Origin of the sequence: Actinopolymorpha sp. B9G3 (assembly GCF_040120725.1) — a bacterium.
Taxonomy (GTDB): Bacteria; Actinomycetota; Actinomycetes; order Propionibacteriales; family Actinopolymorphaceae; genus Thermasporomyces.
This window is the reverse complement of sequence record NZ_JBEEAB010000001.1, coordinates 115,042-345,727: the sequence shown is the minus strand read 5'-3', so window position 1 is coordinate 345,727 and position 230,686 is coordinate 115,042. Positions and strand designations below refer to the sequence as shown.

Annotated in this window: 202 protein-coding genes (1 of these 202 cut by a window edge); 108 read left to right on the top strand and 94 right to left on the bottom strand. The window is 67.5% G+C overall.

Going from position 1 to position 230,686, the window contains the following annotated elements; translation table 11 throughout:
- Window positions 1-137: 137 nt before the first annotated feature.
- Together ABNF93_RS01525 and ABNF93_RS01520 are read right to left on the bottom strand one after the other, a co-directional pair.
- A complete protein-coding gene (locus ABNF93_RS01525) occupies window positions 138-905 on the bottom strand; it encodes a VOC family protein (protein WP_349325658.1) in 768 nt (255 codons plus the stop codon).
- Window positions 906-1,260: 355 nt separating this feature from the next.
- Entirely contained in the window at window positions 1,261-2,013 is a 753-nt protein-coding gene (locus tag ABNF93_RS01520) for a class I SAM-dependent methyltransferase (protein WP_349325657.1), read from the bottom strand.
- Between ABNF93_RS01520 and ABNF93_RS01515 the strand changes: the two genes are divergently transcribed.
- The 3 genes from ABNF93_RS01515 (at window position 1,996) to ABNF93_RS01505 (ending at window position 3,334) form a co-directional block, all read left to right on the top strand.
- Window positions 1,996-2,580, top strand: coding sequence for a CGNR zinc finger domain-containing protein (locus ABNF93_RS01515; protein ID WP_349325656.1), 585 nt, complete (start codon window positions 1,996-1,998; stop codon window positions 2,578-2,580). The genes ABNF93_RS01520 and ABNF93_RS01515 overlap by 18 nt on opposite strands.
- A gap of 199 nt (window positions 2,581-2,779) precedes the next feature.
- Window positions 2,780-2,965, top strand: coding sequence for a hypothetical protein (locus ABNF93_RS01510; protein WP_349325655.1), 186 nt, complete (start codon window positions 2,780-2,782; stop codon window positions 2,963-2,965).
- 15 nt (window positions 2,966-2,980) lie between these two features.
- Window positions 2,981-3,334, top strand: coding sequence for a P-loop nucleotide/nucleoside kinase family protein (locus ABNF93_RS01505; RefSeq protein ID WP_349325654.1), 354 nt, complete (start codon window positions 2,981-2,983; stop codon window positions 3,332-3,334).
- Between the two features lie 136 nt (window positions 3,335-3,470).
- Here ABNF93_RS01505 and ABNF93_RS01500 read toward each other — a convergent pair whose 3' ends face one another.
- The 4 genes from ABNF93_RS01500 to ABNF93_RS01485 all read right to left on the bottom strand — a co-directional run bounded on the left by ABNF93_RS01500 (window position 3,471) and on the right by ABNF93_RS01485 (window position 7,261).
- Window positions 3,471-4,028: a VOC family protein gene (locus ABNF93_RS01500; protein ID WP_349325653.1), complete on the bottom strand. Its 558-nt coding sequence runs from the start codon at window positions 4,026-4,028 to the stop codon at window positions 3,471-3,473.
- Between the two features lie 226 nt (window positions 4,029-4,254).
- Window positions 4,255-5,211, bottom strand: coding sequence for a phosphotransferase (locus tag ABNF93_RS01495; protein ID WP_349325652.1), 957 nt, complete (start codon window positions 5,209-5,211; stop codon window positions 4,255-4,257).
- A 236-nt stretch (window positions 5,212-5,447) separates the two neighbouring features.
- Window positions 5,448-6,500 carry a glycoside hydrolase family 43 protein gene (locus tag ABNF93_RS01490; protein ID WP_349325651.1) on the bottom strand — a complete coding sequence of 351 codons (1,053 nt, stop codon included), beginning with the start codon at window positions 6,498-6,500 and terminating at the stop codon, window positions 5,448-5,450.
- 284 nt (window positions 6,501-6,784) lie between these two features.
- Complete coding sequence (locus ABNF93_RS01485; RefSeq protein ID WP_349325650.1) at window positions 6,785-7,261, bottom strand: DUF2243 domain-containing protein; 477 nt, start codon at window positions 7,259-7,261, stop codon at window positions 6,785-6,787.
- Between the two features lie 471 nt (window positions 7,262-7,732).
- On the opposite strand from ABNF93_RS01485, the gene ABNF93_RS01480 reads away from it, so the two are divergent.
- The 5 genes from ABNF93_RS01480 (at window position 7,733) to ABNF93_RS01460 (ending at window position 13,371) form a co-directional block, all read left to right on the top strand.
- On the top strand, window positions 7,733-8,194 hold the full coding sequence (locus ABNF93_RS01480; protein WP_349325649.1) for an SRPBCC family protein: 462 nt from the start codon (window positions 7,733-7,735) through the stop codon (window positions 8,192-8,194).
- A 107-nt stretch (window positions 8,195-8,301) separates the two neighbouring features.
- Entirely contained in the window at window positions 8,302-9,195 is an 894-nt protein-coding gene (locus ABNF93_RS01475) for an SDR family oxidoreductase (protein ID WP_349325648.1), read from the top strand.
- A gap of 258 nt (window positions 9,196-9,453) precedes the next feature.
- Window positions 9,454-10,977: an FAD-dependent oxidoreductase gene (locus ABNF93_RS01470; RefSeq protein WP_349325647.1), complete on the top strand. Its 1,524-nt coding sequence runs from the start codon at window positions 9,454-9,456 to the stop codon at window positions 10,975-10,977.
- 213 nt (window positions 10,978-11,190) lie between these two features.
- The gene (locus ABNF93_RS01465) at window positions 11,191-12,342 is read left to right on the top strand and encodes a phosphotransferase (protein WP_349325646.1); all 1,152 of its coding nucleotides are present in this window, start codon (window positions 11,191-11,193) and stop codon (window positions 12,340-12,342) included.
- A 123-nt stretch (window positions 12,343-12,465) separates the two neighbouring features.
- On the top strand, window positions 12,466-13,371 hold the full coding sequence (locus ABNF93_RS01460; RefSeq protein ID WP_349325645.1) for an aminoglycoside phosphotransferase family protein: 906 nt from the start codon (window positions 12,466-12,468) through the stop codon (window positions 13,369-13,371).
- Window positions 13,372-13,456: 85 nt separating this feature from the next.
- On the opposite strand, the gene ABNF93_RS01455 is transcribed toward ABNF93_RS01460, so the two are convergent.
- The gene (locus ABNF93_RS01455) at window positions 13,457-14,506 is read right to left on the bottom strand and encodes an alpha/beta fold hydrolase (protein ID WP_349325644.1); all 1,050 of its coding nucleotides are present in this window, start codon (window positions 14,504-14,506) and stop codon (window positions 13,457-13,459) included.
- 216 nt (window positions 14,507-14,722) lie between these two features.
- Here ABNF93_RS01455 and ABNF93_RS01450 point away from each other — a divergent pair, with 216 nt between their 5' ends.
- The 4 genes from ABNF93_RS01450 (at window position 14,723) to ABNF93_RS01435 (ending at window position 19,851) form a co-directional block, all read left to right on the top strand.
- A complete protein-coding gene (locus ABNF93_RS01450) occupies window positions 14,723-15,451 on the top strand; it encodes a response regulator transcription factor (protein WP_349325643.1) in 729 nt (242 codons plus the stop codon).
- A gap of 28 nt (window positions 15,452-15,479) precedes the next feature.
- Window positions 15,480-16,625, top strand: a complete 1,146-nt coding sequence (locus ABNF93_RS01445; protein WP_349325642.1) for an enolase C-terminal domain-like protein — start codon at window positions 15,480-15,482, stop codon at window positions 16,623-16,625.
- Complete coding sequence (locus ABNF93_RS01440) at window positions 16,622-19,003, top strand: glycoside hydrolase family 95 protein (protein WP_349325641.1); 2,382 nt, start codon at window positions 16,622-16,624, stop codon at window positions 19,001-19,003. Before ABNF93_RS01445 ends, ABNF93_RS01440 begins: the two co-directional genes overlap by 4 nt.
- 77 nt (window positions 19,004-19,080) lie before the next feature.
- Window positions 19,081-19,851 carry a FadR/GntR family transcriptional regulator gene (locus ABNF93_RS01435; RefSeq protein WP_349325640.1) on the top strand — a complete coding sequence of 257 codons (771 nt, stop codon included), beginning with the start codon at window positions 19,081-19,083 and terminating at the stop codon, window positions 19,849-19,851.
- A 95-nt stretch (window positions 19,852-19,946) separates the two neighbouring features.
- On the opposite strand, the gene ABNF93_RS01430 is transcribed toward ABNF93_RS01435, so the two are convergent.
- The 7 genes from ABNF93_RS01430 to ABNF93_RS01400 all read right to left on the bottom strand — a co-directional run bounded on the left by ABNF93_RS01430 (window position 19,947) and on the right by ABNF93_RS01400 (window position 31,676).
- Window positions 19,947-22,451 (bottom strand): glycoside hydrolase family 3 C-terminal domain-containing protein, encoded by a 2,505-nt coding sequence (locus ABNF93_RS01430; RefSeq protein WP_349325639.1) that lies wholly within the window; start codon window positions 22,449-22,451, stop codon window positions 19,947-19,949.
- Window positions 22,452-22,454: 3 nt separating this feature from the next.
- The gene (locus tag ABNF93_RS01425) at window positions 22,455-24,875 is read right to left on the bottom strand and encodes a glycoside hydrolase family 2 protein (protein ID WP_349325638.1); all 2,421 of its coding nucleotides are present in this window, start codon (window positions 24,873-24,875) and stop codon (window positions 22,455-22,457) included.
- A 2-nt stretch (window positions 24,876-24,877) separates the two neighbouring features.
- Window positions 24,878-26,899 (bottom strand): alpha-L-arabinofuranosidase family protein, encoded by a 2,022-nt coding sequence (locus tag ABNF93_RS01420; protein ID WP_349325637.1) that lies wholly within the window; start codon window positions 26,897-26,899, stop codon window positions 24,878-24,880.
- A gap of 76 nt (window positions 26,900-26,975) precedes the next feature.
- The gene (locus tag ABNF93_RS01415; RefSeq protein ID WP_349325636.1) at window positions 26,976-27,896 is read right to left on the bottom strand and encodes a carbohydrate ABC transporter permease; all 921 of its coding nucleotides are present in this window, start codon (window positions 27,894-27,896) and stop codon (window positions 26,976-26,978) included.
- Window positions 27,893-28,831 (bottom strand): carbohydrate ABC transporter permease, encoded by a 939-nt coding sequence (locus tag ABNF93_RS01410; RefSeq protein WP_349325635.1) that lies wholly within the window; start codon window positions 28,829-28,831, stop codon window positions 27,893-27,895. Before ABNF93_RS01410 ends, ABNF93_RS01415 begins: the two co-directional genes overlap by 4 nt.
- Window positions 28,828-30,348 carry an ABC transporter substrate-binding protein gene (locus ABNF93_RS01405; RefSeq protein ID WP_349325634.1) on the bottom strand — a complete coding sequence of 507 codons (1,521 nt, stop codon included), beginning with the start codon at window positions 30,346-30,348 and terminating at the stop codon, window positions 28,828-28,830. Before ABNF93_RS01405 ends, ABNF93_RS01410 begins: the two co-directional genes overlap by 4 nt.
- Window positions 30,349-30,452: 104 nt before the next feature.
- Complete coding sequence (locus ABNF93_RS01400) at window positions 30,453-31,676, bottom strand: ROK family transcriptional regulator (protein ID WP_349325633.1); 1,224 nt, start codon at window positions 31,674-31,676, stop codon at window positions 30,453-30,455.
- A 198-nt stretch (window positions 31,677-31,874) separates the two neighbouring features.
- On the opposite strand from ABNF93_RS01400, the gene ABNF93_RS01395 reads away from it, so the two are divergent.
- The 3 genes from ABNF93_RS01395 to ABNF93_RS01385 all read left to right on the top strand — a co-directional run bounded on the left by ABNF93_RS01395 (window position 31,875) and on the right by ABNF93_RS01385 (window position 36,639).
- On the top strand, window positions 31,875-32,801 hold the full coding sequence (locus tag ABNF93_RS01395) for a nucleotidyltransferase domain-containing protein (protein WP_349325632.1): 927 nt from the start codon (window positions 31,875-31,877) through the stop codon (window positions 32,799-32,801).
- On the top strand, window positions 32,801-35,677 hold the full coding sequence (uvrA, locus tag ABNF93_RS01390) for an excinuclease ABC subunit UvrA (protein ID WP_349325631.1): 2,877 nt from the start codon (window positions 32,801-32,803) through the stop codon (window positions 35,675-35,677). The genes ABNF93_RS01395 and uvrA overlap by 1 nt, the downstream gene beginning before the upstream one ends.
- A 146-nt stretch (window positions 35,678-35,823) precedes the next feature.
- Window positions 35,824-36,639 (top strand): LLM class flavin-dependent oxidoreductase, encoded by an 816-nt coding sequence (locus ABNF93_RS01385; protein WP_349325630.1) that lies wholly within the window; start codon window positions 35,824-35,826, stop codon window positions 36,637-36,639.
- A gap of 196 nt (window positions 36,640-36,835) precedes the next feature.
- On the opposite strand, the gene ABNF93_RS01380 is transcribed toward ABNF93_RS01385, so the two are convergent.
- Window positions 36,836-37,405 carry a GNAT family N-acetyltransferase gene (locus tag ABNF93_RS01380; protein ID WP_349325629.1) on the bottom strand — a complete coding sequence of 190 codons (570 nt, stop codon included), beginning with the start codon at window positions 37,403-37,405 and terminating at the stop codon, window positions 36,836-36,838.
- Between the two features lie 306 nt (window positions 37,406-37,711).
- Here ABNF93_RS01380 and ABNF93_RS01375 point away from each other — a divergent pair, with 306 nt between their 5' ends.
- Genes ABNF93_RS01375 through ABNF93_RS01350 form a run of 6 tightly spaced genes read left to right on the top strand, consistent with a single transcriptional unit; the run spans window position 37,712 to window position 43,217 of the window.
- Window positions 37,712-39,028 (top strand): erythromycin esterase family protein, encoded by a 1,317-nt coding sequence (locus ABNF93_RS01375; RefSeq protein ID WP_349325628.1) that lies wholly within the window; start codon window positions 37,712-37,714, stop codon window positions 39,026-39,028.
- A gap of 42 nt (window positions 39,029-39,070) precedes the next feature.
- Entirely contained in the window at window positions 39,071-39,904 is an 834-nt protein-coding gene (locus ABNF93_RS01370; protein ID WP_349325627.1) for a helix-turn-helix domain-containing protein, read from the top strand.
- Between the two features lie 53 nt (window positions 39,905-39,957).
- The gene (locus tag ABNF93_RS01365; protein WP_349325626.1) at window positions 39,958-41,280 is read left to right on the top strand and encodes an FAD-binding oxidoreductase; all 1,323 of its coding nucleotides are present in this window, start codon (window positions 39,958-39,960) and stop codon (window positions 41,278-41,280) included.
- A gap of 9 nt (window positions 41,281-41,289) precedes the next feature.
- Window positions 41,290-41,883: a dihydrofolate reductase family protein gene (locus tag ABNF93_RS01360; protein WP_349325625.1), complete on the top strand. Its 594-nt coding sequence runs from the start codon at window positions 41,290-41,292 to the stop codon at window positions 41,881-41,883.
- Window positions 41,880-42,800, top strand: coding sequence for an NAD-dependent epimerase/dehydratase family protein (locus ABNF93_RS01355; protein WP_349325624.1), 921 nt, complete (start codon window positions 41,880-41,882; stop codon window positions 42,798-42,800). Before ABNF93_RS01360 ends, ABNF93_RS01355 begins: the two co-directional genes overlap by 4 nt.
- Before the next feature lie 33 nt (window positions 42,801-42,833).
- A complete protein-coding gene (locus tag ABNF93_RS01350) occupies window positions 42,834-43,217 on the top strand; it encodes a PPOX class F420-dependent oxidoreductase (protein WP_349325623.1) in 384 nt (127 codons plus the stop codon).
- A gap of 144 nt (window positions 43,218-43,361) precedes the next feature.
- Here the strand turns inward: ABNF93_RS01350 and ABNF93_RS01345 are convergent, their stop codons facing one another.
- From ABNF93_RS01345 to ABNF93_RS01310, 8 genes are all read right to left on the bottom strand, one after another.
- Window positions 43,362-44,264 (bottom strand): hypothetical protein, encoded by a 903-nt coding sequence (locus ABNF93_RS01345; protein ID WP_349325622.1) that lies wholly within the window; start codon window positions 44,262-44,264, stop codon window positions 43,362-43,364.
- A gap of 98 nt (window positions 44,265-44,362) precedes the next feature.
- Window positions 44,363-44,629 (bottom strand): hypothetical protein, encoded by a 267-nt coding sequence (locus ABNF93_RS01340; RefSeq protein ID WP_349325621.1) that lies wholly within the window; start codon window positions 44,627-44,629, stop codon window positions 44,363-44,365.
- Window positions 44,630-44,815: 186 nt separating this feature from the next.
- Window positions 44,816-45,226, bottom strand: coding sequence for a VOC family protein (locus ABNF93_RS01335; RefSeq protein WP_349325620.1), 411 nt, complete (start codon window positions 45,224-45,226; stop codon window positions 44,816-44,818).
- A 241-nt stretch (window positions 45,227-45,467) separates the two neighbouring features.
- Window positions 45,468-46,376: a carbohydrate ABC transporter permease gene (locus ABNF93_RS01330; protein ID WP_349325619.1), complete on the bottom strand. Its 909-nt coding sequence runs from the start codon at window positions 46,374-46,376 to the stop codon at window positions 45,468-45,470.
- The gene (locus ABNF93_RS01325) at window positions 46,373-47,329 is read right to left on the bottom strand and encodes a carbohydrate ABC transporter permease (RefSeq protein WP_349325618.1); all 957 of its coding nucleotides are present in this window, start codon (window positions 47,327-47,329) and stop codon (window positions 46,373-46,375) included. The genes ABNF93_RS01330 and ABNF93_RS01325 overlap by 4 nt, the downstream gene beginning before the upstream one ends.
- On the bottom strand, window positions 47,326-48,702 hold the full coding sequence (locus ABNF93_RS01320; RefSeq protein WP_349325617.1) for an ABC transporter substrate-binding protein: 1,377 nt from the start codon (window positions 48,700-48,702) through the stop codon (window positions 47,326-47,328). Before ABNF93_RS01320 ends, ABNF93_RS01325 begins: the two co-directional genes overlap by 4 nt.
- A gap of 616 nt (window positions 48,703-49,318) precedes the next feature.
- Complete coding sequence (locus ABNF93_RS01315; RefSeq protein WP_349325616.1) at window positions 49,319-50,272, bottom strand: anti-sigma factor RsbA family regulatory protein; 954 nt, start codon at window positions 50,270-50,272, stop codon at window positions 49,319-49,321.
- Complete coding sequence (locus tag ABNF93_RS01310; protein ID WP_349325615.1) at window positions 50,269-50,553, bottom strand: STAS domain-containing protein; 285 nt, start codon at window positions 50,551-50,553, stop codon at window positions 50,269-50,271. Before ABNF93_RS01310 ends, ABNF93_RS01315 begins: the two co-directional genes overlap by 4 nt.
- 270 nt (window positions 50,554-50,823) lie before the next feature.
- Here ABNF93_RS01310 and ABNF93_RS01305 point away from each other — a divergent pair, with 270 nt between their 5' ends.
- The 4 genes from ABNF93_RS01305 to ABNF93_RS01290 all read left to right on the top strand — a co-directional run bounded on the left by ABNF93_RS01305 (window position 50,824) and on the right by ABNF93_RS01290 (window position 53,802).
- Window positions 50,824-51,093 (top strand): GlsB/YeaQ/YmgE family stress response membrane protein, encoded by a 270-nt coding sequence (locus ABNF93_RS01305; RefSeq protein ID WP_349325614.1) that lies wholly within the window; start codon window positions 50,824-50,826, stop codon window positions 51,091-51,093.
- Between the two features lie 15 nt (window positions 51,094-51,108).
- Window positions 51,109-51,936: a DUF1206 domain-containing protein gene (locus ABNF93_RS01300; RefSeq protein ID WP_349325613.1), complete on the top strand. Its 828-nt coding sequence runs from the start codon at window positions 51,109-51,111 to the stop codon at window positions 51,934-51,936.
- Window positions 51,937-52,164: 228 nt separating this feature from the next.
- Window positions 52,165-53,262, top strand: coding sequence for a PP2C family protein-serine/threonine phosphatase (locus ABNF93_RS01295; protein WP_349325612.1), 1,098 nt, complete (start codon window positions 52,165-52,167; stop codon window positions 53,260-53,262).
- Window positions 53,263-53,403: 141 nt separating this feature from the next.
- A complete protein-coding gene (locus ABNF93_RS01290) occupies window positions 53,404-53,802 on the top strand; it encodes an ATP-binding protein (RefSeq protein ID WP_349325611.1) in 399 nt (132 codons plus the stop codon).
- An 86-nt stretch (window positions 53,803-53,888) separates the two neighbouring features.
- On the opposite strand, the gene ABNF93_RS01285 is transcribed toward ABNF93_RS01290, so the two are convergent.
- A complete protein-coding gene (locus ABNF93_RS01285; protein ID WP_349325610.1) occupies window positions 53,889-55,751 on the bottom strand; it encodes a protein kinase domain-containing protein in 1,863 nt (620 codons plus the stop codon).
- 241 nt (window positions 55,752-55,992) lie between these two features.
- Between ABNF93_RS01285 and ABNF93_RS01280 the strand changes: the two genes are divergently transcribed.
- The 3 genes from ABNF93_RS01280 (at window position 55,993) to ABNF93_RS01270 (ending at window position 60,371) form a co-directional block, all read left to right on the top strand.
- Window positions 55,993-56,934 (top strand): phosphatase PAP2 family protein, encoded by a 942-nt coding sequence (locus tag ABNF93_RS01280; protein WP_349325609.1) that lies wholly within the window; start codon window positions 55,993-55,995, stop codon window positions 56,932-56,934.
- 292 nt (window positions 56,935-57,226) lie between these two features.
- On the top strand, window positions 57,227-58,066 hold the full coding sequence (locus tag ABNF93_RS01275) for an aldo/keto reductase (RefSeq protein WP_349325608.1): 840 nt from the start codon (window positions 57,227-57,229) through the stop codon (window positions 58,064-58,066).
- 34 nt (window positions 58,067-58,100) lie between these two features.
- On the top strand, window positions 58,101-60,371 hold the full coding sequence (locus ABNF93_RS01270; RefSeq protein WP_349325607.1) for a family 78 glycoside hydrolase catalytic domain: 2,271 nt from the start codon (window positions 58,101-58,103) through the stop codon (window positions 60,369-60,371).
- A 160-nt stretch (window positions 60,372-60,531) separates the two neighbouring features.
- Here ABNF93_RS01270 and ABNF93_RS01265 read toward each other — a convergent pair whose 3' ends face one another.
- Complete coding sequence (locus ABNF93_RS01265; RefSeq protein WP_349325606.1) at window positions 60,532-61,074, bottom strand: histidine phosphatase family protein; 543 nt, start codon at window positions 61,072-61,074, stop codon at window positions 60,532-60,534.
- Between the two features lie 136 nt (window positions 61,075-61,210).
- Here ABNF93_RS01265 and ABNF93_RS01260 point away from each other — a divergent pair, with 136 nt between their 5' ends.
- Window positions 61,211-61,924 (top strand): GNAT family N-acetyltransferase, encoded by a 714-nt coding sequence (locus tag ABNF93_RS01260; RefSeq protein ID WP_349325605.1) that lies wholly within the window; start codon window positions 61,211-61,213, stop codon window positions 61,922-61,924.
- A 22-nt stretch (window positions 61,925-61,946) separates the two neighbouring features.
- On the opposite strand, the gene ABNF93_RS34775 is transcribed toward ABNF93_RS01260, so the two are convergent.
- From ABNF93_RS34775 to ABNF93_RS01225, 6 genes are all read right to left on the bottom strand, one after another.
- Entirely contained in the window at window positions 61,947-62,570 is a 624-nt protein-coding gene (locus ABNF93_RS34775) for a methyltransferase (protein ID WP_502877510.1), read from the bottom strand.
- Window positions 62,571-63,277: 707 nt separating this feature from the next.
- Entirely contained in the window at window positions 63,278-63,796 is a 519-nt protein-coding gene (locus ABNF93_RS01245) for a phosphotransferase (RefSeq protein ID WP_349325602.1), read from the bottom strand.
- A 7-nt stretch (window positions 63,797-63,803) separates the two neighbouring features.
- On the bottom strand, window positions 63,804-64,064 hold the full coding sequence (locus ABNF93_RS01240) for a hypothetical protein (RefSeq protein WP_349325601.1): 261 nt from the start codon (window positions 64,062-64,064) through the stop codon (window positions 63,804-63,806).
- A 155-nt stretch (window positions 64,065-64,219) separates the two neighbouring features.
- Complete coding sequence (locus ABNF93_RS01235) at window positions 64,220-66,154, bottom strand: glycoside hydrolase family 97 protein (protein WP_349325600.1); 1,935 nt, start codon at window positions 66,152-66,154, stop codon at window positions 64,220-64,222.
- Window positions 66,151-67,953: a hypothetical protein gene (locus ABNF93_RS01230; protein WP_349325599.1), complete on the bottom strand. Its 1,803-nt coding sequence runs from the start codon at window positions 67,951-67,953 to the stop codon at window positions 66,151-66,153. The genes ABNF93_RS01235 and ABNF93_RS01230 overlap by 4 nt, the downstream gene beginning before the upstream one ends.
- A 47-nt stretch (window positions 67,954-68,000) precedes the next feature.
- On the bottom strand, window positions 68,001-69,701 hold the full coding sequence (locus ABNF93_RS01225) for a glycosyl hydrolase family 28-related protein (RefSeq protein WP_349325598.1): 1,701 nt from the start codon (window positions 69,699-69,701) through the stop codon (window positions 68,001-68,003).
- Window positions 69,702-70,037: 336 nt separating this feature from the next.
- Here ABNF93_RS01225 and ABNF93_RS01220 point away from each other — a divergent pair, with 336 nt between their 5' ends.
- Complete coding sequence (locus ABNF93_RS01220) at window positions 70,038-70,838, top strand: sugar phosphate isomerase/epimerase family protein (protein ID WP_349325597.1); 801 nt, start codon at window positions 70,038-70,040, stop codon at window positions 70,836-70,838.
- Between the two features lie 97 nt (window positions 70,839-70,935).
- On the opposite strand, the gene ABNF93_RS01215 is transcribed toward ABNF93_RS01220, so the two are convergent.
- From ABNF93_RS01215 to ABNF93_RS01195, 5 genes are read right to left on the bottom strand one after another with little or no spacing between them, the layout of a single operon-like run.
- Window positions 70,936-71,832 carry an aldo/keto reductase gene (locus tag ABNF93_RS01215; protein WP_349325596.1) on the bottom strand — a complete coding sequence of 299 codons (897 nt, stop codon included), beginning with the start codon at window positions 71,830-71,832 and terminating at the stop codon, window positions 70,936-70,938.
- The gene (locus tag ABNF93_RS01210) at window positions 71,829-72,116 is read right to left on the bottom strand and encodes a cupin domain-containing protein (protein ID WP_349325595.1); all 288 of its coding nucleotides are present in this window, start codon (window positions 72,114-72,116) and stop codon (window positions 71,829-71,831) included. The genes ABNF93_RS01215 and ABNF93_RS01210 overlap by 4 nt, the downstream gene beginning before the upstream one ends.
- 12 nt (window positions 72,117-72,128) lie before the next feature.
- Window positions 72,129-73,058, bottom strand: coding sequence for a carbohydrate ABC transporter permease (locus ABNF93_RS01205; RefSeq protein WP_349325594.1), 930 nt, complete (start codon window positions 73,056-73,058; stop codon window positions 72,129-72,131).
- Window positions 73,059-73,067: 9 nt separating this feature from the next.
- Window positions 73,068-73,991 (bottom strand): carbohydrate ABC transporter permease, encoded by a 924-nt coding sequence (locus tag ABNF93_RS01200; RefSeq protein WP_349325593.1) that lies wholly within the window; start codon window positions 73,989-73,991, stop codon window positions 73,068-73,070.
- On the bottom strand, window positions 73,988-75,169 hold the full coding sequence (locus ABNF93_RS01195) for an ABC transporter substrate-binding protein (protein ID WP_349325592.1): 1,182 nt from the start codon (window positions 75,167-75,169) through the stop codon (window positions 73,988-73,990). The genes ABNF93_RS01200 and ABNF93_RS01195 overlap by 4 nt, the downstream gene beginning before the upstream one ends.
- A 791-nt stretch (window positions 75,170-75,960) precedes the next feature.
- Between ABNF93_RS01195 and ABNF93_RS01190 the strand changes: the two genes are divergently transcribed.
- Entirely contained in the window at window positions 75,961-77,718 is a 1,758-nt protein-coding gene (locus ABNF93_RS01190) for a glycoside hydrolase family 97 protein (protein WP_349325591.1), read from the top strand.
- Window positions 77,719-77,727: 9 nt separating this feature from the next.
- On the opposite strand, the gene ABNF93_RS01185 is transcribed toward ABNF93_RS01190, so the two are convergent.
- The 3 genes from ABNF93_RS01185 to ppgK form a co-directional block, all read right to left on the bottom strand.
- Entirely contained in the window at window positions 77,728-79,605 is a 1,878-nt protein-coding gene (locus ABNF93_RS01185; protein WP_349325590.1) for a glycoside hydrolase family 36 protein, read from the bottom strand.
- A 23-nt stretch (window positions 79,606-79,628) separates the two neighbouring features.
- Window positions 79,629-80,795, bottom strand: a complete 1,167-nt coding sequence (locus tag ABNF93_RS01180; RefSeq protein ID WP_349325589.1) for an ROK family protein — start codon at window positions 80,793-80,795, stop codon at window positions 79,629-79,631.
- Window positions 80,796-80,938: 143 nt separating this feature from the next.
- Entirely contained in the window at window positions 80,939-81,718 is a 780-nt protein-coding gene (gene ppgK / locus ABNF93_RS01175) for a polyphosphate--glucose phosphotransferase (protein WP_349325588.1), read from the bottom strand.
- On the opposite strand from ppgK, the gene ABNF93_RS01170 reads away from it, so the two are divergent.
- A complete protein-coding gene (locus tag ABNF93_RS01170) occupies window positions 81,717-83,204 on the top strand; it encodes an MFS transporter (RefSeq protein ID WP_349325587.1) in 1,488 nt (495 codons plus the stop codon). The genes ppgK and ABNF93_RS01170 overlap by 2 nt on opposite strands.
- Here ABNF93_RS01170 and ABNF93_RS01165 read toward each other — a convergent pair.
- Window positions 83,175-84,422, bottom strand: coding sequence for an MFS transporter (locus ABNF93_RS01165; protein WP_349325586.1), 1,248 nt, complete (start codon window positions 84,420-84,422; stop codon window positions 83,175-83,177). The genes ABNF93_RS01170 and ABNF93_RS01165 overlap by 30 nt on opposite strands.
- A gap of 269 nt (window positions 84,423-84,691) precedes the next feature.
- On the opposite strand from ABNF93_RS01165, the gene ABNF93_RS01160 reads away from it, so the two are divergent.
- Window positions 84,692-85,096, top strand: coding sequence for a GNAT family N-acetyltransferase (locus ABNF93_RS01160; RefSeq protein WP_349325585.1), 405 nt, complete (start codon window positions 84,692-84,694; stop codon window positions 85,094-85,096).
- Between the two features lie 25 nt (window positions 85,097-85,121).
- On the opposite strand, the gene ABNF93_RS01155 is transcribed toward ABNF93_RS01160, so the two are convergent.
- Together ABNF93_RS01155 and ABNF93_RS01150 are read right to left on the bottom strand one after the other, a co-directional pair.
- The gene (locus tag ABNF93_RS01155; RefSeq protein WP_349325584.1) at window positions 85,122-85,808 is read right to left on the bottom strand and encodes an alpha/beta fold hydrolase; all 687 of its coding nucleotides are present in this window, start codon (window positions 85,806-85,808) and stop codon (window positions 85,122-85,124) included.
- Window positions 85,809-85,810: 2 nt separating this feature from the next.
- Window positions 85,811-86,611: a DinB family protein gene (locus tag ABNF93_RS01150; RefSeq protein WP_349325583.1), complete on the bottom strand. Its 801-nt coding sequence runs from the start codon at window positions 86,609-86,611 to the stop codon at window positions 85,811-85,813.
- On the opposite strand from ABNF93_RS01150, the gene ABNF93_RS01145 reads away from it, so the two are divergent.
- Window positions 86,610-87,704, top strand: a complete 1,095-nt coding sequence (locus ABNF93_RS01145) for a BadF/BadG/BcrA/BcrD ATPase family protein (RefSeq protein ID WP_349325582.1) — start codon at window positions 86,610-86,612, stop codon at window positions 87,702-87,704. The two genes, ABNF93_RS01150 and ABNF93_RS01145, sit on opposite strands and share 2 nt — an antisense overlap.
- 113 nt (window positions 87,705-87,817) lie before the next feature.
- Window positions 87,818-88,792 carry an aldo/keto reductase gene (locus tag ABNF93_RS01140; RefSeq protein WP_349325581.1) on the top strand — a complete coding sequence of 325 codons (975 nt, stop codon included), beginning with the start codon at window positions 87,818-87,820 and terminating at the stop codon, window positions 88,790-88,792.
- Between the two features lie 53 nt (window positions 88,793-88,845).
- Here ABNF93_RS01140 and ABNF93_RS01135 read toward each other — a convergent pair whose 3' ends face one another.
- Window positions 88,846-89,421 carry a dihydrofolate reductase family protein gene (locus tag ABNF93_RS01135; RefSeq protein ID WP_502877509.1) on the bottom strand — a complete coding sequence of 192 codons (576 nt, stop codon included), beginning with the start codon at window positions 89,419-89,421 and terminating at the stop codon, window positions 88,846-88,848.
- A gap of 208 nt (window positions 89,422-89,629) precedes the next feature.
- Between ABNF93_RS01135 and ABNF93_RS01130 the strand changes: the two genes are divergently transcribed.
- Complete coding sequence (locus ABNF93_RS01130) at window positions 89,630-90,346, top strand: VOC family protein (protein ID WP_349325580.1); 717 nt, start codon at window positions 89,630-89,632, stop codon at window positions 90,344-90,346.
- A 46-nt stretch (window positions 90,347-90,392) separates the two neighbouring features.
- On the opposite strand, the gene ABNF93_RS01125 is transcribed toward ABNF93_RS01130, so the two are convergent.
- Window positions 90,393-91,076, bottom strand: a complete 684-nt coding sequence (locus ABNF93_RS01125; protein WP_349325579.1) for a response regulator — start codon at window positions 91,074-91,076, stop codon at window positions 90,393-90,395.
- Complete coding sequence (locus tag ABNF93_RS01120) at window positions 91,069-92,148, bottom strand: sensor histidine kinase (RefSeq protein ID WP_349325578.1); 1,080 nt, start codon at window positions 92,146-92,148, stop codon at window positions 91,069-91,071. The genes ABNF93_RS01125 and ABNF93_RS01120 overlap by 8 nt, the downstream gene beginning before the upstream one ends.
- 116 nt (window positions 92,149-92,264) lie before the next feature.
- On the opposite strand from ABNF93_RS01120, the gene ABNF93_RS01115 reads away from it, so the two are divergent.
- Together ABNF93_RS01115 and ABNF93_RS01110 are read left to right on the top strand one after the other, a co-directional pair.
- Window positions 92,265-93,404 (top strand): NYN domain-containing protein, encoded by a 1,140-nt coding sequence (locus tag ABNF93_RS01115; protein ID WP_349325577.1) that lies wholly within the window; start codon window positions 92,265-92,267, stop codon window positions 93,402-93,404.
- 65 nt (window positions 93,405-93,469) lie between these two features.
- Entirely contained in the window at window positions 93,470-94,729 is a 1,260-nt protein-coding gene (locus ABNF93_RS01110) for an alpha/beta fold hydrolase (protein ID WP_349325576.1), read from the top strand.
- 31 nt (window positions 94,730-94,760) lie between these two features.
- Here the strand turns inward: ABNF93_RS01110 and ABNF93_RS01105 are convergent, their stop codons facing one another.
- Window positions 94,761-95,753, bottom strand: a complete 993-nt coding sequence (locus ABNF93_RS01105; protein WP_349325575.1) for a zinc-binding dehydrogenase — start codon at window positions 95,751-95,753, stop codon at window positions 94,761-94,763.
- A gap of 129 nt (window positions 95,754-95,882) precedes the next feature.
- On the opposite strand from ABNF93_RS01105, the gene ABNF93_RS01100 reads away from it, so the two are divergent.
- Together ABNF93_RS01100 and ABNF93_RS01095 are read left to right on the top strand one after the other, a co-directional pair.
- Complete coding sequence (locus ABNF93_RS01100) at window positions 95,883-96,707, top strand: phytanoyl-CoA dioxygenase family protein (RefSeq protein ID WP_349325574.1); 825 nt, start codon at window positions 95,883-95,885, stop codon at window positions 96,705-96,707.
- Between the two features lie 42 nt (window positions 96,708-96,749).
- Complete coding sequence (locus ABNF93_RS01095) at window positions 96,750-97,511, top strand: SDR family NAD(P)-dependent oxidoreductase (RefSeq protein WP_349325573.1); 762 nt, start codon at window positions 96,750-96,752, stop codon at window positions 97,509-97,511.
- Between the two features lie 76 nt (window positions 97,512-97,587).
- Here the strand turns inward: ABNF93_RS01095 and ABNF93_RS01090 are convergent, their stop codons facing one another.
- Together ABNF93_RS01090 and ABNF93_RS01085 are read right to left on the bottom strand one after the other, a co-directional pair.
- Window positions 97,588-98,148, bottom strand: a complete 561-nt coding sequence (locus ABNF93_RS01090; protein WP_349325572.1) for a GrpB family protein — start codon at window positions 98,146-98,148, stop codon at window positions 97,588-97,590.
- An 83-nt stretch (window positions 98,149-98,231) separates the two neighbouring features.
- Complete coding sequence (locus tag ABNF93_RS01085; RefSeq protein ID WP_349325571.1) at window positions 98,232-99,341, bottom strand: GAF domain-containing sensor histidine kinase; 1,110 nt, start codon at window positions 99,339-99,341, stop codon at window positions 98,232-98,234.
- 392 nt (window positions 99,342-99,733) lie between these two features.
- On the opposite strand from ABNF93_RS01085, the gene ABNF93_RS01080 reads away from it, so the two are divergent.
- The 10 genes from ABNF93_RS01080 to ABNF93_RS01035 all read left to right on the top strand — a co-directional run bounded on the left by ABNF93_RS01080 (window position 99,734) and on the right by ABNF93_RS01035 (window position 111,039).
- The gene (locus ABNF93_RS01080; RefSeq protein WP_349325570.1) at window positions 99,734-101,038 is read left to right on the top strand and encodes an ABC transporter substrate-binding protein; all 1,305 of its coding nucleotides are present in this window, start codon (window positions 99,734-99,736) and stop codon (window positions 101,036-101,038) included.
- A gap of 41 nt (window positions 101,039-101,079) precedes the next feature.
- On the top strand, window positions 101,080-101,874 hold the full coding sequence (locus ABNF93_RS01075; RefSeq protein ID WP_349325569.1) for an ABC transporter ATP-binding protein: 795 nt from the start codon (window positions 101,080-101,082) through the stop codon (window positions 101,872-101,874).
- The gene (locus ABNF93_RS01070) at window positions 101,864-102,709 is read left to right on the top strand and encodes an ABC transporter permease (protein WP_349325568.1); all 846 of its coding nucleotides are present in this window, start codon (window positions 101,864-101,866) and stop codon (window positions 102,707-102,709) included. The genes ABNF93_RS01075 and ABNF93_RS01070 overlap by 11 nt, the downstream gene beginning before the upstream one ends.
- A 100-nt stretch (window positions 102,710-102,809) precedes the next feature.
- Window positions 102,810-103,589 carry an ABC transporter permease gene (locus tag ABNF93_RS01065; protein ID WP_349325567.1) on the top strand — a complete coding sequence of 260 codons (780 nt, stop codon included), beginning with the start codon at window positions 102,810-102,812 and terminating at the stop codon, window positions 103,587-103,589.
- An 89-nt stretch (window positions 103,590-103,678) separates the two neighbouring features.
- Window positions 103,679-105,205 (top strand): amidohydrolase, encoded by a 1,527-nt coding sequence (locus tag ABNF93_RS01060; RefSeq protein WP_349325566.1) that lies wholly within the window; start codon window positions 103,679-103,681, stop codon window positions 105,203-105,205.
- The gene (locus tag ABNF93_RS01055; protein WP_349325565.1) at window positions 105,195-105,956 is read left to right on the top strand and encodes a FadR/GntR family transcriptional regulator; all 762 of its coding nucleotides are present in this window, start codon (window positions 105,195-105,197) and stop codon (window positions 105,954-105,956) included. Before ABNF93_RS01060 ends, ABNF93_RS01055 begins: the two co-directional genes overlap by 11 nt.
- A 145-nt stretch (window positions 105,957-106,101) precedes the next feature.
- On the top strand, window positions 106,102-107,475 hold the full coding sequence (locus tag ABNF93_RS01050) for an amidohydrolase family protein (RefSeq protein ID WP_349325564.1): 1,374 nt from the start codon (window positions 106,102-106,104) through the stop codon (window positions 107,473-107,475).
- 23 nt (window positions 107,476-107,498) lie between these two features.
- Window positions 107,499-108,320 carry a creatininase family protein gene (locus ABNF93_RS01045; RefSeq protein ID WP_349325563.1) on the top strand — a complete coding sequence of 274 codons (822 nt, stop codon included), beginning with the start codon at window positions 107,499-107,501 and terminating at the stop codon, window positions 108,318-108,320.
- Window positions 108,317-109,912 carry an N-acyl-D-amino-acid deacylase family protein gene (locus ABNF93_RS01040; protein ID WP_349325562.1) on the top strand — a complete coding sequence of 532 codons (1,596 nt, stop codon included), beginning with the start codon at window positions 108,317-108,319 and terminating at the stop codon, window positions 109,910-109,912. The genes ABNF93_RS01045 and ABNF93_RS01040 overlap by 4 nt, the downstream gene beginning before the upstream one ends.
- A gap of 83 nt (window positions 109,913-109,995) precedes the next feature.
- Window positions 109,996-111,039, top strand: coding sequence for a DMT family transporter (locus tag ABNF93_RS01035; RefSeq protein WP_349325561.1), 1,044 nt, complete (start codon window positions 109,996-109,998; stop codon window positions 111,037-111,039).
- Window positions 111,040-111,061: 22 nt separating this feature from the next.
- On the opposite strand, the gene ABNF93_RS01030 is transcribed toward ABNF93_RS01035, so the two are convergent.
- The 3 genes from ABNF93_RS01030 to ABNF93_RS01020 all read right to left on the bottom strand — a co-directional run bounded on the left by ABNF93_RS01030 (window position 111,062) and on the right by ABNF93_RS01020 (window position 113,382).
- Entirely contained in the window at window positions 111,062-112,126 is a 1,065-nt protein-coding gene (locus tag ABNF93_RS01030) for an MASE1 domain-containing protein (RefSeq protein ID WP_349325560.1), read from the bottom strand.
- Between the two features lie 158 nt (window positions 112,127-112,284).
- Window positions 112,285-112,785 carry a pyridoxamine 5'-phosphate oxidase family protein gene (locus ABNF93_RS01025; protein WP_349325559.1) on the bottom strand — a complete coding sequence of 167 codons (501 nt, stop codon included), beginning with the start codon at window positions 112,783-112,785 and terminating at the stop codon, window positions 112,285-112,287.
- 15 nt (window positions 112,786-112,800) lie between these two features.
- Window positions 112,801-113,382, bottom strand: a complete 582-nt coding sequence (locus tag ABNF93_RS01020; protein ID WP_349325558.1) for a dihydrofolate reductase family protein — start codon at window positions 113,380-113,382, stop codon at window positions 112,801-112,803.
- A 184-nt stretch (window positions 113,383-113,566) separates the two neighbouring features.
- Between ABNF93_RS01020 and ABNF93_RS01015 the strand changes: the two genes are divergently transcribed.
- Window positions 113,567-116,338: an ATP-binding protein gene (locus tag ABNF93_RS01015; RefSeq protein WP_349325557.1), complete on the top strand. Its 2,772-nt coding sequence runs from the start codon at window positions 113,567-113,569 to the stop codon at window positions 116,336-116,338.
- Between the two features lie 253 nt (window positions 116,339-116,591).
- Complete coding sequence (locus tag ABNF93_RS01010; protein ID WP_349325556.1) at window positions 116,592-117,419, top strand: phytanoyl-CoA dioxygenase family protein; 828 nt, start codon at window positions 116,592-116,594, stop codon at window positions 117,417-117,419.
- Between the two features lie 63 nt (window positions 117,420-117,482).
- Here ABNF93_RS01010 and ABNF93_RS01005 read toward each other — a convergent pair whose 3' ends face one another.
- The 5 genes from ABNF93_RS01005 to ABNF93_RS00985 form a co-directional block, all read right to left on the bottom strand.
- A complete protein-coding gene (locus ABNF93_RS01005) occupies window positions 117,483-118,802 on the bottom strand; it encodes a hypothetical protein (protein WP_349325555.1) in 1,320 nt (439 codons plus the stop codon).
- 132 nt (window positions 118,803-118,934) lie between these two features.
- Window positions 118,935-119,138 (bottom strand): twin-arginine translocation signal domain-containing protein, encoded by a 204-nt coding sequence (locus tag ABNF93_RS01000; RefSeq protein WP_349325554.1) that lies wholly within the window; start codon window positions 119,136-119,138, stop codon window positions 118,935-118,937.
- Window positions 119,139-119,149: 11 nt separating this feature from the next.
- Window positions 119,150-121,642 (bottom strand): glycoside hydrolase domain-containing protein, encoded by a 2,493-nt coding sequence (locus ABNF93_RS00995; RefSeq protein ID WP_349325553.1) that lies wholly within the window; start codon window positions 121,640-121,642, stop codon window positions 119,150-119,152.
- Between the two features lie 151 nt (window positions 121,643-121,793).
- Window positions 121,794-122,618: a carbohydrate ABC transporter permease gene (locus ABNF93_RS00990; RefSeq protein WP_349325552.1), complete on the bottom strand. Its 825-nt coding sequence runs from the start codon at window positions 122,616-122,618 to the stop codon at window positions 121,794-121,796.
- Window positions 122,615-123,487, bottom strand: coding sequence for a carbohydrate ABC transporter permease (locus ABNF93_RS00985; RefSeq protein ID WP_349325551.1), 873 nt, complete (start codon window positions 123,485-123,487; stop codon window positions 122,615-122,617). Before ABNF93_RS00985 ends, ABNF93_RS00990 begins: the two co-directional genes overlap by 4 nt.
- Window positions 123,488-123,649: 162 nt before the next feature.
- Between ABNF93_RS00985 and ABNF93_RS00980 the strand changes: the two genes are divergently transcribed.
- From ABNF93_RS00980 to ABNF93_RS00945, 8 genes are read left to right on the top strand one after another with little or no spacing between them, the layout of a single operon-like run.
- Window positions 123,650-124,945 carry an ABC transporter substrate-binding protein gene (locus ABNF93_RS00980; protein ID WP_349325550.1) on the top strand — a complete coding sequence of 432 codons (1,296 nt, stop codon included), beginning with the start codon at window positions 123,650-123,652 and terminating at the stop codon, window positions 124,943-124,945.
- Window positions 124,946-124,951: 6 nt separating this feature from the next.
- Window positions 124,952-126,016 carry a Gfo/Idh/MocA family protein gene (locus tag ABNF93_RS00975; RefSeq protein ID WP_349325549.1) on the top strand — a complete coding sequence of 355 codons (1,065 nt, stop codon included), beginning with the start codon at window positions 124,952-124,954 and terminating at the stop codon, window positions 126,014-126,016.
- The gene (locus tag ABNF93_RS00970; RefSeq protein WP_349325548.1) at window positions 126,013-127,242 is read left to right on the top strand and encodes a DegT/DnrJ/EryC1/StrS family aminotransferase; all 1,230 of its coding nucleotides are present in this window, start codon (window positions 126,013-126,015) and stop codon (window positions 127,240-127,242) included. The genes ABNF93_RS00975 and ABNF93_RS00970 overlap by 4 nt, the downstream gene beginning before the upstream one ends.
- Window positions 127,239-128,054 carry an amidohydrolase family protein gene (locus ABNF93_RS00965; RefSeq protein ID WP_349325547.1) on the top strand — a complete coding sequence of 272 codons (816 nt, stop codon included), beginning with the start codon at window positions 127,239-127,241 and terminating at the stop codon, window positions 128,052-128,054. The genes ABNF93_RS00970 and ABNF93_RS00965 overlap by 4 nt, the downstream gene beginning before the upstream one ends.
- Window positions 128,051-128,974 carry an amidohydrolase family protein gene (locus ABNF93_RS00960; protein WP_349325546.1) on the top strand — a complete coding sequence of 308 codons (924 nt, stop codon included), beginning with the start codon at window positions 128,051-128,053 and terminating at the stop codon, window positions 128,972-128,974. The genes ABNF93_RS00965 and ABNF93_RS00960 overlap by 4 nt, the downstream gene beginning before the upstream one ends.
- Window positions 128,971-129,855, top strand: a complete 885-nt coding sequence (locus ABNF93_RS00955) for a fumarylacetoacetate hydrolase family protein (RefSeq protein WP_349325545.1) — start codon at window positions 128,971-128,973, stop codon at window positions 129,853-129,855. The genes ABNF93_RS00960 and ABNF93_RS00955 overlap by 4 nt, the downstream gene beginning before the upstream one ends.
- A gap of 43 nt (window positions 129,856-129,898) precedes the next feature.
- On the top strand, window positions 129,899-131,251 hold the full coding sequence (locus ABNF93_RS00950; RefSeq protein ID WP_349325544.1) for a hypothetical protein: 1,353 nt from the start codon (window positions 129,899-129,901) through the stop codon (window positions 131,249-131,251).
- Between the two features lie 37 nt (window positions 131,252-131,288).
- Window positions 131,289-133,607, top strand: a complete 2,319-nt coding sequence (locus ABNF93_RS00945) for a heparinase II/III domain-containing protein (protein ID WP_349325543.1) — start codon at window positions 131,289-131,291, stop codon at window positions 133,605-133,607.
- Window positions 133,608-133,632: 25 nt separating this feature from the next.
- Here the strand turns inward: ABNF93_RS00945 and glnII are convergent, their stop codons facing one another.
- The gene (gene glnII / locus ABNF93_RS00940; protein WP_349325542.1) at window positions 133,633-134,631 is read right to left on the bottom strand and encodes a glutamine synthetase; all 999 of its coding nucleotides are present in this window, start codon (window positions 134,629-134,631) and stop codon (window positions 133,633-133,635) included.
- 290 nt (window positions 134,632-134,921) lie between these two features.
- Here glnII and ABNF93_RS00935 point away from each other — a divergent pair, with 290 nt between their 5' ends.
- From ABNF93_RS00935 to ABNF93_RS00900, 8 genes are all read left to right on the top strand, one after another.
- Window positions 134,922-135,182, top strand: a complete 261-nt coding sequence (locus ABNF93_RS00935; protein WP_349325541.1) for a DUF222 domain-containing protein — start codon at window positions 134,922-134,924, stop codon at window positions 135,180-135,182.
- Window positions 135,183-135,538: 356 nt separating this feature from the next.
- Complete coding sequence (locus tag ABNF93_RS00930) at window positions 135,539-136,915, top strand: SGNH/GDSL hydrolase family protein (protein WP_349325540.1); 1,377 nt, start codon at window positions 135,539-135,541, stop codon at window positions 136,913-136,915.
- Window positions 136,916-137,396: 481 nt separating this feature from the next.
- Window positions 137,397-139,370, top strand: coding sequence for an ABC transporter substrate-binding protein (locus tag ABNF93_RS00925; protein WP_349325539.1), 1,974 nt, complete (start codon window positions 137,397-137,399; stop codon window positions 139,368-139,370).
- A 57-nt stretch (window positions 139,371-139,427) separates the two neighbouring features.
- Window positions 139,428-140,426 carry an ABC transporter permease gene (locus ABNF93_RS00920; RefSeq protein WP_349325538.1) on the top strand — a complete coding sequence of 333 codons (999 nt, stop codon included), beginning with the start codon at window positions 139,428-139,430 and terminating at the stop codon, window positions 140,424-140,426.
- A complete protein-coding gene (locus ABNF93_RS00915; protein WP_349325537.1) occupies window positions 140,423-141,562 on the top strand; it encodes an ABC transporter permease in 1,140 nt (379 codons plus the stop codon). The genes ABNF93_RS00920 and ABNF93_RS00915 overlap by 4 nt, the downstream gene beginning before the upstream one ends.
- Entirely contained in the window at window positions 141,537-142,607 is a 1,071-nt protein-coding gene (locus ABNF93_RS00910) for an ABC transporter ATP-binding protein (RefSeq protein WP_349325536.1), read from the top strand. The genes ABNF93_RS00915 and ABNF93_RS00910 overlap by 26 nt, the downstream gene beginning before the upstream one ends.
- The gene (locus tag ABNF93_RS00905; RefSeq protein ID WP_349325535.1) at window positions 142,600-143,745 is read left to right on the top strand and encodes an ABC transporter ATP-binding protein; all 1,146 of its coding nucleotides are present in this window, start codon (window positions 142,600-142,602) and stop codon (window positions 143,743-143,745) included. Before ABNF93_RS00910 ends, ABNF93_RS00905 begins: the two co-directional genes overlap by 8 nt.
- Complete coding sequence (locus tag ABNF93_RS00900) at window positions 143,742-144,128, top strand: hypothetical protein (RefSeq protein ID WP_349325534.1); 387 nt, start codon at window positions 143,742-143,744, stop codon at window positions 144,126-144,128. The genes ABNF93_RS00905 and ABNF93_RS00900 overlap by 4 nt, the downstream gene beginning before the upstream one ends.
- Before the next feature lie 57 nt (window positions 144,129-144,185).
- Here the strand turns inward: ABNF93_RS00900 and ABNF93_RS00895 are convergent, their stop codons facing one another.
- Together ABNF93_RS00895 and ABNF93_RS00890 are read right to left on the bottom strand one after the other, a co-directional pair.
- Window positions 144,186-146,984, bottom strand: a complete 2,799-nt coding sequence (locus ABNF93_RS00895; protein ID WP_349325533.1) for a family 78 glycoside hydrolase catalytic domain — start codon at window positions 146,982-146,984, stop codon at window positions 144,186-144,188.
- 214 nt (window positions 146,985-147,198) lie between these two features.
- Window positions 147,199-148,023: a mechanosensitive ion channel family protein gene (locus tag ABNF93_RS00890; RefSeq protein WP_349325532.1), complete on the bottom strand. Its 825-nt coding sequence runs from the start codon at window positions 148,021-148,023 to the stop codon at window positions 147,199-147,201.
- Window positions 148,024-148,379: 356 nt separating this feature from the next.
- On the opposite strand from ABNF93_RS00890, the gene ABNF93_RS00885 reads away from it, so the two are divergent.
- Window positions 148,380-149,663 (top strand): GAF domain-containing protein, encoded by a 1,284-nt coding sequence (locus tag ABNF93_RS00885; RefSeq protein ID WP_349325531.1) that lies wholly within the window; start codon window positions 148,380-148,382, stop codon window positions 149,661-149,663.
- Window positions 149,664-149,674: 11 nt separating this feature from the next.
- Here the strand turns inward: ABNF93_RS00885 and ABNF93_RS00880 are convergent, their stop codons facing one another.
- The gene (locus tag ABNF93_RS00880) at window positions 149,675-150,727 is read right to left on the bottom strand and encodes an aldo/keto reductase (protein WP_349325530.1); all 1,053 of its coding nucleotides are present in this window, start codon (window positions 150,725-150,727) and stop codon (window positions 149,675-149,677) included.
- Window positions 150,728-150,815: 88 nt separating this feature from the next.
- On the opposite strand from ABNF93_RS00880, the gene ABNF93_RS00875 reads away from it, so the two are divergent.
- Window positions 150,816-151,217 (top strand): MerR family transcriptional regulator, encoded by a 402-nt coding sequence (locus tag ABNF93_RS00875; protein ID WP_349325529.1) that lies wholly within the window; start codon window positions 150,816-150,818, stop codon window positions 151,215-151,217.
- 172 nt (window positions 151,218-151,389) lie between these two features.
- Here the strand turns inward: ABNF93_RS00875 and ABNF93_RS00870 are convergent, their stop codons facing one another.
- Window positions 151,390-151,902 carry a DoxX family protein gene (locus tag ABNF93_RS00870; RefSeq protein ID WP_349325528.1) on the bottom strand — a complete coding sequence of 171 codons (513 nt, stop codon included), beginning with the start codon at window positions 151,900-151,902 and terminating at the stop codon, window positions 151,390-151,392.
- Between the two features lie 291 nt (window positions 151,903-152,193).
- Between ABNF93_RS00870 and ABNF93_RS00865 the strand changes: the two genes are divergently transcribed.
- Entirely contained in the window at window positions 152,194-152,946 is a 753-nt protein-coding gene (locus ABNF93_RS00865; protein ID WP_349325527.1) for a phytanoyl-CoA dioxygenase family protein, read from the top strand.
- Between the two features lie 8 nt (window positions 152,947-152,954).
- On the opposite strand, the gene ABNF93_RS00860 is transcribed toward ABNF93_RS00865, so the two are convergent.
- Genes ABNF93_RS00860 through ABNF93_RS00850 form a run of 3 tightly spaced genes read right to left on the bottom strand, consistent with a single transcriptional unit; the run spans window position 152,955 to window position 155,618 of the window.
- Window positions 152,955-153,968, bottom strand: a complete 1,014-nt coding sequence (locus ABNF93_RS00860) for a hypothetical protein (RefSeq protein ID WP_349325526.1) — start codon at window positions 153,966-153,968, stop codon at window positions 152,955-152,957.
- A 27-nt stretch (window positions 153,969-153,995) separates the two neighbouring features.
- Entirely contained in the window at window positions 153,996-154,628 is a 633-nt protein-coding gene (locus ABNF93_RS00855) for a MerR family transcriptional regulator (protein ID WP_349325525.1), read from the bottom strand.
- Between the two features lie 54 nt (window positions 154,629-154,682).
- On the bottom strand, window positions 154,683-155,618 hold the full coding sequence (locus ABNF93_RS00850; RefSeq protein WP_349325524.1) for a DMT family transporter: 936 nt from the start codon (window positions 155,616-155,618) through the stop codon (window positions 154,683-154,685).
- Window positions 155,619-155,802: 184 nt separating this feature from the next.
- Between ABNF93_RS00850 and ABNF93_RS00845 the strand changes: the two genes are divergently transcribed.
- Both ABNF93_RS00845 and ABNF93_RS00840 read left to right on the top strand, forming a co-directional pair.
- Window positions 155,803-156,210, top strand: a complete 408-nt coding sequence (locus ABNF93_RS00845; RefSeq protein WP_349325523.1) for an NUDIX domain-containing protein — start codon at window positions 155,803-155,805, stop codon at window positions 156,208-156,210.
- A 210-nt stretch (window positions 156,211-156,420) separates the two neighbouring features.
- The gene (locus tag ABNF93_RS00840) at window positions 156,421-157,014 is read left to right on the top strand and encodes a hypothetical protein (RefSeq protein WP_349325522.1); all 594 of its coding nucleotides are present in this window, start codon (window positions 156,421-156,423) and stop codon (window positions 157,012-157,014) included.
- Window positions 157,015-157,116: 102 nt separating this feature from the next.
- On the opposite strand, the gene ABNF93_RS00835 is transcribed toward ABNF93_RS00840, so the two are convergent.
- Window positions 157,117-157,797: a GntR family transcriptional regulator gene (locus tag ABNF93_RS00835; RefSeq protein WP_349325521.1), complete on the bottom strand. Its 681-nt coding sequence runs from the start codon at window positions 157,795-157,797 to the stop codon at window positions 157,117-157,119.
- A gap of 235 nt (window positions 157,798-158,032) precedes the next feature.
- Here ABNF93_RS00835 and ABNF93_RS00830 point away from each other — a divergent pair, with 235 nt between their 5' ends.
- The 7 genes from ABNF93_RS00830 to ABNF93_RS00800 all read left to right on the top strand — a co-directional run bounded on the left by ABNF93_RS00830 (window position 158,033) and on the right by ABNF93_RS00800 (window position 165,655).
- Complete coding sequence (locus tag ABNF93_RS00830; RefSeq protein ID WP_349325520.1) at window positions 158,033-159,757, top strand: GH39 family glycosyl hydrolase; 1,725 nt, start codon at window positions 158,033-158,035, stop codon at window positions 159,755-159,757.
- Between the two features lie 88 nt (window positions 159,758-159,845).
- Window positions 159,846-160,685, top strand: a complete 840-nt coding sequence (locus tag ABNF93_RS00825; RefSeq protein WP_349325519.1) for an aldo/keto reductase — start codon at window positions 159,846-159,848, stop codon at window positions 160,683-160,685.
- A 27-nt stretch (window positions 160,686-160,712) separates the two neighbouring features.
- The gene (locus ABNF93_RS00820) at window positions 160,713-161,696 is read left to right on the top strand and encodes a carbohydrate ABC transporter permease (protein WP_349325518.1); all 984 of its coding nucleotides are present in this window, start codon (window positions 160,713-160,715) and stop codon (window positions 161,694-161,696) included.
- Window positions 161,693-162,613, top strand: coding sequence for a carbohydrate ABC transporter permease (locus ABNF93_RS00815; protein ID WP_349325517.1), 921 nt, complete (start codon window positions 161,693-161,695; stop codon window positions 162,611-162,613). Before ABNF93_RS00820 ends, ABNF93_RS00815 begins: the two co-directional genes overlap by 4 nt.
- 62 nt (window positions 162,614-162,675) lie before the next feature.
- A complete protein-coding gene (locus ABNF93_RS00810; protein ID WP_349325516.1) occupies window positions 162,676-164,136 on the top strand; it encodes an ABC transporter substrate-binding protein in 1,461 nt (486 codons plus the stop codon).
- 129 nt (window positions 164,137-164,265) lie between these two features.
- The gene (locus ABNF93_RS00805) at window positions 164,266-165,033 is read left to right on the top strand and encodes an SDR family NAD(P)-dependent oxidoreductase (protein WP_349325515.1); all 768 of its coding nucleotides are present in this window, start codon (window positions 164,266-164,268) and stop codon (window positions 165,031-165,033) included.
- Window positions 165,034-165,130: 97 nt separating this feature from the next.
- On the top strand, window positions 165,131-165,655 hold the full coding sequence (locus ABNF93_RS00800) for a DinB family protein (protein WP_349325514.1): 525 nt from the start codon (window positions 165,131-165,133) through the stop codon (window positions 165,653-165,655).
- A gap of 71 nt (window positions 165,656-165,726) precedes the next feature.
- Here the strand turns inward: ABNF93_RS00800 and ABNF93_RS00795 are convergent, their stop codons facing one another.
- The 3 genes from ABNF93_RS00795 to ABNF93_RS00785 all read right to left on the bottom strand — a co-directional run bounded on the left by ABNF93_RS00795 (window position 165,727) and on the right by ABNF93_RS00785 (window position 168,463).
- A complete protein-coding gene (locus tag ABNF93_RS00795; RefSeq protein WP_349325513.1) occupies window positions 165,727-166,677 on the bottom strand; it encodes an SIS domain-containing protein in 951 nt (316 codons plus the stop codon).
- On the bottom strand, window positions 166,674-167,621 hold the full coding sequence (locus ABNF93_RS00790; protein WP_349325512.1) for a carbohydrate kinase family protein: 948 nt from the start codon (window positions 167,619-167,621) through the stop codon (window positions 166,674-166,676). The genes ABNF93_RS00795 and ABNF93_RS00790 overlap by 4 nt, the downstream gene beginning before the upstream one ends.
- A 104-nt stretch (window positions 167,622-167,725) precedes the next feature.
- The gene (locus ABNF93_RS00785) at window positions 167,726-168,463 is read right to left on the bottom strand and encodes a GntR family transcriptional regulator (RefSeq protein WP_349325511.1); all 738 of its coding nucleotides are present in this window, start codon (window positions 168,461-168,463) and stop codon (window positions 167,726-167,728) included.
- Between the two features lie 165 nt (window positions 168,464-168,628).
- Between ABNF93_RS00785 and ABNF93_RS00780 the strand changes: the two genes are divergently transcribed.
- Both ABNF93_RS00780 and ABNF93_RS00775 read left to right on the top strand, forming a co-directional pair.
- Complete coding sequence (locus ABNF93_RS00780) at window positions 168,629-169,372, top strand: phytanoyl-CoA dioxygenase family protein (RefSeq protein ID WP_349325510.1); 744 nt, start codon at window positions 168,629-168,631, stop codon at window positions 169,370-169,372.
- 81 nt (window positions 169,373-169,453) lie between these two features.
- Window positions 169,454-170,797, top strand: coding sequence for a family 4 glycosyl hydrolase (locus tag ABNF93_RS00775; protein WP_349325509.1), 1,344 nt, complete (start codon window positions 169,454-169,456; stop codon window positions 170,795-170,797).
- Window positions 170,798-170,839: 42 nt separating this feature from the next.
- Here ABNF93_RS00775 and ABNF93_RS00770 read toward each other — a convergent pair whose 3' ends face one another.
- The 3 genes from ABNF93_RS00770 to ABNF93_RS00760 all read right to left on the bottom strand — a co-directional run bounded on the left by ABNF93_RS00770 (window position 170,840) and on the right by ABNF93_RS00760 (window position 174,004).
- Window positions 170,840-172,342, bottom strand: coding sequence for a glycoside hydrolase family 76 protein (locus ABNF93_RS00770; protein ID WP_349325508.1), 1,503 nt, complete (start codon window positions 172,340-172,342; stop codon window positions 170,840-170,842).
- Window positions 172,343-172,473: 131 nt separating this feature from the next.
- The gene (locus ABNF93_RS00765) at window positions 172,474-173,670 is read right to left on the bottom strand and encodes a Kelch repeat-containing protein (RefSeq protein ID WP_349325507.1); all 1,197 of its coding nucleotides are present in this window, start codon (window positions 173,668-173,670) and stop codon (window positions 172,474-172,476) included.
- A gap of 76 nt (window positions 173,671-173,746) precedes the next feature.
- Complete coding sequence (locus tag ABNF93_RS00760; protein WP_349325506.1) at window positions 173,747-174,004, bottom strand: RNA polymerase sigma factor sigma-70 region 4 domain-containing protein; 258 nt, start codon at window positions 174,002-174,004, stop codon at window positions 173,747-173,749.
- Between the two features lie 142 nt (window positions 174,005-174,146).
- Between ABNF93_RS00760 and ABNF93_RS00755 the strand changes: the two genes are divergently transcribed.
- Both ABNF93_RS00755 and ABNF93_RS00750 read left to right on the top strand, forming a co-directional pair.
- The gene (locus ABNF93_RS00755; protein ID WP_349325967.1) at window positions 174,147-175,979 is read left to right on the top strand and encodes an ABC transporter ATP-binding protein; all 1,833 of its coding nucleotides are present in this window, start codon (window positions 174,147-174,149) and stop codon (window positions 175,977-175,979) included.
- Window positions 175,976-177,853 carry an ABC transporter transmembrane domain-containing protein gene (locus ABNF93_RS00750; protein WP_349325505.1) on the top strand — a complete coding sequence of 626 codons (1,878 nt, stop codon included), beginning with the start codon at window positions 175,976-175,978 and terminating at the stop codon, window positions 177,851-177,853. The genes ABNF93_RS00755 and ABNF93_RS00750 overlap by 4 nt, the downstream gene beginning before the upstream one ends.
- Before the next feature lie 134 nt (window positions 177,854-177,987).
- Here the strand turns inward: ABNF93_RS00750 and ABNF93_RS00745 are convergent, their stop codons facing one another.
- The 5 genes from ABNF93_RS00745 to ABNF93_RS00725 form a co-directional block, all read right to left on the bottom strand.
- A complete protein-coding gene (locus ABNF93_RS00745; protein ID WP_349325504.1) occupies window positions 177,988-178,893 on the bottom strand; it encodes a sulfotransferase domain-containing protein in 906 nt (301 codons plus the stop codon).
- Window positions 178,894-179,236: 343 nt separating this feature from the next.
- Entirely contained in the window at window positions 179,237-180,805 is a 1,569-nt protein-coding gene (locus ABNF93_RS00740; protein WP_349325503.1) for a GMC family oxidoreductase, read from the bottom strand.
- The gene (locus tag ABNF93_RS00735; RefSeq protein ID WP_349325502.1) at window positions 180,802-182,292 is read right to left on the bottom strand and encodes an aldehyde dehydrogenase family protein; all 1,491 of its coding nucleotides are present in this window, start codon (window positions 182,290-182,292) and stop codon (window positions 180,802-180,804) included. The genes ABNF93_RS00740 and ABNF93_RS00735 overlap by 4 nt, the downstream gene beginning before the upstream one ends.
- A gap of 50 nt (window positions 182,293-182,342) precedes the next feature.
- The gene (locus tag ABNF93_RS00730) at window positions 182,343-182,858 is read right to left on the bottom strand and encodes a phosphotransferase (protein ID WP_349325501.1); all 516 of its coding nucleotides are present in this window, start codon (window positions 182,856-182,858) and stop codon (window positions 182,343-182,345) included.
- Window positions 182,859-183,496: 638 nt separating this feature from the next.
- Window positions 183,497-184,084 (bottom strand): LysE family translocator, encoded by a 588-nt coding sequence (locus ABNF93_RS00725; RefSeq protein WP_349325500.1) that lies wholly within the window; start codon window positions 184,082-184,084, stop codon window positions 183,497-183,499.
- A gap of 210 nt (window positions 184,085-184,294) precedes the next feature.
- Between ABNF93_RS00725 and ABNF93_RS00720 the strand changes: the two genes are divergently transcribed.
- A complete protein-coding gene (locus tag ABNF93_RS00720; RefSeq protein WP_349325499.1) occupies window positions 184,295-185,146 on the top strand; it encodes a helix-turn-helix domain-containing protein in 852 nt (283 codons plus the stop codon).
- Window positions 185,147-185,171: 25 nt separating this feature from the next.
- On the opposite strand, the gene ABNF93_RS00715 is transcribed toward ABNF93_RS00720, so the two are convergent.
- On the bottom strand, window positions 185,172-185,789 hold the full coding sequence (locus ABNF93_RS00715) for a hypothetical protein (protein ID WP_349325498.1): 618 nt from the start codon (window positions 185,787-185,789) through the stop codon (window positions 185,172-185,174).
- Between the two features lie 143 nt (window positions 185,790-185,932).
- Here ABNF93_RS00715 and ABNF93_RS00710 point away from each other — a divergent pair, with 143 nt between their 5' ends.
- Window positions 185,933-186,784 carry an SDR family NAD(P)-dependent oxidoreductase gene (locus tag ABNF93_RS00710; RefSeq protein WP_349325497.1) on the top strand — a complete coding sequence of 284 codons (852 nt, stop codon included), beginning with the start codon at window positions 185,933-185,935 and terminating at the stop codon, window positions 186,782-186,784.
- Here the strand turns inward: ABNF93_RS00710 and ABNF93_RS00705 are convergent.
- Entirely contained in the window at window positions 186,778-187,719 is a 942-nt protein-coding gene (locus ABNF93_RS00705; protein ID WP_349325496.1) for a helix-turn-helix transcriptional regulator, read from the bottom strand. The genes ABNF93_RS00710 and ABNF93_RS00705 overlap by 7 nt on opposite strands.
- 67 nt (window positions 187,720-187,786) lie before the next feature.
- Here ABNF93_RS00705 and ABNF93_RS00700 point away from each other — a divergent pair, with 67 nt between their 5' ends.
- The 4 genes from ABNF93_RS00700 to ABNF93_RS00685 all read left to right on the top strand — a co-directional run bounded on the left by ABNF93_RS00700 (window position 187,787) and on the right by ABNF93_RS00685 (window position 192,014).
- Entirely contained in the window at window positions 187,787-188,605 is an 819-nt protein-coding gene (locus ABNF93_RS00700) for a GNAT family N-acetyltransferase (RefSeq protein ID WP_349325495.1), read from the top strand.
- A 171-nt stretch (window positions 188,606-188,776) separates the two neighbouring features.
- A complete protein-coding gene (locus tag ABNF93_RS00695) occupies window positions 188,777-189,730 on the top strand; it encodes a zinc-binding dehydrogenase (protein ID WP_349325494.1) in 954 nt (317 codons plus the stop codon).
- A 108-nt stretch (window positions 189,731-189,838) separates the two neighbouring features.
- Window positions 189,839-190,819: a 2-hydroxyacid dehydrogenase gene (locus ABNF93_RS00690; protein ID WP_349325493.1), complete on the top strand. Its 981-nt coding sequence runs from the start codon at window positions 189,839-189,841 to the stop codon at window positions 190,817-190,819.
- Window positions 190,812-192,014, top strand: coding sequence for a cytochrome P450 (locus ABNF93_RS00685; RefSeq protein WP_349325492.1), 1,203 nt, complete (start codon window positions 190,812-190,814; stop codon window positions 192,012-192,014). The genes ABNF93_RS00690 and ABNF93_RS00685 overlap by 8 nt, the downstream gene beginning before the upstream one ends.
- 123 nt (window positions 192,015-192,137) lie before the next feature.
- Here the strand turns inward: ABNF93_RS00685 and ABNF93_RS00680 are convergent, their stop codons facing one another.
- The gene (locus ABNF93_RS00680) at window positions 192,138-193,832 is read right to left on the bottom strand and encodes an LLM class flavin-dependent oxidoreductase (RefSeq protein WP_349325491.1); all 1,695 of its coding nucleotides are present in this window, start codon (window positions 193,830-193,832) and stop codon (window positions 192,138-192,140) included.
- A gap of 555 nt (window positions 193,833-194,387) precedes the next feature.
- Between ABNF93_RS00680 and ABNF93_RS00675 the strand changes: the two genes are divergently transcribed.
- From ABNF93_RS00675 to ABNF93_RS00665, 3 genes are read left to right on the top strand one after another with little or no spacing between them, the layout of a single operon-like run.
- Window positions 194,388-195,218, top strand: a complete 831-nt coding sequence (locus ABNF93_RS00675; protein WP_349325490.1) for a ribonuclease activity regulator RraA — start codon at window positions 194,388-194,390, stop codon at window positions 195,216-195,218.
- Between the two features lie 49 nt (window positions 195,219-195,267).
- Complete coding sequence (locus ABNF93_RS00670) at window positions 195,268-196,425, top strand: mandelate racemase/muconate lactonizing enzyme family protein (RefSeq protein WP_349325489.1); 1,158 nt, start codon at window positions 195,268-195,270, stop codon at window positions 196,423-196,425.
- 25 nt (window positions 196,426-196,450) lie between these two features.
- Complete coding sequence (locus tag ABNF93_RS00665; protein ID WP_349325488.1) at window positions 196,451-197,674, top strand: winged helix-turn-helix domain-containing protein; 1,224 nt, start codon at window positions 196,451-196,453, stop codon at window positions 197,672-197,674.
- A gap of 164 nt (window positions 197,675-197,838) precedes the next feature.
- Here the strand turns inward: ABNF93_RS00665 and ABNF93_RS00660 are convergent, their stop codons facing one another.
- Window positions 197,839-198,480, bottom strand: a complete 642-nt coding sequence (locus tag ABNF93_RS00660; protein ID WP_349325966.1) for an HAD family hydrolase — start codon at window positions 198,478-198,480, stop codon at window positions 197,839-197,841.
- A 54-nt stretch (window positions 198,481-198,534) separates the two neighbouring features.
- Window positions 198,535-199,290, bottom strand: coding sequence for an SDR family oxidoreductase (locus tag ABNF93_RS00655; RefSeq protein WP_349325487.1), 756 nt, complete (start codon window positions 199,288-199,290; stop codon window positions 198,535-198,537).
- Between ABNF93_RS00655 and ABNF93_RS00650 the strand changes: the two genes are divergently transcribed.
- The 9 genes from ABNF93_RS00650 to ABNF93_RS00610 all read left to right on the top strand — a co-directional run bounded on the left by ABNF93_RS00650 (window position 199,190) and on the right by ABNF93_RS00610 (window position 209,260).
- On the top strand, window positions 199,190-200,209 hold the full coding sequence (locus ABNF93_RS00650; RefSeq protein ID WP_349325486.1) for a GntR family transcriptional regulator: 1,020 nt from the start codon (window positions 199,190-199,192) through the stop codon (window positions 200,207-200,209). The two genes, ABNF93_RS00655 and ABNF93_RS00650, sit on opposite strands and share 101 nt — an antisense overlap.
- A gap of 8 nt (window positions 200,210-200,217) precedes the next feature.
- Window positions 200,218-201,648 carry an ABC transporter substrate-binding protein gene (locus ABNF93_RS00645; RefSeq protein WP_349325485.1) on the top strand — a complete coding sequence of 477 codons (1,431 nt, stop codon included), beginning with the start codon at window positions 200,218-200,220 and terminating at the stop codon, window positions 201,646-201,648.
- Window positions 201,649-201,659: 11 nt separating this feature from the next.
- The gene (locus ABNF93_RS00640) at window positions 201,660-202,547 is read left to right on the top strand and encodes a carbohydrate ABC transporter permease (RefSeq protein WP_349325484.1); all 888 of its coding nucleotides are present in this window, start codon (window positions 201,660-201,662) and stop codon (window positions 202,545-202,547) included.
- Window positions 202,544-203,386 (top strand): carbohydrate ABC transporter permease, encoded by an 843-nt coding sequence (locus tag ABNF93_RS00635; RefSeq protein ID WP_349325483.1) that lies wholly within the window; start codon window positions 202,544-202,546, stop codon window positions 203,384-203,386. Before ABNF93_RS00640 ends, ABNF93_RS00635 begins: the two co-directional genes overlap by 4 nt.
- Window positions 203,387-203,806: 420 nt before the next feature.
- Window positions 203,807-205,318 carry a bifunctional UDP-N-acetylglucosamine diphosphorylase/glucosamine-1-phosphate N-acetyltransferase GlmU gene (gene glmU, locus ABNF93_RS00630; RefSeq protein WP_349325482.1) on the top strand — a complete coding sequence of 504 codons (1,512 nt, stop codon included), beginning with the start codon at window positions 203,807-203,809 and terminating at the stop codon, window positions 205,316-205,318.
- Window positions 205,315-206,295, top strand: a complete 981-nt coding sequence (locus tag ABNF93_RS00625) for a ribose-phosphate diphosphokinase (RefSeq protein ID WP_349325481.1) — start codon at window positions 205,315-205,317, stop codon at window positions 206,293-206,295. The genes glmU and ABNF93_RS00625 overlap by 4 nt, the downstream gene beginning before the upstream one ends.
- 352 nt (window positions 206,296-206,647) lie before the next feature.
- A complete protein-coding gene (locus tag ABNF93_RS00620) occupies window positions 206,648-207,283 on the top strand; it encodes a 50S ribosomal protein L25/general stress protein Ctc (RefSeq protein WP_349325480.1) in 636 nt (211 codons plus the stop codon).
- Window positions 207,284-207,324: 41 nt separating this feature from the next.
- Window positions 207,325-207,921, top strand: a complete 597-nt coding sequence (gene pth / locus ABNF93_RS00615; RefSeq protein ID WP_349325479.1) for an aminoacyl-tRNA hydrolase — start codon at window positions 207,325-207,327, stop codon at window positions 207,919-207,921.
- A 508-nt stretch (window positions 207,922-208,429) separates the two neighbouring features.
- The gene (locus ABNF93_RS00610; RefSeq protein ID WP_349325478.1) at window positions 208,430-209,260 is read left to right on the top strand and encodes a glycoside hydrolase family 26 protein; all 831 of its coding nucleotides are present in this window, start codon (window positions 208,430-208,432) and stop codon (window positions 209,258-209,260) included.
- Between the two features lie 53 nt (window positions 209,261-209,313).
- On the opposite strand, the gene ABNF93_RS00605 is transcribed toward ABNF93_RS00610, so the two are convergent.
- Together ABNF93_RS00605 and ABNF93_RS00600 are read right to left on the bottom strand one after the other, a co-directional pair.
- Window positions 209,314-211,041, bottom strand: a complete 1,728-nt coding sequence (locus tag ABNF93_RS00605; RefSeq protein WP_349325477.1) for an oligosaccharide flippase family protein — start codon at window positions 211,039-211,041, stop codon at window positions 209,314-209,316.
- Window positions 211,038-213,014, bottom strand: a complete 1,977-nt coding sequence (locus ABNF93_RS00600) for a hypothetical protein (RefSeq protein WP_349325476.1) — start codon at window positions 213,012-213,014, stop codon at window positions 211,038-211,040. The genes ABNF93_RS00605 and ABNF93_RS00600 overlap by 4 nt, the downstream gene beginning before the upstream one ends.
- Before the next feature lie 227 nt (window positions 213,015-213,241).
- Between ABNF93_RS00600 and pssD the strand changes: the two genes are divergently transcribed.
- Both pssD and ABNF93_RS00590 read left to right on the top strand, forming a co-directional pair.
- Window positions 213,242-213,745 carry a PssD/Cps14F family polysaccharide biosynthesis glycosyltransferase gene (gene pssD / locus ABNF93_RS00595; RefSeq protein ID WP_349325475.1) on the top strand — a complete coding sequence of 168 codons (504 nt, stop codon included), beginning with the start codon at window positions 213,242-213,244 and terminating at the stop codon, window positions 213,743-213,745.
- A 50-nt stretch (window positions 213,746-213,795) separates the two neighbouring features.
- Window positions 213,796-214,320, top strand: a complete 525-nt coding sequence (locus ABNF93_RS00590; protein WP_349325474.1) for a glycosyltransferase — start codon at window positions 213,796-213,798, stop codon at window positions 214,318-214,320.
- An 85-nt stretch (window positions 214,321-214,405) separates the two neighbouring features.
- Here the strand turns inward: ABNF93_RS00590 and ABNF93_RS00585 are convergent, their stop codons facing one another.
- The 4 genes from ABNF93_RS00585 to ABNF93_RS00570 are packed head-to-tail and all read right to left on the bottom strand — an operon-like array spanning window position 214,406 to window position 219,528.
- On the bottom strand, window positions 214,406-215,347 hold the full coding sequence (locus ABNF93_RS00585; protein WP_349325473.1) for a glycosyltransferase family 2 protein: 942 nt from the start codon (window positions 215,345-215,347) through the stop codon (window positions 214,406-214,408).
- Between the two features lie 29 nt (window positions 215,348-215,376).
- Complete coding sequence (locus ABNF93_RS00580; protein ID WP_349325472.1) at window positions 215,377-216,750, bottom strand: GumC domain-containing protein; 1,374 nt, start codon at window positions 216,748-216,750, stop codon at window positions 215,377-215,379.
- A 37-nt stretch (window positions 216,751-216,787) separates the two neighbouring features.
- A complete protein-coding gene (locus tag ABNF93_RS00575) occupies window positions 216,788-218,125 on the bottom strand; it encodes a hypothetical protein (protein ID WP_349325471.1) in 1,338 nt (445 codons plus the stop codon).
- Window positions 218,122-219,528, bottom strand: a complete 1,407-nt coding sequence (locus ABNF93_RS00570) for an O-antigen ligase family protein (protein WP_349325470.1) — start codon at window positions 219,526-219,528, stop codon at window positions 218,122-218,124. Before ABNF93_RS00570 ends, ABNF93_RS00575 begins: the two co-directional genes overlap by 4 nt.
- A gap of 362 nt (window positions 219,529-219,890) precedes the next feature.
- On the opposite strand from ABNF93_RS00570, the gene ABNF93_RS00565 reads away from it, so the two are divergent.
- The 4 genes from ABNF93_RS00565 (at window position 219,891) to ABNF93_RS00550 (ending at window position 225,327) form a co-directional block, all read left to right on the top strand.
- Entirely contained in the window at window positions 219,891-222,941 is a 3,051-nt protein-coding gene (locus ABNF93_RS00565; RefSeq protein WP_349325469.1) for a PKD domain-containing protein, read from the top strand.
- Window positions 222,942-223,003: 62 nt separating this feature from the next.
- On the top strand, window positions 223,004-223,570 hold the full coding sequence (locus tag ABNF93_RS00560) for an AMIN-like domain-containing (lipo)protein (protein ID WP_349325468.1): 567 nt from the start codon (window positions 223,004-223,006) through the stop codon (window positions 223,568-223,570).
- Window positions 223,567-224,484: a sulfotransferase family protein gene (locus ABNF93_RS00555; RefSeq protein WP_349325467.1), complete on the top strand. Its 918-nt coding sequence runs from the start codon at window positions 223,567-223,569 to the stop codon at window positions 224,482-224,484. Before ABNF93_RS00560 ends, ABNF93_RS00555 begins: the two co-directional genes overlap by 4 nt.
- A gap of 114 nt (window positions 224,485-224,598) precedes the next feature.
- Window positions 224,599-225,327, top strand: coding sequence for a class I SAM-dependent DNA methyltransferase (locus tag ABNF93_RS00550; RefSeq protein WP_349325466.1), 729 nt, complete (start codon window positions 224,599-224,601; stop codon window positions 225,325-225,327).
- Between the two features lies 1 nt (window position 225,328).
- Here ABNF93_RS00550 and ABNF93_RS00545 read toward each other — a convergent pair whose 3' ends face one another.
- The 7 genes from ABNF93_RS00545 to ABNF93_RS00515 all read right to left on the bottom strand — a co-directional run.
- A complete protein-coding gene (locus tag ABNF93_RS00545; protein WP_349325465.1) occupies window positions 225,329-226,618 on the bottom strand; it encodes an RNA polymerase sigma factor in 1,290 nt (429 codons plus the stop codon).
- Window positions 226,619-226,665: 47 nt separating this feature from the next.
- The gene (locus ABNF93_RS00540; protein WP_349325464.1) at window positions 226,666-227,034 is read right to left on the bottom strand and encodes a YciI family protein; all 369 of its coding nucleotides are present in this window, start codon (window positions 227,032-227,034) and stop codon (window positions 226,666-226,668) included.
- A 193-nt stretch (window positions 227,035-227,227) separates the two neighbouring features.
- Complete coding sequence (locus tag ABNF93_RS00535) at window positions 227,228-228,022, bottom strand: ABC transporter permease (RefSeq protein ID WP_349325463.1); 795 nt, start codon at window positions 228,020-228,022, stop codon at window positions 227,228-227,230.
- Window positions 228,023-228,032: 10 nt separating this feature from the next.
- On the bottom strand, window positions 228,033-228,857 hold the full coding sequence (locus ABNF93_RS00530; protein ID WP_349325462.1) for an ABC transporter permease: 825 nt from the start codon (window positions 228,855-228,857) through the stop codon (window positions 228,033-228,035).
- Window positions 228,854-229,981 (bottom strand): ABC transporter ATP-binding protein, encoded by a 1,128-nt coding sequence (locus ABNF93_RS00525; protein ID WP_349325461.1) that lies wholly within the window; start codon window positions 229,979-229,981, stop codon window positions 228,854-228,856. The genes ABNF93_RS00530 and ABNF93_RS00525 overlap by 4 nt, the downstream gene beginning before the upstream one ends.
- Window positions 229,978-230,292 (bottom strand): hypothetical protein, encoded by a 315-nt coding sequence (locus ABNF93_RS00520; protein WP_349325460.1) that lies wholly within the window; start codon window positions 230,290-230,292, stop codon window positions 229,978-229,980. Before ABNF93_RS00520 ends, ABNF93_RS00525 begins: the two co-directional genes overlap by 4 nt.
- A protein-coding gene (locus ABNF93_RS00515) for an RNA polymerase sigma factor (RefSeq protein WP_349325459.1) crosses the window boundary here: on the bottom strand, window positions 230,289-230,686 show its 3' portion. 163 nt of this gene lie beyond the right edge of the window; 398 of the gene's 561 nt are visible here — the last part of the coding sequence; the start codon falls outside the window, past its right edge — the gene reads right to left on this strand; its stop codon occupies window positions 230,289-230,291. Before ABNF93_RS00515 ends, ABNF93_RS00520 begins: the two co-directional genes overlap by 4 nt.

Genomic DNA, 230,686 nt, shown 5'->3' with positions numbered 1-230,686 from the left:
TCGGGCCTCGGGTGTCTCGTGGCTGTCGCGGCTCGTTGGGCCGTACCAGCGTGACTCTCGCCACGGCAACGCGCCACCGACCACGCGACATCGCCACATTCGTCGGATGTCCACTCAAGTCCGTTCGCAGGGATCGGCTATAGGCAGAACGGGTGGCCGGCCGGGTCGGCGTACACCCTGTGCCCAAGTCCTTCGTCGGGCAGCCGGATCGCGCCGAGTTGTTCGGCTAGTTCTCGTGCGGCGTGCATGCGTGGCGCGTTCGGCTCGACGACGCGGAGGTCGGGGTGGACCTGTTGTGGGTGGGCGGGGTCTGGCCAGCGTGGTGCGGGGAACTGGGCGTGCTGGAACGCCAGCGCCGGCAGCCGTCCGTCGCTTCGGGCGATGACGACTCGTTCGGGTGTATCGAGCTCCCGGTTCGGCATGTCCAGCAGGGAGGCGTAGAAGTCGGCGAGGGAACGCGGGCTGAAGCAGTCGAGGACCACACGTTCGATCCGGGGTGCCGCCTGCGTGGCGGTGCCGTAGAGGCAGAACGGGTGTCCGTCCGGGTCTGCGTAGACGCGAAAGGATGCGTTGTCCTGGAGCTTCGACGCACCGAGCTTCAGCGTCCGCTGTTCGGCGTCATCCAGGTCACGGACGGAGATGTCCAGGTGCATCTGCTGCGGGGACTCTGAGTCCGGCCAGCGCGGTGGACGATAGTCGATCGGCCCGTCGCCGAACGCGAGGTTGAGCCCGTCGAGGTCGTCGGCGTCCTCGAGTACAAACCAGTCCTCGCGAGCGATGCGCATCCCGAGCAGGTCGGCGTAGAACGTGGCAAGCGCTCTGCCGCCGCGGTCGTAGCTCTCCTTCGAGTTGCCAGGGCAGGCGAACACGACGTTCTGGATCTCGATGTTCGTTTCGGCGGTCATCGTCGCACCTACAATCGGCCAGCGGCGCGGAGGATGCGCAGCGCGTTGAGGGTGATCATTTCGCTGGGCTGGTGCGCTCGTCCCCATCCACGACGTCGGTGCAGCGGTCGTTGGTCGCGGACATAGCATCACCGCTCCAGCCCTACGATGCTGCACGTAAGGGACACCTTGTGTCCTATACGGCCGGCGAACAAGGGCCTACGCGAGCAGATCGACTGGCTCCGGATCGTCTTCGGGGTCTGGCACCGTGGTGAGGGCGGAACCACGCGCGAACACCCCGAGGTCATCAGACGCCGAACTGTTGGGCGTCAACTTTCTGGCAGATGTTGATCTTGCCTTGGGTTAGCAGTGGTGGTCATCTGTGGGCGGAGATCAGGTAGCGCTCGTCAGTGATCTCTCGGCCCCAGTAGATGCGCTCAGGCATGTGTGTGAGCGTCATGGTTGAGACGCGTTGTTCGAGTAGCTCGCTCAGGAACGTTGCGTGTATGCCACCTCCGGCGTTGAAGCCTTCGATGAGGACGAGGTGGCCGTTGGGGGTGAGGAGTTGTATCCAGTGGTCGAGGGTGTCGGCTGGGTCTGGCATTGCCCAGAGGACGTGCCGGGCGAGGACGACATCGAACTGTCCTGGCGGCAACTGGGGCTTGGAGGCGTCTCCGAGGACGAAGTCCACGTTGATGCCGCCTTTCGTGGCCTTGTCGCGTGCGCGGTCGACCATTGCTGGAGACAGGTCGAGCCCGGTCACCCTGTGGCCAAGTGCGGCGAGTAGAACGGCAAGGGTCCCCGTGCCCGATCCGAGGTCGGCGATTCTGGTCGGATTGGATCCGATGACCTCGACGAGGAGTTCCTGCCACGCTCTGCGAATGTGGGGGTCCAGGAGGCCGTGATCTCGTTCGTCATCGTACGTTGACGCCACCTGATCCCAGAGTTGGCGTGTTTCGTCGAGGGTCATGCGCGTTCCTTCCGTGGCGCGAGGTGCTTGGGTCGAGTGTGGGGAGATCGCCGCTACGGCCTGCCGGCGCGCAGCCAACTTGTGACTGTCGTCTAGGATGACGACGGTCACGAGGCTAGGTGAGGGAAGGTAACTGGTCAAGTGCTGTTCGACAGTCACATCGCGACGCTGCTCGGGGTCGCCGTCGATCTGGTCAATGCGTTGACCGATGGTGCTGCGGGCGGTCGGTCGTACACGGCGCCGGAGCGAGAAGGGCGCCCACGCGTCATCGCAGGCATCCTGCCGGCGGAAAGCAGGTGGCCCGTAGGGCGAGCGATCACCCAGGAAGAGGCCGACTATTTGGCCGAGACCGCTGGAGCGATGCGGGCCATCTTCGACGCCGTCAATCGGGGCGAGATCGGACACGCGGCGAGCGTGCTGAATCGTCTGCTGATCTCAACGGGTGCGCGCCCACAGCTGGAGCAACTGGACAGCGAACCGTGGCAGGTCCATTTTCACGGCTCGGATGACTCCTTGGCGATTGGCTGGAGTGCCGGTTGCGCTACCGCTCTTGCCCTCGCGGTCGGCAGCCACTTGGCGGGGAGGCTTGGCGTCTGCAGCGCCGACCTCTGCGACCGCGTCTACATCGACAGCTCGCGCAACGCCGCCCGACGCTTCTGCTCCACCCCGTGTCAGAACCGTACGAAGGCAGCCGCCTTCCGGGCGCGACACGCAGGCCGCAGATAACGTGAGCAACCCACGAGATTCGCTACCTACGACGATCACCGAAGCCCGACGTCTCAGCGCTGCAGTCGTCGAGATAGCCAGTCGGGGCGTGCGATTCCGAGGGCTTGGCGAGGTCGGATGGCGTTGGAGGTTTGCCGGAACAGGTTTGGTGGCCACACGGACCGCAGGTGCCAGACCTTGGCGCTCATAAGATGCCGGAGTGCTCACCATCACCTACCTTGTCGGACCGCCAGCCAGTGGAAAACTCACCATCGGGCTGGAGCTGTCGGCCATGACCGGGGCAGCCCTGATCGACAACCATCTCATCAATGACCCAATCTTCCTGGCGTACGGTGCCGACGGGCGCACTCCGCTGCCTGAGTGGATTTGGGACCTTACTGCATAGGTCCGCGAAGCGACGATGACGGCAGTGTCGCGAGCCACCAAGACGACGAGCCACATCTTTACCAACTACTTGAGCGACGATCCGTCCGAGGGGCGAGTCTTGGAACAGCTCCGTTCGATCGCCGAGGAACGACAGGCTCACTTCTTTCCGGTATGGCTGACCTGCCCGGAGGCAGAGCTTGTAAGGCGCGTCGTGCTACCGGCAAGGGCCGAGCGGCAGAAGATGATCGACCCCGACAGCCTGCTTCAAACGCTACGCACCAAGGGTCTGTTTCCCGCTCCGCCAGACGCATTGGTCCTCGACACTTCCACGATGCCTCCGCACGCGGCTGCAAATCGGGTCATCGACTGGGCCCGTGAAGACAGGTGAGCATGGTTCCGCCGTGTAGCGCGTGGCCCGTCGTGACCTCCTCGCGATGCTGGCAATACCAGCACTTGCCATCCGCATCACGACCGCAGAAAACCGTACTCGTTCAGACGGCACGTCATGAGCGTGCCAGATCAATTCAGCGGTGTAGTCGGCAACGGACGGCGGCTACAACTGCTGCTGCAGCAGAAGAGGCGTACGTCGTCGCGGTGAGTGCGCCGGCATCTCCCTCGACGATTCCGAACCTGCCGCCGATGGCGAGGACGACGCCGACGGAAGACCTACCCCTACACTCCAGGACCGCAGAATACATTTCCCTCAGGGTCCGCCCAAACCCAATGGATGGACTCCCCTTCGGGCTGGGTGATTCTCTCACGGCTCGAGCGCCAAGCCGCTCGAGCCGTGAGACCTCCGCATTAACCTGATGCGCCGTGGGCAGGACGCCGGGCCCAGGTGGAGCCATACCAAGGTCGAGGTGGAACCGGTTGCCCTTCGACGTACCGGCACCGTGCTGGACATGCTGGTTGATCCCTTGGCAGGAAAGATGCGGCCAGCCACCGTTCGGATCCTTGAGCTCGACCCATCCGGGCGAATCCTCCACCACGACAAAGCCGAGTACGTCGGCATAGAAGCGTGCGAGTCGCTGAGGATCCGTCGAGTCGAGCACGACTCCAGCCAAGAATCCACGTTCGTTCATCGAAGCCTCCCAAGGCGATGACGTCGGCTACATAGGCAGACGAGGCTACGAGGGTCACCCTGACATCTACTGTCAGCAGCGCCTAGACTGGTTCGAACCCGGGACCTGCCCACCAACCAACTGTGCCCTTGACCTGCGGAAACGCGGCCAAGGGCACATCGCACGCCGTACACATGGGCCCGCCAACATGTGAGGGTCAGCGCAGGGAGCCACCACTGCCGACGCCTCACTCAACGTCATACGGATTCTTCAGCTTCTCAACGAGGTCAGCGGGGGGAATGCATTCCCAGACCCACGCCGCCCGTCCAAGCGTGGGAAGCATGTCGAGCTCGGCGTCTGAGAGCGGGCGGACCGCCTGGTAGCCGTCGAGAGCGGCCGCTCTCAAACGTTCGGGAATCCGGGTGTAGTAATAGGCGAGGTCATAGGCGCGCCAGCCGTATCCGCACAGGTCGAAGTCGAACCAAGTGACCTGTCCGCCGTCGGTGAAGTGAATGTTGAGAACCTGCGGATCGGCGTGGATGACACGCCAACCGCCCGGCCCAGGCTTGAACGCCTGCAGCCGGCGCCTGATTTCCGAAACGTGACCCCGGATGAACTCGACGGCGCCCGAATCGGACTCCCTGGCTGAGGATTCCAATCTCTTCAAAGGGCGATCCAGAAGATGTCGCACGTCGAGCGTGTACCGGTTGTACGTGGTCCGGAACCCATCGCTCGCGACATGGATCGCGGCAAGCGTCTGGCCTACCCGGCGAGCGTGCTCCTCGGTGTCGGCACCGGCGTGACCCGGAGCCCAGGTGAAGAGTACGCAGTAGCGGTTCCCGGTGGCCGTCTCGATCAAGCCCAGGGAGTCGCCATCGCGACGTCGAACCGAGACCGACACCGGCACGCCGTCAGCGTGGAGATGGTCCAGCAGGCTGAGTTCAAATCGAAGGTCACCTTCGCCGGCAATCCATGGCTTGTTCTGTCCGTGCAGCCTGAGCGCGTAGCAGGATCCATCGACCTCTACGGCGTAGGTGTCGTTGAGCCCGGACTCCATCAGCCGACAACCGGTTGGGATACCGACGTCGTACTCGGTCGCCACCATACGAACAAGGTCCAGGCGATCCTTGCCTACGCCCCGCCGGTTTAGCTCCTCCATCAGGTGCAACTCGAGGTGCTGTGCCCACTCGTCGGCTGAGTCCACTGGCGCACCTGTCATCGGGCTCTCTGGCTCGCCCAGCGATCTGCATCGACCCCGGGTCGTCTCTACCCGGGGTCGATGCAACCTCCCCATTCCTGGGCGGCGGGCTGAGGTCCGCCGACATCACGTCGCCGAAGACAACCAGGCCGCTTGCTGGCTACACGGTCGGGGCCGCCGGCCTTCAGCATCATGTTCGCAGTGTTCGGCGTGTCGGGCAGCCTGTCGTGTAAGGCGAGGGCTCAGAAGAGGATTGGCTCGAACGGGTTCTCCTCGTTCGGTCCGTCGATCACTGGCCCTTCGTCGGTGAACTTCAGCCGGGACAGCCAGACCAGGCGGCCGGGGGGCGACCCGACGGCGTCCGGCTGCCAGGCGTGGTAGACGTACCACCAGTGCGGCCCGACCTTGATCGGCATGCCGTGGCCGGGGCCGGCGGCGACGTCGTTGCCGGCAAGGATCGGACCGTTGCCCTGTTTGGTCCACGGGCCGGTGATCCCGGGCGCTGTTGCCCAGCAGACGCCGTAGGTGTTCCTCCAGTACTCGCCGGTCGAGTAGAAGCAGTAGTAGACGCCCTTGTGGATGATCACGGACGCGCCCTCGATCGTGTAGATCTCGTAAGGCTGGTCCATGCCGATGATGCGCTTCGGCTCGCCGACCAACTCCAGTCCGTCGTCGGTGAGCCGCTGGAGGTAGATGTAGGACGGCAGGCCACGAGAGTTCCCGTCGTTCTTCCACAGCAGCCACAGCGAACCGTCAGCGTCTTGGAAGGGTGACGCATCGATGCTCCCGCCTTCGTCGGTCTGACCGATCAAGGGCGTTGTGCGGTCGTCCACGAACGGCCCCGCCGGAGAGTCGGCCAGCGAAACCGAGATTGCCTGCTGGTTCATGTCAGCACGACGAGCGGTGTAGTAGGACAGGTAGCGCTGTCCGACCTGAATGACCTCGGGCGCCCAATGTCGCCCCGGCACAGACCACGGGGCGATCACCGGCATTCCGTTGCCGACCTCGGTCCAGTTGACCAGATCGGGCGACGTCAGTACCGGCATCGCGCCCATCTGACCTGCGGTCGAGTACAGCCAGAATGCTCGATCGGCGTAGAGCACCGCCGGATCAGGGTGGTTCGTCGGTTCAACTGGGTTCTGATACCCGCCGGTGCCCTGGGCGCGGGCCGGGATCGTGCCGCCCAGGGCTGCGATGGCCGCGGCGCCGCCGGTGGCGACCAGCAGCGCTCGCCGGCTGACGGACCTGGCGGGACGGAACGGTTCGAAGGAACGCGATGCGGAGGTCGGGTTCAATGCTTCTCCTGTGACCCTCGGCATGGGTACGCCCACTGAGGGCGAACGGACTGAATCACGATATTGACGATCTCTCACGTTGTAAATGAGATCGGCCAGCAATCCCTGCGCTGGCGAACCTGCGTACCTGGACGAGCCCAAGGAGGGCGTACCCATGCCGCCGCCCACGGTCCCGGACGAGCGGCTCTCCGGCACCACGGCTGTGGCAACAAGGTCGAGCAGCAGGCGGGTAAGAAGAACGCCAAGCGCGCCACAGGGAAGAAGCAGCGGCGGCTTGGTGGCTATCACCTACCGCTGGCCCTCGCAACAGCCGGCCGCGTGGGTGTCGGCCTGGACAGCGCCAGCCCGGCGATGAGCAGGATTGCACCTACCGCGAGAAATCCGAGGTCGAACAAGAGTTCGTTCGGTCCTGGGCGGACGTGGTGCACCCCGAGGATCTGATGGTCGACGATTCCTTCGAGCAAGTTGAACAAACCCCACCCTGCGAGTAGCGCACCGATGAACTGCGTGCCGTTCGCTGCTTGTCCGTTGCTTCGGACCAGGAAGAGCCCGATCACGACGACAGTCAGGCACAAGAGGTGGAAGATGCCGTCCCCGATCATGTTCGTTCGCATGCCTTGCTCGGTCCCGATGGCGACCCACCCCGACAGCATGTGGTGCCAGCCCAGGATCTGGTGAGCGACGATCCCGTCGACGAATCCACCAAGTCCGAAGCCGGTGACAATGCCAGCCGCACGGCCAGCCGCATAGGAGCCGGGCACAACTCACCGCCGTCCTCGTCTAGACCGTTCGATGGAGCGGTCCACGACACACGTCAGAGGGATCTCGCGCGGACTGCTCCAAGCCCTACCTCTGATGTGGTCCGGTTGCTGGCTGTGCACGAGCCCAGCCGGAGCTCACACCGGAAGACCGGACTTCCTTTAAGAAGATACAACCGACCACCCCGGCCGGTGTCTTTCAGGTCTTCGACTTCCTTCACCGGCGCGCCGGTGAAGGAAGGACTCCGAGGCTGTCGCAGTGCGCCTGGATTGCGGCGCGGGTGACGGATGTCGCTTCGTGACAGGACGTCATCCCCTGCCCTGGAACCGCTCTGGTGTGAGGCTGGAGACAAGCCCGCGGCAGGAAGAGAAGCTCCCCCTATAGCTCGTCACTGCCGGGCAGGCCGTGAATATGTGGGGGCGGGCCGTGTATATAGACGACCGTTTACCTAGTGGAGAGTGGTGTGGTTGAGCATGACGACAGAAGAGTCGATCGTCGTAGATGTTCCGGTGCGGACGGTCTATAACCAATGGACTCAATTCGAGGACTTCCCGCGGTTCATGTCTGGAGTCGAGCGGGTTGTCCAAGTGGACGACACACACAATCACTGGGTTACGAATATCGGTGGAGTACGGCGAGAGTTCGACACTCGCATCACCGAGCAGCGTCCTGATGAGCGGATAGCGTGGACGACCGAGGAGGGCGAGGTTCGCCAGGCCGGCGTCGTAACTTTCCATCGACTGGACGAGACGCACACCAAGGTGCTGGTCCAGCTCGACATGGAGCCCGAAGGGGTTGCCGAAGCGGCTGCGGAGAAGTTGGACCTGGTAGGCAAACAGACGTCGGCTGACCTGCGAAAGTTCAAGGCGTTCATCGAAGCCCGTGGCACCGAAACTGGCGCCTGGCGCGAAGAAGTCGACCGCCCACAGCCCTAGATCTTGGCGCTCCTGCGTGACCCGAAGGTCCTGGGAGGTGCGCGCCGGAGGCTGCGTGTGAGATGCCTCCCAGTGTGGATGGATGGAGTGCAGGAGGGAGCGGCACCGTGAGCGGTGATCAGACAAGGCCGCAGGATCCGCGGGAACGCTACCCGCGTCCGGACTTTCCAGAGCAGGTACAGGAGCATCCCGGTCTGGACTCGGAGATGGAGCCGAAGCCGGACTACGGGTACGACACCTACCGCGGCCTCGGACGACTGGAGGGTCGGTCGGCGGTCATCACCGGCGGTGACTCCGGCATCGGCCGAGCGGTCGCGCTGGCGTTCGCCCGTGAGGGCGCCGACGTGGCGTTGTCCTACCTGGAGGCTGAGGAGTCCGACGCGGCGGAGACCGCCCGGGTGGTCGAGGAGGCGGGCCGGCGCGCGGTCAGAATTCCGGGTGACATCAGCGAGCGAGCCCAGTGCGGACGCCTGGTCAGCCGGGCGGTCGAGGAGTTCGGCCGGCTGGACATCGTGGTGAACAACGCGGCGTACCAGATGACGTTCGACGGCATCGAGTCGATTCCGGACGACCTGTTGCTGCACACGTTCAAGACCAACATCATCGCGATGTTCTGGATGTGCCAGGAGGCACTGCCGCACCTGAAACCGGGCGCGTCGATCATCAACGTCGCCTCGATCCAGGCCTATCAGCCCTCACCGCCGCTGTTGCCGTACGCCACGACCAAGGGCGCCATCGTGACGTTCACCAAGGGTCTGGCGCTGGAGCTCATCGAGCGCGGCATCCGGGTGAACGCCGTCGCGCCGGGCCCGGTGTGGACGCCGATCATCCCGGCCTCGATGGATGCGGAGAAGACCGCGAAGTTCGGCGGCAGCTCACCGACGGGCCGACCCGGCCAACCGGCGGAGCTTGCACCGGTGTTCGTGTTCCTGGCGTCGGGCGAGTCCAGTTTCGTCAACGCCGAGATCCTCGGCGTCACGGGCGGCAAACCACTCGCCTGAGGAACGTGGGTGTCATCCCGCCAAGGCACCGGCCACTACCGTGTCGCGGTTGATCGACCAGACCAATGTCCCGGCTCAGGGATGCGGTTCTCAACGACCAGAGCGTTCATGAGGGGCCGGTCCCGAGGCCGAGGCCCAGGCCCAGGTCCAGCTCCAGCTCACGGCAACGTTCAGCATGCCAGCTCGAGAAGGCCAACTGAGGCGATCAGCAGGTAGCGGGTTGTGTGATGCGGTTCGCCCCGTGGGTATAGGCCCTTCATGTCTTCCTCGCGAGCGATGGGCGGCGAGTCCTACTGGATGGATTCGACCGGCCCGACCCGGTATCCATGGCTTGCGGGCGACCAGACCGCAGACGTCGCCGTGATCGGCGGCGGCATCGCGGGATTGTCGGCCGCGTGGGAGCTGCTTCGGGCGGGTCGCTCGGTCGTGGTGCTGGAAGCGGACCGGATCGCCGCCGGCGTGACTGGCTACACGACCGCCAAGCTCTCCGCGCTGCACACGCTGATCTACACGCAACTCACGCGGTCGGTCGGTGCCGACGGGGCCCGCACCTATGCGAGGTCCCAGCAGAACGCGGTCGAGCATGTGGCGGGGATCGTCGCCGAGCTCGGCATCGACTGCGAACTCGAACGTCGTCCAGCGTTCACGTGGGCCGACTCGGCCGACCGGGTGGGCGAGATCCATGCCGAGGCAGAGGCCGCCCGCGAGGCAGGACTTTCGGCGACACTGGTTACCGAGGCCCCCTTGCCGTTCCCGATTGCTGCCGCGGTCAGGGTCGAGGATCAGGCTCAGTTCCACCCGCGCAAGTACCTTCTCGCGCTGGCGGAGGAGATGACCCGGCGTGGTGTCGACATCTTCGAGCAGACGCGCGTCGTCGGACTGTCCGAGGGAGAACCATGTCGGCTCGAGATGGAGAACGGGCGCACCGTCACGGTGCAGGATGTGGTCGTGGCGACCCATTATCCGGTGTTCGACCGTGCGTTGCTGTTCGCCCGGCTCGAACCTCAACGGGAACTGGCGGTGGCCGCCCCGATCTCGGCCGATCAGGACCCTCGTGGCGTCTTCATCTCGCCCGAGGACAACACCCGGTCGGTGCGGAGCGCACCGTATACGAGCGGCACGCGTCTCCTGATCGTCACGGGGGAGAAGTTCAAGCCGGGGGCACCCGGTGTCTCCTCCCGTATGGAGCGACTCGAGGCTTGGCTACGCGAACGGTTCGATGTCGGGCCGACCGCCTATCGGTGGGCGACGCAGGACAACACGACGACCGACAAAATCCCGTACGTCGGACTGTTCCACCCCGGCTCCCGCCATGTCTTCGTCGCCACCGGATTCGGCGGTTGGGGGATGAGCGGCGGCGTCATGGCCGGTCGGTTGCTCACCGCACTGATCACCGGTGCGGAGGTCGGTCCCGAAGCCGAGCTGTACGATCCGCGTCGCCTGCGCCCGCTTAGCGAAGCAGGTGCGCTGCTCACTCAGCAGGCATCGGTTGCCCGTCACTTCGTGGGCGACAGAGCCCGCTCGTTCCGGGACAGTGTCGACGACATCGAGCCAGGTTCGGGCGCAGTGGTGAGGGTGAGCGGCGAACGATGTGCTGTCTACCGGGACGAGTCAGGTCGCACACATGCGGTCTCCGCCACCTGCACCCACCTCGGCTGCATCGTGGCGTTCAACGACGCGGAGAGGGCATGGGAATGCCCGTGCCACGGATCTCGGTTCGCCATCGACGGCGCGATCCTGCAGGGCCCCGCGAACACCCCGCTCGAGAACCGCGCGATCTAGCGGCGAGGTCGCTCTATGGATGAGACCCCTCCGCGAACGGCCTAGCCGCAGGGACATCAAGCTCGAAAGGAGCCGTTCGAGCACTGAGGAGACTGGACCCCCGGCGCGCTCGTGGTGGTGCCGATGGGACGGTTACCCAAAGTGCGGAGTGGATTGGCGCGGTGAGTCTGTACTCAGATTCTCCAGCCTGTCGTTGGCAAGTAGCCTGATGCGATGCCCGTCTACCCCCTTACGTCTGTGCGCCGTGAGCACGTTATGGCTGTGCTGACGGCGATCGCGGGTCGGACTTGTCGAGTGGTCTCCGAGCAGCCCCTCGGCCACGAGTGGGCTCCGGTCACCCGCCTGGTTCTCGATCGCGATTTGCCCGGGGTCGGTTCGTCGGTCGTGGTCAAGACCTGCCGAGTAGACGGCGACGGCCACGGGGGTCCGGCGTTCCTGCGACGGGAGACGGCAGGTCTACGAACGGCCACGGCGAGCGGTGTGTCCGCGCGGCTGGTTCACGCCGATGATGCAGTGGGCGTGGTGATCCAGACCGATCTTGGTGATTGGCCGAGCCTGCAGGATCGACTGTTGACGAACGATCCGGAAGCGGCGACAGCAGGCATGGTCGAGCTTGCTACGGCGGTGGGCCGACTGCATGCGTCGACTCTCGGCCGATGGGACGATCATCAGCGAACGCTTGACGCGTTCGGTGCCGACGTGGACACCGGCCTGCTTTATAACTTTGATGCGGGACGCTGGGATGCCATCGAGCGGGCCTGCACCGAGCTGGGCCTGCCAGCGGCGCGGTCAGCACGAGACGATGTGGTGCAGCTGCTCAAGCGGGTCAACGATCCAGGCGCAACTGCTGCACTCGCGCACATGGACCTCAACCCGACCAACGTCTTGATCACAGATTGCGGCGCCTGCCTGGTCGACTTCGAGGGTTGCCGGTTCGGGCACCCTGGGATCGACGCAGCCTTCCTGCACTACCCGTTCCCGCACCACAGCAACCCCTGGGGACTGCTGCCAGAGGCGGTCATCGAGTCTGCCGACGTGGCGTATCGATCCGCTCTCGCTCTCGGCGGTGCCGATCTGGTGCTCCACGACTACGACCAGATGTTGGCCGACGGCGCGGCGATCACTCTGATCGGACGGATCAGCCGACTGCCGTTGGTCGCCAGTTCGGGCCAGTCCCGGCACGACAGCTGGCGCCGACGCGGGCAGATCGTGCAGCAGATTCGGACATATACACAGCTGGCCGAGCGGGCCGAAGGGTACTCGGGCTTCATCGGCTGGCTCGGAAAGCTAGAAACAGCCATGATCGACCGATGGTCGGACGCCGCTGACCCAGCACCACCGCTCTTCCCGGCATTCGCTAGCTGAACGTAGGCATCAGGCCCTCGTGTGACCCGACTGCAAGAGTCGTGCGGCCAGCATCTGCGTCCCCGTGAGCACAGGAGTGACATGATCACGATCCCAGAGCGGTTGCGCACGAAGGCGTCGAACGTGGGCCAGGGCAGCCGTGAGTGGCTTGCGGACCTTCCCGAGGTGTGCCGCCGGCTCGGCGATGAGTGGTCGTTGGACCTGGGCTCGCCGTTTGTTGGGTGTCACGTGTCACTGGTGATCACGGCGAGCCGAGGTCCGCGTCGGCTGGTATTGAAGGTGCCGATGCCGTCGACGGTTGAGTTGGGCACCCTGCCCGCTGGTGCTCGCGCCGCTGAGGCCGATGCATTGCGGGAATGGGCCGGCGACGGGGCGGTCGAGCTGGTGGAGCATGATCCCGCTACCGGCGCCATGCTGATTGAGCGCTGCGTACCCGGCGCGAGCCTGGACCACCTCGACAACCATGATGACGCCGATCGGGTAGCGGCCGAGATCCTCGGCCGACTGCACCGGACTGGCCCGCACGGGCCGCAGTTCTATCGTCTTGCCGATCGCGCTATTCAGCTTGCGCACGCGCTGCCTGCGCGGTACGTGATGGCCGGCGCACCGTTCGAGCAATGGTTGCTCGACACCGCGGTCGAGCTACTCGGTCACCTTTGCCAATCTGGTCCGTCCGAAGTCTTGCTGCACGGCGACTTCCACCTCGAGAACATCCTGTCCGCCGAGCGGGAACAGTGGTTGGCCATCGACCCATTGCCAATGGTCGGTGACCGCGCCTACGACGCCGTGCAGTATCTCCTGTTCCGCATGGGCGACCTTGCAGATCCCACGACCGAATGGACACCGGCGATTACCCGGTTCTGCGCCCGTCTTGACCTCGACCCCGAACGCGTAAAGGCCTGGACGTTCGCCCGGCTCGTCTCAGATGCACTCGCCGAGTACGCCCAAGGCCTCACCACCCTGGCCGAACTCGAATCCCGGCAAGGCGATCTTTGGAGCGCGCGGCTCGTTCACAACCTCCGCGAATGATCTTCAGGCCGTCGTTGACCAACTGTCGGCGAGGGGTCGCGTTGCTTGGCGCCAGACCAACGGTAGGCAACTGACGATCTTTCAGTCACGGTGACGACGCCTTGAGAGTGGTGAGGAAGTCGTTGATGATGTGCCCGGTGAGTTCGGGCTGGGATTCAGCGAAGCCGTGGTCGGCCTCGACCCATCGGACGGTGTGACCGTACTTGATCGCGCAGTCGGCGAGTCGCTCCCGCTGTTCGATCGCTTCGTGCGGTTCGGGCCGGTCAGGAGTGCCTCGGATGAGCACGAAAAGCGCCGGTGTAGTCATGCCTGCGATGAGCTGGCCGTAGTCGGTCTTGGCGTGTTCGGCGAGGACCGATCTCAACGGCTCTGATGTGGCCGCGATCTCTTCCTCGGTGTCGTTGCGGCGCAAGCGCTCTGGCCCATCGAAGGTGATGAGTCCGCGGCAGGGTGTCCGGGCGGCGTACTCCAGGGCCACGTACCCGCCGAGGGAGTGGCCGGCGACGATGAGGTCGCTGCTGGCTAGGTCGCGGGTCGCGGCGGTGGTGTCCTCAAGTGACCCCTGGATGCTGTAACCGTGTCGTAGGTCGGCGCGGCCGTGGCCGCGGAGGTCCAGGGCGTGCACGGTCGCAGCATCCTTGACGTAAGGGGCCACCAGGTCCCAGCTTCCGACGTCCGCACCGAAGGCGTGCAGCAGCAGGATGTGCTCGGGCACGGAGCCGACGTCGGTGTAGTCCCGGACCAGTACCTCAGCGGTCGGACCCTGAATCACACGGTCGGTATAGGCCGGTAGCGGGCCTCTGGCGAGGACCTGCATGCAGAGGCGGTCGGCTTCGAGGCCGAACTCCCAGCGGTAACGGCGACCGTCGCGGAGTGTGGTGACTATCCCGATTGCGGTGCCCCGTTCGACAAGGAACTCGGGTTGGAACGTCGCCACGTCCGCCGCGATAGGCGCTACTTCGCGGTAGTGCGCAAGCATCTGCTCGGGCGTGAAGGCCTCAAGGAACTCAGGTGTGTAGTGGGAGGCTAGCTCGTCGTGGGACACCGACCCGCCGGCCTGAATTCGCTCAAGGGCCTGAAACACCCAGCGCGCCGGCGCCGGCGTGGATGGGCTGAGAGCGGCGTACTCGGCCATGTCTTGCCTCCCATGCGGCCAACGGCGGCGGTCACAGGCGACGCCACTATCGCACGCCCCACATGGACCGCGCGGAGCGAGTACCGGCGGTCGATGAGGGTCAAACAAGGGCACCTGCGGGCGGTGACACTCCGCGATATGACTTGGTGAGAGTGGCGGGCAGGGACGGGATCGAACCGTCGACCTGCCCTTGACTCTGCGGGGGAGTGACGACCGATGACGACTCGCGTCCTCCTCGTCGATGATCAGCAGCTGGTCCGGGCCGGCTTCCGGGCGTTGGTCGACTCCGCCAGGGATCTCGAAGTCGTCGGCGAAGCCAGCAATGGCTCTGAAGCACTCGCCCCTGTCCGCGCACGCCGAGCCGACGTCGTCCAGGCGTTGCGTGCTGGCGCGAGCGGGCTCCTCGCCAAAGACGTCAGACCACACGTCCTCCTGGACGCCATCCATACGATCGCCCGCGGCGAGGCGTTGCTGACACCGGGCGCGACCCGCGCACTCATCAGTCGCTTCCTCGCCCACCCCGACACCGATCCAGCGGCGATGCACAAGCTCCAGGTGCTCACCCATGTCGGTTTCGGCCGCTCGAACGACGAGATTGCCGACGAGTTGTTTCTCAGCCCACTCACCGTCAAAACTCACATCAGTCGCGTCCTCACCAAGACAGGGGCACGGGACCGCGCCCAACTCGTGGTACTCGCCTACGAGACTGGCCTGGTCCGTCCTGGCAGCAACCCGACGACCTCAGCAACGTCGTACGGCCTCGCTGCGGCGCCTGACCCACACGAAGTTGCGAAGAGACGGCCGACGGCGACCTGCCATTCCGCACAGGGGGAGGAGCGCGGAGTCTCTTTTGACGTCATACGTCTTCCCTCTTACCCTGACCACCAGCTTGCCGTGATCGAGTTCGGTCAGCACCGTGCGCCGCCGAAACCCCGACGTCCCTGAACCCCCGCCTGCCTGCTCAGGAGTACGTGTGCAGATCACCGACCTTGACGTTGTTCCGGTGACAGTTCCCGCGCATGACCCGCCCTACAAGTGGCGCGGCGGACTACCGGGGTCGCGGCCCACATTTACCGGCGGTGTGCTCCGGATCCACACCGACACCGGACACGTCGGAGTCGCTCTGGTCGGCCGACCGCAGGTGGCAGTGCTCTTGGAAGACTTCATTCAGCGCCACCTCCGGACGGAGATGGTTGGCAGGGATCCGTTGCTCCGCGAGTGGTGGTGGCACCGCATCTGGGAGCTGGATCGCCTCGAAGAACTGCCCATCTACATCTTCGGCCAGGTTGACGTTGCTCTCTGGGATCTTGCCGGCAGGGCCCTCGACCTGCCGAGCTGGAAGCTGATGGGCGGGTTCCGAACGTCCGTCCCCGCCTATGCCTCGACTGTCACCTTCGACACGATCGAGCAGTACCTCGATGTCGCTGACCAGTGTCGTGAGCTCGGCTACGGCGCCATCAAGCTGCACGCGTGGGGAGACGTGGCACGTGATGTCGCGCTGATCCATGCGCTGCGGGAGCACGTCGGCGAGGGCTTCCCACTCATGTACGACGGCTCTGCGGGGTTCGATCTGCCCGATGCGATTCGGGTTGGCCAGGCGCTGTCGGAGGCCGACTACCTCTGGTACGAGGAGCCGATGCGCGAGTTCAGCGTGACCGACTACAAGCTCCTTGGCCGAAATACCGCGGTTCCCCTGCTGGTGGCGGAGACATCCGACTGTGCTCACCTGAACGCCGCTGACTTCATTGCGTCAGGGTGTGCGACCCATGGCGTTCGAGCCAGCACCAGGTTGCGCGGCGGGATCACGGGCGCGTTGCGGATCGCGCATCTCGCGGACGCCTATCGACTCCGTGCGGAAGTGCACAGCGCGGACATGACGAGTCGTCACCTTTGTATGGCGATCTCGAACAACACCTGCTTCGAATCCATGATCACCTCGGATCCGGTGAAGCGCCCGCCTGAGATCGGGCCGGACGGAATGCTTCACGCCCCGACCGAGCCCGGCATCGCCCTCCCAAGAAACCTCACGTTGCCGTCGGAGTTGGCGACCTTTCAGGAAGGCGCGGCGGTTGCGCGAGGCGTGATCGCTCCGGTGGAGGCGCCGGTGAGGTCTCCATGACAGCGGGCACCGTCGACACGTTGATGTGGTGGAACGAACCCGCAGTGGACTGGATCGACGCCCTGCCAGTAGGGAACGGCTCTCTGGGAGGAAAGGTCTTCGGCCGGACCGACCATGAACGCATCGCTTTGAACATCGACACTCTCTGGTCCGGGCGGCCGCGCCAGCACGGGGTCAAGGACGGGCCGAAGATCATCGCGAAAATTCGCGAACACCTGTTAGGTGGCGGTGACCGAGTGGCCGCGGACCACATGGTGCGCGGGCTGCAGGGCCCGTTCAACTCGGCGTACCAGCCGCTGGGTGACCTGCTGCTCGAACACGGAGGGTTTGCCGCAGAGAACAACGGGCCTGCAGGGAATTCCGACGAGTACCGCCGGGAACTCGACCTCGCATCCGGGGTCGTGCGGGTCAGCTACCGGCGTGACCAGGTCAGGATCGTGCGGGAGGCATTCGTCTCCCATCCGGATCAGGCGTTGGTTGTCACCGTCGAAGCGGACGCTGACATCGTGATCACAGCAAGGATGGTGTCGCCCCATCCGGTGGAGCACCAGGCGCCGAACGGGCGGTCGGTGCTCATGACAGGATTCGCCCCGACCTATGTGGAGGAGAGGATCCTCAGCCAGGTCGATCCGGGGGGTACGACGTACCCAGGTTTGGAATACTCCGACGCCGGCGGGGTCGGATTCGCTTCTGTCCTGCACGCCGCTGGCGACTGTGCCGTGTCGGCGACGACAGATGGCCTCCGGGCGTCGGGCAGGAAGTTCCATTTCATCCTGGCCGCCGAAACGAATGTCGAGGACTGGCGCGAAGCCCCTGGCCGGGACCTGTCGATGCCGATCTCGGCGAGCACCCAGCGCGCCACCGCCGCCGCGGAACGGGACGTCGCGCGGGTTCGCGACGATCACGTTGCCGACCACGGTGCACTGTTCCGTCGTGTCGAGCTGGATCTGGGCTCCTCCGTCGATCGCCGAACGCTCTCCACTGCCGAACGTGTCGATGCGGTCACCGCTGGCGGATCAGATCCAGGTCTGTTCGCCGATTTGTTCCAGTTCGCGCGGTACCTGATGATCGCGGGATCGCGTCCAGACACCCTTCCGCTGAACCTTCAGGGAATCTGGAACGACCGACGTAACCCGCCCTGGTTCTGTAGCTTCACGACGAACATCAACGTCCAGATGAACTACTGGGTCGCCGGACCCGGAAACCTTGCGGAGTGCACTGAGCCCCTCATCAACTATGTCGAGTCGCTGGCCGAGGCGGGCCAGATGACCGCGCGTGAGGTGTTCGGGTTCGCCGGATGGTGCGTCAACCACAACGCCGACATCTGGCGTTCGTCCTGGCCGGTCGGTGCGGGACAGAACCGGCCCACGTGGTCCCTGGCCCCGACCTGCGGTATGTGGATGGCCTCCTGCATCGTCGACCACGAGGAGTTCTACCGGGACGATGATCTGGCGCGCGAGCGGATATTCCCTGTCATCGAAGGTGTGGCCACGTTCGCGCGGGACCTCCTGATGATCGATCCGACGACGAATCGTCGGGTGGTGGTTCCGTCCACGTCGCCGGAGAACTGCTACCTGGACAGCGCGGGGCAGGCTGTCGACGTCGACATCCAGACGACGTACGACCTCTGGCTGGTTCGGGAAACGTTCGACAGCTACCTGAGACTGGCCAAGAGGTGCGGGATCGAGAACGATCTCACGACGACAGTCGCCGAACTCCGGGCAGGACTCGACGAGCCGCCGATCGGCTCGGATGGGCGTCTTCAGGAGTGGTCGCAGGAGTACGGCGAACCGGAACCGGGCCACCGGCACCTCTCTCATCTCTACGGCGTCTACCCCGGCCGAGAGGTCGACCCAGCGACCACCCCCGAACTCGCCGACGCCGCGTTGAAAAGCCTGCTGGGTCGAATGGCGGACGGCACCAATCCGCGCTCGGGATGGGGCCACGCCTGGACGGGATGCCTGTTCGCTCGGTTGTTGGACAGTGAACGTGCCAAGTGGGTGCTCGATCACTTCCTCGAAGCCGGGTTGATCGGGCACGGTCTGAGCTACCGCTCATTGCGTGGAATTCATCAGATCGACGCGAACCTCGGATTCGGGGCAGCGGTGGCGGAGATGCTGCTGCAAAGTCACCGCGGGGTCATCCGCCCACTTCCAGCGTTGCCATCGGAGTGGACGAAGGGCCGGGTGCGTGGTCTTCGGGCAAGGGGAGGCGTCACGGTCGCCATCGAGTGGAGCGCTGATCGATGCACAGTAGAGCTCATCGCAGACCGAGACGGAAACTATCAACTATGTATGCCGAACACTTCCCATCGCATCGAGGAGATCACACTCTCCGCGGGGATCCCGTGGCGCGGGGTGTACCCGGGCCCAGCATGATCAACGGCGCCGGCGCTTGCGTTGCGTATGCTTCGGCCAGGTAATCCATCGTGCAGTCAGGGCAGCCCGGAGGATCCATGAACGCACCGCAGCAATCTGCCGTGGGCGCTGCGGCGCCTCCGGCCTGGGCGCGACGACCGGCGAACCTCGCCAGCGCGGTGATGGCGGAGCTTGTGGAGCGGATCGTGCGCGGCCTCCACCAGCCGGGGACACCTCTACCCCCCGAGCCCGCTCTCTGTGAGACCTTCTCGGTGAGCCGACCGGTCGTCCGCGAGGCAGTGAAGATGCTTCAGGAGAAGGGTTTGGTGCAAGTTCGGCACGGCGCCGGCACCACGGTGACCCCACCGGCGATGTGGAACATGCTCGACGGGCTGGTACTGGCGGCGAGCATCGAGAGGGACAAGAGTCTGGGTATCGTCGATGACCTCGTGGTCACCCGGCGGGTGCTGGAGTCGGACATGGCCAATGTCGCCGCCCAGCTGGCCACCGACGAAGTCATCGATGAGCTGCACTCACTGGTGGATCGGATGGACGATCTCGTGGACGACCGGGTCGCGTACCGTGAGCATGACCGTGCCTTCCACGACGTGATCATGCAGGTATCGGGTAACCGCCTCGCCCGGGCCGTGGTACGCAGCCTGCAGAGTCAGGTGGTCAACGCAGCGCAGTACATCGGTCAGCAGGAGCGTGGCATGCGGGTGAAGTCCAATCTCGGTCATCGCCGCATCTACGAGCGCATCGCGGACCACGACCGCGACGGTGCAGCGGAGGCGATGTTCGCACACATCACGAAAGCTTGGCTTCTCCGCCGCCGCGGTCCCGGTGCCCCGGTCCGCCTGGAGCGCTAATTCCTCGTCAAGGAACGTTGGTGTATACCAATGACGCTTCTCTGTTGGTCAAGCGGCCGTTGAGCCAGTGACGGCTGGGCAACGTCTCCTCCTTGTCATTGGATCGCGTTCAGGCTGATCGCCCGGGCTGCGGAGCCGGCAACCAGGCCACTCCATCGTGCCCTCGCAGTGAGAACGTACAGCGCCGGTCCAGCATCGTGCGGAACGCTCACCCGGTAGCTGACCCGAACACTGTCATGCGGTGGCACCACGGTCGGCGGCGGAGAGTCCAACGCGACATCCCAGCCGGCAGGCGCCGTGAGACCGATGCGAGGAGTGGCGAGAACCTGGCTTCCGGTGTTGTTGAGGGTCACGGAGACCTCGGCAGTCGTGCCGCCGGCCACCAGGTCCGGCGCGGTGACGGTGAGGCCCTGAGCGCCGTCGGCGTGGTGAGTCTGGAACGTCTTCTGCAGTGGGAGGTCGAGTGACGACGCGCCTGCGAACACCGTGTAGGTGCCGGGCGCGACGTCCCAATTGTGCGCTGTGGTGTTCCAGTACGAAAGCGCCGAGGCCGGCAGGGTCATGGTCACACGTTCGCTCTGGCCGGGGGCCAGGCGGACCTTCTCGGTCGCGACCAGTCTGCGGGGTGGTTGGCTCACAGTATCAGGGAAACCGAGGTAGACCTGCGGTGTCGCGGTTCCGGCGCGCGGCCCGGTGTTGGTCACCCGCAAGCTGACCTTGACGGCTCGGCCCGGGGTGACGGATGTGGGTGCGACTTCCAGATCGGCGTAGTCGAAAGTGGTGTACGACAGGCCGAAACCGAACGGAAACAGCGGCTCGATGCGTTGCGCGTCGTACCACCGGTAGCCGACCTGCAGCTGTTCGGAATATTCGTACACACCGTCGGTGTGCGGGTAGCGCGGCGGGCTGTGGCAGCAGTCCTGCTCGAGGTTCACCGGGAACGTCACTGGCAACCTGCCAGACGGGTCTGCGTCGCCGAACAACAAGGCGGCCAAGGCGTTGCCGTTCTCCTCACCGGGATACCACATCTGCAACAGGGCGTGGACGTCTGAGACCCATGGCATCCGCACAGCGCATCCGGTGTTCAAGACGACGACGGTGCGCGGGTTGGCCGCCTGGACCCTCTCGATGCGCTGGTTCTGGTCGCCGGGCAGGTCGATGTCGGCGCGGTCCTCGCCTTCCCTCTGGTCGGCGTGGGCGATGACCACCGCGACGTCCGCGTCGCGTGCGACCTCCGCGGCCTGGTCGAGGTCGCTGCCGGTGGTGGTGGTCACCTGCACGCCGTCACCGACCCGATCCCGGATCCCTTTCAGTGGGCTGACCGTGTAGTACGGAACTACCCGCGAACTTCCGCCGCCGCCCGGGTGTGCGACGGCCGCATAGTCACCAATCACCGCGATCGAACGCAGCGACGACGTGTCCAGCGGTAGGACACTCCGGTCGTTCTTCAGCAGGACAGCACCCTGCTCGGCCACCGTGCGGGAGAACGCGCCATTGCGCTCGACCGCGACCGGCCTTGCTGGCACGCGGTCGTCGTCGAACATCTTCAGGCGGAACCTCATGGTGAGGATCCGACGCACCCGCTCGTCGATCAGTGCCTCGCTGACCTCGCCCTGCCGCACCAGCTCGGACAGTTGGTCGTACCACTTTCCCCACTCGCGGCCGGTGAACGACTGGTCAAGGCCGCCATTGAGCGAGCCGATCGCACTGGTGGTGGCGGCATAGTCGGAGCCGACCACTCCGTCAAAGCCCCATTCTCCTTCGAGGATCTCGCGGATCAGATAGGCGTTCTCGCAGTTGTGAACACCGTTGACCATGTTGTTGGCGCACATCACCGAGTACGCCTGCCCGTCTGTGGCGGTGATCTGCCAGGCCGGCAGGTAGATCTCCCGCATCGTCTGCTCGTCGACATTCGACGTGGTGCTGTGCCGGTCGAGCTCCTGGTTGTTCAGCGCGTAGTGCTTGAGCTGGGCCGCGACGTCCTGGCTCTGGAGGCCGCGGGACCAGGCGGCAGCCAGGTGTCCGGTGAGGTAGGGGTCCTCGCTGAAGTACTCGAAGTTCCGCCCACCCTGTGCCACCCGGACGATGTTCATCGCCGGGCCGTAGAGTACGTCGACGCCGCGGGCGCGGGCCTCCTCGCCAATCATCCGTCCGTACGCATGGGCCAGGTCAGGATCGAACGACGCGGCGAGGGACACGGTGGCCGGCAACGCTGTGGACGGCCCCAGCTTGCAGTTGTCCGGATAGATCTCTCCGAAGCAACTGTCCTTGACGCCGAGAGGGCCATCGGCCAACTGCAAGGGCGGTATACCCAGGCGTGGCACACCGGGGACGTAGCCGACCGAGTGCACGCCGCGTGGCCGGCCGACGCCGTACATCTGTTGGGTCTTCTCCTCCAACGTCAGCTGCGAGAGCAGGAACTCGACGCGTTGCCCGATCGGCAGGGACGAGTCCAACCAGGGCCGGTCGTCCTGGGCCACGTCCGTGCTGACGCTCTCCGCGTGAGACCTCGGTGGCACGACCGCGGCGGACATTGCGAGCAGGGCCAAGAACACCGTCGTCGTCAGTGCGGCGCACACACCGAATCGCCTGGATTCCATGGTTCATCCCTCCCACTCTGGTGCGACGCCGCGGACCAGGATCGTGATCGACGGGGATCCGAGGTCGGGATGGGTGGCGGTCACGCACACCCGCCCAGCACCACCGTCGACCGACCGGACCCAGACCGCGCCCACACCTCCCGCGTCGGCGAACGGGAAGGGGTTGTCGCCGATCAGATCCGCCGGACCAGTGAGCCGCAGGGTGACCGTGCCCCCCGCGTAGGGCCGCGGTGCCCCGTAACGGTCCACCGCGCGAAACACCACGCGGGTGGCGTCCGAGCCGTCGCCCGCGAGATTGTCGTCGTCGGCCACGAGGAGCAGCCGGTCACGCGTCTGATCGGCGGAGAAGGAACGGGACACGACGCGCCGGTCGCCGACGTAGCCGTCGATCCGTAGCTCCGGCGGTCGTTCGGCGGCGACGCCCCCGAGGTCGAGGAGCGACGGTGGATACCGAAGATGGGGGAACCGGTCCCGATCCGGGACGACAGTGGCATGGTGGCGACCGTCGAGGAGGACCTCGAGGCGGTCACAGTTCGACGCCACCAACGCCTCGGCACCCGGGCCCTCCGGCATGAGGTCACCGAAGTGCCAGAAGAAGGCGGGCTGGATCACCGGTCGAGTAGCCGGATCCACCTGTGCCTGGTAGATCGCCGCGCCCGGCTTGGGGACGCGGAAGACATCGACCACGCCCGACCATTTCAGCCGGTCGTACGTATTGGACCGGGCCGAGCTGTAGTCGAAAGCCGCCCAGGCGAGCACGCCGCAGTAGCGGTCGTTCGAGTTCGCGTGGTTGTGCACCTCGGCGTGGTAGAGCGCCTGCTGCTGCTGGACATCTGGTGGATCCGTACGTCGGTAGAACTGCTGGAAGCGCGGCCACTGGCCGACCGCCTCGGTGACGAGGTACGGACGGTCCTCGCGCGGCGGACGCAAGGTCGCGGTGCCCGAATAGTCGTTGAAACCGAAGACGTCGTGCTGGAAGTTCTCGGAAAGGTACCGCGGTCCATTCACCGCACCCGAGGTGGGACGCGTTCCGTCGTACGTCTTCGCGGCCTGCTCGGTGCGGGCGTAGAAGGCCGAATCATCGACGGACTCGTTGATGCGTACACCCCAGACCACCACCGAGGGACGGTTCCGGTCGCGGAGCACCATCTGCTCCACGTCGCGCACCGCGAGGTCCTGCCATGCCTGGTCACCGATGAAGTGCCAGCCCGGCATCTCCTCCCACACCAGCAGTCCCAGTTCGTCGCAGGCGTCGAGAAAGGCCGCGGACTGCGGGTAGTGGGAGCAGCGCACCATGATGCAGTTCAGTTCGTGTCGGAGTATCTCGGCGTCGCGTCGTTGGACACGCGCGGGCATCGCGAAACCGCTGTACGGATGGAGTTCGTGGCGGTTCAGTCCGAACAGCGGGAGCCTGCGACCGTTGAGGAAGAATCCATCCATCTCGAATCGCGCGTCGCGGAATCCGAGACGGGCTCGGTGCTCGTGCACCGGCTGCGGAGGAATCGAGAGCACGGTCTCGACGTCATGCAGGTGCGGGGCGTCGACATCCCACAGCGCGATGGTCCCGAGGTCGGGGAGCGTGAGGTGCACCGTAACCTCACCGGGGCGTGCGATCTCGACTGCGGTGGAGTCGCGGGCGACGACGCGTGAACCCTGCCGCAAGGTGACGTCCACGCGCACGGGCCGCGCGGGAGCTACTGCAGCGTCGATCGTGCAGATCACGTCGACGCGACGATCGGCGTCAAGGACATTCACCGGCTTGGCGAACACGTCCTTGACGAAGATCTGCGGTACCGCCCGCAGGGTGACGGGACGGACGACTCCACCGGGTTGGAGAAAGTCCGGGCTCGGGGCGCCGGCTGGGTCGCCGGAGGGCGGCACCTGGAGCCAGCGTGAGTCGACGGCCAGTGCCAGCACGTTTCCGCGCTGTTTCACGTGATCTGTGATCTCACGGCTGAAGGGAAGGTAGCCGCCAGAGTGTCGCTCGAGTTCGCTGCCGTTGAGGTACGGCGTCGCGACTACGTTGACCGCCTCGAAGTCGAGGAACAGTCGATGGCCGAGCAGGTCGGGAGGTACGTCGAAGTGGCGGCGGTAGACGAAGACCTCCTCCCACGGTGAGCTTTCCCATCTGCGCCAGGAGAGATCGACCACCGTGTGGGGGACGGCAACCCGCGCGAACTGCGTGTCGTCGAAGCCAGGGCTAGTGCTCCCTGGCGTGAGACGGCCGCCAAACAGCCAGTTCCGGTTCATCGACAGGATTCGCGCGGCTCCGCCGTAGGTTTGGTAGGACGTGGACGCCGCGGAAGCCGGCCGAGTCTCGGTACCGCCGAGAAGCGACCAACCTGCAAGAGCGCCGCCTCCGGCGAGCGTCGCCTCGAGGAAACGCCGGCGATCGAGCTGAGCAAACCCGGGATTGCCTGTCACGCCTAGCTCCTTTCACTGAGCTTGATCGCGGTCACCGAGTGCGCGGGGAACGTGTAGTTGAACCCTCCATGCCCGACGGCGACCGTCCGGGTGGTGAGCCGGACCGTGTCAGGGCGGGTCGGGGTGTTGTACGACAGGTAGCTCGGACCGTTGACCGTCCACACCTCGGCTGCGGAACCGTGCCGGTAGCCGACCGGATCCACGCGGGCCGTCACGTCCTGATGGGCGTCGCGGTTGATGACGATCAGGTACAGCTGTCGCCGGTCGTCCGTGCCGGCGAGCGCGGTCACCGCCTGCAGGTGGTCACCGTTCTGCAGCATGTGTACCGGCGAGTCGACCACCTGGCTCGCCACGAGCGTGTCGCCCATCATCTGGGTGAACAGGGTGAAGACGTGGGCCTGTCCCTGCGGAACCGTCTCGGGCCCGGGGCCCGCGATGATCGCGTTGTCCGGGGCGCCGACCGCCGTCGAGCCCTCCGGTGGTTCGGCGAAGACGTAGTCGACGAGGGTGTGCCGCATCGCGACCGACACTCCGCCGAGGTCGATGAGCTCGCGCAGCAGTTCGGCGTTGTAGAGACCCTGGTCGAGCGAGCGGTGGTAGTGCTCCACTCCCTGTGGGTTACTTCGTGCGAGATGGCCGTACTCCGACACCACGATCGAGACGTCCTCGGCCCGTTCACCGGCGTACGTCCTGATCCGTTCCTGCGCAGCAGCGACCACCGCGGATCGGTTGTCCGCATGCGCGAGGAACTGTGCACGAAACTCCTCGACGGACAGGTCGTTCGACAGCTGGTTGGGGCCGACGTAGGGGTGTTGCACCACGCAGTCGTACGCATGCTCGGACCCCATCGCGGCAAGGAATCCGACCGTCGGCATCGCCGAGCACACCTGGATGTCGGGGTTGACCGCCTTCATCTCGCGGTAGAAGTCGACGAAGCCGTCGTGCGGGCCGGAGGTGTAGGTGAGCGTGATGACGGCATCCTCGGCGGGGATGTTGCCGTGCGCGCCGTCGCCGAAGGTGATCTTTCCGGTGTCGCGGTCCAGCTCGTAGACATCCTCTGTGCCGGCCGAGTCGAGGTCGGTGACCTGACGCCACTCCTGACCATCGACAAGAACGGTCTGGCCGGACGTCGCGACCGGTGGGTACTTCGCGTACTTCACCTGTCCGGCGGCGCCGTTGCTGACGGCGGCGTTCGGGCCGTGATCGTCGTAGGTCGCGACCGGTTGGCGTTCGAACCGCGTCGAGCCGCCGAACGCATAGAGCTCGTGCGCCGACGCCGCACTTTCGCCGGAGCGCCAGTACTCCTGAGCGGCGAGATCAGGCTCGTTGGCGACCTCCCAGTACGGAATGTCGTACGGCGCGGGATGACCGTTGTCGGCGCGCACGTCGGCCCAGGCCGTGCCACCACCAGGGTTGGACCTGGCCGGCGCGGTCATGTACTCCACCCAGTCGGCGGCCTCCCGGGCGTCGCCGGTGGCGAAGTTCACCACGATGCTGCCGGCGGCGTCGAGCTGTTCGAGGAACTGGCCGAACTCGTCGGGACCGAATTCCGCGGTCAGTGGCTCACCGAAGGACGCCGTGCCGTGAGGGCTCCGCTCGCGTTGCCCGACGGGGCCGACTGCGCGCTTCCAGCGCAAGGTGTTCGCGATCGTGCCGCCCGGGTAGCGGACCGCTGTCACTCCGGCCGCGCGGGTCTGGGCGACGAGCCCTGGATACGCGCGGTGCTGGTCGCTGTCCCACATCCCGAAGCCGTCGTAGGCGTAGCGGTGGTTGACGCCGTAGAGCAGCGGGCTGATCGCACCCCTGGCCCGTGCCGGTTCGACGACGATCCGGGTCCGCGGGTCTTGTGTGGCGTCGACCGTGGCGTCGCCGGTGGGGGTATTTCGCTCGCCCACGCCGACCACTGCATGGGCGGTGGAGGCCAGGAGCACGACGGCGACAGCGGCGATGCCGGCCGCCCTCCGGAAGTTGCGGGACAGGCCCGTGGGGGAATGACGACTGTCGACCTTGCTCGGCTCGGCCATCTCTTCCGATCCCTTCTGCGTGGCGCGGCCCGAGCCCGAGGTGCGGAGGTGCTCGGGTGCTGCGCGCTCTCGCAGGTCACTGTTTGACGGCGCCTGCGATCCCTTCGACGAAATAGCGTTGGAGCAACAGGAAGACGACGATGACGGGCAGCAGGCTGATCGTGCTGGCGGCGTTCATCTGGGCATAGTTGGTGAAGTTCTCGCCCTGGAAGGAGTAGACCGCCACTGCGAGGGTGCGCAGCTCTGGCTGGCTCAACGTGAGCACAAGAGGCAGGAGGAAGTCGTTCCAGCTGGCGATGAACTGCAGGATGATCACGGTGGCCGTCACGGGCTTTGCCAATGGCAGGAAGATCCGGAAGAACACTGTGAAGAAGCCGGCGCCGTCGATCGTGGCCGACTCCTCCAACTCCTTGGGAAGCTGGCGGAAATAGCCGGCATAGAGCAGCAGCTGGATGATGTGGGCCTGCCCACTCTCGGCGAGGATGATGCCGAACAGCGTGCCGTCGAGATTCAGCTTCGTGATCAGGTCGAAGATCGGAATGATCGTGTAGCCCTGGGGAAGGAACACCAGCGCGGCCAGAGCCGCGAACAGTATCTTGCGGCCGGGAAAGGCGTACCTCCCCAAGGCATAGCCCATGGTCGCGGTGGTGAACACCACGATGGCCACCCCCGAGACCGACACGATGACCGTGTTGATGAAGTACCTTCCGATCTCCGCGTCGACCCAGGCATCGGTGTAGTTGTTCCAGAACCACTTGGTAGGGAAGAGTCCGAGCCCGGCGAACACCTTTCCGTTCGGACGCACCGACGCCGACATCATCCACAGAAACGGATAGATCCACACCAGCGCGATGGGTGTGAGGATCGCGTAGGTCAGCAGCCTCCGGCCGCGCCCCCGGGACACGCCGCCGCGGGGCATGTGCCACCAGCGCCTCGTCGACGTATCCGGACGTGTGTCCGGCGAGGAACGGGCCCAGACGTCTCGTGTCGTTGTCATGACGCTCCCGCCAGGCCGGCGCCGCGACGGAACTTGCGTGCGGTGAAGATCTGTGCGACGGCGAGGATGATCAGCAGGATTCCGAACAGCACGCCGGCCGCCGAGGCGTATCCGAGACGCTGAATCGATACCTGCCCCTGGGCGCCGAAGGCCATCCGGTAGATGTAGAGCTCCATCACCTCGGTGGAGAAGTACGGCCCGCCATGGGTCAGCGCCTGCATGAACGCGAACACCTGCATATTCCCCACCAGCACAATGAGCGCGATGACGACCGCGAACGGCGTCAGCATCGGTGCGGTGATCGAGATCGTGCGCCGCCACCATCCAGCCCCGTCGACCTGTGCGGCTTCGTACAACTCGTTCGGGATGGTCTGCAATCCGGCCAGCCAGTAGATCATCGGCTGCCCGAGCCACTTCCACACGAACAGCCCGATCGCCGTCCACATCACCGTCCGGGTGTCGGCGAGGAAACCGATCGGTTCCTCGATCGCGCCGAGCGCCCGCAGCGCCTGGTTCGCCGGCCCGTTGAAGCTGGAGAACACCATGCTCATGACGATGCTGACGATCGCGGTCGTGGTGACTACCGGAATGAAGAAGAGCGTCCGGAACAACGGTGCCAGCCGGAGCGCCCGGTCGTTGAGGACGATCGCGAGTAGGAGTGACAGGAACAACTCGATCGGGGTCGCTACACCGGCGAACCACAGCGAGCGGGCGAAGGCGTTCCAGAAGTACTCGTCGGCCACCAGCTCGCGGAAGTTCTGCAAGCCGACAAAGTACTTCGCCGCGTCGACTCCGCTCCAGTCGAAGAACGCGTAGTACCACGACATGACAAGCGGATAGAAGGAGAACATCACAATGAGGATGAACCCCGGAACCATCAGCAGGTAGACCGCCCACGCGGCCCGGATCCGCTGTGTGAGCGAGGACCTGCTCATTGTTCGTACAACGCGGTGTAGGGCTTGCGTGGATCCCAGTCGGAGAAGACCCAGTCGTCCCGGTCGACGTCCGCACCGCGCGACCTGGCCTTCGCGATCGCATCGTCCAGTGACTTTTCCAGCCGGTCTTCCATCTGCCGCATCGCGGCTTCGACACCGTCCTTGATCTGGCCGGTGTAGAGACCGACGAGGGTGTCACTGAAAGTCGGCGTGGCCGGGACCTGGGCTTCGTACACCTTTGCCACGTCGGGGTTCCGCGCGGCGGGTTCGGGGCGCAACACGGTGTGCTTTGTCCCGAGCTCGAGTGCCTTACGCTGCAGGGGATCGGGATCGAGTTCGTGGATGGCATCGGGGAGCGCGGGCGGGTCGGCCGCACCGATGCGTAGACCGATCTGCACCTGCCCGGCGGCCGTGGTGAGATAGGCCATGATGTCGCCGATGACCGCGGTGAGCTTGGACTTGCTCGAGTAGACGTAGTTGTTCGAACCCCCAGGACCGTGAGTCGACGGCCAGATGTCATTCGGGTCCTGTTGCGGAGGCAGGTTGAGGCCGAGCCGGAACTCCGGGTTCTCCTCCTGCCAGGGGACGATGTTCCACGGGCCTTGCATCATGATCCCGGCCTGTCCCAGGGGCATCCGCGCCCTGGCGCCTGGCGCGTCGAGGTTGATCGAGTCCGGATGGGCGCTGCCGTCGGACTTGATCGCCAATATCAGCTCGATCGCCTCGATCACTGCCGGGTTGGTGACGTTGAACTTGCCGGTGCGCAGGTCGACACCTTCGGCGCCACCGTGCACACCAGCCATCTCACACATCGCGTTGATTGGGGTGGAGAGGCCTCCTGGCTGGGCGAGCCCGAAGATGGTGCCGTAGTAACGTCCGGCGCCCTGCTTGGTGATTTGCTTGGTGACCTCGCGGAACTGCTGCCAGGTGAGGACTTCCGTACCCAGGTCGACGTCGAGTCCCCTGGCCAGGTCGGCGTTGAAGAGCAGCAGCGTGTTGATCCGTTGCTGCCCGGTCAGCGGGAGGGCGTACGTCTTTCCACCGAAGTCGGTGACGCCGTCGGCGAACGCACCCGCCGGAAAGCGCTCCTTGACAGCCGAGAAGTCGGGAACGATGTCGTCGTACGCACCGATCCAACGATTCGACACGGCCATGCCCATGGTGATCTGGACCGGCAACTGGAACACGTCGGGTGCCGTGCCGTTGCGCACGCCGAGGGTGACCACCTCGGTGATCTGGTTCCAGTTCGTCCCTTCGTAGCGGACGCTGATGTTCTTGTGCTTCTCTTCGTACACCGGGAAGAAGTCTTCGAAGAACCGTGCCTTCATGTCGCCGGAGTCCATCCAGCGCAGCTCCACGTCACCCGTTGGCAGCGTGCCCGCCGGGTCGGGGATTCGAATCGTCCCGGTCGGCCTTTGAGAGTCCGGCGAACCACCCGTGCCGCTGGTGGTTCCGGAGGTGTCGACGCATGATGCGGCGCCGATGCCGGTGCCGGCCACGCCCAGGAGGGTCAGCATGCGGCGACGTGAGAGTGATCGCGTGTGCTCTTGTTCGTGGTGTAGTGCGCCTTGCTCGGTGAGACCGTCGCTTCGAGATGGATGATGCATGATCCCTCCATCGGCTACGAGCAGCGTTTGCTGGTGACTCTCTTTCGTTGCTTCGTCGTCCCGGCCGGGCCTCCACTCGGATACCCGGCGAGCAGCTCGGATTGGCGGAGAACCAGCGCGACCCCTCCACGTGCTGCTCCTAGCTCGCCGAGGCTGGCGGTCCGAAAAGACAGCCGGCGGCGCACCTGGCGGTGGGCGTATGCCTGGATTGCCTCCCAGGCAGGGTCGAGGAGCGGCTGCCCCGCTGCAGCGAGCTCCCCTCCGATGACGATGGCTTCCGGGTTGAGGACATTGCAGGAGGCCGCGAGGACCCGCCCGATCCGCTCGCCCGCTGTGGCGAAGACGGCATTGACGTTGGGGTCGCCTGCACGTAGTCGTCCGAGCACTCCGTCGAGATCGCGAGAGTGGCACTGCTCCAGCACCGCACCGAGCGACACGTAGCGCTCCAGGCATCCGCGACCCCCGCACCAACAGGCAAGTCCCTGCGGATCGACCGACACATGCCCAACCTCGCCAGCGCCGCCGTCGGCACCAGCGAAGAGGTGCCCACCGAGGATGAGTCCACCGCCGACGCCGTACGACAGCCGCACGTAGAGGACGTTCTGGATGCCCGTGGCGCTGCCCCAGATGGCCTCTGCGAGTGCGGCAAGGCGCGTGTTGTTGTCGACAAAGATGGGGACGTCGAACCGTTCGGCAAGCATGCGGTGAACCAGGTCCGTGCGGCCCGGTCGCGATCGGGCCGCCCCTGCTGCTGACCCGGCCACCGGACCGACGACGCCGACCCCGACACCGCCCAGGGCGGCGAGCGATATCGCGGAGTTCGACGTGAGGTCATCGACCAGTCTGAGTGCGAGCTCCACTCTGCGCCGCCAGGACGTCTTCTCGGCGCAGGGTGCTCCGCGTGAGGCGACAACCTCGTGCGCGACGTTCACGATGACGACGTGCGTACGCCGGTGGCCGAGGTCGATTCCGACCGCCAGTCCGCCGGACTTGTTCAACGCCAGGACGCCGGCGGGGCGTCCACGCCTGCGCTGGGAAGCGGTGACCTCGGTGACCTCGACTACCGCGCCGATGGCAATCAGGTGCCGGACGATTGCCGACAGGGTGGTTCGAGACAAGCCGGTGATGTCCTCGAGCTGTGCCCGTCCGAGCGCGCCACGCGTGCGCAGGGCTGCAAGAACTCGCTCCTCGTGGCTCTCCCGGAGCAGCCGCAGCACCGTGGGACGGTCCTCACTCATGTCAGCACTGTGCACCGATCATGTATTTATGTCAATACTCAAGCATATTGCACCGGCGGCCGCGAACGACTTGTGCCGCCGACCTCCCACATGCCACACACGCCGAACAATGGTTGGGCGGCGGTCTCAAGCTCGTCGACAAGGTTCTGCGGCCTATCGCCGTTGCATGGGTGGATGCCGCGTGGCAATATGCTTCGAATGCCAGTGGTGGTTTCCGACCCCGTGCGAGAGCATTTCGAGTCTGCCCTCGCCTCGCTGGTCCGCAAGCTCGAGTCCGACCCCACGGTCGTGGCCGCGATGCTTTTCGGAAGCCTGGCCTATGCCACGGTGTGGGAGCGCTCCGACATCGACCTGGTCATCGTCCGCGATGACCGGAAGGCTCGGAGTGGCTCGGAGAGCGTGCCCTTGACCGAGCAGGGCGTACTCATCAACGCCTCCGTCATGACTCGCGCCGAGTTCCGGCGCAGGATCCAGTCAGCTACGGGGGCCTTCATGTCGATGAATTCCCTGGGCCGGATCCTGTTCACCCGCGACGAGGGCCTGCGCCGCGTGTTCGAGGACGCGCGCATCCTCGGTGAGCACGACCGGCGGGTTGCCCTGCTGCGCAGCGCCGCTGGCGTGGTCCCGTTGCTGGACAAGACGGAGAAGTGGCTGGAGGTCGCGGACGACCCGCACTACGCGGCCGTGTGGCTGATGGACGCGGTGCGGGCGCTGGCCGTCGTCGAGGTGCTCCTCCGGGGCGAGATTCCCAACCGGGAGGCGCTGGTCCGGGCTCTGGAGCTGAACCCCGCCTTCTTCGAGAGCGCCTACACCCGCTTCCTGGGCGCACCGCCCACGCGCGGCTCGGTGCGTACGGAACTGGACCGCGTCGACGACTATCTGGTCTCGCGCCAGGAAGAGCTGTTCGGGCTCCTGCTCGACTACTTCCGCGAGGAGGCGACGATCCGCTCCCTGACCGAGATCAGCGCCACTTTCGAGCGTGAGTACGGGATCGGCACCGCCGCCTACCTCGCCTGCCCCTGGCTTGCCACCCACGGGGTGCTGGTGCCGGCCTCGGTGCCCTATCACCTGACCGAGCACAGCCGGGTCGAGCTCGAGGCCCAGGCCTACCTGATCCCCGGCTGATGGACGCTTCCCCACGCACCGAGATCTCGATCCGGGGTGCGCGCGAGCACAACCTCAAGAACATCACCGTCGACATCCCCCGCGACCAGCTGGTGGTGCTGACCGGGCTATCCGGATCGGGTAAGTCTTCGCTCGCCTTCGACACGCTCTACGCGGAGGGGCAGCGCCGCTATATGGAGTCGCTGTCCACCTTCGCCAAGCGCTTCATCGCCCAGGTACGCAAGCCCGAGGTCGACTTCGTTCTCGGGCTCTCGCCCGTCATCTCGATCGAGCAGCGGACCTCGACCGCCAACCCGCGCTCGACCGTGGGCACCATGACCGACGTCAGCAACTACCTCAACCTCCTCTACGCGACCGCAGCCGACGCCCACTGCCCGCGCTGCGGTCGGGAGGTGCCGGTGCTCTCCCCGGGCCGTGTCGTGGAGCGCGTTCTGGCTCTGCCGGCGGGCACGCCCGTTGACGTGCGCGCGCCCGTCTATCCGGTCTACGGGGAGGACCAGCGCTTCGTCCTCACCGAGTTGCGGCGCAAGGGCTACCGCCACCTCGTCGCCGACGGCCGCGAGCTGGACCTGGCCGAGGACCTCGAGCTGCCCGACCAGGAGTTCGCTGCTCTCGAGGTCGTCTGCGACCGTCTCAGCGTGCACCGTGGGGCGGAGCGGCAGCTGCTCACCGCCGTGCGCGATGCCCTGGTCACGGGCGAGAACTTCGTTCGGATTGTGCCCACCGCTCCGGCGGCGCTCGAGCTCGGCTGCCCGGAGCACGGGTTCGTCGCCTCCGACCTGGCCCATCAGCTGTTCATGTTCAACAACCCGGCGGTCGCCTGCCGCACCTGCTCCGGGCTTGGTACGTACCTTCAGGTGCACCGGGACCTGCTCATACCCGACCCCGGCAGGAGCATCCGCAAGGGCTGCTTCTCGACCATCACCTACGACGCCGAGACATGGTTCTCGCGCATGCTCTACAGCCTGGCCATGCGCTACAGCTTCGACCTCGACACCCCCTTCGCCGACCTGCCCGGGCCGGCCCAGGACGTACTTCTCCACGGCACCCGTGGTGTCCGCATCCCGCTGCTGCGCCCTCCCGAGGCGCTGCGCCGGGACCGGGGCTTCGACCGCGACGGGCTGGAGATGGCGTTCGACGGTGTCCAGGGCCACATCGAGCGCTCCTATCGCGCCTACCGCCAGCGCTCCGACACGCGCAGGGAGATGGACGAGTGGCTGCGCCGGGTGATGGTGGAGATGACCTGCCCCGACTGCCGGGGCGCCCGCCTGCGTCCCTCACGCCAGCTGTTCAAAATCGGGGGGCGTACGCTGCACGAGCTCGGCGGTCTGAACTTCGTCGAGCTGCTGCAGGCGTTGCGCTCTCTGCCACCGCCGCGCCGGGGTGGTAGCGCGGCCGGGCACGTGCTGGACGAGATCACCGGCCGCCTCGAGCTCCTCGTCGGCATCGGTCTCGACTACCTCGACTTCAACCGCCGATCGAGCACCCTTTCGGGCGGGGAGTCGCAGCGCATCCGGCTCTCGACCCAGATCGGATCGGGCCTGATGGGCATGCTCTACGTGCTCGACGAGCCCACCATCGGCCTCCATCCTCGTGACGCGGGGAGGATGGTGGCCATGCTCCGCCGGCTGCGCGACCTGGGCAACACGGTGGTCGTCGTCGAGCATGACGAGGACATGATCCGAGCCGCCGACCACCTGGTCGAGCTGGGGCCCGGGGCGGGCGTACACGGAGGGGAGGTCGTCGCTCAGGGCAACCTGGCCGACCTCCTTGCCTGCGAGCGGTCCCCGACTGGACAGTTCCTCTCTGGCGGCCGCTCGATCCCGATGCCGAGCATGCGGCGGCGGCCGGATGGGCGCCGGCTTGTGGTCCGCGGCGCCCGCGAGAACAACCTCCGTGGCATCGACGTGGAGTTCCCTCTCGGCCTCCTCGTGTGCGTGACCGGGGTCTCCGGGTCAGGCAAGAGCACCCTGGTCAACGACATCCTCTACCAGCGCCTGCGTAACCTGATGATCGATCCCCGACAGCTCTACGGCCTCCACGACCGCATCGACGGGCTCGAGCATCTCTCGGGCGTGGTCGACATTGACCAGTCGCCGATCGGGCGCACCCCGCGCTCCAACCCGGCCACGTACCTCGGTTTCTACACCGCCATCCGTGAGCTGTTCGCGGCCACGCCCGAGGCGCGAAACCGCGAGTACGGACCCGGCCACTTCAGCTTCAACGTCAAGGGAGGCCGCTGCCCCGACTGCGCGGGTACCGGCACCGTGCTCACCCAGCTGCACTTCATGCCCGACACCGAGACCCCGTGCGAGGCCTGCCGCGGCACCCGCTTCAACGCCGAGACGCTGGAGGTGACGCACGAGGGGAAGTCGATCGCCGAGGTGCTGGACCTGTCCGTCGAGGAGGCGCTGGACTTCTTCGCCGGCCACCGCCCGATCGTGCGCAAGCTGGCGCTGCTGGACCAGCTCGGCCTCGGCTACCTGACGCTGGGCCAGTCCGCCACCACACTCTCCGGAGGCGAGGCGCAGCGGCTCAAGCTTGCCCTGGAGCTGTCCAAGCTGCAGCGCGGCCGACACACCCTCTACATCCTCGACGAGCCCACCACCGGCCTCCACCTGGCCGACATCGCGCGGCTTCTGGACTGCCTCAACCGGCTGGTCGATACGGGGCACACGGTCCTCGTGATCGAGCATCACATGGACGTGGTGAAGCATGCCGACCACGTCATCGACCTCGGCCCCGATGGCGGGCACCTGGGAGGCCGGGTGGTTGCCGCAGGCACGCCCGAGGAGATCGCGGCCCACCCCGCGTCGTTCACCGGCCGCTGGCTGCGCAGCCACCTGGATAGCAGCGACTCTCCCACAGACGTCTGAGGCGACGAGAGATGAGACCGTCGCTCCGATCCCCCAAGCATCTCCAGTCTGGTCCATGGCCGGCGAATCGTGTACGCCGGAGAACGTAGTGCATGCTGCGTCGTCCGAGGAATGCGCTCGCAGACGGGGTGCGTCAGAGTCATGTCATGACAGAGCGTCCCTTCCGTTTCGGCATCGTCGGCGTACCGGCTGACCTGCCGTCTATGACATCGCTCGCTCGCCGTGTCGAGGGCCTCGGCTACGACACTCTGGTGTCGCCCGACCCACAGGGTGAACTCGACCCGATGACCACGCTGGCCGCTGCCGCGGCCGTCACCACCACCCTGCACGTCGGCACCTTCGTCGCGGTGGAACGGTTCCGTGAGCGCCGGATGCTCGCGTGGCAGGCGCGCTCGCTGACTTCCCTGACCAATGGGCGGTTCGAACTCGGACTCGGCACGGGGCGTCCTGACGCCGCGACACGCAGCGCCGAGATGGGCCGAGAATTCGGCTCCGCCGGGGCACGGGTCGAGCGCCTGGGCAGGACGCTTGCCTATCTACGTCAGCAGCCTGGACGACCGAAGCTGTTGGCCGCTGCGTCCGGGCCCAGGATGCTCACTCTCGCGGCGCGGGAAGCCGACACCGTCACCATGGCATGGGGGCCTCGCACGTCCGAAGGAGAGGCAAGGGTTTTCATAGACCGGTTCCGCGAGGCCGCTGGCGCCCGGATGAGTGAGATCGAGCTCGCGGCGAACCTGCTGGCGGTCGGCGATGACCCGGCGCCCTGGCTGGAGCGGTTTACGGGCGTAGGAGTGGCCGAGCTCGTCGCCGGTGGGGCTGTGACGGTCCTGCCCGGGCCGGCCCGGCAGGGCGCGGACACGTTGCTGCGTTGGCGGGACGAGCTCGGGATCTCCTACATCACCATCAACGCCGGCTACGTCGACTCCTTCGCGCCGGTGGTCGAGTTGCTCAAGAACCCTTAGCTCGAGGGGCGCGCCGGTTCAGCGCGCCGACTCGATCGCCGCCCACCGGCGTTGGTCGACGCTGTCGACGGCGAGCTCGGCGGACACCTCGCATGCGAGGCCACCGAGTGACGCCCGACGGCTTCCGCCCGGTGATGTGGGCACCTCAGTCCGAAAGTGAAACGGTGGGACGCGCAGCGAAGTCCGCAGAGCCGCCCTACTGCCGATAGGACGGTGCGGACTGCCAATCGGCACGGGTCAGGGCGTACTCGACAAGGTCGTGCTCGGCTCCGTCGACATCGTCCAGACGCTGGAAACTCTGGACGAGGGTCAGACCGGCCTTTTCCATGACGCGCCGGGAGCCGTGGTTGACCGCCATCGCTTCTGCGAAGACCCGCTCCACACCGAGCTCGGTGAAGCCCTTGCGGATCAGCGCGACCGAGCCCTCGGTTGCGTACCCCTGGCCCCACGCTGACCTGCGCAGGCGGTACCCGAGCTCGATCTCGCCCTCGCGGGGCTCGGGCCGACGGGGCCGGAAGAGGAACCAGCCGAGGAAGCCTCCGGTGGCCCTGTGTTCGGCCACCCAGTATCCGAAGCCCTCGAACCGCTGGTAGTAGCCGAGGAGCATGGGCAGGATCCGGTCACGGATCTCCGCGCGGGCCGTTGGCCGTTCACCGGTGATGTAACGCATGACCTCGGGGTCGCCGTGGAGTTCGGCCAGGTCGCCCTCGTCGGCCTCGGTGAAGCGCCGCAACCTCAGACGGGGGGTCTCCAGGAAGATCGACATTCTCCGATCGTCCCAGGAGGGTCGATCAGAGCAACAAGGCCGGAGCTGATCGAACGCGCGCTGGCCTCCGGAGTCCCGGTTGAGGTGGTCAGGACGAGGCGGGCGTGGTGGCTCAGCGGAGATGACGATCCGGCGGGAAACTCCCGTATACGCCCCGTGGCGTAGCCGGAGATACGTTCAGGTGGCGATGCCCCGGCTCGCCCCGGAACGCAAGGCTGGAACGTGTGGGTGAACGCTCGGCTCCACCGCGCACCCCGCACACCGCACCTCGCGCACGATTCCGGCCCTGGAAAGGATTGACGAGCCATGATGATCACCCGTCGGCGTGTGCTGATGGTCGCGGGCGGCCTCGCGGCGGCGGCCGCCGCACCCGCGACCGCCCGGGCCGACTCTGGGAGCATCGAAGCATGGATCGCCGCGAACGCGGCCGGTCTCGACACCGTCGACCCGCATGCTCCGCTGGTCGACCTGCGGGTGTTGAAGAGCAACGTCGACGGAGTACGTCTCGTCGGGCTCGGTGAACCGGCCCACAACCTCGCGGAGATCACCACCCTGAAGCACCGCGTGCTGCGGCTGCTGGTCGAGCAGCTCGGCTTCCGTACCGTGATCTGGGAGGACGACTGGTCCCTCGGCCTGCTGATCGATGACTACCTATGCACCGGTGAGGGCGACCTCGACGCCCTGGTGCAGGAAATGAGCTACGGCGCCTGGCGAAACCGCGAGGTGGTCGAGGTGTTGACCTGGCTACGCGGCTACAACCTCACCCACCCGCACAACCGGGTGCACTTCGTGGGTGCCGAGCATTACGGCACCCGGGCGTTCGTCTACGACCGGCTCTCCCGGTACATCGCCGAGATCGCACCTGAGTTACACGCCGAAGCCGCGGGCCTGATCCAGGCATTGCGGCCCGATCCGGCGAAGCCGATCGGTGAGCACGCCTGGTGGTTCTTCGAGGAGGCAGGCCAAGAGGTGCAGCAAACCTATCTGCGCCGAGCCGCACGGCTCAGGGCTCTGGTGAACCGAATCCACCGGCCCGCGGGTGACCGCGACTACTCGCTCGCCTACCAGACGGCACGGCAGATCGAGGCGTTCTACACCCACTACAGCCTCGATGAGACCGAGATCCCGTCTTACCGGGACGCCGGATCGGCCCAGACGATTCGCTGGTGGCTCGCACACTCCGGCACTCGGACTGCCTACTGGGCCGCCGCGCCGCACACGTCTCGCGCGGCCGAGGTGCAGCTCACGGCGCCGGCAGGTACGACGGCCTACGCCCCGGTCGGGTCACACCTCGCCCGATGGTACGGCGATCGCTATCGGGTGATCGGATTCGCGTTCGACCACGGAACCTATCCGACCAACGACGGGGCCATCACGCTGCCCGAACCGCTGCCTGAGTGGTACGAACGACGGTTCCATGACCTCACCCATGAGCAATCCGCCCTCGACCTGCGGCGCCGGGGCGCACCCGGCCCGGTCCGGGACTGGCTGTCGGCACCGTTCCGAACCCGCGGCTACCCAGAGGCCGGCGAAGCCTCGTCCGCGACCGGGGGCACGCTGGCGGAGTGGTACGACGTGGTCATCCACCGCCACGTCGTGACGCCGGTCGACCCCTATCCCTAGAAGATGGACATGCCGGGAGCCACGCCGCGCGCGAGGATGACCATGGAGTGCTACGTGGAGCGCCCGCCGTTGCCGGGACTGGCGGGTGTCGTGCGGACAGTCTGGATCCAGCGCACCGGTGAGGCGGTGTACGTGCAACGGCACCTGCCCACGGGCGGCGTCGAGATCCACTTTCCGATCGGTGGTCCTCCCCAGCTGGTTGGCCCGCTGACCCGTCCGGCGATCGAGGTCATTCCGGCGCACACCACCATCGTGGGTGTGCGGTTCCATCCGGGGACCGCGCCGCCCCTTCCGACGGTGCTCGACGACCTGGTGGATCAGCGCCTGGGCTTGGCGGAGCTGTGGCGAGGTTCGGTGGACCGCCTCGTGGAGGCGGTCGCCCGGGCCGGGACGCCCGAGCGGGCGCTCATGTTTGTGCAGGCCCACCTCCTGCAGGAGTTTCGACGTACGGTCCGCGTGGATCCGCTGGTGGGCGAAGCCGTGAAGGCACTGATGCCCTGGCACCCGGTCAACATCGACACCCTGGCCACCCACCTGGCACTCTCCGCGAGCCAGCTGCGCCGACGCTGCCTGCACGCGGTGGGGGTGAGCCCCAAGGTCCTCCAGCGGACGTTGCGATTTCAGGGATTTCTGGCGCTGGCCCAGGCCGGCGCCACAGCCACGGGTCGGCGTGGTGCCGACGGCATGGCAGGACTCGCGATCGACGTGGGGTACGCCGACCAAGCACACCTCAGCCGAGAATGCCTCCGGCTGACTGGCCTCACCCCGAGCGCGCTCCTCGGCGGCGACCTCGACCGGTGCGCCTGTGGCCATGACCACTCCGCCTCCTTCCAGCCCTTCCTTGCCAACCGGAGCAGGCCGCTCCTACGAGTCTGAGCCTGCGCGATTCGTTCAAGACCCGTCGGCTGGCAGCTCATAGCGTGAAGCTCATGCCCGACCTGGCCGAGTTCGCCAATTCGCTCGACGGCGAGTTGTTCAGCCCTGACTCGTCGGGCTACGAAGCGATCCGCGGCCCGGTCAACGTCGTCTACCGGGAGGTGCGTCCCCGGCACGTCGTCCTGTGCCGCTCGGTCTCGGACGTCACCCGCGCGATGGCGTACGCGACAGCCACCGGGGACCGCATCGCCACTCGTGGCGGGGGACACTGCTTCGCGGGCCGATCGTCGACCGACGGGATCGTGCTCGACCTGTCCGGCTTCCATGGCATCTCCGTGGCAGCTGACCGAATCGCCACGATCGGAGCCGGCGCCCGCCTGGAACAGGTGTACGCGGCGCTCCACGCCCACGGCCGAACCCTGCCAGCCGGGTGCGGTCCCACCGTCGGCATCACCGGCCTCACCCTCGGCGGCGGGATCGGGCTGCTCGGGCGTAAGCACGGGCTGACCTGCGATCGCCTCGTCGGCGCACAGGTCGTGCTCCCGGACGGCAGCGTCGTGGAGTGCGACGACGACCACGAACCAGACTTGTTCTGGGGTCTGCGCGGCGCGGGGGGCGGCCAGTTCGGTGTGGTCACGGCGCTGCGGTTCGACACTGTCCCCGAGCCGATGACCACCCGGATCGAGGCGCACTGGTCGGGCATCGCTCTCGAGGAACTTGTCTTGGCCTGGCAAGCCTGGGCACCGGACGCCCCGGACGACCTCACCGTCGACCTCAGCCTTGTGTCCGAGCCCGGCGGACCTGGGCAGGCCAAGCTGTTCGGCGCCTCCACCCTCGAGGAGGGGTCGACCCGGGAACTGCTGCAGGAGTTCATCGACCTGGCGGGCGTGGCCCCCGAGATCGAGTTGCACGCCGGCTTGCCCTACCACTGCCTGAAGAGCACGTTTGCCGAACGGGAGGACGGACCCGAACGCGCCCTGCGGATGAGGTCGGAGTTCTTCTCCCACTCGATGGCCAACGGCACGCTCGCATCGCTCCTGACCCAGCTCGACGGCCGAACGTCCAAGGGTCGACGGGAGATCGCCTTCACCGCGATGGGCGGGGCCTACAACAGGGTCGCCGAGGACGCCACCGCTTTCGCCCATCGCGGCGAACGCTTCCTGGTTGCGCACATCGCCGGGGCGGCCGATCCCTGGGTCGACCGTTCATGGGCGACCGCCCATACGGACGGGTCGGGGCGTGTCTACCCCAACTTCCCCGACCCGGCGCTGGACGACTGGGCCGCGGCGTACCACGCAGGCAACTACGCCCGGCTGAGAGCGGTCAAGAACGCCTACGACCCGCACCGGTTCTTCGACTTCCCCCAAGCCATCTGAAGGAGAGATATGAGCAAGGTCATCTGTGCCCTCTCAGTGTCGGTCGACGGATACATCACCGGTCGCGATCCGGGCGTCGGCCGCGGGCTCGGCGACGGGACGATGCTGTTCGACTGGTACTTCGACGGCGACACGCCCAGCAAGATTTTCGACGGGTTCCGGCTGAGCGAACTCAGCGCTCCCTTCTTCGACGCCCAGGCCGGGCGGGTTGGTGCCAGCCTCGCCGGTCGCAACACCTACGACGACTCCGGATGGTCCGCAGGGGGCACCCCGCACCCGACCGCCCCGTTGGTGGTGCTCAGTCATCGCCCGGCGCCGCAGGTCAACGAGCGGCAGACCTTCGTCACGACCGGCATCGAGGACGCGATCGAGACGGCACGCGAGGCCGCCGGGGACAAGGACGTCGCCCTGATGGGCGGGGGCGTTCTGACGTCCGCGTTGGAAGCGGGGCTCGTCGACGAGGTGATCCTCCACCAGGTGCCGATCCTGCTCGGCGGAGGCAGACCGTTCTTCCAGGAGCTCCCGGAGCACGTGCACCTCCGGCTGCTGGAGGCCGTCCCGGCGCCCGGCGTGACCCACCTGCACTACGAGGTGGTCCGATGATCCTCGTCACCGGGGGCCTCGGCATGATCGGCGCCCACACCGCCCGCGCGCTCCTCGACCTCGGACAGGAGGTCGTCGTCACCTCCCACCGCCGATCGGAGGTCCCGTCGTTCCTGGCCGGCAAGGTCACCGTGGAGCGTCTCGACGTCACCGACCGGGACGCGTTCCTCGCCCTGGGCGGCCGTCACGACATCAGCGACATCGTCCACCTCGCCGGCAGCATCCCCGGCGAGGACCCGGTCGACTTCTTCCGTACGGACACGGCCGGTCTGTTCAACGCGCTGGGCGCCGCCCGCAGTTGGGGCGTCCGCAGGTTCGCCGCCGCCTCCAGTATCGGCGTGTACATCGGCCGGACCGAGATCCCCTGGCACGAGGAACTCGCGCTGCCCGCCGCGGACCTGCCGCACCTGATCGTCGCCTTCAAGAAGGCCGTCGAGCCGCTCACCACCCATGCCCTGCACGGCAGCGGCGTCCAGCCGGTCCTGCTGCGGATCGGGAGCATCTGGGGACCGCTGATGGACCCCGAATCACCGTTCAACCCCATCCCGCCGTACATCAGTGCCGTGCTCCGCGGTGAGACGCCGCCGCCGCTGTACGCCGACGACGGCGGCGACAACTGCTACGCCCCCGACGCCGGGCGCGCGATTGCGCTGCTGACGACCGCGGAAACCCTGCGGCACGACACGTACAACGTCTCCAACGGCCGACCGTCCACCCACCGCGAGCTCGTGGCCGCCCTGGAGGCGATCACCCCTCGCCTGCAGCTCGACCTGCTGCCCGGGCGGCAGCACGGACCCGGCGACAACCCGTACCTCGACATCACCCGGCTCACCGGCGACACCGGCTTCGCGCCGGCCTTCGACGTCGCCGCGGCGGTCGCCGACTACGTCGCGTGGCGCGCCGACAACCCCCGCTGAAGCCGACAACGCCAGCTGAAGGAGCACTGACCCATGCTCGACCCCGACGTACGCCGCGTCCTCGACGGCACCTCGATCGCACACCTGGCCACCGTCCTTCCGGACGGCTCGCCCCATACCGTTCCCGTCTACGTCGGCGCCCACGGCGACCGTGTCGTCTTCTTCACCGGCCCGGGCATGCGCAAAGCACGCAACCTGCGCCGCGATCCCCGGATCGCGTTGTCCATCGCGCCCGTCGACAACCCGTTCACGCCCGTCGTCATCCGAGGGCGGGTCGTCGAATGGATCGAAGGCGATGCGGCGTGGAAGATCATCGACCAGCTGGCCACGAAGTACACCGGTGAGCCCTACCCCCGAGGACAGGAACGCGTCGTGCTTGTGATCGAACCCGAACGACAGACCATCGGCATCGGCTGAGCTGCCCGAGCCCATCGCAAGGAGCGCGTGCCCGCCGCCGACCCCCAGCTGAAGCGCGCACCTGGAACCAACATCGGGCGCCGGCGTGCGCATGAGGCAGGGTGGTGGGCCAGGGACGGGATCGAACTGCCGACCTTCCGCTTCTCAGGCTGGCTCGTCCGAGGTGGAGCGTACGCCGGCGTCCTGCAGTGAGTACCGGTGAAGTGTGACTCCCGGTGGAGCGAGGCTGTTGAGGTCGCCCACGGTGAGAACCTGGTGAGCGCTAAGCCATTCCTGACCTGGCTTGTGCAGCACCCAGCCGCCTCCAAGAGTGACCGCCGCATGCGTGTTGTTGCCGTCGGCGTCACGCCATACCAGCACGGTGCCTGGCAGGTCGTCGCTGCCTCCCACGGCGCAGTTGGCGGCTAGCCACGCTTCGAAGGGCTCGTCGTCGGCGTCGTGGACACCTGCTGCCGCCATGACGGTGGCGAAACAGAACGTAGCGCTTCCTCGGGCGAAGGAACTTCCTCTGCTCCCTCTGGCGAAGGTTCCGCTGAGTTCTCGGGCACGGGGAAGTATGGACGAGGCCGCCTGCCAGATCTCCTCCGGTACCGACCTGCGCTGACATGGCAGCTGCCACTCACTGGCAACGCGCTGGAGGACGTCATCGAGATGAGGCTCCACCAGGGCCGGCCACCAGACGAACCGATGCCCGTCAGCCTGCTCGCGCAGCACGCGTGCATCGAGGATGTCCGTCCAATCGCTGACGGAGGGCACTGCACCTCGCCCATGTCTGGCCTGCGTTCGGACGAGCCTGGCACGCACATCGCGCGGCTGAGCACGGAACGCGCCCTCGTCAAACCACACGGTCTCCAGATCCTTGGCGAGATTCCACACCTCGTAGGTGTCGCGAAGCTCGGGCGACAGGTCATGTGCGAAACCTTCAGATGTGAGCCCGAGTTCGGCCGCTTCGGCGGCGGTCAAGAAGAACGGCTGGCGGGTGGGCGCCAGCCAGGCAGCCCAGCGTCGCACGAGTGATGTTTCGACCTCTATCCCCAACACGTCCACCGCCGCATGGTACGAGCCGGGCGGCCACAAAGGCGACACGTTTGAACGGAAGTCGCTGATACCACCGTGCCCGCCCCTGACCTGCCCCCGGACGGCCGTCACCAGCCATCAACAACCCACACCTGCCAGGACCAGTCCACGGTGTGGGTGATCTGAACCGGCCTGGCTGCAGCCGTGCTCTCCTGCATCGGGACTCCTTTCTCCAAGAACTCGTTGACCGCGCGTGCCCGGTTGAGAAGTCGGTCATGGTGTCGCGCGAGGACGCGTTCGATGGCCGCGTCGTCGGCGTGGATCGCTTCCCGGATCTCGTCGATGGGGAGATCGATCGAACGCATGCCGATACTCATCAGGTCGTCGTTACCCATGCCCACCATGGTGAGGTCTCAGGTTGGCTGAGAGTCAACAGGCTGCGGTACACGACCGAGCCACCAGCAATCCGCTCGTTGTACGCGTTGATCAGTCTGGTCCCGCGAGCCGCGCGCGAAGGCTCGTCGCCAGAGCCGGAGCTCGCGTGATCTACGACGAGTAGAAGCGACCCTCTCGCTGACGCCCTACTCCCAGACCCGGGAGTACTTCTCGAAGTTCTCGGTGTCACTGTGTTGAGGAATGACGCAGAGGAGGTGACCCCCCGGAGCCCGGAGGATTCGACAGTCGAGCCACCGGTTGATCTCGACTGCCCCAAGGCCAACGAGCCGCGCCGTTTCTGCCTCTACATCATCAGTTTCAATGTCCAGGTGGTAGCGAGCTTGATCATCGACCGCCTGAACTGCCATCACGAGCCCGGGGAACGACTCAGGGAGCGAGATGAACTGCTCTTCACCTGGGACTGGTCGTGCCGGGACTCCCAGTGCGGCCGACCAGAATGTAGTGGCGGCGGGCACTTCATCACTCGGCACATCGATCAGGAGGGTTGAGAATCGGCTGCGATGCACTCGCAGAACGCTAACAGTCCCCGCTTCCATCGACCACGCGGATCAGGACATCGAGTCCGAGGCGGACCGTTCGCAGTCTTCCAAGCGCGTGATCATGAGCCTCCTACGCGGCCCTCGGTGGCTCACACCGGGACTGGACAGCCGTGGACTCACACGGACGATCCGACCGCTCCGACTCAGCGCGGCAGACGTTTTCGGACTTGGGCATCTGGCGCGTCCTACGACCAGCCATCTGGGAGATGAACGGTCTTGGTGGGTGAGTCCGGGTCGGTTACCCCTTGATGCCGGAGTTGGCGACGCCTTCGATGATGTAGCGCTGCAGGACGACGTACAGGATCAACACTGGGATGGACGCGATGGTCGCGCCGGCCATCACGACTGGGTAGTTCGTCGACTCCGCACCTTGCAGGGTCGCAAGCCCTGGCGCCAGGGTGAGGCGTTCCGGTGAGAACAGCACGAAGATCGGCCAGATGAAGTCGTTCCAGTTGCTGAGGAATGCCAGCACAGTCAGGGTTACCAATGCCGGCTTGGACAACGGCAGGATGATCCGGGTGAAGATGATCCACTGGTTCGCGCCGTCGATCAGCGCTGTCTCCTCCAGCTCACGAGGAATGGACAGGAAGAACTGCCGCAGGAAGAACACGCTGAACGCCCCGGCCGCACCGGGGACAACCAGCGCCCAGATGGTGTCGGTCCACCGGAGGGTGTCGACCAACAGGTAGTTCGGCATCAGGAACACGAAACCGGGCAGGAACAGCGTCGCGATCAGTACGGCGAACAGCAGGTTCTTGCCCCGGAACTGCATCCTCGCCAGTGCGTACGCCGCGAACGACGACACCACGAGCACCAGGACGCAGTGCAGGGTGGCGGCGATGAACGAGTTGAGTGTCCACAGCAGCACCGGATTCTCGCTGTCGAGGAACACGAACCGGTACGCCTGCAATGTCAGCTCATCCGGGATGAACGTGACCGGGATGGTCCGGGCATCGGCCTCGGTCCGGAACGAGGTCAGATACATCCACAGGATCGGCACGACGAAGACCAACGCCAGGATCACGATCGCGACCCAGAACAACGGCCCGTTGCGATCCCTGCGGTACGCCCTGCGGCGTCGCGTCCTGCCGATCGCCGACCGCGAGTCCGGTGTCGTCGCCTCCGACGTCTCATGGATGGCCGTCACGGTTTCCGCTCCCTCTGCAACAGGAAGTTGGCGATCGCGATCAGGGCGAGGAAGAACGCCAGCACGTACGACATCGCCGACGCGGTGCCCATCTGGAACCGTCGCAGGCCTTCCTCGGTCATCACCATCAACGCCGTCCTGGTGCTGTCACCGGGACCGCCGCCCGTGACCAGGTAGGACTGGCCGAACATGTTCGCACTGGCCAGGATCGTGATCGTGACCACGAACACGAAGATATTGCGCAGGCCGGGAATGGTGATGTGGCGGAACTTCCCCCAGGCTCCTGCGCCGTCGAGTTCGGCGGCTTCGTAATGCTCGTCAGGGAGCGACTGCAGTCCGGCCAGGTAGATCACGCAGTTGAAGCCGAGGGTCCACCAGACCGTCATCCCCACCAAGGCAACCCAGGCGGCCGGCTGCTCCTGCGTCCAGCCGACCGGTGGCACCCCGAACAGGCCGAGAAAGGCGTTGATCAACCCGAACTGGGTGTCGAGCAGGTAGTTCCACAGCAGGCCGACGATGGCGATCCCCAACACGAACGGAGCGAAGATGATCGCCCGGAAGACGTTGCGTGCGGGAAATTTACGGTTCAGGATCAACGCGACGACCAACGGGCAGATCACCAGGAACGGGACGCTGATCACGGTGAAGATCGCGGTTGCCCGCATCCCGTTCCAGAAGCTCTCGAAGGTCAACGACCCCGGACTGAACAGGTCTGTGTAGTTCTTCAGCCCGACGAACGGCTTCTGCGGAAGCATGTAGTCCCAGCTGTGCAGACTGATCCACACGCCGAAGAACGCCGGCCCGATGACGAACGTAACCAGCAAGATCACGAACGGCAGGATGAACAGATACGGCGTCACCGGATGGTGGTAGCGGACCTTCCTGGGCGCTGATTGGCCACGCGCGCCCGGACCTACCCCTGTCACCGACCCGGGCGTGGTGGCGGTGCTCATCCGTACTTCTCCATGTTCTGCTGGAGAATTCTGTTGCCCTTCTCCTGCGCCTCACCCAATGCGGTCGCGGTGTCCTTCTGACCGAGCATCGCCGAGCTGACCGCCGGTGCCCAGTCCACCAGGCAGTCGGTGATACCAGGAATCGGCGGAGTGAAGTTGATGTAGTCCAGCTGCTTGGCGAACTCGACCACCGGACCCTTCTCGTCGAACTTGGGATCGTCGCGGACGTCGTTGCGAGCCGGAACCTGGCCGGCATCGGCCCAGTCGAGAGAGTGCTTGGACAGCCAGTTCAGGAACACCCGGCCCGCCTTCGACCGGTTCTCGTCTGCACCGCCCCGGTTGTCCGGCAACACCATCTGATGCGAGCCGGACCAGACCGCCTCGGTGCCGCCGATGTTCGGCACGATCGCGGCACCCCACTCCAGCTCCTTGACGTCATTCAGCGGCGTGACCATCCACGAGCCGTTGAACATGAACAACGACTTGTTGTTCTGGAACGACACCACGTCACCGTCGGCGGCCGCCTTCGGCGGGCTGTAACCCTCCTTGATCAACATCTTCAGCCACTCGACGGCTTTGACTCCGGCCTCCGACCCGAACTCGACCGCTGAGCCGTCCTTGGCCACCATCTGGCCGCCGAACTGGTACAGCAGGGTCTGGCAGAGGAGCCCGGGGGCACTCAGCGCGGACACCCACATGCCCTGCACACCCTTGGACTTCGCCGCGTCCAGCGCGGAGAGGTACTCCTCCTCGTTGGTGGGCGGCGTCTCCGGATCGAGCCCGACCTGCTCCATCGTCTTCTTGTTGTAGTAGAGCCCGGCGCAGTGGATGTCCAGCGGAACGCTCCAGTGCTGACCGTCGTACTGGCCGGCCTGCCAGGCGATCGGCACGTAGTCACCCTCGCCGAGCCCGAGCGCGTCATTGACGTCGTCAAGTGGCTGGATCACCCGCCGGGCGGCATTCGTCGGCACCCGGTCGATGTGCATGATCGCGATGTCCGGACCCTTGCCCTGGCTGACCGCCGCCGGCAACTTCTCGTAGTACTGCTCCCACGCGATCGCCTGCTGTTTGATGGTGATCTTGGGGAACTCTTTGGAGAACCTGGCGGTGAGGTCCTTCATGATCGGGCCGTCACCACCGGTCAGGCCGTGCCAGAAGGCAAGCTCAACTGCCGGGCCGTCGTAGCCCTCGGCGCCACCGTCGCCCTTCGGTGCGGTCTGTCCCGGACGGCCCGAGGATCCCGGACTACATGCAGCGACCAGTCCGACTCCGGCCGCGACCGCACCGCCGAGCAGAGCCCGCCGACCGAGCTGCGACGCCGCCGCACGTCCAGTCCGATCGGGGTCTGGAGCGACAGAGAATGGACGGTTCATGGACTTCCTCCTCGAAGTCATACCCGTTCGGTTGCAGGCCCCGCCCCCGGTGACGCCGTAGCAGTCCGACATGACCGACGGCACTTTTGCATCCTTGTAAAGATTGCGCAAGGGTCCTGCCCACATCCTGTTTCCACCGTTGTAACCGGGAGGGCGACGGACCCTGGTTTCGCAGTGATGGACGCATGAGGCCGCCGAGTTCGGGGGTGGCCTGCGGGAACGCGTGTGGGGCCGGCGATCGGGCGTGTGTCCAACCGTGGAGCGCGCAGCGTTGGGTTGCGTCTGCCCAGCTCAGGCGGGGTCAAGATCTTCTTGGTCCGCCAGTTCGACTGAGTCGTCTGTAAGTTTGTGACGGCTGGCCTGGGGCTGGCTGGCAGGGTGAGCGCCGGCCACTCGGCGCCCGTTGTGACTCCTGAATCGTCTGACCCCTCGCGGGTGTCATGGCCGGGATCTGTCCAGTGGGTGCCGACGCCGACCTGGCCCACCACGATGGCTTGGTCAGGAGCATGTCCGCCGAGCAGTTGCCGTCCTGCGGCGTGGCTCGATACAGGCGTGCCTCGTAGTGACTTCTCGCCCTGGGCCGAGTCCAGCAGGTGCCCGTATGACCGCTGACCCTCTATGCCGCCGATGCGAGGTGCATGTGCAGGCGGATCGTGGTCGTTACTGCGCCTCGGTCGATCTGCACCAGGTGGCAGATCTTGTTGACCAGAACGAGGCCGCGTCCGCTGTCAGCGTCAGTTGGTACGGGGTGCCGTCCGACAAGTGGGTCGGAGATGTGACCCGCGTCCCTGACCTCACACACAACTTCGTCGTGCTCGTGCCAAACGCGGAGGATGCCGGGACCGTCGGTGTGGGCGACAGTGTTGGTGGCGACTTCGTTCACCGCCAGCCTGAGGTCTGTGACCAGATCAGGCCGCAGGTGGGCCCGTCGGGCCACTGCAGCCACGAGGTGTCGGACGCTGTCAAGCGCACCGTCGGAGAAGACAAGTGTCTCGGGTGCAGAAGCTGGCTCCGGCAACGACTTGAGGCATTCACGTGCCAGCGTAGTCGGGTCCGCGTAAAGGCAGCTATCCCATCGTGTTCCGCCCTCGGAGCGTAAGGTCGGGTGGCTACGCATCGCATCCCGGATTGCCCTCGAATCCAGGCCGTCCAGGTCGTAGGGGCAGATAATTTCGACGGGTCGATGCGCGAACGCGATATTGATCAGTGCCTCATGCTGAACGGCCGTCACGTACTCGTCGTCGGTGCGGCCGGGCCAGATCGGCTCGCCGACGATGGCCACGCGCTGGCCGGTGTGTTCGTCGGCAAATGCATACAGGACCTCTGCGATGATCCGAGTCGGGTTTCTGCCCGCCTTGTCCATGTCGACGAATCGCACCCGGGGCCACTTCGGTCCCAGCTCGGAGCGCAGCAGGTCGATCTTGCGTGGTGCCACCGCGACCAGTACCGCGGAGCCCGAACTCAGGCCATGTCGAATGAATCGCATGGCGCCTGCCAAGAAGCCAGGTGTGGAATGGTAGAACATTGCATCATGGAGAAACGGTTTCGTTTGGCCATTCAGACTGTTCATGACGAAACCACCCGGATGTTCTTGGGCACTCCGAACATCAAGTCGAGGACTCGCCGAAGTTCGTCCGGCGGATCGTGCAACACCAGCCCGTCGTCTGGCCCCAGGTGTGAAGCCAAGCGCGCGATCTCCGTCGCACCGGCAACGTCGATGAATGTCACGTCGCCGAGGTGGAGGTGTACGTCGCCCTTGACTTGACCCAACGAAGCCAGGCAGCGGCGTAGCTCTTCTAAGGCCGACCGGTCGATGTCCCCCGCCAGGTACAACCCGTCCCGAGACGGCACAATTTGCGGTGCTTTCCCCCGCGTCGGCGGAGTCTCCACATGGCCGAGTATGCGCGCATGCGAAACCGACCACAACCGTGGGGCGGAGCCCCACACGCGACGTGACAGCGAATAGTTACGGTTTGACTACGACTTTCGCGGGGGACTTTCGAGCCGTACAACAAAGGATCCGGGGTCGGCGCAACGGCGCGTTGACCCCGGTTCGTCTAGTCGAGCCCCACTTCGGTCGCTGACCGGCGCCGACCACACCCCAAGACCTTGGGAGCATCGATGGGTATCGTTGCGTTTCTGATCCTCGGCCTGCTCTGCGGCATCATCGCGAAGTTCCTGTTACCAGGCCGCGATCCTGGCGGCCTTCTCGTCACACTCGTGATCGGTGTCATCGGCGCCCTCGTCGGGGGTTTCCTGGCCACCGCCTTGTTGAAGTCCGACCCGATGGACGGGTTCTGGGATGCGTCATCGTGGCTGACCGCGATCGCCGGGTCGGTCCTGGTCCTGCTGGTCTGGCGCGCGGTCCGCGGCCGCCGCGGCCGTCGCTGAGAACGGACGGCTCCGTTGCACACGGCCGCCGAGGCCGAGGACGCCACCAGGCGCGCCGCACGTAGCTCTCCGGTGCGGCTGCTGGGTCGCATCGGAATCATCGCCTATGGGCTCGTCCATCTGCTGATCGCCTTCCTGGCGGTGAAAGTCGCCACGGGCGAGGCCGGCAGCGGCGCCAAGACCGACAAGTCAGGTGCCCTGCAGGCGCTGGCGTCCCAGCCCGGCGGTCCCTTCATCCTCTGGGCCGTCGTGGTCGGTCTGAGCTCGCTGGCTCTCTGGCAGGTCGCCGAGGCCGTCTGGGGCTACCGCGGCACCAGGTCCAGGACGACGCGGATCCGCAAGCGCCTGACAAGCGTCGGCGAAGCGGTGGTGTTCGGCGTCCTTGCCTACACCGCCGGGAAGGTCGCCACGAGCGGCCACAGCTCTTCTGGCGTCGACACGACCGTGACCGCTCAGGTCCTCGCACTTCCGTACGGTCCGCTGCTGGTCGGGACTGTGGGCGCGGCCGTGGTCGTCATCGCGGTCTTCCTTGTCCACCGAGGACTGACGCGGCGCTTCACCGATGACCTCGACCTGTCCGGCACCGGACCCGTTGCCCGCAAGGCTGCCGTCCGGCTCGGACAGATCGGCTACCCGGCTCTCGGCGTCGCGTACGGCACACTCGGCGGCCTGGTCATCGTCGCAGCCGTTACCCACGATCCCGCCAAGCCCCTCGGTCTTGATGCCGCTCTGCAGACGCTGGCCGGCCAGCCGTACGGACGGGTGCTGCTCGGACTGGTGGCGGCGGGCCTGGCCTGCTTCGGCACCTACTGCCTCTACGACGCCCGCTATCGTCGCGACTGACAGCGAACCTGCCTCGGGTCGCAACGTAGGGTGGCGGCGGGCCCAGGGCGGGCCGCGGGGGCGCCGGCAGTCGGTGGGATGGGAATGAGCCGCAACGGCCCGATTGGTCCGAGCCACCCTCAGGACGGCGTCAGCGGAAACGGTCAACCGGATACGGCTGGAGCTGGCTTTGGCCGCCACTTCGGCGACCTGCTGGTGGAGCTGGATGCTTCTCCTCCTTTCGAGCTCATGGATGTTCTCTTCCATCGTCTCCGCGACACCACGGGTGCCAGCGCAGGCGTCCTGCTTCTCGCCGACTACGCGGAAACCACCCTGGAACCCGTTCCTGGGCAGTGGGGTCCGCTGGCAGCCGAGGTCCATCAGGTGGATGGGCCGACCGCGGGCAAGGCATTCCGGACCCAACGACCCGTGAGCGTCGACGATGGGTCGGGAACGTTGGTGTTCGTCCCGGTCTCCGTACGGCGGGAACGCCTCGGAGTCCTTGCGGTGAGACTCGATCGTGAACAGACGGACTGCTGGAGTGAGCTGCGGCTGATGGCCCAACTGCTTGGCTATGTCATAGCCGAAGCGCGCCGCTACACGGATCGATTCGAGCGGGTACGCCGGCGTCGGGACCTCCAACTCCCTGCCGAGATCCAGTGGGAGTTGCTTCCTGTACTGGCCTATCAGGATCGAACTCTGTCCATCGCCGGCAACCTCGAGCCTGCCTATGAGATCGGCGGGGACAGCTTCGACTACGCAGTCGACAGGGGTATCGTCACCACCACCGTCAACGACGCGATGGGCCACGGGCTTCGTGCGGCACTGATGGCGAGCCTCACGGTGTCGACCCAGCGCAACGTCCGCCGGTGCAACGGCGGGATTCGGCAACAGGCCGAAGCGGCCTCAGATCGCCTGGTGGAGCAGTTTGGCGAGGACGCCTTCGTCACCAGCCTCATGGTGCACCTGAACACGGCCACCGGCGAGGCGTCTGCCATCAACGCCGGACATCCGGCAGCTCTCATCCTGCGGAAGGGGGAGGTGGTGCCCCTCGCCCTTCCGCCAGACCCACCGCTTGGAGTCGAGCCTGGTTACGACTACACCCTTCATCGAGTGGACATTCAGCCCGATGACAGGTTGCTCCTGCTCAGCGACGGCATCCTTGATGGAAGAGCGGGGGACAGCTCTGATCATTTCGGCAGCTCGCGAGTCGCCTCCGTCCTCACCGACTCCCGGGCGCACGCCCCGACCGAACTCGTGCGGCAGATCACCTCACGCGTGATGGACTACTGCGACGGCAAGCTGCAGGACGACGCCACCGCCGTGTGCCTGGACTGGTTCGGGTGAACTGTGGGGGCTGTCTCCAGAGCGCAGTTGCCCGGTCACGCTTGGGGGCCATGGCGGCCTGTACCGGACATCTGGGTCGTTGTCGTCCGTCTCCGGGAAGGTGACTCGGTAGCAATCGGGGACGGAAAAGTGGTGAAGTCCATGGCGGACACAGAGTGGTGGGCCGAGATAGACCTTCCCGCTACGGTGCATTCGCCCGGGGCTGCCCGACGCCTTGTCGAGGAACTCCTGCTCGCCTGGGGGCGGCCCTATCTTGACGATGCGGTGGAAGTTGCGCGCCTGGTCGTTTCCGAACTCGTCACCAACTCAGTTCGGCATGCGAGTGACGGAGGGGTCCTGCATCTCCTCGTCCGCGCGGATCAGAGTGGCGGCGTCTACCTGGCAATCTCCGACGGATCTGCAGTTGCTCCGGCCATGAGGGACTTGACGAGTGATTCCGAGGGTGGCCGGGGCCTGCATATCGTGGACAAGCTCGCCGCTCGGTGGGGGGTCACGACAGATACTGCCGGCGGAAAGTCCATCTGGGTTCAGCTCAGCTGACGGCCATCTGGCACCAAAGGCGTCTGTGGGGTTTCACCGCACGTGCCCACCCGATGCAGTAGCGGCGGCATCCACAAGGAGCGCTGTCATGGTTCGGATGTGGGTGTCGGTGAGGGACTCGGACTGGGTGTGGGTGTGGGAGTGGCCGTGGGCGTCTCTGTCGGCCTCGGAGTGGTTGGGCGCGTGCTTGGCGTCGGCTGTGGAGACGGTCTCGGCGGAGGGGAGGACGGAGTGGGGGTCGGCTTCGGACCGTTCGTCGACGCGCGAGGAGTGGGCGACACCTCCTTGCCAGCCAACAGCATGTGTACCGCGCTTTCCACTCGTGACCTGGTCCCGGCTTGCGGGCGGGTGCTCAGGACCGTTGGCTGGTTGGCAACCGACGATGACGACGTTCCCTCGCTGGTCAGGTGTGGCCGGAAGCCGGCCAGCTCCAGCGCGCGGCGAGCGTCCGCTACGGAGTATCCGGTCACGTCTGGTACAGACGACCACCCACTGGCGACGGTGAGCTCGACCTTGGTGCCGGCCAGCACGGTGGCGCCGCCCACCGGCGTGGTATCCAGCACCGTTCGTGCCCTGTCGGATGCGTCCCGTTCGGTGGTCGCGCCGAGCCGTAGCCCAGCTCGGTCCAAGGCGATGCTGGCCTGGTCGAGGGAGAGACCCGCCAGCTGCGGCATTGTCACCTCTGCGGCGTCGGAGGACACCACCAGCCGGACCGTATCCCTCCGCGCGACCAGTGCACCGGCCGGCGGTTCGGAACGAATCACCCGCCCTGACCGCACAGCATCGCTCTCCACAACACGGTGCTCGCCGGTACGCAACCCCCTGGCACGTAGGCGGTGTTCGGCCTCCGCGACCGTCAGACCCGCAAGATCCGGAACGACGACTGAGGCGAGTTCGCCACTCCCGTCCGGCGCCTGTCGATCCAGCGTGGACCACCAGAGTGACCACCCTGAGAGCAGACACAACACCAGGGCGGCGCCTGTCATGGCGAGCACGAGCCGGCCTGGCTGACGCGCGGGAGGGTCCTGGGTGTCTGGTAGCAGGTCGGCGGCGAGGGGCCGCGAGTGGTCGTCGACAGGCAGGTCGTGAGCGGCGGCGATGATCGCCGCTCGCATCGCCGCAGCGTCCGGAAAGCGGTCGGCGGGATCCTTGGCGAGTGCCCGTAGGACCGGTGGGTCGAGGGAGCGCGGAACGTCCGGATTGATCGCCGAGGGAGATGGCGGCTCCTGGTGGACGTGGGCCCACACGGTGGCGTGCGCCGACTCGCCGGTGAACGGCGACGTTCCGGTGAGCAGTGCGAAGAGCAGGCATCCGACCGAGTACAGATCGCTACGCGCGTCGATCTCGGCACCACGTGCCTGTTCGGGAGAGATGCTGGAAGGCGTACCGAGTACCACCTGGCTGTCGTCAGCTCGTGAACCGGCACCTGTCGTCGAACTGACCGCGGCGGCGATACCGAAGTCGGTCACCTTCACCTGACCAGACACCGTGATCATGACGTTCCCGGGACTGACGTCGCGGTGGACGATCCCGCTGGCATGGCTGTGCCCGAGCGCGTCCAGGACGTGCGCGGTTACTGTCAAGGCTTCTCGGGGGGTCATCGGCCCGCTCGTCTCGAGGATCTCCCGGACCGTTTGACCGTTGACGAGTTCCAACGCCATCCACGGCACATCCTGGTCGATGATTTCCGGATCGCAGACGTCGTAGACAGCCACGATGCCTGGATGGTTCAGCGACGCGGCTATCCACGCCTCACGTACGAACGCCGAAGCGATCTCCGCGTCGGCAGCGAGGTGTGGGTGAAGCATCTTGACCGCGACGCGACGGCCGAGTCGCAGGTCGTCGGCGAGGTGGACGACAGCGCAACCGCCGGTCCCCAGCTGGTCGCGAACGACGTATCGTTCGCCCACCACGAGATCGTCACGAGACGCCGCCTGAACAGCATCCACCCGCCCCTCCCCTTTCGTTGACCCACCGTCCGCCGCCATCCGTTGACGGCACGATCAGCGCGACCGCTCACCCTCGGCCCCTCCGCGCCCGGAGTCCATACCCAGGCTCCACAGCAGACCCACGCACATGACCGGCACCGGCCGCCCGGCGGTTCGCAGGTCCCAGGGCCGAGCCGTGCGACCGCCGGATTGTGCCATGTTTTGTGGGGTATTCCGGTGAATGCCCGGGTAACGTGCGCGCATGATGCGTCTTGTGCGTGGGCTGGTTGCCGGCTGGTTGCTTCTGTTGGCGTTTTCGCAGGTCGTCGGGTTGGCGTTGGTCTGGTGGATCTTTATCCGTACGCCCCGTGGCCAGGTGCTTGATGCCAGTGTGTTGCGGGCCAGCACCATTGGTCGGAGCCAGGTCGAGGATCTGGTCAACCTGATACTCAACGCAGTGACGGTCGTTTCGCTGGTGGTGGCGACGGTGGCTATCGGCTTTGTTGCGGTTGCTCGTCGTCGCTATCGTCTCGCGGTTGTTGCCACATTGCTGGTCGTCGGTGCCAATGTCACCAGCCAGGTGTTGAAGCGTTTCTTGATCGAGCGCCCGGATTTCGATATCGCAGGGACCAACATCGGTGCACCGAACAGTATGCCGAGTGGTCATGTGACGGTGGCGGCTGCAATTACCGTTGCGGCTGTGCTGGTGTTGCCGTCGCGGCTGAGCAGTCCGACTGCGGTGGTCGGCGCGGCGTACACGGCGCTGACGGGTATCGCCACGTTGTCGGCTGGCTGGCACAGGCCCAGTGACGCGCTGGCTTCTCTGCTCATCGTGGGGTCGTGGGCGGCCGGGGGTGGCTATCTGCTGGTTGTTGCTCAGAGAAACCAACCGGTCAGCGAACCTGCCGATTCTCATCACCGAACGGTCGCCATCCTGGCTCTGGTGGGTGGCAGTCTGCTTGCTGTTGCGGTGCTCGCCACCGGCCTCACCGACCAGGGTGAATTGACACCGCCGGTCGACCTCGATACCAGCCGACTGCTCGGTGCCTATGTCGCCGGTGCCACCGGCGTCACCGGTGCCACGTTCCTGGTGATGGCCGTGGTCCTGTCCACCGTGCATCGGGTGGTCCCCAAGCTCGATCAACCGAGGCTGATCGACACCATCGCCGAGCACACACCACTCCAGGTGAAGTCCTCGACCTGAGTGACGCCGCACCGCCTCGCGGCCCAGCATGGCTGGGCCTGACAGCCCGACCGTGGAGGCGGTCAGTTGTCGCGGACATCAGTCCCTCTGGGGTAACGTTTCCCAGCGCAGAGATCGGCCCGTCTGCGGCGTCGGCCTCCTCGCAGGCGTCGCCTGGGTGGTCACCTCCGACTCGAACGCCAAGCCCAGGTGCCGGGACCTGGATCGCGAGCCAGGCCGCTGCGGAAGGCATCGCGAAGTATCAGGTCAAGACCCATCGCAGACCAAGATCGGCGGTGAGGGAGGGGGCCGTATGACGGCACTCGTCGGCCGCGTGGCTCTCGGGGTTGCCGGCTTCTCGTTCGCTCCGCGTGACCGGTCGGCTGACCTCGCCACGATCCGATCCGGCATCGATGCGGGCACTGCGATCCTCGACACCGCACGTGCGTACGCCCACGTCGATGCGACCTTGTACGGCGAAGAGCTGGCCGCTGAGGCCGCCAGAGGTACGAGCGTCATGGTCGGGACGAAGGGAGGACATTCGCGAATCGGCGCGACCTCCTGGGATGCGGACATCAGCGAACGTCGGATCCGATCTGACGTCGAGACAAGCCTGCGCGTGTTCGGCGGCGAATACCTCGACCTCTATTACCTGCACAGAGTCGATCTCGCCGAACAACCCGTAGAGGAAGGCGTCTCAGCTCTCGCATCGCTTCGCGACGAGGGAAAGGTGGCCCGAATCGGACTGTCGAACGTCAGCATCGGCGCGCTCGAGCGGGCTACTGCAGTCGCTCGCATCGACGCCGTACAGAATCACCACAGTTCGATGGGGCGTGAGTCAGCTGACGTGCTTGCTTGGTGCGAAGCCAACGACGTTCCGTTCTTCGCATACTCACCCGTGCGGTCCTCGGCCGCGGCCCAGGCACCACGCCTCGCGGGCATGGCGAACGCGCGTGGTGTCTCACTCCAACGCCTGCAACTACGCGCTCTTCTGGCATCGTCGCCCGTGCTGTCAGTGGTCTCGGGCGCTACCCGACCCGAAACCGTTCTCGACTCGCTGGCAGCAGAGTCAGAGCCATGGGACGAAGACCTCGAGGCCGCCTACACAGCGGACCTCGCACTCGCGGTTGCGCGCGCACCTCGTGAGGGCTGAGCCCGCACCGCGACCGCCCGGCCGAAAGGTGAACATGTCCGTTTCCTGGTCCGCCTCGATGATCACGCCGTACGCCGACCTTGGCTCGGCTCCGCTGTTCCGCAAGGAGGTCGAGCTCGACGCCGGTCACGGTCGCGTCGAGTCTGCAGTGCTGCACATCAGCAGCCTCGGTGTCTTCGATGCTGCTATCAACGGCCGCCCGGTCGGCGACGATGTGCTCAGCCCCGGCTGGAGCAGCTACGAGTGGCGGCTGCGGTACCGCTCCTACGACGTCGCCGCACACCTGGCGGACCGCAACGTCCTCACCGTTGCTGTAGGCAACGGCTGGTACCGCGGCCGGCTCGGCTTCTCCGGGATGCGCGAGCTGTACGGTGACCGGCTCGGCATCATCGCCCAGCTGGAGATCGGCTTCGCCGACGGGCACCGGCAGGTGGTCGTGAGCGATGGGACCTGGACCGTTGTCGGCACCGACGTCCTGGCTGACGACATCTATGACGGGCAGACCATCGACGCCCGCCGGCGGGACCCGGACTGGTACGCCTTCGGCGCGAAGCAGCAGTGGGGGGTTCTGAACGCGCGCGGGCTCGACTTCGAGGTGGCCCGGCTGGTGCCGTACGTCGGTCCGCCGGTGAAGCGGCACGAGGTGCTCGCGCCGGTGAAGGTCTGGAGCTCACCATCGGGGCGGACGCTGGTCGACTTCGGCCAGAACCTGGTCGGCTGGCTGCGGTTCACCGTCCGCGGCCCGCGCGGCGCCGAGATCCGGATCCGACATGCCGAGGTCCTCGAGGATGGCGAGCTCGGCGTCCGGCCGCTGCGCGACGCCCAGGCGACCGACCGGTTCATCCTCAGCGGCGGCGAGGACTTCTTCGAGCCGACGATGACCTTCCACGGGTTCCGGTACGCAGAGATCACCGGCTGGCCAGGGGAGCTGACCGCCGACTCGGTCGAGGCGGTCGTCGTGCACTCCGAGCTTCGACGTACCGGATTCTTCGAGTGCTCCGAGCCGTTGCTCAACCAACTGCACCGCAACGTCGTGTGGGGCACCAAGGGCAACTTCCTCGACCTGCCGACCGACTGCCCGCAGCGTAACGAGCGGCTCGGCTGGACCGGCGACATCGCCGCCTTTGCCCCGTCGGCGGCGTATTTGTTCGACGTCAGTGCCTTCCTGTCCGACTGGCTGGTCGACCTGGCCCTGGAGCAGCGCCACCACGAGGGCGTGGTGCCGTTCGTGATCCCCGACGTCCTCAAGCTCCTGCCCAGCCCGGCGGAGTTCCCCAAGCCTGACAGCACAGCGGTCTGGAGCGATGCCGCGGTGTGGGTGCCCTGGACGCTGTACCAGGCCTATGGCGACCGCGGTGTGCTCGAGCGCCAGTACGACTCGATGGCCGCGCACGTGCGGCGGGTCGGCACGCTCTCCTCGCCGAACGGGTTGTGGGACACGGGTTTTCAGTTCGGCGACTGGCTCGACCCGGACGCCTCACCGCACGAGCCGTGGAACGCCAAGGCCGACAGGGGCGTGGTCGCCACCGCGTGCCTGTTCCGCTCCGCCCGGATCGTCGCCGAGACCGCCGCCCTGCTGGGGCGGGCGGAGGACGCGGCGGACTTCGAGGCGCTGGCCGACCGGACCCGCACGGCGTTCCACACCCATTACGTGTCTACCGACGGCACCATCGTCTCCGACTGCACCACGGTCTACACGCTGGCGATCACCTTCGGGTTGCTTGACGAGCCGGCCGAGCAGCTCGCGGGCAACCGGTTATCAGAACTGGTGGCAGAGAGCGGCTTCAGGATCTCGACCGGCTTCGCCGGCACTCCGTTCATCACCGACGCGTTGACGAAGACCGGTCACCTCGACGCCGCCTACGCCCTGCTCATGCAGCGCGAGTGCCCGTCATGGCTGTACCCGGTGACGATGGGCGCCACCACGGTCTGGGAACGCTGGGACTCGATGCTGCCCGACGGCACCATCAACCCCGGTGAGATGACCAGCTTCAACCACTACGCACTCGGCGCGGTCGCGGACTGGATGCACCGGGTGATCGGCGGCATCGCGCCGCTCGAGCCGGGCTACTCGCGGGTCCTGATCGCACCGCGACCGGGCGGCGGCCTCACCTGGGCCAAGACCAGTCTCGACACGCCACACGGCCCAATCCGGGTCAGCTGGCGCACCGACAACGGCGGGCTGACGGTCGAGACCGAACTCCCCGCAGGAGTCACCGGCATCCTCTCACTCGACGGCGAGCCAGACACCGAACTCGGCGCAGGCCCGCACACCACGCAGGCCGAGGAAACCTCGACGACCTGATCGCCCAGCTGGACCCCTGCGGGCACTTGGTGCCCTACAGCAAGAAGATCCAGGTGCGTGGACTCCGCGCTCCGAGCGAGGACCTGCAGGTCCCGATCAGCGTGCGTCCGACCAACGGTGGATCTTGGTCTGGCGATTTCCTCGACCGGATGCCGAGACGTCAGGCTGGGTCGGGTCGTGGAACCAGTGCGCCGAGCGTTCTGATCGGGCGGGACGCGTTCGTTGGGTCGATCTCGTAGCACCCGCCGCGCGCGGCGGGCACGGGAGCGGGAACCCGGAAGTATCCCGCCGCGAGCAGACCGAAGAGCGGAACGAGGTCGCCATGCGCGCTGATCGCGACACGACCGCCGGCGCCCACAGACTCCTCGATCCTCGCGAGCGTCCGTATTGCACGTCCGAGACCTGCGGCGGCAAGCAACTGGGCGCGCCACTGTGGATCGAGCGTCCAGGCGTCCCAACTCTCGTGCTCGGTGACATAGGTCAGCTCGCGTAGGTCTTCATCCAACTCGATCTCCGCACCGGAGGCAGCTGCGATCGGTTCGACGGTCTCCACGCAGCGGCGAGCGGGGCTACTCACGATCGCATCGACACGTCCCACGGCCGCCGCGAGCATCGTTGCTTGGGCGCGGCCCAGGTCGGTCAACGGCCGGAGATCCTGATCAGATGTCCACTTGGTGCGGTCGCCGGCGTCAGCATGAGGCACGACGACGAGGATGGGAAGGCATGCGAACACGAGGTGACATCCTTCCGTTCACACCCGTCTTCCGCCAGTGGAGTTGAAGGCACCGGCGGATGGTCGCCTGGAGCCTGTTCCGTCGCACCGGCCGAAGGAGGGGAACATGCCGGTCACGGTCGTAACGATTTCCCTTCCTGCGTACACCGTCACGGATCGCTACTACAGAGAACGCAGGGGCCGCTGCACAGTTCGCGCTCGGATCATCGAGCAGGGCAGGATCGTGGTCATGGTGAACGGCATCACGCTCGCTGCCAAACCGACCTTGCTCGGCGATCTCGTACTGCTGCGGCCGGTCGGTGTGGCCGACGTCGATGGCGCGGCCGAGTTGGTCACCGATCCGGAGACGGTCCGGCTAACCGGCACGCATGCGGCGTTGGATCGGAAGCGGCTGGAACGGTGGTATGCGACGCGGGGTGAGCAGGATGACCGCCTCGATCTGGCGGTCGTGGAGCGGGCCACGGAGCAGTATGTCGGCGAGGTAGTCCTGATGCAGCTCGATCAGGTCAATCGATCGTGCTCGTTCCGGATCGCGCTGATCGGCGCTCGCGCGGTCGGACGCGGGATGGGCACCGAAGCGACTCGGCTGGTGTTGGCGTACGCCTTCGAGACGGTCGGTGTGCACCGAGTCGGCCTGGAAGTCTTCGCGTTCAACCCTCGAGCCCGGCACGTCTATCAGAAGGTCGGCTTCGTCCACGAGGGAACCAAGCGCCATGCTCTGCGCTGGGAAGGAGCCTGGATCGACGCTGACATCATGGCGATCCTGGCTGACGACTGGGCCGCCCATCGAGGCTGGCCCGACGTCGGTGTGCGCAACTGAGCCCAACAACGGGCAGTGACTGTTAGCGTTGCGCAACGACGAGCAGGTTGCGTGGGGTGATCGAGCGATCGCAGAAGTCGCCGACCTGCACGTCGAAACCGGCCTCTTCGAGTCCAACGACGAGATCCATGACGAGCCACAACTCCAATGCGCGGCGAAACGCGTGGCGGACAAGCTCGAGGCGGCGGATCTCGGCACGGCGCTGCTCACCGACGGCGAGCCAATGCGCCCACTGAACTGCGGCCGGCAGGTCTACACCCTCGCGCTGTGCCAGTGTGCGGCAAAAGTCGGTGAAGTCGCCTGACACCCAGCGCGAAGGCACTGGGCGGAAGGTGCGAGCCGCCTCTCCTTCGAGCTCGTTGCGCAAGGCGATGAACCCCAACTTCCAGGCCTGGTCACGGGCAAGGCGCCGGCGGTCGTGACGCGGAGCCGTCACGGTTTCAGTCACGGCCAGCCGGATGAGGTCGGCGTCAAGAGGCAGCGAGGCGTCGCGGGCGAGCGGACGATAGGCGTCAGCAATCCCGCGGTGGTAGCAGCACGGGGCAATGACGTAGCCGTTGGCGCCAGCGCGTGCCGCACCGCGTACGAGAGCGCGGTGCAGTTCGCCGCAGGCATGCAGGGCGAGTACCGTACGGCTTTCACACATGCATGGGAGTCGTCGTCCAGGGCGTCGGCGCAGAGCACTGTCTGGTCGATGCCGGCGCGCTCGGCGAGCTGGGTGGCGTCGGCGCACAGCTTTGGGTCGATCTCCAGCGATTGCACGGGTACTCGGTCGGCGATTGCGAGCCGCCGCCCCAGGTGCCCCTTCCCGGCGCACCACTCGAGCAGGGGCCCTTGTGCAGGCGGTGCGTGCGCGGCGAAGGCCTCGATCTGGTCGCGTTTGCGGCCGCGGATACGTCGGTCGAGGCGAGGGGGCATGGCCGGCAGATCACGGACAGGCAGAGGCGGGAGGTTCACCAGCCGGCCGAGTGTGTCAACGACCGGAAGCCAGGGTGTGAGCCAGTCGCGGCAGGCGTCGGGGTCGTGGGACAGCGTTTCGACCGTGAGGCTGTCGATGCCGAGCACCGCGTCGGCCAACTCAGGTCGGGCCACACACCAGTCCGGGCGGCGCACGTGGAACGGCGAGGGGTGCCAGTACGCCTGATGGGCCTCGAGCGCCGCCTGCAGCTCGCCAAGACGACGGCGGTGCGCACGGCCAACTGCCGGCTGAGAAAAAGAGCGCAGCATCCCACCCACCCCTCGATCGGGAAGTGGGCAGCTGCGAGCAACTGCCATCTCGACGGCGGAACGCCACGAGACGACTCTTCAACAACGAGCCGAGCGTGTCACAACACGCCTGGCCCTGACAACCGGCTACCTCGGCATCTCTCCAGTCCCCATGCGCAGCACGGCTTCGGCCTCCGCAAGTCGTTCGAGCATCAACTCCGCGGCGCGGTGGCGGGCGCGGGCGTAGGTCTGCAGCGAGGGGGTGACGGCGGTCGGGTTCACCAGCGGTTCGGCGAGCGGATAGGACGAGGTGGCGGAGTAGACGAGCCCGACCCGGACGCACGCCACCAACTCGGCGGCGGGAACCGCGGGGTAGGCGTGTTGGTACGCGGCGACCAGCCGGGCAACGCCGTACGGCCAGTCCTCGCAGGCGAGCACGGTGCGCGGGTCGCAGCCGATGCGCGCCAGCTCCCACACCGCCGGCCGCGGGCTCGGAGGGCTGAAGTCGATGATGCCCGCCACCCGATCCCCGTCCAGCAACAGGTTCGGCGAGGCCAGGTCCCCGTGCACCACCTGGACCGTCAGCGGCGGCACGCCGTCGAGCAGCCGCGCCAAGGTCGGCCACCAGGTCAGCCGCTCCTCGATCGCCTGCCTTGCCCAGCCCATGAAGCCGTCAGCGTGGGGCCGCGTGGTGCAGCAGCTCACCGTTCTCGGCGGGCAATACAGCGGGTACGGGCACGTTGCCGGTGGCGGCGAACGCCGCCAGCGCCACGGCCGCGCGCTGGCGATCGAGCTCCGCCCGGTCGGCCCCGGGGTAGGTCTTGACGAACCACACGCTCCCGTCGTGGGCGTCGGCGAGGTAGTTGCGGGTGTGGGTGCCGTCCGGGCCCGGGCGCAGTCGCCGCACGCTGAGGCCGTAAACACCGGCCAGCACGTCGGCAACCTCCCGGCCGCGGTCGACGTCTACGTCCCCACGCTGCTCATCCTGGCTCCCTCCAGTTCCGATCCCAGCTTCAGGGTGAGCTCCTCGTGGCCATGTTGGCCCGCGACCGCGCGTATCGAGGCTTGGGAGTGGCGGAGGGCCGTCGCTCAGCCCGTGGAGTCGCACGTGGTGCGCTGCGGTGTCCACCGGCAGGCGAGACCGGCGAACCCGCCTTCGGCCACGACATCGACCGACAGCATCTCGCCCGCGTTCAGCACCTGCCGGTCGCGGACCAGCCCGGCGGCGTCGTCGTTGACGACCTCGACCAGCCAGAGCCCGTCGGGGAGGTCCAACGCCACCTCAAGGGTCCGCGCGGCTCCCGATGTCCCCGCACCGAGGAACCACCGTTCACCGCTGCGCCGAGCCATCACCACGTGATCACCGGGCCGGCCGGCGAGCAGCCTGGTCTCGTCCCACACGGTCGGCACCTGTTCGAGGAACCGCCGCGCCTCCGGCCGCGCGTCGTACGCCTCGGGGCTGCCAGCGAGGTTCTGGACGCCCGACTCGAACACCACCGACAGTCCCAGTTCGTGCGCGTCGGAGGTCGGCCGACTCTCGCGCTGGAACGCCATCGGCGTGTAGTCCATCGAGCCGATCTGGTTCCGCGTGAAAGGCAGGGCGGTGAGGTGGCTCGTCGTGAGGTTGCTCGACTTCTCCGCGCCGTGGACACCCTCCATCGTCATGAGGTGCGGCCAGGTGCGGTGCCAGCCCTTGGGGACCGTGGAACCGTGGAAGTTCACCAGCAGGTGGTGCTCGGCCATGTCGGCCAGGGCGTCGTCGTACCACCGCAGCCGTTCCTGCGACTCCGAGTCCATGAAGTCGAGCTTGACACCCTTGACGCCCCACTGCTCCAGCAGCGCGAACCGCTCGGCGCGTTCGGGGGCGGTGTCGAAGTCGGAGAACCGCAGCCACGTCATGATGTCGACACCGCGCGCATTGGCGTAGTCGACGAGGTCCGGCATCCAGGTGAACTCCGGAACCCGGTCGGTCCAGGCCCGCTCGCCGGTCTCCAGGTCGTCGTACCAGCCCGCGTCGACCACGACGTACGGCCAGCCGCGCGCGGCGGCGTAGTCGACGAATCCCTGCTGGCGTTCGAGGCTCTGCTGGGCGGACCGGCCGCCGGCCAGCCACGTCCACATCGCGTTCCCCGGCCGGATCCAGGACGTGTCGGCCAGCCGTGACGCCGGTGCCACGTCGTCGACCATCGTCGACTCGGTCACGGTCGCGAGGTCGCCGACCACCATCACCCGCCACGGCGTGGCCAGCGGCCCGTCCACCGCGATCTGCGGATCCCAGAACGACACGTCGAGGCGGTACGTGCCAGTTGCCGCCTCGTGCAGCAACCTCGGACCGGAGTACGACCCGTCCAAGGCTGACTCGGTGAGCAGCAGATACGTGCCGTCGACCTCGAACAGTGCCGGAACCTGGAAGTCCGCCAAGGGCGCGGACGCCGCGGTGTACTCGAGGAACGGGTTCTCGTAGTCGCGCCGGTGCCGGGCCAGCCACGCCGACGCATCCGCGGGCACCGTGAACGCAGACGCCTCACCGGTCACCGCGCCGTTGTCGGCCGGCAGGATGTACCGGTAAGCGACCCCGTCGGCAGACACGCGTACGACCAGCGACAGCTTGGCGCCGCCCTCACCTTCGAAGCCGAACCTCGCCTCCGTCATCGGAGTCTGCCGCTGGATCCGCTTGCCCACCGTCGTGGCATAGCGTTCCAGGACCACGCGGTCGGACCGTCCGGTGAATCGCAACCCGGCGGCCAGGTTCGCCTGCTCGGTCACGATGCCGACCGTGGACGGCTCCAGCACCGTCGTCCCGCCCCGGGACACCGACAGCGCCACGGTCCCGGCCACGGCGTCGTAGGTCAGGTCCGCGACGGGACCACCCGGATCGGGCGCCCGTACCGTCCAGCGCTCGGCGGCCGCGACGGGTGGCGCCACCATGCCCATCACCAGGGCGCCGACCGCGAGGCCGGCGAGCGCCACCGCCATCCGGCACCACCGCGACCGACCGGCCGCGGCACCGTCTGCAGCGTTCATCGAAGTCCTCCTTCAGGTCCGACCCCGTATGAGCTTGTCGATGCCGGCCGGGGCACGGCGATGCCGCCGTACTTGTCCCAGCCGTTCGCGATCCGGTCGATGTAGAGGTCGGCCTGGTCGGCGTCGACCCTCCAGGTCCACTGCCCCTCCGACACCGGGCCGGGGTAGGCGCGGATCTGTTCGGCCACCGCGTGCGCCTCGTCCAACCCGGTCCAGATCGTGCGGGCCAACTCCTCCTCGTCGTCCGGCGGTACGCCGCGTGCGTAGAGCCGGTAGCCGAAGTACGCCGTGGCGACCGCCCGATGGATCTTCGCGGTCAGCACCGTTCGCTCGAAGTAGCCTCGAAGCTCCGCGTAACGGTCGGGCGCGAGGATGCTCCGCGCCGAGTCGACGAGCCCCAGCGACTCCTCGGCCAGCCGCACGCCGTGGTCCTTCTCCTTCATGACGTATCCGAGATACGTCGCGTCCATCCGGTCGTGTTCCTGGTCGAGCCAGCCGTTCTCGAGCACCCACGGCACCTCGCGGGCGACGCCGGAGTCGCTCTTGCAGCTGACCGGACCGAGGTGGTCGACCACACCGGTCCAGTAGTGCAAGGTGCGGTTGACAGTGTGCCGAACGTCCGCGACCGGCGGGTCGAGCCACTTCCCGGACACGTGGCGGTAGTAGCTGGAGCAGTAGGGGTCGTAGTCGAGTTCGGAATGGTTGGCGATGTTGGTTCCCAGCGTGTACATCGAGGACGTGATGATGTTCCGGGCGTTGTGGAACGCCTTCGCCACGATCGGTGCCGCCTTGGACCCGTACCGCCGGGTGACGAACTCCCGGTAGACATCGTCGGCGGTCGCCGCAGGGTCTTCGACAGCGCGCTTCAGCCCGTAGAGGTTGATCTCGGTCGGTGTGTCGACAATCCCGGAGGTGTCGTAGCGGTCGGTCCGGGCTACGTACCCGACGACATTGGCCTGCCGCTCGAACGCTCGCCAACGCTGCATCCCCACCTCGGGGAACGTGTTGGCGATGATGCCCTGGCCGTGGAACTCACCCGTGGCGTCGAACTCGACCAGCACGTCGCGGTCGAGCCCGGCGGTGAAGGTGTTCACCGGGTGGGTGAGGAAGAAGTCGTGCGGCGTCTCCTTCGTCATGACCCGGACGCGAGGGTTGTCGATCAGTTCGATCGCGCCCAGGATCCGCTGGATCTCCTCGGGGTAGTAGCCGAAGTCGCGGACGTAGAGGTTCATTCCACGCTCCTCCACCACGACGTCGGCCACCTGGTCGACCAGGTAGGCGAGCTTCTGCTCGGCGGTGACGAGAACGTCGGAGTGCTGGTTCTCGACCCGGGCGCCGGTCTCGACGAAGGTGAGGATGAGCGCGTCGATGTCGGGGGCGACGTCGAGCATCTCGCGGTAGTCGGCCCTGAACCATTCCCAGAACGCCGGGTCGTCGAGGTCGAGAGTGCCGCCGGGGCCGGTCTTGAACTCGTCGGGGTAGTAACTCAGGGAGTACAGCGAGTGGTCCCAGAACGCGACCTCGGCGATGCCGGCATAACGGGCCGCGGCGGTGTAGGTCTCCGCGATACCTAGCCGGCGGGCGTCGCGGACGTGCCGGAGGTCGTGGATGACGTCGTGGCTGATCTGCAGGTGGTTGATGTCGTAACCGGCCGCGGCGCCGATGCTGCGAAGGCCGTCCGGCACGCTGTCGGTGAGGACGTTCCAGCCCCGCACCTGCGCTCCCGGCGGCAACGCTCCGGTCGACGGCGTGTCCTCGACCGCGGGGACGGCGGCCACGCCGGTTCCGCCCAGTGTCATCGCCACGACGATGCACACCGGCAATGCCGCCGCGGCACGTGTCCGCCTCACAACCGCGCGCGGAGTTGGGCGGCGTGCAGATCCGTTGGGGCGGCTCCCGAGCCGAGCGCCTCCGACACCGACCCCAGATCGCCGGTGAAGTCGCGGGGGAGCCCACTGGCGAAGGTGGTGGCGCCGGCGATGCCGACGACGGCGGCCCGTGGTGCCATGTCGTGGATCGCGACCGCGTACGTACGGCCGTTGGTGACCCGGACGTTCCAGTGCGCGAACCGCGCGCCGAACCGCGGACCCGCGTCGCCAGCGCCACCGACGAAGGCGTCGTTGGTCACGGTGATGTCGGTACGCACGTTCTCGAACGGCAGTGCCCGGTGGGAGTCGAAGGTGCCGTTCTCCATCACGCCGTCCGACCAGACGTTCCCGGACGCGAGTCCCTCGACGTTGATGCCGTGATGCGTCGAGCCCGACGGCAGCGGCACGGTGGCCCGGTCGATCCGGAACCGGGTGACGAGGTTGTCGTGGGCCTGCACCCGGCAGATGTAGGAGTGGTGGCGCTGCCGGCCGCCGACCGACACGTCCCGTAGGGTGACGCCCTTGCACGAGTGCAGGCCGAAGCCGTTGTCCGCGTTCTCCACGTGGACGTTGCGCGCCCAGCAGTTCAGGGCCGCCGAGAAGGCGGGGCCGTTGAAGCCGAAGTCGCGGTTGTGCGGTTGCTGCTGGGTGAGCCGCATCCGGAGGGTGAGGTCCTCGATCCCGGACTCCCGCACCACCGGGCCGAGCGTCTGCAGGCGCGGCTCCCACACAGTACGGAGGTCGAACTTCAGCGGCTGGGCCAGCGTCACCTGGTCCCCTGACACGTGGGTCACCTCGACCGGCCAGCGGTAGTCGACGAAGTTGGGTGCGCCCGCCCACGTACTGATTTCCGGGCGCAGCCGGGTGGCCCGCGAGTTCCAGTCGTAGGCCGCGGTGCCGTCGACGTCTCCGGCCAGATGGGCCAGGAGGCTGGAGTCCGGGACGTTGCGGACGGCGAGGAGGACATGGTCCCCGGCGCGGATGTCCCCGGCGTCCTCGACGGCGAGCGTGCGCGCACCTCGGGAAGCGTCGGCGACGACCGGGGTGAGCGTCTCGTTGTCCATCCAGCCCTCGTTGCCGAGGAACTCGGCGTCCCGCATCGACTCGAGCAGGCGCTTCGGTACGAACCAGACCAGGCCGCCGCTCCACGACCACTGGCTCAGATCGCCTTCCCTGCGGTTGAACGCGTACCCCTCTTCCAGGGACTTGTCGCAGAAGATCACGGTCCTGCTCGTACCGAGTCCGCGCAGGACCACACCGGAGTGATGCATCCGGATCAGCCCGGACGTCTTGTACGTGCCGGGCGGCAGCAGCACCGCACCGCCGCCCGCCGCCGCGGTCGCGTCGATGGCCGCGTTGATCGCCACGGTGTCGTCGGTGTGCCCGTCACCCGTCGCGCCGAACGTCTTTGCGTTGACCCGTTCGGGCAGCCGCGGGATGTCCCGCTCGCCGCGGCGGTAGCCGGCGTACGACACGTTCGGGACCTGGGGATGGGTGTCGGGTGCGGCGAGGTACTCCTGCCAGAGTTGAGCCGGTGCCGGGTGGGGCGCAGGTGCCAGGTACGGCGGTGCCGGCCGGGCGACCGCCGCGCGGGCGGAACCGCCCAGGGTGGCCGCACCCACGAGACCGCCACCTGCCATCCGCAGGAGGTCACGACGACGGGGACCACGGTTGCCCATGAGGCGTTCCTTTCGCTGCTCTTGTCTGGCGCTCGACCGACGGCGTCAGGCTTGGTCCCCGTGGACGGTGACGCGGGTGAACTGGAGGTGGTCGACGAAGCCGAGGGTGTTCGACTCGTTGGCGCCCCTCGTGTCCTGGCTGTCGCGGACGTGCACGTGCCGGATCGGGAACGCGAGTGCCTTGCATGGACGGCGTGGACGAGGCGACTCAGGCGACCGTAGGTTCGTTATTTTCGGCCGTCAAGAAACTTGTCCGCTACCGCTCACCCTCGGATGGGCGCGCGAGTGCGTCGGTAGGCTCGCGGGGACCGACATTCGAGGGAGCGGGTGAGGATCATGAACGCCGCGGAATCCGGGAGCGGCACGCGGTCGGCGCCGGGTGACCGGGCTGTGCCGAACGAGCGGATCGGTGTCGTCGGCTACACGGTGCGTGCCGCCATGCCGGCACCGGACACCGAGGCGACGCTCGCGGCACTGGCGTCGTGCGGATACGTGAACATCGAGCCGTCGAGCGGGCTCTACGGCTATACCGGGGCGGAGTTGGGTGCGCTGATCGACGCCGCCGGCATGAAGGCACCGTCGGTCGGTCTCGGGCTCGGTGAGATCGAGGACGACCTCGACGGCGTCCTCGCCACCGCGAAGGCGCTCGGCGCCCGCTACGTGCGGATCTCCGGCTCCCGATCGTGGGACGCCGCGGAGTACTCGCGCGTGGCCGGCGTCCTCAACGACGCCGGTGCCCGCACCCATGCCGACGGCGTCACGCTCGCGTACCACAACCACGCCTTCGAGTTCGAGGCCGAGAACGGCGGACGCTTGTACGACATCCTCGTGCGCGAGACCGACCCGGACCTCGTCGACCTGGAGCTCGACCTGTACTGGTCAGTCGTCGGCGGCGTCGACCCGGTGGATCTCTTCACGGAGTACCCCGGCCGGTTCCCGCTGCTCCACGTGAAAGACCGCGCGCCCGACGGCTCCATCGCCGACGTGGGGACGGGCACGATCGACTTCGCGCGGATCTTCGCCCACAGCGAGCTGGCCGGCGTGGAGTACTACTTCGTCGAGAACGACAGTCCGAAGCCAGACGGCATCACCTCGGCGAGGGCCAGCTACGCGAACCTGCGGGCCCTGCGGTACTGAGGCGAAACGAGGGCGACGGCCCGCCGCGTGCCCGGCTGGTCAACCTTGCTGGACCCGACGGCTGAGCGCCTCGCGACCCAGGGCGCTCTCTCGGTACTCAGGGCAGCACGCGTTCGAGGTCGGCCCAGAACTCGTCGGGAATATCGCGCGCGAACGCGTTCATGTTGGCGCGGATCTGACCGGGAAGGTGGGCACCGACGAGTATGCTTCGGACCGCCGGCTGGCGCAGGGGAAACCTCATCGCGGCCGCCGCGAGAGGTACGCCATGGCGGGCGCAGACCCGGCCGATGCGCTGGATCTCCCCGGGAGCGTCGGCGCCTGGATCGGTGGCCAGCAGCCCCCGGTCAAAGACGCTGGCCGCGACGACCGCCACGCCCTGGCTCTCGCATCGTGGCAGAAGCTCGGCCAACGCCGTACGCCGTAACAGCGTGCACGTGTTGGCGGCCAGCACCAGGTCCGGATCGGCGTACTTCACGAAGCGGTCGAGCATCTCGGCCTGGTTCATCCCGACCCCGACGGCCCTGACAACGCCTTGGGCGCGCAGCTCGGCCAGGGTGGGAAGGGCTTCGTCGAGGGCTTGCGGCCAGTGCCGGTCGGGGTCGTGGAGGAGCACCACGTCCACGCGGTCGATTCCGAGCCGTTCAACGCTCTCGTCGACGCTACGGAGCACGCCGTCGCGGCTGAAGTCCCACTCGCAGTGATGAGTAGGCGGAACGTCGAAGATGCCGGGCTCGCCGGGGCCCGGGCGTACGAGCCTACCGACCTTGGTCGACAGGATGAATGACTCGCGCGGCCGGGCCCGCAGCGCCATACCCATCCGCCGCTCGGACAGCCCGTTCCCGTAGAACGGTGCGGTGTCGAAGTAGCGGATCCCCGCCTCCCACGCAGCGTCCACCACGGCGTACGCCTGGTCGTCCGTGATCGGCACGAGGTAGTTACCGAGCGGGCCGCCGCCGAGACCGAGTTGTGGCAGGTTCACGGGTGGCACAGTCATGCACGCTCCAGGTGCAGCCAGCTGGTCACCACGGTGTCAGCGGCCTCCAGGTGGTGGTCCTCGCCGGGTTCGACAATGAGTACGTCACCGGTGGCGATGTCGACGGGCCTCGCGTCGATGTGGATCCGGCCGTGGCCTTCGAGGATGAGAAAGATTTCCGGATCCGGGTGCGTATGCCGCCGCCCGGGATGGCTGACCTCGCCGGGCTTCAGGACGGCGACGCCACCTGAGGTGACTCGGTAGCCGGGCTGCGGGCGGTACTGTGCCAGGGTGATTTTATGCATGGGTTCTTCCGGTTATCGTCCTGAGATGCCGGTCAGTGTGATGCCGCGGATGAAGTACTTCTGGGCTCCGAGGAAGACGACGATGATCGGTGCCAGCGCCATCATGGAGACCGCCATCATGAGGTGGTACTGGTCATCGTGTTCGCCCCTGAAGAGCGCGATGCCGAGCGGAATGGTGAACTTCTCCGTGCTGCGTAGGTAGATCAGCGGATCGAGATACTCGCCCCACGTCGCGATGAACGACATCAACGTCACGGTGGCGATCGCCGGTTTGGACAACGGAATCATGATCCGCCACAGGATCCGCAGCTCTCCGGCACCGTCGATCCGGGCGGAGTCCACCAGCTCCTGAGGGATCGTGGTGAAGAACTGCCGGAGCAGGAAGATGAGCAGCGCGGTCCCGAAGAAGTTGGGCAGCACCAGGGGCCAGTAGGTGTCCACCAGCCCGGCCTGGGAGAACAGAAGGAACCTCGGGACCAGGGTGACCTGGGCGGGAATCATCATCGTCGCGAGCATGGCCGCGAACATCACCCCGCGCACGCGTGACCGCAGTCTGGCGAAGGCGTACGCCGGCAGAATGCAGGAGATCAGATTTCCCAGAACGGAAAGTACGGTGACCAGGATGCTGTTCAGGAGGAACCTGGTGAACGGCATCGCCGTCCAGGCATTCGGATAGTTCTCCCAGTGATATTCGTTGGGGAAGAACCTCGGGGGAAACTCCAGGACGCTCGTGGAACTCTTCAGTGATGTGGTGAACATCCACAGCAACGGCAGGATGAAGGCAGCAGACGCGAGGACGAGAAGGATGTACGCACCGACGCGCTGGATGCGCTGTATCTGTGCGGACTGTTCCGCCGACAGCGAGCGAGGCTCGGTCCGCGCCACCGGCATGCGGGGCCGGTTGGGCTTTGTTTGCCGGGTGGGCTTTGTCTCCAGTGCCATCGTGACGCCCTACTTGAACTCGTAATGGACCCACCGCCTGGCAAGCCAGAACTGCGCGGCGGTGAAGATGATGATCAGAAGGAACAGAGCCCACGCGATTGTCGACGCGTAGCCCATGTCGAAGTACTGGAAGGCGTAACGGTAGACGTACAAGCCCAGCACCAGGGTGGCGTTGGCGGGCCCCCCGCCGGTCATGAAGAGCACCAGGGTGAACGCCTGAAGGCTGCCGATGAATCCGACGATCATGTTGAAGAAGATGACGGGGGACATCATCGGAACTGTGACGTGCCTGAACCGCCCCCACCAGCCGGCGCCATCGATTTCCGCCGCCTCGTACAGCGACGGCGGCACGCCCTGAAGACCGGCCAGGAAGATGACCATCGCGTTCCCGGCAGTCCAGACCGACATGATGACCAGGCCGGGAATTGCCCACGCCTCGTCGACCAGCCAGCCTGGCCCCTGGATTCCGACATAGGCCAGCAGGTGGTTGATGAGGCCGTAGTCGGGATGCAGGACGTGGATCCAGAGCAGCGCGGTGGCGATTCCGCTGAGCACCGACGGCATGTAGATGATGGTGCGAAATATCGCCTGTCCGCGCACCTTCATGTTGAGCATCAGCGCGAGAACGAAGTTGAAGACGACGCCGACGAGGGCCGAGCCCGCACCGAAGTACACGGTGTTCTTCAGTGCCACGTAGAAGTCCGGGTCGGTGAGCAGCCGCCGGTAGTTGTCGAGCCCGATCCACTCGGGGGACGACAGCAACTCCCACTTCGTAAAGCTGATCACGATCGAGGCGACGATCGGGCCACCGGTGAAGAAGATGAACCCGATGAGCCACGGCAGCGCGAACAGGTGGAACCTGCGCGCCTCGCGGCGGGCCAGGGGTGCCTGGCGCCGCCGCGAGAGGCGTCTCGGCGAGACAGCCGTGCTCACACGTTCTCCTTGGCGACCGGCGTGACGCGTTCCTTGATCTGCTTCAGTGCATCGTCGAGCGACAGCTTTCCTGTCCGCACGCGGTCCCAAATCGGCGTGGCGGTGTCGACGACCTTCTGCGTGGCGGGCATCTTGAGCACGCCGTCGCTGGTGGCGTAGTCCTGTAGCGCCGCTTTGGTGTCCGTGATGACCTGGTCAGGGACCTTCATGGCCGTGAGGTTGGCGTCGATGGCCGACAGTCGGGCCGGCGGACTGAACCTGAAGTACTGGGCGCCGGCCGACGACAGGAAGGCGTTGAGCACGATCCATGCCGCCTCCGGATTGGCTGCCTTGGTGGTGAGTCCGAAGGCGCTGCCGACACCTGGGGCAGACCGTCCTTCTGGGCCTGAGGGCATGTGACTCATACCCCAATCGAACTCCGTTTCCGGAGGCAGGTTCAGGAGGTCGTTCAGGATCCAGGTGCCATTGATCGCCATGGCCGCCTGGTTTGCGCGATACGGATCGGCATTCTCGCGAGCTTGCATTTCCGCGATGCTGGGTATGGCCGCATGCTTCACCTGCAGATCCACCCATGGTTTGAGCGCATCGCGCGCGGTATCCGAATCGATCATCACCTCGGTTTCGTCCTGCGACAGGAAACGGGCTCCGAAAGGAAGCAGATAGATCGGGGTGAGGTCGGGGTAGGGAACCGGCATCTGGACCATACCGAAGATCTTCTTTATGCCCTTGCCTGACGTCAGCTCGATCGCCGCCTCCTGAACCTTCTGCCAGGTCCAGGACTCGTCGGGGTATTCGACACCCGCCTTGTCGAACATCTCCTTGTTGTACCAGAGCATTTTCGGGGCGGAGTCGGTCGGTACGCCGTGCAGCTTTCCGTCCTTCTCCCAATAGCTTCGCGCGGTCGCCGTGAAGTCGTCGGTGTTGAAGTCGGGTGTCGCGGCGATGAAGTCGTCGAGCGGAGCGATGATGTTGTTCTTGATGAGGTTCTGGCCCCAGCTGTAGTGGGAGTACATCAGATCGGGCAGTGACCCGCCGGCCGCCTGCGTCATGTACTTCGTCAGGAAGTCGTCCCACGGGGTGATTTCGCGCTTGATCTCGATGTTCGGATGCAGTTCCCGGAAGAACTTCGCGAACTGTGCGTGCCGAACCTCCGCGTTCTCGTCGGAGGTGATCGCCATCGTGACGGTGACCTTGGACTGGGGATCGGGGATGTTGGTCGTCGGCCAGTCCAGCGACTCGAAGAGCGTCTTTGCTTCGTCGTACGGATAGGTGTCGTTTTCCGGGCGATCGGTGTCGACGGGTGCGGTACTGCCGGCGGGGTCGGTTGTCGGGGCGGTTCGCCTGGTCCGCTCGTCGCCGGCACATGCCGCAAGGGGCGTGGCCAGGGCGGCCATCGCGGCGAGGTTGAGCACCCGTCGGCGGGACATGCCTGTGGTGTCCAACCCCTGGAGGGTCTGAACGATCGTGCGCTGGTCCATGGAACGGCTGCCTTTCGCGGGAAGACCTCGATCACCGGCACGATCACGGCGGAAGGCGTCGCTGGAAAGCGGTTGCCCGGCCGTGGCATCGTCAGCGCCGTGGGCTGCGGAGGGCCCCGGGGTGGAGTACGGGTGGAGTGCGGCCGGCTGGTGGAGGCGTTGCCGGTCGAGTCGTCGAACTGGCCGTCGCTTCGGTCTGCACTTCGTGCGACCTCGGCCTTCGCGGCGGCGACTGGTCGACCTGAGAGCCTCCGATGATTGGGTGGCGCTTCCGGTCGTTGTGGTGCCTCCGGTCCGGAGGCTTGCCGGAACCGTAGACCCACTAATTAACTTCGTCAAGAATTGAATCTAACGTGACTGCAACATAGGCTCGGGCGAACGCGGGAAGGGCCACACAGGCGCGTCGGCGGATCCGCACGGCCACGGGAGGTGCCGGGCACGCCTTCCCGTGTTCTGCCGTGTGACGTTCCTCGTGTGGAAGGACTGCCCGCATGCCGAACTGGACCCTCGCCGCGGATGACCTGGAGGCCGAGGTCACGCTCTCGGACGCGGGCGAACTCTCGCTGGCGTTACGGCATGGCGGCCGCGACGTCATCGCACCGTCGAGGCTGGGACTCCGGGCGGCCCATGAGGATCTCAGTCAGGGACTTGCCTTCGAGGCGATCACGACCGGCGAGATCGACGACTCCTACGCCACGGTGACGGGCAAGCGACGGGAGCATCGCTACGTCGCCAAGGAGTGGACGCTGTCGTTCACCAAGCGCGGCCACCGCCTCGACCTCCAGGTACGCATCAGCGAGCAGGGCGTGGCCTATCGGTACTCCGTGCCGTGGACCGGCCCGGTGACCGTCTGCGAGGAGGTCTCCGAGTACGTCTTTCCGTCAAGCGCCCGCGCCGTGCTGTTGCCGTACGACAACGGTCGATGCGACTACGAGGAGATCCACCACCACACGTCTGTCGCCGACGCGGAAGAGGTGTTGTACGGCTGCCCGGCGCTGTTCGAGGTCGGCGACGTCTGGGTGCTGGTCACCGAGTCGAATCTCGACGCCACCTATGCGGGATCCCGGCTGCGGTTCGACGGAGCCGCGTTCCGGGTGGACCTGCCGGATTCGTACGTCACCACCGCGAGTCCACTCGTGACGCCATGGCGCACGATGATCACGGGCGACCTCGCCACGATCGTGGAGAGCGACCTCGTCACCAGCCTGGCCGAGCCGTCGGAGGTCGAGGACACCTCGTGGATCAACCCGGGAGCAGCGGCCTGGTCATGGTGGTCCGACGGCGCGTCCGCGAGCGACGCCGAGGCCCAGCGGAGATGGGTCGACTTCGCCGCGGCGCAAGGTTGGCCGTACCTCCTGGTCGACGCGGGTTGGCGCGCGGACTGGATACCCGAGCTGATCTCGTACGCCACCGAACGGGGCGTGGGCATCTGGCTGTGGTCGCACTGGCAGCACGTCGACAGCGAGATCGAGCACCGCGAGAAGCTCGCGCTCTGGAAGGAATGGGGTGCGGTCGGGGTCAAGATCGACTTCACTGAGTCCGACGGACAGGACCGTATGAGATGGTTCGACTCGATCCTCGCCGCCACCGCCCGGCTGAAACTGATGGTCGTCTTCCATGGCGGCACGATCCCGCGCGGCACCGAGCGTACGTGGCCCCATTTCATGACCGCGGAGGCGGTCAAGGGAGCGGAGTGGATCAAGCCGAAGCCCGGCAAGGAACCGCTCTATCCGCCAACGCACTACCTGTCGCTCGTCTTCACCCGCAACGTCCAGGGCCCGATGGACTTCACGCCTTGTACGTTCACGGCCGTCCGCGAGATCTCTGCCGGGTTCGAGCTCGCGCTGGCCGTTCTCTTCGAATCCGGCGTCCAGCACTTCGCCGACAGCATCGAGGCGTACGACTCCAGGCCGGAGGTGCGGCGCCTGCTCGCCGAGGTCCCCACCGCCTGGGACGACACCAAGCTGCTGTCCGGCGACCCCACCAGTCACGTCGTGCTCGCCAGGCGTCGCGGCGATGAGTGGTACGTCGGCGCTGGCTTCTCCGGGAACGCGCGCGTCGCCACCGTGTCGCTCGACTTCCTGGGCGATGGCACGTGGACGGCAGACGTCTACCGGGACGGCCCGGTCGACCGGATCATCGCCGAGACCATCACCGTCGACGTCGGCGGCAAGGTCGATGTTCCGGTCGCCGCCAACGGCGGCTTCACGCTCCGCCTGCGGCGTGGCGATTCGGAGGCAACCGCATGAGCGACGACCTCAGCAGTCGCGGGCAGCTTCTTTCCGGAGGTCCGCAAGGGTGAGCAGCCCGCCGGTCGGTACCTCGATCAGGTGGACCCCAGATGCCAGCTCGATGGTTCGCTCACTGACCGGTCGTCCCTGACAGTCCAGCACGGTGGCGCTGGCGGTACAGGGCCGCGCGACTGTCAGGAGTACGTCGGTCGAGTCGTCGGCATTGGCGAGGAGCAGCGTGCGGCCCGGCTCGAAAGGTACCGGGATCGGCCCGTACCTGCCGACGATGACGGTCTCCTCGCCGACCGCGCGGACAAGCGGATACACGAGGTCGGGACGCATGGGTTCGAACAGTCCACCTTGCAGGATGTCGGCGTGTTCGGTGAAGAACTGCAGCCAGAACCGCAGCGCCGCACGCTGCTCCGGTGTCTGCGTCGCGAGGTCGACGGAGATCTGCGGGACCGCGAACAGTACGTTGATGAGCTGGGCCGCCACACGTTCCGGGCTCTCCGCGGAGTGCCACATCATCATGTCGGCGTGGACGGCGAGCGGGCCGGCGACGAGTCGCAGATCCACCGTGCGCTGCCGGTTGTGCGCGGGGCTCAACGCGCAGTCGGAGGCCCGGATCATCGTGGCGTACGGCCAGAGACCAGGGCTCACGTACGGCTGCCGCAGCTCCACCAGCGCGTCCGGCGGCAGGGCGGCACCGAGCTCCTTCAAAAGCAGGTGGACGCCCTCGTTCACCGTCGCGCAGTCGGCGTCCGGGCCCGCTGGCGGCGGATCGTCGACGGCGAACTGGTCGATGAAGTCGATCTTCAGTCCGTCCATGCCCCACTCGTGCACCGCCCTGGCGAGCTTCTCGACCAGCAGGTCGCGGATGACCGGGTAGCGCGGGTCCACGACGGCCGCGTCCATGCGGTCCTTGTCCGCCAAGATGTACGGCTGGACCCGGTCCCACAGTGCCGCGTGCTTGCCGACGAACGGGAGGGAGTACCAGAGCAGGTAGGCGAGGCCGTCGTCGTGCACCCGTGCCACGTGCGCCGCCATGTCGGGGAACGAGGCTGGGAACGGTTCCCATTCTCCGACGTAGCCGTAGCCACGTTGCCGGTTGTCGCTGTGCCAGCCGTCGTCCATGATGATCGCCTGGCAGCCGAGTTCGGCCGCGAGGCGGGCTTGCCGCTCCACACCGGGCGCGTCGACGTGCTGCTGCATGGTGTACCAGGTCGAGTAGGCCGGCATTCGCGCCACCCGTGGCACGGCCGAACACGTGGGTACGGCGTTCGCCAGCCACCACGTCGCGACATCGGCCAACGTGTGCGAGAACGGTCGCCCACTGAGGTCGAGTCTGAGCAGCAGGCCGGTTCCGGGTTCGGCGTCGTGCTCGGCCCAGAACCCGAAGTACCCCGTCTCCTCGACGACCCCCGCGCAGATGCGCACCGGCCGGACGACCTCACGCAGGGCGAACGTACACACCGCCACATCGTCGGCGCCGACGAGGCAGCCCACGGGCGCCGCTTTCTCGAGCGCGGAGGTCCTGGGGCGCCGCCAGAACTGGGGGAGACCGCGGTGCTCGTTGCTGTCCGGCGTCCAGTAGGCGGTCGTGTCGACACACGGGACCTGCCACGCGACCCGTACGGCCGCGGGCGCGTCGGGCATGATCTCGACCTCGGCGATCCCGTTGCCGAGTGGACGCACGGCCCAGGTGACCTCCGTGGACGTTGTCACGTCGAGCATGAGTTCGGTCCCGCCGGCGAGCAGCCCGGACGACACCGTTGTGGTGTCGCGCGGGAGCTGGTCGTACGGCTGCCAGCCCGTCTCAGGGGACGTGCCTGGGTTCGGACCCGGCGAAGCCGTCGCGGGCGAGGGGGTTCCTCGCGATGGGGTGGCGGATGGTGGGCTTGTCATTCACCTTTCCTACCGTCGGGGCTCTACAGAGTGAACATCGACTCGATGGCTACCGCGGCGGCACCGCGAGCCCACTGCTCGAAGGGTCTCGGACGCAGGATCACCTCGCATTCCGCGGCCGCGCCGAACGCCTGGCTGGCGAAGGCGCTTCTGAGCGGGTCTTCGAACAGGTCGAACGCCGACAGCCCCGCGACGTCGCCGGTCACGATGATGCGCTCGGGGCCGAAGAGGTTCGCCATCGCCGCCATGGCCAACCCGATCGCCGACCCGGCCCGCGCGAAGACTGCCAGTGCATTCCGGTCGCCCGCATGCGCGATCCTGATGGCTGCGTCGACGTCCAGCGACTCATCTCCCGTGGCCCTGCGTACCGCCTCGACAATGGGGCCTGTTCCGGCGATCGCCTCCACGCAGCCCTTCCCGCCGCAATGGCAGGGCGCTTCGTCGCCGCCGACGGGGATGTGCCCGATCTCCCCGGCTACACCGTGCGAGCCCGCCACGAGGCGGTCACCCACGACCAGGCCGCAGCCGATCCCGATGCCGACCGTGACCAGGGCGAACGAGGAGGCGCCGATGCCCTCACCGAACCATTGCTCTGCGACGGTGAGGGACTTGACGTCGTTCTCCACGGTCACGTCGAGGCCCGTTGCCTCCGCGGCCAGCTTCGCCAGCGGGACCTGGTGCCAGCCGAGGAACGGCGAATAGCGGACCAGGCCTGCCCCCCGGTCGACGTCCCCAGAGACCGCGAGGCCGAGGGAGTGGCAGCGGTCGCCGAACGTGGGTGAGGTCGCGAGCAGGTCGGCCACCAGTCCAGCCAGCTCGGCGACCGCATGCTCCGGCGCGGAAGCGGTCAGTTGCCTGTGCGCGGACGCCTGCACCTGCGCGCGCAGGTCCGTGACCACGCCGATCAGTTCGTTCTCGGTGATCTTCACGCCGGCGAAGAACTCTCGGTCCCCCCGGATCGCGAGTGGGCTCGCCGGTCTCCCCGCCCCGGGCCCGGTACGCTCACTCGCCTGCAGTTCCTCGAGATAGCCGGCCTCGATGAAGGGACGGGCCACCTTCGTGACAGCGGCCGAGGAAAGCCCGGTGCGGCGGGCGATCTCGACCCTCGAGACTGGCCCCTGGGTGAGCACCATGCTGAAGACGGTCGCCGCCGCGGGGCTGGTGAGCGGGTTCGGCCGGCGAGCAGGCATGAGGGCAGTCTAACTATTTCCTTCTTGAGGAATTGAATTCGGCCTGCAGTCCCTGAGTTCGGACCTGCACCGTGGACTGAAGTCGCCTGCGCTGCGGCCCCTTCAACCCATGGCCGTGCGCACGACGGTGTACGCCGCAGGGTTCACCGGTCGAGCGACTGGGTGGGGAGACTGGGAGCGAGCAACGCCGCGCCGACGATGCCGGCGTTGTTCTGTAGCTGTGCGGGGACGACCTTGGTGCGCAGTTTGATGCGTGGCAGAAACTTTTCGGCCTTCTTGCTGACCCCGCCGCCGATGATGATCAGCTGCGGCCAGAGTAGCTTCTCCAGCAGGGCAAGGTACTCCTGCAGGCGCTGCGCGTACTTCTTCCAGGAAAGGTTGTCGCGCTCCCGGATCGACTCGGCGGCCCAGTCCTCGGCGTCGCCGTGATGCAGCGGCAGATGGCCCAGCTCGCTGTTCGGTACCAGGGTCCCGTCGGAGAAGAGCGCACTGCCGATGCCGGTACCAAGCGTGACAACGACGACGACACCACGTTGGCCCCTGCCGGCACCGAACTGCATCTCCGCGATCCCCGCCGCGTCAGCGTCGTTCACCACCGCAACGGCCCGCCCAGTGGCGTGTGCGAACAACTCCGCGGCGTTCGTTCCCACCCACGCTGGGTCGATGTTCGCCGCGGTCTCCACCACGCCGGCCCGGATCACGCTGGGCAGGGTCAGCCCAATCGGCCCACCGACCCCGACCTGGTCGAGCACCGCGACCACCACACCTGCGGTCGCGTCGGGAGTGGCTGGAGACGGCGTGCGCAGCCGGACGCGATCGGCGACCAATCGGCCCGCACCAAGATCCACGTGCGCACCTTTGATCCCTGTGCCTCCGATATCGACGCCGACGGCTGTTCCATCCCTGAACGCTCCGCCGCTCATGGAAGTCACCATTCCTCCCCCCAAACGCCCCGAACCGGAACATCGGACACCGACCGTGGGAACCTTGGATCTGTCCTCCGTCCTTCTACTGTGCCGCAGCGCGGCCGCGGTACGGGCCCAGTCGTCGGCGCAACTCGCCGGTGGAATGTGGCCTGAGTCCTGTTGCGTGCTGCCGTCTGACACGACCGGGACGGCTGGCGATCGAGATCAACGGGCCGGTAAGGGTGGGCTCTGGGACCCTGTTCTGGTGACAGACATAGAGGGGCGTACCAACGCGGAGGTTGCATCCACGACCGCGCCCCCCGATCGACCGCGCGGTTTCACCCGTTGGATCGCGGCGAATGTCGGCTCGGCGGTTCCTCAGTCGATGGCGCCCATCACCTTTGGGCTGGCGACTCTGTCGCAAGGTGACCTCAACGGGGGTGCCCTGATGATGACGGCTATGACCGTCGCGCAGGTGATCGGTGCGGTACCCATCGCCGCTGCGGGCCGACGGTTCTGCGTGACTGCCTACGCCCGAGTTCTCACCGCGTTCCGGACGCTCGCATTCGTCGGCCTCGTTCTCGCCATCGCAGGCGGAGCGCCGGTGGCTGTCCTGGTGGTCGCCGCCAGTCTCGCCGGGCTGGTCAATGGGGCGATCTTCGGATTGCTGCGGGCGCTCCTGAACGACATGGTGGCCTCGAACAAGCTGCCGCGCGCGCTCGGCGTCGCCGCGACCGCCAACGAACTCGTCTTCGTGAGCGGACCGATTCTCGCCTCGACGATCGGAGGCGCGTCGGTGATCGCAGCAGTCGCCATCATGGCGATCACCAGCGCGCTGCCCCTGGTGGCGCTCCCTCGCATCGCGCATCGCACACCGCCGGCGTCGACCCGCGTTCCACCGGAGTTGATACGCGTGGACACGATGGTCTGGTTGCTGGCGGCTGGCAGCGCTGCCGCCTGCGTGGCCTCGGTCGAGGTCGGCGCCGTGGCGCTGGCACTGCGCCACGAACTCGCGCCAAGCGCAGCGTTGCTTTTCACGGTTCCACTGTGTGTCGGATCGGTGCTCGGAGGCGTCTGGGTCAGTGTCCGCAACCGCCGCCTGCGGCAGCGGACCGTCGTCGCCATGATGCTGCTGACCGTTGTCGGCATGGTCGCCGTCGCCTGGGACGCGTGGATCGGCTCCGTGATCGCCGGGGTCGTCCTCGTCGGCTTGTTTCTCGCCCCGCTCGGGATGTCGTTCTCGCTGTTCATCGACGACGTGCTCCCGCCGGCCCGACGCGCCGAAGGCTTTGCTCTGTTACGTACGTCGAAGTCCGTCGGCCTCATTACCGCATCGGCCGTGATCGCGTTCGGCTCGCTGGCGGCGTCTTTCCTCGTCTCCGCGGCGCTCGCCTTCGTGTCGGCCGTCATCATCCTCACCGTGCATGCACGCGGCGTCGGGCGCAAAGGCTCCGACGAGGCGTCCGCCACGGGATCAGCCTGCTGGGGGCGGCGGCGTTCGTAGGCGCCACAGCTTCGACGTGGCGAGCCAGGCAGTCCCAGCCAGCGCGCCGATTGCGCCGACTGCGAGCGTGGGGAGGACTCCCAGAAGCGCCGCCAATCCGGCGCCGACGAATCCGCCGAGTGCGTCTACGCCTTGGACGATGAACAGGACGCTGCCATTGACCCTTCCCCGAAGGGTGCTCGGGGTGAGGAGTTGTTGTGTCGTCTCCTGGTGGACTTCCCACAAGGTCCAGCCGAACGCGTTCACCAGGCGGGAGAGGACCAGCAACGGGAGGGCAGCCGGCCCGACAAGTGCAGCGAGCGGGACCAGGGCGATGCCGGCCGCGCGGAGCAGCGATCCTGTGAGGATGGTTCGTCCGGTCGTGAGCCGCACGCCAACTGCTCGAGCGGCCAGGCCACCCAGCAGTCCGCCGAGGCTTCCGACCGTGAAGATGACACCGATCATGGCGGGGGACAGGTTGAGGTCGTGGGCGAAGAAGACCATCTGGACCGCGTAGACGATGGCGAAGGAGAACACGAAGGTGGCGTCGGACAGCGTGAACGCGCGGACCAGTGGCTGACGCCATGCGAATCGCAGTCCTGCGACAAGCGCGGGCCAGACACTTTCTCGGGTGGTCGCCGAGCGGCTTGGCTCCTGGTGGCGGATACGCCACAGAAGGAGGCCGGAGCTGACGAAGGCCAGCGCTTGGACGCCAAGGGCGGCCGCAGCGTTGAGGATCTGCACGAGTCCGCCGGCCAAGCTCGGACCCACCGTACGCATGGCGCCGTCGGTAACGGCCAGCTTGGCGTATCCGTCGGGGAGGTGTACGGCCGGGACCAGCGAGGGCAGGTAGGAGCGATAGGCAACCTGGAAGCAGACGTCCAGGGTTCCGGCAAGGAACGTCACGAGGTAGAGCTGGTTCATGGTGAGGATGCCAAGCGCGGCACACACTGGCACCGAGCCGACCAGGATGCCTCGACCGGCGTGGGCAATGATGAGGATTGGTCGTCGCGGCAGTCGGTCGATGACGATGCCGGTGAACAACCCGAACACGAGCCAGGGTGAGCCCGCGATCGCCAGCAGGAGTCCGACTTGAGCCGCAGTCGCCTGCAGCGTCAGGATGGCGACGAGAGGTAGTGCGATCCGTCCGAACTGGATACCGAGCAATGACAGGCTCTGTGCGGACCAGCACTTGAGGAAGTCAGGGTGTCGCCACAGGCCATCGAGACGGTTGAGCACGCATGCCTCCTACGCGTGCCCGCCTCTGTCCCTGTACGACGATGTGAAGTTGAGTCCACCGGCCAGGATCAGCCGTGGCCGCAGATCATATGACGGTCGCCGGTCGGTCGACAACAATCGGCACCTCACGAGGAACGGGCCGGGGAGTCGACCCGGCCGCGCAGGACTCCAGTCCGTTCGTGATCACCACAGCGTTACGCGGGCTGGTGACCTTGATGAGCAGAAATGCGTTGGCAAGGGGCGCTTCCCAGGTGCTAGACACGACCCCCATGCAGATCACGACTCGTGCCGCGTCCTTGGCGGACGTTGACTTCCTCGTCGGCCTGCTCGGCGACGGCCATCGCCCGGACGCTCTCGATCAGATCCGAGGACGGATCGAGAACAGCATCACCTATGTCGTCTGCGTCGATGATCGACCTGTGGGGCGGCTTCGCCTCGTCCGCACCGAGCAACACATCGAGATCGCCGGCATCCAGATCGACCCGGCGTGGCAGAGTCAGGGTGTCGGCACCGCGGTCATCAAACAGGTCCTTGACGAGGCCTGCTCAACTGGTCGACTTGTCGAGCTGGACGTGAACAAGGACAACCCGAATGCCGAACGGCTCTACGCACGGCTCGGCTTCCGACGACTGCGCGAGGACGGCAACGACTACCGCATGACAACGGCCACCTAGTACGAGCAGTGCCGGCGCAGCCAGGTCACTTCGCGGGGGCCGCCGCGGCAAGGAGCGGGGCGAGCTCGATCGGCTTGCTGACCATCGGCCAGTGACCCGAGTCGATGTCGACGAATTCAAGGCGCTTGACCCTGGCCAGCTCGGGCAGCTGGCCGGCGCGGATCCACTCCTGAGCTTCCGCGGGAGTGAATTCGGGGCAGATGAGTACGACCGGGACGTCGAATCGTCGCTCGTCGACGAGGCGTACGACGCCCTTGGTCACCCCCTCGGGGACAGGGATCGCGGATGCGGCGATGCGGCGCCGGGACTCCTCGTCAAGGTCAGCGGAGTCCGGGCCGTCGAATGGCTCCCAGCCGGGGAAGGGCATGGCGCCGTCCTTCGACTCGAAGAAGTCGGCGTAGGTTTCCCCGTCGGCGGACGGGAAGCCGCCGATGAGGGCGACCTTGGCGACCTTGTCCGGTCGCGCCTCGGCGGCCAGCCAAGCCAGGGTGCAGGCGGCGGAGTGCCCCACCACCATGACCTTTCCAGACAAGGAGTCCACCGCGGCGAGCACTGCTGCCACCTGGTCGTCGAGCGTGGCGTACGCGGATCCGTCGCCCTGGCCCGGCAGCGTGAGCGGCACGGCGCGGTGGCCGAGTTTCTCGAGCGGGGGCACGACGTCGTTCCATACGGATCCGTCGAGCCAGAGACCAGCAATGAGGACGATGTGCATGATCAGTTCACATTCTCCAGGGCGGTCAGATCGCGTTCGGCGTAGAGCCGATGTTCCCATTCCTCGTTGAGGACGATGCGGAGACATTCTGCGTAAGGGAAGTTCTCCAGCCGGGGCCAGCCCGGCTCGGTGCGCGTCACCTCGGATCCGAGCGACTCGTCGGTGAGTGACTCCATGACGTGGCGGACCATCGCCTGGCGTTCGCGGCGGACGGTGAGCACCTCGTCGAGCGAGGGTCGTGCCTCGCGGTCCCACGGGATGCCGTCCCACCCGGGCGCCTCGTCCCACGGCAGGTCCCACGCGTGCCACGGCGAGGCGTTGCCGAGGATCATCCGATCCACCCACGCAGCGCTCGCGAAGTTCAGGTGCCGCAGCGTCTGGATGAACGTCCACTCGTCGTCGACACTGCGGTGGAGCGCCGATTCGGGGAATGTCCTCGCCCGCGCGACGGTGCCCTCCCACAGCCGCTCCAGGATGGCCCACGCCGTACGGAACCCGTCGGCGTCGTCGGGGCGCATCTTCGCCCGGTCGGGCATGCGACGGTTCAGTTCGGCGTCGACGAGCGGTGCGATGTCGACACCGTTCACGACGACGTTCTGAAGCTCTCCATAGATCTCCACGTTCACGAACTCGACTCCGCGCAGCTGACTCTCGCTGAACCTGCCGCCGCGGACCTGGGCTCCGGTGAAGTCGACCGCGCGCATCCTGGAGTTGTTGAGGTACGCCTCGGTGAAGGTGGCGTCCCGAAGGCTCACCCGTTCGAAGCGTGCGCCGGTGAGGTCCTGGTCGCGGAACTCTGTCATGGGTGTCACGGTAGGCCATGTTCCGGACGATCTGCTACCGCTTCAATGCCGGGCGCGCGGTAGTGTGAGGGATGCCTACGACAACGGTCTTTCGAGCGCAGCAGGACGACGGCAGGTGGTAATGGGCGACGAGTACGTGATTGGTGTTGACTCTGGCGGCAGCCACACTCGGGTTGTGTGCGTAGACCTCGACGGACAAATGAGGGGGTCGTCGCAGGCTGCTGGGGGCAGTCCTACGCACAACGTCAATGCTAAGGACCATGTTCAGTCCGCCATTCACGACGCGATACGACGAGCTGGCGTTGAGGTTGGCAACGCCGTTGGACTGGTATCCGGCATGGCTGGCTTCGATGGCGACCGCGACCTGGGCTGGGCTTCGGAATATGTCGACGTTGTTGGCCTCGCGTGCCCGCGCTACATCGTCAATGACGCAGTTGTGGCCCACGCTGGAGCTTTTGCTGGCAACTCGGGGATTATTGTGGTGGCCGGTACAGGCTCCATGATCTTTGGAATTACTGAAGCGGGAGAACAGATTCGTAACGACCGATACTTCCACTATGCCGGCGGTGCTCGGCACTTGTCCTTCGACGCCATGGCACGCATTCTGATTGACGAGGACACCGACGCAGACGCGGACCTGGTGCGTGAGGTGTTCCAGTTCTGGGGAGTATCCGACAAGCAGGGGCTCCGCAAGATAGTCCGTGATCACGAGTCTGCGGACCGCAATGATGTCAAACACTCCTACGGCCGAATGGCTCAGCTGATAACAGCCGCAGCGGAGACGTCTCCACTTGCCACTGCCGCATGCTGCCAACTTGCCGTGGCGACCTGCGTGGGTATTCGCCTGCTCGCCGGGCATTTCGAATCGACAGCCGTCTCAGTAGCCCTGCAGGGAGGCCTAGCTCGGTCCGCTGCATTTGCAAAAAGTGTCGAGACCGAGCTGGCAGCCGCACCAGGGAAACGCATGAACGTTGTCGACCCGGTGCTCAAGCCCGCTGCGGGCGCGGCACTGTTAGCCCTACGGCGAGCTGGCGTGGACACCAACGAGCGGGTGGTCAGGCGACTCGCGGCGTGCGATCAGCTCATCGGGTAACGCGCCCCGGACTCGCGTGCGTCGTGGTGCGCCAGCGTCACGCGTATTGGTCTGGAATTTTGGGATCGGATTGGCGGTCCTGTTGGGCCATTCGAGCCGTACAGTCTTGCGGCATGGACAAGCGAGCAATCGGTGGTATCGAGGTCAGCGGGTTGTGTCTCGGGGCGATGATGTTCGGGACAACGGTGGACGAGGACACGTCGTTCGCCTTGCTGGACACGTTTTTCGAGGCAGGCGGGACGTTCATCGACACGGCGAACTGCTATCAGTTCTGGGCCGGCGACGGGCAAGGGCATGAGAGCGAAGAGCTGCTCGGGCGCTGGCTGAAGAGCCGCGGACTGGCCACCGGAGCAGGACGCGAGCAGATCGTCATCGCGACGAAGGCCGGCGCCCGGCCCGATCCAGAGCGCGGGGACTCGTGGCCGGCCAACATCGAGGGGCTCTCGGCCCGGGTGGTGACTTCCCAGGTCGACGTCAGCCTGCGACGAATGGGCCTGGACTACGTCGACCTCTACTACTCGCATCACGAGGATCGGACAGTCCCACTCGAGGAGACGGTTGGCGCGTTCGCCTCGGTTGCGGAGTCCGGCAAGGCTCGTGCGCTCGGCGTCAGCAACGAACCGTCGTGGCGGATCGAGCGCGCCCGGCGGATCGCCGCCTCACACGCGTGGCCGTCCTATGTCTGCGTCCAGCAGCGCCACACGTATCTGCAGCCGCGCCCCGGTGCCTACGACGCGTTCATGCCGGCCGCGAGCGACGAACTGCTCGACTACGTACGAGAAGAAGAAGACGTGACGTTGGTTGCGTACTGGTCGTTGATGGGCGGCGCGTACACCGGCCGCGCGGACAAACGGATCGACCCGATGTACGACCATCCCGGCGCGTCCGCGCGACTCGCGACCCTTCGCTCGGTTGCGGACGAGCTGGGCGCGACACCGAACCAGGTGGTGCTCGCCTGGATGCGGGCAAGCTCGCCGTCGATCCTCCCGTTGTTCAGCGCGAGTTCGGTCACCCAGTTGAAGGAGTCGCTCGGATCGACGGAGCTGACGCTGACTCCGGACCAGATGGAGCGCCTCGACCGGGCCTGACTTCCAGCTCATCCGCGATGGCGGTAGGGGACGAAGATCGGCTTCATGCGGTCTCAGTTGGTGCGGCGTACGCGGTAGCGGAGGTGCGTGACGTCTCGATCCTCGAGCCGGCGGACGAGATCGAGTTCGATGTGATCACTTCCGAGGTGGTCGAACAGCCTCCGGCCCTCCCCGAGGAGGACCTGAACCAGGTGGATCTCCATCTCGTCCATCTGCCCGGCTCGAAGAAGCGCTTGGGCCGCGCCCGCCCCATGGACCATGACCGCGCGGTCCCCGGCGGCGGCACGAGCCTCGCGGGCACAGGCCTCGACGTCGGTGACGAATCGCGCGTGGCCGGGCGGCACGTCCTCGTCGTCCACGTGGTGGGTGAGGACGAAGATCGGCACGCCGTCGTGATGGTCGCCCTGCCAACGCCCGGCGAGTTCGAAGGTACGACGGCCGGAGATCACCGCGCCGGTGGCCATCGCTTCGCGGAATACCTGCCCGCTGGGGCCGTCGGACTCCCGATCGTCAAGCCAGTTGAAGAGGCGTCCACCGTCGCGTCCGAGCTCCTGGCCGGGTCGGTCGTCCGGGCCAGCGATATAGCCGTCGAGCGACATCGACATGTACAGCCGGATCGGATTGCTCACCCTGGTCTCCATCTCTCCTCCATGACTGTGGGACTGTTCCCGATCCTCGGTAGAAACGGGAGTGTCACAGGGAGACCTCAGATAACCGGCAAACTCATCGGTCCCCGGGCCGGCCCTACTGCCGAAAAGAGCGACGTCGCGCCTCAGGCGAGGCGTCGTGGTGCCTGAGACTTGATACGCAAGCCGGAACTTGCCTATCATGTCCTTGATGGTAGATGTCTTTGCTGCGCTGGCCGATCCGACAAGGCGCCTGCTCCTCGACGAGCTTGCTGCCCGGGACGGTCAGGCGCTGTTCGAGTTGTGTACGCGGCTGATCACGCGACACGGCGTCGCGATCACCCGGCAAGGGGTCTCCCATCACCTGGGTGTGCTGGAGGAGGCCGGCCTGCTCGTGGTGCAGCGCGAGGGTCGCACGAAACTGCACTTCCTGCGTACTGACGAGCTGGATCTCATCGGCCAGCGATGGAAGCCCAACCGAGACAGGGGAGCCGGCGTGCTCAAGATCAACGTGACGAGCGTCTTCGTGGACGACCAGGACAGGGCCCTGGCGTTCTACACCGACAAACTGGGCTTCCTGCCCAAGAACGATGTGCCGACGGGCGAGTACCGCTGGCTCACGGTGGTGAGTCCGTCCGACCCCGATGGAGTGGAGCTGCTCCTCGAACCGAACGCCCACGAGGCGGCCAAGGCCTACCAGCGGGCCCTGGTGGAGGACGGGATTCCGGCGACGTCGTTCGCCGTCGAGAACCTGGAGAAGGCCCACGCCGACCTCACCGCGAAGGGAGTGACGTTCGTGCAGCCGCCCACGGCGATGGGGCCGATGATGACGGCGGTCCTCGATGACACGTGCGGCAACCTCATCATGATCGCGGCGCCGGTCCCCGCATCGGACGCGGGGTCTCCTCGAGGGGACGGCGAGTCGTGACCGGGAGCCGCGGCGGCACGATGCGGGGCCGGCACGGACCTCGTCGTCAGGAACGGTTACCGCTGCGGGGCTGGGCGATGCCGTGTTCCCAGGCCCAGGCGGCGATTCCGACCCGGTTGCGGATGCCGAGCTTGTCGCCGATGTTGGCGATGTGGGTCTTCACCGTTCCCGCCGTGATGTAGAGGTCGGACGCGATCTCGCTGTTGGTCTTTCCCATGGCGATATGGCGGGCGACCTCGATCTCGCGGCTGCTCAACGTCGCTCGTGCGGTGTCGCCAGCTGGTCGGGCTGTGCCGCCGAGAAGGTGGCTGAGCAGGCGTACGGTGACCTCGGGACTGATGAGCATGTCACCGCTCATCGCCGCGCGGATGGATTCGATGAGCAGCGTGGGTCCGGAACGCTTCAGCAGAAATCCGCAGGCGCCGAGCGAGAGCGCTTTCGCGACGTACTCATCGAGATCGAACGTGGTCACCACGATCACCCGGATCCCTGCGCTGGCAGGAGATTCCATCAAGGTACGGGTGACCTCAAGGCCGTCGAGGTGCGGCATCCGGATGTCCATCAGGGCGACGTCCGGTCGTACATGGCGGGCGAGGTCGAGCGCGGCGCGGCCGTCGGCTGCCTCGCCGACGACGAGCATGTCCGGTTGGGAGTCGACGATCAGTTTGAACGCCATCCGGATGTCGCGTTGGTCATCGGCCAGCAGGACACGGATCGGTTTGTCAACCACGGTTCGCTCCCGCGCGCGAGATGGGCATACAGGCGGCAACCGTCCACCTGCCGTGTTCGTCTGGCCCGGCGTTCAGGTCGCCGCCGAGGGCGCGCACCCGTTCGCGGAGGTTGAGCAGCCCTCTGCCCCCGTGGGTACGGCTGACGCTGGTGATCCGAGCGCCGTGGCCGACGTCGTTGCTGACGTGGACCTGAAGGACATCCTTGTCATCGACCCGCACCTCGATGGTGACCTGCTCCGTCGACGGGGCGTGCCGCCGAATGTTGGTCAGCGCCTCGACCACGATCCGGTACGCAGTCATCTCCACCTGCGGTCGTCGTAGCACCAGACGTTGGCTGCGTTCGTCCTGCGCCAGCGACACGTGACTCTGCGGGCGTTCGACCCGGAAGCGCTCCACCAGGTCGGGGAGGTCCGAAAGCCTCGCCAACGGCGGCCGGTGGTCGTGGGAGTCGTGGCTGTCGGCGAGCATCGCGACCAGATCGTCCATGGCGGAGAGTGCCTGCAGGCCGGCCGTCTCGATCCGTTCGAGGGCCGTACGGAGTCGAGCGGGGTCGTCGGCCTGGACGAACCGCGCGGCCTGCGCCTGCGCGACAATTCCACTGACATCGTGCGCTACGAAGTCGTGGAGGTCGTGCGCGAGGTCGAGCCGCTGGGCCTGCCGGGCAGCGGTCACCGACCGGTCCAGTCGTACGGCCGCGATCCGCGGATAACCGCCCGTCACCACCGCACCCACCGAGGCAAGTGACCACAAGGCGCAGCCACCGATCACGCTCAGCGGCGTCAGCTCCTCCGTCGGCAGGAAGCGCACGATCCACAGGGTTTGCGCGGCCGCGATGACCGTGCCGACCAGGTAGGCCGTACGGGCCGGCGCCCACCGGACGACGAAGGCGAGCAGGAGCAGCAGGGCAACCACCTCGACGCTGCCGATGAGACCAGCGACCTGACTGGGTGCGGAGCCGGTGTGCACGACGTAGGCCGTGGCAGCGAGGGAGGCGACGGCGACCACGACCGCGGGGATGACGACCCACGGGCGCGGCCGAGCAAGATCGGGTCGCCATCGGATGACCTGCATGCCCGTCAGGTTAGGGCCTGGCAGGCGGCCGACCGCATCGGCCGATCGGCAGATGCCTTGCGAACCTGCCGATCGGGGGATGGTGGCCTTCGGCCGCGACGCGGACAGTGGCTGCCATGAACAGCATCGACGTTTCCTCAGGAACCGCGCATTTCGACGATCGACAAGGGTTGCCCGATCAACAGCTGGGCGGGCCCCACTCACCCGGCCGGCACCACCGGCTTGGCGCCCGGGCGGGGATGGTCCCCTATGTCGCTGCGGCACTGAGCGCGGGCTACGCCCTGGCAGGGTTGTACTGGACCAGCGGAGGTCATGGATTTCCGTTCGGAACCGAGAACGATCCGTTGGCCCACCATCAGTCCGTCCTCGAACACGTGACCCGCGTGAATGCCGCTCCCTGGGTCGCGGCGGCCGGCCTGTTCGGGGTCTGCGTCGCACTGGCGATGGTTCGCTTGCGCGCGATGGGAGTCGTCGGACGGCTGCTCCTGGGCGCGGCCTGGCTCCAGGCGGTTGTGTACTCCCTCGTCATCCCCGACGGGCGACCATTGGTGGCGGCAGCGCACATCCCGATTCTCCTGGCGGGAAAGCCGTTCGGGTGGCCGCCGGGGGTGACGATCTCCAGCCAGGTGTCATGGCCGGTCGGCGCGACCTGGGCGGCATCGGCGGTCATCGTCCGACGCCGCGCTGTGGGGGCCTGCAGCACATGCGGTCGTACCCAGGTCCCGGCGAGTTGGACGACCCCACAGTCGGCCGCGCGGTGGGGCCGCTGGGGAGTGGGCGCCGCCATCGCGGTCCCGGCCGTGTACGCCGCCACCCGCCTCGCGTGGGCCGCGGGTATCCCGCTCGGCGTCTCCCGGAGGTTCCTCACCGAGCAGGCCGTGGACACCCCCGAGATCTTCGTCGCCGGAGCGTTCATGGCCGCGCTGGCCCTGGGCGGAGCCACGTTGACCCTCGGGCTCGTGCAGCGCTGGGGCGAGGTGTATCCGCGCTGGGTACCGTGGCTGCGGAACAAGCCCGTACGCCCGCGTACGGCCATCATTCCCGCGACCGCGGTCGCGTTCCTGATCATCGGGCCGGGAGTGGGCTGGGTCCGCTCGGCGGTACTCGGCTACTTCCCGGAGGGGGCGATGGGCGAGGACTGGGGGACTGTCGCTCCCGGCGCTCTCTGGCCCCTGTGGGGCGTCGGGCTCGGTACCGCCACGTACGCCTACTACCTGCGAGGTCGCGGCCAATGTGCCGTCTGCGGCCGGCGATGAACAGGGGGTGGATCCGTCCTTCGGCAGATGGCCGGCAGGGTGCCGTCGGGCGAGGATCGGGCACCATGAAGCGGTTACTTCCCCTCATTCTGGCGTTCGGCGTCTCCGGTCTTGGCGGCCTCGGTGCGTTGGTCGCGGTCGCGGCGGTCAGCGCGACGCAGGCGTTGTACCTGTCCGCGGGGCTTGTGGTGTTCGTAGGTGCGAGCATCGCCCTGGTCGCTCTGGTGACCCGAGGCTGGCCCGACCGGACCCGCGGGCGACGCCGAGCGATGCTCATCGGCACGACTGCCGGGATCATCGGCTTCACCTTCACCGTCGTCGTACCTCCAGCCGAGCCGGCGCTCCCAGCCGAGCCGGTGGCCAGCCAGACATCCGTCCTCCTGCCGACGGGTTCGCGGATCGCCTACGTCCGGCGTCCGGCGACACCTCGGGAGCACGCCGAGCCGATCATCTTCCTGCACGGCGGTCCTGGCGTGCCCGACCTCGCCGGCGACACGGCGTACTTCGGCCAGCTCGCCCGCGACGGCCACGACGTCTACGTCTACGCCCACATCGGTTCGGGGGCGTCGGCGCGGCTGGCCGACCCGGCGGGGTACACCATGGACCGGCACCTCGCCGACCTCGAGGCGTTCCGCCGCCACATCGGCGCCGACCAGGTGACGCTGATCGGCCACTCCTTCGGCGCGAGCCTGGCCGCCGCCTATGTCGCTGACCACCCGTCCAGGGTGGTGAAGACGGTGTACTCCTCACCCGGAGACCTCGACCCGGCGGCGGGAGGTGCGAGCCTCACCCCTCGGCTCAGCCTCGGCCGGAAGCTGGAGGTGTACGCGTACCTGATGCGGCCGCGCGACCTGCTGGCGTACACCGTGGTCCAGGTCAATCCGAAAGCCGCACACACGTTGACCGGTGACGCGGACATGGACGCCCGCTTCGACGCCCATTACAACCGGACCCGCTCGGCGTTGCGTTGCGACGGGCGGCCCGGTCCTGAGCTGCACGGCCTGGGCGCCTACGCCAACCTGTATCCGCAGTCGGCGGTCCGGTCTCGGACCCGCAACCGCCGAGCCGACCTTGCCCGCGCCGGCGTACCAGGGCTGGTGATCAAGGGATCCTGCGACTACCTGTCGTGGTCGTCCGCGATCGGCTATCTGGACGTGCTTCGAAAGGGCCGGCTGGTCTACCTCCGTGGTGCTGGACACAACGCCTATCAGGAGCGGCCGAACGCCTTCCTCGCCACCGTCCGGGCCTTCCTCGCCGACGATCCACTCCCAGTGCGCCCCTTCCAGGGCCGGCAACAGCCACCCGACTTCGAAGGACCCGCCTGACCTACGCGAGGTGGCACCCGCGGAGCTTCCTCTACCGCCAGTCGAAGATCACGCCCATGGTGGCTGAACGGTCGGCGTCGAGCAGTGCGTACGCATCGGCACAGTCGAGGGGCGTGAACCTGTGTGTGACGAGGTTGGCCATTCCCGCGAAGCGCCCCGACGCCACGAGGCCGAAGAACAGCCGGCGTACCTCGTGTTCACGTTCGCCCAGGAGGTGGCGGCCATGTGCGCCCACCACCGTGAGGCCACGAACGATCAGGTCGGAGCTGAGCCGCTGCTGGGAAGGATCACCTACGTCGCCGACGACGACCACGCGGCCATGGTCGGCCACGGCAGCCAGCGCATGAGTGAGAAGGTTCGGGTCGGCTGTGCAGTCGATGATGGTGTCCGGCGGCGCGATTCCCGACAGGCCGTCGGCCAGGTCCTGTTGCAGGACCGTGGTGGCCCCGCCCGCCTGGGCGAGGTCGAGCCGTAGTCGCCCGCTGCGGTGCACCACGACAACCTCGGCCGCTCCAGAAGACGCCAGCCAACGTACGGCCATCTGACCGATCGGGCCGGCCCCGACGACCAGCGCCGAACTGCCAAGACGGGCGTGCGAGGCTTCCGCGCCGACGAACCCGACCTTGGCCACCGCGAACCACGCGGCATCCTCGTCTGAGACGTCGTCAGGCACCCGCGTGCACAAGCTGGCGTCGGCGACATGGTGCGACGCGTGGCCGAGGAGCGCCACAACCCGGTCACCTGGACCGAAGTCGCCCGTGACGTCGCTGCCGACGTCGATGACCTCGCCCACGAGCGAGTACCCGGGTCGATGGGGATAGCTGAACCACCGGTCCCAGTGCGTTCCGGGTGCGAAGGTGCCGTTGTACACGATCCCCTCGGTGCCCGTACTGATCAGAGATACGCGAGTGCGTACCAGAAGCTGACCAGGATCGAGACCGGGTAGCTCGACCTCGCACAACTCGACCTTGCCTGGCTGCGGAAAGACGACTGCTTCGGCCATGTGCCCCCGTTCTTTCGTCAAGGCACCCAACATAGACGCTCACCTGGGAGGTGGCCGTCGGAGACTACCTGGCGTGCTCGACCCGGATCAGGGGAGATCAGGCTGTCCCACACTCGCCATTGCCTGGCCGAGCTGTGGCAGGTGAGACTGATGTCGACGATCAGTACGACACGAGTGGCGGAAGGGACGATGGTGATGGCGGAGAGCGTTGATGCCGTCGACATGGCAGCGATCATCCGCGACGTGACGGCTGAGGAGGTCGCGTTCTACGAGGAGAACGGCTGGGTGAAGTTGGACCGGCTGGTCACTCCTGAGTACGCACGAGAACTTCGGCGCGTGGGCGAAGCGCACGAAGACGGCATCCATCCGCCGGGTTCGTGGAACTCCCTCGCGACCGATCCCGGCGTCGAGCCGTTTCGGGCGCTCATGTTCAGCGAACGCATGGGTCGCAACGCTGAGCAACTGATCAACAGAAGGCGCCTGACAGACGTGCAGGTGCCGTTGCGATACCGGGCCGACCACTTCGTCCGTCGCCCGCCGGGCGGCGCCCACGGAACTCCCTACCACCAGGACTCGGTCGAGCACGGCTCCGATCGGGCCGGAGAGCTGCAGTTCTGGCTTGCATTGGACGAGGTCACCCCGGAGATGGGTGCGATGCGGTTCCTGTCCGGCGTCCACCGCGCTGGCCCGCTGGGTGCCGTGCTGAGGGACGAGCGGGACCTTCTCCAGCAGTATCCGAAGTTACTGGATCTCTATGAGATGTCGCCGCCGTTCCACTACCAGCCCGGGGACGCGACCGTCCATCACGGTTACATGGTTCACGGTGCGCCGCCGAACACGAGTGACCGGGCACGCTGGTGCTACATCTTCTCCTACACACCCGCAGACACCCGCTGGCCGCACGGCGTCACGAAGAACTGGGGAAGCGAGAAGGTTCCGCTCGATGGCGCCAGGAACCCGATCGTGTATCCCTAGGCCGGGGTACGAAACGGCACTGGCGCTTGGACAGGAGACACGATGATCGATCTTTCTGGCCGCCACGTCATGATCGTCGGCGGTAGCCGCGGCATTGGCGCAGCCACCGCACGGATGGCGGCGTCTGTCGGAGCGGCGGTGTCGTTGACCTATCGACAGCACGCCGACCAGGCGGTCGCTGTGGTCAAGGACATCGAGCAGCTGGGCGGACGCGCGAGTGCCTACTGTGCTGATGCCGCCGACGCCGATGCGATGACCCGGGCGTTCGGTGACGCGGTAGCCACCCTCGGGCCGTTGCAGGGTCTCGTCGTCTCGGCAGGCATCTATGCCGACACCTGGTTGCCCATCGACACTTTGACGACCGAGGCATGGGACCTCGTGATGGCGGTCAACCTGCGCGGGACGTTCACCGCCGTGCAACTGGCTGCCCCGCACATGCGCGCGGCCGGAGGCGGCAGCATGGTGATCTACACCTCGACAGCAGGCCAGTCCGGCGCGGGCGGCAACTCGGCCTATGCCACGTCCAAGGGCGCACAGATCGCGTTCATGCGTTCGGCGGCCAGCGAACTCGCACCCGACCAGATCCGGGTCAACTGTATTGCGCCGGCATGGACCGAAACGGAGACCGCGACCGCCCTCATCGACAAGTTCGGTCGTGAGGCGATCCGGTCGCGGTGTCCGCTGGGCCGGACCGGGCTTCCCGACGACATCGCCGGGCCGACGTGCTTTCTGCTCAGCGATCTGGCGTCGTACATGACCGGATCAACCCTGACCGTCGACGGTGGTCAGGCGATGCGAGGCTGACGACGGCCACCGAGGTGAGTGTGGGTCGTTCCGTGACGCGTCACGGGACGTTGCGCCCGGGGATCCATGACCGGAGTTACCGAGGAACGTCCTCGTGCGACGGCACCTGGTTACCGTCGATCGATGCGCGTTCGGCGTCACTCACACCGCCTTCGGCGAGGATCTTCTGCACCATGGCGTTCTTTCCACGGCCGTAGTCGTCGATATTCGCCGCCGTGGCCCCGACCTGCTTCTTGACCGCGGCGTACTCGTCCCGCAGGTCCGCGTCGGAGCGGAGCGTGTCCCGGACGACGAGGTGGTTGCGCAGCGACAACGACCCGGCGACGACCACGTAGGTGTTGGTGCCGGCGAACCGATCAGGCTCCTTGAAGGCCCACCTCTGCGGAATCCCGAGTTCACCCAGCGGGCCGAAGCCCAAAGACACCAGGACATCCGAGGCGGCAGCGACATCAGCCTCCACGACAATGATGTCGCAGTCGATCACCGGCTTCGCGGCCAGGCCAGGCACCGAGGTACTCCCGACGTGCTCGATCGCCATGACAGGTACGCCAGCCTCGGCCATCGCCTTGGCGTACTCCTGTCGAAGGGTCTCGAAACGCTGCGGCCATGCAGGGTCATAATCGACAACCGTGATCACGAGACCGCACTCTAGCGACCGTGCTGCTCCCACCTGATCCCGCGCATCCTCCCCGATGCGTCAACTCCGGGCCTGATCACGGTCTACGACTGCCGTTCGAGGGGCACGCACCAGGAAAGCGTCGTTCCCGGCGGCGTTGCCGCCTGGACCGCCACGGTTCCTCCCAACCGCTCGGCTCTATCCCGTAGCCAACCAAGCGTGCTGCCTCCGACAATGCGCTCCCCTGACTGGCCGTTGTCGTTGACGGTGAGAGTGAGTTGGTCCGCCGCCACCTGTACGTTCACGTCGATCCTGCTCACGGCTGTGTGGGTGGCGACGTCGGCAAGCGACTCGCGGACCGCGAGCACGAGCTCAGATCCCACGTGCGCGGGCAGGCGGTCATCCAGTCGGCCGCACACCACGAGGCGCGGCGTGAAGCCCAGCACACTGCTGGCAGCGTCGACCTCCTCCACCAACTGCACACTCACCGGTTGTTGGTCCGTGGCTGCGCCTTCACTGCAGGCGAAGACCGCAGGGCCAATCCGTCGGATCGTCTCGTCGATGTCGTTGATGGCGTGGCCCAGGCGTCGGCGGACCTCCGCTTGACCGGCCATACCAGTGAGCACGTGCAGGTGTGTGCCGATGGCGAACAGCCGGGTGACAGCAACGTTGTGCAGCTCTCTGGCGATTCGGTCGCGATCCTCCATCACCAGCATCTGGGCGCGGGCCTGCTGCAGGGCCAGTGCCACCTCGCCAGCGAAGACCTCCATCCAGGGGACTTCCTGCTCGGCAATATCGGTATACGGCGAGCCGCATCGCCAACCGGCACACATGACGCCGAGGACGGTCTCACCCGCAACCAGCGGAAGGTACATAGCAAGGCCGATGGCAGACATGGTCTCGGCCAACTCACTGGGTGGGTTGTAGGCAGGATGACTCGTGATGTCGCGGCTGATGATGCCTTTGCCCGACTGGGCGACCTGGGTCCACAACGCCTGCTTGTTGTTCAACAGGATATGGCCGGCCAGGTGCTCGGCCCCCATTCCGTCGGCAGCTTCGACGATCGCGGTTCCTCTCGGATACCTCGGGTCAGCCAGGCTGATCGATACATAGTCAGCCGCGGAGACCTCCCGCAGCCTCCGAGCTACCACCCGTAACGACTTTCGGAGATTGGTTTCTCGCAGCAACACCCGAGTAATCTCCGATGCCGCCATAAGCCAGTTTCTCGAACGATCCTCTACTTCGTACGAGATCGGAAGGACCATATGACCACCGAGTTGTTGATTGCCACATTTCTCGTACGGCCCATCTGATGCTGTGCCGCACCTCCATGAGGAGCGCTCTACACATGCGGCACGAACAGCGCAACTGACTCAGGGGGCCGCGGGTTGTCGCACATCGATCTGCTCACAGATGGCAATAGGGGGAGCGTAGCAAGGCTCACTCGAATGGCAAGAAGCGTGGAGCGATGGCCATGGTGAGGAGCGGGCCAAGGTCCCCAGTCGGTCAGAGCCCTCATGATTCCTATCTACGGCAAGGACGCTGAGGAAGTAGCCAAGCCTCAGATTGTTCGCAGGTTCTTCCAGACTCGCTCTTTTCCTCCGCCGTGCCGGAGCAGGTTGACTCGCCCCATGCGCGACGCATATCCGGGCAGGACACGCGATATCGTCACAATGTTCCAAAGTTTAAGCTACTTGACTTTTTCTCTGGCCATGACTTCAATTGCGCCATCTCGGCCGGCACATCGGCGGATCGCCGTGGCGGGTCAGGGCAGGTGCGTCGCAGGTGTGTCTGCCCATCGGCACGGCGTGGAGGGACCACGATGAGCGACAAGAACCAGCTCGACCAGATCACCATCGCGAACGGAGGCATCGACCGGCGGACGCTCATCCGCGGCGCCACCGGGGCGTTGCTGGCTGTGACTGCCTTCGGCCCCGCGGCCTGCGCGAGGAACTCCGGTAGCGGGGCCACGCAGGTGCGGAAACTCGACTTCCAGATCCGTTGGTTGAAGACCGTCGCCTTCGGCGGCTGGTGGGCCGGGATAGAGAACGGTTACTTCACCGAAGAGGGCATCGACCTCAACGTCATTGCTGGCGGCCCGAACCTCGACGTCCAGCAGGTGGTCGCCGGCGGTGGCGTGCCGATAGGTGAGGGCATCACCGACCGGATCATCCGGGGGAAGATCGAGCAGGACCTCCAGTTCAGGATCATCGGATGCCTCTACCAGAAGACGCCAGCCGTCTTCATGTCACTGGGACAGAACAACTGGACCAAGCCCGCGGATCTCGTAGGCAAGCGCATCGGGACAACGCCTGAAGGCGTGCCACTCATCGAAGCCTTGCTGGCGAATGCGGGGCTGCCACGCAAAGACTGGAAGTTCGTCCAGAGCGGATTCGACCCCTCGCCTCTCGTCCAGGGCGAGATCGACTTCTTCCAGGGCTTTCGGACCGACCAGGGCGTGGCCCTGGAGCTCCAGGACATGGAGATGAACTACATCACCTACGAGCAGTTCGGCTTCGACCCCTACGATGCACCGATCTTCGTGCTGGAAGAGACCCTGCAGAAGGAGCGGGATCTGCTAGTCCGGTTCATGCGGGCCACGATCAAGGGCTGGGAGTGGGTGGTCGCGAACCCGGCCAAGGCCGCGGAGCTCACCGTCGACAAGTACGGCACCGACGAGCTGCAACTCGAGCAGCAGAAGCTGGAGAGCGAGTTCCAGGTCGATGACGTGACGAGCTCCGACACCGACGAGAACGGGCTGTTCTACACGAGGGAGAAGAGGTGGCAGGACATGATTGACTTCCTTGCCGACGCCGGCTCCCTCCCGAAGAGCATTCCCGCCACGGACATCTTCACGCCTGAGATTCAGGCCGAGGCCATGGACGGGGCAAGCTCACTGTTGGAAGTCTGAGTGATCGGTCAGATGGAGAACGAGCGACCGGGGATGTCGCCATGGTGCACGTGATCCACGCGGATGCGGTGACGAAGACCTTCAACGTCGGCAAGCAGGCCCTGACCGCGGTCGATGACGTGACATTCGCGGTCGAGCCGGGTGAGTTCGTCTCCATCATCGGCCCGTCTGGATGCGGCAAGTCGACGATGTTGAAACTCATCGCCGACATCTACCAACCCACGAGCGGACAGCTGTCGGTCAACGGACGGTCACCTCGCGAGGCGCGGCTGGGGCGTGAGCTCGGGATGGTGTTCCAGGACCCGGCGCTCTTCCCGTGGCGGAACGTGCTCGACAACGTGTCGCTGCCGCTCGAGATCGCCGGCCGGCTGAACGAAGACTCACGCCGACAGAGTGAGGAACTGCTGCACCTCGTCGGCCTGGGCGACTTCCTCGAAGCCAGCCCTGACCAACTCTCCGGCGGCATGAGACAGCGAGTCGCCATCGCACGCGCGCTCGTACTCGAGCCCAGACTCTTCCTGCTGGACGAACCTTTCGGCGCACTCGACGAGATCACCCGCAAGCGGATGAACCTCGAACTGCTGAGGATCTGGACGCAGGCACACACGTCGGCTCTGCTGATCACGCACAGCTTGTCAGAAGCTGTCTTCCTCTCCGACCGCGTCCTCGTGATGTCACCGCGCCCAGGCACCATCACCGACGATGTACGCATCGACCTGCCGCGACCACGGCAGATCGAGATGTATCGCGAGCAACGCTTCTTCGCGCTCGAGACGCGGATCAGCGACGCGTTGCACCTGACTGCCGGCAGCCCAGAGGTGACGTATGGCCGATGATCCGGCAGGCCCGATCTCGACGGCAGCCGCCGAACGACCTGGCAGACCGGACCGTCCGAGGCTCGCCGGCGGACTCGGGAGTCCTGTCACCCGGGCCGTGGCGATCACAGCGGGCGCACTTCTCGGGTGGCAGTTCATCGGAGCCCCCGTGTTCGAGTTCCTGCCCGCACCATCGGAGATCGTGCAGGTGTTGGTCGATCGTGCCGCGTCACTCTGGTCGGCGACCGTGAGCACCGGATCGGTCGCCGTCCTCGGCTTCGTCATCGGTTGCACGCTGGCGATCATCCTGGCGCTCATGTCGCTGGTGCATCCGTCAGTCGAACACGCCGTCCTTCGTCTGGGACTGGCACTGTACGCAGTGCCCCTCATCGTTGTCGCGCCGATCTTCGTGCTCTGGTTGGGGGTGGGTAGTGCCCGTCCGCGAGTCGCGCTGAGTGCCCTTGCCGTGTTCTTCGGTGTGCTCGTCAACGCGGTCCGCGGGCTCCGGGCGGTTGATCGCAACCGAGTCGAGTTTCTGCGAGTCGTATCGGCGAGTCCGCTGCAGACCCTGCGATATCTTCGCGTCCCGTCAGCCCTTCCGTACCTCATCAACGGCTTCAAGGTCGCGGCACCGGCCACTGTCTTCGGGGCGGTCGTCGGTGAGTGGGTAGGTGCCAACGAGGGACTCGGTGTCGTCCTGCTGTACTCGCTGTTCCAGTATCAGGTCGACATTCTCTGGACCGCCATGATCCTGACGACGGTGGTGGCGCTGGCCGGCTACGGGATCTTCGGGCTGGCGGAGAAGGTCCTCATTCCCTGGCACGAGTCGGTCAAGACCTCCCGACTGGAGTCGTAGACGTGGCAGCGAAGCGCCGCTCAGCCACGCGGGCGACGACCCTCGCCTCCGGCAGGAGCGGGTGATGGCCCAGACTGTCGGCTCGCCTGAGGGGCCCAGGATGAGCTGGTCGCCCACGAAGCTGGTCGCGAGGGGGATCAGCCTCTTCATCATCGCGTTGGTAGTGGGGTTCTGGGAGGCAGCGGTTCACCTCCTGGACGTGGGGGAGTTCATCCTTCCCGCGCCGTCAGTCATCGCCGCGGCGGTCTTTCATGAGATGCCCACTCTCGGAAGCGCGTTACTGGCCACGTTGATGGAGGCGATCGGTGGGTTCGTCCTCGCGATTCTCGTGGCGGCCCTGTTGGCGATCGGCGTGCAGCGCTCGCGGACGTTCGAGTTGAGCCTGCTGCCTTGGGTGATGGCGCTACAGGCGGTACCCATCGTGGCTGTCACGCCCATCATCGCGCTCATCGTGGGCAGGAACACCTTTACCGCCCTTCTGGTAGCGGGGATGATCTCGTTCTTCCCGATCATGGTGAACATGATCCGCGGTCTCCGTTCGGTGACGGACGAGGGCAGGGAGTTGATGCACGTTCTGGCCGCGTCCGAACCTCAGGTGCTGTGGAAGCTGCGACTGCCGGCATCCCTACCGTTCGTCTTCGTCGGGCTGCGTGTCGGCGTCAGTGTCGTCGTTCCCGGTGCGATGATCGCCGAGTGGCTGACCGCCTCGCAGGGCCTTGGGCAGTACATCATCAACGAGAGCGTCCGATTTCGTTCCGACAACGTGTGGGCCGGCATCCTCGTGGCAACTCTTGCCAGTGTGCTGCTCTTCTCCGTCGTCACCTTCGTCGAGAGGCGAGTGGTCCGTTGGCGCCGCGTCGAGGAGCGTGAGGACATGTGAGGTGGCGTCGGGCTGACGCGATCATCGAGGGATCAACCCACAAGGGCGCGGCTTGCTTCTCTCGTACGTTTTCCGTGGAAGAGGTTGACATGACCGAGGCACAGTCCCATTCCCACCAGTCGGAGTCGCCGCCAGAGCAGTCCCGTCCGATCGCGCCGCTGGACCTTCTCCTCACGGATGCCACCGCTGTCCTCGGTGGAACGGGCGAGTTCTGGGACCTCGACGGCGACCAGTACCACGTCGTCGACGGACGCGCGATCGGCATCCGCGACGGCCGGATCGCCTGGATCGGCCCCACCAGCGGGGCGCGCCACCTGACGAGCCGACGGACGCTCGACGCGCGCGGCAAGATGGCCGTCCCGGGACTGGTCAACACGCACAACCACCTGTTCCAGAACCTCGTCAAGGGTCTGGGCGACGAGATGTATCTCCTGCCGTGGGTCGAGGCGATCATCCTCACCACGAGCGAGGTGATGAGACCCGAGGATGTCTACACGGCCGCGCTGCTCGGTTGTGTCGAAGCGCTCAAGAGTGGGTGCACGTCGTTGCTGGACTTCATGTTCGGACTGCCCGACCCGGAATATCACCGAGCGGTGCTGCGTGCCTTCCGCGACAGCGGACTGCGTGGGTTCCTCGGTCGTGCCATCCGCGATCTCAATCCCGACAGTGGCTATCGCGATCCGTGGTACCTCCCGCTGGACGAGGTCTTCGACCAGATGCGCGAGCTCGCGGCCGAGTTCCCCAGCGGGCTCCCTGTCCCGAGTGTGTTTCCGGCCCCAGGAACGGTCCGGACGGTCACCACGCAGGGCTTGGTGCGCATCGCCGAGTACGCGGATGCCGAGGGCGCCCAGATCACCATCCACATGGGGGAGTACGTCGAGGAGCGGGACCTGGCGATCGATCGCTGGGGGATGAACGCGTTCGCGAAGTGTGCGGAGATCGGGTTCCTGAGTCCCCGCGTCGTTGCCGCACACTGCGTTCAGGTAGACGAGGCCGAGATGGAGATCATGGCCCGGACGGGGATGCAGGTTTCGTACAACCCGGTGAGCAACTGCTACCTGGGCAACGGCATCGCACCGGTCGTCCGGATGCTCGAGCATGGCATCGACGTGAGCCTGGCGACCGACGGCGGCGCGTGCGGGAACACCCAGGACATGCTGGAGGCGCTACGCTTCGGCGCCGTGTTGGCGAAGACCCAGCAGCGTGACCCGCGCGCCCTGAACGCCCGCGACATGCTGCGTCTGGCAACCATGGGAGGGGCGAAGGCACTCGGACTGTCTGAGCATCTGGGCGCGCTCGAGGTCGGACGGCACGCCGATCTGTTTCTCCTCGACCCATGGCACGTGAAGACAGTGCCTGTGCACGACCCCATCTCGAGCATCGTGTACGGCGCGACGCAGGCCAACGTGGACACGGTGCTTGTCAATGGCGAGATCGTGATCCAGGATGGCGTGTCCACCAGGGTGGACGAGGGATCGCTCATGCGCGAGGCGCAGGCTCGAGCCGACGAGGTGTCGCGCAGGGCAGGGACACGACGCCTCACGCAGGGGAGGCGGTTCACTCCCTTTGGTGCGGACCAGCGAGGCGACAGCCAGGGGAGACGTGATGCGTTCTGAAGAGCCACGTGCACGGTTCCATCCGGTCGTGAACTCCCGGGCGCACGAGGAGGTCGTCGACCAGATCACTCATGCGATCCGCGCAGGCTACTTCGCACCTGGCGACAGCCTTCCCTACCTGGACGAACTCGCCCTGAGCATGGGCGTCAGCAAACCGACCGTGGGTGAGGCGCTGAAGGTTCTGTCGCAGGCGAAGGTGATCGAGACGCGACGTGGGGCGACGGGGGGCGTGATTGTCATCAGCGACATCATTCCAGTCGACGTCCTGGGGTTGACGGCGAATCGGTGGGACCTCACGCCGGCCGAACTCGTCGAGGCTCGCCGTCCGATCGAACTCGAGTTGGCTCGGCTGGCCGGCCTCCGTGCGACTCAGCATGACTTCGATCTGCTCGAGGATTCGCTCGCACGCATGGAAGGAATGAGAACGAAGAAACGAGTCGGGAAGCACGGCTGGACGCATTACGACCACCGCTTTCACTACGTCATCGGTCGAAGTGCGCGGAGCGAAGCTCTTGCCGGATACCAGCACCAGATTCTCGAACAGCTCGTCATCCAGTTCGGCGACTACGTCACACGGATCGAGAGCCGCGAAACCGTGCTGGATCTGCACAGGGAGTTGCTGGACGCCCTGATCACCAGGGACGTCGACATCATCGAGAAGGCGGTCAACGACCACCTCGAGCCGCTCGAACGCTTCGTGGTCGGCATGCGACAGCCGCGGTCCAGGCGGACAAAACGCTCTGCGGGCTGATCACAGCCCTTCGCATTTCGGGGCCGCATGCCGTTGGCCTGACTGCTCAGAGATTGTCCGGATTGCTCCATAGGTCGGGCCACCAAAAATGGCTCGTACCCACCATGCATTGCATGGGAGTCTTATCGGCAGATAAAATAATATCGTGATCTTTGACAATTGTGTGGTCGTCACGATGGATCCGCGACGGCGGATTCTGCGGGACGGCGCGATCGCAGTGGTCGGGTCCTCGATCGTGGCGGTTGGTGACCGCGTGACGGTGCGAGCGCAGTACCCCGACGAGCCGGTCAAGGATCTGAGGGGTTGGCTGGTGATGCCTGGGCTCGTCGACGGGCACGTTCACCTGCCCCAGGCACTTCTCCGCGGATCGGCCGACGAGCTCCCACTCCACCAGTGGATGTCCTCGCGGATCTTCGTCCTCGAAGGCAACTTCACATCTGCGGACGCGAAGGTGTCCACCCGGCTGGCCATCGTGGAGATGCTCAAGGCAGGGACGACCACCTTCCTGGAGACGCTGGTGCTCGGCCGGCACGCGCTGGGCGAACTTGCCGAAGTCATCGCCGAGACCGGAATGCGGGCGGTTCTGCCACGCGCCGTTGGAGATGGCGGGGGTTACCTCGATGAGGCGCCGCTGCACGAAGGGCTACGGGAGCCGCCGGACATCGCGATGGAGGAGGCCGTCGCCGTAGCCGGTCAGTGGAAGGATTCCGAACAGATCAAGATCTGGTTGGGTCCGCGCTCGACCGGTGGATGCCCCGAGCCCGTCCTCCGCGAGGTCGTCGAGACCGCTCGGTCACGCGGCATGGGCATCTGCCAGCACTACGCGATGACCGACCGGGAGCTGGCCTATCTGAGGAACAACTTCGACGCCACGCCGGGGGAGTATCTGCACCGAGTTGGCCTGGTGGGCGCGGACGTCGTTCTGGCACACTGCAGCGGCCTGCCCCCGGAGGAGATCCCCGCTCTGGTGGGCACTGGTACCAGCGTGGTCCACTGCCCCACCGGGCCCGCGAAGATGGGCAGCGGGATCACGCCAGTTCGTGAGCTCGTCGACGCGGGCGTCAACGTCGCGCTGGGGACGGATGCGAACGCCGCCAACAACGGTGCCGATCTCATTCGAGACTTCAAGTGGGTCTCCTATCTCCAGAAGCTCCGTCACCACGACCCCACCGTGGTTCCGGGCGAGGCCGTTCTGGAGATGGCCACCCTCGGTGGCGCCCGCGCCCTGTCCATGGACCATCTGATCGGTTCCATCGAGGTGGGAAAGCGAGCGGACTTCATCGTGCTACGCACCGACGCCCCCCACTGGACGCCCGCGGACTACCCCGTCTCCAACCTCGTCTACTCAGCGACGGGTGCCGACGTGGACACGGCAGTCATCAACGGAGACATCGTGATGGAAGGCCGCCACCTGCTTCACATCGATGAGGAAGAAGTGCTCCGCGACGCGGCCGAGCACTCCCGGAACCTGTACGAGCGGACCGGGCTCGAGGTCCGCAAACTTTGGCCGATGGAGTGATGCCCTGTGTGGGGAAGAACACCATGAACCTTCATGGGCCGATCCCGGAGGAAAGATACCTGCCGTACCTGACGACGACCGATATCGAGGGGTTGCCCAAAGCCGACGCCGCCGTGATTCTGCCGGTGGCCTCCATCGAGCAGCATGGACCGCACCTGCCGATCGTGAGCGACACGCTGATCGGCCAGGTCCTGCTCGGCCGAGCGCTCGAGCGCGCACCGCAGAACGCACGCCTGTGGGTGCTGCCGCCCCTTGTCTACGGCAAGAGCAACGAGCACAGGGCGTTTCCCGGGACATTCACGCTCTCGGCGTCCACGCTCTCCGCCGTCATCCACGACATCGCGGACGGGGTGGCGAGGAGCGGCTTTCGACGGCTCGTGCTCCTCAACAGTCACGGTGGAAATCCCGGTGTTCTCAGTCACGTTGCCCGCGACGTGCGGGAGAAGACCGGACTGATGGTGTTTCCTCTGACGGTCTTTCTCATGGGTCTTCACGACGAAGAACACGATGATGACGAAGCCCGATGGGGAACCCATGCGGGTGAGTGGGAGACATCCCTCCTGCTCCATCTCGCGCCGGACCTGGTCCGGACAGAGCGGACGGAGTCGCTGGGACAACTCCCCAAGATGGCCGACGGAATCGAGCACCTGACCCTGCGAGGACCGGTCACCTTCGCCTGGCTTTCGCAGGACGTCTCGACCACCGGTGTCATGGGCGACCCACGCAAGTCCACGCCGGAGCGTGGCCGCGGAACGGCCGACCTGATCGTCGAGAAGCTCACCGGAGTCCTGTGCGAGATGGCGCGGTTCCAGATGCCCATTCCGGCGGGGAGTGATCAGTCGTGACCGCCGCCCCGCTTGACGTGCTGCTCGAGGGCGGCGTCGTGGTCGATGGCACCGGACAGCCCCGGTTCAGGGCCGATGTCGGAATCCAGGGCGACGTGATCGCCTATGTCGGAACAGACGAAGGCGTTGCCGCCAGGACCACTGTCGACGTGTCGGGTCAGGTCGTCGCTCCCGGCATCATCGACATCCACACGCATTCCGACTTCACCATGCTCGAGGAGCGCCACGGCAGGTCGGCTCTGCGGCAGGGCGTGACGACCGAGGTCGTCGGCAACTGCGGCCAGTCCTACGCTCCCATCAGTGACCTCAACGCCGATGGCCTGACCCAGCGCTCCCTTGCCTGGCAGCCAGGCGTACGGGTGGACTGGCAGAACGTCGACCAGTATCTGCAACGGGTGCGTGAAGGTACCGGCACCAACTGCTACTACCTCGTCGGGCATGCCGCCATCCGCAGTGCGGTGATGGGGTTCGACGATCGTCCCGCGCGCTCGGAGGAAGTCAGGGCGATGGTCAGGCTCGCCGAGCAGGCTCTCGACCATGGAGCACGCGGTCTTTCGTTCGGGTTGGAATACCCGCCCACCCGCCGCGCTGACGTGAGTGAGTTGTCCGCACTCGCGACGGTCGTTGGACGCCACGATGCCTTCCTCGGTTGCCACATGCGGAACCGGGACGAGCACTACGAGCAGTCCACGGCGGAGATTCTTCGCGCCTGTCGCGATGCCCAGGCGACACTGCAACTCTCACATCTCATGGCGAAGCCTGGCCACGCTCCAGGTGCGACGGAGCGGGTCCTCGACCAGCTACAGGAGGTACGTCGAGCCGGTCTCGACGTCGAGGCGGACATGATTCCCTTCGACACCGGACCAGGCTTGGCCACGGCGTTTCTGCCTGGGTGGGCTCTCGAGGGCGGGGCCTCGGGCACGCTGCGACGGCTGAAGGATCCGAAGCTGCGTGCCCGGATCCACGACGACAACGACCGGTACTGGAGGTTCGCGGCCACCGGCGCCTGGGACCGGGTGACCCTCGCCTACTCCAGCGCCCATCCGGAATGGGTCGGCGAGAGTCTCGACGTCCTTGGCCAAAGGCTGGGTACCGACGCGTACGACGCCCTGCTGCAGTTGTTCGAGGACGAAGGCGAAGGCATGGGCCGTGTCACCGTCAACGGACGCCTGTTCAGCGAGCAGCACGTGCGCGACTGCATGACCCATCCGCTCTTCACGATCGGATCGGATGGCTGGCGCGGCACCAGGGACGGCGGGCCGGGCGAAGTCGCCCATCACCCCAACTGTTGGGGCTGGGTTCCCCTCGTGCTCGGTCACTACGTCCGCGAGGAAGATGTTCTCTCCCTCGAGCAGGCGATCGCCAAGATGACGGGACGGTCAGCCGAACGTCTGGGCCTCGAACGCCGAGGACTCGTCCGTACGTCCTATGCCGCCGATCTGGTGGTCTTCGACGCGGACGCGGTCTCGACCGACTCGAGTTACCGAACTCCCGCCCGCAATCCACGGGGGATCTCGGCTGTCTACGTCAACGGTCAGCACGCGGTCGCGAATGGCGCGGTCACCGGGGCCCTGGCCGGCCAGGTGTTGTAGGTGGGTCGTCCGCACCTCCCCGCGCGCCGGTGTGGATCGTGCAGGGATGGGGAGGCCGGCCCATGAGTCCCACTCATCCATCCGTGAGCGATCGCGAGGGGAGCGAACGCCCGCTGGCGGCGGATCATCAGGCCACGCCCAGTTCTCAGCAGGTGCGGGTCGGCGCGTGGGCGGCGGCATCTGCCGCGGTGTTGTTCGGCAGTGCCTTCGTGGCGACGGCGTTCCAGTTGCGCTCCTTCACGCCCACGTCGGCGGCGATGTGGCGCGGCGGCGTCGGCGCCCTTCTCCTCGCTGCCCTCATCCTGGTCCAGCGGACCAGGAGGCGTCGGGCGACGCGACCTGGGCACGGGGAGCCAGTTGCGCGTTGGGCCCGCCGCTGTCGCGTACTCGTGCTCGGTGCGCTCAGCGGTCCGATCTTCATCGTCGGCATGAACTTTGCCGTCGCAGGCGTCGGTTCGACCATCACGGGCTTCGTCGTCGCGCTCTACTCCATCCTCTCAGCGGCCATCGCCCCGCTGCTTCTGCACGAACCGCTCCGCGCCCGCGCCGTCGCCGGTCTCGTCAGCGCGCTGGTAGGCACGGGTCTGCTCGCTCAGCTCTCCCTGGCAGACACGAGTGCCTCGGGGATGGCGGCGGGGCTGGGCGCGGCCGTCAGCTACGCCTGTTATCTGGTCCTTGGCCGTCGGTGGCTCAGTCCATTCGGTATCAGGCCAGAACAGACCGCCCTTTCGGCTGCCGTGCTGACGGTTGTCGTGGTGCTCGCCTGGCTGGCGGCGTTCGAGCGCAGCATGATCATGCCCACGCACTGGCGCGTCGACGCGGTGGTAGCGCTGGTGTGGCTCGGTTTCGTGATGGTGGCCGGACAGACCCTCGTGATGGCCAGCGTGCGTCGTGTGCGCGCGGAAACCTCGGCTTCGCTGCTCCTCCTCAACCCTGTCACGGCGGCCCTGCTGGGCGTGACCGTCCTCGGTGAGAAGCTCGCCACCGGTCAGGTGCTTGGAGGCCTCCTCGTGCTGGTCGGTATGGCCTTGGCCTCGGGCCTCTTCGCCGTCCTGCGCCCCAAGCGTCGCCCGACCCACCCGCTGGCGGGCCACAATGATCCACCGCGGCGGGTCCGGAGCCTCTGATCGTTGGGGAAGGTCGGAACTGTCAGCTGGCTTCACGCCACTTCCGGCCAGAGTCTCGCAGGCTGCGCGGACTCCCCTCCTCACCCACTGTTCGGGAAGGGACTTTGCCCGCATCTCCGTGTTTTTCCAGGTCCGGGAGCATGCTTCGTTGTAGTCGGCCTACAGCGTCGGCCAACTGGAAGCAGGTGAGCTGTACGTCGACCCGCGCGCGGTGCCACTGCGTTATCACCACGGCAAGGAGGAGGCCGGTGAGCACGAGGGCACCGTTGAAAACTTGAAGGATGAAGACGCTCTCCAGCAGGCCGCGGCCCTCGAAAGGTCGATACCCGCGACCCGCGGATTCAATGGTGACTGCGGCCACCAATGAAGCACAGGGGGCCACTCCACCCAACTGGAACCGCAGTGCTGCAAACACAATGAGCGGGAAACCGAGAAATACCAGGCCGAAGGTAAAATTTGCGACTATTGTGAGAGCAAGGGTGGCAAGGAGGAGGGCGACGAACTCAATCCGTCTCGACCATCCGACGTGCCTGGCGAGCCGAAATTCGCGCAGAACGAGGAGGAGCGGCGTCACCACCAGGACGCCCAGCACATCGCTCGACCACCACGCGAACCACAGGCGCAGGAAGTCTTTCGCCGGCCAGGACTCCGCCGCTACGAGAGCCGCAGTGCCGATGGAGGCGCTCAGTGACATCGCCGCGAATGCGCCCAGGAGCACAAAGGAAACCGCGTCCTTGATCCGATCCAACCCGATCCGGAAGCCCACCCGGCGTAGGAGTAAGTAGGCGCATACCGGGGCGATCGTATTGCCAGAAGCGACCAATACCGCCTCGAGTGCTGGCACAGCCGTCATATTTGACAGGAAAGATCCGACGAATATGCCCGGCCACACCTTGACGCCGAACAGCAGAAGGCAAGCCAAGGCAACTCCCGCCGATACCCAGAGCGAGGTAACCGGCAAACCGGGCGGTGTCGTGAGGACAGCCAGGTACGTACCGGCGTAATATGCCGCAGCCACACCGAAGACCTGCATTCCAAGTAATGCAGGCGGCTTGATTCCACTGGTCGCGCGGCCAACGCCAAGCACAGGATCACGCTACAACCACTGCGGACCAGAGTGCAGGGGCGAAATGTGACGCCCGCACCATCTTGGCCGGCGATCCCTCGCCTGGACCGTCCCCGCAGAGTCGCCGCCGGGGAAGAGTGGCCAGCGCGACCCCTCGTACCCATCGTGCAATGGTGCCGTTACGGGGTGGGCGGCGCCACGTGGGTCCGGTGGTCCTTGGCGAGGCCGTGGAGCGGGCAAGGCTGCCTGGGCTGTCGGGGACACAGGACCCACAGGTCCGCCGCCGTTGCCTGGTAGAGGCGGTACGGGGCTGGCGCGGCCACCTCGTCCCGGTTGAATCGAGTCACGCCTTCTCCATCGGGACGGGGGTAGATCTCGAGCGCGCGGTCGAGGTCGCTCCCCGACAGTTCGCGCGCCTCGCCGGCGGCGTACACGGCGCGTCCGTGGTACGGCGCAACGGTCGAGTCGAAGATGACGATGCTCACCTGCGGACGCTCGGCGAGGTTGCGTGAGTGCTGGGCGTCGGTGGCCGAGAGCCAGTAGAACTCCCGGCCACCGGCCGAGGCGAAGTAGACCGGGGAGGTCCACGGGCGGCCGGCCGCATCGACCGTCCCCAGCGTCAGGTAGAGGTTCGTGTCGATGATGGCCTGAGCGTGGGCCGCGATGTCGTGGTCTGTCATGCCCAACATCCTTCGCTACCTGACGATCCGGTACCTGAGGTGGGTCGCCGACGGCGTGGAGAGCACGTCGACCACCTCCATCTGTACGTGCTTCTCGTATGGGTCCTCGAACATCCGCGTGCCGCTGCCGAACAGGACGGGCACGAGGTGGATCGAGATCTCGTCGACCAGGCCGGCCTCGATGTACTGCCGCCCGAGGTCGGCGCCGCCCATGACGCACACGTCCTTGTCCCCGGCGGCGGTATGGGCCCGCCCGAGCGCGCTCTCGATGCCGTCGGTCACGAACTGGTACACCCCGCCCGGCGGGTTGTCGGCCGGGGTCTCGTGCGTGACGACGAACACCGGCCGCCGGGCCAGCCCGCTCGGACCGTCCGCGCCCCACCACGGCAGCGAGTGGTCGTAGGTCCGGCGGCCGCAGATCACGGCCCCCAGGGCTTCGCCGGACCGCTCCAGGAAGTGCCGGTTCGTCTCGTCCGTGTCGAACGCCCAGGCGACCAGCCGCAGGCCCCCGTCGCCCATCGGCTCCTCCGGTGTCTGGTTCGACGCGGTCACGAAGCCGTCCAGAGACATGCTGATGTCGAAGACGGTCTTGCTCATGTCTGTACCCCTGTTATCTCGTTGGTCCGGCGATCTGCCGGCCTGTCGAGCATGGCCCCGGCGGCCGTGGTGGGCCATCCGTGGCCAGCACGGATCCACCACGGATCCACCACGGATCACCGCCAACTGCGGGCACGGAACGAGCTCAGAACACCGGGTGAGGGACCATGTTGTGGTGGAGCCGATGGAGATCTCGCCCCGGGAGGCGGAGGTGTTGGCTGCCGTCGGCGAACACCAGTCCAACGCACAGATCGCCGGCCGGCTGCACATCTCCGTACGCACCGTCGAGAGCCATGTCTCGTCACTGCTGCGCAAGCTCGGTGTCGTCGACCGCAGGGAGCTGGCCGTTCTGGCCACACGAGTGGCGGAGCCACCGGCCACCGGCGGCCGGTTGACCGGGATCCCGGACAGCCGCACCACGTTCGTCGGCCGGTCGCGAGACCTCGACGTCGCACTGGAGCGGCTGGCCCGGGCGCGGCTCGTGACGCTGCTGGGTCCCGGCGGCGTGGGGAAGACGCGGCTGGCCGCGGTCGTGGCCGAGGCTGCCGCGCCTTCGTACCCCGGCGGCGGAGCGTTCGTCGACCTGGTGCCGGTCCGCGCCGGTTTCCTCGTACCAACCGTGGCGGGTGGGTTGGGCGTCACCGAACGGCCGGCACGGTCGCTGGAGGACTCCGTCGTCGAACGGCTTGGCGTGGGGCGGTCATTGCTCGTGCTCGACAACTGCGAGCACCTCGTGGAGGAGGTCGGCACGTTCGTGGAGCGGGTGCTGTCGGAGTGTCCGGGCACCACGGTCCTGGCCACGAGCCGGCAGCGGCTGGGGCTGACCGGGGAACACGTCGCGCCGGTACGACCGCTGCCGCTGGACTCCGACGCCGAGCGCCTGTTCCTGGACCGGGCACTGGCCGTGTCGCCCGACTTCACGGCCGACCCGTCGGCCGTCACGCGGATCTGCGCCCGGCTCGACGGCATGCCACTGGCGATCGAGCTCGCCGCGGCCCGATCGGCGTCCCTGGGCATCGAGGGCCTGCTCGCGGCGCTGGACGATCAGCTGCGCCTGCTCACCGGCGGTCGGCAGGCCGACGAGCGGCACCGCTCGCTTCGCGCGGTCATCGGGTGGAGCCACGACCTGCTCGACCAGGACGAGAGGGCCCTGTTTCGCCGGCTGTCCGTGTTCGTCGGAGGATTCGACCTGGCCGCCGCGGAGGCGACCACACCGGGCGCGACCCGCGGCGAACTGGCCGACCTCGTCGGACGGCTGGCAGACCAGAGCCTGCTCGTCCACGACGGCACCGGTCCGGGCCGGTGGCGCCTGCTGGACATGGTGCGTGCGTTCGGTCTGGAACAACTCGCCGACGCGGGCGAGGCGGACGCGCCCCGGCGGCGGCATCTGGAGTGGGCGGCAGACACCGCGGCCGCGCTGGAGGCTCGGATCTCCCACGCGTGGGAACCGGACTTCGATGCCGTCGCCGACGATCTCCGCGCCGCGCTGGCCGGGACGGAGCCGGTCCCGGACGTCACCGCCCACAACCTGGGCCGGTCCCTGGCCCATCTGACGTTCGCGCGCCGGTTCTTCGTGGAGGCCCGCGGCCACTACCGCGCCGCCGCCGACCGGGCCACCGACGCGGTGGCGGCGGGTCGTGACCTGCGCGCCGCGGCCGATGCCGCCGTCATCGTCTCCGCCGGTCCGGCGGCGTTCGACCTCCTCCTGGACGCCGCCGAGCGGGCGCGCGTCGAAGGTGAGGACAACGCCCGAGCGGCCGCCCTGGCCCAGGCAGTCGTCGTCAACCTTCGCAACCCGAACGGTTTCTGGGGCGCGGTGACCTCCGAGCAGCGGTCGGAGCTGCTGCGGGAGGCGACCGCGGCCGCCGGCGCCGATCCGACGGCGGCCGCACTGCTCGCCGCTGCCCGGGCCTGGCACGAGCCGACCGCGCCCACCGCGCCGACGGACCCGACCGACCCGACGGACCCGCTCACCCTGTCGCGCGCTGCCGTGAACGCGGCCCGGCAGGCCGGCGAACCGGCCCTGATCGCTGCCGCCCTCGACCTGCTCGGTGTCGCCGCCATCCGCGCGGGCCGGTTCCGCGAGTCGCAACGCATCCTCGCCGAGCGGATGCGGATCCTCGGCAGGTTGGTCGCCCACGAGCCCACCGATGCGGCCGAGATCACCGATGGCTACCACATGGCTGCGTCCGTCACGCTGGCGGCGGGCGACCTGCCGGCAGCCTGCGAGGCCGTGGAACGGGCGCGCCGGCACGACCCGGTCGGCGACCATCCGTACCTGTCGGCGCCACGGCTCATCCGGGTGCGCGCGCTGTCCGGCGGGTTCGACGAGGCCGCCGACGCCGCGCGGGCCCTGTGGGACAACTGGGTGCGCGACGGCTCGCCCGCCATGACGTGGATGTCGTCCGCCTTCGCGACGGCCGCACTGGTGCACGGCCTACGCGGCGACGGGCGATATGAGCTGTGGCGGTCCCGCGCGCTCACGGTCGCCGGCTGCGACGACCCGGCCGGCAGTCCCGACCTGATGGCCGTCATGGCGTTCGTGGACGCCCGGATCGCGATCCATGCAGGCGACAGCGGGGGCGCCGGAGTGCTGGTCGAGCGGGCGTACGCGGCCTTCCCGGAACGCTGGTGGGAGGGTTACGCCCGCGCCGCCGGAGCCGAGTTGGCCGTCGTCGCCGGCCTCCCGGACGCCGCCGAGCGACTCGCCCAGGTCGAGCATCTGGCGGCCGAACACCGGTGGACCGCGGCGTGCCTGGACCGCGCCCGGGGACGACTCGAGCGCGACCCCCACGCCATCGCCGAGGCCCTCGCGGCGTGGGAGCGGCTCGACGCGCGGTTCGAGCGGGCGTGCACGCTGCTCCTGCTGCCCGACCGCGAGCCCGAAGGGCATGCCGAACTGCGCGCCCTCGGCTGCCCGCCGCCCACCCGCCGCCCACCTGCGACGACTGCGTGACCGCGAGGTGTTGATCTACGGGCCGGAGAGCAAGGCGGTTCAGGTCGTCGCAGCTCTCAGCAGGGCGAGCGCTGTTTCCTGCGCGTGGAAGTCTTCGGTTGGCTCGAGAACGATCACGAGCGCAGAAGCCGGGTGGGCCGGTTTTGGCCGTGCCCGACCAGGCGCATCGTGACGTTGACCAGGCCCGAAAGGGCAGCCTAGGTTTCACTGGACTTTTCTCCGGACGAGGTGCCGGGCGATGTGGAGGAGGGCTGTGAACGTCACTACACCGGAGGTCAGCTCGCCCGGGGCGGAGGCCCACGGCGAGGGTCTCCTGGACGACGCCCGTCTCTCCGCGACTCTGCGTACCTTCCGCGACTCCGGAATGGTGATCATCAGGAACGCCTACGACGCCGACCGGATCGCCACCCTCAGGGCCAGCTACGACGACCTGCTCGCCCAAGAGCGGGCCGCACCGAACGGCAGTCGCAGCGTGCAGCCGACAGACGGCCAGAACCACATCCAGATGCAGATGCCGCTCGTCCCGCCCTTCGCCGACGTCGACGTCGTGGCTCATCCGGTCGTCGCGCAGGTCCTCGCCGCCGTCCTCGGGACCGACTACCGCTGCTGCCTGTACAACTCCAACACCGCGTTCCCGGGCTCGACCCACCAGCAGGTCCACCGTGATGCGGGTCCCGTCTTCGGCAGCGGGCTCGGCGTACCGACTCCGACGACCGGTGTCGTCCTCAACATCCCCCTGTGCGACTTCACCGAGGAGAACGGGAGCACCGAGGTCTGGCCCGGCTCGCACCTGATCGTGGACCACCCGGACGACGCGGGCGCAGAGCTGACCGACCGGGCTCGTGCCCTCGCGTCGGCGAGGTTCAACATCCCAGTGGGCGCGATCGCCCTGCGAGACCTCCGCCTCTGGCATCGCGGCACGCCGAACCAGTCCGACGGCGCACGCACGATGCTGGCGATCGTCTACCAGCGGAGCTGGCTCGGATGGCGGTCTCCCGCGCTCAGAGTCCCCGCAAAGACCTGGCGCGCGTGGCCGTCCCACGTCCAGACCGTGTTCGCTGCCGCTCCCGTCGACGACTGACCGCGCGAGTCGGCTCCAGGTTCGTCGGAAGCGACGCGCACGGTACGTCAGGACCGCAGGACGTCAGCGGCCGCGTTGTGCGTACTGGTGGAGATAGGCGACGTTGCCGAGGACCCAGCCGAAGACGCCGCCGAGGCTCTCGGGGGTCGGCTGGTAGTTCTCGTAGACGGCCAGGGAATGGTGGAAGACCTGCTCGTCCCATGGCGCGAGCGGCATCCACCGCGGTGTCTGGAGCGCGTAGGTGGGGTTGAGCGCACCGGTTCCGTCGACACGAACGTGTGCCGAGGCACCGCCCGCCACGTTCTGGGTGTACGTACGCGCCAGTCTGGCCAGGTCACGCCCGTCCATCCCGAGGTGCGCCCGGAACGCAGCAGCCGCGAACTCCACGGTGATCGCGGCGTGGGAGACGTCCTCGATCTGCCGTGCGGGGGTGGCGAGGTTCGGGTTGTAGAGCGAGACGTCGGTCTCGGGCGACCCGGTCTTCGGGTAGCCGTTGTAGATGTTTCCGAACGTCGGCCAGTAGTGCCACGTGTACGCGTCACCGGCGTCGACGGCGAGCTGGCCGCGGAGCATCTTCGCCATCGCCCTGGTCCGGTGCCGGTACTCCTCTTCACCGGTGATGACGGCGAGTTCGGCAACGGTCTGACCCCAACCCAGCGTCTGGTTGATCGGCTGCTCCGAACCGTCCCACTGCTGCGCCGAACCCTTCCGCCAGATGAGGTTCCCCTCGCCCGCTTCGGTCTCTCGCCACTCCGGGTCGTGGACGGCGACGGCCTCGCGGACCGCGTGGAGGTACTCCTCCGCCTTCTCCCGGTACCGCGGGATTTCACGTAGCCGCGGAGAGTGCCGCACCAGCCTGACGAACCCCGAGATCGGAAAGGTGATCATCCCGGTGTGTACGGCGAAGATGGTCGGCAGCGAGGTCATCTGGTACGTGCCCGGTGCGGGATCCCCGGCCGCGCTCGGTGTCTCCCGCAGGTCGCGTGCGGTGCCTAGCACGGTGGCCGGATAGGCGTCGTAGAGCCGGCGCACCACGTAGTTCGGGCTGGCCGGATCCATGCTGAGACCGGCGTAGGTGCGGCGGTTGCCGCTCTGGCTGTGCAGCACCGTGAGGTCGAAGGTCCCCGGCTCGCTCCCGGCGACCACCGTCACCGACGTGGAGCTGCTGTAGACCCGACCGACGCGGACCTCCAGCGTCGGCCGCCCTGATGCGTCCAGGAGTTCCACCACGCCAACGGTGTAAGGGTGGTTGGCCCGCCAGGCCGGCAGCGACTCGCCCTTGTAGTCGGTGACGCCGCGCTCGCTGTCACGGACCGAGAGCACGAGGTCGGTGTTCTCGACCAGGCGGTCGAGATAGCGGGTGTCGCCGTACGCCGCATACATCCGCAGGAGACCTGCCAGGACGTACGACTGGCCCCAGCCCAGCCCGCCGGACTTCCCGTGGGCGGTGTCGTCGTTCGCCTCGTCGGGCTGGCCGTCGACACCGCTGCGGTAGAACTCCTCGTGCCAGGCGTCTCAGGTCTGCCGGTCGAGGTAGACGCTGTCCGTTGCGGCGTACGCGGGTCGGGCCAGGCCACCGGCGAGGGCTCCTGCTGCCAGGGTGACCGCGCCGGAGCGTTGCAGGAACGTCCGCCGCGTGGAGCCGGACCTCGACCCTGGGCCTTGGCCGGGGCGATGCTGGCTGGCGCTGGTGTGGTCGGCGTTGTTCTCTCGGGGCATGGCACTCTCCCTCAGCTGAGCTGCGCTGTCGTCCTGGCCACCTCGGAACGCCAGTGGCGGTAGGCATCCGGCTCGTCTTCGTAGGCGTAGTTGTCGGTCACGACGTCCGAGGCGGCGAGGAGACGCTCTGCCCGGGCGAGGAGCTTCGGATCGGTGTCGGCCGGCGCCTCGTCGATGGCGCTGCGCAGGGCGTCCAGCAGGTTGTAGTCCTCGAGCCCGTCGCGGATGTTCTCCAACCGGATCGAGGGGATCGGACCGTCGGGCCCGGGGTAGAGCAACGCCCCGTCGCCAGCCCGGTTGTTCCACGTCCGCGGATCCCAGCTGCTGAGCGGACCGTCGTCGACGATCCCGTGGCCGTACCACCGGTCCACCCGGTAGTAGAGGAACCCGTCCAGGCCGGCCTGGTGGATCATCGGACCGAGCAGCGTCCGCAGCTGTCCCGGGTCGTAGTTGATGAAGACATTGGGTGTCGGGTTCGTGTTGCCCGCATGGAGATACCACCAGGCTTCACGACCGTCGGCGTGGCGCTCGGCGATGATCTCCGGGTCGTACCACGGGACGTCTCGGACCCACCAGTCCATCACCTCGTCGAGCCCGGACACGCGACCCATCTGGTTGTCGATGGTGGTCGTGAGCACCCGGACGCCGGGGAAGCGTTCCTTGAACCGGGTGAGGACGTAGCGGATCACCTCGGTGTGCTCCGCACGGGTCTCGTCGCAGCAGTAGAGGTACGCCTTGTCGAGGAGTCCGGCGGCGCGGTACTGGTCGACGTAGGGCTGGATCCGGTCGAACAACGCGTCGGCCTGCTGCGCCCAGGTCTCGGGTGCGCCGAGGTCGAACAGGCGCGGGTCGAAGTACCAGATGTTGAACTGCCGGAGCCCGCCGCCCTTCTCCTCGATCCTGCGCAGACTGTCGACCGACGGCGGGTTCGCTTCGTAGATGCTGCGGTAGATGTTGTCGCCCTGCAGGAGGTACTCGCCCAGGAACGCGTACTCCTCCTCGACCAGCGCGGCGACCTCGGCAGGATCCGTCACACCGTACGGTTCGGCGTAGGCCTTGGGATCGTGCCCGATCGCCGTACGCAGGCCGGGCTCCCTGGCGATGCCGACATCCCAGACCTGCACGTTCATCCGCACCCGCTGGGGCGCGATCCCGTCGGCGCGCAGCTCGAGCTCGACGGGATACACGCCGGGCCGGGTGTCACGCGAGGCCTCGACGGCCACCCAGAAGGACTGGAGGTCGCCCGCGGCCACGTCCGTGCTGTCGCGGCCGGTCTGGATGGGATCGGGTGTCCATCCTTCGTACACGCTCGGCCGGAACGCGGTCGGCGTGGCCGGCTGCTGGTCGACCGGGGGCGCCATGTTCAGCGAGACGACCGGGTGCGCGTCGACCCGGAGTCCGTCCGGTCGGTCGTCGACGATCCTGGCCTGGACCCGTGCACCGGCCAGCGGTGTCGCGTACGGCAGCGCGACGAGTTGGATGCTCTCGTGCTCGCCGCGGACCATGTCCAAGGTCGGCGACGTGAAGTCGCAGTCGCAGGGGAGGTCTCGTGGATAGACGCGCGACATCGAGTCCGCGAACCCCAGCCCGACCGGTGCCGTCGGCCGCGCCCTCCGGGCATCCACCAGGGTGGACAGGCGCCTGACCCGCCAGCGGATGTCGGTCAGTCTGGACCAGATCTCGCGCGCCTCCCCGACCGAGTCGCCGACAGACCCGATCTGCTCGGCGTACGTGTCCAGCTGTTGTTGCAGTGCGTCCGCCTGCTCGATCAGGGATTGGTCAGGGCTGGACGGCCCTGACGTGATCCGCTTCCGCACCTCGTCGAGCGCGTCCGATGCCTTCGTGAGTGCTCCGCGCAGATCCATCAGGCCGACCAGCGCGGACGCGACCCGGGCCTGCTCCGCGGGGACGTCGGTCGGGTTGTCGGTCAGCCGGATGTCGTCGGCGTAGAGCCGCTTGGGGCTGGGGGAGCGCTCGGTGCTGAGCTGGATCTTGTCGAGGCGGCTCAGGTCGACACCCGCGGCCGCGATGTCGGCCGTCCTGACCTCGAACACGCGGTGCTCGAACGGCTGGGCCCACTGCGAACGAAGGAGGTAGTGGCCGTCGTCATCCCACACCACGACGTACAGGCGGGCCCGCTCGGCCGAGGCGTTCGCCATGCCGACATGGAGGTAGCGCCGCTGGGTCCAGTCCACCTCCGGCAGCGTCGACCCGACGTTCAGCCAGATGCGGGGAAAGACCAGGCCGGCCTTGGAGTCGAACGCGCCCATGTCGAGCTGCATCGACGCGTTTCCTTCGCTGGCGAACGTGTCCGTGACCTTGGCGCTGTCGAGGTCCGGTGCCGGCAAGGTCGCACCGTCCAGGGCGTCGGCGGACTCGAAGTCGGCCAGCACGAGGTCTTCGGCGGCGGCTGCCGGCCCCGGTGCGAGCAGGGTGGCGACCAGGGCGGTCAGGGCCAGGGCGAGCAACGACAGGGCGCCTCGGCTTTGGGCTCGACCTCGCATGGACGTCCTTCCCTGATATCCGGCCAGTTTTACTGCTGACCGAAAACCCATTTATGACCAGGACCGAAAGTAGGCTCCGGTTGTGGGGGTGTCAAGGGTTTCGGCCGACGTCCACGAACGGCTGGTGGTGCTGTGTGTGGTGCTGCCGGGGTCAACCCTTGACCGCGCCGGCCATCCCTTCGACGAAGTGCTTCTGCATCGCGAGGAAGAACGCGACGACCGGGACCATCGCGATCACCGCACCGGCCGCGGCGGTGCGGGCATCGGCGCCGAACGTGCCGGCCAGATAGGCGAGCCCGAGCGCGACGGGGTACTTCCCCGCGTCCTTGAGGACGACCAGCGGCCAGAGGAAGTTGTTCCAGACGCTGACGAACCCGAAGATGGCCAGCACGGCGAGCGTTGGCCGGACCTGCGGCAACATCACGTTCCAGAAGATCCGCAGCTCGCCGGCGCCGTCGATCCGCGCGCTGTCGGGAAGCTCCTGCGGGATGCCCGCGAACGCCTGCCGCAGCAGGAAGATCCCGGTCGCCGACAGGACGCCGGGCAGGACCACGCCGGCGAACGTGTCGACCAGCCCCAACGACGAGACGATGAGGAACCGCGGGATCAGCATCACCTCCGGCGACAGGAACAGCGTCGAGAGGATCGCGTAGAAGATGACCTGCCGGCCGCGGAAACGGTAGCGGGCCAGCGGGTACGCCGTGAGGGCGGAGATGGCGAGGTATGCCGGCACCGTGGTGGCGACGTAGATGACCGAGTTGAGGACATAGCGGCCGTAGGGGACCGCCGTCCACGCGTCGACGAAGAAGTCGAAGACCGGCGGGAGCGGCAGCAGTTCGGGCGGGAACGAGTAGACCGGCTGGTCCGGCGACTTCAGGGCGGTGGTGACCAGGATGAGGAACGGCACCACGAAGACGCAGGCAACGAGCACCAGCACGGCGAGGTGCAGGATCGTTCGGCGGCGCGCGGGCGTCATCCGACCGGCTCCCCTCGGGTCAGGCGGTAGTTGCCGAGGGCGAAGAGGACCAGGATCGCCCAGAGGACGAGTCCCACCGCGCTGGCGTAACCGAAGTTGAAGTGTTCGAACGCCTCGGACCAGATGTAGAAGCCGAGCGTGGTGGACGCCCCCTGCGGTCCACCGCGGGTCATCACGAAGATCGACGCGAACGACTGCATGGCCATGATCCCGCCGAGCACGAGACAGACCGCGGCGTACGGGCGGATCAGCGGGACCGTCACGTGGGCGAAGCGCCGCCACCAGCCCGCGCCGTCCAGCTGCGCCGCCTCGTGCAGCTCGTACGGGATGGACTGGAGTCCCGCGAGGTAGATCATCATGAAGTAGCCCGCGCCCTGCCACGCCTCGACGACGACGACCGCGGGCAGAGCCCATGCCGGGTCGAGCAGGAACTGGATCGGCTGGTGGATCAGCCCGACCTCGAGCAGCGCCCAGTTGAGGATGCCGCGCGGGTGGAAGACGAACGCCCACGCGATCGCGATCGCCACCATCGAGGTGATCACGGGGAGGTAGTAGACGAGCCGGAAGACCTTGATCCCGCGCAACCTGGTGTTGACGGCAAGAGCGAGCAGCAGCGGCACCACCATCACGAGCGGCAGGAAGAGCGCGAGGAACTTCACGGAGTTCCAGAACGCCTGCCAGAACTCCGCGCTGCCCGCGAGTGCCTGGAAGTTGGCCAGTCCGACGAACCGCGGCGGGCTCACGACGTCGTAATGGAGGAACGCGACCTGGACCGCGATCAGGGCGGGCCAGACGAAGAACACGGCGAAGAACGTGAGTCCTGGCAGCAGGAAAAGGTAGGGGACCCACCACCGGTGCGGTGTCTTCATGGCGGCCTCCGCCGGCTGTGTCCGTGCCTTGACATCACCTCGACGCGTCGTATGCTGCTCACAGGCGGTCGATTTATGGCCGTCCGTAATTCGCAATACGATCCCAGACAATACGAGCCGGCCGGACGACCCGTCAACGGCTCCTGGCGCGGAGGTTCGTCCATGGCACGGGTGGCCAAGCTGCTGGCGGCGAGCCTCGTCGCCGGCATGGTCTGCGTCGGCTGCGTCCCGGGGACGAGCGGGACCGACACGACGCAGCAGACCGCTCAGAAGAGCGGAGAGCCGGTGACCGTCGAGTTCTGGACCATCAACCTGAAGAAGAACTACGGCGAGTACGTCGAGGGGCTCATCGACGGCTTCGAGAAGAGCCACGACGACATCACCATCAAGTGGGTCGACGTCCCCGGCACCGACGTCGAGAGCAAGCTCCTCGCCGCCCTGGCCACCGACGACGTACCCGACGCGGTCAACATCGAGGACATGCGCGTCGACCAGTTCGGCGAGAGCCTCTCCGACCTCACGCCGTACTTCGACCAGGATGAGCTCGCGCCCTACATCGACGGCCTGGTCGAGTCCGTACGCCGCGACGACAAGTTGCTCGCCATCCCGTGGTACAACGGCGGTGCACCGGTGGCGTGGTACAACTCCAGCCTCTTGCAGGAGGCCGGCGTCGGCACCGACGATCTGCCCGAGACCTGGGACGAGGCACTCGACCTCGGCCAGCAGGTCGCCCAGAGGACCGACGCGTGTGCGTTCAACGCGCTGCCGACCCTCGACGTCCTGCTGTCCAACGGCGCGGAGCCGCTCAGCGCCGACCGCACCAAGCCGGCGCTCAACACGCCGGAGAACGCCCAGGTGCTGGAGAAGTTCCGCGCCGCCTACAAGGACGGCACCATCTGCCCCGGCGCGGTGAGCGAGAACATCCGGAACCTCCCGCAGACGGTGGCCAACGGCATGGCCGCGGCGTCCGTCGACGGGTTGCCGTTCCAGCTCCTCGACATCGAGAAGAACGCCGCCAAGACCTACACCGACCTGGCGGTCGGCCACGCGGTGACCGGGACGACCGGCGACTTCATCATCGGCGGCATGCAGACCTTCGCGATCCCCGCCAAGAGTGACGTGAAGGAACAGGCCGCCGAGTTCATCGAGTACGTCACCAGCGCCGAGGCCCAGCTGGAGTTCTGCAAGCTGGTCACGATCTTCCCCTCCACGAAGGACACCCTGGAGGACCCGTTCTTCACCGACGTCGAGGTCAAGAGTCCGGCCGATGCCGCCCGCAAGGCCGTGGTGGAGGAACTTCCGAAGGTGAAGACGAAGGACCTGGGCACGAAGGTCGACCTCGAGCTGGACGAGGCCTACCTCGAGCGGATCCGTGCGTACATGACCGGAGACCAGGCTGCCGCCGACGCGCTGGCCGACGTCGAGCAGGACTGGACCGACCTGCTGTCGAAGAAGTGATGGCCCGTGGTTGAGCACGTACGGTTCGGCGTCGTCGGCACCGGAGTCATGGGTGCGGCACACGCGCAGACCCTGGCGACGCACCCCGCCGTGACGGTCACGACGATCACCAGCCGCGACGCCGTGGTGGCCGGCGAGGTGGCCGGGCGGGTCGGCGCGCGCGTCGCCCCGGACTGGGCCGACCTGGTGGCCGATCCCGAGGTCGACGCAGTCCTGGTGGCGACACCGGACCACCTGCACACCGACGTGGCGGTCGCCGCCGCTGAAGCCGGCAAGGCGGTCCTGATCGAGAAGCCGCTCGCCACCTCCAGCGCCGACGCGGCGAGGATCGCCGCGTCGGTGGAACGGGCGGGCGTCGTCGCGAGCGTGTTGTTCAACCACCGTTGGGTTCCGGCGTACGCCGAGACGTACGAACGTATCCGGGCCGGCGACCTCGGCGCCCCGGTGGTCGGCTACGCCCGCAAGAACGACCGGATCTATGTGCCCACCCAGATGCTCAGTTGGGCCGCGCAGACCACGCCGGCGTGGTTCCTGTCCAGCCACGACATCGACCTGCTCACGTGGTTCTTCGACGACCAGCCCGTCGAGGTGTTCGCCACCGCCGTCAAGGGGAAGTTGCGCGACCTCGGCATCGACACCCCAGATGCGATCCAGGCCCAGGTGCGGTACGCGGGCGGCGCCGTTGCGACGTTCGAGTCCTGCTGGGTCTATCCCGACTCCTTCCCCACCATGACCGACTCGTTCCTCGAGGTGGTCGGGGCCGAGGGCGTCATCCACCTGGATCGCAAGTGTGAACAGCTCGAGCTCGCGACGACGAAGACGTACGAGTATCCGCGGACGATGCTGCAGCGGTCCGTGCACGGCGTCCCCGCGGGGGCGGTCCGCGACTGCCTGTGGCACTTCGTCGACTGCGTGCGCTCGGGTACCCCACCACTGGTCAGTGTGGGGAGCGCCGCCGTCACGACCGCCGTTCTGGACGCTCTGCACCGATCCGCCGCGACGGGAACGCTCCAGCGGGTGGATCCCGTTGTCCACCAGGCGTCCGCACCACGCGAGGAGGCAGCGCCGTGAGCTCACCCGTCCTGACACGGACCACGCCCGTCCGCACCCGCCCCTGGCCGACCTGGCCGCCGCCACCCGGCGAGGGTGAGCGCAAGGGCCTCGAAAGGGCCTTGGACGAAGGGATCTGGGCCGGGGTCGACGGTCCGCTCAAGCGGGAGTTCGAACGCCGCTGGGCCGATGCCACCGCCAGCCGGCACGGGCTCGGCGTCAGCAACGGCACCGTGAGCCTGGAGATCGCACTGCGGGCGCTCGGTGTCGGCTCCGGCGACGAGGTGATCGTGCCGCCGTACACGTTCGTCGCCACCGCCACCGCCGTCCTCGGCGTCAACGCGCTCCCCGTGTTCGCCGACCTCGATCCCGAGACCTACAACCTCGACCCGGCGGCGGTCGAGGCGGCCGTCACCGACCACACAAGGGCGGTGATCGCCGTCCACCTCGGCGGTCACCCGGTCGACCTCGACGCCCTGACCGCCCTCTGCGACCGGCACGGGCTCGCGCTCATCGAGGACGCCGCGCACGCGCACGGCGCACAGTGGAACGACCGCCCGGTCGGTGCGTTCGGGGCGTTCGGCTCGTGGTCCTTCCAGGCGTCGAAGAACCTCACCTGTGGTGAGGGAGGCGCGCTCACGTCCAACCACGACGACCTCGCCGAGCAGGCCTGGGAGCTGCACAACTGCGGCCGCCGGCGCACCGGTGCGTGGTACGCGCACCACCGGGTCGGCGGCAACCACCGGCTCACCGAGTGGCAGGCGGCGATCCTGCTCGCCGGCCTTGACCGGCTGCCCGACCAGATCGCCCGTCGGGAGGAGTGCGCGGCGGTCCTCGACCAGGAGCTGGCGAAGGTTCCCGGCCTCCGGCCCCTCGGACGCGATCGCCGCGCGAGCGTGCATGCCCATCACCTGTACCTCTTCCGCTACGACGCGGCGGAGTTCGGCGGCCTGTCGCGGGACGACTTCGTGGCCGCACTCGTGCACCACGGCATCCCCGCCTCCTCGGGTTATCCGCTGCCGCTGTACCAGCAGGAGCTGTTCACCGAGGCGACATTCGACCGGGCGGCCACGGGCTGGGACGCCGCCCGGGCTAGCACGCGGTACGCCGACGTGCGGCTGCCCGTCTGCGAGCGGGCGTGTGCCGAGACCGTGTGGCTGCCGCAGAACCTTCTGCTCGCCCCCGTCGGGGAGATGGCGGACGTGCTCGAGGCGGTCCGGCTCGTTCGCAGGGGTGCGACCGGGTGACGTCCGCACAACGACGCGACGAACCGACGGATCCACTCGCCGACACGCACACCGGCGGTCCGCCACCCGCGGTGTGGCTCTTCGACGCCAACGCCATGACCGGCCGGATCGCCACCGGACCGTGCGCGGAGGACGCTGGTGCGTTGCTGACCCACCTGGACCGGTTCGGCATCGCCTCGGCGCTCGTCACCCACACCCACGCGTGGCGACACGAGGTCGCGCGCGGCAACGAGCTGGTGCTCACCGAAACCGCAGCGACGGCCCGGCTGCAGCCGTGCTGGATGGTGCTCCCCGACACCTGCGGCGAGGTACCGCCAGCGATCGAGTACCTCGCCGGCGCGGCCGCCGCGGGAGTGCGGGCGTTCCGGGCCTGTCCCGCCGACCACGGCTACGACCTGCTCGGCCCCGACCTGGCCAAGCTGCTCACCGGCCTGGAGGAGCGGGCCAGCCTGCTGCTCCTCGACCTGGACCAGGCGCCCTGGACGACGGTCGACGCGCTCGCCGAACGGCACCCCGGCCTGTCCGTGGTGGTGACCGGCACGGGGTACCGCGTCGCCCGCCCGATGGTCGGCGTACTGGACCGGCGGCCGAACGTCCATGTCGACCTGTCGTACCTCGGTACGCACCAGCTGCTGGAGTGGCTGGTCGCGCGGTTCGGTCCGACCCGGGTGTTGTTCGGCACCGGGTTCCCGCTCCGCGATCCCGCCGACGCGGTGACCCGGCTGCTGTGGTCGGACCTCGACGACGAGGCGGTGGCGGCCGTCGGTGGTGGGACTCTCCGCCAGCTGCTGGAGGGAGTGGTGTCCCCGTGACCAGCACCGTGACCGGCTCGGTGACGGCCGAACAAGCGACGACGGCCGGACCGCTTGGCGAGCGGGGCCGGGCCGCGCTGTTCTCGCGGCGGCCGCTGGAGGGTGTACGGGTGGTGGACGCCCACGCCCACGCCGGTCCGTACAGCCGGTTCTTCATCCCCGACCACGACGTCCCCGGCATGGTCGGCGTCATGGACCGGTGCGGTGTGAGCGTCGCGTTCGTGTCGACCCACCTGGCGCTGGAGCTGGACGTCGTACGCGGGAACGCCCTGACGGCCGAGCTGGTCGACCGGGCGGCGGGCCGGTTCCGCGGCCTGGTCGTCGTGAACCCCCACCACGACCCCGAGGCGACGCTCGCGCGGTGGATCGACGACCCGCGGTTCGTCGGCGTCAAGCTGCACCCCGACCTGCACGAGTACCCCGCGACGGGCACGCGGTACGAGCCGGTGTGGAGGGCCGCCGAAAAGCTCGGGTTCCCGGTGCTGGTGCACAGCTGGGCCGGCTCGGCGTTCGACGACCTGAGGCACTTCGTCACCCTCGCCGAACGCCACCCCGCCGCCACCGTCGTCCTCGGCCACAGCGGCGCCCGACGGCCGCACTTCGAGGAGGCCGCCGAGCTCGCCGCCCGGCACCCCGGCCTCGTGCTGGAGCTCTGCGGTTCGTTCATGACCAGCTACTGGGTACGCCGGCTGGTCGAGATCGTCGGACCCGACCGGGTGCTGTTCGGCTCGGACTTCCCGTTCATCGACCTGCGGTACTCACTCGGCCGAACGCTGTTCGCCGACCTCGCCGACGACGACCTGGCCAAGGTGCTCGGCGACTCGGCGAGCCGGTTGGTCCGCCGCTTCCGGCCCGACGACCCCGCCTTCGCGCCTCCCCTCGCACCCCGGCCGGACCACCAAGAAAGGCGTACGCCATGAGACTCGCCGTGCTGCCGACCGCCGACGGCCCGCGCCTCGCCCTCGGGCTCCCCGACGACTGGCTGGTACGCCTGGACCGCGTGGTTCCCGACGCGCCGACCGACACGTTCGCGCTGCTCGACCTGCCCGACCGCGACAAGCTCGCCGGCCGCGCCCGGGAGGCCCTCGAACGACCGGCCCTCCGCGAGGCGCTCCGCGCCGCAGGTGAGTTGCGGCACGTGGACGACGGCCCGCTCGCGGTTCCCCTCACGCGTACCGGCAAGGCGATCTGCCTGGCGCTCAACTACCAGGCCCACGCGCAGGAAGGCGGGTTCACGCCGCCCGAACGCCCGGTGATCTTCCTCAAGGGCCCCAACAGCCTGTGCGGACACGGCCAGGAGGTCGTCGTCCCGCCGGTCTCGCGGCGGATCGACCACGAGGGCGAGCTCGCCGTGGTCGTCGGCCGGCGCAGCCGCGGGCTCACGGCCGAGTCGTGGCGCGGCGCGGTGGCGGGCTACACGATCATGAACGACCTCACCGCCCGAGACCTGCAGCTGGCGGACATCGCCCAGCAGCACCCGTGGGACTTCACCAAGAGCTTCGACAGCTACGGGCCGACCGGACCGTTCCTGCTCACCCCCGACGAGGTGCCGGATCCGCAGTCGCTGGAGGTGTCCGTCCGCGTCGACGGCGAGGTCCGCCAGCACGGCAGCACCAGCGCGATGATCTTCGGCGTGGCCGACCTGCTCTGCTACATCTCCGCGGTGATGACGCTCGAGCCCGGCGACGTCATCGCCACCGGCACGCCCGACGGGATCGGCCCGCTGCGCGACGGCGCGACCGCGGAGGTCACCATCGGCCCCCTCGGGACACTCCGCAACCGGATACGGTTCGAGACCTAGATCCCTCATACAGAACGCCTGCCAGGACAAGGGTCAGATGCGGATGGAACGCCCACCTCACAGACACCAGCGACGGGGCGCCGACATCGCCATCGGTGTCGTCGGGCCACGCGACCTGGTCGAGCGGATCGTCCTCCTAGGCCGGGCGCCCGGGCAGCCTCCGGGTCCGTCGTGGCGGCTGGTCGGCGCGTCCTACCGCACCGAAACCGAGGCACCGGCCAAGGCGGCCAAGCTGCAGGACGACGTCGACGTGCTGTTGTTCACCGGGCCGTTGCCGTACGACATCGTCGCCGAGGCAGAGGTCCTCGACGTGCCGGCCACGTTCGTCCCCATGAGCGGTGCCGCGCTGTTCAGCACCATGCTGCGGGCCTCGATCGAAAGCGAGGTCGACCTCACCCGGATCAGCGTCGACTCGCTCAGCCGCAGTGACGTGCACGAGGCGTACGCCGAGATCGGGCTGCCGGTCCGCCGGGTCCGGGTGAAGTCGTACGAGAGCCCGTCCACCGCTGCGACGTTCGCCGCCTGGCACGAGGATCTCCACCAGCGTGGGCGGACGGTCGCCGCCTTCACCACGGTCAGGTCGGTCGCCCGGCGGCTGGAACGCGCGGGCGTTCCCGCGTTCCGGGTGCTGCCGGCGGTCTCGTCGTTCCGGGTGGCGCTGCGCACCGCGGCCCTGCTCGGCAGTGGTACCCGGCTCGAGGACGCGCAGATCGCGGTCGGCCTGGTGGTGCTGCCGCCGGCCCCGACCGGTGCGACGTCGCTCGGTTGGCAGCACGAGCTCCGGCTCGGCGTGCACCAGATCCTCGCGAGGGAGGCCCGGGCCAGCGGTGCGACCGTTCTGCCGCGGGACGAGCGCAGCTACTTCGTCGCCACCACGCTGGGCTCGCTCCAGCGGGCTACGGACGACTTCCGGGTCGCTCCGTTCGTCGCCGCCGTCCAGGACGCACTCGGCGTCCAGGTGGACGTCGGCCTCGGGCTCGGCGCGACCGCGGCCGAGGCGGAGGAACGCGCGGAGCAGGCGATCACGCGCGCTGCCCGCGACGGTGGCGACCGGTGCTGCGTGATCAAGCAGGACGGGACCGTGCTGGCCCTGCCGGCACGCGGCCACGACCAGCCGCGCACGGTGGCGCTTGCCCGGGCGAAGGAGCACGCGATCGTCCGGGAGCTCACCGAGGCGCTCCACGAGAGTGGTGGCGCGGGTGGGCCGGTCGTGGTGGACGCTGAGCAGGCGGCGGCGGTCCTGGGCTCCAGTGCGCGCACCGCCCGCCGGCTACTCGGCGACCTGGTACGCGAAGGATTCGCCTGGCCGATGCCGCCACCGCCGGCCGCGGGTCGGGGACGTCCGCGGCAGTTCTACCGGCTCATCACTCCCGAGTCCGACCGGCCCACCGGCTAGGTCCGCTCGTGGCTGCCCGGAAACGAGGAACACACCTGTGACCGACGCTCCTGTCGAGACGCGGGGTCCCGAGGAGGAGCCGGCTGCTGTCGAGAAGCCGGCTCCTGTCGAGAAGCCACCGCACGCCGACGCGACCCGGATCCGACACCTCGGCGTACCCGCTCTCCACGATGCACTCGACCCGCACCGACCCGAGCTCGCCGGACTCCGTCAGGCCCGGCAGGAGCGGGGTCGCGACGCCGCCACGGCGGCACTGCTGACCCACTTCTCCTCCGCGTGCCGGCCGCGACCCCTCCCGTCGATCCGTGCCCAGGTGGAGGTCCTGGGCGACGAGCAGCGTCAAGGCGTTCTTGCGGACGCGGAGGCGGCGCGGCGGGAGCAGCCGTCGTTCACCGACCGCGGGCTCGGGCGTTCCCGGCTCTACGGCTACCACTACCTCGGCTGGACCCGGCCGCTCCTGGAGAGCTACGCGCTCACGGGGGAGGGCCACTGGCTGACCTCGTGGGGCGAGCTCTTCGACTGCTGGTACGCCTCGCGCGAGGAGGTACGCGGCGACTGGCCCGGCCTCGACGTCGTCTGGTACACGCTCGGCGTCGCCAGCCGGACCCGCCTCTTCGCCGACGCGCTCGACCTGGCCGGCGACAAGCTCGCTGGCGACGGCCTGCCGGACGCGACGCGGCTCAGGCTGCTCGGGTCGGTGCTGGGAGGCGCACGCTGGTTGGCCGACGAGCACGACGCCTTCCGGTACGGCAACTGGCAGCTCGTCGGCGCCTGCACGCTGCTGACCCTCGCCGGGTTGTTCCCCGAGTTCGCCGAGGCTTCCGGCTGGGCGGCCATCGGCCGGGAACGGATCGAGGAGCACCTCGCCCTCGACGTCTACGCCGACGGCGGACACCACGAACGCGCACCCGACTACCACCGCCTCAGCCTGTCGTGCCTCTTCGACGCGGCCCTGCACGCCGAGGCCTATCTCGGCTGGGACCTCGTTCGCCATCCACGGCTGAAGCTGATGTACGACTGGGTGGTCGATCTGGCCACTCCCGAAGGCTGGCTCCCGCCGTTCCAGGACTCCGGCGCCATCGCGGCGGGACCGCTGCTCGTCCGCGGGCACTATCTGTTCGGCGAGCCGGCGTACAAGGCGGTCGCCAGCCAGGCCATGACAGCGGAGGAGATCCGCCAGGTCCTCGCTCCGCTGCCGCCTCGCGACGGGTGCGAGCCGTATGCCGCGTGGCAGGCCACCGAGGCGGCCCATCCCGACGAGTGCCTCCGTCAGTTCGGCGGCAGCGGGTACGTCGTGTCACGGGAGGGCCGGACACCGGGTTCGCTCTATGCCGTGCTGAACTGCGGCCCGGCGATCCCGCACGAGCTCGAGTCACACAGCCACCGTGCCTGCCTGGACTTCGTCCTGTGGGGCCACGGCGCGCCGCTGGCGTGGGAGGCCGGTGGGCCGCAGTCGTACGACGACCCGGCGTACCACTCGTGGTTCCAGGCCACCCACGCCCACAACACCGTGGTGCCAGACGGAGCCGAGCTGTCGGCGGACCGCAACGGCACCGTCGAGATCTCCGCGCAGGTGGGCGACGTCGACGTCGTCGTCGCCTCCCACGACGGGTGGGGACGACGGCACCGGCGCACCCTGGTGTTCGTACGACCGGGCCCGCAGGTCGAGGGGTACTGGTTCGTCCACGACGCCCTCTCCGGCGCGGGGTCGTGGCGGTGGCTGCTGCACGGGCTGAGCGCCTGGACGGAGCGTTCGGCCGGCACGTTCGTCTCGGCGAAGGGACCCGGCCTGGTCGCGGTCGTGCCGGCTATCGGGTCCGCGACGTATGAGACGTCGGAGGGTGTGACGTCCGTCCCGACCCCCGACGGCCCGCACTGGCAGGCCCTGCACGGGCTCGCCGTCCACCCGGCAGGGAGCGAGCTCGCCGCCGTCCTTTTTCCGTTCCGCGACCGCGTCCCCGCTGACGTGCACGTCGACACCTCCGCCGACGCCGCCCGGGTCCGGGTCGGCGACACCACCGACGAGCTACGCCCAGGTTCATGGGTCCGACACACCGGAGCCGAGCCGGTGGCGGCAGCGACGTGGGGCGGGGTGGCTGTGGGGACCGAACGGACTCTCCTCGCCGCGGCTCCACGCACCCGCACCCTCCACGTCCGGTGGACTGCCGACCGCGTCACCGCGGACGGCGACGCCACCCACCGGACTCCGGTCACCCTCGCCGTCCCCGAGGCATGGGACGGGGGCGCGGCGCGGGTGAACGGCATAGCGGTGCCCCATGTGCGCGATCGCGGCACCGTCACCGTCGACCTGCCACAGGCGGGCCGGTGGACGATCGAGATCAGCCGCCGGGCGTGAGCCCTATGGTGTTGAGCGTCGAGACTCAGAGCTGGGCGCTGCACACGGTCTCGGTGATGAGGCGCGTCACCACGTACGGATCCGCGTTCGCGTTGGGTCGGCGATCCTCGATGTAGCCCTTCTTGTCCTGGGCCACCTGCCAGGGGATACGGATCGACGCGCCACGGTCGGACACGCCATAGGAGAACTCGGTCCACATGGCGGTCTCGTGCATGCCGGTGAGGCGGTGCTCTATGCCCGCACCGTAGTTGCGGACATGCTCGTCCGCCTTGGCGCCAAGCGCCTCACACGCGGCGACGATCGGATCGTATCCCTCACGCATGGCCTTGGTGGAGAAGTTGGTGTGGCACCCGGCACCGTTCCAGTCGCCCTTCACCGGCTTGGGGTCGAGCGTCGCTGCGACGTCGTAGTCCTCCGCGATCCGGTACAACAGCCAGCGGGCCGTCCAGAGCTGGTCGGACACCGCCAGCGGAGAAAGCGGCCCGACCTGGAACTCCCACTGCCCTGGCATGACCTCCGCATTGATGCCGGAGATGAGTAGCCCGGCCTCGAGACACGCGTCGAGATGGGCCTCGACGATGTCGCGGCCGTGCACCTCGTCCGCTCCCACTCCGCAGTAGTAGATGCCCTGCGGCGCGGGATAGCCTCCTGCGGGGAACCCGAGCGGGCGGCCGTCCTTGAAGAAGGTGTACTCCTGCTCCAGACCGAACAACGGCTCGGCGGCCGCATACTTCCTGGCTACGTTCTCGAGGGCCGCGCGAGTGTTGGACGGGTGCGGGGTCAGGTCGATCCCAAGCACTTCGGCGAGAACGAGTACGTCGTTGCCGCCACGCACCGGGTCGGGGCACGAGAAGACTGGGCGGAGTACGCAGTCGGAGTTGTCGCCCGGTGCCTGGTTCGTACTCGACCCGTCGAAGCCCCAGAGGGGTGGCTCCGCTCCGTCGGCGAGCACCTTCGTCTTCGACCGCAGCCGCGCGGTGGGTTGAGTCCCGTCGATCCAGATGTACTCAGCCTTGTAGGTCACGCTGCTCCCGCCTTGTCAGGTCAGTAAGGTCGATGGTGGATGGTCAACTGAGCGTCTGCGACAGGCGACGCCGCACAGTCACATCAACCTAAGCCGGCGAGCGATACCCGGCGATTTCCGACGTGTGACAGCGTGGTTAACGCCGCGGGGTTGGCACGTGCACTGCGGGATCATGGCCATCCGGTTCCGGCGCGGTGACGACGCCGGCCGGACCGAGGGATCTTCGGAATCGTCTTACTGGGCAGGTTTTCGGGTCCGCGGTTGTCGGTGGTCACGTCAATGGTTGGATCATGGAAGCGGTCACCACCACCCGCGCCGACACCGGCACTGGCGCCCGCGCCGGTCTTGGCCTGTTGGCCGCGATCCGGGAGGTCGACCGGCGCGACCTGGGCAGAACCGCCGGCGCGACCAGCACGGGCACCTGGGTGTCCGGACTACTGAAGATCCGGCCCGCCCAGGCCAGCCGCCGAGTCAAACTCGCCAAGGATCTGGACAGCTCTCTGGTGTTGACCCAGACCCTGTTGAACGCCGGTGAGATCAACGTCGAGTAGGCCGACGTGATCGCCCAAACGGCGTCCTCGTCTGCAGATACCACCACCGACTCATCCACCAAGGCACCTGGCAGATCCGCCCCGCAGTCGACGGCCACCCCGCATTCATCCCACCCGACTGGATCGACCCCCACCGAAACCCCTAACGCAACAACAGACTCCGCATATAACGGCTGAGTGGATGGCGGTCCGAGATGCGTGCGGGGGTTGGCCGCCTGGTTCGCCGTCGACAAGCCTCGTCAAGGCCCGGGTGGAGTCCGACCGATGAGTTCGACCTCGTCGCGCGGTCAGTACGTACGTGTTCACACCTCGGGTCCTCCTCTGGGCCTGCGGTCGGCTCTTGAAGGAGACACCTGATGTCCACGACCGGCGCGTCCCGCCCAGCCGTCCTGGCCAGGGCAATGCTCACCGTGCTTGCTGCCATGGCTGCCGTGTTCGGGCCGGCCGGAGCGACCGCGGCAACGGCGGCAGCAAGCGCAACGACCGCGACGACAGCGGCCGCCGCCTCGGCCACCACGACGGCGGGTCTGCGCTGGATCGCCGGCTGGGGGACGGCCGTCCAACATCCGATGCCGGGGAACGAGTGGTTCGGTCCGAACTGGTCGATGGACGGGTTCGCCGACCAGTCGCTCCGCCAGGTCGTGCGGGTGAGCAAGGGCGGGACGGCGCTCCGCGTCCGGTTGTCCAATCGCTACGGCAGCGCTCCGCTGCGACTCACCGGTGCGACGATCGCCAGGTCCGGCGGCGGCGCCGCGGTCAGGCCAGGCACGGTGCGCCCGTTGACTTTCCGCGGTTCGTTCTCGCCGACCGTGCCCACCGGCGGTGAGCTGGCTTCCGACCCGACGCTCCTACAGACGAGAGCAATGGAGAAGCTGACCGTCACGCTGTACTTCGCCACCCCCACCGGCCCCGCGACGTTCCACGAGGGCGGCCTGACCACCACCTACCGCGCCACCGGTGACCACCTTCGCGACCACGGCGGGCAGCCATACGCTGGCGAGACCAGCCACTCGTGGTACTACCTGTCCGGCATGGACGTGGCCGGTGGACGCGACCGAGCCCACCGGTCCGGCGGGCACGGCGACTCGACCGGCACGGTGGTGGCGCTCGGCGACTCGATCACCGACGGTGCGATCTCCACGCCGGGCGCGGACAACCGATATCCGGACGAGCTGGCCGAGCGCCTGGCGGCAGCTGGCCGACCCGCGGGGGTCGTCAACGCCGGAATCAACGGCAACAAGCTGCGTACGGACTCGACGTGCCTCGGCGAGAGCGCGTTGAACCGGTTCGATCGCGACGTCCTCGGCCAGCCGAGGATCCGTACGGTGATCGTGCTGGAAGGGATCAACGACATCGGCTCCGCCGGCCAGCCGGACTTCGGCTGCGGGGAGTCCCCGGCGGTCACGGCCGAGCAGCTCATCGACGCCCACCTCGAGCTGATCAGGGCCGCGCACGAGCATGGCGTACGCATCATCGGCGCCACGCTCACGCCCATCAAGGGCAACGAGTTCGGCTACGACACCCCGCACAACGAGGAGATCCGGGACACGGTCAACCACTGGATCAGGACCAGCCGCGCCTACGACGCGGTCGTCGACTTCGATCGCGCGCTCGCCGACCCGGCCGACCCGGACTCGATACTCCCGGAGTACGACGCCGGAGACCACCTGCACCCGAACGACGCCGGCATGAAGGCGATGGCCGAGGCCATCGACCTGGACACGCTCTGGTGATCTCCGGCGATCGGTTCTCTGGCGACCGGTCCTCCGGCGGTCGATGACGAGGCTGGCCCGGAGCAGCCTGGGTGAGCTTTCCGGAGCCGGGAGCGGCGCGGCAAGGAAACCCCCTGTCGCAAACGTCGAGGCCCACGAGCCTGTCTCCGCGACCGGTCCCGGTCAGGTCCTATGACCTGCCGGAACAGGTCATGGCGAAGGGCTGGCGGAGCCTTGACATCACCAGACGCAGGGAAGAGCATCAATGCACAATTTTGTGAATCGTTTCATGGGTGGGCCTTTACCAGGTTCAACCTTGTCAGTGGCCCGACGGACCAGGAGGGCCTTCATGAGCGATATCTGAGTGTTCCCGCGGTGTTGTGACGTGTAGGGAGCCGGTAGGCACCTCCACCGAGACGCCACGCATGGGGACCCTTTGACTTGCCCTGCTTTTGCCCCACGGGGACGGACGAGAGTGTCACTGCCAGGAGGGGTTATGGAGATGCGGGATCTTTCGCGCAGGAGGTTTCTCGGCGTCGTCGCGGCCGGCGTTGTTGTCGGGGGCTGCTCCGGGCAGGACGGCACGGGTTCGAACGGCGGCGGTGGCGCAGGAGGCACCCCCAAGCCGGGTCAATACAAGGAATCGCCTGTTCTCGCGGCTCGGGTGAAGTCCGGTGACCTGCCGCCGCTTGCGGAGCGGCTGCCGAAGGAGCCGTTCGTCATCCAGCCGGGCACGCTGGTGGACGAGAAGTTCGTCAAGCTGGCGCAGGGCAAGTACGGCGGAACCCTGCAACTTCCTCAGGAACTGCCGAACTTCGACCCGCACATCTTCCTCGGCAACATCGAGCCCATGCTCTGGGCACCCAACGGGTTTGGCTATGCACAGGGCGAAACCATTGTGGGCAACGTCGTCGCCGGTTACGAGGCGAACAACGACAACACCGTGTTCACGTTCCACATGCGGGACGGGTTGAAGTGGTCCGACGGTGAGCCGGTGACGACCGAGGATGTGCGGTTCGCGTTCGAGGATGTCCTTTATAACAAGGAGATCACGCCGATCTTCCCGGACTACCTGATGGCGGCCCGCCGCACCGACAACGCGCCGGCGAAGTTGGAGGTGATCGACGACTTCACCTTCAGCCTGACCTTCGACGCGCCCTACGGCACGTTCCCAGCCCAGATCGCCATCGCCCAGTGGCGGAGCTACGGCGACATCATCAAGCCGAGGCACTACCTGGAGCAGTTCCACGAGAAGTACGCGGACAAGGCGAAGTTGCGGGAGATGCTGAAGGAGGAGTCGATTCCCGCCGACCAGTGGTTCAACCTGTTCATCGCCAAGCAGATGGGCGCCTGGCTCGACGTCTCGAACGAGCAGTACATGGGGCATCCGACGCTGACCGCCTGGGTGATGTCGAAGGCCAGCGACGGGGTGTTCGGCTTCGAACGTAATCCGTACTACTTCAAGCTCGACTCGGCGGGGAGTCAGCTGCCCTACATCGACGAGCTTCGTTCGCAGCTGGTGCAGGACAAGGAGACGCTGACCTCGCGGGCGCTGTTCGGCGAGTTCGACTACCTGGGTGAGCGGGCGTCGCTGCGGCAGATCTCGCTGATCGCGGAGAAGGCGGACAAGGGCGAGGTCAACATGCACGTCGCCCAGATGCACCGCCTGCCGATCAGCTTCGCGCTGAACCTGACCCACACCGACAAGGTGTGGCGCGAGGTCGTGCGCGACGTCAACTTCCGCCGGGCGCTGGATCTGGCCATCAACCGCGAGGAGATCATCGAGAACTTCTACCTCGGTGAGTTCGCCAGCGTGCCGAAGGAGACCAGCAACGGGACCTACGACGTGGCAGAGGCCAACCGGCTGCTGGACGAGATGGGTCTGTCCGAGAAGGACGGCGAGGGCTTCCGGCTCGGACCGGACGGCAAGCGGTTCCGGGTCCCGTTCGAGATCCAGGACCTGTCCGAGGACCACATCCCGATGGGTGAGCTGATCTCCGAGTACTGGAAGAAGGTCGGAGTCTTCACCACGGTCCGCAAGATCGACGCGACGGTGGCCGGCGAGCGGCAGGAAGCCAACCAGCTCAAGGCCACGGCGACCTGGGCGCACCACAACCTGTGGCCCAGTGCCGGTTGGGACGACTACCTTCCCGGAACCTACTGGGGTCCCCTCTGGACGCTGTGGAACAACACCAGGGGCGAGGATGGCGAGGAGCCCATTCCCGAGGTCAAGGAACTCTTCGAGTTGCACGGTCAGTTCATGGCGGCCGGAGTCGGCTCACCGGACGGCAAGGCGGCCCTCGACGGGATCCTCAAGAGCTACCGCGACAACGTCTGGACGTTCAACCCGGTCGAGAACTCCTACTACCCGACGTTCTGGACCACGCGCGTGAAGAACGTGCCCGAAGGCGTCAAGGAGCAGGAGTTCGGAATCGTCGTCAACATCAGCATGGAGAGCTGGTTCATCGACGAATGACCGCGCGCTGCCGGAGCTGCCAGCTATCTGTCTGATCACGCGAAAGGTGTGTGAGTAGTGGCGGGATACATCGCGCGGAGGGTCCTGCTCCTGATCCCGGTGCTCTTCGCCATCTCCCTGGTCAGTTTCGTGATCATCGAGCTCCCGCCGGGCGACTACGTCTCCACCCTGGTCGCGCAGATGAGGCAACGGGGCGTCGAGCTCACGCCATCGGAGCGGGACGCACTGATCCGGCAGTACGGGCTGGACCACAGTGTCGCCCACCGCTACGGGATCTGGCTTAAGGACATCGTCGTCGAAGGCGACTTCGGGCGTTCCTACCGCTGGAACAAGCCGGTGTCGGAGGTGCTGGCCGAACGGGTCCCGCTCACGGTCGCCATCTCGCTCTTCACGACGATCTTCGTCTTCGTGGTCGCGGTACCGATCGGCATCTATTCGGCCGTACGCAAGTACTCGGCCTTCGACTATCTCTTCACCTTCATCGGCTTCATCGGCCTCGCCACGCCCGGATTCCTGCTCGCGCTGGTAATGCTGTGGCTCTTCTACTCGTTGTTCGGCGCCAACATGAGCGGTCTGTTCTCGCAGAACTTCGTGGACGCACCATGGAGCGTGGGCAAGATTCTCGACCTGCTCAGCCGGATCTGGTTCCCGATGATCATCATCGGCATGAGCGGTACGGCGGGAATCATCCGGGTGATGCGCGGCAACCTGCTCGATGAGCTGCAGAAGCAGTACGTCATCACCGCCCGGGCGAAGGGCCTCGGCGAACGCCCCATCCTGTTCCGCTACCCGGTGCGGATCGCGATCAACCCGATCGTCTCCACCATCGGCTGGTTGCTCCCGGCGATCGTCGGCGGCGAGGTGCTCGTGTCGATCGTGCTCAACCTCCAGACCACCGGGCCGGTCCTGCTGGAAGCGGTGACCGGACAGGACCTCTATCTCGCGGCGAGCATCATCCTGATCCTTTCCACGCTGACAGTCATCGGGACGCTCATCGCCGACCTGTTACTGGCGTGGCTCGATCCGCGGATCCGATTCGAGAGGGCGGCGAGATGAGCGCTGGCACGGTCGAGGTCCCACCGGTCCCGGCGGGCGAAGAACGGCGGGATGAGGAGTATTACCAGGCGAGCCAGTGGCGTCTGGTGTGGTGGCGCTTCTCCAAACACAAGGTCGCCCGGTTTGCCCTTGGCGTGTTGGTGGCGATGTATGTCGTGGCCCTGTTCGCCGAGTTCTTCGCGCCGTACGGGCAGAGCGAGCGTTTCGAGGGCAACCAGGACGCCCCGCCGACGGACATCCACGTCGTGCACGAGGGGAGCTTCGTCGGGCCGTATGTCTATGGCCGCAAGCGTGAGCTGTCGATGAAGACGCTGCGCCACACCTACGTGGAGGACAAGTCGAAGGTCCATCCGATCAAGTTCTTCGCCAAGGGATCCTCGTACAAGCTGTGGGGCCTCATCGAGACGGACCGGCACGTGTTCACGACCGGCCCCGGCGCACCACCGGCGATGCTGTTCGGTGCGGACCGGTTGGGCCGGGACATCCTGTCGCGGGTCGTCTACGGATCCCGGATATCGCTCACGATCGGCCTGGTGGGTGTGGCGATCGGATTCGTCCTCGGCGTGACGCTCGGCGCGGTCTCCGGCTACTTCGGCGGCCTGGTCGACACGGTGATCCAGCGAATGGTGGAGTTCATCCTCGCGCTGCCCACCATCCCGTTGTGGATGGCGTTGTCGGCGGCGTTACCGAGAGACTGGTCGGTCGTACGCACGTACTTCTTCATCGTGATCATCTTGTCGTTCGTCGGATGGTCAGGCCTCGCCCGCGAGGTCCGAGGAAAGCTCCTCGCCCTGCGGGAGGAGGACTTCGTGACCTCGGCCCGGATCGCGGGTGCGAGTCGCAGCCGGATCATGCTGGTGCACCTGATTCCCTCCTTCACCAGCCACCTGATCGTGGTGATCACACTGTCGGTTCCGGCGATGATCCTGGGCGAGACCGCCCTGAGCTTCCTCGGCCTCGGCATGCAACCACCCGCGGTCAGTTGGGGAACATTGCTGCAGGACGCTCAGAACGTCGTGTCGGTCGCCCAGCATCCGTGGCAGCTGATCCCCGCCGTTCCCGTCATCGTCGTCGTGTTGATGTTCAACTTCCTAGGAGATGGGCTGCGCGATGCTGCCGACCCGTACTCGACCTGACCAGGAGGGCGGCCGTCACCGGGACGAAGGTCCCGCGAACGGACGGTCGCCGATCCTGGAGATCAGGAACCTCAAGACGCACTTCGTCCTCGACGAAGGGGTCGTGCGCGCGGTCGACGACGTCAGCCTGACGCTGGAGAAGGGCGCCACGCTCGGTGTGGTGGGGGAGTCCGGGTGCGGCAAGAGCGTCACAGCCCGGTCCGTCCTGCAGATCGTGGGTGCAGGTGGGAAGATCGTCGACGGCGAGATCCTGCTCCATCGCAACGGAAGCGTCGTCGACCTGGCGACGTTCGATCCCCGCGGGCGGGACATCCGGTCGGTGCGCGGCCGGGAGATCGCGATGATCTTCCAGGAGCCGATGGCGGCGTTCTCGCCGGTCTACACGATCGGCAAGCAGATCATCGAGGCGATCCGGGTCCACACCGAGGCGTCGAAGGTGGCGGCGCGGGACAGGACCATGGATCTGCTGGCCCGCGTGGGAATTCCCCAACCCAAGCGCACCGTCGACCAGTTTCCGTTCGAGTTGTCCGGTGGCATGCTGCAGCGCGCGATGATCGCCATGGCGCTCTCGTGCGAACCGGACATCCTGATCGCCGACGAGCCGACGACCGCCCTCGACGTCACCATCCAGGGCCAGATTCTGGCGCTCCTGAAGAGCATTCAGGAGGAGACCGGGATGTCCATCATGCTGATCAGCCACAACATGGGGGTGATCGCCGAAATGGCGGACAGCGTGGCCGTGATGTATCTCGGTCGGGTGATCGAGGAGGCACCGGCATGGGACCTCTTCGACGAGCCACGACATCCGTACACCCAGGCACTCCTCCAGTCGATCCCGATGGTGGAGGAGACGGTCCAGTCCAGACTGCGGTCGATCAAGGGGTCCGTGCCCAATCCGTACGCGATGCCGAAGGCGTGCAGGTTCCACCCCCGGTGCGACGCGTTCATGTCCGGCACGTGTGACGTCCGGGAGCCCGCCCTCATGCCGGTGGGCCCGGAACATCGTGCGGCCTGCTTCCTGGTGGGAGATGTCGAGCATGAGTGAGGGCGGCGCCAACATGGCAGGCACCAACACGGCAGGTACCAACACGGCAGGTACCAACACGGCAGGTACCAACACGGCAGGTACCAACACGGCAGGCACCAGCGTGGCAGGCGCCAACGTCCTGCTCGGCGTACGCGATCTGAAGAAGCATTTCCCTGTCAAGAAGGGCTTTCTGCGGCGGGTCGTCGGCCATGTCCGAGCGGTCGACGGGGTGAGCTTCGATCTGTACGAACAGGAGACCCTCGGCCTCGTCGGCGAGTCCGGGTGTGGCAAGACCACCGTCGCCAAGATGATCGTGCGCGCGATCGACCCGACGGACGGACAGATGCTCTTCGCCGGTGAGTCCGGGACCGTCGACGTCGCCGGCCTGCGCGGTGAGGAACTCCTGAAGGCCAGGCGCAGCATCCAGATGATCTTCCAGGATCCGTACGCTTCGCTCAATCCTCGGCACCGGATCCGCGACATCATCGGCGAGCCGCTTCTCGTCAACCGCATGGCCAGCGGGACTCAGCTGGAGGAGCGGGTCGCCGCACTCATGGAGCAGGTCGGGCTACGGCCGGAGTACGCCATCCGTTACCCGCATGCCTTTTCCGGCGGTCAACGGCAACGCATCGGCATCGCCCGGGCCCTGTCTCTCAGTCCGCGGCTGATCGTCTGTGACGAGCCGGTCTCCGCGCTGGACATGTCCATCCAGGCCCAGATCCTCAACCTGCTCAAGGATCTCCAGGATGCGTACGGGCTCACCTACCTGGTGATCTCCCACGACCTCGGCGTCGTCCAGCACATCAGCGACCGAGTGGCGGTCATGTATCTCGGCAAGCTCGTCGAGGTCGCACCCACCGAGCGACTCTTCAGCAGACCACGGCACCCCTACACCGAGGCCCTTCTCTCGGCATCGCCGAGGCCGCACCCTCGTTACCGCGGCCAGATGAAGATCATCGCGGGAGAGGTCCCTGACGCGTCACAACAGATCGAGGGCTGTCCCTTCCGTACCCGCTGTCCGTACGCGCAGGCCATCTGTGCCGAGCAGGAACCGGAGCTTGCGCCGACGGGCAGCGAACCCGACCAGTTGGCCGCGTGTCACTTCGCCTCCGAGCTGACCCTGACCGGCGCGGCGACGGCGGGGGAGCGGGCATGATCCTCACCAGCCTGGTGGTCTTCACCGTCATGTTCGCCGCGATCGTGTTCGCGGCGGCGAAGATCTTCCAGGCGGCGGTGTCGAGGCTGGTGCTCGAGCGGCACCACGACCTCGAAGAGATCATGGAAACCGACGACGTACCCAGCGGCTGGCGCGAGCCGTACGAACGGCGGCTCGCCGCGATCGGGGACGATGCGGGCGGGCAGGACGGGGCGGGCGCTGCCCTGCGGGCGAAGGCCTCCCGCGGATACCTCACCAGACTGGCACGCCTGCGACGCTATGTGGAGACGACGAGGCTCGTGGACGGCGACGAGACCCGACAGGTCCTGCTCGACCGGTTGACCGCTCTCCGGGATCGACTGCAGCAGTCCCCGCGGGTGTGACGCCGCGCTGCCACGTGGCCCTGGCCGGGCGGCTGATGGCGTCAGTGCCGGTGTCCGTCACGGCCGCGACACGAACTGGTAGCGACCAGACCGGACGTGATAGACGGCGGATCCCTCAACCATACCCCGAAAGTCGACGGCGCCAGACACGTCGGCCGTCGCCAGGGTGCCATGGTCGGACGTACGCACCCGCACATGCGCCGGGGACGTGGCGGGCACATGCACCTTCGCGGTGGTGTTCGGGGGAACAGTGACGTCATACACGAGCCGCTCGTCGATGTGGCACCACCTGCTCACGGCTTCACCGTAAGGCGTTTCGAGCGTGGCCCCGGCGCTCTCCAACCGGTCGGTGACACGGGGTGCGAAGACGAGCTCTCTGAAGCCGGCAGAGTCCTCGGCCTGGTCGATGCCGGCGACGTACCGGTACAGCCACTGGTCGATGGAAGTGAACATGTGATGGTTACGTGATCCTGATCCGTCCCATCGTTCCCAGATGGTGCCCGGGCCGTGGTCGAGCATGTAGCCCCAGCTCGGGAAGTCACGCCTGCGAAGCACGTCGAGCACCACGTCGGCCCGGTCGGCGGCCGCGAGCGCGTCCGGAATGGAGGCGATTCCGGGCAGCCCGCCGGTGAAGTGACCGTCGTGCTCGGTCACCACGTCACGAACGAGGTGTTGCCGCACGGCCGGCACGTCGTCGGCGGGGACGATGCCGAGGACGAGCGGGAACGCCTGAGCGAACTGACTGTCGCCGTAGCTCGACGTCTCGGCGTCGAGGAACGTCGCGTTGAACGCCTCGCGGATGTCACCCGCGAGTGCCGCATAGCTCGCGGCATCCTGGCCCCTGCCCAGTGTGGCGGCGATCTCGGACATCAGGTTCGCGGCCAAGAAGTAGTAACCCGTGCGGTACATCCGGCCCGGCGTCTCCTCGATCGCCACCCAGTCGTTTCCCCATGCCTGTGAAGGTGAGTCGACGATGAGACCGGTCGTCGTGGTGCGCATGTGTCGGAACCAGGCCGACATCGCGGCATAGTGCTCGTGGAGAATTCGGATGTCACCCTCGTGCCGGTAGACGTGATAGGGGAGCAGGATGGTGGCGACGCCCCACGCCGGATCCGAACGCCCTTGCCACACGGGCGTCGGCTCCACCGGCACGATGTCCGGGACGAGGCCGGAGTCCTGTTGGGCGTCGCGGATGTCGCGGACGAACTTGCTGTAGAAGGCGGCCGCGTCGAGGTTGGTCATCACCGCGGGCGCGGCGACATGCGCGTCGGCGAGCCAGCCACGCTTCTCGCGAGTGGGCGTGTCCTCGGGTATGCCGTGCATTCCGTTGCGTTGGGTCTGGACGCTCGCCGCGTGCAGCCGGTTCAGCATCGGGTCGGAGCTGACGAAGTGGCCCACCGGGCGGAGATCGTTGTGGACTTCACGCGCCTCGACTGTCGTCGGGCCAGGCGCTTCGGGCAGCCCACTGACCTCCACGTAGCGGAAGCCGGCGTACACGAACCGCGGCTCCCACACACTCGGGCCATTGCCGGCGCTGATGTAGCGGTTGGTCTGCTGCGCGCCGATCCGCTTGTTGTCCAGGCGCTGTCCGTCCGCTTTGAGGGTGCCGTTGTCGATCCTGCCCTCGCTGTCGAGGACCTCGCCGTGTTTCAGGCCTATCTCGGTGCCGGGAGGCGCATCGACCCGCAACCGGGTCCATCCGGTGACGTTCGTACCGAAGTCGAGCTGCCAGATGCCCTTGCCCACTTGACGAATCTCCGCTGGGCGGTGAGTGGCGACAACCCGCATCGGCGGGAGCATCGCCGCGGAAAGTGTCCCGCGGGTGCCGTCGGCGAGACTGGCGGGCCGCCAGCCGCGGGCGTCGAATCCCGGCAGGTCCCAGCCAGCGCGCTCGGCCCGGGCGTCGTAGGTCTCGCCGTGGTAGCGGTGCGCGCGCTTCACCGGTGCGGGAGCACTCCGCCAGGCCGGTCCGGTACCCACTCTCACCGACGTCCCATCCGCGAGGTCGACATCGACCTGGACCAGGACGTCGGAGTCCTCGCCGATCATGACGCCGACCACGTTGCGGCCCTTGCGCACAAGCGATGTCACGTCCTCGGTGCGGTACAGCGTACGCGCGCGAGTGTCGACCGGAGGTGGGTCGAGGACGGCGGTGCCGACCCGACGACCGTTCGCCGTCACCTCGGAAATGCCGCGGGCCAGGCTGAAGGCCTGTTCACAGCAGAAGCCCTCGCTGTCGGGTCCACGCTCGTAGCTGCCGCGTGCCGAGATGTACGCACGAGCCCTGACGGGTCGGGCCGGCAGCCGGAACTCCTGCTGCAGGTAGCTGCCGCCCGGGCCGTGGTCGCCGGGGGAGATCCACCGGGCCGTCCACTCGTCGGTCTCCAGCAGGCCGGTCTCCCACCACGATCGCCCGCTCCACGGCGAACGAGCACCGTCCGCATCCCACACCCGGACGCGCCAGTGGTAACGGGTCGCGGACCGCAACGCCGGTCCGTCGTACTCGACGTTGACTGAGCCGGACGAGGCGATCCTGCCGCTGTCCCACACGTCCGGAGCTCCCGTGTCAAGGGCGTCTTGCGAGGATGCGACCTGCACCTGGAAGGCTGTCTGGGCGAGTCCGTTGCGGGTGGACTCCAGCACCCAGCTCAGCCGGGGCCGGCGTACGTCGATGCCGAGTGGGTTGGTGAGGTATTCGGTACGAAGGCGCGTGATCGTCACGTCGCCGGGAGCATTCCGCACGTCAGGTGGCTCGCCGCACGCACGTGGTGACACGTCCAGCGAGCGCGGCGATCCCCACGAGGCAAGGACGATCGTCCCGGTGACCAGCGCCAGCACGATCGACCCGAGCGCCACGCGAGCTGAACGGGTACCGCGAATCTGGAAAGAACCGATGCGGCACACGATAGGTTCCGCGTCCGCGGCGGCAATGGCCATGCGGGTCCCGGTCCGCATGTGGTCAGGGCATGGTTCGCGTGTACGGGATGCCTCAGCGGGTGCCCCCGACGCGTGGTGGGCTCAGCGGCATCCCGCGGCTCTGGCCCCGAGAGCGTGGGACGCGGCACCTGTGTCACGGGCGGCGCGGCGGCGGTTCGTCCGTGTCACCGCGCATCCCGGCACGGGGCGTCGTACTAGCGGGCGGCGGGGAGGTCCTTTCCCTCTCGCCTCGATCGCCTTCTGCGGTGGGGTGTTCTTCCGCCCGCTGCCGGCCGATCTTCGCGTCTGCCCTGTCCCGTTCCGTCCTTTCCTGGCTCTTTTGGTAGGCGTCCTCCAACATGCGCTGCGCAACCGGCCGACCACCCAGTCCGAATGCCAGGGCGAGGCCGAGGGCGAGTGCCCCCATGGTGGCGGCGAACGCGATCTGGACGATCTGCTCCGCGATGCGCAGTTGCTGCAGGATCATGAACCCGGCGATGACCATGACCAACGCGGGGACGACTGTTGCCGCGACCCTGCCGGTCGGAGTGTCACCCATCAACCTGCCGATGGCCGCGGCGGCCGTGCCGGCGACAATCGCCGCGACGGCGAAGATCAGGATGGCAGCGATGACGTTCGGCAGGTATGCCACGACCTGGTTCATGAAGGTGGTGAGGGTCGGGATCCTCAGCGCCCCGATGGCGGCGAAGAGGAAGAACGCGAAGATCACCCAGAAGACCACTCCGGCGACAACTCTTGCCGTGCTGGCACCTGCCAACACCGACTCCACGTACTTGCGCGAATGGGACTCGTGCACGCGCCGATCCAGGCCCGCCCGCTCGAGAACCTTGCGGACCAGGACTGCCACCAGCTTGGCAACGATGTAGCCGATGATGAGCAGGACCAGGAATCCGAGCAGTTGGGGGAGGAACCCGATGATACGGTCGAGAACGTTCTGGAAGCTTTCGACAATGTCCATGGGAACTCCTTCACTCCACTTGCGAGGCCGGAAGCCAGGTGGCTCGGCGTCATTGCCCATGCGACGATGCGGAGGCGTACGTCGGCGGCCTTTGCCTCCCACCGTTGCACCGACAGTTCCCAGCGCAATCGACAGACGTCCTGAGACGCGATGCCGAGAGTCACCGAATGTCGGCTTGCCCGGTCAGGGTCTCCGCGATGTATCGGGCGAGCGGCAGCAGCACTAACGTGTATGCGGAGGCCCGCACTTGCGAACGACGTCTCGGCTTTGTCCTAGGGTCCGCGAAATCCCTCCATAGAACGACAAGAGCGGCTTTTACCGGAATGCCTTCACACCAAGCCAGTCACGCAAACGGCTTGCTCGAACAGGAGCGCCGGCATCGTCACTGGTTCGAGAGCGCGTTCGAGATCACTCGGTTGCTGCGCCATGACATCGACCAACCGGCGGCGATGAGGCTCGTGGCCGAACGGGTTCGCGCGCTCTCTGGTGCCGCGTACACCGCAATCGAGGTGGTCGATCCGTCCGATCCGGCGAGCGTGGTGTGCGAGGCCGTCTCCGGCCTCGGTCTGGATCACTACTCCGGAGCGCGGCTGGCGCGCGAGGGGATCACGGCCGCGGTGCTCGATACGGGTGATCCGAGGTTTGTCGAGGCAGTCGCTCGCGACGACTGGCCGGTGTCGATCGCGGCCGACTGGAGTGCGGCGTTGTCGACCCTCGGCCGTGCCGTGTGCGTCCCGCTTCGGGGTCCTGGCGAGGTTTACGGCACTCTGGTTGCCGGTTGGCAAGAGTACTCGGCAGGGGCGGATCCCGGCGCCGGTGAGATCGCGCTCCTGCAGATGGTTGCCGACCAGGCGGCGCTGCTCCTCGGCAAGGCGCGAGCACAGAGCACACGTGTCCGCCATGAGCGGTGGATCGAGGGCACGTCGGAGATGGCCCGACTGTTGCTGAGCAAGGTGGACCGGGACGACGCCATGCGAGTGGTCGCCCAGCAGTTGCGAGGACTGTCGGGCGCGGACTTCGTAGGAGTCACCCTGCTCGATCCCACCGACGCAGACCAGGCGTTCGTGGTGGTCTTCGAGGGACTCGATGTCGCCATCTCTCCCGATCGACGAGTTCCTCGCGAAGATCTGGTGCGTAGGGTGGTCGAATCGAGACAACGCCTCGTCAGTACGGACTGGACCCATCAGGCGGGTTATCAGCCACCCGCGGAATGGGCGGAGGCGCTCTTGACCATCGGGCTCGGCATGCTTGTGCCACTTGTCGTGGACGATGAGGTCTTCGGCGTCCTCTTCGCGGCCTGGCGGCGCGGTTCACCCCATGAACAAGCAGCCGCGAACGAAGCCGGCCAGGTGCAGACGTTCGCCGATCTGGCTGCCATCGCACTGCAGCGGGTCCGCGCGCAAGGCGACCGTGAGCATCTGATCCTGCTCAAGGAACGCAACCGCATCGCCCTCGAGCTCAACGACGCTGTGATCCAACGCCTTTTCGCAGCGGGTCTGTCGTTGGAGTCCGCCCGGGGACTCTGTGCGCAGGACCAGGTCAGACAGAGGATCACGACGACCATCGCGGACTTGGACGAGACCAACCGGGAGATCCGGTCGGCCATCTTCAAGGTCCGGCCCGATGGTGCCGACGACTAGGTCGCGACAGGTCAGTCGGCGGCGGCGCGGTCGGGGAGGGGACGTCGGCGTCGGGCGGTGTCGGCGAGCGCAGAGGGAGGGAAGGCCGAGTTCGGGTCGTAGAGATTGGTCCCCGGTGGCACGATCTCGTCGAGGCGGTCGAGTGTGGCGTCGTCGAGGGTGAGACCGGCGCCTTTCGTGATGCCCTCCAACTGTTGCATGGTTCGCGGTCCGATGATCGTGGAGGTGACGCCGGGGTGGGCGAGGGTGAAGGCGACGGCGAGTTCCGGCAGTGAGCAGCCGATGGCGTCCGCGAGATCGACGAGGGCTTCCACGGCATCGAGTTTGGTGACGTTCTCGGCGATGGCGGGGTCGAAGCGTTCTGGTCTGATCGTCGGCCTGCCGGTGGAAAGGTCGACGGGCTGGTTCCTGCGGTACTTGCCGGTGAGGAAGCCGAAGGCGAGTGGGCTCCAGGTAAGCACGCCCATCCGGTAGCGCTGGCAGACCGGAAGGATGGACGACTCGATCCCGCGGGCGAGGATGGAGTAGGGCGGCTGTTCGGTTCGGAACCTCATCAGACCACGGCGTTCGGCGACGTGATGCGCCTCGACGATCTCCTCGCCAGGAAAGGTCGAGCAACCGAAGGCACGGATCTTCCCCTGCTGAACCAGGTCGCTGAGCACCCAGAGGGTCTCCTCGATGTCGGTCGAAGCGTCGGGGCGGTGGACCTGGTAGAGGTCGATCCAGTCGGTGTCGAGTCGTCGGAGGCTCTCTTCGACGGCGGTGAGAATCCAGCGCCGCGAGTTGCCGCTGCGGTTTGGTCCCTCGCCCATCGGGAAGTGGCCCTTGGTGGCGAGGACCACATGGTCACGGCGTCCTTTGAGTGCCTTGCCCACAATGTGTTCGGACTCGCCGGCGGAGTACATGTCGGCGGTGTCGACGAAGTTGATTCCCTGATCGAGACCGGCGTGGATGATGCGGACGCAGTCGTCGTGGTCGGGGTTGCCGACGGCACCGAACATCATGGTGCCGAGACAGTGGGCGCTCACCTCGATGCCGGTGCCGCCGAGGACGCGGTAACGCATGGTCAATGCTCCCTAGGTCCGGGGTATGCGCCGCATCGTAGGATCTAGAGTCGACTCTAGATCAAGCTCGACAAACCCCCATGGAGCCATGACCGAGGTCACCCCGAGCCTGAGCATCGGGCAGGTCGCGGAACGCACCGGACTGAGCGTTCATGCGCTGCGGTTCTACGAACGCGAAGGCATCATGTTCAGTCCCGTTCGACGTGGACCGGGTGGGCGCCGCGTCTACAGCGAGGACGATGTGGAGTGGCTGACCCTCTGCATCATTCTCCGGGCGTCCGGAATGCCGCTGCCCGCGCTCCGCCAGTACACCGAGCTGGTCAGGCAGGGCGAAGGCAACGAAGACGAACGGCTCGAACTGCTGCGCCTGCACCAGACCCGGGTGACCGCCCAGCTCGCCGAGCTCGGCAGGTGCCTGGACCTGATCAACTTCAAGGTCGGGGTGTACGAAGACATCGTGGCTCACACCGCGGCTGACCCAGCCCGCTAGTGCAGCGGTTCGCGGCGACGGGCCCTCCTCCGACAGAGTACGCAGGACGTGCCGCCGACGTGCCCCGACACGACTGACACCGCTGACCGCCCTGACCCCGTGTATGCACACCATCGGGGTGGTGGTTCGCGGCGAACCACCACCCCAACGCTGTTCGCTGCGGGAGCCGGACTCACACGTGTGCACGCCCTTCCCGATCGAGGCTCTTCGAGAGAACCCTGCCGGCGACCGCCAGACCGGCGGCTGCGAGCACGATGTCCTTGATGACGTACTGCGCCTCCAGGGTCGGGCCATTCCCGAACAGTTCGCCCGCGAAGATCACCAGCGGGGACATGATCCCGACCAGCGCCCCTCCCAGGACCACCAGTCCCGACCGAAGGAACCGCCCGGTCACCATGGTGAGACCGATGAAGGTCTCGGTGACGGCCGTGAGCATGAGCGCGGCCCCGCCGGACACGATGCCGAAGGTCAGCCGGTCGATCGTGGCGATCGCGAGGTCCTCGGCGGGGCTCAGACCGGGCACGAACTTCAATGCGCCGAAGAGGCAGAAGACCAGCCCGAGACTGACCCGCAGGACGGTGATGCTGTGTGCGTTCAGCCAGTCGGCAACCTGTGATGCAGCCGCCTGGACCCCGGCGGGGATGCCCGGTCGCCCGGACCGCGAGGTGAGAGATAGCTGTGACATGTCCCTTGCTCCGTTTCCTTTTCCTACGGCGAGTACGTCAAGACTCGCGTGGAGCAGGGGGGTGCCGAATCCTTCGCGTGACGGCATTGGCGCTAGGCCGGCAGGCGCATCTGGCGATCTCCGCAGCCGCGCCCGGGCGGAGTAGCGCCTACGCCAGGTGACGTATCCCGACGGGCATGAGCCGGTAGATCTGGCCGGGAAGATCCGGCCACCGTGGTTGACGAAACTTTCGCGGCTGTGGACAGAATCGGAAGTCCGTACGCCCGAATCGCCTGAGACGGAAGGCACCACGTGAACGACGAGGACCGCTACCTGTTCGACCTGCAGGGCTACCTGACGATCCCCGACGCCATTCCCGCCGCGTTGCTCGCCCGCCTCAACGGGGCGATGGACGAGGCGATCGAGCGGGAGGCCGAGCCGGGGATGCGTACGCACCGGTTCGGGCGGCTCCTGGAGCGGGACGCGGCGTTTCGCGAACTGATCGACCTACCGTCCGTGACCGGGATCCTTGCCGGAGTCATCGGGCCCGACTTCCGGCTCGATCACACCTACGCCGACGTGATCCGCTCCGGAGACGGGCCGATCGGCACGGTGCTACACGGGGGTGCTGTGCCGTTCCGCGCGTCGGAGTACTACACGGTGACAGCGGGCGAGATCCGCAGCGGCCTGGTCGCGATCGGGTTCAACCTCAAAGACGTCGGGCCCGACGACGGCGGGTTCGCCTGCGTACCGGGGAGCCACAGGAGTTCCTTTCCGTTCCCGGCGGGGTGGAAGCAGCTGTCCGAGCCGCATCCGTGCGTACGCCGGATCACCGGTCCGGCCGGAACTGCGATCATCTTCACCGAGGCCCTCGTGCACGGCACGCTGCCGTGGCGCGGGGCCGACGAGCGGCGTACGGCGTTCTTCAAGTACAGCCCGGCGGCGGTGTCGTGGTCGGCCAGCTACTACGACGCCGACGACTATCCGGATCTCACCGAGCGGCAGCGGGCCATCCTGGAACCGCCGAACGCGCGCTACCGAGGACGGATCGCCGCACGCCGATGACGGCGCCGTCAGGATGTCAGCAGGTCGGCGGAACGGTCGTCCTCGGGGAGCGGTGGCTCTCGGTGCTCCGCTGCCGTCCGGAGTGCGGCGATCGCGCCCACGCCCATGCCGACGAGGATGCCGGCCATGGTGAGGAGGGTGAGCCCGTCAGGATGCACGATCGACTGCCCGCGAAGTGCCTGCCAGGTGAGGAGGGCCAGTACGGCGGCGTAGCCGGCCACGGCCATGGCGACCAGTCGGACGGCGACCCGCTGACGGTGTAGCAACGGCCACGAACGCGCGAGGAGTTCGAGGGCGATCGCCGCGAGGGGGATCAGTTGCAGGGCGTGCATCCCGACGAAGTGCGGGATCCGCAGGTCACCGCCGACTGTGCTCCACCCGAGGAGGGGGAGCCCGGGTCCACCGTCGGTGAGGCCGACCGTGTGCGCACCGGAGATGGTTTCGCCCTCCGCGATCTGGTCGGAGGTGGGTATCGCCATCAGGAAGCCGAGTGCCATGCCGATGACCGCGAGGATGGCGCCCGCGCGCACCGCGAGGTTCCGCGCCCTGTCCGGACCCGGGTTGAGGAAGAGAGTCACGCAGACGATCAGGGTGGCGACCCAGACCAACGCGATCGAGCCGCCCATGGCCCTCCAGAGCATGGTGTCGAACGTTGTGGCCTGGTTGAAGTGGCTGGTCGTTCCGCGTAGCACCTGACCGACGATGATCAGCATCTCGACGCCGAGGAAGACCGCCGACACGGTGCCCATCCACCAGGCCATACGACGGACCCGCCTGAGCTGGGCGATGAGCCAAGCCCATGTCACGGAGTAGAGGAGAATCGACAGCGCGAACTTCGTCGGCTTGGCCCAGATGGGAAGGCCGGTGACGACACGACCGTCGGCGACGATGCCGACGGCTCCGACGACGGTCAGGACGACCATGGCGGCGGCGACCGTCATCAACGGCTTGTGCCACCGGAACGCCTGCGCCAGCGAGCTGCCGGTTGTGGAACCTCGTTGCGCGGACGAGGTGACTGTCATGGTTCCCCCTCAGAGACGTCGACCGGATCAGTCGGACGATGGTGGAAACTGCTTGGCGGACATGTGTTCCTGCGCGAGTCGCCGGAGTGCCGCGATGAGGACGTCGCCGAGAACGGTGCCGACGAGTGCGGTCTCGGCGCGTGCGTCACGACCATCGACGGCGGCGACCGCGGCCAGGTCGGCTTCGGCGATCAGTTCGGCGGCCGCGGCGTAGGAGTCGAGGCCACGGACGACCTCGTCCCGGCCAAGGACCGCCAACCGGGCGAGGACCTCCGCCGCGACGGAACGGCTTGGACTTCTGATGCTCAACTGCCAGCCGCGCCGTGCGATCAGCGCGTTGATCGCCGCTTCCGCCTGCGCATTAGCCTCGCCCGAATCGTCGCCGGACCGCGCCGGGGTGAGGGCATACATCGTGGCGCCGAGGGCGTCGTGCATGGACGTGCCCGGAGCGTCGATCACGTTGAGCACGTTGCGGACGTCCGCGACGGACAGCCCACCGACGTCGATCAGGGATCGGATCAGGGTGAGTCGGCGGACGTGCGTCTCGTCGTACTGCGCCTGGTTGGGCGGGGACAGCTCGCCCGCGGGCAGCAACCTCTCCCGGAGGTAGTACTTGATCGTCGGAACAGGTACGCCGGTCATCCGACTCAGCTCGGCCATCCGCATATGGATAGTGTAGGTATCGGATAGCTTCACTGTCTACTAGGCGTCAGGTCAGAGGAACTGCACGAGCGCCGAGCCCGCGACAAGGGTGGCGAGGCCCGTGAGGCGGGCGTGGGTGAATGGCCGGCGTGGCAGTCGGAACCATCCGTAGTGGTCTGCGAAGGCGGACGCTACCTGCTGGCCGGTGACCGTGAGGGCGACCGTGGTGGCGGCGCCGATGGTCGGGATCAGCAGGAAGGTCGCGGTGACGTACGTCGCGGCCGCGGCGCCACCCAGCCATCCCCACCACGGCATGGTGACGAGCGGCCGGATCTGTGGGCGCGGCGTCCGGCCGGTGGCCAGCAGGACGGCGAGGACGATCGCGATCGCCAGTGTGGCCACGAGGAAGCTCACGGTCCCGACGGCGAGCGGCTTGCGAAGGGCCGTACGCAGCAGGGCGTTGACGGCGCCCTGCACGGGCAGGACGGCGCCCGCGACGAGGCCCAGGGCGGTCCACCCGGCACGGGAACCACGCTTCGGCAGTGCGGACGCGCCAGTGACGATCGCCTGGCTGCGGATGACGACAGTGATTCCCACCAGTACCGCCGCGGCACCCAGCAGGACTCCGGGAGACAACGGACTCCGGGGGACTCCGAGGAGGCCGCCGAGGTCAAGGGCGAGCGAGGCGAACACCTGCCCGGTGACGAAGAGGCCCACGGACGCGAGCGCACCAAGGCGGGGAAACAGCAGGATCGCACTCGTGATGTAGATCGGGCTCGCAATTCCACCCAGCAACTTCCAGGGCGTCACTGTGGCGATGTGTGCAATCGCTCCCAGGTCGCCGACGACTGCCGTCACCACGGCCAACAGCGTCGCTGCGATGGCGAGTTGGAGTGTGGCGGCTCCGTAGGGAGTGCCGACCGCCTTGTTCAGTTGGAGATTGACCGACGCCTGCACGGCGAGGAGTCCGCCCACCACGAAGGCGGAGGCGAGGAAGACGGCGTTCATCCCTCGAAGGATAGGTGTAAGTGGACAGGCTGTCCACTTACAGTCCGGGTCTCGACATCGGCGACTCGCACGGGCGGCTACTGGAGACTTCAGACGGGCAGGATGGAAGTGACGTCCTCCACGACATCGCCTGGTCCCGTGCCCTCCGGTCGTAGGGCCGGTGCGTGTCGGTACGCTCGATTCCGTGGTGGGGGCTCGAGTCAAACCGGACGCCGTTGTCGCGGTGTTGCGGCGAGAGGATCGCGTCCTCGTGATCCGACGCGGTCCGGAGGCGTCGATGCCCGGATACTGGGCGCTGCTCAGCGGTCGGATCGAACCCGGCGAGAGCCAGGAGGACGCACTCGTCCGCGAGGTCGACGAAGAGATCGGGCTACGAGTCGTCCCAGTCGCGAAGGTGTGGGAGTGTGACACCGACGATGGACGGTACGTCCTGCACTGGTGGACCGCCGAGATCGCCTCGTCGGGCGAGATGAGTCTGGATGCCGGCGAGGTCGGGGAAGCCCGCTGGGTCACCGCGAACGAGTACTTCCGGCTGGAACCGACATTTGACGGCGACCACGAATTCTTCGCCCACGTACTCCCGCGCCTCTGAGACTGAACCATCCCGGGCTTGCTGCTGGGTGAGGGCGTGGCATGAGAGTCCGTGTTGGGGAGGGGCGACCCTCATGCAGGATTGGCGTCGAGTTTGCCGCGGAGGAAGCTGCAAGTGCCGTAGGGAACCAAAGGCGTACGTAGATCTGCGTACGAACGGATCCGCATCCGAACGGACGGCCAGCGCGCCCCCTCCGCAGACGATGGTCACATGGAACCAGACACCAACGCCCGGGAAGGCCGACGCATTCGCCAAGCGACGGTGGCGACCACGGCGACGGCGACGCCGACCGGCCACCGGGCGCGTCCACGCCGGCTGGGCGCACGTACGCGCAAGGCATTCCTGCTGATCCACATCGCCTCCGCCGGCGCGTGGATCGGCATCGACGTGGTGATGGCCGTGCTGGTGTTCACCGGGTTCCTGACCGACGACAGGGACACCGCGGCCATCGCGTTCCAGGCACTCGAACTGACCACCGTGTGGCCACTCCTCACCACCGGCCTGATCTGCCTGGTGAGCGGCGTCGTCCTCGGCCTCGGTACGAAGTACGGCCTCGTGACGTACTGGTGGGTGGCGATCAAGCTGGTGCTGAACATCGTCCTGACCGCACTGGTCCTGCTGTCCCTACGCGGCGGCGTCGCCGATGTGGCGGAGTACGGCCGGCAGCTCGCCGAGGGCAGCGGCGCCGGCAGTCCGACAACGGACATGCTCTACCCGCCGATCGTCTCGCCGACCGCGTTGATGATCGCCCTGCTGCTCGCTGTCTACAAGCCGTGGGGTCTGATCCGGAAACGTCGGGCGTGATCGGTGGGGTTCGAGCGCAGGGCACGCCCGTCGCGCAAGGTCGACGCCGTGAGGAAGCTGCCGCGCAGGGGGCAGGGGTACGCGCCGAATTGACGAACGAGCTCACCGGTCGGGGAGGTTGAGTCGCTTCAGGCGTTCGTACGCCCCGCTGATGTGCTTGTCGATGCCGTCCTGGGCGGCCTGCGGATCGCCCAGGGCGAGCGCGTCGCGCAGTTCCAGGTGCTCGATGTAACCGACCTCGTGGAAGTCCGGGAAGCTGGCGTTGCGGGCGCGGAGGAACACCGTGACCTGACCGCGGATGGAGGCCCAGACCCGCTGCACCCGGCTGTGGTCGCAGTAGGCGTAGATGATGTCGTGGAACTGCAGGTCGAGCAGGACCGCATCCTCGGGATCGATCCTCGTGTCCACGCCCTTCATCTGCTCGAGGACGGCATCCATCTCCTCGAACCCCTTACCCTGCATCCGGGTGCATGCCCGGCTGGCGGCGAGCCGTTCGATGGCGCCGCGGAGGGTGTGAACCTCCTCGATGTCCGCCCTGGTCAGGGTGCTGACGAACGCTCCCCGGTGACGACGCAGCTCGACGTGCCCCTCTACTTCGAGGCGCGCGAGGGCCTGCCGGATGGGGCCGCGGCTCACCTTCAGTGCGTCGGCCAGCACGGACTCCTTGAGGTGCTGGCCAGGTTGGAACGTCCCCGCGGTGATCATCTCGCGGAGCACATCGGTGGCGAGATCGCCAAGAGCGGGCTGCGACGGCAGTGGCGAGTCGATGCTCTCGGGGATCACAGGGGCCCCTCCTCGAGACACACGTTCCGACCTCCAACAGAACGACTCTAGTGGAGCCGTCTGAGTTCGTACATTGTAAACGATTTTCGATTGACAGTTTCCAGGCTACCGCGAGACACTCATGGCCCAGCAGCGCCGTCGGGGGTCGACCGGGGTCATCTCCCCTCGTCTGCGGGAGGTTGTCGCCGCGACGAGGAAGTGCCTCCCTACAAGAAGCAGAGGCAGATCCAGAGCCATGAGCACTGATACGTCCGCCGTACACGTCAGCCGACGAAGGCTCGGGCCGTTCCCGCCCGCGGCTCCCAGCAATCCCGATGCGCCGCACGTGGTGCGGGCGAGCGTCGACGTGGATGCCGCCGCCGGCCAGGGACCCCTCACCCGGGTCTGGGAGAGCTTCGGCTACGACGAGATCAACTGGACCTACACCCCGACCGGCAAGCGCCTGCTCCAGAAGTTCGCCGACTTCTCCGGCGCCAGTTACCACGTCCGGCCGCACTACGTCTTCTGCTCCGGAAGCGGCTTCGGCATCCCGCACTGGGGCAACGGCAACGTCTACCACGAGGATGCCGACGGCAACCCGTACTACGACTTCACCATCGTCGACCAGGCCTACGACGCGATCGTCGGGGCCGGTCACCACGTGATCGTCGAGCTCGCCTTCACCCCGCGCGACCTGGTGCCGCCGGAGGCGGAGGAGCTGAAGGTCGTGCCCAGCCCGACCGTCTACACCTCCTACGAGGCCGGCACCTGGGGGTACCCGCCCAAGGACTACGACAAGTGGGGCGGCCTGATCGCGGCGCACGCGCAGCACTGCCTCGAGCGCTACGGCGAGGAAGAGGTCACCGCCTGGTTGTGGGAGCTGTGGAACGAGCCCGACATCAACTACTGGCGGGGCACCCTGGAACAGTTCAACGGGCTGTACACCGTCACCGCGCAAGCCGTTCGCAGCGTGCTACCGAACGCCAAGGTCGGCGGCCCGACGGTCACCAGCGGCGGCCTGGAGTTCCTCAAGGGATTCCTGGACTACACCTCGAGCCGGAACGAGCCCCTGGACTTCATCTCCTACCACACCAAGGGCTGCTTCTTCCCGACCCGGGACTACCGCCCGGCAAGCAGCCCGCCCGCCGAGCAGCTGAGCCCGTCGTCGACGAAGATGCTGTACGACCTGCGCGAGTTCAACCGGGCGATCGCCGAGTACGAGCAGTATCGGGATCTTCCGGCGATCGTGGACGAGTTCGATGCCGCGGTACCAGCCCACTTCGGCCGCTACGACAACCGCAACTACGAGTTCCAGAACACCGAGTACTACCCCGTGTTCCAGGTCAAGGTGATGAAGAAGATCCTCGACCTGAACGCCAACGAGACCGTCCAGGTCGAGCGGGCGACCTCATGGAGCTTCTACTTCGAAGGCGAGCGGTTCTTCGAGGGCACCCGGTCGTTCCAGACCGCGGGCGGGATCGAGAAGCCGCTGCTGAACGCGTACCGGATGCTTTCCCTGCTGGGCGACGAGCGGATCCGCGCGACCTCCGACGTGGCCTGGAACATCGGTGAGCTGGAGAACACCGACGGCAGCAGCATGCCCGAAGAGGTCGACGTCCTGGCCTCCCGTGCCGACAACGGCGCACTGGCGGTCCTGGTGTGGCGACACACCGACGACCAGTACCAGACCAGCGAACAGGAAACGACGGCCAGTCTCACGGTACGCAACCTGCCGGGCCGTCGCTTCCGGGTGCGGCACTACCGGATCGACGCCGACCACAGCAATGCCCACACGGCGTGGAAGGCGGTCGGCTCGCCGCAGGATCCGACCGACGAGGAGCTCGCCGGGATCAAGGCACGACAGGGGCTCGAGGAGTTCGAGCCCGCCCGCACGGTCGAGGCCGAATCCGGGAGCCTGTCGCTCGAGGTGTCCCTGCCACTCCCGGCCGCGTCGCTGCTGGTCCTGGAGCCCGCCGACTGATCGCGCCGACTGATCGCGCCGACTGATCGCGCCGACTGATCGCGCCGACAACCAACCTGTGAGCGCGGAGGAATCGAAGGAGCACGAGATGAGCCACGCCGCCGCCGTCGCGTTGAACAACGGCGTGCAGGTTCCCCAGATCGGCTTCGGGGTCTTCCAGGTCCCGCCGGACGCGACCCAACGTGCGGTCGAACGCGCCCTGGAAGTTGGATACCGGCACATCGACACGGCGGCCGCGTACAACAACGAGGCCGGCGTCGGAGCCGCCGTCCGGGCGAGCGGCATTCCCCGGGAAGAACTCTTCCTCACCACGAAGCTGCGCAACGGTGAGCACGGCTACGAGTCGACGTTGAAGGCGTACGACGACAGCCTCGCCCGCCTCGACGTCAGCTGTGCCGATCTGTATCTCATCCACTGGCCCCATCCGACTGCAGACAAGTTCGTCGACAGTTGGCGCGCGCTGGAACGGATCTACCAGGAGGGCCGGGTCCGGGCAATCGGGGTGTCGAACTTCCTGCCCGAGCACCTGGAGCGGTTGCGGAACGAGACCGAGATCGTGCCGGTCGTCAACCAGATCGAACTGCACCCCACGTACCAGCAGAGCGAACTGACGCAACTGTGTCGTCAGCGGTCCATCGCGGTGGAGGCCTACTCTCCGTTGGGCCAGGGACATGACATCGGTCTGCCAGTCATCGCGGCGATCGCGGATGAGCACGGCGTGACACCGGCACAGATCGTGCTGCGTTGGCACCTCCAGCAGGGCCACATCGTGATTCCCAAGTCGGTAACGCCGGATCGGATCCGCTCCAACCTCGATGTCGCGGGGTTCAGCCTCACACCGCAGGAGTTGGCGTCGATCACGGCCCTGGAGTGCGGCCATCGGACGGGGAACGATCCGCGCACCTTCTCCCTCAGCCAGATCCGGTAGCGAACAGCGATGGGAGCCGGCGGGCCAATGACGACCAGAACTGCACAGCTCTCCCGGCGCGAGGCGAGGAAGGCACGGCGCGCCTCGACGCTGGACGAGCGGATGGTGGCCCCCGGCCGCACCTGGAAGCGGACGACCTGGATCTGGATCTTCCTGCTTCCCACCGTGGTGCTCTACGGCCTCTACACGATCTACCCGATCATCGCCAGCTACTGGTACTCGCTGGTGGAGTGGAACGGATTCGATGCGGACCAGCGGTTCGTCGGACTCCAGAACTACCGCGCGGTGTTCGACGACCCGTTCTTCTGGAACTCGTTCAAGATCACGCTGCTATTCATGTTGTTGGTGGTCCCGGCCCGGGTGCTGCTCAGCCTGTTCCTGGCCATCGTGCTGAACTCGCCCAAGCTCCCGCTGGTCGGCCTGCTGCGTTCGGCGTTCTTCATTCCGGTGGTCACCACCACGGCGATCATCGGCGTGGTGATGCGGTTCGTCCTCGACCCCGCCAGTGGGCCGATCAACAGTGCCCTTCTCTCGCTCGGCCTGGAGGGCGTCGACTTCCTCGGCAACCAGAACACGGCACTTCCGACCGCCGCCGCGCTCTATGTCTGGAAGTTCTTCGGCGTCACGATGATCTACTGGCTGGCGGCCCTGCAGACGATCCCGCAGGAGATCTACGAGGCGGCCAGGATCGACGGCGCCAATACTCGGCAACTCTTCTTCCACATCACCCTGCCGCTGCTGAAGCCGTTCCTGATCATCATCACGGTGCTCACCGTCGAGGAAACCTTCAACAACTTCGACCTGATGTACACGCTGACCGCCGGCGGGCCCTACTTCCACACCGAGATCATCGAGATCTACATCTACCGTTGGGCCTTCGCCGCATCCATCCCGCAGCTGGGACACGCATCGGCGGCGGCAGTGCTCTTCGGACTGCTCGTCGCCATCGTCGGAGCCCTCCAGCTCTGGGGCGTCTTCGCCGCCCGCCGGATGAGGAGATCGAACCCATGACCACTCAGCTGGCCGCGGACCGCCGAGACAAGTTTCCCCGTCGAGGCGGCGATGAGCGCAGCCTCGCGCGCACTCGGCGACGGCAGCGGATCCTGCGCCGCGTGCCCTGGTGGATCGGCGCGGTGTTCCTCGTGGGTACGGCGGCGCTGTGGGTGTTCCCCTTCGTCTGGATGGCGTCGGCGTCACTCAAGGACAACATGGAGATGTTCTCCGGAGGGCTCAACCTCTTTCCGAGCGACTTCGTCTGGGGCAACTACGTCCGCGCCTGGAACGACGCACACTTCGGCCGCTATCTGATCAACACGGTCATCGTCACCCTGGCCACCGTCGTGATCGTCACGGTCAGATGTGCGACCTGCGGATACGTACTGGCCCGTTATCGGTTCAGGGGTTCCAAGATCTTCCTGGGCGTCCTGATCGCGACCCTGTTCGTGCCCACCGGCTATACGATCATCCCGGTCGTCAAGATCTCCATGCAGCTGGGCCTGCTCGACTCGCTGACCGGGATGATCGTCGCCTTGAGCGGTGCGGCGTACGTGTCGGCGATCCTGCTCTACTGGGGATACTTCAGACGGATTCCACGAGAACTGGAAGAAGCAGCGGTCGTCGACGGCGCGGGGTTCGTACGGACGTTCTTCTCGGTCATGCTTCCGCTCGCCATGCCGGTCACCGCGACCGTCGCCGTGCTGACCTTCATCACGACCTGGAACTCGTTCTTCCTACCGCTGGTGTTCTCGTTCAGCCGGCCGAACATCCGGACCGTCAGCGTGGGCATGCAGGCATTCGTCGGGGAGACCGCAACGGACTGGACCGGGATGGCCGCGGCCGGCGTCATCTCGATCGTGCCGGTCGTCGCGGTCTTCATCTTCCTGCAGCGCTACTTCGTGGAGGGCATCTCGGGGGCGGTGAAGTCCTAACTCTCCCTACGCATACGGCTGTGCCCACACGTGTGGGTCAACACAAAGGAGTGGAGTCGATCATGACTGGACTGACACGCCGCGGCTTCCTGGGCGCGGCCTCGGCACTGGCCGCGAGTGGGATCGCGGCCGGATGCAACAATCCGGACAGCACGAGCGGCCCGGGCGGATCGTCGGGTGGCAAGAAGGAGTCCGGAGCTTTGGAGTGGTGGGACCACTTCAGCTCGTACCAGCAACTGCACGACGACTGGGCGGCGAAGCAGTCGTCCGCTTTGGGCACGACCGTCACGCACACCTACTACGACGCGTCCAAGGCACAGCAGGCGTTCCAGCTGGCCCAGCAGGCGAACAAGATGCCGGACGTCTATTCCAACATCATCGGGCTGCCGTTGGCCGCTCTCGTGAGCGGCAACTGGGTACACGAGCTGAGCCTGTCCGAGGAAACGCTGGCGAAGATCCCGGACAACATCCTGACCGACGGGATCACCACCCTCGAGGAGAAGCTGTACGGGTTCCCGCTGTTCAGCTTCCGGCAGAGTACGGCCTTGGTCTGGATGAACAAGGATCACATCACCAAGGCAGGACTCGACCCGGCCGATCCTCCGACCGACTACGCCGGATTCAAAGACGCCCTGGGAAAGCTGAAATCGGCCGGGATCCAACCGATGGCGTTGGCGATGGGAGACGACGGTGGACGCTTCCGGGACCAGGTCGACGACATGGCGCAGGTGGTCGGCTTCCCCGGCTATCAGGGGCTGAGGTTCGACACCGGTGAGTACGCCTACCACGATGACAGCTATGTCACCGTGATCGAGTTCTTCAAGGAGCTCTACGACTCCAAGCTCATGCTGCCGGGAACCAACAACCTCGGCGTGGTCGACGCGCGGACACGGTTCGCGTCCGGAGCGGTCGGGATCTTCATCGACGGCATCTGGTGCGCCGGCGGATCCAAGGCGCTCGTTCCGGAGTTCGTGGACAAGATCGGGGCGGGTCCGATCCTCGCGCCCACGTCTGGAACCGACGTCTGGACGTACCGGGGCCGACCGGGCGCCACCTGGTTCGTCTCGGCAAAGAGCGGCGACCCGGAAGCAGCGTCCAAGTTCATCGAATCGTTCATGACGGAGGAGTATCAGCAGGGCATGATCGCGGCGATGGACCAGCCGCCGCTCAACCTGGACCTGGTCGCCAGCTCCGACGCGATCGACGCGTACAAGGAGAGGGTGGCGTTCTGCAAGGACAACGTCTTCCTGATGCCGCAGGCGATCGTGAAGAATCCCGAGATTGCCGCGGTCGACGCCGAACGCAAGCCGATCACCCCGCATCTGGGCGCTATCCTCCAGGGTTACCTCGGTGGATCGATCAAGGACCTGCGTAGTGAGCTGAAGAAGCTGAGCGACGCCTTCGAGGCCGACCGGGAACAGGCGATGCAGAAGGCCAAGGCGTCCGGCGCGAACGTGTCCGAGGACGACTACGTCTTCAGCGACTGGAAACCCGGCGTCGACTACGCATCGACCGACGGCTGAGGTGCCCCGGTGGGCGGGCCGGCAACGGCGGTGATCACGCCATGGTGATCGCCGGAAAGATGATCGCCGGAAAGATGATCGCCGGAAAGACGATCGCCGGAAAGACGATCGGCGGAAGGAGGCGTTGACGTGGCGGCCGAGCAGGTAGGGCGAAGCGTCGTCGTGACGGGTGCGGCGTCGCCGCGAGGGATCGGGCGAGCCACGGCAACCCTCCTTGCCAGCAGGGGGTGGAGCGTCGGGGTCCTGGACATCGACGAGTCGCGCGGAAGGGAACTTGCCGCCGAACTGGCGGAGACCCACCACGTGGCGAGCTGCAGTGTCGCTGCAGACGTGTCGGACGAGGAGCAGGTGCGAGCGGCGATCGACGCCCTGGAGGCGAGCCTGCCACCGATCGGCGGGCTCGCCAACCTGGCCGGCGTCAGCTCTCCCGTGGGCTATCTGGAACTGACCTCGGCGGAGTGGCACCGGGTGATCAACATCAACCTCAACGGTGTGCACTACGTGACCCGGCGGGTGGCCGAGACCATGGCAAAGAACCGCTTCGGCAGAATCGTCAGCGTGTCATCGGTCTCCGCGCAGCGTGGTGGCGGAACCTACAGCAAGACGCCCTACACCGTTGCCAAGGCGGGCCTGATCGGCCTCACTCGCTCGTTGGCCCGCGAGCTCGGTTCGTACGGCATCACCGTCAACGCCGTGGCTCCCGGGCCGATCGACACCGACATCATGGGTGGCCCGCTCACGCCCGAGCGGAAGGCAGATCTGGCGAAGGACCTCGTCGTCAACCGGGTCGGCGTACCGCAGGACGTTGCCGCCGCGATCGCGTTCCTGCTCTCAGATGAGGCCGGATACATCTCCGGACAGACGCTGAACGTCGACGGCGGCCTCTACATGCACTGACTCCGACCGGCGAAGGGCTCGCGACTTGGCCGAGTCGACCCGGGTTGTCGGTACGAAGGACTAGGTTCGTCTCCATCATCGAGAGAACGGACGGGTCATGACCACCGAACCGACCAGCGTCACGGAGCCGGCGCTGAGCCAGGAGCGTTCCGACCTGCTGGCAAAGCTCGCAACCCACCGGCACTTCCTCCGCTACACCGTCCGCGACCTCACCGACGATCAGGCCAGGCTGCAACCGACGGCCAGCGAGCTCAGCCTCGGCGGCCTGATCAAACACGTCGCCGACACGGAGGAGAACTGGATGCGGTTCGCCGTCGGCGGCGCGGACGCGATGGAGGACGGCTCAGCGGACTGGGCAAACAGGTTCCGCATGGTCGAGGGAGAGACGCTGGCCGGCCTTCTGGACCGGTACGCCGAGGTCGCCCGCAGGACCGACGAACTCGTGGTGTCGCTACCCGACCTCGACCAGTCACATCCGCTGCCGGTGGCACCGTGGTTCGAACCGGGCGCCACGTGGTCGGTGCGGCTGGTGGTGATCCACATCATCGCCGAGACCGCGCAGCACGCCGGCCATGCCGACATCCTCCGCGAATCGATCGACGGCTCCAGGACCATGGGCTGAGCCGCCGCTGACCCTCCTGGGCCCGCGGAGGCCCAGGGGAGAGGCCCTCAGGGCGGAGTGGACGTACTCCGTCAGTCCACCGATCGGCGCAGGAAGCGGGGCGTGTCGCAGTCGATTCCCTTTGCCCGGGCGAGGGCGACGCCGTAGCGGTGGACCCGCACCAGTTCGGCCATCGGATCCCGTTCGGAGTCGACGATGTGGGCATCGGTGCGTTCGATGGAGGTACGCACCTGCGCGGCGAGCGGGCCGAGCGACCAGACCAGTGTGCCGGGGGACGCGACGCTGACCGGGCCGTGTTCGTACTCCACGTCGAGATAGCTCTCGGTCATCGCGCACGTCATCTCGCGCAGCTTCAGTGCGGCCTCGGCGGCGAGCCACGATGCCCAGTCGCTGCCGAGAAAGACGAGATGGTCGTAGGCACCGACCTCGGGAAGCGGCGCCCGCAGGGCGTCCTCGGCCTCGGCGGCCAGCGTGCCGAGATCGGTGCCGAGAAACCCACGCAGCAACGCGAGCCCGGTCGTCGCGAAGCGGGTCTGGACGACGGACTTCTCGTCGGCGAACGACAGTCCGACCACCTCGTCGGCGGCCTCCGCGACCGGAGACTTGGGCGTGCCGGTGAGGGCGATCCGCCTTGTCCCGGGTGGGGCCGCCGTCATTGCCTCAACGAGGTCGCGGGTGGTGCCGGAGCGTGAGATCGCCAGCAGGACGTCGTACGTACGACCGGGTGGTACGCGCGAGGCGACGAAGGCGTCGGCCTCGCCGAGCCCCGCCTGCTCGCGCAACTCGGCGTACGCCCCACCCATGTAGTAGGACGTGCCACACCCGACGGCGGCGAGCCGACCCTGCGCCGCGGACACGGTTTCCGCGATCGTCGGGACCAGGGCTGCCGCCGTCTTCCAGGCGGCGGGCTGGTCTTCCAGCTCGGCCTGCGTCAGTGTGCCGAGGCCATCGGTCGCAGCGCCATGGGTGGTGGGGCCATGGGTGGTGGGGCCCCCGGTCACGCGGCCAGCGGTGTCGGTCACAGGGCCACTTCCGTCGTCAGCCGGGCGAGCGCTTCGGCGAGCTCGCGTTCATCAGGTTGGGCGGCGGTGCCGCCGCTCGCGCGTGCCGACAGCGACCCGCACGCGGCGCCGGCTGCCAGGCACTCCGGCAGGGAGCGTCCGGACAACGCGCCGTGGATGAATCCGGCGTCGAACGAATCGCCGGCGCCCGTCGTGTCCACGACCCCGACTCCGAGGGCCGGGACCGACCAGGTGTCGTCGGCCCGCCCCGCCCGGACGGCCAGGGCGCCCTTCGCGCCGCGTTTGACGACGACCGTGGAGTCCGGACGCATCTGCCGGCCGAGCGCGACGGCCGCATGCGCGGCGGCCAGGCCGCCGGTGAGTGCCGCGGCCTCCTGCTCGTTCACGAAGATGATGTCGGCGTGGGGGAGCAGCGGCAGCAGATCGCTCCAGCGACCCGTCGGATCCCAGTTGGGATCGAACGACGTCGACAGTCCCGCGGCGCGCGCGTCGTCGAAGAGCCGGGGCAATTCGGGTCGGAGGTCGCGCTGAAGGAAGACACTGCCGACATGCAGGTGCCGCGCGCCCCGGAGCAGCGCGTCGGGCACGTGGTCGCGGCGGGTCGCGCCGATGCTGCCCGGGAAGGTCAGCAGGGCACGATCATGGCCAGGGTTGAGGATCACGGTCACCCCGGTGGGAATCGACGGGTCGACGACGACCGCCGAGGTGTCAACCTGCCGTTGCCGGAGTGCGTCGCGGACCGCCGTACCGAAGAGGTCGTCGCCGATCACGCCGACCATTGCGGTGGTGTGCCCGAGCCGTCGTACGCCGCACGCGAAGATCGCCGACGACGAACCAAGGGTGACGCGGCAGTCGTCGACGAGCTGCTCGTGCTGGCCGAAGGTGGGGACCGCCCCGGCGCCGGAGACGACGATGTCGACGTTGAGTTCGCCGACGACGAGCACCTCCGCTTTGACCGTCCCCGCTGCGCCGGCCGCGGCTGAGCCCGTCGCGGTAGGCCCAGGTGCGGTCGAGCCTGTTGCGGTAGGCCCTGTTGCGGGTTGGCCGGTCACAGGGACGTCCCGGCGGCGGGGGCGAGGAGGGTGGCGCGGAACCGGTACCGGTCGCCGCGGTAGATGATGCCGCCGAGCTCGATCACCCGGCCGTCGGCGGCGAAGGTCACTTGCCTGGTGGAGAGCAGGGGCTGGCCGGGTTCGAGGTCGAGGAGTCGGGCCTGCTCGGCGTCGGCGGGCAGTGCCTCGATGCTGTAGTCGGCCCGCTGGGGAGCGACGCCCGCGTCGGTGAGCACGGCGTAGAGCGATCCGCGGGAGTAGTCGTGTGCGGCTAGGCCGGGGGCGATCGCCAGGGGCACCCGGCTGCGGTCGAGCGCGACGGGCAGGTCGTCGAGCATGCGCAGGCGGCGTAGGTCGAGGACGTCCGCCCCTGGCGCCACCCCCAACTGCTGGGCCTCGTCGAGGTCGGCGGGGCGCACTTCCTGGGACAGCACCTTGGACGACGGCGTCAACCGCTGCGCCCGCGCCATGGCGGAGAAGCTCATCAACACGTTGGCGGGTTCACCCACCGGCTCGACCGCGACGTACCAGCCGCGGCCGTGGGACGGCGCCAGCAGGCCGTCGTCGGCGAGTTGCACGAGCGCGCGGCGAAGCGTTACCCGGCTCACGTTGAGGCGCGTACAGAGGTCGCGCTCGCTCGGCAGCCGGGTGCCGCGTGGATAGATGCCCGCCGCGACGTCGCCGGCAAGCTGTTGGCGCACGCGTTCGTGCAACGGGACCAACGTCTCGACCATGACCGCACCCTACAGCACCACCGAATACCAGTAGCAGGCCGAATAGTGGACCACTTCTACCAAGAGGTCTCTTGTGGTATTGTCCAGCCGCGCTGGACGGATCGACTGTCGCCTCTCCACCCGACGAGCGCAGCCGACAGGCGAAGGACCGAGGAGCCCCTCGAAATGACCAAGGTCGACGTGGACAGGTACCTCCGAGACGGTTATCTCCTCAGCCGCTCGGTGCTGGACTCGGCACGAGTGGAGGTCCTGCGGGAGGAAGCCCACCGGCTCCTCGACCTCTGCACGCGAGAGTCGACGCAGTACGCCGCGCGGATCGAGTGGGAGGTCGACCACCTCGCCGAGACCGACCAGACCGGCATGCAGGGCGTGATCCGCAAGCTCGAGCCGGTGTCGGACCTCAGCCCGATGTTCGCCGACCTTGCCCGCGACCCGCACATCACGACGTCGGCGGCGCGGATCTTCGGCGAGCCGGTCGAGTTGTTCGAGGACAAGCTCAACCTCAAGCTCCCGGGCGGTTCGCCCTATCCGTGGCACCAGGACTGGAGCTGCTGCTGGCGCGCGCACACCGACGAGCTCGTCACCTGCTTCGTCTATCTCGACGACGCGGACGAGACCAACGGGTGCCTGCAGGTGGTGCCCGGCAGCCATCGTGGAAAGCCGACGCATCCGTTCAAGGCCGGCGGGCACTTCGAGGTCGATCCCGGTGTCGTCCCGCAGGACCAGATCCGGCCGGTGCCGCTCCGGGCCGGCGACATGATCGCGTTCGATCCCTATCTCCTGCATTACTCCGACCTCAACCGGAGCCGGGAGCCGAGGATGGCCATCATCTACACCTTCAACCCGGCCCGGCTCGGCCAGATCAACGAGCAGCGGTTCCCACCGTTGCCATCCACCGGACGCAGGTGACGCCTCCGCACCACCGGTCCGCATCTTCGCCCACTGGTGCCCACTGGAGCACGTTCACCGGGATCAAGTGAGGGGTTGTTCATGACACAGGTCAAGGTGGTGCTCATCGGGGCGGGCAGCACGGTGTTCACCCCGGGGTTGCTGGCCGATCTGGCGGCGTCGCGGGTCTTCGACGGCGCGGCGGTGCATCTCGTCGACCTCAACGAGGACGCCGCCGTGACGATGGCACGGCTGGGTCGGCGGATCGCCGGTGAGCGCGGGTCCGGCATGACCGTCGAGGCTCATGTCGACCGCCGGGAAGCCCTTCCCGGGGCGACGCTGGTCGCGACGACGATCGCGGTGGGGGGCGCCGGCGGGTGGCGCGCCGATCTGGATGTACCCCTGAAACATGGAGTACGCCAGACCGTCGGTGACACGGTGGGGCCCGGCGGGGTGCTGCGGGCGCTGCGGCAGGTTCCCGAACTGGTCGCGATTGGTCGGGACGTCGCCGAGCTCGCGCAGGACGCGTGGCTCGTCAACTACGCCAACCCGTTGACCGCCAACGTCCGCGCCATCAGTGGCTGGGCGCACGAGCGGGTCATCGGTCTGTGTCACGGCACGATGCACACGCGGTCGATGCTCAGCTCGGTGCTGGGTGTGCCGAGAAAGGAGCTGACCACGGTGTTCGCGGGCGTCAATCACCTGTGCTGGTTGCTCCAGCTACGCCACCGCGGCGTCGACGTCTATCCGAAACTGCGTTCACTGGTAGCCGAGGCGACGGTTCCGGGCAACCACTCGAACAGCCCACTGAGCGAGCCGGTCTCCGCCGACCTGATGGACCTCTTCGGGCTCTATCCCGCACCCGGGGACCGGCATGTGGCGGAGTTCTTCGCGTGGTATCTCGGCGGTGCGCCGGACGGGGCGGATCTCCCGTGGGAACTGCAACCCGGCCTTGACGCCACCCACCACTACATCGGTGCGAAGTCGAGCCTATGGGACAAGCTGCACGCGCAGGCGTCGGGCACCGAACCACTCGACGCCGCGCCGGAAGGCCAGGAGGCCGAACGTCTGGTGGCGATCGCCGAGGCTCTGCTCACCGGCACCGACCTCGTCGAGCTCGCGGTCAACGTCCCCAACCGCGGCAAGATCTCGAACCTCCCCGACGAGGCGGTCGTCGAGGTACCCGCCGTGATCGGCGGAGCGGGCGTCACCGGCCTCGCGGTGGGAGACCTTCCTCCCGCGCTCGCCGCCGTCCTGTCGGCCCGCGCCTTGCAGCAGGAGTTGACGGTGCAGGCGGCGATGAGCGGCTCACGCCACCTAGCTCTCCAGGCGCTGGCGACCGATCCGCTCGTCCCCAGCCCTGAGGTCGCGCGGTCGATCCTCGACGACGCCGTCGTCGCTCACGCGCCCCTGCTCGACGCGTACGGCCCGACTCGAACCGCCTGACTCGAACCGCCCGACTCGAACCGCCCGACACGAACCGGCCCACTACCTGCGGGGCGTGCCGGTTCCGCGCTTCCACAGCGGCGCGATCTGCGCCTCGGTCGCGCTCTGTTGGGTGGCCGCGCTCAATGCCTCGATCGGCCCAGCCCAGTGCAGGCCGTACTGGTCGAAACGGTTGCGGTCCTTCTCGTACGCCGTCTCCGCCTGCTGGTCGAGGTAGACCTGGTACGGCCGGCCGCGTAGCTCGGCGTTGAGCTCGCCGAGGTTGCGGACGTACACGCCCTTGAACGTCGGACCGTCGGCACCACAACCGTTCGCCTCGCACGGCTCGGTGAGAACTCCTGCGGGGTGGAGATAGTCGCTGTGGGTGGACGCGTCGGCGAGAGCCTTCGCCTGGGTGAGGTACGAACGGTCACCCGTCGCCCAGGACAGCTCCGTCAAGGCGCCAAGGATGATGCCCTGGTTGTAGGTCCAGGTGACGTCACCGTTGTTCTGGCAGGTGGCGCCGTCGAGGCCGTCGTTGATGAGGTTCTCCTCGTTGATCATCCCGCTGGCCTCGAACCACTCCCAGTTCTCCAGCGCCTGAGCGAGGTACTCCGTATCGCCGGGGATCCGGTTGTGCAGGCTGGCCGCGACCTTGATGAAGAGCTCGTTGGTGACCGCGTTCTTGTAACGCTGGTTGATGTTCCACACCACACCGCCGCCGCAGATCTCGTCCCGACTCGCCCACATGTAGTCGGCGTCGAACTTCGCCGTCTCGAGATAGCGCGGATCGCCGGTCAGGTCGTACGCACGGATCCACGCCAACGCCCACCAACCGGTGTCGTCGATGTAGTCGTTGGTGAAGTTGCCGCCCTGGGCGTCGATGTTCTTCTCGTAGGTGTTGGCGATGATCCAGTCGTAGCTCCGGTCGCCGGTGGCCAGTTGGTAGTCGAGCACGGCGGTGAGGGCGTTGGCGGAGTTCCACCAGCCGGTCGTCTTCCACAGGCCGGTGTCGGCGTTGTAGAGCTTGACGAGTGCGGCGATCGCGCGCTTGCTCGGAGTGCCCTTGGTGCTGGGCTTCTCGACGCCGATCCACGCCGTGCAGACGATGTCGTCCCGGTTGCCGGCCTTGCCGCAGGCGCGCAGCACCCCCTTGGTGCCATCGGCGGCGTTGATGTCGTACGCCTCAGTGGACGTTCCGCGTGTCCCGTCAGGGATCGTGGTGTAGCCAAGCCGCTCGTCGGCGATGGTCTCGCCGCCGTCGTATGACCGGTCCAGCCACACCTCGTCAGTGGGATCGCCGTTGTTGATGGTGGCCCAGCCCAGCGCGTCCCGGTCGGAGATGTGCAACTCGATCGAACGCCCGAAGATGGTGTTTCCGTCGGCCAGCCGGTCCTCGGTGGGTGCTGCGGCCGCGGTGCCCGCGGTCGATGTGCCGGCGGTCGATGTGCCGGCGGTCGACGTGCCGGCGGTCGATGTGCCGGTCATCATGCCCACCCCCAGGGCGAACGCGCCGGCCGCTGTCAGCAGCCGTACCCCAGAGCGGGTTCGCATCGTCGTTGTCATGGAGCCTCCACCTGCGTCGCGTCCGCCCACGGGACTGACTGCTGAACGTTTCGGGCGGAGACAGCCAACAAGATCGGCTTGATGCATGGGAACGAATCCACCCAGGATGACCGTGGCCGGCCAGCGTCGGCCTACTGCTGCCACATCCACGTGTCGGCGGTGAACGCGGACTTCCTGTCGGTGTGGACAATGCCGCCGAACGCGACGAGGCGGTCGCCCACCCATACGGCGGCGGGGTCTTCGGCAGCGCCCCGGACCGGTTGCGGTAGACGGATCCACCGGCCGTCCTTCCCGGCTCCTGGGTCGAGGACGAATCCGCGCACGATCGCGAGTTCCGGCCCACCGGTCGCCGGACCCTGCCACAGATCGTCGGTGGGTTCCACCGGCACGGCGGGCAGCGGGCGCCACTGCCTTGCCCGCGGGTCGAAGATGCCACCCTCGGGGTAGACGCGGCCGTAGTTACCGGTCTGTCCGCCGTCGGCGCCACCGATGGACGGGTCGACGAGCAAGCCGTCGGTGTGTGACCAGTACCAGCCGCCGATGATCTCCGAGTCGGGCAGCCGCCGCCATGTCTGCTTCGCGAGGTCGTACTCGGCGGCTTGCACGATGCTGGGCTTGTCCGCCCCAGGGTTCGTCACCAGTTCGTGCGCGAAGAGGACGAGCCGCTCGTCGCCCACCGCCACCATCACCCGGTCGAACGACGGCGCCAACGGATCGGGCGGCAGGTCGCGCCACGTTCCGCCGTCGAGGATCCGATCGCGAACGAGGCCTTGCTCGTGGCTGGTCTCGTATGCAAGGAGCTTTCCGCCGGAGGATGTCAGCGCCGCGCCGATGGAGTTCGCCGGGGCGGCGGATTCTCGCCACTGGTCGGTCGCGACGTCATAGCTCAGCAACCGGGCGGGCTTGTCGTAGCCATCGGGGCCGTGATTCTGGGCCAGGACATGCACGACGCCGTCGATGACAACGGCCTGCTCGCCGAGTAGTGGGCGCGGCGCCGGTGCAATCGTCCGCCAGGTACGCGTCGTGAGGTCGAGCGCCGCCCCGTCGCGGGTGATCCGTCCGGGAGCGCAGTCAGCACCCGGCGGACAGGGGGCCGTGTCCTGGCCGCCGATGACGAGCACCTCCGTGCCGCTCGACGCCATCACCGACGACGCGCGCGGGCTCAACGGAGCGTCCGGGAGCCGCTGCCAAAGCGCGCCGGACGTCGTGGTCGTACCTGACCCGGCCGCTATCTGGGTGGCGGGCTCGTCGCCGCAACCGGCAGTTCCCGCGAGTACGACGAACAGTCCGGTGCTGGCTGCAATCCGACAGAAACGGTTACCGACCATGCTGCCTCCCGCGTGAGTGGTCTGCGGCACATGACGCCACGGGATGCGCCGTTGGTTGTCCACCGCCGACCGTGGGTCAGTCGACGGAGAAACGTTCCCAGGCCGACTGCCGGCTGACGCCGAGCGCCTTGCCGATCTCCTCCCAGGACGAGCCGTCCTTGCGGGCGAGGTGGACGGCCTCGCGGAGGGTGCCGTCGAGAGACTTGATGCCCTCGGTGATGCCGGAGATCACCTTCAGCGGTTGAGCTCTCCAGTCACCGGTGATGCCGAGGGTCACCTTGACGTTGAACTTGTCGTCGCCGTCGTCGTCGATGCGTTCCGTGTGCTCGAACATGCCTGTCAGGATGCCCTGACGAGATCGCATGTGTCAAGGGATCCTGACGAGGGCCGCTCCACCACGCCGGCGCAACACGCCGGTACGGATGAAATCCCTTTGCCCCCGGTTAGGCGCGATCCGTAGCGTCTGGACCTTGCCCATGACTCCCTCCACCACTGCCCGTCGTACCGTCCTGCGCTGCCTCTGGCCAGGGCGGCGTCAGGCGTGCGCTCTGGGCGCGGCCATCGTCCTCGCGACCGTGTTGCCGCTCCTGGCGCCCCAACTCACCAAGCGCTTCGTCGACGACGCGATCGCGGGCCACCCCGCGACCCAGCTCACCCTCCTCGCGGTGGGCTACCTCTGCCTCGCGGTTTCGGGCCAGGTGGCGCGGATGCTGACCGCCTGGCTCGCGAGCCGACTCGCGTGGGACGGCACGAACCGGCTGCGGGAGACCCTCGCCGAACACGCGCTCGGCCTCGACATGGCCTACCACGGTCAGCGCACGCCCGGGGAGATGATCGAGCGGGTCGACGGTGACGTGGTCGCGGTGGCCGAGTTCGTTGTCGCGTTCCTGTTGGACATGGTGGCGAGTCTGCTGCTCCTCGTCGGGGTCATCATCATGGTGTTCGCGGTCGACCTGCGGATCGGCGCGGTCCTGCTGGCGTACTGCGCGCTCATGGGTTTTCTCATGATCCGCGCCCAGCGGTGGGCGATCCCGTCCGCGACCAGGGTGCGGGAGAGGTTCGCCGCGCTGTTCGGCAACCTCGAGGAACGCCTCGCCGGCGCGGAGGACATCCGGGCCAACGGCGCGGGCGAGCACGTCGTCAACCGCTTCCACCAGGCGAGCGCCGATGTCTACCGCGCCGACCTGCGAGCCGAACGGATCGGTGGCGGCCTCTTCGCCGGCACGACCGTCGGGTTCGCCGCCGGCACTGCACTCGTGCTGGGGATGGCCGCCTGGACGCAGCGTTCGGGCGCGTTGAGCGTCGGCACGGTGGTGCTGCTGTTGCAGTACACCCAGATGGTGCGGGCGCCGTTCGAACGCATCATCGACCAGCTCCAGCAGTACCAGAAGGCGCTCGCCGCGATTGCCCGGATCGGTGGCCTGCTCGCCGAACCCCGCACCCTGCCCGAGCCGCCCGACCCGCGTCCCCTGCCGGCGAGCGGTCCGCTGAGCGTCGACCTCGACCACGTGAGTTTCGCGTACTCCGACGATGACGAACAGGTGCTGGCCGACGTCAACCTGGCGTTGGCACCCGGCGAGACGCTGGGCCTGGTGGGCCGCACGGGGAGCGGCAAGACGACGATCGCGCGGATGGTGCTCCGGCTCTACGACCCGACCGAGGGTGTCGTCCGCCTGGGTGGCGTCGACCTGCGCGAGACCGACCTCGCCTCTGTGCACCGGCGGGTGTGTGTCGTGACGCAGGACGTGCAGCTCTTCGCGGCGAGCGTTCGGGACAACCTCACGCTGTTCCGCGGCGGTCACTCCGACGACGAGCTGCGGGCCGTCCTCACCGACGTGGGCCTGGGCCGGTGGCTCGCGACGCTGCCGGACGGGCTCGACACGGTGCTCGCCTCGCAGGCGGGTGGGGTGTCGGCGGGGGAGGCGCAGCTGCTGGCCTTCGCCCGGGCGTTCCTCACCGACCCGGGACTCGTCGTGCTCGACGAGGCATCCAGCCGGCTTGATCCGGCTACCGAACTGCACATCGAGGCGGCCGTCGACCAGCTGTTGACCAACCGGACCGGCGTCCTCATCGCCCACCGGCTGTCGTCACTGTCACGCGTCGACCAGATCGCGGTGGTCGACGACGGTCGGGTGGTGGAGTACGGCCGGCGCGAGGAACTGGCCGCCGATCCCGACAGCCGGTTCGCCCAGCTGCTCGAGGCGGCGGGTGTCCGTCGGGTGCCCGCCGAAGTGGGCAGCGTCGGCTCGCCGACCGGTCGGGTGGTCGATCAGGTGGGTCCAGGCAGCGGAAGGGAGGTACGCAGATGACTGCGCGACGCGACCAGGACGCGCAGGCTGCCCAGTCCTGGTGGACCTCGATGCGGCCGGCGTTCCTGGTGATCGGCCGGATGGTCCGCGTCGATCCCCGTCGTTACCTGATCGGCGCCGTCCTCTGGGCGCTGTTCATCGTCGTACCGCTGCTCACCGGGCTGGTGCTGAAAGGGCTCTTCGACCAACTCAGCGGCCACCAGCCCGCCTCGCTCGAAGCGTCACTGTGGCTGTGTGCCGCGTTCGTGGCCGTCGAGGCGAGTCGGGGCGGGATCTTCTGGGCCGCGCTGAACGTCTGGCCGTACTGGTGGAACGCGGCCGAGACCACCTTGCGTACCAATGCGCTGCGGTCGATCCTCACCGCCCGCGGCCCGGCCGCCAGTCGTCTGCCGCACTCGTCGGGGGAGGCCGTGTCGCGGTTCCGCGACGACGTGCACGACGTGGTGGGTGTCACCGACAACCTCGTCGACCTGCTGGGCGCCGTCCTCTTCGGCATCGGGGCATTGACGATCATGGCGTCGATCGACCCGGTGATCACACTCGTGCTGGTCGTTCCGTTGACCGTCGTGGTGTTCCTGACCCGGGCCCTCAGCACGGTGATCCGGCGGATCCACGCCCGGGCGCGTGAGCTCGGTGCGATCGTCACCGCGTACATCGGTGAGACGTTCGGGGGCGTCCTGGCGATCAAGACCGCCGGCGCCGAGGCGGCGGTGTTGGAGCGCCTGCGGGAACACAACCGGCGCCGCCGCCAGGCCGCCGTCAAGGACCGGTTGGCGATGGACATGCTCGACACGGCGACCGGCGCCACCGTCGAGCTGAGCATCGGCCTGGTGCTCCTCCTCTCCGCTCCGGCCATGCGGCGGGGCGACTTCACCGTCGGCGACTTCGCGCTGTTCACCAGCTACGTCGGCTGGCTGACGTGGCTGCCCCGAGTCATCGGCCGGATGCTCTACAAGGTGCCACAGGCAGCGGTGGGGACCGAGCGGCTGAGTCGGCTGATGGCGACGCACGAGGATCACGACCACCTGTCGCGCCGCGGCCGCGTGTGGTTCGACGAGGATCCCCCGCCGGCGATGACCGCGCTGCCCGAGCGTGCCGACGTGGACCGACTGGAAGTACTCGAGGCCCACGGTCTGTCCGTACGTCATGACGCCAGCGGGCGCGGCGTCCACGCCGTCGACCTGCGGATCGAACAGGGCTCGTTCACGGTGGTCACCGGTGCCGTCGGTGCGGGCAAGACGACGCTGGTCCGCGCACTGCTCGGTCTACTTCCGCTGGACGGCGGGACGGTCACGTGGAACGGGCGGCGCGTCGACGATCCGGGCACCTTCCTCGTGCCGGACCGGGCCGCCTACGCCGGGCAGGTGCCCCGGCTGTTCTCCGAGTCGCTGCGGGAGAACCTCCTCCTGGGGTGGCCTGTCGACGGCGACGTGCTCGACCGGTCGCTTGAGCTGGCGGCGTTCGAGCAGGACCTGGCCGACATGCCATCCGGGCTGGACACCGTGGTGGGTCCGCGCGGTGTCCGCCTCTCTGGTGGGCAGGTACAACGGGCGACGGCGGCACGGGCACTGGTCCGGTCACCGGACCTGATGGTGGTCGATGACCTGTCGTCGGCCTTGGACGTGGAGACCGAGCAGCTGTTGTGGGACCGGATCGCCGACGCGGCAAAGAACGGGCAGGGACCGTCCACGCTCCTGGTGGTGTCCCACCGGCGGGCGGCACTCGAACGGGCCGACCAGGTGGTGGTGCTCGACCGCGGCGAGGTGGTCGGGTCGGGCGCGCTCGGCGAGTTGCTGCGTACGTGCCCGGAGATGCGGCGGCTCTGGAGCGAGGAACTCGTCGTCGAGGCGGAGGAGCACGCCACCTCCGGGTAGTGGCGCCTGACGCGCCCAGATCCGCCGGACCCGGACGCACCATGATCATGCGTCACAGGTGAGGTCCGTCAGCCGGATGTTCCAGACGCGCGGCTACCCTGCAAGTGCCTGGCGTCGGCGGGCTGTCGACGGGGCTACCAGCAGAGGTCGCGCCCCAGATGGTGGAAGAGCTCCTTGTTGTACGGCGCGAAGTAGGCCTCGAGCCGCTTCCGCGTGGCGGGTGCCATCGCTTCCTTGTACGTTCCCAGGTTCCGATTCCTGACCGATGCCGTGTCGAGGTCATGGTCCGGCAGGCCGACGAATCGTTGCACGTCCCGCGCGACCACGCCGGGGTTGGCGAAGAAGTCTTCGCTCCTGATGACAAGTATCTGGTCAGAACTGAAGTACTTCTGCCACTCCCTGAGCTGGTGGACGTAGATCCCGCGCGCCAGATGGAAGTGGTGGCGGCGCACTCGCCTTCCCCGGGCATCGTCGGCGACCGCCTGCCCCGTGTCGAGAGGATTCGGCTCGCCCTGCCTCTCAGCCGCGATGGCGTCGTCGAAGGAGAGGCTTTCCTCGCCGCGCCTGCTGTGGTGCATGTGGCCCGAGTAGGCCCGGTCGATGGGGTTCCTCAGCATGACGACGAGCTTGGCCCCGGGAACCATCCGCGCGGCGCGCTGCGGAGCGAGGCCGTGGCACAGATAGTAGGGAGTCGCTTCGCCGGTGATCTCCTTCTGGCCGTTCCTGATGTCCGGTTGAGGGAACTGGGACATGTACCAACTCAGGCCCTTGGCGTAGTTGGCGTCGCGGTCGAAGAAGTGGAGCTCCTTGCGCTCCGCGGGTTTGAAGTAGGGATGCCGGCGAAGCAGGTCGTAGAGATACGTCGTGCCGCACCGCTGTGCCCCGATGATGATGAAGTCGGGGACGGCGCCACGCGTCCCGGCTGAACTGCGGAGAGTCCGGCGAAGGTCGGCTGCCTCCCGTTTGGCGCGCGCCAACTCCGCTTCGAGCTGCTGGACCTCCTCCTGGGGGAGCGATCCGCGGGTAAGCCCACACTCCAAGCCGACAAATGCTCGGGCCCCGTTTCCAGCCTTGATGGCCTTGTTCAAACTGAGCCTCGGCACCTGCACTCCCAACTCAGCGCGCCTACTTGGGAAGATGTTTGCCGGATTGTTGCAAACTCGTTACCGGTGGGCAAGGGTGGCGGTAGTCCAAGCCGGTGCTTGTCCCACGCCGGTCACCCCGTGCAGTGAGGAATCGGCCGACCATGATCGAGGATCGTCGCGACCTGCGGCAACGTCGACTCACAGTGCTGAACCGGCCAGCCTCTCAGCGCTGCCACGACCGTGCCGCTTCCGGTCAGTTCAGAACTCGATCCCGGCTTGTTTCGCTCGATCCGCCCGATCAGGTGGACTTGATCAGGTCCGCGCATCGCTCGCCGATCATCATCGTCGTGATGTTCGGGTTCACCGTCGTGAGCTCCGGCATCACCGAGGCGTCGGCGACCCGCAGGCCCGCCACACCCTTCACCCGCAGCGACGGGTCGATCGGTGACAGGTCGTCGTCGGCCGCTCCCATCCGGACCGTGCCCGCCGGGTGGTAGACGGTGTTGTGCGTACGCCTGACGTAGTCCGCGATCTCGTCATCGGTCCGTACGCCCGGCCCCGGGTAGAGCTCCCGCCCGGCCCAGTCCGCCATGGCCGGCTGGCCGACGATCCGCCGGGCGAGCCGGATACCGGCGACCATCACCTCCATGTCGTACGGATCGGTGAAGTAGCGCGGGTCCACCCGCGGCTTGTCGCGGAAGTCGATGCTGCGCAGCCGGACGGTCCCGCGTGACCGGGCGTGGGTGACGTTCGGCGTGAGGCAGAAGCTGTTCTCGGCGGTGGGATATCCCTGCCGCACGGTGTGCATGTCGAACGGCACCGAGCCGTAGTGGAACATCAGGTCGGGCCGGTCGAGGCCGTCTTCCGTCGTGGCGAAGATGCCGATCTCCCACCACTGCGTGGACTCTGTCACCATCGGCTGCCGCGCCTCCCAGCCGATCACCCCTTCGGGATGGTCCTGAAGATGGGAGCCGACGCCGGGCGAGTCGACCACGACGTCGATTCCCAGTTCCCGAAGATGTTCCGCCGGCCCGATGCCGGAGAGCATGAGCAGCTTCGGCGAGTCGATCGCTCCGGTCGAGACCCCCACCTCGCGGCGGGCGTGGATCCGGCGAGTGTGGAGGAGATCGGTGTCGAGCACATCGACGCCGACGCACCGACACTCACCCGCGCTGCCGTCAAGGACGAGTTGCTTCGCCCGCAACCCGGTGTGCAGCGCGAAGTTCGGTCGTACGTTCATGATCGGGTGCAGGTACGACACCGACGACGACGCGCGTACGCCGTCCTCACGCACGTTGATCTGGAAGAAGTTGGCGCCGTTGACGACGGTCTCGCCAGCGTTGAAGCGCACCCGCGGGATCCCGGTCTGCTCGCACGCGTCGAGCAGCGCAACGCCGCACGGATCCACGGCAGGGACGGTACGCAGCCGCACCGGCCCGTCCTTCCCGTGGTGGTCGCCGTCGTCGGCGTTGTTCTCCAGCCGCTGATAGAGCGGGTAGGTCTGTGCGGACTCCCAGCCGTCGGCGCCGAACTTCACCGCCCACTCGTCGAGGTCCTCGCGCGGCGCCCAGAACGCGATGCAGGAGTTGTGTGACGAACACCCGCCGAGTACCCGTGCGCGGGCGTGCCGCATGAACGAGTTGCCGTGCTGCTGCGGCTCGATCTGGTAGTCCCAGTCGTACCCGGACTCCAGCAGCGCCATCCACCGGTCGACCCGCAGGATCGCGTCGTCGCCCACGTCGCTGGGACCCGCCTCGATCAGCGCGACGGTGACGTCGGCGTCCTCGCTCAGGCGCGCGGCAACGGCGGCGCCCGCCGAACCGCCGCCCACGACTATGTAGTCGTACTCCTCGCGTGCCGGGTTCACGATCCTCCGAACCAGCCGGTCTCCTGCGGATCGATGTTGTGGTAGATGTGCTTGGCCTCCTGGTATTCGGCGAGCCCGGTCGGCCCCAGCTCGCGCCCGACACCGGACTGCCCGAACCCGCCCCACTCCGCCTGTGGCAGGTAGGGGTGGAAGTCGTTGATCCAGACCGTGCCGTGCCGCAGCCGCCCGGCGACCCGTTGCGCCTTGCCGGCGTCCTGCGTCCACACGGCTGCGGCTAGGCCGTAGTGCGTGTCGTTGCCGATCCTCACGGCTTCGTCCTCGGTGGTGAACGTCTCCACGGTGACGACCGGGCCGAACCCCTCGTCGCGGAGGACGGACATGCCCGACCGCACACCGTCGAGGACCGTGGGTGCGTAGAAGAATCCCTGAGCGAGGTCGCCCTCACCCCACGTGCCGCCACAGCGGAGCACCGCGCCTTCGGCAAGGCCACGTTGCACGTACGCCGTCACCTTGTCGCGATGGGCCGCGGAGATGAGCGGGCCGATCTCGGCGGCCTCGTCGAACGGGCCGCCCATCCGGATCCGCTCCGCGCGGCGGACTAGCTCGTCGACGAAACGGCCGTGCAGCGACTCCTCCACGACGAGCCGCGCGCCGGCCGAACACACCTGCCCCGCATGGACGAACGCCGCGTTCAGTGCATTGTCGACCGCCGCGTCGAAGGCGGCGTCGGCGAAGACGACGTTGGGGTTCTTGCCGCCGAGTTCGAGTGCGACCTTCTTCACGGTGCCGGCGGCCGCGGCGGCGATCCGCCTACCCGTCTCCAGGCCACCGGTGAACGACACGAGGTCGACGCCAGGATGCTCGGCGAGCGGGGCACCCGCGACCGAGCCGGCCCCGAGCACGAGGTTGGCGACACCGGCCGGCAACCCGACCTCGCGGAGCACGTCCATGAGCAGCATTGCCGTGTGCGGCGTCAGCTCGCTCGGCTTGAGCACGAACGTGTTGCCCGCTGCCAGCGCCGGTGCGACCTTCCACGCGGCCTGGAGCAACGGATAGTTCCATGGGGTGATCAGGCCGCACACGCCGACCGGTTCGTAGCTGATCCGGCTCACGACCGTGGGGCTTCCGGCATCGACCAGCCGACCCGCCTCGGTCCCGGCGAGCTTGCCGAAGTACCTGAAGCAGTTGGCGATGTCGTCCATGTCGATCCGGCTCTCGACCAGCCGCTTGCCGGTGTCGAGGGACTCGGCGCGGGCGAACTCCTCCTTGCGGTCGCGGATCCTCCCGGCGACGGCGAGAAGCAGGTCGCCGCGGGTCCCGGCCGGAGTCCGCGGCCAGGCGCCACGGTCGAACGCATGGCGCGCGGCCGCGATCGCCCGTCCGACATCGGCGACGCCGGCCTCGGCGACCGCACCGACGAGAGACTGGTCCGCGGGGCACCGGATCTCCCTGGCCCCGCCTGCTGCCGCGGAAACCCATTCCCCGTTGACGAACAGGGTCGCGGGCGGGTCGATCACGTCGTTCATGTGGGGATACCTGCCGACTCCTCGCCCGGGATCGCGGTGCTGCTGGCAGGCTACCGGAGCAGCTTCGCGTGACGACCAACTTGCTGAGCGTGCTTGTCGAACTCACCGCGCATCAGGCCGTGCAGGATCTCGCGGACGGCGGAGCCGAACTCGGGGTTGTCGTGTTCGTAGGTCCAGACGAGGTGCCAGACGGTCGTCAAGGCGTACGAACCGAGCAGGAGAGCGAGATCGGCCTCGTCGGGCTGCCGACCGTACCCGTCGAGAAAGGCCTCCCGCAGGTCGGGCCGGGTCCTCCACAGGCCGAAGAAGAGCCGGCCGAGGTCGTTGACCCACACCTCCGGTTGCGCCCACTCGAAGTCGATGAGATGGACGCGGCCCACGTCGACGAGCCAGTTGCGTGGGCTGTAGTCGAAGTGACAGGACACCCGGGGGGGGGCGCCGGAATCCCTTCCAGGGAACGAAGTGTGGACCGCACGAAGTCCAGTTCGGGCCGGTCGAAGAGTCCGTCCGCGCGGGCGACCCAGGCGTCGAGTTCGGCGAGCTTGTGTGCCACCAGATCGGTCCACGGCGGGAAGGTCTCGATCTCGTGGAAGCGCCGGAGCAGTCGGCCCGCCTGATGGTGGACCTCGACATCTTCACCGGTGAACGCGGCACCCGGGACGGCGGAGATCACCAGGGCCGGGAGATCGTCGGTCGCGGCCCGCAGTCTCGGTGCCCGGTCGCCCAGATGCGGGACCCAGCGTCGGTAGGCCGAGACCTCGCGGGCATGGACCTCGTGGTGCGGGTTCTGTTTGGCGTACCACGCGGTGCCCTCGCGGTCGCGCAGGCGCAGGACGAGAGCGCCGCCGTGGTCCCAACCGCAGTCCGCTTCGACCGTGCAGGGCCCGAGAACCTGTCGGGCAAAGCTTTCCAGACGCGCGCGCACAGGAGTGTCCTTTCGGGTGCCACAGAGAGAGTCGTCGCCCGAGCGGGCGGAAGGCGGCACTACTACGCGCATGGGACAGGCAGGTTCAGGCATGTGCGTCCGAACAAGATCTGCGGAGAGGCACGCCGATCACGAACGTGAGCGCTGACGCGGATGTGCCGCCTCACCATGGTGGCACACCCGCGCCCGAGCCTCGAGACATAGGCACGACTTCCTGTGCCGGTAAGGCGCGCGGCGGGCGCGGCCGCTTGCTGCAGGCCGGCGTACCGGACCGTGGTGTCAGATCCAGAGGTAGGCGACGGAGGCGACGAGGATGATGGCCAGAGCGATGCTGAGGAGGCGATGTGTCCGGTCGCTCGTGACGAACCGGTTGATGACCGTCCCACCCGCGGCCCACGCCGCCGCCGTCGGGACCACGACGATCATCATCGTGGCGACGACGAGCGCACTCCCGAGCGCGACATGGAGGTCGTCCGGCCGGAACGCGCTGACCGCTGCCAGGACGAAGATCCAGGCCTTGGGATTCGCCCCCTGCAACACCGCTGCCTGGGCGAAGCCGAGCGGCCGCGCGATCTCGGCACGTCGCATCGCGTTGCTCGCGGCGATCTGGTACGCCAGGTACAGCAGGTAGAGAGAGCCACCGACCTTGAGGGCCACCTGGACCTCGGGCACGGTGGCGATGAAAGCGCCGACCCCCGCGGCCACCGCGATCGCCATGGCGCCGATCCCTGCCGACGTACCCACGATGTGGCGGAGTGTCGGGCGGAACCCGAACTGGATCCCGGACGCCCACAGGAGAACATTGTTCGGGCCCGGGCTCCCCGAACTCACGGCAGAGAACACGATGAGCGGAACCAGGTCCCTCATCTGGCGCCGTCCCGCGGCGCCGGCCGTTTCACCCGTATGGAGTCCACTCGCATGGAAGCGAACGTACGACCGTCGGGCGGCGCGGGTCTTGTACGTTCTTTGCACGCGAGCGGGCCCTTTTCGGCGGGCTATCCTGGCCGAAGCGGCACCCAGTATCCCCGGTCCGTATCCCCGGTCCGTATTCCCGGTCGGTTGAGCAGTATCGAGGGCATGATCGAAGGCACCGAAGGTCGAAGCGCGGACGGGCCCGAGCAGGTCCGGGCCTGGAAACCGACGGTGCCCGGGATCAGCGAGGTCTTCCACGCGCGTTTCACCCGTTATGCCTATCCGGCTCACGCCCACAGCACCTGGACGCTCTTCCTGGTCGACGATGGCGCGATCCGTTACGACCTTGACCGTCACCCGCACGGGTCGGACTCGTCGACGGTGGGCGTGCTGCCGCCGCACGTCGTGCACGACGGTCGACCAGCGACGAGCCGCGGATTCCGAAAGCGGGTGCTGTATCTGTCCGACCGGATGTTCGGCGAGACCTTCATCGGCCCGGCGGTCGACCGGCCGGCGATCGTGGATCCGTTGTTGCGTGGGCGGATCTCGACCGTGCATCAGGTTCTCGACTGCACCGACTCGGCGCTGGAAGCCGAGAGTCGGCTCGCGTTCATCGTCGAGCGGCTTCGCCACCACCTGCGACGTTCCGCGGACGGCCAGGATCGAAGCCACCGCACCGACACGCTGGCAGAAGGTCTACGTGCGCTGCTCGACGCGCACCTGCTGGAGCCCGTGACACTCGCCGCCGCGAGTGAGCGGCTCGGCGCCAGCCCGGCCCATCTTGTCCGTTCGTTCACGAAGACGTTCGGGGTGGCGCCGCATGCGTACCAGGTCGGCCGGCGGATCGAGGTCGCTCGCCAGTGGCTGCTCGAGGGCCGTCCGGTGAGCGACGTGGCCGTGGGCGTGGGGTTCCACGACCAGTCACACTTCACTCGGCACTTCAAGCGGCACGTGGGGACGACGCCTGGCCGGTACGCCGCCGATCCGAGGCGGGCGGTCGGCGACGGCAGGAGGTAGTCGACGCTGAGGCGGCAACGCCAGATCAGCCGAGGGGGGCAGCGGGATTGGCGAGCAGCCACTCGCTGATCCGCAGGAACGCATTGCCGTCCCGGTCATCGCAGAGCTGCGCCACCGGGTCGGCGTGGAAACCGACGGTCGCCGCGTGATAGAGCGGAACGGCCGCGATATAAGGCGTCAGTGCCTTCCGCTCCACAGGTGTGAGCACGGTGCCGGCGGCGTCTTCGTACTCCTCCACCAGGGCTGGCACCTTGTCCCAGCAGAAGGTGTCGGCGGTGCCGCTCCCATCGGGGCGGAGGATCACCCACGCGAGGGCGTACGCCAGTTCGTGGATCCGCGGCCGAACGGCGGCGAAGCCGAAGTCGAGGTAGAGGGTCTCGATCTCCGGTGTCAAGCCGATGTTGCCCAGCTGGATGTCCTGCAGGGCAAGGACCCGCTGACGTGACACGAACCGCGGCTGCACGCGCACCACGAGTCCGGGCTCGGGCAAGCGTACGTTGACGCAGAAGCACCCGCCGAGGTCGCTGGTCTCGGAGCCGGGGGCAACCCGCTCGAGCAGTCGCCGGAGGTCGAGATCGTCCGGTGAGGTGACTTCGGGAGTAGCCGGGTCACCCTGCCACCAGCGTCGCATGCGTGCGTTCATCAGACCTCAACCCTGCCTGCGTCACGCTCCTGCGCACCACGGGTTTCACTCCGGACGGAAAAGCCGCCAGGAGGTGTCGGAATTCGCTGTCACGCTCGCCACCACAAGATCGACCGAACGAACGAACGACGAGGAGGGTTGCCATGCGTCTTGCGGGCAAGGTCGCGGTTGTGACGGGAGCGAGTCGTGGTGCCGGGCGAGGAATCGCGAAGGTGCTGGGGGAGGAGGGCGCGACGGTCTACGTCACCGGCCGCACCAGCCGTGAGTGTGGGAGCCCGACCGGACGGCCGGAGACCATCGAACACACGGCCGAGATGGTGACCGCCCGAGGCGGCAGGGGTGTTGCGGTCCGCTGCGACCACACCGATGATCGGCAGGTGCGGGCGCTGTTCGGCCGGGTCGGGGAAGAGCACGGACGGCTCGACATCCTCGTCTCCAACGCCTGGGGTGGGTACGAACGCGACGTCGACGACGCACCGGTGTGGGAACTCGCCCCGGAGCATCTCGATCTGATGCTGGCGGCGGGCCTGCGGGCGCACATCCTCAGCGTGCAGTTCGCAGCGGGACTGCTGCGCGCCACTCGGGGCGGTCTCGTCGTTCTCACCACCTGGAAGGTCAACAAGCCGTACCACAAGCATCTCTACTACGACGTCATCAAGACGGCGATCAACCGGACGCCGGTCGGGTTGGCCGAGGAGTTCCGCCCCTACGACGTGACTGCGTTGGCCGTGTCACCCGGTGCGTTGCACGATCATGATGTCGACCAGACGTCGGAGTGGGCGAGGCGTACGGAGACGACGGAGTTCGTGGGGCGGGCCGTCGCCGCGCTCGCGTCGGACGCCGAAGTGGCCAGGCACTCCGGCTCGGTGCGTACCGTCGTCGAGTTGGCCGCGGAGTACGGCTTCACCGATCTCAACGGTCGGCCGACCAGCCAGTGGTGGGAGACCACCCTCGCTCGCAGGAATGAGCACGCAGGCACGCAGGACGCTCACTGATAGAGGGCGCTGAGCCGGTCGGCGGCGCCGGCGAGGCGGGCTCGCAGCGCCGGCGGGTCGAGCACCTCCGCCTCCGGCCCCAGCGCCACCAGTTGCCCGTAGGCGATGTCCAGTGACTCCACCGGCAGCATGACCGTCACCCAGCCGTCGCGGTCGGGCAGTCCGGCGGACGCGATCGCCTCCTCGGCGGCCAGGCGTTCGACGGCCGACCAGAGCCGTCGCACGCCGGCGGGGCTCAGGCGTACCCGAGCGTGCGCGGTGAAGATGGAGCGCTCGAACTCGGCGGACCGCTCGCGCCAGAAGGCGGCCAGGTTGAAGGTGCTGTCGCGGTGGAACGGCTGGTCGAGGACGTCGATGCCGGTGAACCTGTCGATCCGGTAGACCCGGATGTCACCGCGTACGCAGCCGACGGCGTACCACCGACCGGCCTTGAGCACGAGCCCGTACGGCTCCAGCAGGCGGACGAGGGTCCGCTCCCCGCGTTGGTACGTCGCCGACACCACCCGGTCGCTCCACGTCGCGGTCGCCAGCGCTGCCAGCACGGAAGGCGGTGGCGCGTCGCGGAACCAACGGGGTACGTCGAGGTGGAACCGCTGTGCCGCGACCATGCCGGAGTCACGCAGGTCCCGCGGCAGTGCGGCGAGCACTTTGAGCTGGGCAGTGGCCGCCACGTCGGCCAACCCCATGTCCTGCAGGGGCCCGGAGACGCCGGAGAGGAAGAGCGCCTCCGCCTCGTCCCGGTTGAGCCCGGTGAGCCGGGTCCGATAGCCGCCGACCAACCGGTAACCGCCAGCCCGGCCGCGGTCGGCGTAGACCGGCACGCCCGCGAGTGTCAGCGCTTCGACGTCGCGGACCACCGTGCGTTCGGACACCTCGAGCGCGCGGGCGAGCTCGCGCCCGGTCATGGCGCCGCGGTTCTGGAGCAACAGCAGCATCGAGATCAGCCTTGACGCCCGCACAAATCCCTAGTGTCGCCGCGACCACCGACAGCACAATGGGCCGATGGACGAGGTGAACCAGGACCTCTCGCCGGCGTCGATGATCCACGCGATCGAGGACAACGCGGCGGAGTTGCTGCTGGACATGGGCCGGATCGGCGGGGGAGAACAACGCGTCGACGCGGCCCTGACGTGGACCATCGGCGGTTCGCCGATCGACTACCACAACTGCGTCGTCCGGGCCGATCTCGACCCGGCCGGCGCCGACACCGCGATCGCCGAGTCCGTGCGGGCCATGCGGGACCACGGCGTACCCGGAACCTGGCACGTCGGCCCGTCCATGCGCCCGTCCGACCTCGGCGACCGGCTGCTCGCGGCGGGCTTCGAGGCCGGAGCAGAGGCAGGCATGGCCGCCGATCTGCACGCCCTGGTGGAGGACCTGTCAACGCCGGACGGGCTCGAGATCGCCCGCGTGACCGACCGCGCCACCCTCGCGAGGTGGAAGGACACCCTGGCACAGGGTTTCGGTGAAGGTGAGAGCGAGGCCGCCTGGGTGGCGCAGGTCTACGCCCGCATCGGCTTCGGCGACGATGTGCCTTACCGGCACTACCTCGCCTACCTCGACGGCGAACCGGTCGGCACGTCCACGTTGTTCCTCGGCGCCGGAGTGGCAGGCATCTACTTCGTGATGGCCGTACCGGCGGTACGCAGACAGGGGATCGGCGCGGCCGTCACGCTCGCGGCCCTGCGCGATGCCCGCGCGCTCGGCTACCGGATCGGCGTCCTCGGCTCGTCGAAGGCGGGGCACTCGGTCTACGCCCGGCTGGGTTTCCAGGATTACTGCGAGATCCGCGTGTACGAATGGGCGCCGCCGCAGGCCTGAGGCCGTCACGGACGCGGTGCCATGGACAGTGCCTGTGGGATGGCCGCCTGACCTGCCCGACCTCGCGCCGCCGGCTTGACCTCGACTTCGGTTGAGGTTGCAGGCTCGTCCTCGAACAGTCGACAGGCCCGGTCGCCAGCCGCCTGCGACGGACGGGATCGGAGAGGGTGCATGCGCGCGGTGTGGTTGCGGGAGTTCGGCGGTCCGGAGGTGCTGCGGGTGGAGGAGACGCCGGAACCGCCGGTGGGACCTGGCCAGGTCATGATCGACGTGACGTACGCCAACATCACGTTCGTGGAGACCCAGGTCCGCGCCAACGCCGGACCGTTCGAGGTCGAGCTGCCGATGATCATGGGCAACGGCGTCGGCGGCGTCGTCACGACCGTCGGAGAAGGCGTCGACAAGGCCCTGATCGGTCGACAGGTCGTCAGCAGCACGGGTGGGTCCGGCGGCTATGCCGAACGGGTCGCCACCGACGCTGCCGGGCTGTTCGACGTGCCGCCCGGGCTGGATCTCGACGCCGCGGTGGCGCTGCTCGCCGACGGGCGTACCGCCGTGATGCTCGTCCGCACGGTCGGCATCGCCAAGGGCGACCGCGTCCTGGTCGAGGCGGCCGCGGGTGGCGTGGGCACGCTGCTGGTCCAGCTGGCGCGGACGGCCGGGGCCACGGTCGTCGCGGCCGCGGGCGGTGACCGGAAGGTCGAGGTCGCCCGCGATCTTGGCGCCGAGCACGTCGTCGACTACCGCCGGCCGGACTGGGCCGAGCAGGTACGCGAAGCCGTCGGCGGGGTCGACGTCGTCCTCGACGGGGTAGGCGGAACCGTCGCCCACGCGGCGTTCGACCTGCTCGACCGGGGCGGGCGGATGCTCAGCTACGGGCTCGCGAGCGGCGAGTGGGCCGGCATCTCCGCTGACGCAGCAGCGGAACGTGGCGTCGCCCTCGTGACGTCGACACCCACCCAGGAGGAGTTGCGTACGTTCACGATCGACGTCCTGGCCGAGGCGGCGGCCGGACGGGTGCGTCCGCTGATCGGGCAGCGTTTCCCGCTGGAGCGCGCCGGCGACGCGCATGCCGCGATCCAGGGAAGGGCCACCGTCGGCAAGACCCTGCTCGAGGTGCGGTGAGCGGGATCGGGTGGTTGTCAGGGTTCGCGTCCACCGATCCGGCCGGCTGACCTCGAACCCGGCGGCACGCACTCCCACCTCTACCCTCGTGGGGAAAGGAGTGTGACCGTGAGAATCGTGCTCGCCGAGCCCCTGCTGTACGACTACCTCCCCCAGCTCGAACGCGCGACGAGGGACCGCCACGACTGGCACCTCGCCGAGAACCTCGACGCAAGCGTGGTCGCCGACGCCGAGGTGCTGGTGGCGAGCGGCCTCTCCAGCGATCTCGCCGCGGCGGCCAAGCGGCTCCGCCTCGTCCACGCTCCCGGCGCGGGCTACGAGGCGATCGCCCTCGACGCGCTGCCGCGCGGAGTGCTCGTGGCCAACACGTTCCACCACGGCCGGTCGATCGCGGAGCACGTCGTCATGGTGACGCTGGCGCTGACGCGGGACCTGCGCGGTACCGACAGTGACCTTCGGGCGGACCGGTGGCGGTCACCGCGGTACGTACGCGAGGCGGTCCGCCCTGCCACCCTCCGCGGCAGGACCCTGGGCGTCATCGGCCTCGGCGAGATCGGGTCGGAGACCGCCCGCATGGCATCGGCGTTCGGGATGCGTACGATCGCGGTCCGCCGCCACGCCGGCCGCACGCCTCCGGACGGCGTGGCTCTCGACTGGGTGGGCGGCATCGACGACCTCCCTCGCCTGTGCGCGGAGGCCGACGTCGTGGTGGTGACCGTACCGCTCAGCGCGGAGACGACCGGGCTCATCGGCGCGCCGGAGCTGGCGGCGATGGGGCCGGGGACTCTCCTCGTCAACGTCGCGCGCGGACCGGTCGTCGACGAGGACGCGCTCTACACCGCGCTCGTCGAACGCCGGATCGGCGGCGCGGCCCTCGACGTCTGGTGGCACTACCCGGACGAGGCCGGTCACGGCAGCCCGGCAAGTCGGCCGTTCGCCGACCTGGACAACGTCCTGCTCACCCCCCACGTATCCGGTGTCACCACCGAGACGTTCACCCGGCGGGTGGCCGACATCGCGGGCAACATCGACCGGCTGGCCGCCGGGGATCCGCTCGTCAATGTCGTTCACGGCGGAGACGATGGCTGACCCGACGGGCTTTCCGCCCGGTTTCCCGATCGGGGCGGACGTGACGGTCGCTCAGCTCGAGGGCACCGACGCGCACGCCGTGCTGGCCCGACTGCGGGCGAGCGAACCCGTGTCGTGGGTGCCGGCGCTCGGTGGCTGGCTGGTGACCCGGCGCGATCTCGTACTGGCGGCGATGCGGGACCCGGTGTTGTTCACGGTGGACGACCCGCGCTTCTCGACCGCCCGCGTCGTCGGCCGGAGCATGCTGTCGACCGACGGCGCGGAGCACGAACGGCATCGACGGCCGTTCGACCCGTCGTTCGGGCTCGGTGAGGTTCGTACCCGGTTCACGGCCGCGGTCGAAGCGGAGACGGAACGGCTCATCTTCGCGATGTACCACTCCGGCGCCGCCGAGTTGCGGCGCGGGTTCGCCGGACCGCTCGCGGTCGCGGTGGTCGCCGAGACGCTCGGGCTGGACGGGGTCTCCGCGCCGACCGTGCTGTCGTGGTACGACGCGATCGTGGCGGCGGTCTCGGGTGTAGCGGCCGGTCAGGAGGTGAGCACGGCGGGCCGGGAGGCGTTCGACGCGCTTCGGACGAATGTCGAGGCGATGGTCGCCGGCGGACCGGGCGACGGCGCCGGTGGGCCGTCACTTCTCGCGGCCGCCGGTGCTACCGGAGGTCTCCGTACGGACGAAGTGGTCTCCAACGCCGCCGTCCTCATGTTCGGCGGCATCGAGACCACCGAGGGCATGACCGCGAACGCGTTGTGGCACCTGCTCAGCCATCCCGACCAGCTTGCTCTGGTGCGCGCGGACCCGGCGCTACTTGGTCCGGCCATCGAGGAGTCGCTACGACTGGAGCCCGCCGCCGCGGTGGTCGACCGCTACGCGACAGCCGACGTCGAACTCGGGGGAGCACCGATCCGGCGAGGCGACCTGATTGTCGTATCACTCGCCGGCGCCAACCGGGACCCCGCTGTCTTCGCCGACCCCGACCGGTACGACGTCCGGCGTGGCAACGCCCGCCAGCAGGTCGCCTTCGCCCACGGTCCGCACGTGTGCCTGGGCATGCACCTTGCCCGGCTGGAGGCAATGACCGCGATCCGTCAGCTGCTGGGCCGGCTGCCGGGACTCCGGCTCGACCCCGCCCGCCCGAGTGCGCCGACCGGTCTGGTCTTCCGCAAACCCCCGACCCTCCACACCCTCTGGGGCTAACCGAACCCCCCCCACCACGTGATCATGATCGTGATCATGAAGGACTCGGGGCGCATGGGCGACTTTTCCTTCATGATGGTGCGACGGCGACGGACCCGGCTACCGCGGGGGAGGTCGCTCCGGCTACATCCCGGTGAAGCCGGTCGAGAGTCGGGCGAGTGGCTCGACCAGTTCGCGTTCCTCGTACGACAGGTGTGACTGCAACGCATCGGTGAGCACGTCAACCGCACGTTGCACCTCGCCGATCGCGCCGGGACGCTCGACCATGCCGACAAGTGCTGCGTCGACGTCGTTGAGGATGCGGGCGATGACCTCGTGTTCCTCGGCAAGCCGGTCGATGACGGGCGCCAGCCTGGTGTCGGCCTGCCGCAGGCCCGGGAACATCGCCTGATCCTCGAGGCTGTGATGGAGAGTGAGGATCCGGCAGTACGACTGGCAGTAGGCGCCGAGCGTCCAGTTGTTCTGACGCATGGTCATCGCGTTGATCAGGGAGCGGGCGGCGCCCGGGTCGGTCGTACCGTCGGCGACCTGCTCGACCACATCGCGCACCTGGTCCAGCTCGTGCCGGAGGTGGTCGTGGATGTCGATCAGGTGCTGGCCCTGAGCGCGACCGGCCGGGGTGTAGCTGGTGTCGGCGTCCGCCCCGGGTCCGTGCGGACGGGTCGACTCGTCCCAGGGGCTGGTGCTTATCAGCCGCCGCGCGGGAGGCGGGGTGGGCACGACGCCGAGTCCGGTCGCGCCGGCGTATTCCGCCGGAGTACTCCCGGTCGGTCCGCTGTCGGCTGGCCCCACTTCGGTGGCCTCGGGACTGGTGGACTCGGGGCTGGTGGACTCGGGGCTGGTGGACTCGGTGCCGGTGGGTCGGGTGCTGGTAGGCGGTGTCCCAGCCGGCGGTGTCCCAGCCGGCGGTGTCCCAGCGGGCGGCGACCCAGCGCGTTCCCGGTCCACCAGGTCGCGGACGGCCGGCGCCACCTCGTGCGCGAACCGCTCGACGTCGGCGGTTCCTCCCGACTCGATCGCGAGGATGAAGCCGCTGATGCCGTCGGTCACGGCGAGTTCGGCGAGTTGCTCGACCCACACGCTCGGCGGTCCCTGCAGGAACTCGGCACCCGTACCCGTGAAGCTGCCGGTGATGTTGTAGAGCCGACGTACGGCACCGGGCGAACGGCCAGCCGTCTCAGCAGCATCGTCGATGATGTCGTTCATCGCCGCGAGCGTGTCCGGCGCGGCGTACGGCTGGCTGGGCAACCAGCCGTCGGCCGCCCGGCCGGTGAGCCGGAGCATCCGCGGTTTGTACGCACCCAGCCAGATCTGCATCGGATGGACCGGGAACGGTCCCGGCTTGGCGCCGGCGAGGCGATAGTGGCCGCCCTCCAACCGGACCCCACGACCCGGAGTCCACAGGGCCCGGATCACGGCGATGGCCTCCGTCAGAGCCTCGACTGCCTGTCCGGGCTTGCGGCGCGGCCCGCCCATTGCTGCGATCGCGTCCCACATGGCGCCGGCGCCCAGGCCAAGCTCGACACGGCCGCCGCTGAGGATGTCCAGGCTGGCCGCGCTGCGGGCGAGGACGGCGGGGTCGCGGAGGGGGAGGTTGGCGACATTGGGGAAGACCGTGGCGCGGGCCGTCCGGGCGGCGATGGTCGACAGCAGTGTCCAGGCATCGAGAAACCCTGGATGGTACGGATGATCCTGGACACTGATCAGGTCCAGGCCTCGGCGGTCGGCTGCGTCAGCCAGCGCGAGCAGCGCAGACACCTGGTCAGTGCTGGGCGACAGGAAGACGCCGAACCGCAGGTCGTGGCCGTAGTCGGGCATCGTCGATGGTCACTCACTCTCGGCTGGCCGGCGGCCGGGCGGCCGATGGCCGGGTGGTCCGGTGGCCGGGTGGTCCGGTGGCCGGGTGGTCTGGTGGACGGCTGCCGGTGGCCGGTGTCTGGGTGGTCGGGTGTTCGGGTGGCCTGGGTGGAAGGTGGTCAGCGAACACGGTAGCCGCGGCTTGCACCAGCACGTCGGGCCGGGCGTCAGGCGCCCAGTGGGCCGATCGGAAGGTCCCTCGCTCACGACGAGCACTGACAATCCTCGCCGAGCCCACCACCGGAAACCTCCATCCCTCGGCGAGTCCGACCCTGCTCCCCACAGCCCCGGCCGAGGACGTGCGAAGACAAGCGCCGCTGACAGGCCTTTCTTTGCAGCTTCGAAAAAACGAAAATCGCGGGAGCGGTATCCGGACGGCTACAGTGGTCGACGGAAACTGGCCCGACGTCGCAGACGCACGGGGGCCAAGGAAAACCGGTGCGCCAGGCGATCTCTGGCGCACCGGGAAACGTTCGGGGAAAAACGCTATCCGGGCCGAGTGGAACAGGAGCGCTGGTGAAGAGACCGCGATCTGACGCGCCTTTGGACGTATCGCTGCCGATACCGGAGATCGCACAGACGTTGCCGATTACCGGACCGGCGTTCAATCGTCCGGATCCGGACCTCATCCGCCGGATGAAGGTGGTCAGCAGCGCTACCGCGAGTGCCGTGATGCATCGGATGGGCATACGCCAGACCTTTATCCAGGGCCCGCTTCCTCGGCAACCGGGTGCCAAGGTCGTCGGTCCGGTGGTGACCTTGCAGTTCATGCCGAAGCGCGAAGACATCGTGACCGGTGTCGGATCCGGCGCGGCCGAGGAGCACGTGGAAAAGCGGAGTGCTCTCTGGTCGGTGTTCGAGACCGTCCAGCCGGGCGACATCCTTGCTGTGCAGGCCTTTGGAGACCTCAATACCGGGTGTATGGGCGAAATGCTCGTCACCTACTTCAAGGGACGCGGTGGCGCGGGGATCGTTGTCGATGGTTGTGTCCGCGACTGGCCGCACATTCAACAGATCGGTACTCCGATCTGGACTCGTGGATTCACTCCCAATTACGCCTCGCAGGGCACGCTTTTTCCCTGGGCCATCAATGTGCCCATCGCCTGCAGTCGGGTCCTCGTCATGCCGGGCGACATCATGATCGCCGACGACGACGGCGCCGTTCTCGTTCCCGCCCAGATGGCCCCACTGGTCCTCCAGCACACCGTGGATCACGAGGAGTGGGAAGAGTTCAGCCGGCTCAAGCTCGCCGAGGGGGGCGCTCTGCGCACCTATTACCCGCTCAGCGACGAGGGGTGGGCCGAGTACGAAGTCTGGCGTGCGCAAAATCCGACCGGCAGCCAGTGACGCCCTCCTCCTCAGGCACAGACCAAGACGCAGCTAGAGGGATGTGGATATGAAGATCACCGCTGTGAAGACTGCCGCGACGGTCGGACACGGTATGCACCTGTGGGTCAAGGTCGAAACAGATGAGGGCATCACCGGCATCGGCGAATGCGTGCACGGCGGTGTCCAGGCGATCGCGCTCATCCAGCAACTGCAGGCCAAGCTGGTGGGGCGTGATCCGTTCCAGATCGACGCGATCTTCGAACAACTGCGCCGGCAGAACGTCTTCAACGGCGGCTTCGCCGGTGCGCTGATCACCGCCCTCACCGGCATCGAGCTCGCCCTCTGGGATGTCAAGGGCAAGGCCCTCGGTGTGCCGATCTACGAACTCATGGGCGGCAAGTTCCGCGACGAGATCAAGGTGTACGCGGACTGCCAGGTCGAGCCCGGCATGGACTTCGATGACATCAAGCGGGTACTCGACGACATGCTCGCCCGAGGGTTCACCGCATTCAAGATCGACCTCGACATCTTCGCCTACGGCCACTCCGGCAGCGAGGTGGAGGGATTCCGCAAGGACAGGTTCAACTACACCGCCGGGCCGTGGGAGCACGAGCGGATGGTGCGCCTCGCCGAGATGGCGAGAGAGCTTGCTGGCAAGGAGATCGACTTCGCTGCCGATGTCCACACTCGGCTCGACGTGCCGAGCGCCATCCGGCTGGCGAAGGATCTCGAGCCCTTCCACCTGATGTGGCTGGAGGAGCCGGTCCCGCCGGAGAACGTCGATGCGATGCGCGAGGTCAAGCAGTCGACCACCACGCCGATATGCGCTGGCGAGAACCTCTATCTGCGCCACGGTTTCCGGGACCTGATCGAGAGTCAGGCAGTCGACATCATCATGCCTGACATCCCGAAGTGTGGCGGGCTCTCGGAGTGCCGGAAGATCGCGCACATGGCCGAGATCTACTACATGCCGTTCGCCCCGCACAATGTCTCGTCGCCGATCGGGACCATGGCGTCGGCGCACGTGTGCGCGACGGTGCCCAACTTCCTCGCGCTCGAGTTCCACTGGCTCGAACGTGACTACTGGTCGACGATCATCACCGACAAGGAAGACATCATCAAGAACGGCTTCATCAAGCTTCCGGACCGTCCCGGCCTCGGAATCGAGCTGGATGAAACGGTCGGCCGCCAGTATCAGTACCCCGGCACGACCTGGTTCGAATAGACCAGCCGCTGCCATGACGTGGGCAGTGTCCAGACGAACGCGGCGGCGTTTCGTTCTGGGCTGCCAAGGGCTCTGGCCGGGACGTCGGGCCACGGGGTTCGCCGGCACGCGTCGTGCCCTACGGCGGGCCGAGGTGGTGCAGGTCGATCCGCTGAACGTGGTGGCACGGAGCCATGATCTGGTTCTGCACAGTCGGGTGGTCGACTACCGTCCTGAGTACCTCGATGCGTTGCTGTACAGGAAACGGGAGTTCTTCGATTACGGCGGCTGTGTCTATATCCGCCCGATGGACGAGCTTCCGTACGTACGGCTGGCGATGGAGCAGGTGCGGTTAAGCGACCGGTGGCGATCCTACGAAGACGAGCACGCAGACCTGCTCTCCCGGGTTCGCGGCCATCTGCGTGATGACGGACCGCTTGCGGCGCGGGACTTTCCGGGCGTGGGGAAGACCGGCTCCTTTCGTTCGACCAAGGACACGTCGGTCGCGTTGTACTACCTGTGGTTGACCGGTGAGGCCATGACCTACGGCCGGAGGAGCTTCGAGCGGTTGTACGCACTGCGGCCCGCGGTCGCCCCTCCTGCCTACGACCATGTGGCCACGGACGCGGAGGCGGACGTCTTCTCGGCACACAAGGCTTCCCGATGGGCTGGCCTGTTCGACGCACCAACGTGGGCAGCACGATTTCATCGGCGGATCGGACGTCAGGAAAGGGCGAAAGCGCTCGCGGACCTGGTGGACTCAGGTTTTCTGACGCGCGTTTCGGTGGAAGGCGTGCGAGAAATGCACTACGTGCCGACCGACCGACTGGCCCTGCTGGAGCAGGTCGAAGCGGGCGGCGTGCCTCGTCCCTGGCGCGCTTCGGGACCTGACACGACGCAGGAGGCGGCCCTGTTGTCGCCGTTCGACGTCGTCCTGCGCGGACCGCGAGGTCTGTTCGATTTTGAGGCAGTCTTCGAGGCGTACAAGCCGGCGGCGAAGCGGCGGTGGGGTTACTACACGATGCCCGTGCTGTATGGAGACGACCTCGTGGCACGGGTGGATCCAGCATTCGACCGAGCTGGTGGAACCCTTCAGATCAGGGGATTGTGGCTCGAGACCGACGCTCTTGCTCGCGAGGATCACTTCGTCGATGCGCTCGGCGCGGGCCTCCTCCGGTTGGCCCGCTTCGTCGGCGCGGATCGCGTCGATGTCGACTCCGTCCAACCTGCACACATGCGTCAGCGGCTGAAGTACGTCGTCCGCAGGTGAGCCGTGCCCGGGCTTGTAATTCTGAACGCGGTTCTCCCCTCACGCAGAGTCGGCGTCGAGTTTGCCGGAGGAGTGCGCCGCTGCGGTTGGGTCGTCAGCGCTCAGGTGCTCGATGTCCCAGGTGGAGCGCTCCGACGGAGAGGAACGCGCCAGCCCAGCGGGCATCAGCTGACCTTGACGCCGAGCTGCCGGAGATCGGTGGCGCACTGGTCGGGAGAGCGGAAGTGGATGCTGTGTATTCCGACCTGGCGCGCACCTTCCACATTCGGCAGACGGTCGTCAATGAAGACGCACGCGTCAGCCGGCACACCCGATCGCCGCAGTGCCTCGGCGTAGATCCGTGGATGCGGCTTCATGACGCCCATTTCGTAGGAGAGGATGAGCTCGTCGAAGATGCCTACGACGTCCATCGTCTTCCTGACGAAGCCGAAGTGGATCTCGTTCGTATCGGACAACAGGTACAGCGGATACCGCGTCGTCAGTTGGCGAAGCAGGGCGACCGTCCCGGGAATCTCGGTGAAGATGTCGCCGTACATCGGAACGAACTCGTCGTACGCCACGTGCCTGCCGGCCGCGTCGTTTTTGCCGGCACCGCTGCCCACGTCGGCCCCTCGAGCGCCGACCAGATCCATGACGCGGCGGTGGTATTCGGGACCGGTGAGCCGGCCGGACTCGAAGTCCGCCTGCAGCCCGCCCTCATGCACCGTGGCGTGGATCTCCTCGGTCGACCACCCGACTCGTTCGGCCAGCCGCGCGCAGAAGATGAGGTAGTCGAACCGGCAGATCACGTTGCCGAAGTCGAAGATGACGAGTCGGATGTCTGCGGGAGTATTGGTGGTGGGAGTGATGGTGCGGTCCTTTCAGCGGCCGCCGCCGACGTCGAGCAGGGCGCCGGTCACGTAGGAGGCCTCGTCCGAACACAGCCAGACGATGGCATCGGCGACCTCGCCGGCCAGTCCGCCTCGCTTCATGGGGATCCCCGGCGCGAGCCGGGCGACCCGGTCCGGTTCGCCGCCACTGGCGTGGATGTCGGTCTCGATGAGCCCGGGACGCACCGCGTTGACCCGGATGCCTTCGCCGCCGACCTCCCGCGCCAGGCCGACGGTCATCGTGTCGATGGCGCCCTTGCTCGCGGCGTAGTCGACGTACTCGCCCGCGCCACCGAGCGCCGCCGCCCGTGACGAGACGTTCACGATCACGCCGCCGGATCCGTCATGCAGGGTCGACATCCGGCGGACGGCCTCGCGGGCGCACAGGAACGCACCGGTGACGTTGACCGCGAGCATGCGTTCGATCCGTTCCGGGGTGATCTCGTCGACGCGGGTGTGTGCCTGGTAGACGATGCCGGCGTTGTTGACCAACGCCGTGACGTCGCCGAGTCGGTCGGCGGCGGCGAAGAGGGTGGCCACGCCCTCCCAGGCGCCGACGTCAGCCCTGACGGCGGCCGCCCGCACGCCGCGGCTCTCGCACTCCCTGACCACGGCGTCGGCCGCTTCGATGGCGTTCTGATAACCGATGCAGAGCGACCAGCCGCGCTCGGCGAGCAGCAGTGCGGTGGCGGCGCCGATCCCTCGACTTCCACCGGTGACGACGGCGACCCCACGTTCCTTTGGCACGCTTCCAGAGCCTACGGAGGCGTCGCGGGCGTACGAATGGGACCCGGCCGGATCCGGAAGGTGCCTTGCCTCGTTCCCCCACTCCCGTCTTAATAGGTCTGGAATTCCAGTCCACATCTCTACCAATCGGCGCCGTGGAGTAGGTGAGTCCGTGCTGCGGAGCGTGCGCAAGGGGAGCGACGGTCAGCCTCCGTCGCTGCAGGTGTATCGGATGATTGCGAGCGCGATCGCCCGGGGCACCTTCCGCCCCGGCACCCGCCTACCACCTGAGCGGGACCTCAGTTCGTCCCTTGCGGTGAGCCGGGCGACACTCAGAGTCGCCCTCCGGGCACTCCACGACGACGGCCTGCTGGAACCGACGCACGGCAGTGGCTGGCACGTTGTCGCCCCGAGCGTGGTCGAGGAGGGGCAGGAGCCGCCGTTGAGCTTCACCGAGATGGCGGCACTGCGTGGACTGCGCGCGTCCGCCGAGGTTCTCCATCAGGGCACGCGGCCCGGCACGATCGACGAGGCCGACGATCTCGGCATCGCACCCGGGTCGGAGGTCTTCTGCCTCGACCGGCTGCGCAAGCTCGACGATGTGCCGGTGGCGCTGGCGAGCACCTGCATGCCGGCCGCGATGGTGGAGGCCGCGGTCTCCCAGGACTACTCGACCGGCTCCCTCTACGCCACGCTCCGCGAGCGCTGCGGGATCAACCCGGACCGGGCCGACTACGTACTTTCCGCACGTGGAGCCACCTCCGACGACGCCGAACAGCTCGGCATGCGGGAGGGGGAGGCCGTGCTCGTCGGCAAGTACACCTGCTTCGACGACCGCGACCGGCCGTTCGAGATCGGCCAGATCATCTATCGGGGGGATCGCTATCGCTTCAGGACGGTTCTCCGCAATCGGCGAGCCGCTCTGCCACCGCACCCGTAGGAGAAGGAATGGCCACCAGGACCAACGATCCCCGCCAGCCCGGCCGCAGCGCGCCCATCCGCAGCGCACCCGGCCGGCACGATCTGAGCCGGCGCAGCCTGCTCGGCATCGCCGGACTGGCCGGAGGCGCGTTCGCGTTGCCGGGATGCTTCTCCACCGGAGGGACGACCGCGAACCAGGGGAGTACGAAACCTGGAGGCAAGGTCGACTTGACATTCTGGCTGCCAGGCGGCGCGGACGGGTACCTGAAGGTGCACGAGGACGTCGCCAAGGAGTACGGAAAGCAGCACTCCAACGTCAACGTCTCGGTCACCCGGCTCACCGGTGAGCAGAACTTTCTCGAAGTGCTGCTCGCCCGGATCGCCGGAGGTAATCCACCTAGCGCCACGGTGTTGTGGGACACGCCGGTCGCCCTGGGCATTCGCGGTTCCCTGATGGAGCTCGACGCCTTCATGGAGAAGTCGGAGAACTCCCAGCTCGCCAACTGGCCCGAGGCCGTGCTCGCGAGCTGCCAGTTCGACGGAAAGACCTATGGGCTGCCCTTCACGGCGGGTTCGTACGCCATGTACTACAACCAGGAGTGGTTCGAGGAGAAGGGGATTCCGGCCGACCGCGAGAGCTTCCCCAAGACCTGGGACGACCTGCGCAGCCTGTCCAAGGAGTTCACCAGGTGGAAGGGCGACAAGATCGAGGCGGCCGGTTTCCTGCCACCCTTCGACCAGTACACGTTGCCGGTCTGGTCGGCCCTCAACGGCGGGCAGATCTTCGACGCGTCGGCTGGCAAGTACACCATCGACTCCGAGCAGAACATCGAGATGATGGAGTACTTCGTCTCCTGGATGAACGAAGAGTACGAAGGCGATCTGCGCAAGGTCACCAGGTCCTTCGAGGCCCTGCTCGGCGAAGCGCCGCCCACCTTCCAGGAGAAGCGGCTCGCGATGCGCTTCGACGGCACCTGGCTGATGGGCGACTTCTACAGCGTCGAGGCGAAGTTCGAACGCTGGGAGGTCGCGAGCAATCCGGTTGGTCCGAGCGGCGACAGCACGGTGTCGGGATACTGGCCGAACTGGATGGCCATCCCCACCGCCTCCAACAGCCCGGAGGAGGCCTTCAACTACCTCGACCACATCGCGGTCGACGGAGCGCAGGCACAGTTCGCGGAGTTTCCCGACCTGCCGACCAATGCGAAGGTCCCCGACGACATCGTGCCCTCGAAGCTCGTGGAGAGGCGCGGACAGGAGTATGCCGAGGACGCCACCGCGTTCTTCCGTGAGCAGTTGGACATCGCCACACCGATGTGGGACTCACCGGTGCAGACGTTCGCGATCGACCAGCTCACGCGCGTGCTCGAGCAGATCTCGACCAAGGCGGCGAAGCCCAAGGACGCGTTGGCAGAGGCACAGAAGGCCTGCCAGGCCGAGTTGGACAAGGTGCTGTGAGGTCCAGCCCGATGCGTCGGCGGGAGGCACTCGCCGGGGTGGCGTTCACCCTCCCGTGGATCATCAGCCTCGTGGTCTTCACGGCCTATCCTGTGCTGGCGTCGGCCTTCTACTCGTTCACCGAGTACAGCATCGTGCAGCCACCGAAGTGGGTCGGCCTCGACAACTACGAGAAGATGCTCACGGCCGATCCGTCGTTCTGGATCGCGGTGCGCAACAGCGCCTACTTCGCGCTGGTCTCGGTCCCACTCGGTCTCGTAGCGTCACTGATCCTGGCCCTCATCCTCAACCTGAGCGCGAAGGGGATCGGCTTCTACCGCACGCTCTTCTACCTTCCGGTCCTCGCACCGCCGGTCGTGAGCACGATCATCTTCATGCTGATGTTCAGCCCGGAGAGCGGGCTCGTCAACACGGCCTTGCGCACGGTCGGCCTGCCGACACCTGGATGGCTCACCGATCCGGCCTGGTCGAAACCCACGCTGGTCATCCTGAGCCTGTGGGCGCTCGGTGCCTCCACCCTCATCTTCCTTGCCGGGCTCAAGGAAATTCCCCAGTCGTTGTACGAGTCGGCGTCGATCGACGGCGCGGGCCCCTGGTCGCGACTGCGCCACATCACCGTCCCGCTGCTCAGTCCGGTGATTCTCTTCAACCTGGTCATGGGCGTGATCAGCTCGTTCCAGGTCTTCACCTCGGCCCTCATCGTCGGTGGAACGACCGGCGAGCCGCTCGAGTCGACGCTGATGTACGTCGTGCTCATCTATCGCAATGCCTTCAGGTACTTCGCGATGGGATATGCCTCGGCGCTCTCCGTCGTCCTCTTCCTGTCCATTCTCGCCGTGACGTTGCTGATCTTCGCGACCTCACGCAGGTGGGTCTTCTACGCGGGACGTGACCAATGACACCGGTCGTACGCCGCCGACTCCTGGCGCTTGCCCGACACCTGTTGCTGATCGCCGTGTCGGTGCTCTTCATGATGCCGTTCTACTGGATGGTGAGTTCGGCGCTGAAGGACGACAACCAGATCCTCAGCCTGCCGATCCGGTGGTGGCCCAACCCGATCCGCTGGGAGAACATCCCCGCTCTGATGGACTATCCGGGTTTCCCGTTCTTCCAGATGTTGTGGAACAGCGTGTTCTACGCCGGATCGGTCACGGTCGGAACGGTGCTGTCCTCGGCGCTCGTGGCCTACGGCTTCGCCCGGCTGCGCTTTCCCGGCCGGAACGCGTTGTTCATGGTCACCGTGTCGACGCTGATGATCCCGCCGCTCATCATCTTCATTCCGACCTACGTCCTCTTCAAGGTGATGGGACTGATCGGTACGTATGCACCGCTGATCATTCCGCAGTTTTTGGGCAGTGCGTTCTTCATCTTCCTGCTGCGGCAGTTCTTCCTCACGATTCCGCGCGAGTTGGCCGACGCGGCCCGGGTGGACGGTGCGGGGGAGTTCCGGATCTTCGCGCAGATCATGCTGCCGTTGGTGCGCCCAGCGCTCGCGGTCGTGGCTGTCTTCACCTATCTCTACACCTGGCACGACTTCTTCGGCCCGCTGATCTACCTGTCGAATCCGGACACCTATCCGCTGAGCCTCGGGCTCTTCGCGTTCCACGCGCAACGGACGACCGAATGGGCGCTGCTCATGGGTGCGTCGACGCTGGTGACGATCCCCCTGATCATCTTGTTCGCGTTCACGCAGCGTTACTTCCTCCGCGGCATCGCCCTGACCGGCATCAAGGGATGATCAGGGCTGTCTTTTCTTGGCGGCCCGGCGGTACGTCATCGAAGGCGTGGCGCGTGCCGAACTGAAGACGGTGGTCGGCGACACGGCCCCATGGGTACGGCGCGGCAAGACATGGGCTCCTGAGGTGCTGGCACGTGCCGAGGACCGGTACGTGGTCCACTACCCGGCCGGCTCGGTCGTACCCGGCCGGCCGATGTGGCTCCATGAGTGGTCTGGACCGACGGTCGGCCGGACGTCCACGGCCCGACGGTCACCATCTCCATAGCGGCCAGGATCCAGCTGCGGCAAAGGGGCCGGTCCGACTCTAGACGCCCCGGCATGGCGGGTGCGGCCTCGGAGCCGGGCCGGCGGAAGTATGCTCGGGCCGAACCCGCCGTACCTGTGTCGCACCTGCCCGCGAGGCCGAGGAGTTTTGCCCGCGTGATCGACTCCAGCAGTCCCGCCGCCGTCATCGTCCTCGCCGCTGGCAAGAGCACCAGGATGAAGTCGCGGACACCCAAGTTCATGCACGAGATCGGCGGCGTCAGCCTGCTCGGCCTTGCGGTCGGGACAGCTCGCGCGCTCCAGCCGGATCATCTCGCCGTCGTCGTCGGGCACGGCCGGGAGCAGGTCGTCCCGCACCTCGCCGAGCTCGACCCCGACGCCCAGCCGGTGGTGCAGGAGGTGCAGGGGGGCACCGGGCACGCCGTCCGTACCGCGCTGGAAGCACTGCCCCCGCTCCGCGGCACGATCGTGGTGACCTACGCCGACGCACCGCTGCTGTCCGCCGAGACGCTTCGCGAGCTCATCGCCGGCCGGGCCGCGGGCGACGCCGCCGCGACCGTGTTGAGCGCCGAGGTGACCGACGCCACCGGCTACGGCCGGATCGTCCGCGACGAGCGGGGCGTGGTCACCGGCATCGTCGAGCACCGTGACGCCACACCCGAGCAGCGGGCGATCACCGAGATCAACTCGGGGATCTATGCGTTCGATGCGAGCCTGCTCGCCGACGCGCTCGCCCGGGTGAAGGCGGACAACAGTCAGGGCGAGGAGTACCTCACCGACGTGCTCGGAATCCTGCGCGAGGACGGTCACGAGGTGACCGCCGTGGTCGCCGAGGACTTCCGCGACATCCTCGGCGTGAACGACCAGATTCAGCTGGCCGAGCTCCGGCGCGTCCTCAACGACCGGATCCTCGCCGGGTGGATGCGCGCTGGCGTCGCCGTCATCGACCCGGCCACGACCTGGGTCGACGCCACCGTGACGCTGGAGCCCGACGTCACGTTGCACCCGAACACCCAGCTACGCGGCACCACCTCGGTCGCCGCCGGTGCCGAGGTCGGCCCCGACACCACCCTTACCGACACGCGGGTGGGCGCTGACGCGCAGGTCGTCCGTACGCACGGATCCGGCGCCGAGATCGGCCCTGAGGCCAATGTCGGCCCGTACGCGTATCTACGTCCGGGCACCAGGCTCGCCGCAAAGGGCAAGATCGGGACTTTCGTCGAGACGAAGAACGCCGAGATCGGCCCCGGCGCCAAGGTGCCCCACCTGACCTACGTCGGCGATGCCACGATCGGTGAGGGCGCCAACATCGGAGCCGGCACGATCTTCGCCAACTATGACGGCGTACACAAACACCACACCGACGTCGGGCGGCATGCGTTCGTCGGAAGCGACTCGGTGCTGGTCGCGCCGCGCCAGATCGCCGACGGGAGCTACGTGGCGGCCGGTTCGACCGTGGTCAAGGACGTCGCGCCGGGGGAGCTCGCGGTCGCCCGCGGACAGCAGCGCAACATCTCCGGCTGGGTCGCCCGCAAACGAGCGGGTACGAAGACCGCCGCGGCCGCCGAGGAGGCGCAGCGCGGCGAGGGCGGCGACCCGACGTCTGACCCGCCGGTGAACCCGAGAGAGACTGACGGTGTCGAGGACCACGGGAGGAGCGGTCAGTGAGCGGGCTCAAGCGCACCACCCACAAGAACCTCATGTTGTTCTCCGGGCGGGCGCATCCGGAGCTGGCTCAGGAGGTCGCCGAACTCCTGGGAGTCGATCTCGTCCCGACCACGGCGTACAACTTCGCCAACGGCGAGATCTATGTGCGCTTCGACGAGTCCGTCCGAGGGTGTGACGCCTTCGTGATCCAGAGCCACCCGGCTCCCATCAACGACTGGATCATGGAGCAGTTGATCATGGTCGACGCGCTGAAGCGGGCGTCGGCGAAGCGGATCACGGTGGTGACGCCGTTCTACGGCTACGCACGACAGGACAAGAAGCACCGGGGTCGGGAGCCGATCTCCGCGCGACTGATGGCCGACCTGCTCACCACCGCCGGCGCCGACCGGCTGATGGCCGTCGACATCCACACCGCGCAGGTCCAGGGCTTCTTCGACGGTCCGGTCGACCACCTGCTCGCGCTGCCGGTGCTGGCGGAGCACATCGAGTCGCGGGTCGACACGTCGCAGGTCACCGTCGTGGCACCGGACTCGGGGAGGGTTCGCGTCGCGGAGCAGTGGGCCGAGCGGCTCGGCGGCTGTCCGCTGGCGTTCATCCACAAGACCCGTGATCCGAACGTCCCCAACCAGGCGGTCGCCAACCGGGTCGTCGGGGACGTCGAAGGGCGTACTTCCCTCATCGTCGACGACATGATCGACACCGGCGGCACCGTCGTGAAGGCCGCGGACGCGCTGATGGCCGCGGGGGCGCGCGACGTCATGGTGGCAGCCACCCACGGCGTACTCTCCGACGCCGCGGTCGACAAGCTCAAGAACGCCCCGATCCGCGAGGTCGTCGTCACCAACACGCTCCCGATTCCCGCCGAACGCAGGTTCGACAGCCTCACCGTCCTGTCCATCGCGCCACTCATCGCCCGGGCGATCCGCGAGGTCTTCGAAGACGGCTCGGTCACCAGCCTCTTCGGCGGAGCCAACTGATCGGCCGGTAGGCGAGTGCAGGGGTGCGTCCGCCGGCGCGGCGCTCCGCTCGTCGGGTGAGTCGTTTCGGCCCATAACGCGAGTGCCCGGGGCAAATGAGGCTCACCGTCCCGGCGACCGCCGGCATGGGTAGCGTGGTCATTCGCCGCCGGGACGGTGGACCTCAGGTGCCCTGGGTGGGTCGTGACGATCGTTGCCGGGTATTCTGTCCCGGTTGCCTCGGCGAGGGACGCCCGGTCTCCGGCTCCGTGATCGACGCGGTGCCGGCCAGGTGCGCCGCCGAGCAGCAAGCCGCCGCCCGCCGACACTGTCATCGACACCGTACGCAGACATCGTTCGAGGAGTAGCTTCCGTGCCCGAGGTCAAGATCAAGGCCGAATCCCGCAACGAGTTCGGCAAAGGTGCGGCCCGCCGCATCCGACGCGCGGGCCTGGTGCCCGCGGTGTTGTACGGCCACGGCAGCGCTCCGGTCCACATCACGCTGCCTGGTCATGAGCTGATGCTCGCGCTCAAGACCGCCAACGCTCTCTTCGACGTCGACCTGGGCGACCGCAGTGAGCTCGCGATCCCGAAGCAGGTCCAACGCGACCCGATCAAGGGGTTCCTCGAGCATGTCGACCTGCTGATCGTCCGGCGTGGCGAGAAGGTCGTCGTGTCCGTGCCGGTCGTCCTCGTCGGCGACGCCGCTCCTGGTGGACTGGTTTCGCTCGAACACACCGCACTGTCCGTCGAGGCGGAGGCCACCCACATTCCCGGGCAGATCGAGGTGTCGATCGCCGACGCCGAGATCGGTACGCAGGTCCACGCCAGCGACATCACGCTGCCCCGTGGCGTACTCCTCCAGGACGACCCGGAGGTACTCGTCGTCAACATCACGGCTCCTGCCGCCGCGGAAGCCGAAGAGGCAGCTGAGGCGGCCGAGGGCGAGGGTGTCCAGGCGGCCGAGGGTGAGGCCGGTGGCGGTGAGTCGGGCGAGGACACCGACTAGTCCTCCACGACTGGCAGCGCATCCTTCGTACGGAATGACACATGGCCGACGACGCCTGGTTGGTGGTGGGCCTCGGCAACCCCGGACCGACCTACGCCGCGCACCGGCACAACGTCGGACACCTGGTCGTCGACCTGCTCGCTGAACGCATGGGCGGGACGTTCCGCCCGCACCCGCGCGGCAGGGCGGATATTCTGGAGGGGAGGCTCGGAGGTCTCCCGGGCCTGCGTGTGGTGCTGGCCAAGCCGCGGTCGTACATGAACACCTCGGGTGGCCCGGTCGCGGGCCTTGGTGCCTTCTACAAGCTGGACCCCGCGCGGTTGGTCGTGGTGCACGACGAGTTGGACATTCCGTACTCCACGCTGCGGCTGAAGTTCGGCGGTGGTGACAACGGACACAACGGGCTCCGATCGATCCGCCGCTCCATCGGCACGGGCGAGTTCTTCCGGGTGCGTTGTGGGATCGGACGGCCTCCGGGGCGGCAGGACGCGGCCTCTTTCGTCCTCTCTCCGTTTTCGAGTGCCGAACGCAAAGAGCTAGCGCTTTTCGTCGAACGCGCTGGCGATGCGGTCGAGACGCTCACACTCGAAGGCCTAGAAAAGGCGCAGAACGCCTTCCACGGCGAGGGCATGCGTTAACGCCGGGTTCGGTTTGGACGTGGGACGGGCACAGTCCTGACGTGTGAGTGATGCCATGTCGCCTTTAGATCGGCGACCTGGTGGGATTTCTTGAGTATGCGGGTGGACGGCGTGGTCACGGTTCGATCTCACGTGCAACCGATGGGGTGGCGGACAGGTCTAGTGCTTCGAAGGCGCTGGCTTCACACCCGGGGGGTGTGTGGAGCCGGCGCTTTCTCTCTTGTCCATCGCCACACCTGGCAGTTGTCGACACGGCGCCGCACGCGTCGATGGATCGGCGGAGGGGATGGGCGTCATGCGACGGAAGTTCACCAGTGCCGTCATCATAGTTGCCGCGCTTCTTCTGGTCGCGGCATGTCAACAGCCGATTGGCGGAACAGGTGAGGAAGCGCCGGGACCACTTGTCAACAGTACCTGCGGTGTAGGGCCGAAACTGGTGCCCAACTGCGGGGCCTGGTGGGGAGTCGCCGCCAACCCTCTGGGAAGTGAAACCTGGGAGCAGGCCCTGGTGAATTTCGAAAGTCGAATCGGCAGGACCGTCAATGTCGCGCATTTCTACAAGCGTGCGGGACAGCTTTTCCCGACCAAGCAGGAAATCGCTCTCGCCAACCAACCTGGAAAAGAACGCATTCTGTTCTTCAACTACAAACCGGAGGCCGGGCACACCTGGCGTGAAGTGGGCCGAGGTGCCACCAACGCCGAGATCGACCGGCTGGCCGCCTATATCAAGGCGAACTTCACCAAGCCGTTCTTCTTCACGGTCCACCATGAGCCCGAGGACGAAGTGAGGCAGGTGGCGGGATCGGGATACACCGCCCAGGACTACGTGTTGATGTACCGGCACGTGGTGATCCGACTGCATCAACGCGGGTTGCGCAACGTCGTGCGGGTCATGAACTACATGGGCCTTCCCAAGTGGGGCTCGCAGCCGTGGTTCAACGCGCTGTATCCCGGTGACGATGTCGTCGACTGGATCGCGTCCGATCCGTACATCTTCGGGTCGGGACAGTACTGGGGAGGCGTGTCCGACCTGATGAATCGGCGCTTCCCCGAGTATCCGAGCTGGCCGGGCTTCTATACGTGGGCGACGGTCAACCATGGCAGCAAGCCGCTCATGCTGGCCGAATGGGGAGTGGTCGAGAAAGTCGGCAGTCCCGGTGCGAAGGCGAACTTCTTCCGGATGCTGGGTGACCAGGTCCAGCAGTGGCCGCGGGTAAAGGCGTTGGTGTACTGGAACGCCGCATCCGACCGGACTGTCGGTGCCACCCGGGTCGACTCCAGCACACCGTCGTGGAACGAGTACGCGAGAATCGGCCGGCTGCCCTACTTCAACCGGTGAGAACAAAGCCGCCGGAGTGCGATCAGCCGCCGGAGTCCCGCGCCGGAGTGCGATCAGCCGCGGGAGACGAGCCGGCGCTCACGGCGGGCGCGGATCGTGATGCCCGGCAGGGCCCCCTGGAACGCCGCGAGTTCCAAGGTCGTGCGACCGCGCCAGAGCATCGCCGCATAGGCCACACACATGAGCGGCAACCAGATCCCCACCACCGGGAGGGACATCGGAAGCACCAGTGCGATCAGCAATGGGACACCACCGAAACACAGGCCCGCGCTGAACGCGACCCAGCCGACACCGGGCCCGAGCGAGGTGACGCCGAACGCCCGGCGTACCTGGATCATCGGCAGCACGTTGCGCACCAGGAGCGCGGCAGCCCAGGCCAGTGCGGCGCCGGTGATGCCGAACGGAGGTACGAGGAGCACGACGAGGATGACGTCGATGACGAGCGCCGAGGCGTTGTTGACCAGGCTCTGTCGGCTTCGACCGGCCATGAGCAGGACGACATCGACCGACCCGGTGGCGGTCGTCGCCAGCATCGTAAGGGACAGGATGACGACCGTCGCGAGGCCCGATTCGTACCCGCTGCCGAAGATCCTCAGCAGGAGGGGTGCCGCGATCGCGCTGGTGAGGTACACCGGCCAGGTGATCGCCATCAGCCATGCCGTCGACGTGGAGAAGACCTGCCGTACGCCGGGGAGGTCGCCGCGCGCGAAGAGCTTGGACAGTTGAGGAGCGAGCACCTGCTGGATCGCCTGCATGCCCATCTGGCCCACCACGAGGAACCGGGTCGCCGCGGTGTAGACGGCCGCGTGGCGGGGGGACAGTAGTGCCGCGACGAGCACGATGTCGGTGCGCTGCAGCGCGACCTGGCAGATCCGGCCGAGCGCGCGGGGTGCGGTGAACGCCCAGAAGTCCTTGGCGAGCTCCGCCCTGGTGGGTTCGGCGGCGAGCGCGGGAGCATCCTCCGGTGGCGCAGACGCAGGTGAGGCCGTTGACGGCGCGGGCGTTGACGGCGAGGGCGGCAGGAGAGTCGACGTCGAGGGTGTCGACGTCGAGGGTGCGGACGTCGGGGGTGTGGACGTCGGGGGCGTGGACATCGGGGGTGCGGACGTCGGGGGTGTGAACTGGCTCATGGACATCCGGCCGCGGGCGATGCGGCGGCACCACCACGCGACCGCCACCAGGCCGAGAAGATAGGGCGCCGCCCAAGCGATGGCGAGCCCCGTCGGTCCGACCCCGAGAAGCAGGGCGACGAGCACACACAGGATCTGTCCTGGCATCCGCCCCAACTTCTCGACTACGACGTTGGCCCGGGTCGTGCCGTAGGCCAGGGTCGCCGCCACCACCGTGTCGTACGCCGTCGCGATCGGAAGCGCCAGCGCCAGCACCCGGAGCATTCCGGTCATCGCGACCTGATCCGTGCCCCGGCTGATCACGGCGGAGAACCACGGCGCGGCGACCCAGACGACGACGGCGACCGCCACGCTGAGCGCGATGACGGCACGCAGGGCGATCCCGACCGTCGCCAGGGCGCTCGCCGGGCTTCCGGCGACCAGGCGGCGCTGGATGGCGTGGGCGAGTCCCACGTCGGTGCCCAGGGCGGAGACCGCGGTGACGATGAGGAAGAACGACGTGGCCGCGAACAGCATCCCGGCGATGTCCTGGCGTACGCCGTTGGTCACCAGGACGACGAGGGCAATGCCGGCGCCACCGCCGATGACGGTTCCGGCGACGTTAAGGACGCCGCCTCGAGCCAGTTGCCGGATGGGAGCGGTGCTGGTCACCGATCGTCCGCCCGGAACGCGCGAACGTTCGCCGCATCGCGGTGTCCGCTCGCTGGCTCGGAGCGGTCAGGAGTCGGAGCCGGGAACCCGTTGGCCGCCTCGCCGAGGCGTCCGTTGGTCGCGGCAGACCGTCCGTTGGCCTCACTGGGGCGCCCGTTGGCTGCCTCGCTGGGACGCCCGTTGGTCGCGGTGCCGGAATGCCCGTTCGCACCGCCCGGCCACCCGTTGGCGGTGCGACCAACCGCGCCGCTCCCGGACGCCGGGCCCGCCGGATTCCCAGTCGCTGGGTGCCCAGTCGCTGTCCCGCTACGCCGGCCGGTGCCAGCGACGCCGGAGTGCCCGCGGCTTGCGGCATCCCTCCCAGCCGGATCGCTGCTGGCGTTTCGGCGTTCGTACGCAGGAGCGCCGTCGTTGGCCTCGGCCCTCCTGGGATCAGGCCGGTCGGCACGCGCGGAGGTGACATCCGGCCCGGGGACCGCGGGCCCGGGGTGGTGGACCTTGCCGGTGCGGCCGTCGACGACGATGACACCGACGGCGGCGGACTGCAGCCTCGCCAGGAGCGCGGCGGAGTTCTGCAGCTCCGTGCGCGTGGTCAGCTTGCGGGCCGCGACGAGGACCACCGCGTCGGTCAGCGCGGCGAGTGCCTGGCCGTCGGCGGTGGTGACCGGCTGTCCGGTGAGCAGGACGTAGTCGTACCACTCGCGCAGCTGACCGACGGTCGAACGCATCTGCGGCGACAGCAGCTGGTCCATGGTGGTGCGCTGCGGCCGGCCGAACGGCAGCAGCACGAGGTTGTCCTCCGGCTGGACGAGGAGATGCCGAAGGTCAATGGACCCGGCCAGCAGGTCGGCCAGGCCAGGCAGGGACTGCGTTCCGGTGAGCAGCTCGCCGGCGGCGCCAGCGGTGTCGACGAGGACGACGCTGAAACCCGCGCGGGCGAGGCCGGTGGCGAGTCCGGCCGCCTCGGGTGCGGAGGAGACGTCGGGGGAGAGGCTGGCCACCGTCATGACGACGGGTGGCGTGTCGACCGAGCCGACGACGGCCGTACGCAGCTGGCGGTACGGCTCGGGCAGGCCCCGCCCGCGTCGGTCCGTACGCCCGGCGAAGCGATCGCGCTCTCCGATGACGCCGAGCAGTCGGACGTCGAGATGCTCGACCTCGCCAGGATCGAGCAGTCGGTCGTCGGCGCGGGTGCGGAACAGCGCCAGCATGGCGCCGAGAGTGAGCCCTGCGATCGCGCCCGCCCCGCCGAAGAGCACGGCGTTGGTGCCGCCTGCCGTGAGAGGCATGGTGGCCGGGCTGATCACCTGGCCGGGCGCGAGGTCGGTCGCGGTGAGCGTGCTGACCTCGGTCTCGAGGCTGGCGATCTGGGAGGCGAGCGCGCTGACCCGCTCTTCCAGGTAGGCGTGGCGGGCCGAGCCCTCGTCGGTCTTGCCCAGCTCGTCGGTGGCGTCGCCGAGGGCGGACTGGATGTTGGTCTGCTGCTTGCGGATCCGTGCCAACCGGGAGTTGGTGAGGGACTTGGCCCGAGTGCCGCGGTAGTCGAGGTAGCTTTCCGCGAACGCCTGGGCACCGTGGAGGGCATCGGTCCGGCTCTCCGCCGTGAACGAGATCCGCAGCACCTGGGTGTTGGTGGGGATCTCGACCTCGACCAGCTCATGCAGGTCGTCGGCGCTGAGTTCGGTCTTCAGCTCCCGCGAGACCAGGGCAGCCACGCCTTCGGTTCTGACCAGCTGGGCCTCGGTCTCGAGGTTGACGAGCTGCTCGCCGCGGCCGTCCGGCGCGAACGGGTTCCCTTCGAGCGGGTTGAGCAGGACCGAGGCGGTGGCGGTGTACTGGATCCCCTGACGCAGCGCGCCCGCGACACCGGCGGCGGCGCCGAGGAGGGTCAGGACCAGGATCAGCAGCAGGTGTCGGCGGAGTGCGCTTGTCACGAACGCCACTGGCGAATACGCCTCGCGGACCTCACGCATAGCTGTCCCCCACCCCCTTCACCACTGCTCAAGAGACGGTAGACCAGACCCTGCCCAGACCGAAGCGGTTTCGGTGGGTTGTAGTGAATCGGCCGGGAGTGTGCCAACAGTCTGGTCCGTACGGGTTCGGCCCTGCAACAATTTGGCATATGTCCAGCAAGTCGGGCATGCGACGGGCTAGGCCGCACGCGGAGAATGACACTGAGTAGCCAAACTGGGGGATGCGGATGACGGAACATGGTGGATGTACGCCTGATGCGGCAGGACGCCCGCAGCGCCCGCAGCGCGTGCTGCTCGTCGGATCGAGCGGTGGGCACCTGGCCCAGCTGCTCGCCCTGAAGCCGTGGTGGGAGTCCCGCGACCGGACCTGGGTGACGTTCGCCACCGAGGACGCGAAGTCCAGGCTCCGCGACGAGCGGGTCGTGTGGGCGCACTTCCCGACGACCCGCAACCTCCCCAACCTGATCCGCAACTTCTTCCTCGCGATCAGTGTGCTCCGGCGGCACCGTCCGGACGCCGTGGTCTCGACCGGCGCCGGCGTCGCCGTACCGTTCTTCCTGCTGGCCCGCGTACTCCGGATTCGTACCGTCTATCTCGAGGTCTACGACCGGCTCGACACGCGCACGCTCACCGGCAGGCTGTGCCGCCCACTGTCGTCCCTCTTCTGCGTCCAGTGGGAGGAGCAGGCCCGGCTCTACAAGGGGTCCCACGTCGTCGGAACCCTCCTCTGAGCCGTCGACATCCGGCTATCGAGACCTGTGCTGCAGAGAGAAGTGAACGCATGCACCTGCTGGCCATGGTGGGGACCGACTACCACCCGTTCGATCGCCTGGTCCGCTGGGTGGACGCGTGGAGTATCGGACACCCCGAGGTGGAGTGCCTCATCCAGTACGGCACCGCCCCGGCGCCGCGCCACGCGGCCGGCGTCGCCTATGCCGAACACGATGAGCTCGGCGAGTGGATGGACCGGGCGGGGATCGTCGTCTGCCACGCCGGGCCGTCGACGATTCTCGAGGTCCGTCGTCGTGGCCTGCTGCCGATCGTCGTTCCGCGCTGTGGCCAGTCCGGTGAGCACGTCGACGACCACCAGGAACGGTTCGCCAGCCGGCTCGCCGGCACCGGCCTCGTCCTCACCGCCGGGTCGCAGCGGGAGCTCGGCGTCCTGCTGGACAAGGCCCTGGATGACCCGACGGTGGTACGGCTGTCCGAGGTGGCCGACGGTGCGGTGACAGATGCCGCCGTACGCCGGTTCGGCGAGCTCGTCTCTGGCCTGTTCAGCCCCGTCCGCACAGGGAAGCGTCGCTGACCCCGGCCGCGCCCTCCCCGTGTTCATGATCACGGGAGACTGGCAGGCGGTGGAGCCGGGATCGGGCGCCTTGCGCCTGTCGGCCTCAGATGCCGCGGCCGAAGGAGTTGGCGGTGGCGAGTACCCGGTCGGCCGACAGGAGGCGGAGGGCGACGACGACCGTGACGTACGCCCGGGGCTCGCGCCAGTTGAGCCGGAGCACCCGCCCCACCGCGCGAAGTGCCGCCCGCGGCTGCCCCAGCGCCGCGTAGGCGAAGGCCTTCTGCCCCTCCAACCGGGCGAGTCCGTGCGGATCCTCGCTCAACACCGGATGCTTCGCGAGGACGTAGTCGATGGCGTCGATGATGGTCTGCCAGCGCCGGTTGAAGAACGACGTACGCCCCCACAACACGCGCACCAGTGGGCGTTCGACGACGGCGATGGGCCCGGCCTGGGCGGCGCGCAGAATCCAGTCGTAGTCCTCGCCGTAGCTGCCGGGGATGTCCTCGTCGACGACGCCGATCCGCATCCGGAGGGCGTCGGCCCGGACGACGACGGTCGACGGGTGCGCCTCCATCACGCGGCGGCGGGCGAGCGTCGCGACGCTGAGGTCGGCCGCGGTGGGTACGCGCTGGACGACCCGATCGCCGTACCGCACCTCGATGCCAGTCACCGCGACATCGCTGCCGGTCGCCTGCAGCCGCTCGACCTGCAGCGCCAGCTTGCCTGGCAGCCACTCGTCGTCGTCGTCGCAGAACGCGATGACCTCTCCGTTCGCGGCGTCGATCCCGGCGTTGCGCGCGCCGGCCAGTCCGGGCGTACGCGAGTTGGCGATCGCGCTGACCCGGCGTCGTGGTCCGTACGTACGACCGGCGCAAAGGGACTCGTCGACGGGCGCCTGGTCGAAGACCACGACGCACTCGACGGCGGCCGGGTAGTCCTGGTCCATCACCGCGTCGATGGCGCGGCGCAGGAGTTCTGGCCGGTTCCTGGTGGCGATCACCACCGTCACCGACGGCGCTGCGTCGTCGGCCCTGTCTGCGGTCATCCGGGTGTGCCTTTCCTGGTGCGCCCGCACTATCCGGGTGGGGTGGCCGGGACCAGGGTGACGATCCCGGTGGCCGTCGTGGTCCCAGCGGAGCCCGGGAGGCCATCGGGAGCGCGCACTGCCCGGGCGAGTGCACGCCGCGTGGTGGTGCCGAACTCGACGAGCACGAGCACGATGTCGGCGGTCTCGGGGTGCGTGTCGGCGGCGCTCGAGCCGCCCCGGCTCGCCGCCACTACGACGTCGGGATCGTACGCCGGCCCAAGGGTCGACGCGGTGAGGGCGCGCTGAAGCACGGCGACGAAGCCCGCCGTCAGCGAGTCGGCGCAGCATCCCAGGACGACGATCCGCCCGCTACCGCCGGCAAGGGCCCGCTCCAGCTGTGTCGCCAGTCGTCGCATGTCGGTATCGACGGTCGCCCGGTCAACGGCTGCCTGGTCGACGCTCGTCCGGTCAGCGCCGGCGCCATCAGCGCCTGCCCCATCAGCGCCGGCCCGGTCAACGGTGTCCCTTCCGCGGAGTCCCGTGAGCAGAGTCGAGTCGACACTGGCGAGGATCGGCAACCCGGCGACGTCGCCGACGTCGAACGCGTCATCTACGTGGGTCTTCCGCCGGCGTCTCAGATAGCCGACGCCGAGGCCCGCCGCGAGACCGGACAGGAGACCCGAGAAAGGAGCGACCTCGGCGTTCGCCCGGGTCGAGTCGGTCGGGAGGCGCGCGTGCTGCACGATCTCGGCGGCGTTGGCGGCCGTCGCCCCGGCGCCGGCCAACGCCTTGTCGATGGCGGCGATCTGGCTACGGATCTGTGCCCGCAACGCGCGGTTGACAGGCAGCGCGGACGGTCCGGAACGCTCCGGCACCCCGTCGGTCTCGGGCGGTGCGTCGGCGATGATCTCCTGCAGGGTGGCCCGCCGGTCCCGCAGCGCCGAGCCCACCCGGCGGGTCCGATCCGCGATCAGTGCCGACCGTTGGCGCACGTACTCCCGTGCCACGGTCTCGGCCACCAGTCGTGCCTCGGCAGGCGTACGTCCGGTGAACGAGAGCGAGAACGTCCGGGCGCTGGTCGGCACGCTGATCTGGATCCGGTCCGAAAGGCGCGCGACCGTCCAGTCCGCGCCGAGGCGTTCGGCCGCGTTCCCCAGCACGACGTCGGAGCGGATCAGTTCGGCTTCGGTGTCCTGCGTCCATTCCCGCGGCGGTGGCGTGCCCTCGATCGCGAACGGTTCGATTTCGAGCGCGAGATAGGTGGGTGTCGCCGGGGCGAACACGGTGGCGGTGGAGTGGTAGTCCGGTGGAGTGACCCAGCTGACCACGAGTCCGCTCGCCAGTCCGGCTACGCCGAGCAGGACCGACGCCCGCCAGTGCGAACGTACGAACCGGCGGTAGCTGCCGAGCGCGACGGTCATCGGTGGACGTCCGTGGAGACGGGGTGCGGAGCCAGGGTCATCGGCGGAGTACGAGGTCGTCGAGCAGGTCGAGCAGCCAGGTCGTCCTGGCGCGCAACGGTGCCCCTTCGGCGGGCTCGGACGCGAGGGTGTAGCGGCGCGCCAGCTCGACGAGGTACGCGATCCACACCGCCTCCGGGTCGTTGCCGGAGAAGACGATGTCGTCGGTCGGCACCCGGTGGGCGGGATCCGTCGCGAGCTGTCGGCGGACATGCCGTCCGGCGCCTTCTTCGCCGGCGTCGCGCAGCGTGGCCTGGAGGCGGTAGTGGGTGAGGTCGTAGCCGAACGGGACTCCGGTGGCGAAGCGTTCGAAGTCCCACAGCAGGACGTGGTCGCCGCTCCACGCCATGTTCCACGGCGTCCAGTCACCGTGCCACGCGCCGAGCATGAGCTTGGTGTCGCCGTGGCGTGCCCCTGCCTCCGCGAGGATCCGGTCGAACCGGCGGGCGCGGTCGGCGTCACGCAGCGCGTCGGGTGTGTCCTGGGCGAGCCCCCAGACCGGGCTCTGCGCGAGCGTGGACTCCGTGGTGCCGAAGTGGCCCGCGAGCTCGCGCATCGCGGAGAGGGGGACGGTACGACGCCGCCAGTGACCCGACTCGGGGCGCAGCGGTGCGAGGACGAGTACCTCGAGGCCACGCCACCGCCCGTGATGGAGGACGCGCGGCACCCGCAGCGTCGTCGTCGGCCGGTCGGCTGACCAGAAGCTGCCCAGGGCGGCGGCCTCGTCACGGACCAGCACCTTCGTCGGTTCCTTCGTACCGACCTTCACGTAGGCGACGGTGTCGCCCTCAGGGGTGAGCGCGTGCAGGACGGGCTTGCGGTTGGCGCGTGGTTGCCCGACCCCGATGGCGACCACCACCTCGTGCCCGAGGATCCCGGCGAGATGGTCCTCGAACGACTCGGCGCTGCGCCCCTGCGGAACACTCACCCGGATCCGGTGCGGAGCGACCCGCGCCAGTCCCGGATGGACACCTGGTAGCCGGACGAGACCGGACAGGGCCGTACGGACGGCGCGTTCGCCGAGGGAGAGGGCCTGACTGTGCTTGCGAAGCGCCTCGGCCGTCACCCGGGCGGTGCTCACTGGGAGGGCCACGCGGGGATGCCGCCGATCGGGGAGTACGAGGAACTCACGGACCACCCGGTGCCCCCCGGGGACGCCGGCGGCGGTGCGTGCCCGCTCTCCCTCGCCGTGTCCCTGGTCGCCGTGTCCCTGGTCGTGCGGGTCGGGGGCGACGCCGATCGTTGCGGGCGTCGGCCAGAGCAACCGCATCGTCTCGATCAGCGCGTCCCACGTCGACTGGTAGGTGGGCGGCTGGTGAACGGGTTCTGTCGTCACGGCGAACCTCCGGCCTGGTTCGGCTCCTGCGCGGCCGAAGGTACACCCCGAGCCAACAGACCCAGCGTGATCATCACGGTGACCATGGGGGAGTCGAAGGTGTCGTAGACGAACAGCTCGATCCCGAAGAACGCAAGGACGCAGCACCCGGCGATCGCCAGCGGTGTCCGTTCGCGCCAGTGCGCGAGGAACCGTCGGCCGAAGAACGCCAGGAACAACGCCAGCCCCACGATCCCCTGGGAGAAGACGACCAGCCACAGCTGCCCCTGCGTACCGAGTGGTGGCGGTTTGCACGCCGGACATTCCGGTGTGGCGCCGCCGGCGATGGAGAAGAAGCTCCCCTGGACTTCGCGGGTGGAGCCGAACCCCAGCAGCGGCGACCCCTCGACGACGGCGCGGACGCTTGCGACGGCGAGGTCCGCGCGTCGGTCGTTGGAGTGCGGCGCGTCTATGCGCTGCTGCACCATCGTGCCCAGGGGACTCAACGCGAACGCCAGGCCGCCGATGACGACGACCGCCCCGATGAGGTTGAGCGCCCAGAACTTCCCCATGGCCGCGAGCCGGACCGCCAGGTAGCACCCGCCGACTCCGAGAGCGAGCCAGAGGCCGCGGTTGAGGGAGTAGACGGCAGGTACCAGCGCCGCCAGCAGGACGAACGGCGCGACCCACCGCCGCCACCCTGCGCCCCGACCCAGCCACGCCAGGACGAAGAACGGCAGGTAGAGGGAGAAGTTCGCGCCCCAGGAGTTGGCGAACGAGAACGGCGCGATCGGCCGTGCTTCGTCGTAGCCCAGGATCGACTGCACGTCGGCCGCCGCCGGGTGGATCATCGACGTGACGAACTCGTTGGAGGCGATGCCCTCCGGCAGCACCAGCTCCATCGGCGAGCTGAAGGCGAACCCCGGCGCCACCACGCCGAGCAGCCCGCCGCAGGTGGTGACGACGAACATGAACCCGAGCAGCCGGACCACCCTGCGCGTCGGCAGGTCACGTTCGGGCATGTTCAGGACGTAGAGCAGTGCGATCGTCGCGGAGATGTACATCGCGGCCCGGTAGCCGAAGACGATGATCCGACCCGCGCCCCCACCGCCAGGCTCGGCGCCCGGCGCATCGACCCAGAGCATCGCCGCGCTCGCGAGGAGCCAACCGAGAAAGACGAGCCACATGCCGAATCCGCTCGGTGCCCGCAGCCCGCGCCGGGTCAGCAACTCGATCGCCATCGGGACCGCGAAGAGGATGAACGCGAACGTCGCCAGTCCGAGCATCCACCACAGCGGAAAGCCGAGGAACAGTGCGGTGAGCGGCCATCCTGCGGGGAGCAGCCGCGGCGCCGCCGACGAGCGCGTGGCCTGCGAAGTCCACGCTCCGGTGGTGAGGCTCCCGACGCTGGACGCGCCCGTCACGTGTGTCCTCTCTGCGGGTTGCCGGGTCCGGTCGAGTGTGCGGTTTCTCGGGCGGCTCGGCGGGGAGGATGCGCACGAGAAGAGGGGGTCTCCGGCAGCGCTTTAGGATACGAGACGCCGGCACTCGTCGAGGATCCCTTGGAAGATCTGCCGGTCGATGTCGCCGTTCCACTTGCACGCGGTGGTCATCGGCCGGCAGGATGCTCTACGCATTTGGACAGGTTTACGCATTTTGGCACGTGTCGACAGTCTGCCGATCGCTCCCTCCCCGTCGTGTCGTCGGAGCGCGGCCCGCGCTTTCCGTTGGGGGAACGTTGTTACTGCGCCGCTTGGGCGTGGCGGCCACCGTCTTGTGTGTCGCCGTGCCCGTCATCGGAGTCCCGCACGCCGCCGAGGCGGTGCAGACCGCCCAGCCGAAGGTCGTCAGCGCCGACCCGGCCAACTCCACTCCGCACGTGCTCGACGGACATGTGAAGGCCATCGTCCAGGTCGGCGACACGGTGGTGCTCGGCGGTGCGTTCACCCAGGTCAGCTCGGCCGACGGCAAGACCGTCCACAACCGCTCCAACCTGGTCGCGTTCAACGCCCAGACGGGTGCGGTCAGCACGAGTTTCGCCCCGAACGTCGACGACGAGGTGGCCACCCTCGCCGTCTCCAGTGACGGCAAGTCCGTCTACGCGGGTGGCTTCTTCGACGCGGTCAACGGCAAGGCGGTCAAGAGCCTGGCCCGGATCAACATCGCCGACGGGCAACTCACCTCCGGGTTCACCACCCCCGCCCTCAACGGCAGGGTCAAGGACCTGAAGCTGGTGAAGGGCCGGCTCTGGGTCGCCGGCACCTTCGGCTATGTGGCGGGCCAGAAGCAGGCGGCGCTCGCCACCCTCAACCCGGCAACCGGTGCTCTCGACCCCTTCCAGGGGGCGGTCTTCTCCGGCACCATGACCGCGGGCGGCTTCCTGCAGATCCTCAAGATCGACATCACCCCGGACGGTTCGCGGCTGGTGGCGATCGGTGACTTCACCGCGGTCGACGGCCAGCCGCGGGCCCAGATCGCGATGCTCGACCTCACCGGGTCCAAGGCCGCGGTCGCCAACTGGCGGACCGACTTCTACGCCTCGCCGTGCAACGCGAAGTTCCCGACGTACATGCGGGACGTCGACCTCGCCCCCGACGGGTCGTACTTCGTCGTCGTCACCACCGGCGGTTACCAGGGCGGCCCGCCGGCGTCCTGCGACACTGCGGCCCGGTTCGAGACCGGTGCGAGCGGGTCGGGGGTGACGCCGACCTGGGTCGACTACACCGGCGGTGACACCCACTTCGCGGTCGCTGTCACCGGCACCGCGGTCTACGTCGGCGGGCACTTCCGCTGGCAGAACAACCCGCACGGTCCAGCCGACCGGGCAGGTGCCGGCTCGATCGGCCGCGACGGCATCGCGGCCCTCGACCCCGCCAACGGCATGCCGTTGCGCTGGAACCCCGGCCGCACCCGCGGGGTCGGCGTCTTCGACATGGTGGCCACGTCCGCGGGCCTCTGGGTCGGCAGCGACACCGACCGGATCGGCAACTGGGAGTACCACGGGCGGATCGCGTTCTTCCCACTCGCGGGGGGCACGGACGTACCGCGGCCGGCCGCCGGCGAGCTGCCGTCCGACATCTACTACGTACCGACCTCGGGCACCAACCTGAGCCCCCGCAAGCGGCACTACGACGGCACCACCGTCGCCGCCGCCGCCGCCGCTCCGACGGGTGGCCTCGCCTGGAGCAACATGCGGGCGGGGTTCATGCTCGGTGACACGCTGTATGCCGGCTGGTCCAACGGTGCCTTCGACCGGCGTACGTTCGACGGGTCGACCTATGGCACGCCCACGACCATCAATCTCGCCGACCAACTGGTCTCCGACTCCGCCTGGCACGCCGACGTCGCCGCCGCCACCGGAATGTTCGCCTCCGGCGGCAGGCTCTACTACACCCGCACCGGATCGAGCTCGCTCTACTACCGCTACTTCTCGGTGGAGAGCCAGGCGGTGGGGGCCGAGCGGTTCACTGCGAGTCCCAGCGTCACCGGCGTCGACTTCTCCAAGGTGACCGGCATGTTCCACGTTGGCGGGAAGCTCTACTTCGCCTCGACCATTGACGGCAACCTGCGCAGGGTCACCTTCAGCGCCGGCAAGCCGGTCGCGGGCACCGCGACGGTGGTGAGCGGCCCGGGCGTCGACGGCAACGACTGGCGTTCCCGGGCGATGTTCCTGTTCACCGACCCGAGCATGGCGGCCGAAGGAGCGCCGACCGCGGTGGCCTCCAGTACCTGCGAGGGCCTCACCTGCACCTTCAGCTCCGTGGGTTCGACCGACCCAGACGGCACGATCGAGTCGTACGCCTGGAAGTTCGGCGACGGGTCGACCGGCACCGGCGCGACGCCGCGGCACACCTATGCCGAGGGCGGCACCTACACGGTGACGCTCACCGTCACAGACGACTCCGGGGCGACCGACAGCGTGGAAAAGACGGTGACCGCCGCCGATCCGGACCAGCCGCTGGCGGCGAAGTTCTCCGTGTCGTGTGACGGGCTGGCCTGTGACGTCGACGGCGGCGACTCGACCGACCCCTCCGGTGCGGTGCAGTCGTACGCCTGGAACTTCGGTGACGGGACCACCGCCACCGGGGCGACCGCCTCGCACAGCTACTCGTCCACCGGGCGCTTCACCGTCCGGCTCACGGTGACCGGCAGCGACGGCAAGACCGCGCAGTCCGAACAGGTGGTCAGCGTCGCCACGCCGGTCAGCTCCGTACGGTTCGTCGGCCAGGCCGGCAGCAACGCCAACGTCAAGACCCACCAGGTGACCATCCCGGCGAGCGTCGCGGCGGGCGACCGGCTGCTGCTCCTGTCGACCGTCAACACCACCACGCCCACCGCCTCCGCACCGAGCGGTGTGGGCGGCTGGTCGAGCGTAGGTACGAAATCTGCCTCCACCATGGTGACCCGGGTCTGGCAGAAGGAAGCCTCGGCGACCGACGCCGGGTCGACAGTCCAGGTGGCGCTCTCCGACTACGCGAAGGGTGACCTGACGGTGGTGGCCTACCGCGGTCCCGACCCGGTGGTGCGTACCTTCGCCAGCGCGGCCGAGACCACCTCGCGGACGACCCACACCACGCCGGGCGTCCAGGGAGTCGACGGTGCCTGGCTGGTGAGCTACTGGACGGACAAGTCCTCCGCCACGACGCAGTGGACCGCGCCGGCGGGTCAGACGACGCGGCGCAGCTCCTACGGCACGGGCAGCGGAAGGATTTCCATGCTGCTCACCGACGGCGGTGCTCCGGCGGGCACCGGGGCCAAGGGTTCACTGGGCGCGACCGCCGACGCGGCGAGCGCCCAGGCCACGATGTGGTCGTTCCTGATCGGACCGGGCGGATGACGGCAAGGGACGGGATCGGCTGGATCCGTGCAAGGGCGGCCCACCGCGTTTCCGTGTGCGCCATGGTGGCGGTCCTCAGCCTCGCCGGTAGCTCGTGTTCGCTCATCGAATTGTGGGGCGACGGCGGAGCTGCCGGCGGGCCGGGTCCGGCAGCTGGTTCCGGTGGCGGAGAGGGCGTGCGTTCGGTGTCGACCGGGAACGATGGCGCGTTCGCCGAGTCGCCAGTCGGCAACAAGAGCGACGCGTCGGCCCGGCTCGTCGGCCTCGATACGGACACGGCCGAAGGCGTGGAGACGGTGACCTTCACCTTCGCCGATACCAAGGTCCTGCCGAAGTTCCGGGTGGGCTACATTGACGCTCTCCGGGCCCATCCCGAAGACGAGCCACTTCCGTTGTCTGGCAACGCATTGCTCGAGGTGGAGTTCAGCCTGACCAACCCCAACACCAAGAACCGGTTGGCGGTGCGTCCCGACCTCACCCCCGAGCAGCCGCAGGTCAAGGAGGTCCTCCTGGCCCGCAATCTGGGCGGCAGCCTGACCTTCGGAGTGGGACTCGACCGCAGGGCCCCGTTCCGCGCGAAGCAACTGTCCAACCCGACTCGACTGGTCGTGGAGGTGCGCACGAGGTGAGCGAGACGAGTCCGCGGGGTGCCGGGGGTTCGGATGGGGGTCTGCGGGCGGTGGCACCGCCCTGGGTGAAGCGGTCCGGTCGGGCGGTGACCCGCACGTTCGGGCGTTACACGTCCGGCGGTCGGCTGGTTCCCAGCTTCCTGATCGTGGGAGGCCAGCGCTGCGGCACCACCTCGTTGCACCGGGCGCTCATCGCTCACCCTGTGGTCGCCGGACCTGTACTGCACAAGGGCGTCAACTACTTCGACCTCAACTACGACCGCGGCCCGGCGTGGTACCGCGCGCACTTCCCGCTGCTCTCCACCGCCAGGCGCCGGGCCGGCAACTGGTCGGTGGGATCGGGCGAGCCGCAGGCCATGGAGTCCTGCGGTTACTACCTCTACCACCCGTTGGCGCTGCCGCGGATCGCGCGCGACCTGCCCGGGGTACGGCTCATCGTCATGGTCCGTGACCCGATAGAGCGGGCCTGGTCGGCCTACAAGCATGGTCTCGCGCGCGGTTTCGAGACCGAGTCGTTCGAACGCGCCCTCGACCTCGAGCCGGAGCGACTGGCCGGGGAGGTCGAGCGCCTGGCGTCCGACCACGGCTACCAGAGCGATGCGCACCGCCATCATGCCTACGTCGCCCGCGGGCGTTACGTCGAGCACCTCCAGGCCGCGATCGACCTCTTCGGGCGCGAGTGCGTACACGTGATCGAGAGCGAGGAGTTCTTCGCCAACCCCGCGTCGACCTACGACGACGTGCTCGACTTCCTCGGCCTGCCGTCCTGGCTGCCGTCGGCGTTCGGTCAGCACAACGCCCGGCCGAGCGAGCCGATGCCGGAGCCGGTACGCAAGCAGCTCGCGGACTACTTCCTGCCCTACGACGAACAGCTCGCCAAGGTCCTGGGTCACACTCCGGCCTGGCGTCGCTGACCCGGCGCCGGCGCTCGCGGCGTGCCGGTCCTCGCGGCGTGCCGGTCCTCGTCGTCGGCGGGGCATGGGGAAACTCGTTGGTGTCGCGTCGGCGTGCGGACAATGCTTGGCGGCATGGACGGATTCGACCCGGCGACGAGCTTCGGCCCCGACGTGGCCAGCAGGTACGACAACTCGCTCCGAGGAGACGAGCAGGCTGCCTGCCGGTTCCTCGCCGAGGTCGCCGGGGGTGGTCGCGCGTTGGAGTTCGCGATCGGCACCGGACGGATAGCGCTTCCGCTCGCCGAGCAGGGCGTCAGCGTGGCCGGCATCGAGCTGTCCAGCGCCATGGTGGACCAGCTGCGGTCGAAGCCTGGCGGCGAGGCCCTGCACGTCACGGTCGGCGACATGTCCTCGGAGCGGGTCCCCGGCACGCACGCGTTGGTCTACCTCGTCTTCAACTCCCTCTTCAATCTGCTGACGCAGGACGACCAGGTCCGGTGTTTCGAGAACGCCGCCCGCCACCTTGCCGACGACGGGGCGTTCGTGGTGGAGGCGGCCGTCCCGAGCGCGTGGACCGCCCAGCACGAGTACGTCCGGCCTGAATGGGTCGGCACGGACAGCGTGGGGCTGGACGTCTGCCGCTATGACCCGGTGACCCAGCTGCTGGAGGAGAACCATGTCACGCTGTCCGAGAAGGGCATCCGGTTCGGGCCGATCGTGTGTCGGCTCATCTGGCCACCCGAGATGGACCTGATGGCGCGGATCGCCGGGCTCCGCCTCGCCGAGCGGTGGGGCGGGTGGGACAAGCAGCCGTTCACCGCCGACAGCAAGCTGCACGTCAGCGTCTACCGCCGCCGGTAGCTCAACCAGGCTCGGGATCGTCGTTCGCGCGAAGCCGGGCGGCCTGTGCTTCGAGGTAGCGCTGTTCCGGACGGCTGATCGTGCCGCGCGCAGCCGCCTGGTAGCTCGACCGAGCGGCGGCGGGATCGCCGCCGAGCTCCAGCAGGTGTCCGCGTACGGCGTCGATGCGGTAGTGGCCGGCGACGCGCCTGTCGGCGTCGAGCGTGGCGAGCAGGTCGAGCCCCGCCTGCGGGCCCTCCACCATCGCCGTGGCCACGGCGCGGTTGAGTGTCGCCATGGGGTTGGGCGAGATGCGGTCCAGGATCTTGTAGAGGATGAGGATCTGGCGCCAGTCCGTCTCCTGCGTGCTCCGTGCTTCGGCGTGGACCGCGGCGATGGCTGCCTGGAGCTGGTACGCACCGAGCGATGACCGGGCCAGGGTGGCGCTGATGAGGGCGACTCCCTCCTCGAGGAGTTTTCGGTCCCATCTGCCGCGGTCCTGTTCCGCGAGCGGCACCATCGCGCCGTCGGCGGTGGTCCGGGTCGTACGCCGGGCATCGGTGAGCAGCATCAGGGCGAGCAGTCCGGCGACCTCGCCGTCGTCGGGGAGCAGCCGGTGGACCTGCCTGGTCAGTCGAATCGCCTCGTCGGTCAGCCCACTGCGCGCCAGTTCGGGGCCGGAGGTGGCGGTGTAGCCCTCGTTGAAGATCAGGTACAGCACGTGGAGAACCACGCGGAGCCGATCGGACCGTTCGGGCTCGGGCGGCAGTCCGAAGCCGGCGCCGCTGGCCTTGATGCGCTGCTTGGCCCGGCTGATCCGCTGCGCCATGGTGGCCTCGGGAACGAGGAAGGCGTGGGCGATCTCGGCCGTACGCAGGCCTCCGACCGCCCGCAGGGTGAGGGCGACCTGAGCCGGCTCGGACACGGCCGGATGGCAGCACAGGAACAGCAGGGTGAGCGTGTCGTCGTCCTGCGCCGCGCGCTCGTCGCCTGGGCCGGGGAGGACCATCTCGTGTGCCGGCACCTGAGCGGCCACTGCGTCCTCGCGCCGTCGGCGGGCGCTGTCGCTGCGCCACTGGTCGGTCAGCCGCCGACCGGCGACGGTGAGCAGCCAGGCGCGCGGATCGGAGGGTACGCCCTGCTCCGGCCACTGGACGGCAGCGGCGAGAAGAGCATCCTGCACGGCGTCCTCGCAGGCGTCGAACTGCCCGTGCCGCCGGATGAGCAGGCCGAGGACCTGCGGCGCGCACCGGCGCAGCAGGTCCTCGATCGACTCGTCCGTCCGCGTACTCACATCCCAGCCCGTGCTCACATGCCTGACTGTGCCTTTCCCGCTTGGGCGCACAACCCTGCGTGGGCTCACATGTCCGACCCGGCGGAGAACATCACCGGACGCACTTCCACGGCCAGCCCTTCGACCTTGGTGTCGGGGATCATGCCGGCGAGCTCGACGGCGCGTTCCTTGGTCTCGCAGTCGACGAGGTAGTAGCCGCCCATGTACTCCTTGGCCTCCAGGTAGGGGCCGTCGGTGACTGCTGGCACGCCGCCGCGCGTGCTTACCACCGAGGTGTTCGACGGATCGGCCAGCGCGTGGGTGCTGATCATTTCGCCGGACTCTTGGATGGTCTTCATGAACTCGCCGTGCCCGTTCATGATCTCGTCGCGTTCCGCCTCGGTCAGGGCGTCGAGGATCTTGGGGTTGACATGCATGATCAGCAGGTACTTCATGGCGGGCTCCTCACGGGTTCGGCGCGCCCGGGACGGGCGGCCTCACAGGGAGGTCGGAGCGGCGACCCTCTCCACGACATTCCATCAGGGCAGGTTGTCATGATCATGCGTGGGTTGCCGGGCCCTTGTGGACGAGCTACCGCCCGGTTTGCCGCGCATGATCATGGTTCACCTGTGGCGCCGAGGGTCCTGTTCAGGTGAGGTCGAGGGCCCCGCGGCGGCGGGTGAGTCGTTCGACCTGCCTGAACGCAGCGACGCCGAGCAGCGGCAGCACCACCGCGAAGCCGGCGAGCGGCGCGAGCTCCCGCCACAGGTCGGCGACCGAGGCGCCCTTCGTCGTCGCGTCGACCAGTGCCTGGATGCCGTAGCCGAACGGGAGAAAGCGGGCGGGAATCCGCAGCCAGTCCGGCATCAGGGCGATCGGGTACATCGTGCCGCCCACCATCAGGATCGGGACGAAGAGCAGGTTGGACAGCTGGTTGGCGTTCCGGATGGCGACGCCGATCGCGCCGACCATCATGGAGACACCCCACATGCAGCAGATGAAGAGCACGAGGGTCACCAGCAGGGTGAGCGGCGCGATGTCGACCGTGAGACCGAAGACGACCGCGCCGGTCGTGAACGTCAGAGCCGCCGTCGCGAGCGACTCGAGGACGGCGAAGAGCTGGAAGCCGCCGAGCCACGCGTAGCGGGAGCACGGTGCGAGGAAGAGGTTGCCTAGGGTGCCGCGCTGGCGTTCGTCGTCGAGGATCTCGCCGGCGCTGAAGAGCATGCCGAAGAGCAGGGCGAGGCAGGCACCGCCGACGATGGCGTAGTCCCGCAGCTCACGGTCGTCGCGGTAGATGAGGCCGACGATGAGCAGGGTGAAGACCGGCAGCGTCATCCAGACGAGGACGTACGGCACCGGCCCGGCGGTCTGGATCTTCGTCCGGCCGGCCGCGTACGCCGACGCCGCCACGACCCGGATCGGGGAGGGGAGGGCAGTCACAGGAGGCTCCTCACAGCAGGTCGAGGTTGCCGCGGCGGCGCATGGCGTAGTCCACCCGGCGCAGGGACCAGACGCCGGCGAGGAGGAACACCGCGCTGGTGGCGGCCGCGGCCAGGAGCGCACCGCCGACCTCGGCGAGCGACCGGCCGGCCAGCGTGGTGGCGCGCAGGGCGTCGACGGCGTGCGCCAGCGGGATGGCTGCGGAGATGGGTTCGAGCCAGTCGGGCAACGCGGTCCGCGGTACGAAGAAGCCCGCCAACAGCCAGATCGGGGCCTGCAGGAAGTTCGACATCGCGTTCGCCTGCCTGGACAGGATGAACAGTCCGGCGAAACCGAGGCCGATGCACAGCGAACTCGCGTAGACAGCCACCAGGGACACCAGCGCGCCTATCGGGTCGGCCACCTCGAACCTTGCGCCGAGAAGCGCACCCGCGCCGATGCAGGAGGCAAGTCCGGTGATGTCCCAGGTGATGTTGCCGATGCCGTAGCCGAGGACGACGGGCATCGTGCGGGTGGGCGCGGCGATCACCGAGGCGATGGTGCCGGCGTGGATCTCCCACTGGAGCGCGTGACCGCTTCCCCAGACCGTCGAGTTCCAGGCCAACGTGGCCAGTATGCCGACGACGAGGAAGCCCACGACGTCCTGGCGCTGCACGGCTGCCTGTCCCGAGACCTGGTAGGCGACCGTGAAGCTGACCAGCAGCAGGAGCGGCATCAGCGGCGCGCGGACCAGCATGATCGGGTTGGACGCCCACCGCAGCAGGAAGACCCGCACCGTGGCCCACAACAGTCGCCAGTCGGCGCGGAACCGCCCGACCGGTGTGTCCGCGTTCATGCGTCCTCCTCGAACTCTCGGCCGGTGGCGCTGAGGAAGGCGTCCTCGAGGGACGGTTCGCGGATGTCGATGGTGCGCACCTCGGCGCCGCCCTCGCGAAGGACGGCGAGCGCCTGGTCGAGCGCGGCGGTGGTGTCGGTGCAGCGCAGCGTCAGGGTGGCGGCGACGGCGCCGTCGGCTCCGGTGTCGTGCTGGACCTGTGTCACCGGAGCGAGCACCCGCAACCGGTCGATCACCTCGCCCGCCGCCCGGCATCCCGACCGCTCGGTCAGCGTGACGACCACCCGGCGGTCGACCTTCGCCTGCGCCTTCAGCGCGGCCGGTGTCCCGCTGGCGACGATGATGCCGCGGTCGACGATGGCGAGCTCACGGCAGAGCAGGTCCGCTTCGTACATGTCGTGGGTGGTGAGCAGGATCGTGTGCTCGCCGGCCAGGTCGGCGATCAGCTGGCGTACGTCGATCGCCGCCGAAGGATCCAGCCCGATCGTCGGCTCGTCGAGGATCACCACCGCGGGCTCGTGGAGCAGGGTCTTCGCGATGTGCAGGCGTTGCTTCATGCCCCGCGAGTAGCTCTCGACCCGCTCCGCGGCGCGGTCGGTGAGCCTGACCCGGGCGAGCAACTCCTCGGACCTGGCCGCGATCGCCCGGTCGTCCATGCCGTAGAGGCGGCCCGCGTAGCGCAGGTTCTCCCGCCCGGACAGCTGGTTGTAGAGCCCCTTGTCACCACCGAAGAGGACGCCGAGCTGGCGGCGTACGGCGGTCTCCTGGCGTACGACGTCCAACCCGCCGATGGTCGCCGATCCAGATGTGGGGATGAGCATCGTCGAGAGCATCTTGATCGTCGTGGTTTTGCCGGCACCGTTGGGACCGACCATGCCGAAGATCGTCCCGCGAGGTACGCCGAAACTGATGCCGCGCACGGCCTCGACGACCTCGCCGGAGCGGAACCAGCCCTTGCGTTTGCGGTACGTACGGCGCAGGTCGTGGGCGACGATGCTGAGGTCGTCGGCCGCACTCGTTGCCATGTCCACGCCGGATCCGGCGGTGTGCAGGCGGGTGTCGCGGTCGGTGACGCGGTCGGTGACGCGGTCGGTGTCGCGGTCGGTGTCGATGGCATCGGTCATGAGACGGTTCCCCCGAGGAGGCCCGCGAGAGCGGGCGGACGGTTCGCCTGGACGACAACACCGGCGACCTGGACCGCGAACGTCTGCCACCACGACGTCGGCAGGGCTCCCGGCGCGGTCGGCGGAGGCGTTGAATCTGATGCCGGCGTGGACACGTGCGTGGGAGGTGACGTGGACGTCGGGCCGGGAGTCGACGCTCCGTAGGGGTCGGCGAGGATGGCCTGCCGGATCTCCTCCAGCTCCGCGGGCCGCAGCCGGAGCGCGCTCGACCAGACAGCCAGCAGGTCGTCGAGCGGTGAAGCTTCGTTCATCGTCGTACCTCCTCAAGACTGAGGGTGTTGAGCCCGAGCGCCTTCGCGAGCGCCTGCCGGGCTCTGGCCAGCTTGTAGCGGATCGTTCCGGCGGGCTGGCCCAACGCCTCGCCGATCTGGGCGCTGGTCAGCTCGCCGACGGCGTGCATCGCGAGGATCACCCGGGCCTCCTCGGGCAGCGTCCGGACAGCTGTCATCACGTCGTTCATCAGCTCGTTCCTCTCCACGTGTGCGGCGGGTGGGTCGGCGGCGGCCGCGCCGGTCGTCGGCACCATGTGGTCGGCCAGCGTCCGGGCCGTCGCTTCCCGGGTGGCCCGCGCGCGGTAGGAGTCGGTCACCAGGTTGCGGGCCACGGTGAAGATCCACGCCTGCCGCCGCTGGGGTGGCAGTGCCC

Bases quoted from the DNA above. Each gene is read 5' to 3' on its own strand.
- ABNF93_RS01525 (WP_349325658.1), bottom strand. From the start codon at position 905: ATGACCGCCGAAACGAACATCGAGATCCAGAACGTCGTGTTCGCCTGC.
- ABNF93_RS01505 (WP_349325654.1), top strand. From the start codon at position 2,981: ATGACGGCAGTGTCGCGAGCCACCAAGACGACGAGCCACATCTTTACC.
- ABNF93_RS01500 (WP_349325653.1), bottom strand. From the start codon at position 4,028: ATGAACGAACGTGGATTCTTGGCTGGAGTCGTGCTCGACTCGACGGAT.
- ABNF93_RS01480 (WP_349325649.1), top strand. From the start codon at position 7,733: ATGACGACAGAAGAGTCGATCGTCGTAGATGTTCCGGTGCGGACGGTC.
- ABNF93_RS01470 (WP_349325647.1), top strand. From the start codon at position 9,454: ATGTCTTCCTCGCGAGCGATGGGCGGCGAGTCCTACTGGATGGATTCG.
- ABNF93_RS01465 (WP_349325646.1), top strand. From the start codon at position 11,191: ATGCCCGTCTACCCCCTTACGTCTGTGCGCCGTGAGCACGTTATGGCT.
- ABNF93_RS01455 (WP_349325644.1), bottom strand. From the start codon at position 14,506: ATGGCCGAGTACGCCGCTCTCAGCCCATCCACGCCGGCGCCGGCGCGC.
- ABNF93_RS01450 (WP_349325643.1), top strand. From the start codon at position 14,723: ATGACGACTCGCGTCCTCCTCGTCGATGATCAGCAGCTGGTCCGGGCC.
- ABNF93_RS01440 (WP_349325641.1), top strand. From the start codon at position 16,622: ATGACAGCGGGCACCGTCGACACGTTGATGTGGTGGAACGAACCCGCA.
- ABNF93_RS01435 (WP_349325640.1), top strand. From the start codon at position 19,081: ATGAACGCACCGCAGCAATCTGCCGTGGGCGCTGCGGCGCCTCCGGCC.
- ABNF93_RS01430 (WP_349325639.1), bottom strand. From the start codon at position 22,451: ATGGAATCCAGGCGATTCGGTGTGTGCGCCGCACTGACGACGACGGTG.
- ABNF93_RS01420 (WP_349325637.1), bottom strand. From the start codon at position 26,899: ATGGCCGAGCCGAGCAAGGTCGACAGTCGTCATTCCCCCACGGGCCTG.
- ABNF93_RS01415 (WP_349325636.1), bottom strand. From the start codon at position 27,896: ATGACAACGACACGAGACGTCTGGGCCCGTTCCTCGCCGGACACACGT.
- ABNF93_RS01410 (WP_349325635.1), bottom strand. From the start codon at position 28,831: ATGAGCAGGTCCTCGCTCACACAGCGGATCCGGGCCGCGTGGGCGGTC.
- ABNF93_RS01405 (WP_349325634.1), bottom strand. From the start codon at position 30,348: ATGCTGACCCTCCTGGGCGTGGCCGGCACCGGCATCGGCGCCGCATCA.
- ABNF93_RS01400 (WP_349325633.1), bottom strand. From the start codon at position 31,676: ATGAGTGAGGACCGTCCCACGGTGCTGCGGCTGCTCCGGGAGAGCCAC.
- ABNF93_RS01395 (WP_349325632.1), top strand. From the start codon at position 31,875: ATGCCAGTGGTGGTTTCCGACCCCGTGCGAGAGCATTTCGAGTCTGCC.
- uvrA (WP_349325631.1), top strand. From the start codon at position 32,801: ATGGACGCTTCCCCACGCACCGAGATCTCGATCCGGGGTGCGCGCGAG.
- ABNF93_RS01385 (WP_349325630.1), top strand. From the start codon at position 35,824: ATGACAGAGCGTCCCTTCCGTTTCGGCATCGTCGGCGTACCGGCTGAC.
- ABNF93_RS01380 (WP_349325629.1), bottom strand. From the start codon at position 37,405: ATGTCGATCTTCCTGGAGACCCCCCGTCTGAGGTTGCGGCGCTTCACC.
- ABNF93_RS01375 (WP_349325628.1), top strand. From the start codon at position 37,712: ATGATGATCACCCGTCGGCGTGTGCTGATGGTCGCGGGCGGCCTCGCG.
- ABNF93_RS01370 (WP_349325627.1), top strand. From the start codon at position 39,071: ATGGAGTGCTACGTGGAGCGCCCGCCGTTGCCGGGACTGGCGGGTGTC.
- ABNF93_RS01365 (WP_349325626.1), top strand. From the start codon at position 39,958: ATGCCCGACCTGGCCGAGTTCGCCAATTCGCTCGACGGCGAGTTGTTC.
- ABNF93_RS01360 (WP_349325625.1), top strand. From the start codon at position 41,290: ATGAGCAAGGTCATCTGTGCCCTCTCAGTGTCGGTCGACGGATACATC.
- ABNF93_RS01355 (WP_349325624.1), top strand. From the start codon at position 41,880: ATGATCCTCGTCACCGGGGGCCTCGGCATGATCGGCGCCCACACCGCC.
- ABNF93_RS01350 (WP_349325623.1), top strand. From the start codon at position 42,834: ATGCTCGACCCCGACGTACGCCGCGTCCTCGACGGCACCTCGATCGCA.
- ABNF93_RS01340 (WP_349325621.1), bottom strand. From the start codon at position 44,629: ATGGGTAACGACGACCTGATGAGTATCGGCATGCGTTCGATCGATCTC.
- ABNF93_RS01335 (WP_349325620.1), bottom strand. From the start codon at position 45,226: ATGGAAGCGGGGACTGTTAGCGTTCTGCGAGTGCATCGCAGCCGATTC.
- ABNF93_RS01325 (WP_349325618.1), bottom strand. From the start codon at position 47,329: ATGAGCACCGCCACCACGCCCGGGTCGGTGACAGGGGTAGGTCCGGGC.
- ABNF93_RS01320 (WP_349325617.1), bottom strand. From the start codon at position 48,702: ATGAACCGTCCATTCTCTGTCGCTCCAGACCCCGATCGGACTGGACGT.
- ABNF93_RS01315 (WP_349325616.1), bottom strand. From the start codon at position 50,272: ATGAACAGTCTGAATGGCCAAACGAAACCGTTTCTCCATGATGCAATG.
- ABNF93_RS01305 (WP_349325614.1), top strand. From the start codon at position 50,824: ATGGGTATCGTTGCGTTTCTGATCCTCGGCCTGCTCTGCGGCATCATC.
- ABNF93_RS01295 (WP_349325612.1), top strand. From the start codon at position 52,165: ATGGATGTTCTCTTCCATCGTCTCCGCGACACCACGGGTGCCAGCGCA.
- ABNF93_RS01290 (WP_349325611.1), top strand. From the start codon at position 53,404: ATGGCGGACACAGAGTGGTGGGCCGAGATAGACCTTCCCGCTACGGTG.
- ABNF93_RS01280 (WP_349325609.1), top strand. From the start codon at position 55,993: ATGATGCGTCTTGTGCGTGGGCTGGTTGCCGGCTGGTTGCTTCTGTTG.
- ABNF93_RS01275 (WP_349325608.1), top strand. From the start codon at position 57,227: ATGACGGCACTCGTCGGCCGCGTGGCTCTCGGGGTTGCCGGCTTCTCG.
- ABNF93_RS01270 (WP_349325607.1), top strand. From the start codon at position 58,101: ATGTCCGTTTCCTGGTCCGCCTCGATGATCACGCCGTACGCCGACCTT.
- ABNF93_RS01260 (WP_349325605.1), top strand. From the start codon at position 61,211: ATGCCGGTCACGGTCGTAACGATTTCCCTTCCTGCGTACACCGTCACG.
- ABNF93_RS34775 (WP_502877510.1), bottom strand. From the start codon at position 62,570: ATGTGTGAAAGCCGTACGGTACTCGCCCTGCATGCCTGCGGCGAACTG.
- ABNF93_RS01245 (WP_349325602.1), bottom strand. From the start codon at position 63,796: ATGGGCTGGGCAAGGCAGGCGATCGAGGAGCGGCTGACCTGGTGGCCG.
- ABNF93_RS01235 (WP_349325600.1), bottom strand. From the start codon at position 66,154: ATGAACGCTGCAGACGGTGCCGCGGCCGGTCGGTCGCGGTGGTGCCGG.
- ABNF93_RS01230 (WP_349325599.1), bottom strand. From the start codon at position 67,953: ATGACACTGGGCGGAACCGGCGTGGCCGCCGTCCCCGCGGTCGAGGAC.
- ABNF93_RS01225 (WP_349325598.1), bottom strand. From the start codon at position 69,701: ATGGGCAACCGTGGTCCCCGTCGTCGTGACCTCCTGCGGATGGCAGGT.
- ABNF93_RS01220 (WP_349325597.1), top strand. From the start codon at position 70,038: ATGAACGCCGCGGAATCCGGGAGCGGCACGCGGTCGGCGCCGGGTGAC.
- ABNF93_RS01215 (WP_349325596.1), bottom strand. From the start codon at position 71,832: ATGACTGTGCCACCCGTGAACCTGCCACAACTCGGTCTCGGCGGCGGC.
- ABNF93_RS01210 (WP_349325595.1), bottom strand. From the start codon at position 72,116: ATGCATAAAATCACCCTGGCACAGTACCGCCCGCAGCCCGGCTACCGA.
- ABNF93_RS01205 (WP_349325594.1), bottom strand. From the start codon at position 73,058: ATGGCACTGGAGACAAAGCCCACCCGGCAAACAAAGCCCAACCGGCCC.
- ABNF93_RS01195 (WP_349325592.1), bottom strand. From the start codon at position 75,169: ATGGCGATCACCTCCGACGAGAACGCGGAGGTTCGGCACGCACAGTTC.
- ABNF93_RS01190 (WP_349325591.1), top strand. From the start codon at position 75,961: ATGCCGAACTGGACCCTCGCCGCGGATGACCTGGAGGCCGAGGTCACG.
- ABNF93_RS01185 (WP_349325590.1), bottom strand. From the start codon at position 79,605: ATGACAAGCCCACCATCCGCCACCCCATCGCGAGGAACCCCCTCGCCC.
- ABNF93_RS01180 (WP_349325589.1), bottom strand. From the start codon at position 80,795: ATGCCTGCTCGCCGGCCGAACCCGCTCACCAGCCCCGCGGCGGCGACC.
- ABNF93_RS01170 (WP_349325587.1), top strand. From the start codon at position 81,717: ATGGAAGTCACCATTCCTCCCCCCAAACGCCCCGAACCGGAACATCGG.
- ppgK (WP_349325588.1), bottom strand. From the start codon at position 81,718: ATGAGCGGCGGAGCGTTCAGGGATGGAACAGCCGTCGGCGTCGATATC.
- ABNF93_RS01160 (WP_349325585.1), top strand. From the start codon at position 84,692: ATGCAGATCACGACTCGTGCCGCGTCCTTGGCGGACGTTGACTTCCTC.
- ABNF93_RS01155 (WP_349325584.1), bottom strand. From the start codon at position 85,808: ATGCACATCGTCCTCATTGCTGGTCTCTGGCTCGACGGATCCGTATGG.
- ABNF93_RS01145 (WP_349325582.1), top strand. From the start codon at position 86,610: ATGGGTGTCACGGTAGGCCATGTTCCGGACGATCTGCTACCGCTTCAA.
- ABNF93_RS01150 (WP_349325583.1), bottom strand. From the start codon at position 86,611: ATGACAGAGTTCCGCGACCAGGACCTCACCGGCGCACGCTTCGAACGG.
- ABNF93_RS01140 (WP_349325581.1), top strand. From the start codon at position 87,818: ATGGACAAGCGAGCAATCGGTGGTATCGAGGTCAGCGGGTTGTGTCTC.
- ABNF93_RS01130 (WP_349325580.1), top strand. From the start codon at position 89,630: ATGGTAGATGTCTTTGCTGCGCTGGCCGATCCGACAAGGCGCCTGCTC.
- ABNF93_RS01120 (WP_349325578.1), bottom strand. From the start codon at position 92,148: ATGCAGGTCATCCGATGGCGACCCGATCTTGCTCGGCCGCGCCCGTGG.
- ABNF93_RS01115 (WP_349325577.1), top strand. From the start codon at position 92,265: ATGAACAGCATCGACGTTTCCTCAGGAACCGCGCATTTCGACGATCGA.
- ABNF93_RS01110 (WP_349325576.1), top strand. From the start codon at position 93,470: ATGAAGCGGTTACTTCCCCTCATTCTGGCGTTCGGCGTCTCCGGTCTT.
- ABNF93_RS01100 (WP_349325574.1), top strand. From the start codon at position 95,883: ATGTCGACGATCAGTACGACACGAGTGGCGGAAGGGACGATGGTGATG.
- ABNF93_RS01095 (WP_349325573.1), top strand. From the start codon at position 96,750: ATGATCGATCTTTCTGGCCGCCACGTCATGATCGTCGGCGGTAGCCGC.
- ABNF93_RS01085 (WP_349325571.1), bottom strand. From the start codon at position 99,341: ATGGCGGCATCGGAGATTACTCGGGTGTTGCTGCGAGAAACCAATCTC.
- ABNF93_RS01075 (WP_349325569.1), top strand. From the start codon at position 101,080: ATGGTGCACGTGATCCACGCGGATGCGGTGACGAAGACCTTCAACGTC.
- ABNF93_RS01070 (WP_349325568.1), top strand. From the start codon at position 101,864: ATGGCCGATGATCCGGCAGGCCCGATCTCGACGGCAGCCGCCGAACGA.
- ABNF93_RS01065 (WP_349325567.1), top strand. From the start codon at position 102,810: ATGAGCTGGTCGCCCACGAAGCTGGTCGCGAGGGGGATCAGCCTCTTC.
- ABNF93_RS01060 (WP_349325566.1), top strand. From the start codon at position 103,679: ATGACCGAGGCACAGTCCCATTCCCACCAGTCGGAGTCGCCGCCAGAG.
- ABNF93_RS01055 (WP_349325565.1), top strand. From the start codon at position 105,195: ATGCGTTCTGAAGAGCCACGTGCACGGTTCCATCCGGTCGTGAACTCC.
- ABNF93_RS01045 (WP_349325563.1), top strand. From the start codon at position 107,499: ATGAACCTTCATGGGCCGATCCCGGAGGAAAGATACCTGCCGTACCTG.
- ABNF93_RS01025 (WP_349325559.1), bottom strand. From the start codon at position 112,785: ATGACAGACCACGACATCGCGGCCCACGCTCAGGCCATCATCGACACG.
- ABNF93_RS01020 (WP_349325558.1), bottom strand. From the start codon at position 113,382: ATGAGCAAGACCGTCTTCGACATCAGCATGTCTCTGGACGGCTTCGTG.
- ABNF93_RS01015 (WP_349325557.1), top strand. From the start codon at position 113,567: ATGGAGATCTCGCCCCGGGAGGCGGAGGTGTTGGCTGCCGTCGGCGAA.
- ABNF93_RS01005 (WP_349325555.1), bottom strand. From the start codon at position 118,802: ATGTATGCGGCGTACGGCGACACCCGCTATCTCGACCGCCTGGTCGAG.
- ABNF93_RS01000 (WP_349325554.1), bottom strand. From the start codon at position 119,138: ATGCCCCGAGAGAACAACGCCGACCACACCAGCGCCAGCCAGCATCGC.
- ABNF93_RS00995 (WP_349325553.1), bottom strand. From the start codon at position 121,642: ATGCGAGGTCGAGCCCAAAGCCGAGGCGCCCTGTCGTTGCTCGCCCTG.
- ABNF93_RS00990 (WP_349325552.1), bottom strand. From the start codon at position 122,618: ATGACGCCCGCGCGCCGCCGAACGATCCTGCACCTCGCCGTGCTGGTG.
- ABNF93_RS00985 (WP_349325551.1), bottom strand. From the start codon at position 123,487: ATGAAGACACCGCACCGGTGGTGGGTCCCCTACCTTTTCCTGCTGCCA.
- ABNF93_RS00980 (WP_349325550.1), top strand. From the start codon at position 123,650: ATGGCACGGGTGGCCAAGCTGCTGGCGGCGAGCCTCGTCGCCGGCATG.
- ABNF93_RS00955 (WP_349325545.1), top strand. From the start codon at position 128,971: ATGAGACTCGCCGTGCTGCCGACCGCCGACGGCCCGCGCCTCGCCCTC.
- ABNF93_RS00950 (WP_349325544.1), top strand. From the start codon at position 129,899: ATGGAACGCCCACCTCACAGACACCAGCGACGGGGCGCCGACATCGCC.
- ABNF93_RS00935 (WP_349325541.1), top strand. From the start codon at position 134,922: ATGGAAGCGGTCACCACCACCCGCGCCGACACCGGCACTGGCGCCCGC.
- ABNF93_RS00930 (WP_349325540.1), top strand. From the start codon at position 135,539: ATGTCCACGACCGGCGCGTCCCGCCCAGCCGTCCTGGCCAGGGCAATG.
- ABNF93_RS00925 (WP_349325539.1), top strand. From the start codon at position 137,397: ATGCGGGATCTTTCGCGCAGGAGGTTTCTCGGCGTCGTCGCGGCCGGC.
- ABNF93_RS00915 (WP_349325537.1), top strand. From the start codon at position 140,423: ATGAGCGCTGGCACGGTCGAGGTCCCACCGGTCCCGGCGGGCGAAGAA.
- ABNF93_RS00910 (WP_349325536.1), top strand. From the start codon at position 141,537: ATGCTGCCGACCCGTACTCGACCTGACCAGGAGGGCGGCCGTCACCGG.
- ABNF93_RS00905 (WP_349325535.1), top strand. From the start codon at position 142,600: ATGAGTGAGGGCGGCGCCAACATGGCAGGCACCAACACGGCAGGTACC.
- ABNF93_RS00900 (WP_349325534.1), top strand. From the start codon at position 143,742: ATGATCCTCACCAGCCTGGTGGTCTTCACCGTCATGTTCGCCGCGATC.
- ABNF93_RS00890 (WP_349325532.1), bottom strand. From the start codon at position 148,023: ATGGACATTGTCGAAAGCTTCCAGAACGTTCTCGACCGTATCATCGGG.
- ABNF93_RS00880 (WP_349325530.1), bottom strand. From the start codon at position 150,727: ATGCGTTACCGCGTCCTCGGCGGCACCGGCATCGAGGTGAGCGCCCAC.
- ABNF93_RS00875 (WP_349325529.1), top strand. From the start codon at position 150,816: ATGACCGAGGTCACCCCGAGCCTGAGCATCGGGCAGGTCGCGGAACGC.
- ABNF93_RS00870 (WP_349325528.1), bottom strand. From the start codon at position 151,902: ATGTCACAGCTATCTCTCACCTCGCGGTCCGGGCGACCGGGCATCCCC.
- ABNF93_RS00860 (WP_349325526.1), bottom strand. From the start codon at position 153,968: ATGACAGTCACCTCGTCCGCGCAACGAGGTTCCACAACCGGCAGCTCG.
- ABNF93_RS00855 (WP_349325525.1), bottom strand. From the start codon at position 154,628: ATGGCCGAGCTGAGTCGGATGACCGGCGTACCTGTTCCGACGATCAAG.
- ABNF93_RS00850 (WP_349325524.1), bottom strand. From the start codon at position 155,618: ATGAACGCCGTCTTCCTCGCCTCCGCCTTCGTGGTGGGCGGACTCCTC.
- ABNF93_RS00840 (WP_349325522.1), top strand. From the start codon at position 156,421: ATGGAACCAGACACCAACGCCCGGGAAGGCCGACGCATTCGCCAAGCG.
- ABNF93_RS00830 (WP_349325520.1), top strand. From the start codon at position 158,033: ATGAGCACTGATACGTCCGCCGTACACGTCAGCCGACGAAGGCTCGGG.
- ABNF93_RS00825 (WP_349325519.1), top strand. From the start codon at position 159,846: ATGAGCCACGCCGCCGCCGTCGCGTTGAACAACGGCGTGCAGGTTCCC.
- ABNF93_RS00820 (WP_349325518.1), top strand. From the start codon at position 160,713: ATGACGACCAGAACTGCACAGCTCTCCCGGCGCGAGGCGAGGAAGGCA.
- ABNF93_RS00815 (WP_349325517.1), top strand. From the start codon at position 161,693: ATGACCACTCAGCTGGCCGCGGACCGCCGAGACAAGTTTCCCCGTCGA.
- ABNF93_RS00810 (WP_349325516.1), top strand. From the start codon at position 162,676: ATGACTGGACTGACACGCCGCGGCTTCCTGGGCGCGGCCTCGGCACTG.
- ABNF93_RS00800 (WP_349325514.1), top strand. From the start codon at position 165,131: ATGACCACCGAACCGACCAGCGTCACGGAGCCGGCGCTGAGCCAGGAG.
- ABNF93_RS00785 (WP_349325511.1), bottom strand. From the start codon at position 168,463: ATGGTCGAGACGTTGGTCCCGTTGCACGAACGCGTGCGCCAACAGCTT.
- ABNF93_RS00780 (WP_349325510.1), top strand. From the start codon at position 168,629: ATGACCAAGGTCGACGTGGACAGGTACCTCCGAGACGGTTATCTCCTC.
- ABNF93_RS00775 (WP_349325509.1), top strand. From the start codon at position 169,454: ATGACACAGGTCAAGGTGGTGCTCATCGGGGCGGGCAGCACGGTGTTC.
- ABNF93_RS00770 (WP_349325508.1), bottom strand. From the start codon at position 172,342: ATGACAACGACGATGCGAACCCGCTCTGGGGTACGGCTGCTGACAGCG.
- ABNF93_RS00765 (WP_349325507.1), bottom strand. From the start codon at position 173,670: ATGGTCGGTAACCGTTTCTGTCGGATTGCAGCCAGCACCGGACTGTTC.
- ABNF93_RS00760 (WP_349325506.1), bottom strand. From the start codon at position 174,004: ATGTTCGAGCACACGGAACGCATCGACGACGACGGCGACGACAAGTTC.
- ABNF93_RS00755 (WP_349325967.1), top strand. From the start codon at position 174,147: ATGACTCCCTCCACCACTGCCCGTCGTACCGTCCTGCGCTGCCTCTGG.
- ABNF93_RS00750 (WP_349325505.1), top strand. From the start codon at position 175,976: ATGACTGCGCGACGCGACCAGGACGCGCAGGCTGCCCAGTCCTGGTGG.
- ABNF93_RS00735 (WP_349325502.1), bottom strand. From the start codon at position 182,292: ATGAACGACGTGATCGACCCGCCCGCGACCCTGTTCGTCAACGGGGAA.
- ABNF93_RS00725 (WP_349325500.1), bottom strand. From the start codon at position 184,084: ATGAGGGACCTGGTTCCGCTCATCGTGTTCTCTGCCGTGAGTTCGGGG.
- ABNF93_RS00720 (WP_349325499.1), top strand. From the start codon at position 184,295: ATGATCGAAGGCACCGAAGGTCGAAGCGCGGACGGGCCCGAGCAGGTC.
- ABNF93_RS00715 (WP_349325498.1), bottom strand. From the start codon at position 185,789: ATGAACGCACGCATGCGACGCTGGTGGCAGGGTGACCCGGCTACTCCC.
- ABNF93_RS00710 (WP_349325497.1), top strand. From the start codon at position 185,933: ATGCGTCTTGCGGGCAAGGTCGCGGTTGTGACGGGAGCGAGTCGTGGT.
- ABNF93_RS00705 (WP_349325496.1), bottom strand. From the start codon at position 187,719: ATGCTGCTGTTGCTCCAGAACCGCGGCGCCATGACCGGGCGCGAGCTC.
- ABNF93_RS00700 (WP_349325495.1), top strand. From the start codon at position 187,787: ATGGACGAGGTGAACCAGGACCTCTCGCCGGCGTCGATGATCCACGCG.
- ABNF93_RS00695 (WP_349325494.1), top strand. From the start codon at position 188,777: ATGCGCGCGGTGTGGTTGCGGGAGTTCGGCGGTCCGGAGGTGCTGCGG.
- ABNF93_RS00685 (WP_349325492.1), top strand. From the start codon at position 190,812: ATGGCTGACCCGACGGGCTTTCCGCCCGGTTTCCCGATCGGGGCGGAC.
- ABNF93_RS00680 (WP_349325491.1), bottom strand. From the start codon at position 193,832: ATGCCCGACTACGGCCACGACCTGCGGTTCGGCGTCTTCCTGTCGCCC.
- ABNF93_RS00670 (WP_349325489.1), top strand. From the start codon at position 195,268: ATGAAGATCACCGCTGTGAAGACTGCCGCGACGGTCGGACACGGTATG.
- ABNF93_RS00650 (WP_349325486.1), top strand. From the start codon at position 199,190: ATGCAGAGCGACCAGCCGCGCTCGGCGAGCAGCAGTGCGGTGGCGGCG.
- ABNF93_RS00645 (WP_349325485.1), top strand. From the start codon at position 200,218: ATGGCCACCAGGACCAACGATCCCCGCCAGCCCGGCCGCAGCGCGCCC.
- ABNF93_RS00640 (WP_349325484.1), top strand. From the start codon at position 201,660: ATGCGTCGGCGGGAGGCACTCGCCGGGGTGGCGTTCACCCTCCCGTGG.
- ABNF93_RS00635 (WP_349325483.1), top strand. From the start codon at position 202,544: ATGACACCGGTCGTACGCCGCCGACTCCTGGCGCTTGCCCGACACCTG.
- pth (WP_349325479.1), top strand. From the start codon at position 207,325: ATGGCCGACGACGCCTGGTTGGTGGTGGGCCTCGGCAACCCCGGACCG.
- ABNF93_RS00600 (WP_349325476.1), bottom strand. From the start codon at position 213,014: ATGCGTGAGGTCCGCGAGGCGTATTCGCCAGTGGCGTTCGTGACAAGC.
- pssD (WP_349325475.1), top strand. From the start codon at position 213,242: ATGACGGAACATGGTGGATGTACGCCTGATGCGGCAGGACGCCCGCAG.
- ABNF93_RS00590 (WP_349325474.1), top strand. From the start codon at position 213,796: ATGCACCTGCTGGCCATGGTGGGGACCGACTACCACCCGTTCGATCGC.
- ABNF93_RS00585 (WP_349325473.1), bottom strand. From the start codon at position 215,347: ATGACCGCAGACAGGGCCGACGACGCAGCGCCGTCGGTGACGGTGGTG.
- ABNF93_RS00580 (WP_349325472.1), bottom strand. From the start codon at position 216,750: ATGACCGTCGCGCTCGGCAGCTACCGCCGGTTCGTACGTTCGCACTGG.
- ABNF93_RS00560 (WP_349325468.1), top strand. From the start codon at position 223,004: ATGGTGGCGGTCCTCAGCCTCGCCGGTAGCTCGTGTTCGCTCATCGAA.
- ABNF93_RS00550 (WP_349325466.1), top strand. From the start codon at position 224,599: ATGGACGGATTCGACCCGGCGACGAGCTTCGGCCCCGACGTGGCCAGC.
- ABNF93_RS00540 (WP_349325464.1), bottom strand. From the start codon at position 227,034: ATGAAGTACCTGCTGATCATGCATGTCAACCCCAAGATCCTCGACGCC.
- ABNF93_RS00530 (WP_349325462.1), bottom strand. From the start codon at position 228,857: ATGAACGCGGACACACCGGTCGGGCGGTTCCGCGCCGACTGGCGACTG.
- ABNF93_RS00525 (WP_349325461.1), bottom strand. From the start codon at position 229,981: ATGACCGATGCCATCGACACCGACCGCGACACCGACCGCGTCACCGAC.
- ABNF93_RS00520 (WP_349325460.1), bottom strand. From the start codon at position 230,292: ATGAACGAAGCTTCACCGCTCGACGACCTGCTGGCTGTCTGGTCGAGC.